Raw genomic sequence first — 230,686 nt, 5'->3', positions numbered from 1 at the left:
ACGAGCGCCCCCGGTTTTGGTTGGTGTACCAGTTCGCTACCAGAAACCCGCAACCGTGTGCCGCGGCGAACCGTGTGCACGCTACCGTCCGGCGTGGCCGCAAAAACGCGTGAGCGCCTCTCGTTTTCCTCCTGCACCAGTGCGCGGAGCATTTCCAGCTCTTCGCGCATTAGTTGCATTGCCTCTGCCGTCTCATCCAGACGCTGTTTTAGCTCCAGAATCTGGCGAATGCCCTCCAAATTAACGCCCTCGTCCTGCGACAGCCGTTGCACTTCACGCAACCGCTCAACGTCGCTTGCGCTGTAACGCCGGCCCCGTCCCTTAGTGCGCGCCGGAGTGACGATGCCCAGGCGGTCATACTGGCGAAGCGTCTGCGGATGCATGCCCGCAAGCTCAGCAGCAACCGAAATAACATAGGTTGTGCCCCGATTGTTCGCCATAAGACCCCCTTTACTTACGAGCGTTTGCTTCTAGACCTTGACGCGGATTGAAGTCAGCGGTGAGCTCAGCGAGCTTCGTCACTGCCTCCTTCGCCTCCTTCGACATGTGCTTGGGCACAGCAACCTCGATCTCAATAATGAGATCACCCTTCTTATGCCCCTTCCTCACGCCGCGTCCACGAACCCGCAAGAGCGCTCCAGAGGACGTGCCCTCCGGTACTTTCACGGTAACGGTTGAACCATCGAGTAGCGTCACGGAAACACTTGCGCCCAGCGCGGCCTCGGCAAACGAAACCGGCAACTTCATGCGCAAGTTCTGCCCGTCCAGGCTAAACACCGGATGCTTCTCAAGCGAAATCGCAACCACGAGGTCACCCGCCGGCCCGCCGTTCACGCCCGGCCTGCCCTTGCCGCGCAAACGCACCTTCTGTCCGTCCGTCACACCGGCTGGCACGCGCACCGTCATTGACCGCCCCTCGACGGTCATTTTCAGCGTCGCCCCCTCCACAGCCTGACGTAGCGTCAAAGTGGTAGCAGCGGACAGGTCAGCACCCTTTTGCGCGGTCTGACCAAACGCTCCCCTACCTGAGTAGTCCGAGAAATTCGGGGCTCCCCCCTGGCCGCCACCGGCAAACAGGTTAGAAAGAATATCCTCAAAACCCGCGCCGGATGAGCCGCCAGAAGTAGAGAACCGAACCCTTGAGCCGTTTCCTCCGCCACCAAACATTGAGAAAACGTCTTCAAACCCAGAGGCAGAGCCGCCCGGCCCCGCAGAGAAGCGTGCCCCGCCGCCAGCCATCGCACGAATCGCGTCGTACTGCTTACGCTGCTTCGGATCAGACAACACCTGGTAGGCCTCGCCAACCGCCTTAAATTTCTCCTCCGCGCTCTTGTCATCCGGATTCTGATCCGGGTGATGCTTGCGCGCAAGCTTGCGGTAAGCCTTCTTAATCTCCGCCTCCGACGCATCCTTAGACACACCCAGCGTCTTATAGAAGTCCTTTTCCATCCAATCTTGTCCAGCCACTACTTCTCACCTCCAAAGTTTTCTTGCAATTACTGCGGGTTAGCCACGATGACTTTCGCTGCCCGCAGCACCTTGTCACCGATCTTGTAGCCCGCCTGGATTACCTGCGCAACCGTTTCCACCTGCACGTCAGAAGATGGTTGCGCCATTACGGCCTCGTGAATCATTGGATCAAACTCATCACCAGCCGCGCCGAAGCGCTCGATCCCAAACTGGGAAGCCAGCGTCTGCTCCAACTTGTTCGCAATCGCTGCGAACGGACCGTCCGCTAGCGCGCCCGCTTCACGGGCCGCAGCGATGTCATCCAGCACTGGCATCAGCGCCTCCACGACCTCGCTTTGACCCATTTTACGAGCGTTAGACATGTCCGCCTTCGAGCGGCGCACATAGTTGTTGTGCGTTTGCGTGAGGTTGTAATGGTCAGCCCTCGCGCGCGCAAGCTCATCGCCCTGCTTCGCTAGTTCTTCGCGCAGCGCCGTCGGATCATCGACGTCCGCTTCCGCGTTGACATCTGCAAGCTGCTCCTCCAAATGCGAAATATCGTTCGGATCAGCTGGCTGGTCGGGGGATGGTTGCGAGCCAGAGCCGGTGCGGGGGTCTTCCCCCGCACCTTCCTCACGGTCCTCGAAGGGATCGCGATTTTGCTCTTCACTCACTTGTTGTCCTCTTCTTCATCGACAACTTCCGCGTCGATGACCTCGTCTTCATTACCGGCGTCGGCGGCCTCGCCTTCAGCCTGCTGGGCCTGCTCGGCCTGCGCAGCCTGGTAGACCTCCTGGCCGATCTTCATGCCGGACTCATTCAACGCGTCAAGAGCCTTCTTCACCGCTTCGGTGTCGTCACCCTCAAGCGCCTTCTTCAAGGCATCAACATCGGTCTGGACAGCGGTAGCGGTGTCGTCCGAGATCTTGTCCGCCTCGTCCTTCAAGATCTTTTCCATCTGGTAGACGGTCTGCTCAGCCAGGTTGCGAACCTCCGCGTCCTCACGACGCTTCTTGTCCTCTTCCGCGTGCGCTTCCGCTTCCTTAACCATACGGTCGATCTCATCCTTCGGTAGCGCGGAGCCGCCGGTGATCGTCATCGACTGTTCCTTGCCCGTGCCGCGATCCTTAGCGGATACGTGCACGATGCCGTTCGCGTCGATGTCGAAGGTGACCTCAATCTGCGGAATACCACGCGGAGCCGGCGCAATTCCGGTCAGCTCGAACGTTCCCAGCGGCTTGTTGTCGCGAGCGAACTCACGCTCACCCTGGAACACCTGGATCAAAACCGAAGGCTGGTTGTCTTCAGCAGTTGAGAAGATCTCCGTGGACTTCGTCGGGATCGCGGTGTTGCGGTCAATCAGCTTCGTCATGAAGCCACCCTTGGTCTCAATACCGAGCGAAAGCGGCGTGACGTCGATGAGGAGGACGTCCTTGCGGTCACCCTGCATGACGCCTGCCTGGAGGGCAGCGCCAAGCGCGACAACCTCGTCCGGGTTAACGGACTTCGAAGGCTCCTTACCACCCGTCATCTTCTTAACCGCCTCAGCAACAGCCGGCATACGGGTAGAACCACCAACCAAGATCACATGGTCAATGTCATCTACCGAAATACCCGCGTCACGGATCACAGCCTCAAACGGAGCGCGCGTGCGGTCAAGCAAGCCAGCCGTCATTTCCTCAAACTTTGCGCGGGTCAGCGACTCGTCGAGGTGGACGGGCACGCCGTCAACCATCGTCAGGTACTGCAGCGAAATGTTCGTGGAGGTTGCGGACGAGAGCTCCTTCTTTGCCTGCTCTGCCGCGTCACGCAGACGCTGCATTGCAACCGGATCCTTCGACAGGTCGTTACCGGTCTTGCTTTTGACCTGGCTAACCAGCCAGTCCACGATCACCTTGTCCCAGTCGTCACCGCCCAGACGGTTATCACCGGAGGTTGCGCGAACCTCGATCGTGGAGAACTCGGCACCATCCTCCGAGTCCTTACCGATTTCGAGGAGCGAAACGTCAAACGTGCCGCCACCGAGATCGAACACGAGGATAAGTTCGTCTTCCTTACCCTTTTCGAGGCCGTATGCGAGAGCGGCCGCGGTGGGCTCGTTCACGATACGGGTTACGTTCATGCCGGCAATGCGACCCGCGTCCTTCGTTGCCTGACGCTCAGCATCGTTGAAGTATGCGGGAACAGTAATCACCGCGTCGGTGATCGGCTCACCCAGGTACTCTTCTGCGTCGCGCTTAAGCTTGCCGAGAATACGAGCTGAGATTTCCTGAGCCGTGTAAGATTTATCGTCAATCTTCACCTCCCAGTCGGTGCCCATGTGGCGCTTAACCGACATGATTGTGCGATCAACGTTGGTTACTGCCTGGCGCTTAGCGATTTCGCCTACCAGGACCTCACCCGTTTTTGAGAATGCGACAACGGACGGGGTGGTACGCATGCCCTCCGCGTTCGCAATGATTGTGGGCTCGCCACCTTCGAGCGTAGCGATTGCCGAGTTCGTGGTGCCAAGGTCAATACCTACTGCACGTGCCATATCAATGGCCTCCTTTACTAAAGTTCAAGTTGAGTCTGCTGCACTCAAGTCTACCTTTCGCGGCTATCCTGTCAACCCGAATGCTCCAAACTTGAGTCTATTAAGCTCAACCTTGTGGGCTCTCCTTTTATTCCCGCCTTTTCTCAGTTTTAGGTGAACTGCGACACACCTCGTGTTCTAAGGTGCAAACGCGGACGTGCTAAAGCAGACGCTTGGCCGATAACATCGAGTACATGTCGAGCGAAAATCATGATGAGCGTAGCGAAGCCGCATTGGATGTATCCGAAGACGCATTCGCTGTCCTCGTGGAAGAAGTCCTTGCCGAGCTACCTGATTCCATGCTCGAGAACATCGAAAATGTAGCGATTTTTGTGGCCGAAGAACCCGAGGACGGCTCGGAGCTGTTAGGGCTTTACGAGGGTGTTGACCTGACTGAACGTGATGACTACGGGTTTGGTGACTTGCCCGACCAGATCACTCTGTTTCGCCTTCCCCTCCTACGCATGTGCGCTGATGTGGAGGAGCTTCGTCACGAGATCCACGTGACAATCGTGCACGAGATTGCCCATCATTTCGGTATTGACGACGACCAGCTCCACGAACTTGGGTGGGCATAGTGACCACGTCTGTCTGGCTGACACTGCTAACTACTTTCACGCTGGCCGTCATTTCGCCGGGACCGGACTTTTTAGCGACCCTGCGCATGACTCTTTCACGCGGGCGTAGCCGCGGAATCGCAACGGGCATCGGCATTGGCGCCGGCACATCCCTGTGGGCGATAGGAACAATGGCCGGGGTGGTGGCGCTCATTTCGCGTTCCGAAACCGCGTTTTTTATTGTGCGATTGCTGGGCGCAGTATTTCTTGCGGGCTACGGCATCCGGATTTTAATGTCGTTAATGCGATCAAAAGGCGCGGCTACAACCGAAGACGCGAACGCGGCGCAGGTGACGGCCTCAGGCGAGCCCTATCCGGTTTGGAAAGCGTTCCGCCTGGGCTTCTTAACCACAACCGTTGGCAACCCGAAGGCGGTCATTTTCTTCACCACCCTGTTCGCATCAATGTTGCCGCCCTCGATCACCGTTTTAGAGGGCGCCGCGCTAACCGTGGTGATGGTAACGATTTCCAGCACCTGGTTCACCGCAGTTGCCCTCGCCGCCTCCGTGCCGGCTTTTGTACGCGGCTACGAGCGCTTACATAAACCTATAGATGCCGTGCTCGGTAGCCTATTCGTAGTTTTGGGCGTGCTCCTGATCCCGTGGGGAACGCTCTTCACTTAGGCAACGCCACCCCGCTCACTGCTTGTATCGGCGCTTGTATCGGCGCAAACTGCGCACCGCGCTTAGCTGTCTACGACCTCACGAATCAGAGCCTTAACTGCTTCAGGGTCGTTGGGCAGATCTACCACGTGGCGACCAGCGTCCATGACGGAAGCGAACCGCTCGGGCACTTCCGGCATGATTCCCAGCGCCTCTTCGATGGTTTCAGAGAATTTCACCGCAAGTGCGGTTTCGAGGACGACGAGGGGTTGCTCCACCGCTCCCCCGCGCAGGGCGTCACGCGCAACCTTCCACGCATCCGCAGTGTGCGGGTCGATGAGGACGCGGTCGTGACGGTACACCGATTGAATGGAGTCGATCCGATCCGCGTGCGTTGAAGATCCGGAGAGGAAGCCGAACTTGCGACGCGCGTCCTTGAACTCGCGCGTATCAGCCAGGGAGAACTCGCCGCGAGTGCCCAGCTGGTCTACAAACAGTTCGCGCACGCGCGCCTGATCGCGCCCAACCAGGTCAAACACAAAGCGTTCAAAGTTGGATGCTTTAGAAATGTCCATTGATGGGCTTGACGTTTTGAAAGTCTGCTCAGAGGATCGCACACGGTAAATGCCGGTGCGGTAGAACTCGTCTAGCACGTTATTTTCGTTGGTCGCAACGATTAGTTGGTCAATGGGAACGCCCATACTGCGCGCCACGTGTCCGGCAAAAACGTCCCCGAAGTTGCCGGTTGGAACGGAAAACGAAACCTTATTGCCCGGCGTGCCACTGGCTTGGATCCATGCGGCTACGTAGTACACCACTTGGGCGAGCAGGCGGGCCCAGTTGATTGAGTTCACCGCCCCAATGCTGTAACGCTGTTTGAAGTCGGCGTCTGCCGAGATTGCCTTCACCACGTCTTGGCAGTCATCAAAAACACCGTCGAGGGCTATGTTGATAATCGCCGGGTCGTCAATGCCGTACATTTGCGCCTGCTGGAATGGCGTCATGCGCCCGGAGGGCGTGAGCATAAAGACGCGGATTCCGCCCTTGCCGAGCATCGCGTACTCGGCCGAAGAGCCGGTATCCCCCGAGGTTGCGCCTAAAATGTTAAGCTCTTTGGCCGTCTTGTCGAGCACATACTCGAAAAGTTGCCCCAGCATTTGCATCGCCATGTCTTTGAACGCGGCGGTTGGCCCGTTAGACAGGTGTAGTAGCCAAATGTGGTCGGATAGTTGCGTCATGGGCGAAACCTCGCGCGAACCGAAGTTTTCGACGCTGTATGCGCGCTGACACATTGCCCGCAGGTCGTCTTCGGGAATGTCGTCAATGTAGAGGCGCATCACTTCAAAGGCGAGGGCCGCGTAGCCTTCCTCCCGGAAAATCTTGGACCACGAAAGCAACGTATCCGCATCTACTTGCGGGTATTCAACAGGCATGTAAAGGCCACCATCGGGCGCGAGGCCGGCCAGGAGAATGTCAGTGAACGTGCGGGGCTGGTCGGTTGGCACTCCGCGGGTAGAAATGTAGCGCATGCGGTAAGCCTACCGATTTCGCTCCCCTGGTTCCGCGCGTTCCAAAGTGTGGGGATAAAGTTGCGCGCAACTTTGCCCCGGGAGTATCCGCCGGCCTCCTCCTCGTTTTAGAATGAAGAAAATTATCAACCTCAAGGGGAATACATCATGGCCATCAAGATTGTGAACGAGGCGTCGAAGGCCGTTGTTGACGGCATGAACAAGTTGCTGCCACAGCTTTCATCGTCCGCTACTGCAATGAACGAACAGGACGTGACGCGCTTTTTGGAACAGCCCGCAACAACGCTGTTTGTGTACACGCCAGATGATGATCCGGACAACATTTTGGGCATGCTGACGCTGGTGGTGTTTGATATTCCAACGGGCACACGCGCCTGGGTTGAAGACGTCGTGGTGGCCGAGGAAACGCGCGGTCAGGGCGCTGGCCGCCAGCTGGTGGAAGCAGCGGTTAAGTATGCGAACAAGATTGGGGCGAAAACTGTTGATTTGACGTCGCGCCCCACTCGCGAGGCCGCGAATCGCCTGTACCGCCGCGTTGGTTTTGAGCAACGTGAGACCAATGTTTACCGCTATTACTGCTAGTTTGGACACGTGAGTATTTTTAGTGATGCAGAAGTTAAGCATGTAGAGGATTTTGGGAAGTTCATTGCGGCTTCCCCCTCTTCTTTTCACGCAGCACAGGAGATTGCCGCCAGGCTGAAAGCCCGCGGGTATTCGCAGATGTTTGAATGCGACCCGGTGGATGTCACGCCTGGTGGCCATTTCTTTGTACGCGACGGTGCCGTGATGGCGTGGTTTATTCCCGAGGAGGTGACCCGGCCGGCCTTTCGGATTATTGGGTGCCATACGGATTCACCCGGCTTGAAGGTAAAGCCGTCCGGCTCCTCGAAGTCACCTGACGGTTGGGGTCAGATTGACGTGGAACTGTACGGCGGCCTGTTGTTGAACTCGTGGCTGGACCGCGAGATCGGGTTTGCCGGCCGAATTATTGACCGTCACGGCAACGAACACTTGGTGAAGACAGGCCCGATTGCGCGTGTTCCCCAGCTGGCGATTCACTTGGATCGCGATATTAACTCAGGTTTCAAGCTGGATAGGCAAAAGCACATGCAGCCGGTGTGGACGCTGGGTGACAAGTCGCTGTTTACACATTTGGCGCAGCTGGTGGGCCTGGAGTCAGAGCGAGACATTGTGGGCCACGACCTCGTATCTTTTACGGCGCAGGCCCCGGCTCGTTTTGGCTTGGATGAGGAGTTCTTCGCAGCTGGCCGGCAAGACAACCTATCTTCAGTACACGCCGGCCTCACCGCATTAGAGCGCATGGAAGCTTCCGATTTTGCTGATATTGCGGTGTTTGCTGCGTTTGATCACGAAGAAGTTGGGTCTTCCACCAGGTCGGGTGCGTCCGGCCCGATCCTTGAATCCACCCTACGCCGGATCGCGGCTGGCCTGGGCAAGGACGAGGACGGCTACCATCAGATGCTGGCGGGCACCACATGCGTGTCTGCTGATGCCGGGCATTTTGTGCACCCGAACTACGCGGAACGCCACGATCCGAATAGCCACCCGATGCCGGGTAAGGGCCCCATGCTGAAGTTGAACGCGAATCAGCGTTATGCTTCGGACGCGGTGGGAGCGGCGCTTTGGGCGCGCATGTGCGAGGCTGCGGGTGTGCCCGCGCAGGCGTTCGTGTCTAATAACGCGATGCCTTGCGGCTCTACCATTGGACCGCTAACGGCAACGCGTTTGGGTATCACCACCGTGGATGTGGGTATCGGCCTGCTGTCAATGCACTCGGCCAGAGAGATGAGCCACGTTAGCGACCACTTGGCGATGTCGCGTGTGCTCGAGGAATACTGGAAGGGCGCATAAGCGTCCGCCTCGCGTGATTTAATGCAACGGCCCTTCGGTTCCACCTAGGAAACGAAGGGCCGTTTGCTATGCCAAGAACGCGTAGATCGCTGGCACCAGCAGGATCTTGAACACGATCGAGGAAGCAAAGAGGGCCGCGTAAGCCGACTCGATGCGCTCGTCCGCAACCTTCGCGGCGGCGGCCTGCATGATGGCGGGCTGGCCCAGGAAGCCCGCAACGCCACCCGCAGTACGGGGGCCGGACAGTTTTAGCAGGCGACCGGCAATGGCAAGCATGGTTGCAGAAATCAAGGTGATAGAGGTGGCGAGGATCGCGGCCTTCCAACCGAGTGAGGTAACCACAACCTCCTTGAACGCGGGGCCGGCACCCAGGCCGAGCGCCGCGAGGAAGAACAGGAGGCCCAGCTGGCGCACGGTGAGGTTCACGGATTCTGGCATGGACCAGATCAGGTTGCCGGTGCGGCGCAACGCACCCAGCACCATGCCAACTACGAGCGGGCCGGCTGCGGCTCCGAGGGAGAACATAGCACCTCCGGGCATGGGAACAGAGACAAGACCCAGAAGCAGGCCGAGCACCATGCCCAGGCCAAAGGTGAGGGCGTCCACCTCGGCAATACGACGATCCGAATCGCCAAAGAAGCTGCGCACGGCCTGCAGCTGCGAGGACGGGACAGAAACCGAAACTTCGTCGCCGGGCTGTAGCGCCAGTTCGTCTTTAGCTAACAGCTCCAGGTCGCCGCGCGTGACGCGGGTAATGATGCCACCAAACTTCACGGGAATATTGAGCTCCGCGATTGTTCGTCCGGTCATGTCCGAGTTAGAAACGCGGATCTTTTCAAAGTCCACTGCTCGCCTGTCATCGGCAATGTGAACGCTGGATTCATATCCAAGGATGTCAATAGTTTCGTGGACGCGTTCTTCAATGCCAACTACAACAACGAGGTCGTCCGGCTGGAGTTCTTCGCCGGGTACAACTACACGGGTTTTGTCACCGCGACGCAGGTAGGAAAAGCGCACGTCCTGACACGCCCACGGTTCGATTTGGCGCAAGTTGATAGTTTTTTGCACGTGCGCGGTGCGGGCCACAAGGCCGGCGCCGGCAAGTGAAGGCGTATCTTTCTCACCCTTCCAGGGCCTTTCCACAACGATGGTGACGATAATGATGCCAACGATGACGCCAAACGGGTATCCCACGGCGTAGCCTGCACCCGGCGTGGCGGATCCGGTGACGCGCAGCGCGGAGTCCAGGGCCGGCGCGGAAGTGAGGGCGCCGGTAAATAGCCCGGTGGACAGCTCGGCGGGAATATCGAGGAGTTTGCCGCCCACAACGGTAACGACACCGGCGGCGATAGTCATGAGGGCGGCCGCGCCGATCAGCGGAGCTTGGCTCTTCAACTGCTGCATGAAGGTGCTGCCGGCAGCCACGCCCACCGTGTAGGTAAACATGGCGAGTCCGATGGACTGCAGTAGCGACATGTTTTGGCCAAGGTCCGGGTAGGCGGCAGACAGGGCCAGGCCCACGAAGAGGGCTCCGGCGGCACCGAACTTTAGGTGCCAGAATTTGATCTGGCCGAACGCGGCGCCCAGGGCCACTACCAGGAAGAATGTGAGGATAGCGCTTTGGGATAGTATTTCGTACACGCTCTTAGCCTATGCCACGCCTCCTATAGCATGGGAATGTGAGTGATGAATCCGTCAGAGTAGACACGTGGCTTTGGAGCGTTAGGCAGTTGAAGTCGCGTTCGCAGGCTACTGCCGCGTGTAAGGCGGGTCACGTGAAGGTGAATGGTTCTACTGCGAAGCCGTCCCAGAAGGTGAGTGTGGGCGATACAGTGACGTATCGTTTTCAAGGTTTTGATCGCGTGTTGGAGGTCGTCCAGGTTCTGCGAACGCGTGTGGGCGCCCCGATTGCGCAACAAGCGTATGTGGATCATTCAGAGCCGAGACCCGAGGCGTACGTGATGATGGCGATTCCGCGCCGCGAGCGCGGTTCGGGTAGGCCCACTAAGCGTGAGCGTCGCGAGTTGGATCGCCTGCGTGGGCGCGATACAAATACCGGCCGGATTTGAGGGCCCGGCTAAGCGTTTTCGCGGCGTTCCAACTGCTCTAGCGCTTGGTTCCAAGTTCCGTACACTTGGCGAATGTTTGAGCCGGATGGTTGCCCATTTTCTTTCGCCCACTTGGCGTAGCCAGCGTAGGAGGCTGCGGTTTGCGTACTCTCACATTCTGCGAGGTAGGCGCGGATCGCGCGAATCCGATCAGCTTCACTAAACCGAGCGTTGTTGCGCCCAACTTTGCCATCGGTTGTGGCCGCGAGCCCGCACTCTTTCATGGCGGCGGCCCAAGTTCTGCCAAAACGGTGCATGATTGTCTGGTAGGTGGGTGGCCACAGCCTCACGCCGCGCGTTGATTTGAGCCCCATTTCAGCCAGGATCTCGGCGCGCATTTGGTCATACTTTTGGGCAGAAAGCGAGGCTCCCTTGCCCGCGCCAACCCGTCGCATGGAAGCGGCCGCAAGCGCGAGGATTTGCCCGGCTTTCTCTTGCGAATCAGCCACGCCGAGACTGGCGAGGATAGCTACAAGCTCACCGGCGTCCGCGTCTGTTTCAATCGGAACGAGGCCCCGCATGCGCCCGTACGCGTAGTGGATCGCGACTTTTAGCACACTGTCTGAGAAAGACTTAAGTTGGCTCATGTTTTAAAGTTACTATGGTCTGCTGACCTGTTTGCGGGCCAACGAGGCTAGTTTCCAGTTCGGGTAATGCTTGTTGGGAGTTTTCGTGCTTTTCAAATTGGCTTGGAAGTTTTTAAATCGCCGTATTCCCACACTGCTAGGAATCTTTTTGCTGCAGGTTGGGGCAACCGGAGCCGCGCTTTTTCTGCCTGATTTGAATGCACGAATCATTAATGAGGGCGTGGTGGTTGGCGATACGGCCACGATTTGGCGCCTGGGCGGGCTAATGATCGTTTTCACGCTGGTGCAGATCGTGTGTTCAACGCTGGCGATTATTTTGTCTGCTGTGGTGTCGATGAGGCTGGGACGCTGGCTGCGCCGCAAGCAGTTTGTGAACGCGCAGACGTTCTCTACGGATCAGCTGACCCACTTTGGGCCTCCGTCTTTGATTACGCGCACAACCAATGACGTGCAACAGGTGCAGATGGTTACGTTCATGACGCTAACTATGGCTGTGATGGCGCCGCTGATGGGTGTGGGCGCGATTGTGATGGCGCTGCGTCAAAGCGTGCAGGTGTCACAAATGCTACTTGTGGTTGTTCCTTTGATTGCGGCTGTGATCGGCCTGGTGATGTGGAAGATGGTGCCGCTGTTTAAAACGCAGCAAAAGCGCATTGACCGCATGAACACTGTGCTTCGCGAACAGCTTTCGGGTATGCGGGTGATTCGCGCGTTTGTGCGGCAAGAAACGGAGCGCGCCAAGTACGAGCAGGTCAATGCTGAACTGCGCGACGTGGCCTTGAAGATTGGCGCGCTGTTCGCGTTCATGTTCCCCACCACACAACTGGTGATTTGGACTGCGCAGGTGCTGGTCATCTGGTTTGGTGGTCATTTGATTGCGGCGGGCAACATGGAGGTTGGCTCACTGATCGCATTCATTAACTACCTAATGCAGATCTTCATGGCCGTAATGATGGCTGGTTTCATTTTTGTGATGGTGCCGCGCGGCTCCGTGTCTGCTGAGCGCATTAACGAGGTGCTTGTGACCGAGTCCAACTTGCGCGTTCCCGACCATCCCCAGGTTCTAACCGGTCCTGCAGAGTTCAGCTTGAGCGACGTGACAATCAGCTATCCGGGAGCCGAAGCACCCGTCCTTAAGAATCTGTCAGTCAACTTCCCACGTGGATCCGTGACCGGCGTGATTGGCCCAACGGCCTCGGGGAAATCTTCCTTGGTTAACGTGATTCCGCGTCTGTTTGACGTGGTTGGTGGCGAAGTGCAGATGAATGGCGAAGACGTGCGTAGCTACCGCATATCCGATGTGCGCCGCCGCGTTTCGCTGGTGCCGCAAAAGGCGTACCTGTTTTCGGGCACGATCGCTTCGACGGTTTCGGGAAGCTCAGATGAAAAGCTGGTTGACCGCGACCGGGTTGAGTGGGCGCTAAGGGGAGCGCAGGCTTACGACTTTGTGTGCGCCCTCAATAACGGGATTGATTCCGAGGTGGACACGGGCGGCCAGAACTTCTCGGGCGGCCAGAGGCAGAGGCTCGCGATTGCGCGCGCACTCTACCGCGATGCTGATCTCTATATTTTTGACGACTCCCTGTCGGCTCTTGACGCCGCGACCGAAAAGAGGCTGCGCGACGGTCTGCCTGAGTATGTGGGCGAGGCCGCGGTGATCGTTGTTTCCCAAAAGACGTCCTCGATTGTGGATGCAGATCAGATTCTGGTGCTTGGCGAAGGCCAAGCGCAGGGCCTTGGCACGCACTCGCAGTTGCTACGCGATTGCCCGCTATATGGCGAGATCGCAAGCTCGCAGGTTGGGGAGGCAAAATGAGTTCTCGCAGCGACGCTTACAAAAACGACACCAAAGACTTCCGGGGCTCTGTAAAGCGCCTGTTTGCTGAGCTTCGCCCGCAGCATTTACGCATTTGGATAACCGTATTTTTGACGGCCCTCGCGGTGGCGCTCACGGTTGCCGGCCCAAAGTTACTGGGTGATGGCACGAACATCATCTTCAACGGCGTGGCCTCTAGCTTCATTCCCGAGGGCATGACGAAGTCCGAGTACGTGACCCAGTTGCGCGCCGAGGGCAATAATCAGCTGGCGCAAATGCTGGAGTCAATGACTCTCACGCCCGGCTCAAGCGTGGATTTCGAGGCGCTTGCCCGCGTCCTCCTGCTTGCTTTCGCGGTGTACGCATGTGCTTCTTTGGCCTACTTCACCGTCGGCATGATTGTGCGCAAGATCGTACAAAACACGGGCTTTGCACTGCGTAAGAAGGTGCAGGACAAGATCGATAAGCTGCCGCTTTCCTACATGGATTCACGCAGGCGCGGAGACCTCATGTCGCGGGTAACGAACGACGTGGATAACGTTACGCAGTCGCTCACGCAGATAATTCAGCAGGTGCTTGAAAGTCTCCTCACCATAATTGGCATTTTGTTCATGATGTTTTGGATTTCGTGGCGCCTGGCGATCCTCGCGATTATTGCGATCCCGTTGGGAGCTGGCGTAGCCGGCATGATTGCGAAGAAGGCGCAGCCTTACTTCCGCCAGCAGTGGCAAGCCACGGGACAGCTGGGCGGCATCGTGGAGGAGGCCTACACGGGCCACGAAGTTATGCAGGCGTTCTCAATGAGCGAGGAGTTCCGGGGCCAGTTCGATGAGGCCAATGAGAGCCTGTACAACTCTGCGGTGCGGGCGCAGGCAATTTCTTCACTCATGCAGCCGGCGATGATGCTCACCTCTAACGTCTCCTACATTCTGGTTGCGGTTGCGGGCGGCTTACAGGTGGCGGCCGGTGCGATTTCCCTGGGCGGCGTGCAGGCGTTCATCCAGTATTCACGCCAGATTGGACACCCTATCTCCGCCCTCGCGTCACTGGCTACCCTGGCTCAATCCATGGTTGCTTCCGCCGAACGCATTTTCGAGTTCCTGGATGCAAAGGAGATGGATGAGGACGCCGCGAAGGAAGGCCCGGTAGATCTGCGCGAGGCGTTGATTACGTTCGAGCATGTACGGTTTGGTTACGACCCGGAAAAACCGGTTATTCACGACCTCAGTTTGACGGTGGAGCCCGGCCACATGGTTGCTATCGTGGGGCCCACGGGCGCCGGCAAAACCACGCTTGTGAACCTGTTGATGCGTTTCTATGAGATTGATGCGGGCAGGATCGCGATTAATGGCCGTTCCATTGCCGATATTAATAAGGATGATTTGCGCGCGGGAATTGGCATGGTTTTGCAAGACACGTGGCTGTTTGAGGGTACTATTGCCGAAAACATCGCTTACGGTGCTGGCCGCGACGTGGAGATGGAAGAGGTAGTGGCTGCCGCGAAGAAGGCACAGGCACACTCGTTTATCAGGCACTTGCCGCAGGGCTACGACACGGTGGTGAAGGCCGAGGGTTCCAACCTTTCACAGGGTGAACGCCAGCTGCTTACCATCGCGAGGGCGTTCATCTCTCACCCCGACATTCTCATTTTGGATGAAGCCACGTCTTCCGTTGACACTCGCACGGAGGTTGTGATTCAAGAGGCCATGGAGCGACTACGCAAGGGGCGCACTTCGTTTGTGATTGCCCACCGCCTGTCCACGATCCGCTCGGCTGACGTGATTTTGGTTCTTGAAGACGGTGACGTGGTTGAGCAGGGTAGCCACAAGGAGCTACTTGCAGCTGGAGGCGCCTACGCGAAGTTGTACGCGTTACAGTTTGAGCAATAACCTGCGCGCAGTTTGAGACCCCGGGCCGGTTTTCTTCTGGTGCGCCGGCCCGGATCAAATGCCTGCGAAAACTGAAGATCTCTTAATGAGAATCAAGACATGAGACGGTCACGCATGAGCATATATTTTGCGTTACGGTGCCTACATGACAAGTTCACTTTCTTTGGATCACATCCTTGCGAACATGGAGTTGAAGCCGCAGGGAATCTACGTTTTTGTAGCGCTCGACGAGGTTCCAGAAGGCGTTGAGCCTTTCGCAACCGTACGCGAATACGAGGGCCAAACAATCGTCATTTCTGAAGATCGCGCAATCGAGGCTGGGCTCCCCACGGAAAAGCGCTTCACGCGGATTTCGCTCGACGTGCCCTCCTCCCTCGAAACTATCGGCATTACGGCAACGATCGCGCAGATTCTTGCGTCTCGGTCTATCACTTGTAACTCACTTGCCGGTTTCCACCGCGACCACCTGTTTGTTCAGGTAGACAAGGCTGACGAGGCCCTTGAGATTCTCCATGATCTCAAAGAGCAGGCTAAGGGCTGGTTGCCTAAATAATCCAACTGGCTCTGGCGGTATCGGTCGCGCAACGTAGCGCATCAAATGCCGCGTTTTACCCGACATTTTCAAGATTCACAGCTGTGCCCGCGCCTGGCGTGGGCACATTCTTTATTCCTCAATCGGCTCCCTCCAGCCACCGCGGCGCCCTCAATCTACTACGCTGGGAGTATGTCCAAAGAGCAATCTGATCTAAAAGCAATCGAGCGCCTAGCCGATGGAACTGTTAAACAAACCAATATGCTCACCGGGACGGAAGTGTGGACCGTTCCCGGACGCGGACATCGCCCCCTCACGGTCCCCACAAAAGAGGAAGCCCCGATCGATTTAGAACGCCACGGGCAATACTGCGCGTTTTGCGAGCATCGCTACCTTGAAACTCCGCCGGAGAAGGCCCGCGTGGTGCGGAACGAAGACGGCACTTGGAAAAAGCTTGAAAACCTGCGCGCTGAAGATTTGGGCGAAACCGTTGCGGAATTCCGCCGCGTCCCCAACCTGTTTGAGATTGTCTCTTACAAGTACTGGCACCTAAACTACGGCCACGTCCCCTCCGAAGCGCAGCACCGCCGGATGGCAGACTACCTGGCAAGCCCCACCGGCTACGACCACGTTATGCGAGTGGTTAAAGCCCGCCTCATGGCTTCGGGCCAAACAGCGGATGGGGTTGCGAGCCTTGACGATTCGCAACTGCTACCCGAAGCCTCCGGGTTCTTTAGCGGCGGCCACGACCTCATTGTCGCGAGACGGCACTACACGCCGGGCGCAACCATGGACACGCAACTGGCGTCTTCTGGCACGCTCAGCCCTGAAAAGCACTACCAGTACATGAAACTGACCACCGAAGCGATGGAGGACTTGTACCAGCTCAACGAACACGTGGCATACGTGGCGTGCTTCCAGAACTGGCTGAAGCCTGCGGGTGCCTCTTTCGACCACCTGCACAAGCAGCTCGTTGCGATCGATGAGCATTCGGTACAAACCGAAGCCGAGTTGGGACGGCTGCGCCGCGACCCTGACCTTTACAAGAAGATCCTGCACACTGCCATCACGCGCGGCCTGCTTTTGGCTCAAAATGAGCATGCGATTGCTCTCGCCGGCATCGGACACCGCTACCCGTCCATCGCAATCTGGCCGCTCGGCAAAGCGCACAATCCCTGGGAGGCAAGCCCCGAGAAACTGCGCGGCGTCTCCGGCCTCCTGCACGCAATGCACGCCGCCACCGGAGCGGAAGTTCCCTGCAACGAGGAGTGGTACCACCGCCCTATTGATGTGCCCTCCCCCATGCGTTGGCGCCTGCTATTGAAGTGGCGCATATCTACTCTGGCCGGCTTTGAGGGCGGCACGCGCATCTACCTCAACACCATCGACCCGTGGGGCGTGCGCGACCGCGTGCTACCTAAACTGTTCGAACTGCGCGAGGCCGGTAAGATCGCCCCCATGAAAATCGGTGACGAGTGCAAGGTGGACATCGCCGCGCTAGACGCGTAAACGCGGCGCTCTTGCTGTAGCCGAAGAACCGGTTTGGCGACTTCTGTAGCCTTTCGATCTGGGAAGCGGCTTGCGGCCGCTAGGTTAGTTGAAGCTCGTCCCGGGCAACCAGCGCGCACTTTTCCGCGTCTAGTTTAACGGGCATGCGAGGTTCGCTCACGAACGCATTGATCGGCAGATTCACCCGGGCGACCTTGCCTGAATCTAGCTGTACAGTTACCTGCTTGGCTCCTCGTACCGCGTGGCTTTCCACCACCTGCACTGCGGCGGCTTCACCTGCAGTATCGGCCATACTCCACGCCCCCGGGCCGCAAGCAAGCTCCAAACCCGCTGGCACATCCACGCCGAAAGCGGCGGCTTCCTCGGCCTGCAAAATCGGGCTGTAACCCAAGAAACTAGCCACCGACCTCGTACCCGGATCTGCCCACACTTGCGCCGGCGTCCCCATGCGGGCGATCACGCCGTCCTCCATGATCGCCACCTGATCCGCCACGGTGAACGCCTCGTCCTGATCGTGCGTCACATAAACTGCGGTTGTGCCCGTTTCCTTCACAATGCGGCGGATTTCCACCGAAAGCTGTTCGCGCAGAGCACGATCCAGCGCGGACAGAGGCTCGTCAAGAAGGAGCAGGCGAGGTCGCGGCGCCAACGCCCGTGCCAACGCCACTCGCTGCTGCTGACCACCCGAAAGCGTAGTCACCAGGCGGCTGGCCGTTCCCGGCAAACCAACCGTGGCCAGGAGCTCCTTTGCGCGCCCATCCCACTGCCCGCGCGGAATGCGGCCACGCAACCCAAACGCCACGTTTTGCCCCACGTTTTGGTGCGGGAACAGCTGCCCATCTTGGAACATGAGGCCAAACCCGCGCCTGTGTACGGGCAGGCGCGCGACGTCCTCACCGTCAAACAGGATTTGCCCCGAGGACGCCTCTAGCCCCGCAATGGCCCGCAAAAGCGAAGACTTACCTGAACCCGAGGCGCCCAGTAGCGCCAGAATCTGTCCCGCCTCCAACTGCAAGGACACGTCTTTCACCGCGTGTACATTCCCGTAGAACACGTCTATGTTTTCCAGGCTCAAACCCATTGTTTTCCCTTCCCTACACGCTTTTTACAAGCTTGACGCTGGGGCCGGTTCGAGACGAGCGATCCACTACGGCCTCCACAATCGCCATCACCGAGCCGGATAGCAGTGCCAGCAAGACCGATGCCGCGAGCGCCATGCCCTGCTCGGTTGCGCCCGGCTGCGAGATCAGCCGGAAGATTGCCACTGGAAGCGTCGGGTTAGCCGGGCGAGCTAGGAAGCTGGTGGCGCCAAACTCGCCAAGAGACATTGAGAACGCGAACGCCGCCGCGATTGCCAGGGATCGGATGGCGTACGGTCCTTCAACTGCAAACAGGGTGCGAAGCGGGCCGGCGCCCAGCACGCCCGCCACCTCTTTTTGGCGCGGATCAATAGAGGCAAGGACGGGGCTGACTACCCGCACAACTAGCGGAATGGCCACCATCGCCTGCGCCATTGGGATCAGCCAGAACGAACCCCGCAAGTCCAGTGGCGGGCGGTTCAACGTGATTAGGAAGCCAAATCCGACGGTCACGGCGGACACGCCCAGGGGAAGCATGAACAGGGAATCAAGGAACTTTAATGCTCCTTTTCCTGCGCGGGTTTTCGGCCGGCGAGTAATCACAATCGATACCAGGCCGCCAATCACCACGGCGGTCACCATTGCAATCAGCGCAATTTCGATAGAGCGCACGGTTGCAGTCACCACCGAGGTTTGCAAGAACTTGGTGGCATCCGCGTTGAATAGGTCTTGATAGTTAACGAACGTGAATTGGCCAGAGCGGTGCAAGGACCTCCACACCAGCAAGCCCATGGGCGCCACCAGTAGCACTAGCACGGGCACCAAAGTTGCGACTAGAGCGGGAATATCCGCTCGTCTAAGCGGCTGCGGGGCCAGGTCCGTACGCATTTTTTGCGTGGCCGCTCCCGCCCCGCGAGCAAGCGAACCCATCCACAGGGCAAGCGCGATCACGATCAGTTGCACAACTGACAGCACCGACGCGGATCGCAGATCAAGTAGTCCACTGGTGAGGAAGTAAATCTCTGTTTCCACAGTTTGCGTGCGTGTACCACCCAGAATGAGGACGAGGCCAAAGGAGGTTGCACAAAACAGGAAAATCACTGCGGCCGCTGAGGCGAATGCGGGCATGAGGCGAGGCAGTGTCACGGTGAAGAACACTCGCACGGGTCCCGCCCCGAGGGCCGCTGCCGCCTCCTCCATCTTCGGATCCAAACGCACCCACATGTTTCCGATTGTGCGCACCGCCAGCGAGTAGTTGAAAAACACCATGCCGATGATAATTGCCGTGTGGGTACCGTCCAAACCCCACGAGCCAAGCGGCCCCGACTCGATGAACAAAGACCGGAAAGCCACGCCCACAACCACTGACGGCAGTACAAACGGGACAGCCACAATCCCGCGAATCGCGCCGCGTAGCGGGAACGCCCGCCGGTACAATATCCACGCGGCGGGCACGCTCAGCGCCACAGATAAAACGGTGGCCACCACGGCCATCCACACGGTTTGCCACACCACTCGCCACGTGCGTGGCCGCCCCAACACCTGCACAAAACCGCTCAGATCCAGCGATCCTGTCGAATCTAAGAATCCTCGCCCCACCAGGTTTGCCGTGGGCGCCAGGAAAAATATCGCTAAAAAGATGACGGGCACTCCCACCGCCACCACTGTGAGTGCCAGTGGTAGGGCGCGGTCCGGGAGTGCCCGCCTCAAATCAGCCATGTTTAGCCGGAATCCGGGGTTACTGGCCCATCAGGTCAGACCACTCGCGCAGCCACTCCTGTTGGTTTTCTGCAATCGTCTTCGCATCCACCTGGTACGGCTTGTCCGCCATCTTGCCGAACTTCGCCAGCGCCTCCGGAGTCTTTGCTTCCGGGTTGATCGGGTGCATGTAGTTCGACTCAGAAATGACTTCCTGTTGCGGGACTTGGAGCATGAAATCGATAAACGCCTTCGCGCCCTGGACGTTCTTCGCCCCGTTCAGCACGCCCATGTACTCCACCTGGTGGAAACACGTGTTAAGTAGCGCGCCCGTGGTGGACTCGGTTAGGTCGTCGTTAGCCGTGTAGGCCGGCGACGACGAGTACGATGTCATCAAAGGACGCGGCCCCGCGCCCTCGCCTGCCGAATAATCCACGCCGAATGCGTCCGACCATCCCTTGGTTATCTTCACGCCGTTATCGCGCAGCTTCGTCCAATAATCTTTCCAGTCGTCTCCAAACGCGCCAATCGTTGCGGCAAATAGGGCCATGCCTGCCGAGGACGAGGCGGGGTTCATCGTCACAAACAGATCCTTGTACTTCGGGTCTGTAAGGTCCTCAAAAGTCGTAGGCTCTTCCAGGCCCTTTTCTTTGAACCACTCGTGGTCAATGTTCACGCACACATCGCCCTGGTCAAACGGCACCAAGCCCGGGGCTCCCTCGATCTGTTGCTGCGCGGCCCACGCGGGTACCTCGCCACCGTCGTCGGAGAACACGCCCGCTACGACCGCACGGTAAGCCGAAATGTTGTCAACGCCGAACGCTACGTCACCAAGCGGCTCGTCCTTGGTGAGCACTAGTTGGTTTGCCATTTCGCCGCCCGAACCAACCTGGGAGATCTCCAGGTCGTAACCCGTTTCTTCCTTAAACTTCGTGAACATGTCTTCCGGCAGATCCAGCGAGTCGTAGGACACGACCGTGACCTTGCCCGCGTCGGCCTGAGGGACCTGCGAAGATTCCTCCGCCGATCCGCCCGTAGATGACGAGCATCCGGCCAAAACCAATGCTGCGGCAACTGCCGCGCCAGCCCAAACACGCCTCATTAACTTCTCCTCACAAATCGTGTACGGTTCAGTCGCGTGCAGGAGAATCGCACCTATAGTGCGTTTAGAGAACTCGACTTCCTACGCCGGTGCTAACCGTCAGGTTCGAGGGTCTGCGCAACGCGCACTCTCAGCGGAATACCGCTCCCCTGTCGCAGTTACGAGCCTACCTTGTCTGCCGTATCCAATCTAATTCTTGCCCACCCAATGAGCTCAAAATCTGGCGGGGCAGGCAAAAACTAGGCATGATGGATACAAAAGCCATTACTTTCAAGATTGGGGTAACAATCCGTGGACGTTCCATACAAGCTCGCAAGCGCTGGCGCGCTAGCGCTATCCGGACTCGTAGCAAACAAGGTAGTTGACCAGGGCTGGAAGCTCGTCACCGGGCACCCCTCCCCGCAGGGCGAGGACGAAGACCAGGCAAGGTTCGCTGAGCTCATCGCGTTTGCCGTCATCTCCGGCGTACTCGTTGCCGTTACGCGCCGCTACGCGCTGAAAGGCACCAAGAAATTCTTCGGCCCGCGCATCAGCGAAGCGTAGGGTTCAACTCAGATACCAACCTGCCTTACCAAGGCACCAAAAAAGCCCGCGTCTGCGGGCTTTTTACCATTCCAGCATCCGACTACAGCGGCGTTATCGCCTGCGCAACAAGTTTCGAAACCTGCCTTACAGCATCTTCCTCCTCAGAAGAGATCACGACTTCGTCACCATATTGAGCCCCCAAAGTCATGATCATTAGTCCGGATGTAGCCTCGACTGTTTCATCACCGAGAGTTACAAAAACTGCGGCCTCAAACTCTTGAGCTTTGCGAGCGATCAGAGCCGCTGGACGGGCATGTAGCCCCACTTCGGAACCTACCCGTACTGTCTGCGTATACATTTCGCCTCCTTGCGAGCTCGCCCCCTCTACATTCTCACAAAACCAGCCGTTACTACCCGCTCAACTCAGTGCGATTGATAACAAAAGACTGCGTGCATGAAGGATCGTCGCCGGATGAGCGCCACTCGAGTATTGTTAAAATATTGCGGAGATTTAACAAAGGTGACCCTCGTGGAACAGTCAATTGTATATGGAACGCCCGTTGTGGACGGCATCGCGTATGCTCCTGTGGCGTGGACGCGCAGGCCGAGTATTCCTGCCCTCAACGCACCCGACCTTCCCGAACATGAACGCCCAGCGGCAATGACCCAGTTTGACGACGCCGCAGATGCGGTAGTCAATAGCCTGCGCACGCGCGCTTCGAAAGCTACCGGCCATGCCTGCGCCCTGCTTGAAGTGAGCGCGTCCATGGCAAGCGACCCGGCCTGGCGCAAGGGCGTCAAGAAGCGCATTGCGCGCGGTATTCCACCCGTTCAGGCCACCACGGAGGCAACCGAAGAATTCGTCACCATCTTCGAACGCCAGGGCGGCATCATGGCGCAACGCACCACGGATTTGCGCGACGTGCGTGACCGCGTGATCGCACACCTGGAAGGCCGGCCCGAACCAGGCGTTCCCAAGCCGGATCACCCCGTAGTCCTCTTCGCTGACGACCTCAGCCCCGCAGACACCGCCGGACTTGACCCGGACATGTTCCTCGCCCTTGTCACCGAACTGGGCGGACCCACCTCGCACACGTCAATCATTGCCCGCCAACTCGGCATTCCCTGCATCGTTGCAGCCCGTCATATTTCCAACATTGCCGAGGACGAATACGTGCTGATAGACGGGCGCGCCGGCACCATCCAGGTTGGCGTTACCGCCGAAGAAGCTAAAGGCCAGCTGGAGGAAGACCACAAGCGACGTGAGCTGATTGAACAGTGGGAAGGCCCGGGACGGCTTGCAGACGGCACCCGCATTGAGCTGCTCGCAAATGTGCGCGATGGGGAGAGCGCGCAGGAGGCCGCCAGCGTGGGAGCCCAAGGTATTGGCTTGCTTCGCACCGAACTATGCTTCCTGGACTCGCAGTCCGAACCTTCCATTGAGGCGCAACGCCAGGTTTACGAGCCCGCATTTGCTGCATTCCCAACCAGCAAGGTTGTTGTTCGCACGCTGGACGCGGGTTCGGATAAGCCCGTCCCCTACGCGACTTTGCATGAGGAGGCAAACCCTGCGCTCGGCGTGCGCGGCTTGCGCACATCCGGTCACTACCCCGACCTGCTTCCTCACCAGCTTGATGCCATCGCAGCAGCGGCAAAGATTCACGGGCATGACAAAACGTGGGTCATGGCACCCATGGTCTCCACTCTGCCCGAAGCGGAATGGTTTGCAAGCCTGGTGCGTGAGCGCGGCATGATTCCTGGCATTATGGTAGAAGTTCCCTCCACCGCGATCCTGGCGCAGCAGTTCATGGAGCTCGTCGATTTCGTCTCCATTGGCACAAACGACCTCACGCAGTACACGATGGCGGCCGACCGGCTATCGCCCGACCTCGCTGAGTATTCGGATCCGTGGCAGCCCGCCGCACTCGCCCTCATCAATCAGATTGCGCAGGCAGGCAAGCAGACGGGCACGCCCGTGAGTGTTTGCGGCGAGGCCGCTGCTGACCCACTGCTTGCGGTTGTACTGATCGGCATGGGCGTCACGTCGCTTTCCATATCTCCCTCGGCATTGCAGGCTGTTGGCGCGCAGCTTTCACAGTTCACCCTGGAGCAGTGTCAGGCGGCCGCTGTAGCCGTGCTGGGCGCGTGGGATCAGGGCGATGCGCGCTACCGCGTGCGCAAGGCGCTAGACATTAACGGTTAGCCGACTCCAACCTCCAACTAAGGTGCGCCCCGCTAAACGCGTGAGCAGGTTTGCGCGGGCCTATCCGTGGCTTACGCCGCGAGCGCATTCACCGCGTCTGCCGGCATTAGAAGCCGATAAGGGGGAAGTGTTCAGACAGGTCTGCGCGTTGTCCAGAAGCCGTGATATCCCCATTTTCGCAGGCGTCGCTCCACTGCACACTTCCCGTCACTAGCTCAAGCCAGGTGTGGGCATTCATTTCCACTACCGCCGGCGGGGTGCCGCGCCGATGCGTGGTTCCACCCAGGATTTGCACCGCCCCAAACGGGGGCACGCGCACCTCCACGGCGTGGCCGGGAAGCAGCTTCTCTAGTTTGCCCAGGCTCCAACGGGTTGCCAGTGCAACCACGGGACGCGCAGCTTCGCCCTCGCTCCACTGGTTCACTGCCTCCAGGCCTTTCGCGTCATCGATTTGGCGCATGCTTCCTCCAAAGTAAAAAGCGTGGCCAAGGCCACGCTTTTCAGCTTATCGAATTTGTTCGATTACTTAGATGACGCCGTGCTGAAGCATTGCGTCGGCTACGCGCTCGAAACCGGTGATGTTCGCGCCCAGCACGTAGTCTCCCGGCTGGCCGTACTCCTCTGCGGTGGCCAGGCAGTCATCGTGGATCTTCTCCATGATCTTGGTAAGTTCATGTTCTGCCCGATCAAACGACCACTGTGCACGCGAAGCGTTCTGCTGCATTTCAAGGGCCGAAGTTGCCACGCCACCGGCGTTAGCGGCCTTGCCTGGAGCAAACAGGATGCGCGACTCTTGGAAGAGCTCAATAGCCTCGGGAGTACACGGCATGTTCGCTCCCTCGGCAACAACCTTGCAACCGTTCTTAAGGAGCGTGCGCGCGTCCTTCTCGTTCAGCTCGTTCTGAGTTGCACAAGGTAGCGCAATGTCACAGGCAACGTCCCACACGTAGCCTTCCTTATAGAACTCCGCGCCCTTCTTACGGCTTGCGTAATCAGACACGCGGCCACGCTCAACTTCCTTCACCTGGCGCAATAGTTCAACGTCAATGCCTTCGGGGTCGTGAACCCAACCGGACGAGTCAGAAATGGTCACGGGGATCGCGCCCAGCTGCTCCACCTTCTGTACCGCGTAGGTAGCCACGTTACCCGAGCCAGACACAACCACGCGCTGGCCCGCCAGGCCCTCGCCCTTGGTCTGTAACATCGACTGCGCAAAGAGGACCACGCCGTAACCAGTTGCTTCGGTACGCACCAGCGAACCACCCCAGCCAAGCGCCTTTCCTGTGAGCACGCCCGCCTCAAAACGGTTGGTTAAGCGCTTGTACTGGCCAAACAGGTAACCGATTTCGCGTGCGCCCACGCCAATATCACCGGCTGGCACGTCGGTTTGCGCCCCAATGTGGCGGTACAGTTCCGTCATGAATGACTGGCAAAAGCGCATGACCTCGTTATCGGACTTGCCGTGCGGGTCGAAGTCAGAACCGCCCTTGCCGCCACCGATTCCCTGGCCGGTGAGAGCGTTCTTAAAGATCTGTTCGAAACCGAGGAACTTGATGATGTTTCGGTTTACTGAATGGTGGAAGCGCAGGCCACCCTTGTACGGGCCAAGCGCGGAGTTAAACTCAACACGATAGCCTCGGTTCACCTGAACTTTGCCCTCATCATCGATCCACGGAACCCGGAAAATGATCTGACGCTCAGGCTCAACAAGACGCTCCAGGAGGGCGTAGTCCTGGTAGCGGCTGTGCTTCTCAATTGCGGGAGCGAGGGTTTCCAACACTTCGTGTACGGCTTGGTGGAACTCGGGTTCTGCGGGATTTCGGTTTAGGACTTCCTCGTAGACCTCTTCAATTCTCTTCATTTTCGTCTCCCTCTTGACCTGCGTAGCCTTTCGCCACGCGCGGATGAATATCCGAATAGGAAAAACTCGGTCATAAAACAGTAAACACCATCTCGACCTTCACTTAGAAACTTCTGCGCTCCTCTTCTCATTTTCCGATAGTGGTATGCGTTACCCCTGCGCACAAATCTTCCTACTTCACGGGCACGCCGTGGGCAACCTACGACGACGGTGACAACATTATTGTGATTGGCCAGGTCACCGACTTCAGCGTCAATCCAAACACTAATCCGCCGTCCGCGCCTCCAGGTTAGCGTCTGCGCGTGCCAAAAAGAGTGCGGGTGATTTCCCTGGTTAGGGTGCGGCCGGCCGTGCGCATGAGGTCGTCAGCAAAACGCTCGCGCCGCGCCTGCTCTGCCCGTGCCGCTCGCTCCGCTTCACGCTGGGCCTTCTCATATTCTCGCTCTCGCGCTTTCGCTTCGCGCTCCAACTCTTTCTCTCGCTCTTTTGCCTGGCGAGCAAGCTCCTTTTCCAGCTCCTTCGCCTTGGCGTCGAGCGCCTTTTGCTCTTCCGCCCTTTGTTCCTCTTCCTCACGGGCTCGCGCTTCGGCCTCCAAACGTTCTTCAAGTAGCTCGAAAGCAGATTCGGGATCCACCGCATCCTGGTACTTAGCCAGATTTGGCGAAGACGCCACATTCTGCTGCACCAAAGCGGGGCTCGCCTCCCCCATATTCGCCGCCGGCGCGTACAAGCGCGTGGGAGCAACCGGAGTTGGCCGCCCCTTCCGATCCAACACCGTCACCACGGCCTCGCCAGTTCCTAACGAAGTGAGGATCTGCCCCAGATCAAATGGGGAAGTTGGGAACGTAGAAACCGTCTCTTTCAACTTCTTCGCATCCGTAGGCGTGAACGCGCGCAACGCGTGCTGCACGCGGGCCCCCAGTTGAGCCAGGACGTCCTCGGGAACGTCCTTGGGGGTTTGCGTAACGAAAAAGATACCCACGCCCTTTGAGCGCACCAACCGAACGGTTTTCACAACCTCGGCCAGGAAGGCTTTTGAAGCCCCGTTAAACAGCAGGTGAGCCTCGTCAAAGAAGAACACGAGCTTTGGTTTCTCTTGATCCCCCACCTCCGGCAAAGTCTGGAACAAGGAGGCGAGCAACCACATCACGAACGTGGAGAACAGCGCCGGCTGGTCGTGCACGTTAGGAAGCTCCAGCACAGAAATGACGCCTGCCCCTCCCCTGGTTTCAAGTAAGTCTGAGGTGTCGAAAGCCGGCTCGCCAAAGAACACATCACCGCCCTGAGCCTCCAGGGCAGCAACCTTACGCAGGATCACTCCGGCTGTTGCTGGAGAAATACCGCCAATCGTCTTGAGTTCTTCCTTGCCCTCCCCCGTTAGGTAGCCCACAACAGAGCGCAGATCTTTCATGTCAATGAGGGCCAGGCGTTGTGTGTCCGCCCAGTGGAAAATCAGTTGCAGGGCAGACTCTTGCGTCTCATTCAGATCCAGCACGCGGGCGAGTAACAGCGGCCCAAAATCTGACAACGACGTGCGGATCGGTATACCAACCCCGCCCTCACCAAGCTTGTAAAGCTCCACGGGGAATGATTTTGCCTTCCATTCTTGACCCAGCGCCTCCGTGCGTTCAAGGAGTTTTTCTGACGAGGCGCCCGGTTCCAGCAAACCCGTCAGATCCCCCTTAATGTCCATCACGAACGAGGGCACGCCCGCATCAGACAGCCCTTCCGCCATCAGCTGCAACGTTCGCGTCTTGCCCGTTCCTGTAGCTCCAGCAACGAGGCCGTGCCGGTTCATCATCTCCAACGGCAATCCCACTTTGGCGGCCGGCACCGCCTGCCCCTCGTCTAGCGCAACACCAAGCGGCAAGGTTTCGCCCTCAAACCGGTAACCACTGGCAATCTGGCCGATGACGGAATCATCCGCAACAGCGGCTATCATCGCGGCTTCAAGCTCCGCTTGGGCGGCAGCGGCCTGCTCAGCGGCGGCCTCGGCCGCCTTCTTCAATGCTTCAAGATCTGGCATGTCACTCATGCGTTCATAGTATCGCCGGGCACCCGCAGATAGTTTGCAAACCCGCGTTGATAATGCACCCGGGTGAAAGCACCCAAAAACTGCGAAAAATTTTGCACTCGGCGGCGCAGTCATAAATACTGGTTCTAGGTTCGGGCCGCCGCGAAGAAAAGTTGTCAGCTTAGTTCTGCGGAACCGGTCGACCTAAGGGGGCCTGCGGCAAAAGCCACAGACCCCCTCTCTTGTAGGTTCAACCGGTTAGGCGAATAGACCCGGGATCACCGCGCCCATCTGCTCGGCAAGCTCACGCACCCGGAACACGAGTGGACGGGACTGGCAGGCGCCCTCGGGAATACTCTCGCCCGAAACCTCAGCAAGCACCTGTGCATCAAAACCGCCCGCATCCCCCAGCTGGTCAAAGCCCGAGATGGTAAGCAACGTGCCTCCCGAAAGGCCGATGCGTGTGCAGCTGACTCCCTCGGCTTGCGCAGCGGCGGTGAGAGCTGGAACTGCGCCCTCGGGAAGTGCAACCACCATGCGGCCAGTGGATTCGGAGAACAGCGCCACGAAGTCGCTGATCTTCTGCGCCTTGACATACGCGGACAGGTCGATGTTGGCACCGATCCCGCGACGCGTTGCCATCTCCACAAGCGCCTGCGCAAGGCCTCCTTCTGCCACGTCGTGTGCGGCGTGAATCAGCGGCTGACCATCCGGGCCATCAGTGTTCACGAGGGCGTGGATGACGCGGCCAAGCGCCATTTCTGCGTCCAAGTCCACCTTGGGGGGAAGGCCGCCGAAATGGCCGTGCACGTCGCGTGCCCACGCCGAAGCGTCCAACTCTTCCGCAGTGTCGCCCAGCAAGTAGATTGCCATGCCCTGCTCAAACCAGCCGGACGGGCGAGCGCGCTTCACATCGTCGATTACGCCCAGCATGACAACCATCGGCGTGGGGTTGATTGACGAGTCGGGTTGGCTCATCTGCGTGCCAGAGGAGTTGTAGAGCGACACGTTACCGCCGGTCACCGGAATGCCCATCTGCTTACACCCATCGGCAAGGCCGGTCATGGCCTGCACGAGTTGCCACATCGCGTCCGGATCCTCCGGATTACCGAAGTTAAGGCCGTCCGAGATTGCGATTGGATTCGCTCCCACGGCCGCCACGTTGCGGTAGGCCGCCGCCAGCGCGAGCTTCGCTCCCTCGTACGGATCAAGCTTAGTAAACCAACCGTTGGAGTCGATCGCCATTGCGATACCGCGATCCGTACTTGCGTCTACACGCACAACGCCCGCGTCATCGGGCGCGGTCATCGCGGTGTTACCCAGCGTGTAGTGGTCAAACTGGTCGGTCATCCACTTCTTGGAAGCACCATTGGCAGAGGTGATGATCGTCTTGATTTGCTCGCCGATTTCCTCACCCGAGGCCGGGCGAGCCAGCTTTTCAGACGTGTCCGTCTGCAGCGCGTCCTGCCACTTGGGCCTGGCGTATGGACGGTCGTAAACCGGGCTGTCGTGGGCAACCGTCTTCGGATCCACATCGACAATGCGGTGTCCGAAGTGGTCGATGATGAGGCGGCCCGTGTCAGTGACCTCACCAATTACCGAGCCTTCCACACCCCACTTGGTTGCAATGCGCCAAAACTCATCCATATTTTCTGGAGCAACAGTTGCCATCATGCGCTCTTGCGATTCCGACATGAGGATTTCACCGGCCGTCAACGTGGGGTCACGCAGCAGCACGTTCTCCAGATGAATGTGCATACCCGTCCCCCCATTTGAAGACAGTTCCGAGGTGGCGCAGGAAACTCCCGCAGCACCAAGATCCTGGATAGCTTCAATCACGCCCTCGTCAAACAGTTCCATGAGGCACTCGATGATCTGCTTTTCCATGTACGGGTCGCCAACTTGCACGGTGGGCCGGGCAATCGACTCGTCGTCTTCAAACGATTCAGAGGCGAGGATCGAGGCACCGCCAATGCCGTCACCACCCGTGCGGGCGCCAAAGAGAACCACCATGTTGCCCGGCGTCTTCGCATCGGCCAAACGCACATGCTCGTGGCGCACCGCACCCGCACAAACGGCGTTTACCAGCGGATTGCCCTGGTAGGACGGGTCAAACGTGGTCTCACCACCGATGGCGGGCACACCCAAGACGTTGCCGTAGCCAGCCAGGCCATCAACCGCGCCGCGCACCACGCGAGCAGTGTCGGGATGGTTGGGATCACCAACGTTAAGGCCGTCCATCACCGCGATCGGGCGAGCACCCATCGAAATAATGTCTCGAACACAGCCACCGATGCCCGTTGCCGCGCCCTCGTAGGGCTCAACATAGGACGGGTGGTTGTGGGACTCAACCTTGAATGTGACAGCCCAACCGTCGCCAACATCGACAACGCCGGCGTTCTGTCCAATCCCAACCAGGAGGTTCTTACCCATCTCCTCGGTGGTCTTAGACCCAAACTGCTCTTTCAAATGTTTCTTCGAGGACTTGTAGGAGCAGTGTTCGGACCACATGACCGAATACATGGAAAGCTCCGCGATCGTGGGGCGGCGCCCAAGCAACTCGACGATCTTGTTGTACTCATCTTCTTTAAGACCAAGCGAGTGCCACGGCATTTCCTCATTCGGAGTCGCTTTCGCGTTCTCCACCGTGTCGGGCACCCCACTTGGGCGAGGGTTTTCAAAAATGACGTTAGAGATGGTCTGCGCGCCCATATTCTCTTCCTTGTTCACCATTGCCATTCCGTCTTGCCTATTACACGTGTGAACAAACCAAACACGCCTCGTGATATCCACCACTGTTTAACGTGTTTGCTGTTATTTCCTGGCGATTTTTCTGCGTGTTCAAATGCGTTCACGGCGTTGATCCACAGGTTATCCACCAAGTTGTCCACACCTGTGTATTGAGTTTTCAAGGTTTCCACGAGCTTGTGGATAACCTGGTTTTGGAGTTGTTAAGAAAGCGAGTTTTTCACAGCCCGCAGAAGCAAAATCTTCCCGACTTGAATCCCCCGCGTGTAACTCTTTGAGATTGGGCTACTTCGCGATAACCGAAGTGAAAATCCGCAACCCATCCGTGCCAGCGCCCGGCCCAGTAGCGGTTTCTGGACCAAAACCGGCCTCAACCGCATTCTCGGGGCTGGCAATCACACCAACCACGTTCCCCGCCTCGCTACGAATACCCGCAATGTCAGCGGCAGAACCAGTGGGGTTGTGGACAAAACGGAGCACAACCAAGTTCTTCTCTTCCAGCTGTTCCAAAACCTCGTCAGAAGCAACGTAGAGAGCTGTCGCCGTGCGAAGCGGAAGCGTGATTTCCTCGCCCTGCTCGTACTTAGACGTCCAAGCAGAATCTGCACTTACCTTGAATGACTCGTCACGACAGATGTAGCGGCCGTCCTCGTTGTTCACAAAACCGCCTGGCAAAATGCCGGCTTCGCAAAGAATTTGGAACCCATTTCCAATCCCGATGACGGGCAGCCCCTGCTTCGCGGCCGCCGCAATAGTGGCCATGATGGGCGATAGTGCGGCGAGACCACCGGGGCGAACATAGTTTCCATACGTTGCGCCACCCGGCAAAATCACGGCATCCGCACCGTGCAAGTCGCTGTCTTCATGCCACAGTTCTACCGGCTCCCCGCCCGCCAATTCCACGGCGCGAGTTGCAGCCGCCGAGTCGAGCGTGCCTGGGAAAGTTACAACACCAACCTTCACCGCTCGTCCTCCAACGCCTCAACACTCACGACGTCCTCTATATTCGGATTAGACAAAACAGAAGCTGCAACTTCTCGTGCAGCTTCCAGATCAGCCTCGGTTACAGGGCCTTCAGTTTCAAGGTAGAACGTCTTGCCCTGCCGGACAGATTTAAAGGCCGTGACGTTAGCGCGCGTAAGCGCGGCAATCACGGCCTTACCCTGACGATCTAGAATCTCGAATTTCGGCAAAATTTCGACTTTGATGCGTCCCATCACTTCTTCCTTCCCGACGTAAGTCGAAGCGGTTGACTTACAAAATAATGCTACAAGCGCCGCACTTGAAAAACAGGGGCCGAGCGGTATTTGGACGCCATTTTGAAGCGGCCGAGTTTTGCGGCAAAATCTTGTAATTAGAACAAAAGTGGCTCCGCCGCCAACAGGGCTAGCAGAGCCACTTCTTCGTCACATAGGAACGCTTACGCGTTGAACTTCGTGCCGGTCAGCATTTCAAACGCCTCAATGTAACGTTCGCGCGTACGTTCCACAACTTCACCTGGCAACGCGGGAGGCTCCGCGCCGCTCGCCCGATCCCAACCAGAAGCCTCGGAAGTCAGCCAATCGCGCACGTACTGTTTATCGAACGACGGTGTTACCCGGCCTTCCACCCACTGGTCAGCCGGCCAAAAACGGGAAGAATCCGGGGTGAGAACCTCATCGGCAAGCACCAGGGAACCGTCATTTCGAGCCCCGAACTCAAACTTCGTATCAGCCAAAATAATGCCGCGCTCCGCCGCGATCTTGGCTGCACGCGAGTAAATCATCAGCGTTGCGTCGCGAAGCGCCGCCGCTACGTCCTCGCCCACCATTTCCACCACCCGCGCAAACGGGACATTCTCATCGTGCTCGCCCAGCTCCGCTTTTGCAGCCGGGGTGAAGATAGGTGAAGGTAGTTTAGAAGCCTCGGTAAGCCCCTCGGGAAGCGCAATCCCTGTTACTTCACCGGTTTCGCGATATTCAGCGAGGCCCGAGCCAGTCAAGTACCCGCGCGCAACGCACTCCACCGGGAACATGGCGAGGCGCTCGCATAGCATCGCTCGGCCCGCAACCTCCGCAGGAACATCCATCGAAATCATGTGGTTGTCAAAGCCCAACTGCTCAAACCACCACGCGGAAAGCTGCGTTAAAATCTTGCCCTTGTCCGGTATCGGCGTGGAGAGCACGTAATCGTAGGCGCTAATGCGGTCAGAGGCAACCACGAGCAGCTGATTCTCGTTGACCTCACTCACGTACAGGTCACGCACCTTACCCGACGAAACGTGTTTAAACCCCGCAATGTTTTGCACTACTGCTCCTTGTTCCTAGAAACCATCCGAATGTAAGCGTCGTCTGCAACCAGCGACCAAAGCGGCGTTGAGGCAGGCGCGCCGTCAATGAGCCCCACTGGGATTCCACACTCGAGCACCTGCCCCGGTTTCGCCGCCTCCCAAACGTGAGTGAGGGCGATCATGCTCGCCTCCACCTCGCCCGGCAAGTCATTAACTGCCCGCGTAATGATGCCCATGTCGCAGCGAGCATCCACGACCACCCACACGGCGGCGAAATCAGTGGAAGAAATAATGCGGGCCGCGTTGCGCTGGTGCGATTCCACAGCCGAATTAACCACCGAGAGGATCACTACGGCATGCGGGTTTTCTTCCCGAATCTGCGCGAATTCCTCGGCGGAACGAGCGCGCGGCCCCGCTCCGGGGTTAACCGTGCGCGCACCGGCCAAAACAATCTCATAGGGAGCATTTATACGCACGCCGAGGCGACTTGCCACATCCAACGCGTCCTCGGGCCGGCCGTTTTGACCGATCACCACTATCGCCTGGCCTGGTTTCACACTGAAACGCGGCAGTTCACCCACCGGCAAACCCTTTGTGAATCCCAGTTCGGAAAGGCCGAGCTTGCCAAGGCTCGCTCCCATTAGCTGCGAACGCTCCCCTTCATTCACACTGGCTTCGCGCGAATACTGAGTACCAGCCCGGCCTTGTATCCGTCCCGAGGTTTCAAATTCCGAGGCCGCATCGGCAAACGGCAGGGGCGTTTCGGGGCTGGCAAGGCGAGCCACTGCCCGACGGTGGTCAAGCTCGGCTGAGCGCAAGCCGCCACGCAAACGCCGTTCCATGGCTTCAACCTCAGAGTTAGGAAGTGCTTGCACCTCCCCGAACACCTCGGCATCCGCGCTTGCTGCCGCCGCGTAAAGCCGGCGCCGCGTGTCCCGCAACAACTTATCCAAGTTACGCGACGCATTCTCTGCCTTCTCGCTCTGCTCGCCAGAGCCATTCCATGTCATCTGGGCGCTCCCTTTCCCCGAACTCATTTAGCATACCGCCTGCGCGCACGTGCTTAAGCTCAGCAGGGAATACGGATTTGGTCGGCGCGAGTTGCGATGTCGGTGCGGTGGTGTGATCCTCGGATCGAGATTTTCGCTACGCCCGCATACGCTCGTTGGCGAGCCTGCGCGAGCGTCTTTCCCGTGGCGCTGACCATGAGCACGCGGCCACCGCTAGTAACCGGACAGGCTTCCCCCTCGCTCACACCCGCTATGTAAACGCGCGTGTTCGGCTCCGTTTCAGCCTCTTCGATTCCTTCCACCCGGTCCCCTAGAACGGGCGTTGCCGGATAGTTTTCGGCGCTGACAACTACACCTACTCCCGCCGCCTCACTCCATTGCAGCGGCGCAAAGTCCGCCAAAGTACCGGTTGCGGCGGCAAAAAGTAAATCTGCTAGGTCTGTTTCCAAAAGAGATAGCACCACCTGCGTTTCAGGATCCCCAAAACGCGCGTTGAACTCGATGACGCGAATGCCGCGCCTAGTCACTACCAGGCCGCAATACAGCAAACCTACAAAAGGTGTGCCCCGCCGAGCCATCTCATCAACCACCGGTTGCGCTACCTTTGCCACTACCTCGTCGGCAAATCCTTCGGGTAGCCAAGGGAGTGGACAGTAAGCTCCCATTCCGCCCGTGTTTAACCCTTCATCATTGTCGAGGGCACGTTTGAAATCTTGCGCGGGCAAAAGTGGCACCACGGTCTTACCGTCGGTTACGCAGAACAGGGACACCTCGGGGCCGTCCATGAACTCTTCTATCAGGATCGCTCCCCCAGGAGCTTCCAGGCAGGCTCGGGCATGCGCTCGGGCGGCGTCGAGCTCACGGGTGACGATGACCCCCTTTCCTGCCGCCAGCCCGTCGTTCTTCACCACGTACGGGGGTTCGAAGCGAGCCAGTGCGGCCTCAACCTCGCTCATTGTCTTGCAGGCTACCGATGCGGCGGTGTCAACACCCGCGCTTTCCATAACGTCCTTGGCAAAAGCTTTTGACCCTTCCAGCATGGATGCGGCTTGCGACGGGCCAAAAACAGGAATACGTGCCGCCGCCACCGCGTCAGCTACTCCCGCTACCAGGGGCGCTTCCGGACCGATCACCACCAGGTCAATGTCGTTGTCGGTTGCCCATTTGGTGACTTCGACCGGGTCATTGGGATTTACGGCAATGTTTGTGCCAACGAGCTTGGTGCCGGGATTTCCCGGAGCAATAAACAAGGTATTGTTCCGCGCAAGTCCGAGTGCCAGTGCGTGTTCGCGTCCGCCGGATCCAAGCAGCAAGATGTTCATGTTTCGCCCTCAATGTTGCGGTGTAGGTCTCTTCCATTCTGCCAATTTTGCAGCCGAAATGGGTGGGCGCCCAAAAGACGGCCACCAGTGCGCGCAAGCATGAACGTGGGCCTGCGCTTTCGCGCAGGCCCACGTTTAACTAAGTGGTTTACTTAGCAGCTTCGATACGATCGTGGAACTTCTTGAGCTCCGCAACAACCGGTGCGGGAACCTTGTCGCCGAACTGCTCGAAGTACTTCTCCGTGTCGGCAAGCTCAGCTTCCCAAGCTACCGGATCGGTCTCGAACAGCTGTGCCCAAACGTCCTCGTCGATGTCGAGGCCCTTGAGGTTGAAGTCCTCAAACTTCGGGTAGAAGCCGGTGAGGCCCTCAACCGCGTCAACCTCGCCTGCACGACGACGGACGATCCAGTCGAGAACGCGAGCGTTATCACCGAAGCCCGGCCACATGAAGTTGCCGTCCTTGTCCTTACGGAACCAGTTTACCTGGTATACCTTCGGGAACTTGTCGCCAAGCTCCTTCTGCATCTTGAGCCAGTGGCCCCAGTAGTCAGCCATGTTGTAGCCGCAGAACGGGAGCATTGCGAACGGGTCGTGACGCAGCGAGCCAACAGCGCCCTCAGCTGCAGCGGTCTGCTCGGAAGCAACCGTTGCGCCGATGAACACGCCGTGCTCAGGCGAGAACTGCTCGGCAACCAGCGGAACGTTGGAAGCGCGACGGCCACCAAAGAGGACTGCGTCTACCGGAACACCCTCCGGAGCCTCCCAGTCGGGGCAAACGATCGGGCACTGCGAAGCGGGCGTGGTGAAACGCGAGTTCGGGTGTGCAGCCTTTTCGCCGCTCTCCGGCGTCCAGTCATTGCCGTGCCAGTCAATCAGGTGTGCGGGAACGTCACCGTCGATGCCCTCCCACCAAACGTCGCCGTCATCGGTGAGCGCAACGTTCGTGAAGATCGAGTTCGCACGCATGGTGTCCATAGCCATCGGGTTCGTCTTGTATGACGTGCCCGGTGCAACACCGAAGAAGCCTGCCTCCGGGTTGATGGCGCGAAGCGTGCCATCCGGGCCGGGGCGCATCCAAGCGATGTCGTCACCGACGGTCTCGACCTTGTAGCCGTCGATCGTCGGCTGGAGCATAGCGAGGTTGGTCTTACCACAAGCCGACGGGAATGCTGCGGTGATGTGGTACTGCTTGCCAGTCTCTTCACGGGTGAGGCGCAGGATGAGCATGTGCTCAGCCATCCAGCCGTCACGGCGTGCCATGGTCGAAGCAATACGAAGAGCGAAGCACTTCTTACCAAGCAGAGCGTTGCCGCCGTAGCCCGAGCCGAAGGACCAGATCTCATTGGTCTCCGGGAAGTGGGTGATGTACTTCTCGTCGTTGCACGGCCAGGAGTCATCTGCCTGGCCTTCCTCTAGCGGTACGCCAACGGAGTGAACAGCCGGAACCCAAGGCTTGCCTTCAGCAATGAGATCCATAGCTGCCTTGCCCATGCGGGTCATGATGCGCATGTTCACAACAACGTACGGGGAGTCCGTAACCTCAATACCCAGCTGGGAGATCGGGCCACCGATCGGACCCATCGAGAACGGGATTACGTAAAGGGTGCGGCCCTTCATAGCGCCAGTGAATACGCGCTTCAGGGTTTCCTTCATTTCCTTCGGATCAGCCCAGTTGTTGGTGGGGCCTGCATCCTCTTCCTTCTCGGAGCAAATGAAGGTACGGGACTCAACGCGAGCCACGTCGGACGGTTTGGAACGAGCAAGGAAGGAGTTCGGACGCTTCTCTTCGTTCAGCTTCGTGAACATTCCGGACTCAACCATCTCGGAAGTGAGGCGATCCCACTCTTCCTCGGATCCATCACAGAAATAAACTGACTTCGGGGTGGTGAGCTCAGCGATCTCAGCAACCCACTTAATAACATCTTCGGGAACATTAGCCGGGGCAACCGACTTAATATCCTCAATCGTTACGGTCATACCTAAGCCTCCTGGGCGTTGTACTTCCTGGGTGCCGTATGCACCCAAAGATATCGACTAGACCCCATTTTGGGATCTTGGCCACTGCCTCTAATTATGGCTTATTTAACAAGATTTTGCACGTTCTGGATGAGCCAAATATGTCCGAAATAGGTGCATACAGACGCATATTCGTGCAATATAGCGGTTTTTGCGGGTCCCCAATATTTGTTGAATATGATTTACGCCGGCCCGTTGAGGCCGGCGTAAAAGCAAAGGCATTTTTACCTTATTTGTTTCCCTGCGCCGCGAGGTCGTGGCGAACAATCGTCGCGTCACGACTCGGGCCCACCCCGATCACCGATACGCGCACCCGCGAAAGCTCCTCAAGCCGCTCAATGTAACGCTGTGCATTGACGGGCAGTTCCGCAAACTTTCGCACACCGGTAATGTCTTCACTCCAGCCGGGCATGCACTCATAGATCGGCTTCGCGTGGTGGAAGTCGGACTGGTTCATGGGCATCTCGTCCATGCGCTCGCCATCCACCTCGTACGCCACGCAGATCGGGATCTGCTCGTAACCGGTGAGGACATCCAGTTTGGTCACAACCAGGTCCGTCAGTCCGTTCACGCGGGTTGCATAGCGACCCACCACGGCATCAAACCAGCCGGTGCGACGCGGCCGCCCCGTGGTCACACCGAACTCGCCGCCGCGCTTGCGCAGCTCCTCGCCCTCGTCCCCAAAAAGCTCGGTTGGGAACGGGCCCTCGCCCACGCGAGTCGTGTATGCCTTCGTCACACCAACCACCGAAGTGATGCGTGTTGGCCCCACGCCAGCGCCCGTGCAGGCACCGCCCGCCGTCGCGTTCGAGGAAGTCACAAACGGGTAAGTGCCGTGGTCAATGTCCAGCATCGTTGCCTGGCCGGCCTCAAACAGTACCGTCTTGCCCTCATCGAGCGCGTCATTAACCAGCAGCGATGCGTCCACAACCATCGGACGAACGCGATCAGCGTAAGACAGTAGCTCCGCCACCACCTCGTCTACCTCAACGGGGCGCTTATTGAAAACCTTCACCAGCAGGTGATTCTTGTTTGCCAGGGCGCCCTCAACCTTTTGGCGCAGAATCGACTCATCAAACAGATCCTGCACGCGCAGGCCGATGCGATTCATCTTGTCCGCGTAAGTTGGGCCAATGCCACGGCCCGTCGTGCCGATCTGACGCTTGCCAAGGAACTTCTCGGTAGTGCGATCCATCAGGCGGTTATAGGAGGGAATGATGTGCGCGTTCGACGAAATGCGCAGGCGGGAGGTGTCCCGGCCGCGACTGGCCAGCTCATCAATCTCTTGGAACAAAACCTCGAGATCAACCACCACGCCGTTACCGATGATCGGCGTGACTCCCTCCGTGAGGATGCCCGCAGGGAGGAGGTGAAGCGCGTACTTCTCCCCATCGATTACCACCGTGTGGCCCGCATTGTTTCCGCCATTGAACTTAACAACCAGGTCAACGCCCGCGCCTAGCTGGTCGGTTGCTTTGCCTTTGCCTTCGTCGCCCCACTGCGTTCCGACGACTATTACCGCTGGCATTTTTACCCTCCATGCGAGGTCTTACCCCTCGCGCAACTCGTTTTTTCAAGGTTTTGCCTTGAGCAGAATGGAGCTTCTACCTCCCAGAGTCTACGCGAAGTGTGGCGGGGGCGATACTTTGCCCACAGTTCGTCCCACATTTGAGGACGGAGTCCCATCTGCACATAACCCGCCTGGCACTCCCATACGACCCAGCAAAAGATGGTGGGGCGCCCAACCGAATGAGCGCCCCACCACCAGGAGACTTCTAGCCCTTCACAGCGCCACCGGTCAGGCCGGCAACGATGTACTTTTGCAAGAACAGGAACAGAAGCAAGATTGGGATGGCCGCAATGACAGCGCCGGACGCAAACCAATCCCAGTTCTTCTCATTGCCACCAACCCAAATGTTCATGCCGATCGCCAGCGTCCAGTTCTCTTGCGAGGTCAAGATCGTGCGCGCGAGCACGAAGTCATTGAACGCCGAGATGAAGGACAGCAGACCAACCACCGCGAGGATGGGGATAACCAGAGGCAGAACAATGGTCCAGTAAACCTGGGCGTGCGAAGCTCCGTCGATCTTCGCCGCTTCGTCCAGATCCATCGGAATCGAGTTGAAGAAGCCGTACATGAGGAACGTGTTGGCGCCTAGAGCGCCACCCCAGTACACGCAGATCAACGCCATCTTCGAGTTGATGCCGAGAGCTGGAATCACCTCACCCAGCGTGGTTAGGAGCAGGAAGATAGCCACGAACGTCAGCAGCTGCGGGAACATCTGGATAATCAGGAGCGCCTGGAGCGAAACCTTGCGACCAGAGAAGCGGTAGCGCGAGAACGCGTAGGCCGCTGCGGCACCCATCAGCACCGTTCCAATCGAAGTGGCCACACCGATGATGATCGTGTTGCCAAACCAGGTCCAGAACATCGTGTCGGAAAGCTCCGCGAAGTTCTCGGTTGAAACCGCCGAGAACAACGAGTTAGCACCCGTTAGCGTTGTCTTAACGTTGGGGTTAAACGCCGCCGAAATCACGTACAGGATGGGGAACGCCGCGTAGATCGCTGCGAGGATACCCACGACGTGACGGAAACCAATGCCGCGGAACCACTTGCCAAACGGCATCCGATTCTTCGTTGCGGCAGGCTTTGCACTTGCAGTAACTGTTTGAGCACTCATCACGCCACTCCTTCCATGGCATTTGACTTCTTAAAGGAGTACATGGACACCGTGCCAACGATCAGGAAGATCACTAGCGACATGGCGGCTGCCAAGCCGTAGTTTGGAAGCGCCTCGCCGGTTAGGCCAGCAATCTTGTAGACCATCGAAATCAAAATGTCCGTATGCCCAACTGGGACGGACGCGTCCGACATTGCGGGGCCGCCGCCATTCAACATGTAAATCAAGTTGAAGTTGTTGAAGTTGAACGCAAACGATGAGATCAAAAGCGGAGTGAGGGCGATCATGAGCTGCGGGAGCGTCACATGACGCCACACTTCCATCGAGCTTGCGCCGTCGATCTCCGCTGCCTCGATGAGGTCGTGAGGAATCGACTGGAGCGCGCCCGTAACGATGAGGAACATGTAGGGGAAACCCATCCACAGGTTCACGAGGAGCACCGAAACTTTAGCCATCGTCGGGTCGGTAAGCCACGGGATAGATGCTCCGAGTAGCTGGTTGAAGAACCCGTACTTTTCGTTCATCATGCCCGCAAACAAGAATGCGGTCATGAACGAGGGGAATGCGTACGGCAGTAGCATGATGGTTCGGTAAACCTTGCGTCCGCGCATGCGATCATCGTTCATCACGATCGCGAGGAACATGCCCAGCAAGAACGTGGTCAGAACGGACATGAACGCGAAGATCACGTTCCACACCAGCACGTTGAAGAACGGTTGCGCGTAACGCGCGTCCGAGAACCCATCGACGAAGTTCTTAAATCCAACGCCAACACGCCAACCCACGCCCAGCGCGTTACCGTCCTCAGAAATGAACGAACCCACCGTGTCGTCAGCCTTATATACAGTGCCGTCCTCGGTGTTTACCATCGTGTCGGTCTGTTCGTCGTACCGGATGGTCGAAGTGAACTGGAAGCCCGTCATACCGTTTTGAGTGCCGAGCGCGCCCTGGTTCAAGTCTTCAGAGAGCGGCACGCGAAGCTGCGTCACTTCGCTTTGGCGTGCACCCAGTTCTGCGATGGAAAGAACCTTCCAACCGTCAACCTCGGTGATGCGCCCGTTGGAGACTTTGGCACCTACCTTCTTCAGGGGCTGCTCGGCGCTACCAACCTTTACTTCCGTCCCATCAAAAACAGCGAAACCGAGTTCGTTGCCCTGCTCCACAATGGCGAGGGGGTACTCGGGCGAGCCCTCCACTCGCTTCGTGTTGTTTTGCAGAAGGATCGACTCGATCGCCGCTTCCTTTGTGAGGATATGACCGTGACCGTAGTTAGTGAACGCAATGTAACCGGTGTAAACGATCGTGAACGCTTGGAAAATGATTAGGAAGACGAGGCCGGGGGCCAGGTACTTCGCGGGGATAAGGCTGTCTCGCTTGGAGAAGTAGATCCAATCCACGGCGGCAAGCAAGAGCACCATTCCGATGCCGAGCACCTTGGATCCGCCACTCAATGCGGTTGCGGCAATGTAAATGCCAAGCGCGTTAACAAGCGCCATGAGGATGAGCTTCACAATGGAGCCCGGGCCCCACGAGGTCGCCACAGAATCGCGCTTACGGCGCTCAGCGCGGCGCTCTATCCTCCGACGTGTCGCGTCGGTTTCTTTCAACATTTGTGACATATCAGCATCGGTTCCCGTTACTAAAAAGGTGCGGCCGGGATGATCAGCCGCACCTTTTTGGTGAACTACTTGCCCAGCTCGGCCTGGATGTCAGAAATCATCTTGTTCCAGGTCTCAGCCGGATCGGAACCGTTCAGGATCTGAGCTTCAGTCTTGCCCCAGAAGGTCCACACGGCGCCCATTTCCGGAATGTTCGGCATCGGGAAGCCGCCCTCAGAAGCAGCCTTGAATCCAGCCATTAGCGGATCTGAAGCAGCCTTGTCAGCCGAAGCGGTCAAAGCCGGGAGGCGGTTACCAATAGCGAACAGCTCATCTTGAACTTCCTGCGAGCCTACGTAGTTCACCAGGAAGTCGTTAGCAAGCAGAGCGTTTTCCGACTTAGCAGAAATGAAGCCACCCTGGACGCCCAGGAACGGCACGCCCTTGTTGGGACCAGCGGACGGAATCGGATCAACCGCAATGTTCATGCCCTCAAAATCAGCAAGCATCCACGGACCGCCCAGAATGTAAGGCGACTTGCCATTCTTGAACGCATCCACAGCAACGTCGTAGGAAATGGAGGGGCTGATAACACCCTCGTTGCCCTTTTCCTGCAACCACTTCGCGAAGGCTTCACCCTCCGCGCCGCCAATGGAGAGATTCGAGGTGTAAGAACCGTCAGTCTTCTGCTCAAACACCGGGCCGGTGAAGGAGGACTGGAACGGGTACATGGTGTACGGGTCACCCTCGTCACCAACCTGGATCACGAACGGGTACTCGGTGCCAGCAGCCTTACCCTTCTCGATCATTTCGTCGAAGGTAGCCGGCGTTGCATCAACGAGGTCGGCGTTGCGAATGATTGCAAGGTTTTCAACCGCGTACGGCACGCCGTAAACCTGGCCGTCAAACGTGAATGCGGCAACGGAGCCTTCCGAGAAGTCCCCGGCCTTGTCGCCAAGCTCAACGGGAGCTACGAGACCGTTGTTTACGAACTCGCCAATCCAGTCGTTAGCACCAAACGCAATGTCCGGGCCCTGACCGGTTGGAACTTGCGTAGAGAACTCGGTACGCATCTGGTCGTTGTCTTTAACAACGAGCTCAACATCGTTTCCAGTAGCATTCTTGTATGCTTCTGCGGCCTTCTTGAACGCGGCCTCGCGGTTGGCGTCAACCCATACGGTTAAGCCCTGACCAGTGGACTGCGCCGCCGACCCGTCGGTTTCTACCTCTGTAGTGCCAGAGCCGCCGCCACATGCGGAAAGCCCAAGAACAGACAGAGCGCCAATTGTTGCTAGTGCAATGCCCCTTCGCATTCTTTTCTCCTTGAGATTCAACCTAAACTGTGTTCGTCATTGTCACACAAGCGATCTAGACACTTCCGATTGTAACGACCTTTCAGGTTTTTGCAAGAGTTTTCACAGATTTCTGTAACGATCGTAACCAGATGTTTATAAAGAACGCTCGAAACTAGCTGTTTTTGGCGGAAATAGTCGATCTTTTCCCATTTGTGCCGCACCTCATGTAATCTTTCAGGTAGTTCTGTAAAGCTTTGCACAAAGTTTTCACATTCCCCTGTAAAAGCAGCCTACAAAGGAGTGGCGATGGCTGAGCGAGTGCGCCTATCCGACCTTGCGCAGCAAGCCGGTGTATCCACCGCAACGGTCTCAAGAGTGCTCAACGGAAAATCGGAAGTTGCCGAAGACACTCGCCAAGCGGTTCTCCGCGCCCTCGACCTGCTCGGATATGAACGCCCAGAAAAGCTTCGCGCCCGCTCCGGCGGCCTCATCGGACTTATCGTTCCCGAGCTCACCAACCCCATCTTCCCGCAGTTCGTGCAACACCTATCCACCGAGATGCTCCGGCAAGGCTACACCCCGCTATTTGGAACCCAGTTTGCAGCTGGCTCAACCGAAGACTCCCTCGTGGAAGGCATCATGAGCCAAGGCGTTGCCGGCCTCGTATTCGTTTCCGGTCTGCACGCCGACCTCACCGCCAACACGCAGCGCTACCAAGACCTGATTGACAACCGCGTCCCGTTTGTCACGATAAATGGCGCCAACGCCAAGATTGATGCGCCCGATTTTTCTACCGATGACGCGGACGCCATCACCCAAGCCATGCGTCATCTGGTGGGCCTGGGACACAAACGGATCGGATTCGTTTCTGGCCCGCTACGCTTCAGCCCGGCACAAACCAAGTTCGAACGCTACCTCGAATGTGTAAAGCAGATGCTCCCCGACTCTGCTCCCATCCATTCCGAAACCCTCTTCACCGTAGAGGGTGGACAGGTCTCGGCTAAGGCCGTCCTTGACCAGGGCGCAACCGCGATCATTTGCACCTCCGACATTATGGCGTTGGGAACCATGCGTTACATTGTGGATCAAGGAATGAGCGTTCCCGAGGACGTATCGATCATCGGCTTCGACGACTCCGCAATGATGCCGTTCCTCTCCCCCGCACTCACCACCGTTCGCCAACCCGTACGCGCCATTAGCGAGGCCGCAGTAACCACCCTCGTCTCCCGCATCAAACAAGCGCCCAACGAAATGACGCTCACAACCTTCAAACCCGAACTAGTGGTGCGTGAAACCACCGCTCCGGCCAAGCAGACCGCATCCTCGTAAACGAATAGAAGCCCGCAACTTCATGCAGATTCTTCACTCGGAAAATACTTCAAACGAATGGTGGCGCGACGCCGTCATATACCAGATCTACCCCCGTTCTTTTGCCTCCAGTAGCGGGCCTATCGGAGACCTGGCGGGAATCACGTCGCGGCTGGATCACATCGCCAACCTGGGAGCCGACGCCATCTGGATTTCCCCGTTCTATGCCTCCCCGCAAAAAGATGGCGGCTACGACGTATCTGATTACCAGGCCATCGACCCGCTGTTTGGCAATCTCGGCGATGTGCGCGCGCTCATTTCACGTGCCCACAACCTCGGGCTTCGCGTAATCGTAGACCTCGTACCGAACCACACCTCGGACCAACACGAGTGGTTTCAAAATGCCCTGGCGGGAGGGCCAGGCGCGCCAGAACGCGACCTCTATTGGTTCCGCGAGGCCGCTCAGGCGCCCAACGACTGGCTTTCCATTTTTGGCGGGAAGGCGTGGACGCGCGTGAAAGATCGCGCGGACGCTCCTGGCTCCGCTTGGGAGAACGACGAATCTTGGTACTTGCACCTATTCGATTCCTCCCAGCCGGATCTGAACTGGGACAACCCACAGGTGCGCGAAGAGTTTTGTAGTATCCTGCGGTTCTGGCTAGATCTGGGAGTAGACGGCTTTCGCGTAGACGTGGCGCACGGCCTCGTGAAAGATCCTGATCTGCCAAACTACCAGTACCACTGGGACATGGTTTCGGGTGGAAACATGCTACCCGAGGATGTTCCTGAACCACCGCAGTGGAATCAGCCTGGCGTACATGACATTTACCGCGAATGGCGGCGGGTGCTAGACGAGTACGAGGGTGACCGGGCACTGGTTGCCGAGGCCTGGCTGAACAGACTCGAGGACGCGAAGCTCTACGTACGTGCGGACGAGATGAACCAGGCATTCAACTTCGACTTTCTCACTTCACCCGTAGACGCCGAATCTTACCGCGAGGTCATCGCCCGCTCTTTACAGGAGATGGACAGCGTAGGCGCGCCAACCACTTGGGTGCTTTCAAACCACGACGTGGTGCGTGCCGCCTCCCGGTTTGGTCTATCCAGGACTGGCAAGGGGCCTAATGGCATCCGCCCATTTGAAGAGCAACCGGACCCCGTACTGGGCCGGCGCCGCGCCCTTGCCACCCACGCCCTACAAGCGGCATTGCCCGGCTCCATCTACATCTACCAGGGCGAAGAGCTGTCACTACCCGAACACATGGCTGTTCCTGACGAGCTGCGCGAGGACCCCGCCTTCTACCGCACGCAGGGACGCGAGGCCGGCCGTGACGGCTGTCGCGTGCCTCTGCCGTGGGAAGCGAACGCCCCGGGCTTTGGATTCTCTCCTAGCGGATCCACGTGGCTCCCCCAGCCTGAGGAGTGGAACACACTTGCCGTGGACGTACAGGAAGCCGAGGCGTCCTCGTCCCTGAATTTCTTCAAGAAAATGTACCGCCTGCGCAAAGATCTAGGGTTTGGCCGGGCCGAGCTTCTGGACGCGCAGGAGGCCCATTTGCACTACGTGTCAAGGCTTCCTGGCCGCGCCGACGTACACATCGTCACGGCGTTTGACGAGGCCGTGGCGCTACCCGAGGGCGCTCGCATCCTGCTATCTACTGACGAGGTTGCGCCCGCACAGGCTTGCAACAACGAGGCCGCGCCAAACTCGACGGTTTGGTACACGCTGTAGGCAATCGCTTCGAATCAAACCAACAGTTTGGGCGGCTACCCCAAAAGGTGGCCGCCCAAACTTCTAGCTAAACCGCTCGCCTACTAAACCAGCACCTGGGTTGAGAGCGGAGTCTTGTTACCGAACCTGTGGTTGGTGATAGAAACTGCCTGCTCGCGCACGAACGGCAGGATTTCAACGCGACCGCACGTGGTGACCGGACCATCCCAAATGGCAACATCAATCGATCCGTCTACCGCGCGGCGCAGATCGTCACCGTCTTCGCCAATCATACGGATACGAATGTCGAGGTTCTCGCCCACTTCCACCTCCGTCTGAATGCGTTCGGCAAACTGGCGCTTGTTCTCCACGAGGATGTCGACGCCAAGGTTGCCCAACATAATCGACGGATCGGTTGGCAAGAATGTTTCCGTTGACACCGTCAAATCCATGCCCGTGTAGGCGCCGGCGGGAAGTTCGCGGATGAACGAGGTCTCGTCATCTGGATCTACCTTCACAATCTCACCGAGGGCAATACCTGCGCTGACCGCGCGGAATACTTCGTAAAGTGAAGCGTCCTTACCGACGCGGATCTGCGCGCCCACGGGCAGATAACGCAAGATGTTGCGTTCCACGTCAACCTGCGAGGGGTCATGAAGACGGCCAAACTCGGTGTCGATCGCGTGCTGGTCAGACTCCACGGCAATCGCAAGGCGCGCGTAGTCCTCTTGTGACAGCAGGCGCTTTGCAGATTCGAGGAGCTCGCGCAGCTGCGGGGCCTTCACGTTAGCTTCGTGTTCAACAGCCGGCGGGTAGGCGGAATCACGCTCACCTTCGACAACCGGCGCAACGGGTTTGATATCGCCAAATCCGTACAGGTAGTTTGGGCCTCCCGCCTTGGTGGTTTCCCCCACTGCGGAGCGCTTCCAGCCACCAAACGGCTGACGTTGCACGATTGCGCCAGTAATACCACGGTTTACATACACGTTGCCGGCTTCGACGTTGTTGAGCCAGTAGTTGATCTCATCGGGGTCCAGCGAGTGCAGGCCAGCCGTGAGGCCAAAATCAACCATGTTCTGTGCTGCGATGGCCTCTTCCAGCGTGTCAACGCGCATGACGCCAAGGATCGGGCCGAAGTATTCAACCAGGTGGTACTCGGAGCCCGGTTCCACGCCCACGCGCACACCGGGGCTCCACAGTCTGTTTGTATCGTCTAGGCGACGCGGCTTAAGCACCCACTTTTGACCTTCATCAAGGGTGGTGAGGCCGGCGAAGAGTTTCTCGCCCGGCTCGGACGACAGCGGCCCCATTTCTGCCGAGAGGTCGTCTCCCCAACCAATGTGCAGAGACTTCGCGGCGTCGACCAGCTGATTGTGCACGCGCTTGGAGAAGCCGGTTGATCCCACGAGAATCACATACGAAGCTGCCGAACACTTCTGACCTGCGTGACTGAAAGCGGAGTCAATGACATCCTTCACAGCAAGGTCAAGGTCGGCTGACGGAGTGATCACAATAGCGTTCTTGCCCGAAGTTTCCGCCATGATTCGCAAGGTGGGATCCCAAGAGCGGAACATTTGCGCCGTCTCCACACCACCGGTCAAAACTACGCGGCCAACGCGCTTGTCAGTTACTAGCTCGCGGCCCAGCTGGCGTTCGCCAACGGAGGCGAGGATGCACGCGGTGTCGGGAACGCCGGCAGTCCAGATGCATTCGGCCAACACCGCACCGGTGCGACGCGCAATAGAGGCCGGCTTCAAGATAGCTGCAGATCCGGCCGCGAGCGCCGCAAGCGTGCCGCCCGCGGGGATAGCGATGGGGAAGTTCCACGGCGGGGTCACAAGGGTGACGTCTACCGGTTCGAACTTAGCACCCTGGAGGTTTTCGAGGTCGAGAGCGCGTTCTGCGTAGTAGTGGGCGAAGTCGATGGCTTCAGAGACTTCAACGTCGGCCTGCTGGAGCGATTTGCCCAGTTCGGATGCGACTACCTCGATGAGTTCACCCCGGCGCTTACCCAGTTCCACACCAACTTTGTGGAGGAGGTCGGAGCGTTCCCTGGCGCTGCGCCTCGCCCATTCGCGGCCTCCTTCGACAGCGCGTTCGAGCATGTCGTTTAGCGCGTCTTCGCTGTCGATTACTGCGGCTTCGATGGTTTCGTTACCGAGCTTGGAGTCCTTGATACGGGCTGCGATTTCGCGCGCCCACTGCAGGTTTTCGGGTAGCGACGGGTCGGAGTCCGGCGTGTTCTTGAACGTCCAGCCTCCAGCGGGAGTGGTCACAGGCTTCGCAATGTCTTCAACCGTTTCCGTGCTGCGATCCTGATGACGGTTTGCACCCACGCGGCGGTCACCTTCGCGCTCCATCTGCTCAACGGCAGCCAGGAAGCGCTTCTTCTCCTTGTCGAATGCGCCGGGGTCGGTACCGATGTCGAAGATCGAAGCCATGAAATTTTCATCCGCCGAGTTTTCCTCCAACCGGCGCACCAGGTAAGAGATTGCCACGTCGTACTCGTCTGGGCTGACAACCGGGACGTACAGCAGGAGGTTGCCTACGTCCTCGCGAACCGCGGAAGCCTGCTGGGTGGCCATGCCCGAGAGCATTTCGATTTCGATTTCGTCTTGTACGCCGCGCTCAAGAGCGAGCTCCCACGCCGCTGCGATGGTGAAGAGGTTGTGGCCGGCAACGCCGAGTTTCACGTTTTTTAGGCGCTGCGGAGTCATCGCCCAGTTGATGATGCGCAGGTAGTTCGCATCGGTGGCCTGTTTAGATTCCCAGGTGGTCAATTCCCATCCGCGCATCGCGGCATCGACGCGTTCCATTGCGAGGTTCGCGCCTTTCACCACGCGCACTTTGATGGGGGCTCCCCCGTTTGCAACGCGCTTAGCTGCCCATTCTTGCAGGTCTTTCATAGCGTTGAGCGTGTCGGGGAGGTACGCCTGGAGCACGATACCAGCCGAGTAGTTCTTCATTTCAGGTTGGTCGAGCAGGCGCTTGAACACGTCAATGGTGAGGTGCAGGTCGCGGTACTCTTCCATGTCCAGGTTGATGAACTTGCGGGCGGGGTGTGCCGCCGCGTACTTGTACAACGGCAGCAGTTCGGTGAACGCGTGATCTACCACGTCGTCGTAACCCCACGGGTTGTGCGGGCCAGTGACGGCTGAAACTTTTAGTGAAACGTAGTCGATGTCATCGCGCTCGAGCAACCGTTTGGTGTCGGCAAGGCGTTTCGCGGCTTCCTTGTCGCCCAATACGGCCTCGCCAAGCAGGTTTACGTTCAGCGAGGCGCCGCCTGCCTTGAGGCGTTGGATTGCGGGGCCGAGCTTGTCGTCAGTTACATCGACAACGAGGTCTCCCACCAACTGGCGGAATACGCGGCGCGCGGCCGGCACGGAAACCTCTGGAACAAACTTGCCAACGGTTCCGCCAATGAGGGCGGGGGTGCGCAGGTACCACGGGAGGAAATCCGGGTTCTTCTTGCCGGTTTCAGCTAGGTGGTTTGCCGCTACCTGCTGGTCTTCGGGCCTGACGACGCCGTCAACAAATGAGACGGTGTAGTCAAGGCCGCCCTCATCTTCGAGGACGTCGGCTAGGAGTTTTGCGGCCGGATCAATGGGGCACTTGGTTGATTCGTCTGCCCATTTGCGCGCCCGATTGAGGGCCCGTTCTGCGATTTGGGAAAAGTCCGTTGCTTCCGGCGCGGTCATTTGATCTCCTTTGATTGACCTTCCGCATGCGAGGCTATGCGAAGTGCTTTGCTCTAACTATATTGGGGATTTCTTCTGGTGCACAGGTAAAGCAATTTATATCTTCTGCGCAGATACTTTTATCCGTTTTCGCGGGCGATACCTGGCGTACACGCCAGCGCAGCCCTTGCACTTAGCAAGAGCTGCGTTACGCATGTGGGTTAGTCTGCCGAGACTCCCCAAAGGGCCTCGTCAAACTCCTTATCGATATCTTCGTTCGGCTTGTAGGTCATGTTAGAAACGACTACTGCGAACAACAGGTTTAGGAGGAATCCGGGCAGGATTTCGTACAGGTCGAAAACGCCACCGGACACGTTGCCCCAGATACCAACCGTAACCGCTCCGGCGATCATGCCGGCAATAGCTCCCTGGTAGGTGAACTTGCGCCAGTAGAGCGAGAGGATAACGGTGGGGCCAAAAGAGGCGCCAAAGCCGGCCCACGCGAATGCGACGAGGGCGAGGATTGTATCCGAGCGGGGCCACGCGAGGGCGGTAGCGAGTACCGCGACGGCCGCTACAACGACGCGACCCGCGAGCACACCGTCATTACCCGACAGGTCGCGCCTAGTGAACGCGCGGTAAATGTCCTCAACAACTGCAGAAGACGTGACCAGTAGCTGTGAGGAAATAGTAGACATGATGGCTGCGAGAATAGCGGCCAGCATGAAACCGGCAACGAGGGGGTGCATGAGGAGCTGGCCGAGTGAGATGAATACCGACTCTGGGTTGGCGAGCTGCGCCTCGTCGTGCTTGTAAACGGCTACGCCTACGAGGGCGGTCATGCCGGCTCCGATCACCGCGAGTAGCATCCAGCCGATGCCGATGCGGCGAGCGGCAACGGATTCCTTCGCGGATCGTAGCGCCATGAAGCGCACGATGATGTGGGGCTGGCCGAAATAGCCCAGGCCCCAGGCGAGCGCAGAAATAATGCCCATCGCGGCCACCCCCGCAGCGGCACCACCGGAAAGGGAGAAGATGGTGGGATCTACCTCGTTAATGGCGCTGACCATGTTTGAAAAACCGCCCACGTGCACAATGCCAACGAGAGGAACGAGAGCGAGGGCGGTAACCATCATGAGGCCCTGCACCACGTCCGTCCACGACACGGCAAGGAAGCCACCGATGAGCGTGTAGAGCACAACGATTGCGGAAACGATGACGAGGCCAAGGTGGTAGTTCATGCCGAACGACGCTTCGAAGAATGCGCCGCCAGCTACCATGCCGGACGAAACGTAGAACGTGAAGAAGATAAAGATAATGATGCCCGCAACGATGCGGATAAGGTGCGAACGGTCGCGCAGACGCTGGCCGAGGAAGGAGGGGACGGTGATGGAGTCAGCCGCTACATGCGAGTAGGAGCGCAATCTCGGCGCTACGAACTTCCAGTTGAGCCAGGCGCCAATGGTTAAACCAACTGCGATCCACCCTTCGATGAGGCCGTTTAGGTAGATTGCTCCAGGAAGGCCCATGAGGAGCCAGCCGGACATGTCGGACGCGCCGGCGGATAGAGCCGCGGCCGTTGGGCCAAGCTTGCGACCGCCGAGCATGTAATCGTCAAAGTCACTCGTTCGGTTGTAGGCAAGCAGGCCAATCATGACCATGACTACCAGGTAGATGATCATGGCGATTGCCTGGTATGTCGTAGTAGACATGCGGGTACCCTCCTTTTGGGCAGATTTCAGTGAACATAACGATCAGCGACAAAGATCCTCGATGTCAAGGCTCGTTATCTTTTCGTGATGCTTGACTCCCAGTTGGTCTCACGTTTCGGTCATTTTTAAGAAATTGGCTTTATAACAGGACATTTGCGTGCAAATGCGCTCCCGGGAGCGCGGCGAGGCGCTTCAACCCAATTATGAGACTTCGTGAACTTGCAGATCATATATGCACGTATGATGGACGCGTTCCCAGATCCCTACGCTCAGGAAACCCATGAAGCCCTTGATTATGCAGTCTGATTTCGGATATTCAGATGGCGCCGTGTCGGCAATGCACGGTGTGGCATACGGCGTGGACTCAGATCTTCCGATTGAAGACCTCACCCACAACATTCCGCCTTACGACGTTTGGGAGGGATCTTGTAGGCTCGCACAAACCCTCGCGTACTGGCCCGCAGGTTCGGTGTTTGTTTCGGTTGTGGACCCGGGAGTGGGCTCGGATCGGCTTTCCGTCGTGGCAAAAACTAAGTCCGGGCATTTCGTCGTGACGCCAGACAACGGAACACTGACCCACATTGCTGTCACCTACGGTTTGGACGAGCTACGCGAGATTGACGAATCCGTTAACCGTCTGCCCGGCTCGAACCACTCCTACACGTTTCACGGGCGTGATATTTACGCGTACACGGGTGCGCGCCTGGCGTCCGGCAAGATCACGTTCGCGCAGGTAGGCCCCGCCCTCGAAACTGAAAAGGCCATCATGTTGCCGGTCATGAAACCAAGGATTGAGGGCGGCAAAGCTTTTGGCACCATCGACACGCACGATGTTCGATACGGGTCGCTGTGGACGAATATCCCCCGCGAACTGTTCCTTGACCTGGGGGCCAAAATGGGCGAGTACGTTCGCGTACACATAGAAAACCAGCTAGGAGACGTCTATTCGGCTCCTCTGAAGTACGTGCGCTCGTTTGCGGACGTGTCGGTTGGCGAACCGCTCATTTACACGAACTCTTTGGACAACATGGCTATCGCGATTAACCGAGGCTCATTTGCGATGGCTTATTCCGTTGGGCAAGGAACACAGTGGAAGGTGGATTTTGAGTATCCACTAGATGACTCTCCCCTCGTTTAATCTGCTAATCCCTTTCAATACAAGTAGAAAGAAAACAATGATGAATAAGACTTCGCCAACCACTGCTGTGGTAGCTACGGGTATTGGCGCGGCCCTCTTTTTCGTGCTCGGCCGTTTTCTTGTAATTCCCACGCCGATTCCGAACACGACCATTAACATCCAGTACGCGCTACTAGCCGTGTTCGCTCTGCTTTACGGCCCGGTGGTTGCCGGCCTGATGGGGCTGATTGGTCACTTCCTGATTGACGCCACCTCGTACGGACCCTGGTGGTCTTGGATCGTAGCATCGGCTATTGCCGGCCTAATCATGGGCCTAATGATGCTGAAAGACAACGTGCAGGACGGCCCGATCAACCGAGGCGGCCTGGTGCGTTTCAACGTTGCCGTGGTGGTAGCGCACGCAGTGTCGTGGGCCATCTTGGCGCCGCTTCTCGATATTTTGTTCTACTCTGAGCCCGCTTCGAAGGTGTTCACTCAGGGCGCGGTCGCTGGTGTTTCTAACATCCTCACCACCGCTATCATCGGTTCCCTAATTGTGGTTGCCTACGCGAAGACCCGCACGTCCGCTGGCTCGCTTGCGGAAAAGGAATAAGCCGGCTGTGACTGAGTCTCATTCGAATGGGGCGAGCCCAACCGCACGCGACGTTGCAAGCGCTGCGAGCGGGCAGGCCCGCCCCGCGAATGATGCTCCCAACCCGGGCACTGTACCTCGCTCGGGTTCGGAAGCCGCCTTGCCACAGGACCAACCGAACTCGTCAGGTGCTGCACCTGAACCCATCATTGAGTTTTGCAATTTCACTTTTCAATATCGCGCGCAATCCTCTCCCACTCTTCGGGGTATCAATCTGACGATCAACCGTGGCGAGAAAGTTGCGATTGTAGGCCAGTCTGGTTCTGGTAAGTCCACACTGGCACACGTAATCAACGGGCTCATCCCCTACCGCTTCCCCGGAGAACATTCCGGCACGGTGAGGGTTGCCGGTATTGACCCAACCCAAACTCCCCTGCATGAGCTTTCTAAAATCGTGGGCACAGTAATGCAGGATCCAGATGGCCAGTTCATTGGGCTGACAGTTGCAGAAGATATTGCTTTCTCGCTCGAAAACGATCTGGTGGAGCAAAGCCAGATGCATTCGCGAGCGCAACAGGCCGCCTCCGTCGTTGGTATTGAGAACCTCCTAAAGGCCTCCCCACAAGACTTGTCGGGCGGTCAAAAACAGCGCGTGTCCATGGCTGGCGTGCTCGTAGACGACGTGCAGATTCTGCTTTTTGACGAGCCACTGGCTTCCCTTGACCCCGCTTCTGGACAGCAGGCTATTGAGACGATTGCCGCGTTGCACCAGCGCCCACCCCAGGGCACAACCGTCATCATCATCGAACACCGTTTAGAAGACGTCTTGCACCGACACGTGGATCGCATAATCGTTGTAGATCGCGGCCAGATCGTAGCGGACGGCACGCCGAACGAAATTATTGCTTCGCGAGTATTAACCGATCATGGGATTCGCGAACCGCTCTACATTACGGCTCTGCGCATGGCCGGCCACAACGTCACCGCTGCGGACGAACCCGCGTCGGTACACTCCGTCCACATTCCAGATAATGCGCGGGCCGAGCTGGCAAAGTGGGCGCGTGAACCGCGTCAGACTGCGCGCAAGCCTGACCCGATTTTGAAGCTAGAGGACGCGAATTTCGGGATTAACGAAGTCGAAATCATCAAGGGTGTTTCAACCGAGATTTATCGCGGCGAGGTAGTTGCTATCTGTGGCACCAACGGGGCGGGAAAGTCTACTTTAGCCAAACTCATTTGCGGTTTTGAAAAACCAGATTCTGGTCGCATCTACCTAGATGGCGAGGACATCACTGACGCTCCTATTGCGCGACGCGGCCGCCGAATCGGGTTTGTCATTCAAAACCCCAATCAGATGATTTCGAAGACCCTGATTATTGAAGAGGTTTCCCTGGCCCTGCAAGGCCTCGACATTTCTGCCGAAGAGAAGAACGGGCGCATTGAGCAAGCGCTTCGCACGTGCGGCCTGTGGGTGTATCGGGAATGGCCAATCTCTGCACTGTCTTACGGGCAGCGCAAGCGCGTCACTATCGCGTCAGTCATGGTTACCACGCCAGACATCATCATTTTGGATGAGCCCACGGCCGGGCAAGACTGGGCGCACTACACCGAAATCATGGAGTTCCTAAAGGGTTTGAACAACTCTGGTATCACGGTTGTGCTGATTACCCACGACATGCACCTGGCACTCGAATATACCGAACGCACACTCGTCATGTCTGATGGCAAGGTGATTGCCGCTCGCTCTTCCGCCTCCGTACTCGCAGACCCCGAGCTAGCCAAGGCGGCTTCGCTAAGAACCACCTCGCTGTATGACCTGGCTCTTCGAATCAACCCGCAGCCGGGCCCGCTCGACAACGCCAATGACCGCTCCCATGCGCAGGCAGAAAACTCGCTTGACCCAACCGCGTTCATTGAGCAGTTCATCGCACGTGAAAACGAGTGGCGCGAGGACGTCCTGGCTAAACACTTGGGAACGGGGCGATAACAGTGGCTGAAAGAACTGCCGTTTTAGGCTATATTCCCCGTGAATCGTTTATGCATTCGCTAACGGGGACTACAAAGCTCATCATGATGATCAACGCGTCCATCGCGGCAATGCTGGGCTTTGATACGCGCTTCTTGGTGCTCATAGTGTTCGTGTCCGTGTTCTTGTCGATCTCTTCAAAAATTGAGCTGTCAAAACTGAAGGTCGTGCTGTGGTTCATTTTTGTCCTCATGATTTTGAACAACATCATGATTTTCGTCTTCGCCCCGCAGTACGGCACCGAGATTTATGGAACCAGCACGCCGCTTTGGCATTTGACTAACCGCTACACGTTCACGGCAGAGCAGCTGTTCTACCAGTTGAACGTGACGCTGAAGTATTTTGCGGTACTGCCTGTAGCCCTCCTATTCATTGTCACCACGTCCCCATCCGAGTTCGCGTCTTCGCTCAACCGGATTGGGGTTCCCTACCGGGCTTCCTACTCGGTTGCATTAGCGCTGCGTTACATTCCGGACGTGCAGCGCGAATACCGTGAGATTTCTCAAGCGCAGCAAGCTCGCGGGATAGACACATCCAAAGATGTTTCGTTTGGCACGCGCGTCAAAAACAGCGCGTCCATCCTGTTCCCCCTATTGCTGTCCTCCCTGGAACGTATTGAAACGATTTCTACTGCAATGGAGCTACGCGGATTTGGTAAGCACAAGACGCGCACGTGGTACACCTCTCGACCGCTACTTGCCCGCGACTGGGTGGCCATTGCACTTTCGGTAGCTTTACTTGCTCTGGCTGCCTGGCTCATTAGCGTCAATGGAGGACGGTTCTACAATCCGTTCATTTAGCGGCCGCACTCGGATTGCAAACTGTGATTAGCTCTGTGCGGCGCGTTTTTGTGAAATCTCGTAGAGGGCGATGCCGGTAGCGACAGCGGCGTTGAGGGATTCAACTGCGGAGCTGATCGGGATGGACACGATTTGATCGCAGGTTTCGCGCACCAGGCGGGAGAGTCCTTTTCCTTCCGCACCGGTAACTACAACGAGTGGTTCATTGGCTAATTCAAGGTCACGCAGGCTGACGTCTGCCCCACCATCAAGGCCGATGACGAAGCATCCTGCCTCTTTTAGTGCGCGCAGCGACTGCACGAGGTTTGTTTCACGCGCAACGGGCACTCGAGAAACGGCGCCGGCAGACACTTTCCACACGGTTGCGTTAACAGAGGCGCTACGCCTTTCGGTGATCAGTACTCCGGTAGCGCCAAATGCGCCGCCCGAACGCAGCACGGCACCCAGGTTGTGCGGATCGGTTACCTGATCAAGAGCAATGATAAGCGGGGTTTTGAACTCGTCCTGAGCAATCTGAAGAAGATCAGCTACGGCCACATATTCGTATTCGGGAACTTCAATGCCAATGCCCTGATGCGCGGTTTCGCCGGACGCATTCTCGAGGTCGCGGCGCGTGCACTCCATGATGGTTGCGCCCTGTGTGGAGGCGGCGCGCAGAACGCTGGCGACGCGCTCATCGGTGGGGTCACCGGCAATGAATACGCGGATGATTTCAATACCGGATTCGACGGCCTCCCACACAGGGTTGCGGCCCACGATGAGTTCGTGGCCGCGCGCGATCTTTATGGAGGTGCGATTGCGGTGGGCTTCGCGCTGGCGTTGCTTAGCCAGCTCAACCTCGCGCTCCTGCTTGCGTTTGTAGGCTACGTGGTATTCGCGGTCTTCTGCCCTCGGGGTTGGGCCTTTGCCGCGCAGGCCGCGCCGACGCTGACCGCCACTTCCCTTGGTTGGACCTTTGCCTGCACGCTTGCGTCCGCGCGCGCCGCCATCAACCGCCATGATTACCTGCCTTTGCTTAATTTACTGGCGCCTATTGTAGCGAACATCCGAGCCGCGACTTAATAAGGATTGGGCGGGCGCCGCGCGGCGTTTTCAGACCTGGGTTCAACAACCTTCTCCGCTATAACCGCAACAACGATGCCACCCACAAATCCGCCCACGTGAGCCTGCCATGACACTCCCCCAGATGGGAGGAAGCCAACGATAATCGTGGCACTATAGGCACTAAGAAGCGCGATCGCCACCACAATCCTCACTAATTTGACCCTGGGCGTTCGCTCTACCAGTGCGGCAGCAAGAATATATCCAAAGTAGCCAAATACGATTCCAGACGCCCCAATAGTTAGGCCCGCCGGAGTGAACGCGCTGATAAACAGGCCCGCACCGATTGCAGAGCCCGCGAACACGGCCAGCCAGCGCCGCTTCCCCTCCAACCCGATTGTGACCCCCAGCAGGGCGAGAAATGTCGTGTTACCGCTTACGTGCGCCACGGATCCGTGCAGGAATATGGACGTGAAGTACGTCCAGGGCCGCGAAAAGTCATGGGCGGGAACGCCAAAGTTGAGTAGTAGCTCTCGCCCGCCCAGGGGTTGGAGGAGGAATACCACCCATACGAGCAGGACCACGCCCAGCGGGCCGGCAAGGCGCTCCATAATGGTGCCGCGCCCGCGCGGCATAACCTCTTGCACGCGTGGATCTATCCGATATGCCATCGGGCTCCGTCAGCTCCATCCTCAACAACAACACCAGCCGCAGCTAAACCGTCTCGGATCGAATCGGCCGTAGACCAGTCTTTCGCGGCGCGTGCCTGCTCGCGCTGTTCAATCAGGTGATTTACGAGGACGTCCAGGGCCTTGTCTTTCCCACTCACGTCCCCCTCTTCACTGACCCACTGCGGCGATGCCGGATCCAAGCCAAGGATGTCGAGCATTGCGCGCACATCCAGTAGCGCCTCGCGTACCTCCCCCTCAGAGCCATCCGCGAGGGCCTGGTTACCGGCCTTCATACGCTCATAAACCACGGCCAAGCCGCCCGCCACGTTCAGATCATTGTCGAGGGCGTCTGCGAAGGCTTGCGGTACAGCTCGCTCGGCGACCTCACTCTCGGTCACGCCCGCTACCTCACCGGCGCGCTGGACGAATCCGGAAATGCGCTCCCAGGCGGCAGCAGCAGCGTGAATCGTTTCTTCGGAATAATCCACGGTAGAGCGGTGGTGCACCGTGCCCAGAGCGAAACGCAACACCGGTGCGGGCACGCGTTGCAAAATGTCTGCAACCACCAGGGAGTTGCCGAGCGACTTCGACATCTTCTCCCCCTTCATCGTCACCCACGCGTTGTGCACCCACAGGCTTGCAAACGGCCAGCCAGCGCCATGAGACTGCGCCTGCTCGTTCTCGTGGTGGGGGAAACGCAGGTCGATGCCGCCTCCGTGAATATCGAACGCCTCCCCCAGGTAGCGGCGCGACATTGCGGAACACTCCAAGTGCCAGCCGGGACGGCCCGGCCCCCACGGGGACTGCCAGGAAGCAGTACTCGGCTCAGTCGGCTTAGCGGCCTTCCATAGGGCGAAGTCACGCGGGTCGCGCTTCCCCGCCTCGACGCTGGAATCGATCTGCGACTCGTCTTCCGTAGTGCGCATCTGCGCTAAATCCTGGTGGGTTAACGAACCGTAGTCATCTAGCGAATGTACGTCGAAATAAACGTTGCCGGCCCCATCCGGGTATGCGTGTCCGCGCTCAATCAGGCGCTCCACTAACTGCACCTGGTCCAGGATGTGTGCGGTTGCGCGCGGCTCAAACGTAGGCGGAAGAAGCCCAAGAGCATCGTAAGCCTGCGCGAACTCGCGCTCAAACTTGGATGCCCACGCCCACCACGGCTGGCCGGCCTCGGCGGATTTGTTCAAGATTTTGTCGTCAATATCCGTAATGTTTCGGATGTAGGTGACCTTCATGCCGTTCTTCTTTAGCCAGCGGATCAGCGTGTCAAACGCTACCGCGGACCGCAAGTGCCCGATGTGGGGGCTACCCTGCACGGTGGCTCCACACAGGTAGATGCCAACCTCGCCCTCGTGAACGGGCTTTAGTGGCTGGAGGGAACGGCTTTTGGTGTCGTAAAGATGAAGATTCACGCCCCTAGCCTACCCAGCTGGCGCGCATGGGGCATAACGTTTTCTACGCGCGGCGTTAAACTGGCCCCATGACTGCGCTTTTGCCTATTCGCACCGGTATTGGTTTTGACACGCACGCTTTTGCGCCCGCAGATTCGGGGCGGAAGATGATGATGGCGTGCCTTGAGTGGCCCGGCGAGGTGGGCTTGGAGGGGCATTCCGATGCTGATGTTGCGGCGCACGCGTGCTGCGATGCTCTACTTGCGGCGGCGAGCCTGGGGGATTTGGGAACAAACTTTGGCACGTCAAGGCCAGAATGGTCGGGCGCGAGTGGCGAGGCTCTCCTGCGCGAAACAGTACGCCTGGTGGAGCAGGCCGGTTACGCGATTGTGAACGTGTCCGTGCAAATCATCGGGGAGCGCCCGCGCATCGGGGAGCGCAGGGCTGAGGCGGAACAACGCATGAGCGAGGTTGTTGGAGCTCCGGTAAGTTTTGCTGCTTCAACCACCGATAAGCTTGGTTTTGCCGGACGGAGCGAGGGAGTTGCGGGCATTGCGTCCGCACTGGTGCAGCGGATAGGCTAGCTGGCCCCAAGTGGTTGACGCGCCTGTTCTACCCGGGCCGCTACGGCCCCGGACATTGAGATCAGTCCTCAAAAGCTCCCAGGTGCGCCTGTTCTGCCTTGACCGGCAAGATCAGCATGAGCCCCACAAAGAGGATGAGGACGATACCGAGGATTCCCCAGTACTGCGACGAGGCGCCCTCGGGAACGAAGTTCGATCCCAGCCGCACAGATAGGCCGAAGCACAGCGGCGCCAGGAAAGACACGGCGCGGCCGGTTGTGGCGTACAGGCCAAACACCTCGCCCTCACGCCCTTCGGGAATGAGACGGGCGAGGAAGGTGCGCGAAGCCGACTGGCAGGGGCCAACAAACACGGTGAGAATCAGGCCAAGCACCCAGAACGTGCCGGAGCCGGCGTCGTGGAGGATGAAGATCAAAATGCCGTCTATCACCATTGCTATCAGCGAGATCAAAATGACGGCCTTTGGCCCGACTTTGTCGTCCAACGCGCCAAATCCGATGGTCGCAATACCCGCAACAACGTTTGCCACGATACCGAAAATCAACACGTCACCCGCGCTGAATCCGAACGTGCCGGCCGCGATGATAGCGCCGAACGTGAACACGCCCGCGAGTCCGTCACGGAAGATTGCGGACGCAATCAGGAAGAAAATCGTGTGCGGCGACGTGTTCCACAGGTCTTTAATGGTCTTAAACAAAAGCTTGTAGGACTCGATAATCGATTCGCGTCCAGCCTCGTCTGCGCCCGCCACCTTGCGGCCAGGAACCGCGATGAGGACGGGGATTGTAGATAGTCCGAACCAGAGGGCAGAAATCAACATGGACACGCGAATGTTAAGACCGTTGTCGGCGGTTACGCCAAACCAACCGACCTCGGGAGCGATGAAGCCGAAGTAGAGAATCAGCAACAAAATGATGCCGCCCACGTAACCCAGACCCCAGCCGAGGCCCGACACGCGGCCCATCGTCTTAGGTGTGGACACGCGCGCGAGCATCGCGTTGTAGTTCACGGACGCGAACTCGAAGAAGATGTTGCCAAAGCCAAGTAACGCAATGCCAAGCCACATTGCGCCCAGCGGGCCAAGCGCAGACTCAGGATGGACAAAGAACATCATGCCGGTCAGCATCACCACCACGTAAGTGTTGAAGCCCAGCCAGAAAGTGCCCTTACCGCGCCTGTCCGCACGCTGGCCGGTAATCGGCGCGAGTAGCGCGATCACGAACCCCGCGATCGTGAGGCCAAGGCTCAACGACTCCGATGCCTTATCCGTATCGGCAAACATGCCGGAAGTCAGGTAAACGGAGAATACGAAAGTGGTGGCAACCGCGTTAAATGCGGCCGAGCCCCAGTCCCAAAGCGACCATGCAAGAACGGTCTTATTTAGGATGCTTTCTTTTTTAGCGGGAGCTTCGTTGCCAAAACTGTGATTGGTTGATGATGTACTCACGCCTCTGACTTTAACCCGAAAACAGAAAAATATGGATGCAAATCCCATTTAGTAACGTTTGCGACGCGCGCTATTCGTCCAGCAGGCTTTGATACTGGTCTGGCCGGGCGAGAATTGCGCCGGCAACGATTAGGTCTAGTTTGGTCGTAATCTTCATAGACAGCGCGCTTCCAGGCGTCACGTGCACGTCCTCACCAAGGGCTTCCACAAGTCCCGCGTCGTCGGTTAGTTCCACACCTTTTGCTAGGAGTTCGCGGCCTGCCTCATGTGCACGCATCGCGGTTTCCCAGTGGAAGCCTTGCGGGGTTTGCACTCCGCGCAACTGCGCGCGATCAACCTGCCCAATGACTTTTTCGATTTTCGAGGAAGCCGGAACCGGCTCCACAACCTTTTGCGTGTCGGTAACGGGAACCACTGGAATAACGGCCCTCAGCCCGCCCTCGAGCGCCTCAATGACGTCTCTAATGGCCCGCTCGGGGGTGAGGCAGCGGGCAGCGTCGTGAATGAGCACGGGCGTGCGATCATCTAGCTCCTTGCCAATCTGTTTGGCGAGACGCGGAATTTCGAGCAGTCCGTTGTACACCGAATCTTGACGAATGCTACCACCGGGAACCACAGCAACTTCTGGTTCCGCAACAAACATCTTTTCGAACTCGCTCAGGTGACTAGGCGGGGCGGTCACCACCACCCCATCCGCACCAGCATCGCGAATACCGTCCACGGCGCGGCGCACGAGGGGCACGCCAGCTAGCTGTACCAGTGCCTTCGGCATGTCATGGCCCAGCCGCGACCCTGAACCTGCGGCTGTAACAACTGCGAAAACCGACCTACTCATCACGCCTCCTCGCGCCGGCGCAACACTGCGCGCTCCCGAAAAACACCATGCCCAATTTTGATCCCCCGCCGCTGCTCACACCGGCCGCGCATAAATTTTGAGGCCGCAGGTGCGGCCTCAAAATAGGAGGATCTGTTTACTCTTCCACCTCTTCAATCCCCTCCGCGAGGATCTCATCAAGGCGATCGCTAGCTACATCCTCATCAACCTCTCGGGAGAGAGCCAACTCGGAAGTCAGAATCTGACGGGCCTTAGAGAGCATGCGCTTCTCCCCGGCAGACAGTCCCTTCAGGGCGTCACGGCGAGACAGGTCGCGAACCACCTCGGCAACGCGAACAATATCGCCCGTCGCAATCTTTTCCTGGTTTGCCTTGTAGCGGCGCGACCAGTTTGAAGGTTCTTCCGTGTTCTCCTCACGGAGCGTGTCCATGACCTCTTCGAAGCCCTCTTCGTCAACGACGTCACGAACCCCAACGAGTTCCACGTTCTCTGCGGGAACCTGAATCGTTAGATCGCCCGTAGTCACGCGAAGCGTAAGATAAGTTCTTTCCTTGCCAGCAAATTTGCGCGTAGAAATCTCTTCGATTGTGGCAGCGCCGTGATGTGGGTACACAACGGTTTCGCCCACTTTGAATGTCATTGCTGTAAAACTCCTGCTGTTAGCTCAACGTCCCTATTTTACCAGCAATTCCGCGCGCTTACTCGAGAGGGTCCACCATCTTGTAACCCAGCCCACGCACAGTCTGCAACAGTTGTGGATTAGAAGGATCTTCTTCAATGCGTGAACGCAAGCGCTTTACATGCACGTCCAACGTCTTCGTGTCCCCCACGTAATCCGGGCCCCACACGATGTTGATAATCTGCGTCCTCGTAAGCACGCGATTCACGTTGCGCATCAAAAGCTCAAGCAGTTCAAACTCGCGAAGCGGCAGGTGAACCGGTTCGCCATCAACCTCAACTTCATGCCGATCCACGCGCACCAGCACGTTACCGACAGTGAGGATATCTTCCTCATCCGCGCTTTCGATCTCCGGCACGCGCCGGCGCAACACCGCGCGAATACGTGCAAGCAGTTCGCGGTAGGAGTACGGCTTTGTCACGTAATCATCCGCCCCGAGCTCTAGGCCCACCACGCGATCCACCACGTCATCTTTTGCCGTAACCATAATGATTGGCACCTTCGACGTGCGGCGCACCTGACGGCACACCTCCGTGCCGGAGATTCCCGGAAGCATCAGGTCAAGCAAAACCAGGTCAGGAGTGGCCGCCTCCAGCATTGCGAGAGCAACCTCGCCGCTTTCCGCCTCTAGCACCTCGTACCCATCTCTGCGCAGACTGAAAGCAAGAGGCGTGCGTAGTGATTCCTCATCCTCAACAACTAAAATCGTTTTCATTTAACGCTCCTCGCTTTCTTCCAAATCCGCAAAATCCGCATCTCGTTCGCCCTCGGCTTGCGGAATCACTAGCGTAAACGTGGAACCGTGGCCCTTCTTTGACCACACGGAAACAGTTCCACCATGATCTGCCGCAACGTGTTTCACGATAGATAGGCCCAGGCCCGATCCACCAGTGTTTCGCGACCGACCCGGATCCACGCGGTAGAACCGTTCAAAAACGCGTTCTTTTTCTGCCTCATCCATGCCGATTCCGGTGTCTACAACCGCAACGCGCACCAGGTCATCCACAACCGAACTCTTTACGCTCACGCGCGTGTGCGGATCTGAGTAGCGAATTGCGTTATCCACCAGGTTGCGAACTGCGGTGACGAGCAGGTTGTGATCACCCCAAACGATGCCGCCGGAGGGCTCGCCCACCTCGATTTCGATATTCGAGGCAGCCGCCCGGTTGCTCTCCAACTGCACGGCTTCCCACACAACCTCGTCAATGTTAATCCGCTGGGCCCGCATCAAGGGGTCGCCGGTTTCGAGGCGCGAAAGCTCAATCAGATCCTGCACGAGGGTGGAAAGACGCGCCGCTTCTGAGGCCATCTTGGGAGTGAACATGCGAACCACTTCGGGGTCGTAGTCACTGTCTTGCAGAGTTTCCGCGATGAGTCCAATAGCGCCGATTGGGGTTTTCAGCTCGTGGGAAACATTCACCGTGAAATCGCGGCGAACCGCGTCAACACGTTTTTGCTTCGTCTCATCGTCGATCAAAATCAGGACGCGCCCACCAAGTAGCGCAGCTACGCGAACATCTAAGTAAATGGGAGAATCTGACGAGTATCGCGATCGAGGTAGCTGCATCTTCTTGCGCAGTGTCACCCCGTTTTTACGCACATCCTCAACCATTTCAAGCACCTGCTTGTGCACGATCACTTCATCGCGAACGAGGCCGAGCGTGTACGCCTGCGCGTCTGCCCTCACAATACGGTTTTCACTGTCCACAATGACCGAGCTTGAGGCCATAGCGGTGAGGGCGGATTTAAGCTCCGGGTTCACCGGCGGCTCGAATTCTTCTTCTTGGGGGGATTCATGGATCTGGGATTGGGATACGCGAAATGCCAACCCTGCTCCGGCCCCTACGAATAGACCAACGAGGGCCACCAAAATTAACAAACTCGTCTCCACACCACTCACAATATAGACAATAGGGCGAAAACCCGTTGATTGTCGCGATTAAACCAAACATCCGACATCCGTTAACCAATCGTTAACCTGTTGCATCCAGCCGTGACACCCGCGCATGGTGTTATTACTTTCGGCTATAAGTAGGCCCATCCTAAGGGCCTCAAGCACCACATTGGAGGAATGAGAATGCGGGAGATGTACACCCAGGAGCTCACTCAGCTCGGCAACCAACTTTCACGCATGGCAGCGCAAGTTTCAAGGGCGGTTAGTCGCGCCTCACGCTCACTCGATGAGAATGACAGCGCACTGGCGGAACAGACGATCGATGCGGATGAGCGCATTGACGACCTCGCCTACATTATCGATGAGATGTGCACGCAGCTTCTGGCGTTGCAAGCTCCTGTTGCCCGTGACCTGCGACTGATCGTTACCGGCCTGCGCATGACCAAGACGCTAGAGCGCATGGGCGATCTGGCGCGCAACATTGCGATCATTGCCCGTCAGCAGGCACACACCGACGCGCTCCCGCCTGAGATTGTGGGGATTGTTAAGAAGATGGGCGTACAGGCGCGTATCGCGGGCGAGAACACCGCGAAACTTATGGAGGATCCCAACACCGACCTCGCAAATCAGATGCAGACCGATGATGACGTGATGGATGACCTGCACGTGCAGCTCCACCGTATGCTTTTGGATCCAGACCTTGTGCTGACCCCCACTCAGATCATTAATCTGACGTTGGTTGGCCGTTATTACGAGCGTTTTGGTGACCACGCCACCAATGTTGGTCGCAACGTCATGTACTTGATTGAGGGCGAGCGGTTTCTCGCTGAATAAGCGGCGCACCGCAGATTTCGAGGCTACCTGCCTACTGTTTTAAGCGCGAAAAGGGGCGATGACCGTATTGGTCATCGCCCCTTCTTGTAGTTTGTTTACTTGCCCTGTGCGGCTACGGCGGCGATCTTCGCCTCGGCCTCAGGATCAAGGTAGGTGCCGCCCTTCTTGATGGGCTTGAGCGTTTCTTCGTCAAGCTCGTAAAGTAGCGGAACGCCGGTGGGGATGTTCACTGCCGAGATGTCCTCGTCGGAAACATCGTCAAGGTGCTTCACGATTGCGCGTAGCGAGTTGCCGTGCGCTGCAATCAGAACGGTCTTACCGCTCTTGATATCCGGAACGATCTGCTCATCCCAGTACGGAAGCAGACGCTCGAGGACGTCCTTTAGGCACTCGGTTGCCGGAATCGGCTCGCCCGCGTAACGCGGATCGCCATCCTGGGCAAACTCCGAACCAGCCTCGATTGCCGGTGGCGGCACGTCGTAGGAGCGGCGCCACTGCATGAACTGATCTTCGCCGTACTCGTCGCGGATTTCTTTCTTGTTCTTGCCCTGAAGCGCACCGTAGTGACGCTCGTTTAGACGCCACGAACGCTTAACCGGAATCCAATGGCGGTCAGCAGCGTCAAGCGCCAGGTTTGCCGTGTAGATTGCGCGGCGAAGTAGGGACGTGTAGAGGATGTCCGGCAGGACACCTTCCTGCTTAAGAAGCTCGCCGCCATGAACGGCCTCTTCCTTACCTAGTTCTGTCAACGGAACGTCAACCCATCCGGTGAACAGGTTCTTTTCGTTCCAATCGCTTTGCCCATGACGGAGCAGAATCAATTTAAAAGCCATGGCCTCATTATCCCATGTATGACTAGCAATGTCTTTAGGTTAGACCCGGTTTTGGTCAACAAACTTTCAACTCGCAGCGTATTTTCCCTTATTTTCCGCCGTTTATCGCAAGTTTTACTTTGGCGCGGATTTTCAGATGCGGAGATTTGTTCAAGCAGGCTTCGACATCGCGTACAGAAGCGGAATGATCGTTTCAACAATCGGCTTGGAAGGCGACTTCGCAATAGGTAGGTGTTTTGGCACCGTGCGCTCTACCCGTGGTGGCGAGGCCGAGCCAACCACTCGGTTTTGAGTGCGGCTACGGTGTTCCTTGTAGCTCTCCACCAGGGCGTCAACCGCAGCCGCCCTCATCACAATCCCGATCACCGCGTGAGCGATCACGCGCATCGATGTTTCCGGGGTGCGATTTGCGGCCGCAAGAATGGTCTCAAGAACTCCGCTCAACGCGGTTAGAAACTCCTCGTTGAGGTCCGCCAGGCGCGCTCCCCATTCCTGATCTCGCACCGACCTCGCCTGCATTTCGGTGTGGAGGGCGTAAAGAGTGCGATTAACCCCAATCGCATCCATCGCGTCAAACAACAGGGAGTCGATTTGTGCCGGCATTGCCGCGTCAGCGTTTCGCCATTTTTCAACTTGTGCGTTGAGGCGCTCAATCAGATCCGCGTACTCGTCCTCCGCGAGCGCGGCGAGTAGTGATTCCTTGGTGGAAAAGTTGGAGTAGAAGGCGCCTCGGGTAAAGCCCGCACGACGGCACACGTTGTCGAGCGTGAAGCCCTCTACGCCCTCGAGAATTATGATCTCGCGCGTTGCATCAATGAGTCGCTGCTGGGTTTCAAATCTGCTGCTCACCCCGCCTCCTCCCTGTCACGTGCGCCTTCCAGATTACATGCGGGTTTGAGTAGCCTACCCGGTTTGCGGCGCTGGGTTAGGAAGCTACCGCCCTCGCGGACATGTAAAGGTCTGGGGGCAGCGGGTGGTCAAGCTCCCACGTTATCTGCATCGGACGCGAACCTTTGGCTTCAACCAGATGCGCGGGACCGGCGAATGTGTACGCTGCGCCCTCCCCCAGCGCGTCTTTCTTGTGTTCTCTGGTGAAGAGGGCGATGTTGGAATCCTCCTTCAGGTAGCGCATGCCCGCTTTGGTATGCGGCCCCGCGTTAGACTGCGATTCCCAGTGAAATAGCGTGGGCGTGAGCGCGAAATCGCGGTACAGAGTGTTAGGTGAATAGTCAGCCTTCGACTTTACGAGTGTCACCAGCAGCGCTTCCGTGTTGGTGTACTCGCAGTACTTAACTCCCTCACGCACGCCGCCGGGCGCCTGGCCTTGAAACTCGTATCCAACGCCGATGCCAGCCAGCAGTTCTTCACGCGTGTACGCAGCTCCCACTTTAAGCGGCGTCCACAGCCCCATTTCGCCAGCGGGATGCTGGTATAACTTCTTCGTACGATCGCTAACAGCTACGAATATTTGCCTCAGTTCATCTACGAGGTTCGGCGTGGATCTCAAAACTTGCATGGCATAGTCGATGGAAGCGATCTTCTTCTAATCACGTTTACCTTGGGGCCAAAACGAGTACATGAGCATGTGTGCGTAGAACTTTTCACGCGCTGACGTTGCCTCGTAACGGTAGTGTGGCGTGGAAAGAATCTTGAGGTAGGTTTCGATCCGCTCCGGGTCAGACACGTGCGCGAAAGCGCGAAGCCTGCGGTGGATGTCCTCGTAAGCGTCCGCTGCAAGATCGTTGCCCGTGGCCGCCATGTGAAGTAAACGCTTCCACGAGATCGGCCTATTTTTGAACTCTTTTCGGCTATAAATGTCTGCAATGTCGCGGTGAGAGTCTTTCAAATAATCCGTGAGTTGGTAGTCCTGCACGTCAACCCGCGCGGCAAGGGCCGCGCTTCTGATTTCGGCCGGTAGTTTTTCCGCATATACGGTTAGATTGTTTTTGATGGATTTGAGGATTACCTTCTGTGATTTTTCTTCGAGGAAAATCTGCGATCCGGCAGGCAGATGGCTAAAGCCCTTCTCCACAGCTGTCATAAGGTTGCTGCGCGGCATACCCTTGAGTGCTTGTAACTTGAAGTCGAAACGCATTGTTAATTCGAGCTGACATGGGTGTGAATCAGGAGCTCGACGCGATTGAATGGAGAGATGTTATCTGAGTCGGTAGTTGTATTTCGCTAGCTTGCAAACAGATGCAAAGTCGGGCTTTAGCCGATCACTATGCTTATGGTTATTCTGGTTAGGTTGCAAATCCGTTCAGCCTCATACTCGCAGTGATTTGTCATCTGTTTACCTGGATTGCGCCGATTAGGTGTCCGGTATGACAAGATTGGTCTAAAGGTGAGAATAAGCAGCCAAGGGCTCAGGAAGGAGTAGACAATGGCAGTCAACGGCGTTGAATTGTTTGCTGGCGGCGGTGGTCTATTACTGGGGTCTGCCCTTGCGGGTGTGAACCATCTGGTGGCAGCTGAATGGAACAAATGGGCCTGCGCTACTATTAGGGAAAACAAGGAAAACGATTATCCGCTGGTCCGGGATGTAAGTGTCCTTGAAGGTGACGTGCGCTCAGTAGAGTGGGGGGAAACAATAGGTGCTGAAACCGTTGACCTGATAACTGCCGGGCCCCCATGCCAACCTTTCTCCTTGGCCGGAAAAGCAAGAAATGCCGATGACCCCCGCGACATGTTTCCAGCAGCTACGAGCGTAATTGCTCAACTTAGGCCGCGCGCATTCGTGATCGAGAACGTGAAGGGCCTCACTAGGCCGGCGTTTTCTGACTATTTTGAATACATCAAACTTAGACTCCAACACCCTGAATTACGCGCTCGCGAAGATGAGAGCTGGGTGGATCATTTCGGCAGGCTCCAAAAGGAGCACACGTCTGTTCTGGCAGATCTGCAATATAAATTGGTTACAACAGTTGTTGATGCGGCGGATTACGGGGTACCGCAGCGTCGGCACAGAGTTTTTATGATTGGATTTCGTAGCGACGTTGACGCTGGATGGAGTTTTCCAGCGAAGACCCATTCAGGGCCTGCCTTGCGACAGATTCAAGAGTCGGGGGAGTATTGGGAGAAATATGAAGTACCTGTTAAAGACCGGAGCGTTGTTCAGACCCGCCTCAAGCTAGAGTGTGACTTAAGACCGTGGCGTACCGTAAGAGATGCGATTTCCGATCTGCCGTTTCCTTCAGAGTGCGACGATAAGTGGTTAGATCATCGTTTCCAACCCGGCGCCAAGTCATATCCTGGACATACTGGATCTCCGCTGGATGCGCCTTCAAAAGCCTTAAAAGCTGGCGTACATGGCGTTCCGGGCGGGGAGAACATGATAAGTTTTTCAGACGGAACAGTGCGATATTACTCTGCCCGCGAAGCAGCCCGAATCCAAACTTTTCCAGATCGTTACCAGCTTCACGGAGCTTGGTCGGAGATCATGAGACAGCTTGGTAACGCAGTTCCAGTTCTCCTCGCTGAAACGGTTGTGTCTAGTGTCGTGGAACATCTCGAGCTCGACACAGCTCTACACAGGGTTTCGGCACTAAAACAACGCGAACAGCTCTCGTTAATTTCCAGGCAAGAGGTGCTAAGCCGTGGTTGATTATTTTGATCCTCTAAGTTACGAAAATCTGGGTGCTTCGATCGCCCGCGCGTTAGAAGAACGCCCAATCATGTCTTTGGCACATATCGAACCTTTCGACGGTGCCGGGATATACGCCCTCTATTACACTGGTTCACACGTAGCTTATGAACCTCTTTCACGTCAGAATTCATTGGTCGCCGGCACCTGGGCAATTTATATCGGAAAAGCCGAAGCTGAAAACGCGAGAAAAGGCGATCCTGATCAGGCTCATCTCGCGGTCGGCCCAAAGCTATTTAATAGAATAAGGGGTCACAAACGCTCTATTGAAGCGGCAACTAATTTAGACGTGAGAGATTTTCAAGTGCGCGCTCTTACGATTGCCCCTACCTGGATTCCACTGGCCGAAGTGGTAGCTATACGTCTTCACAATCCGGTCTGGAATGTGATCGTCGACGGGCTGGGTAATCACGATCCTGGTTCCGGTCGTTATGCAGGGATGCGCCCGCGTTGGGACACAATTCATCCAGGGAGAAAATGGGCCGATAAATTGCAAGCGCGAACCGAGTCGGCATCCGACATTGAACAAGAAGCGATCGAATATTTGAGGTCACGATCACTCAAGCCATGATGGGTTAAAGTACACGCTGCCCGTACCTTTGGAGGGCGGCTTCGAGCCCGGCGTCGATAATCGTTTCGTATAGACCGGGCGGCAGGTCGAAAGGCTCGTCCATCAAATACTTCCAGAAAACTACGCAGCTTTTTCTTTGCTTTTATATTACGAAGCGCGGCGCAAATTTTCTGTCGGTTATTCTTCTGGGTGTACTCACACCGGCAGATGCAAAATGCTGGTTTACAGAGCGGTTTCGTTTCGCATCACGGCGCGCAGTTTCGCGTCCAGGTTAGATAGTGATTCGGCCACACTCCAAACAACTATCCGCCATTTTCAAGCGCTTTTATCCGACACTTTCACGCATTCCTAGCCGACACTTTCATTTTCTATTTTGAAAAATCCGCCGTTACATGACGAAACCTCCGCTTTCGCGGAGGTTTCGTTTATAAGCGGACTCAAACTAGTCGCGCGCCCTCAGCCAATGACTTCAACTTTGCCCACGCGATCGAGGGATGGATACGTCCCCCGAAGCCGCAGTCCGTGGAAGCCACCACCCGATCTGGGCCAACGATGTCCACAAATCTGGAAATGCGTTGCGCTACCAGCTCTGGGTGTTCCACAACGTTTGTAGAGTGACTGACAATGCCAGGAATCAAAACCAGGTTCGAAGGCAAGTCGACTTCACGCCACACCGTCCACTCATGTTCGTGGCGCGCATTGGCCCCCTCGAACGAAATGTAGTTAGCGTTTACAGTCAAAACGTTGTCCACGATTTCCTTCAATGGGATATCCGTGGTGTGCGGCCCGTGCCAAGAACCCCAGCAAAGATGCAGGCGCACCAGATCAGGATCAATCCCTTCCAGCGCGGTATTAATCGCATCAACACGCACCTGGATGTAACGTCTGTAGTCGTCAAAACTAGGCGCAGGATTGATTTGATCCCACGACTCCGCCAGTGACGGATCATCGATCTGCACGGTGAGGCCCGCATCCGTAATGGCGCGGTATTCTTCGCGAAGGGCTTGCGCCCACGCCTGCACGACCTCTTCATCATTGTCGTAGTAGGCGTTAGACAGACGGGCTGCCGAGCCGGGAGAAACCGCAGCTATAAACCCGTCTTTGCGATCAATTCCGTTAGCCTCAAGAGCACTGACCAGCGCATCAATATCCTGCTTCACAGCGTCATGACCGATGTACTCGATCGGACCTGTAATAACGGGGAAATTTTGCTTTGTCTGTTCCTCTTCAGAGAGCTGTTTCACGCCTGGCATTACCGCAGCTTCCGGATCGGAATAAACGTCTTTGAACTTCACCCAATCTCGACGCTGCTCGAACTCCACCAAATGGATGTTTGATCCAGGTGCGGGCGGCGCAAGCGGATACTCTTTGTCAGTCATTTCGAGCCCCGCAAAACGCGAGAACGAGTAGTACCACCACGGACCGAAATCGAGTTTTTCAGTCATTACGTGGCCGTACTCACCGTCATTAACCCAGTCAATTCCGATCTCTTGTTGCCTTGCAACAACATCATTTACCGAAGACTGAAGAATCTGGGCGAACATGGCCTCTCCCATCTCCTTTCTCCTCAAATTTGCGTTGAGCAGTTCTTCGGTACGCGGCAGGGAGCCGACATGGGTGGTACGAATCGCCATCTTTCCTCCTTCAACAGTAAATCGACGATGGTGCTTTCTAAGATAACAATTTCAGGAGGAACGAGTTCGGGGCCGTCACAGTCCGGTCACCCCAGTGGATAGCGCACCGCGATGTGTTAAAGACGCTATAAATACGCCCGTCAGACTTAGTAGATTTTGCTTCTGTGACCGACACTTATGAGTATCAGAACCAACTGAGTGTCTTGTATATCTGCCAAAATCCGGTAGTCGCCCACACGATAGCGCCACTGCCCGCGCCTATCAGCGGTCAGAGCCTTACCGTGTGCCCGCGGATCTCTTGCATTAACCAGGTTCTTTTCAATCCACGATTTGAGTATGCGCTGGGTGTGCCGGTCTAGCTTCCTAAACGCCTTGTCAAACTTAGCGGTGGTACAGACCTGGTAAGTCATAATCCAAGTTCATCCCACAACTCGCTAATGGGACGGGCAGACAATTCGCCGTTAGTTTTTTCGGCCTCGTACTCTGCAAAGGCCTTCAGGTCATATTCATTCTCGATCCGTTCAAGCATGGTCGAGCGTAGCATGCCAGAAACCGTGGTGTTATTGAGCTTTGCATAAGCCCTAAAGATTTGTAGTTCCTCCTGCGGAACCCTCAAACTAATCGTCCCCATACCCACCTCCATGTGTAATGCAATTGTATTACGCGAATGAGCGGACGTGCAATGCCTAGATATGCGAAACCCCCACTTTCGGAGAGTGTCTGTTTGTTTGTGTGTGGGGGCTTGGTTTATAAGTACTGCGAGAATCGGTTGGGTATGCCACAGCTAGTTGGTTGATAGCTTGTTTCCAGCCGTTGGCTTTCGCTCCTTCAATATAGCCGTTGCACTCAATATCGCGCTTGGCTTTCTTCGCGCGTTGGGCCGCGCGTTTATCTTCGATGTTGCAAATCATTAGCCACAATGTTTTCAATGCTGCCGTATCGTTAGGGAACTGACCCCGGTTGCGGGTAGCTTTACGTAGCTCAGCGTTGAGCGACTCGATCGAGTTAGTGGTGTAGAGCACCCGTCTTGCTGCTGGCGGGAACTGTAAAAACGGTATGAACCGCTCCCACGCATCACGCCATACCTTGACTGACTGCGGGTACTTACAGCCCAGTTCACAGGCTTCGAACGCATCGAGTGCCGCGCGGGCGGTTTCCTCATTCGGCGCGGTGTAGACCTTACGCAAAGCGCTAGAGACAGGTTTGCGGTCTTGGTAGGACACCCACCTGTTAGCCGCTCGGATCAAGTGGACAATACAGGTTTGCACCATCGAGCTTGGCCAAGTCGCCTCTACCGCTTCAGGCAGGCCTTTAAGACCATCACAGCAGACGATGAACACATCCTCCACACCCCGGTTAGCCAAATCAGCGCAGACAGAGGCCCAAAACGCGGCTCCTTCACTACCTGCAATCCACAATCCCAGAATGTGTTTGATGCCGTCCATATCCACGCCAACAGCCATGTAGCAAGCCTTGTTAACCACACGGTTGCCCTCGCGTATCTTAACGCGCATCGCATCAAGGAAGATCACCGGATAGAACTGCTCTAGCTGGCGGTTTTGCCAGACCAGAACCTCTTCTAACACAGCATCAGTAATCGTGCTGATCGTGTCCGGGCTCATATCCACCCCCAGTGTGGTGGCCAAGTGGTGTTGGATATCACGCAGTGTCATCCCGCCGGCATACAACGAGATAATCATGTCATCAAGCTCGCTAAGCCTGCGAGCGCCTTTAGACACCATCTGCGGGCGAAACGTACCAGCACGATCCCTAGGCACGGTGATATCCACCATGCCATAAGCACAACCAACAGTTTTGGTATACGACCCATTACGGTAGCTCACCGCACCGGCAGAACCCATCTGGGCTTTACCCTTCCGATCAGAATGCTCATAGCCCAAATGAGCATTCATCTCTGCCTGCAAACCAGCGTTAATCGAGACCTGCAACAAGCCCTTGACCAAATCACTAGCATCGCTAGTAGAAGCAGACAGCTCGCCAATAAGCTTGGCGATTTCAGGGTTATCCATCAGCTTTGCACTGATCTCATTGACCTTGTCCTGGCCATAGTTATTCTGCAGTGACACCACAGGCATTAACAGCAAAACCCCACCACCACAACAACATCACCACAAACAAAACTTCGACACCCTCAAATACCAAACTAAACTCCACGTCTAAGTAACACCGCCAAACGCTTCAGCCAACACAAGGGAATAGAGACTCTCAATCAGAAAGGGGTGAGCAGGCGAACCAAGCTTTAGAGACCACACGCGGCACGCCCACGATATACAATTTTGGCCAGTAACTCAATAAACGAGGCTTAGTGCCCCTTGTGAATATCACTCAAAATTGTTTCGCAACGAATTAGGAAGCGATCCTTGACTTTCTCGAAATCTCATTGCTTAAACAATTTCACATTTCCGGACAAACGTATGCATATCATTTAGTAGCCGTGTGATCCCAGCATAGTGCCTGCCGTTCGTACTACTTCAAGCTGACGTTTGCAGTCTGCCACCTCACGACGAACCTCTCCGCCCCGCGAAACATTCAATATCCAGCTAAACAGTAATACGATTCCAGCTGCCACAACTGCTAGAGAAGATACTTGATAGGCATAATGGAAAAATTTTATATCCGTACCACCGAACACCATTGTAGCTGAACCTGTAACTATCGTTATCAATCCTCCAGCAAGCTTCCACAATCCTGCATGGAATGATTGCCACTCGACTGGGGGAGTCTTCCAGTAGAAAACCACAGGCATGGTCAGAATGATTGCCGCGATCAAACAGGCCACGAACAAGCCCGGTTGACTACCTATAAATTCACACGAAGAAATTAGGAGAGTAAATGGGAAGAAGAGAAAGACGAACAGGTCGACTTTGTTCGTTGCCCGTTTATTCGTATTCTCAATCTTTTGAAGTAGCGTTTCCTCCGCGATTCTCAGGATATACAGGCAACTCTTCTTGTACTTGTGCGCCAGCTCAGAGATCTTCATTGCGGACTCGCCAACACTCACCCATCGAATCGTCCCAAGTTCTTCCTCGAGCTGTGCTGCATCTTTATTATTCGGTTTTTCCGACATGACTTCTTCGCTCATAGATTGATCGCCCTTCTCATTTATAATGCAATCTGCGCGCTAATTAGAAACGAGCACCACTAAGGCTCGGTACCTGGCCAGGTAGTAATACAAATTGATCCACGCGGCTCACGAGACCTCACTAATTGCAACCGGCATCACTACAGTGGCACCCAGGCACAAAGTGAACTTGCTAAGTTTATTTAGCCCTAATCCGTCAGAGATGGTCTCGAGAGGTTTATCTTTATTGACTACGCCAGAAGTTCGAGTACTGAACTCCCCGATGGAAGTATCGTTGTCAAGCGCCACTACTATCGAACCTCCCACCGAACGCAAATGCTAACGTCGACATACATGTCTTCTAGGCACCACACGTTATAGACATCGCTACAACTATTTTCGTCGACCAACCACCAAATACTTGAGCGTTTCCCCATCACATTCAGCATATAAACGAACGCGAATATAAGACTACTGCTGTTGCCTTGTTTATCATTGATTGAAAGGAGAGCACATGATTTTAAGCAAAGTGGATACGCACGTAGAAGATCCTTCTTCTACAGAACCACTGCGTATTGTGGCAAGGCACGCGCATTCAGTGTTTGCTCCATTACGTTACCCTGGGGGGAAGGCAAAACTCACCGGATTTTTCGCCGACATCCTCGCTCACAACCGGCATATTAGCCGATATGTCGAGCCTTACGCCGGTGGTGCGGGAGCTGGCCTAGCTCTCTTGTTGACAGGACAGATTACCCATCTACATATAAACGATCTCGACCCGGCCGTATATTCGTTTTGGCGCTTGCTAGTAACGGACCCACAACGGATCGTTGACTTCATTGATTCTGTCCCTCTAACCGTGCAAGAGTGGCATTGTCAGCGAGCGATTTACAAGGCTGGCTCCTCGCCTTCTGCTGAATTGGGTTTAGCGTTTTTTTACTTAAATAGGACAAATCGGTCAGGAATATTAAACGCGGGCGTGATTGGAGGGAAGACCCAAACAGGCAATTACAAGATGGATGCCCGATTCAACCGGGATACTCTTGTGAGACGTGTGGAAGCGTTGATTCCCTATTTAGGAAGAATAACTGTCACAAATGAAGACGGCCGTAGCGTGATCAACGACTATGGAAATGACAAGCAGACCTTGTTGTATGTTGACCCCCCTTACGTTCAGGCTGGGAAACGCTTGTATTTGAATGCTTTTGAAGATTATGACCACAAAGGGTTAGCAGCCACAATTCATGATCACCCTGATGGGAACTGGATCTTGACTTACGACAACCACCCATTGGTGCGTGAATTGTACGAGGGGGATTATTGCATCCCCTTGTCCATCAATTATTCCGCGCACAAGAAAACAAAAGCGAAAGAGATCTTGGTCGCATCAGCGAACCTGGCGCCGGTAGTAAAGGAGATTGGCCGCAATACTGTAACTTAGCTGCCAGGTCTCACCAAACTACTACCCCTCTTGTATACAGCGTATTGTTGACACAAAAGCGCAAAGAGCACGGCATCATTAAATGCGCTCTTCAACGTATCTTCAGATAGATTGCGGTAAGAACCATGAGAAGCTGTGTTGCCGACTATTGTTGCGGACCTGACAAAGTTGCAGTTCGTGATGGTCGACTTGGCTGAATGGAACCCTCCTAGTTTTGGAAACTGCTCGGATAGGTACCTTATAAACTCGCTATCACAGAGCCTGTCTGTAACCTGCTGAACATCTTCTTTAAGTCCTGAGCCACCCTGTTGTTCCAGGTGCAATCCTTCAATATTGGACGCTCTCAGACCGGCCATAGTAAGTTCGAAGATTGGTCTAAGTGCTGGGGCTAGGACGTAGAGCTTTGTCTGTCTGCTAGAAGATCCCCGCTGTGGAAGGTCCCCGTGTTCAAGGATCCCGAGGACTAGGGCATTGGCGTCCATAAAATTATTGCTATCGTCGATTCGCAGTTCTAGATGTGCGAATTTATTTCCAACATGGTTGGCGTCGTCGCGTTTTGCACCCTTCAGGCTTTGTTTTAATTGCTGTTGCAAGTCTGCATCGGCATCTTCGGGAGTAACGTTGTGGAGCTCTTCATGGTCTGCGATGTCACTATTGTGGTCATCGGATTGTTGTACGCGCGTCTGCGGTTGCGGGACTTCAGTAAGCGATGACACGTTAGAAGTGGAAACAGGAGCGGGATGATGTGGAGCCGGTTCATTGATGACCGCGCTTGACTCACCTGTGTGAGCCTTGCCAGTTCCGATAGGCTTCTCGTCGCATTCGAGATATTGCAAAACGTCCTCTAGGGCGTTTCTATCTCCGTTTAACGCTGGGTGTCGCGTGTTTAGCTTCGGATCTGCATCTGTCATCAGCGTTGCTAATCGCAGGAGCGCTTTCAGATTATTATCAGTGAGTGTGTTAGCTATCTCTGCTGTTGTTCCCTCTGGGGATAGAAGCCCGCTTGGAGCGAACTCTATTCCGACTATGGTGCGTATTTCATCTACCTTTAAGGCGTATTCGAGTGGGGATGGCTTAATCGTTTTTAATCGTTTGATCGATTCTGCATCCATACGTCGCGTGAGCTCTTCAACTAGATGAGAAAACGATGCGGTTTGTAACAGGCGCTTGAGGCGCGAGCCTATGTTATATCGCTCTTTGAGTTGTGCAATCGTGGTGCCCGCCTCAATTTGTGCGTAATAAAACTGTGCTTGCTGTTCAGTGCTCCATTGTTTTTTCGATATTTTTGTATGAAGGCGGGCGATATGTGGCTGGAGTTCTTCCTCAGAATCAGCGACCATCACTCGGATTTGCGATGGAATACTTGCATACTTGTCCTGATATTTGTTTTTGAGGCGCTTATAGCGGCGGGCCTTCTCTGGCCCATATTTTTCAATCAAAGTCGGATCATTCAGTAGTTTAAGTGCTGTAACTCGCCGGTTGCCTTCAACAACTTTGAATCTAGATCCATCAGCTACCACAAGGGGGAACTCATTATCCAGGTAACCGTATTTAAGAATCTCTTCGACTAGTTCGAATATTTTCTCATTATCCAACATGTACAGCACGGCTTGATGCTCGTCGGTTACGCGTATCGGCAGACGATAATTACGTAGGTCCAGCTCTAGTTCCTCTAGAGCTACTAACTTCACAGGCAAGGGCCACCGATGCATTATTCTCCTAACGTTGGATTAAGTCTAAGCAAAACCTGTACTTATTACGCGCAATATCATCAGACTCTGCCGCGCTCGGCACGAACTTCACATGTTTTGAATATAGCTATAACGGCACCTACGGATATGCGACTTTGTTCAATCACACGATGAATACTTGTTTATGGTGTGAAGGTGATGCGGACTCACGACTGTAGTGCGAGGCTAAACTCACTTCAGAGACTTGGTAGCAAAGCTGGTTTACATCTACCCACTCTTAGATGAGGCTGCCTGTTACTTGTTCTACCGCGAGAAGATGCTTAACCCGAGACCTCGCGCGCAAGGCGGCTAGCCCACTGGAAGGGATTAGCCGCCTTGTGTTCAACCCAACTCGGGAGAGGACGCGCGGTGAGTTTGAGTATCGATCTTCTTTACGCGCGGTAGCTTCACTACGTCGAAGAAACCTGCGGCGTTTAGTTCGCGCTTGGTCCAGTCCCGCGCATCTGCCAAACGGGCAAGCTCCAACAACACCAACGACTGCGCCGGGGTTAAACCCTCTACCCCACGCGCCCACACCGGCCACGACACACTCACGCCGACTCACCACCAAGCAGCACTTCGTGGCGTGCCTGCGCCAGGCGCAACTGCTCCACGCGAGACGCCTCCGGGTTCTCAGACACAACCTGGCTCCAAGCCTGCTCCCACAACGGATCAACATCCACGCTCTCACCCTGGCCTGCAAGAGCCTCGCTGCGCTCTTGACGCAAGCGCAACGCCTCGCGCTCACGCTCTCGACGAACGCCCGCGTCCTCGTCCGCACTACGGGCAGGCGGTTCGCCCTTAAGCACGTTCTCTCGAAGCCTGTAAGACACCAAACGCGACAAGCGTCCGACATTGGGAGGCAAAGCCTGATTCATCACCTCGCGAATCTGGCCTGGCTGCCAACCCGCGTCCAAACAATCACGCAACGCCTGCGTGACCGCGACCGCGCCACCGGCATCCATCGCCCGCATGAACGCTGGTAGACACTGCGCGATCAACTCCACATCCGCCTCTAACGGTAAAGAATCAATCTCGGCATCCACACCAGACCGAACCAGACCAAAAGACTCATCCTCTTGCGCTACCGGCGCTTCCTCGCGCACGCGCGTTGGTTTGGTTTGGTGGTTCTTAATTACGGTTCTTATATTGCAAGGGGTCATGGGTGTCCCCTTGGTAGGGGTCATGGGTGTCCCCTTGGGTGCCTCATCTGACCCGTCATTCCGCAAAGGGTCATTTTGGCCCTTTGGCGGAATATCAACCATCTCCGCACCCGCAGTATTGCTAGGGGCCAATTTGGCCCTTTGGCGACTTAGCGGAGAGTGTTTGATGGTTTGTGTGTGGGAATCCATCCCGCATAAGGAGATAAGCCAGAATGACTACTGTGGCAAGACGAGACCCGGCTGATAAGGCCAAGATTGACGCGATTGAGGAGAAGCTTCTTGCTAACCCTGAAATCGCTAAGCTGATCGACGAATTGGGCACTTCCACCACGGATGCCAATGACCTGGTGCGCGGCATGTTGCAAGCCTCGATTACCCGAGGTTTGAATGCTGAGATGGATGCCCACCTCGGCTATCAATCCGGTGATCGGGACGCTAAAGCGGCAGCTGGGACTGATAATCACCGCAATGGCACCTACCCGAAGACGGTTGATTCCAATTACGGGCCGGTTACCGTAGACGTTCCCAGAGACAGGGCTGGGACGTTTCTTCCCACCATGGTTCCCAAAGGCTCCAGGCGCTTGACTGACGTCGATGACATGATCGTGAGCTTGTATGCCGGCGGCATGACCGTGCGCGATATTCAGCACCATATGGCCACCGCCATGCGGGTGGATATCTCCCATGAGACGATTTCCGCTGTCACTGACGCAGTCCTTGATGAGGTACTGGTGTGGCAAAACCGCCAGCTCGACGAGTTCTACCCCGTCATCTTCCTTGACGCATTGCGCATCAAAGTCCGTGACGGTGGACGCGTAGTCAACAAGAGCGCCTATATGGCCATCGGCGTGGACATCGACGGAATCAAACACATCCTAGGACTCTGGATCGCCAAGGAAGAAAGAGCATCCTTTTGGGCGCAGGTGTGCTCCAACCTGTCGAATCGCGGGGTCAAAGACGTCTTCATTGTCTGCTGTGACGGGCTCAAAGGCTTGCCTGAGGCAGTGGAGGCAACCTGGCCAGGTTCGATGGTGCAGACCTGTATCGTGCACCTGATTCGTGCTGCCAACCGGTGGGTGGCCTACGGCGACCGCAAGACCGTGTCGGCAGCATTGAAGAAGGTCTATACCGCCCCTGATGAATCCACTGCTGCAGCGGCACTGGCTGAGTTCGCATCCTCTGAGTTTGGCGAGAAATACCCCAGGTCTGTGAAGGTCTGGCAAGACGCATGGGAGCGGTTCGTGCCGTTCTTGCAGTTTCCGCCGGCAGCCCGCAAGGTCATCTACACGACGAATTCGATTGAGTCGTTTAACAATGAGCTGCGTAAAGCCACTCGTAACCGGGTGCAGTTCACCAATGATGAGTCCGCGTTGAAGACTCTGTGGTTGATGATATGCAATATTGAAGACAAACGCGCAGCTAAACGCGCTAAAGAAGGTAAACGAGCCGCCGCTTCAGCTAGCCGGCTCGTTGAAGGCGGAAAGGTTTCAGGGTGGAAACAAGCCATCAACCAAATGGCCGTGGCCTACCCCGACCGCTTCGACCAATACCTCTAAGAAATCAAGCCCCACACACAAACAACTTGACACGCTCACTTAGCGCAGAAAAGTCTGGTTCTACTCCTACATGAAGTCGGTACAAATTAGCCCTACGACCGCGAGTAGATGATTGTGTTTCCACATCGATCAAACCAACATCGCGCAACGTTGCGATATGGCGCTTCACCGACCGCACCGACATGCGCGACTTGCGAGCAAGAGTCTCCTGCGAGGGCCAACACGCAAAACCATCATCGTTAGCCGCGTCCGCCAACGCTAAAAGAACCATCGCCTGCGACGTGTCTAAAGCCTCCAACCCCCACGCCCAAGTCATAGCCAAAATACTCACAGCGCACCCCCTAACAACAAGCGAACCGACCAACAACCCGAATCAGACCAGCGCCGCGCATCAATAAGACCTGCACGCTCCAAAGAAGAAATAGACGCCTCCACCCGAGACAAACTCAAACCCGTCACACCCGACTCCTGCGCCGGATCAACACGAACAGCACCCTCACTATTCGCCTTCCACGCCAAACGCAACAAAACCACCTTGTCACTCAACCGGCGACACTCAACCCGCCAAGCCCACTGAACAGCCTCAGCACTCACCAGACTCACCACCAGACACAGAAAAACCAGGCAGTACACGATCTTCCGGCAAGAGAGGATCATCATCGCGCGCGGGAACGAACGTATAGGTGTTTAGAGCCTCAATATCCTCGACGCGAAACATTTTGCGACCTGCCAGGTTCTCGACATAGGGAACTTTGCGCTCCCGCGCCCAGCGCATCAACTTTGCATAAGAGACATCTTGCAGTCGTGCAGCCGCTTCACGCCCCGTGAGCAAATCGCCCTGCTTCAGTACATGTGTGCGTTTTTCGTTCATGCATACAATCTATAAACCGTGTACATGATTGTCAATGTTTTACTTGTGCACATTTCGTTCACTTGATACAATAGAAGCATGGCAGATGAGGTAATTAATTTCGACAGAGCAATTGGCATGACCGTTGCTCAGTACATGTTCCTGCACAACCAAACGCGGAGCGACTTGGGAAACCTTCTAGGCGTGACCGGTCAAAATGTCTCACGTAGGCTACATGGGTACGCAAAGTGGTCTGCTGAAGAATTGCTGACGATCGCCATGAACTACGGGCTAACACCTAACGACCTGATGCCAGTAAAGGGAGCCGACGGTAGCTGGATTCCCGCACCGTTCGTCCCTGGATATGCGAAAGCCCCCGCTTTCGCGGGGGCTGGCTCAGAGCCGCCTGTGGGAATCGAACCCACGACCTATTCATTACGAGTGAATCGCTCTGCCGACTGAGCTAAGGCGGCAACGCCACAAGGCACGAGCCTTACTCTAGCGAATGAACCCCCGCACCGGCAAACCGCGCACTGTGATCTACACCCGACCCAGCAATCTCGATATTACTGGATCGACAAGGAGCAAGCTGTGGACGCTCAGTCCCTTAGACGGAACGCTAGTCCAGCAATACGGAAGCAATAGTCACTGCTTGGGCAACTTGCAAGAAGCCCCCTCGGAAGGAAGCTTGCCCGACAACATGAAATCATCAACTGCATCTGTCACGCAGTTGCCCGCCTTGCGCGAATAAGCGGTGTGTTTAAAACCCTCCACCTTCAGCAGATGGCCAGACTCCAACTGTTTTGCCAGGCTCTCTGCCCAGTAGTACGGAGTTGCCGGATCATACGTAGTGCCAATCACCAAAATCGGATCCGCTCCACTCGCCTTCACCTCTCGGCGAGTGTCACGAGACTCAACCGGCCAACCCGCAATCGACGCAGAAGAGTAGATAAACCCTTCACCGAGCAGCGGAGAATTACGCAAAATTCGATCCGCATACATCTGCATCTGCTCATCATCCAACGCCTTGTAATCCAAGGAATTAATCACCGTGAACGCGTCAAGCGAGTTGGTCTTGTAAGAACCGTCATCCTGCCTATCCGCATACAGGTCAGCAACCTGCAGCAAGATAGACCCGTCCTTTGAATTCATCGCCTGCGAAAGCCCCGCCCACGCCACGTTCCAAGTTGAATCGTCATACATGAGGGCGAGGATGGCAGACGTTGCCAATGCCTTGGTGAGCGGGCGGTTCGGATCAGAGGTAGTCAGCGGCTCCTCCTCCAAAGAATCAAGCCACTCGCCCAGTTGCTCTTTCATCTGATCCGTTGAGCCCTTAAGAGCAATCTGTCCCCTCTTAGAACCCTCATCCAGCCAGAACGCAAGAACATTTTCAAACCCTGTGGCCTGGCCCTCTGCCACCTCGTCCACCGGAATTGACGGGTCGAGCACCCCATCGAGCACAAAACGTCCTACTTGTTGTGGGAACGTGTCCGCGTACAAGGCTCCAAGGAAAGTGCCGTAAGAAAGACCCATGTAGTCAAGCTTTTCCTGCCCTAGCGCAGCGCGAACTACATCCATATCTCGCATTGCAGATTCAGAGTCAGAATGTCTTGTCATTTCTGGAGACTTCTCCAGGCACGTCTCACCCATCTTGCGAGCCGCTTCGCGGATCTCCTCCACCGTTGCGGGAGTATCCTCGGCCCTAAACTCGTCAGTTTCCTCCGCAGTTAGGCAACGCACGGGGGCAGAAAGGCCAACGCCCCTCGGATCAACTGCAACAATGTCGTAGCCTTTCATTAGCTTTTCAGTGAACGTGTAATCCACCATGTTTGGCAACGCCGAAACCGCGCTGCCTCCAGGCCCGCCCGGGTTGAATACAAGCGGTTTAGCGCCTGCAGACTTCGAGTACTTCACCAGTTGCAACTCAATGGTCCCATTGCCTGGATTCTCATACTCCAAAGGAACAGTTACTTTCGCGCACGTGAACTCTTTCTGCGCTGCACGCCCCTCCGTGAAGTCCACTACGGAAGCGTCCCCGCCGCAATCTTGCCACTCAACGCGCTGGTCGTAAAAGCTTTGAAGTGTCGGTTCGGGAGCGTTTATCTGAACGGTTTCCTCCGACACCTGCGCCTGCGGCGAAGCAGAACATGCTGACAACAACAGGGTAAACGCGCCAACTGTTGCCGCGAGTTTCACATTCTTCACGCTTTCCTCTACTTCCCTGGCACAAGCGCCGCTAGTAGGGCCTCCATAATCAGGAGCGGTTTCGTATTAGTTTGCAACAGCTGCCGGGCGCGTTCCACGTGGCTAATGCATTCTAACGTCGCATGCACATTCAGTTTCCGCGCCCGGTCGCGAAGCGCGTCATCCAAACCCACGCTAATTTGCCCCACTTCAGCACCCAGTTGCCCCGCCAGAAGATCTCTAAAGAATGCCAGCAAGTCAAGTAAAACACGGTCGAGCGCGTCTCTTTGCATGCGCGTTGCCTGGCGCTTTTGCTCGTCCTTCAAGTTCTTAAAGTGATAGCGCATGTGAGCCGGGATCGATTCGCCCTCACCAATACCAAGCGCGCGGCGCAGCTCGGCCTCCTCCGCTTCAAAAGCAGTCTCTTGCCGTTTCGTTTCAATATCCGTAGCCCGCGCCATCAAGGTTTCCGCGTTCAACACGGCCTCACCAATCGACGTGGCCCCCAGCGCTAAGTGCATTAGCTCCTGGTATTCACGGATCTTCGCATCGTCACTGGCCAAGCCTTTCGCCCGCCCAATGTGGGACTGCGCAAGACGCGCGGCAGCAGCGGCCCGCTCGGGAGCTACCCCGTACTTATCCGTCAAAAGCTGCGCCACATCACCAGCCGGCGGGATGCGAAGCGCCAAATGCCTACAGCGCGAGCGGATCGTGGTGATCATGTCTTCCGGGCTCGGCGTACAAAGCAACCAAACCGTGCGCTCAGGAGGCTCTTCAATTGCTTTAAGCAGCGTGTTTGCACCGCGCTCCATCATGCGGTCCGCGTCCTCAATGAGGATTACACGCCAGCGTCCGCGCGACGGTGCCGACTGCGATTGATACACGAGGTCACGAATCTGCTCGATCGGGATGATCACCGAGCTGGTCTCAACATCCGTCACGTCACCATTTGAGCGGGCAAGCGTGGAGGTACATCCTGGGCAGGCACCGCACCCTACCTCTTCTCCGGTGCACTGCAACGCTGCGGCAAACGCTCTAGCCACGCTCGAACGTCCCGACCCTGGAGGGCCTGTGATGAGCCACGAGTGCGTCATCGCCCGAGCATTCTCAGAATTTTCGGGATTTTCCACAATGTCGCGGGCACGCCTTGCCGCAGCCTGCAGCGTCTCAACCGCGCGGGCCTGGCCTACAAGATCATCCCAAACACTCACGCGTGGCCAACCTTGCCTGCGTGCAAATGCTTTTCAATGAACGGCTCCAAAGCCTGGCGAATCTGGCGCTGAACGCTCTGAACATCACCCGAAGCATCAATCACACGGTAGCGATCCGGGTAGGTCTTAGACAGCTCGTAGTACTGCTCGCGAACGCGATGCTGGAACGAGTTTGGCTCTCGCTCCAACCGGTCTGGCTCGCCCGTGCGTCGCGCAAACGCCACTTCTGGATCCAGGTCCAAGAAGATCGTCACGTCCGGTAACAACCCCTTGACGGCCCACAGATTCAACTGCAATATCTCGTCTACGCCCAGCTCCCGCGCAGCACCTTGGTATGCCACAGAAGAATCCAAGTAGCGGTCCTGCAACACCACCTCGCCACGAAGTAGTGCCGGCCGCACCTTCGTTTCCATATGGTAGGCGCGTTGCGCGGAATACAGCAGGGCCTCCGTGTGCGAATCCATGTCATCTGGGCCGTGAATGATGAGTTCGCGCAACTTCTCCCCCAGCTCAGTGCCACCCGGCTCGCGGGTAAGTAGTGGGGCAATCCCGCTTTCCTCTAGCCACTGCTTGGTTGACGCGATCTGTGTAGATTTACCGCAAGAATCGCCGCCCTCGAATGTGATGAACAAGCCGGGGTAGGTAACAGTTGAACTCATGTAAATATCCTCGCATGAGGGTAGGACAAGATTCTTAAATCCGCCCACCCGGCCTCACTAACTACTACTCAGACGCCTTCTTCGCGGCAGGCTTCTTAGCAGTTGTCTTTTTGGTGGTTTTCTTCTTCGTGGCAGTCTTTCGCGCGGGCCGCTTAACTGGCCCCTTCGCGCGCTTTTCCGCCAAAAGCTCAAAAGCGCGCTCTTCGGAAAGCCCCTCAACGCTTTCACTACTCGGCACGGAAATGTTGGTAGTACCGTCCGTGATATACGGGCCCCAACGACCATCCTTAACCGTGACCTTCTTTTGCGAAACCGGGTCCAAACCAAACTCTCGCAACGGCGGCTTCGCGGCCCTGCGGCCTCGCGTCTTCGGCTGGGCAAGCAACGCCAGAGCGTCCTCAAGGTTTAGCGAGAAAATCTGCTCCTCGCTCTCCAAAGAACGCGAATCCGTGCCGCGCTTAATGTAGGGCCCATACCGGCCATTCTGCGCGGTAATCGGCGTGCCCTCCTCATCCTTGCCAATCTCGCGCGGCAAAGACAAAAGCTGCAAAGCCTCCTCCAGCGACACCGTTGCCAAATCCATTGACTTGAACAGGGAGGCCGTAGCGGGCTTGATCTTCTTCTTCGAGCCCGCCTGCTCCTCCTCGGTAATGACCTCAGAAACGTAGGGGCCAAAACGGCCATTCATTGCCACAATGTCGCGGCCATTCTCCGGATTCATGCCCAGCACGCGGCCGTCATTCTCAGCTTCCTTGAACAGCTCCGCGACCTTCTGCGGCGTTAATTCATCGGGGGCAACATCGCTTGGAATATTCGCACGCGTCTCATCCTCGCGTTCCAAATACGGCCCGTAACGACCCACACGAACCGTCACGCCTCCACCCAAATCAAGCGAGTTCACCGCACGCGCATCAATATCGCCAAGCGACTCAACCTGGTGGCGAAGCCCCTTGCCGTCCGCCGAAACCTTTGGCGCCTCATCGCCCTCACCCAGGTAGAACGACTTGAGCCAAGCCACCGCGTTTTGATCCCCAGCCGCAATATGGTCTAGACCCTGCTCCATCGAAGCCGTGAAATCGTAGTCCACAAGATTGCCAAAATGCTGCTCCAGTAGCCTCGTTACCGAGAACGCCAGCCAAGACGGAACCAGCGCCTGCCCGCGCTTAGTCACGTAACCGCGATCCGTAATCACCGAGATCGTTGCCGCGTACGTCGAGGGGCGGCCAATGCCGCGCTCTTCCATCGCCCGCACAAGCGAAGCCTCCGTGTAACGCGGCGGTGGCGTAGTCTCATGCCCCTCAGCAGATGCGCTCACCACGTCAACCAGTGCGCCCTCGCCCAACTTCGGCAAACGCTGATCTCCGGATTGCTTATCCGCGTAGCGCTCCGCGTCCCGGCCCTCCTCATACGCCGCCAAAAAACCGCGATGCGTGATTACCGTACCCGAAACTGAGGCCGTCACATCGTGCTCCCCGGAGGCGAGCGGGCCCACCTCGCTCATCGAAGGCGTGCGCATCCCAATCCGGAGCGTGTCCGTAGTGCCCGTAGCGTCCGTCATCTGCGAGGCCAGCGTGCGCTTCCAAATCAAATCGTAAAGGGCAAGCTGAGCTGAACTTAGCTTCGACGCAAGCTCAGCCGGAGTGCGGAAATGATTCCCCGCCGGACGGATAGCCTCATGAGCCTCCTGCGCACCCTTCGCCTTCTTCGCATAAACCCGCGCTGACGACGGCACCGAATCTGCCCCAAACATTTCGCGAGCCTGCGTCCGCGCCGCCGAAATGGCCTCCTTCGACAACGCCGTAGAATCCGTACGCATATACGTGATGTAACCGTTTTCGTACAGCGACTGGGCCGTGCGCATCGTGTCGCGCGAATTCCAACGCAGCTTGCGGCCGGCCTCCTGTTGCAACGTCGAGGTTGTAAACGGAGCAGCCGGGCGCCTCTTATACGGCTTTTGTTCAACCGACAAAATCTTCGCGCCACCCGTGCCCAGGCCGGAAAGCACATCCGCGAGCGCCTTAGCGGCGTCCTCGTTCAAGTGCAAAACCTCAAGCGGCTTCTTCAGTTGGCCGTCATCGCCAAAATCGCGGCCCTGCGCCACGCGCAATCCATCCACCTGACTAACCCGGGCGGTGAACTTACTATCGGCCTCGAACTCGGCCTCAATATCCCAATAATTAGCGGCAACGTGAGCCATGCGCTCGCGCTCACGATCAACCACCAGGCGCGTAGCCACAGACTGCACGCGGCCCGCCGATAGCCCGCGATTCACCTTGCGCCAAAGCACTGGGGAAACCTCGTAGCCAACCAAACGATCGAGGATGCGGCGCGTCTCTTGCGCATCAACCAGACGGGTATCAATATCGCGCGTATTCTCAAGCGCCGCCGTCACCGCGTCTTTCGTGATCTCATTGAACACCATCCGCTTAACCGGCACCTTCGGCTTCAAAACCTCCAAAAGGTGCCACGCGATGGCCTCACCCTCGCGGTCCTCATCCGTTGCGAGATAAAGTTCGTCGGCCTCTTTAAGCGCGCGGCGCAGCTGCGTAACCGTCTTCTTCTTGTCCGGATTCACCATGTAGTAGGGCGCAAAATCGTTTTCGACATCCACGGCGAACTTACCGAGCGGTCCCTTCTTCATGTCAGCAGGAAGTTCCGAAGGCTGTGGCAAATCACGAATGTGCCCAACCGAGGCTAAGACAGTAAAGTCAGGGCCAAGATAGTTAGCAATCGTCTTCGCCTTGGCTGGAGACTCCACAATAACGAGTTTGTTACCCGCCACTTTTTCCTCTTCCTTCCGCTGCGAGCGGATACGGATCATTCTCTATAAGCCGAACCCGAAACGCCGGTTACATACACTTTTGCACAAGTCTTATCACAGACGCCAACCAGAAAAACATATAAAACGCGTATCAGGCCCTCACCCGCTTCAACATACCAGCCCGCACAAGCAGCCCAAGCTGGCTGTACACATGTTCTGAGATCGCATCTCGATCCTCGTCCGTCAGCACGTGCAAAGCCGAAATGATCTGGCCAATCGCCAACTCCCCATCGCACGCGCCCAGCACCGCTGACATCCACGAGTTCAACTGGATTCGCCTGCCAAACCCGCCTCCTTGCGTCGCGATAATCACCTGCGGATCCGTGGCGCCCGGCTCGTAATGACGCTCTTCGCGCACATCGCTTTCCCGCACAAATACAGCATCTTCGGAAGTTTCTGGCGTTATCTCGAACCGGAAGATTTCGTTCATCGCGCTACTAACGTAGTCGCCCGAAGCGCTTTGAGAGGTCACCACCTGTTCACAGATAATCGAAGGCGCCTCTGGGCCGCGCTGCAGGGCCACCATGCCCAGCCCCACGGCTTCCACGCCCCGGCGCTCAAAATCCTGAATCCACAGGGCGAAGGCTTCCTCGTACTCGGCAGGGCTCTTCGCCAGTCGCGCGCCGTTATCGCGCATCCACATTTCCACATACTGAGCCGAATCCAACTGTTCGCGCTGCACCACCCAGCCGTTCAAACCCGCTGTTTCCAGCCAGGTTCGCGGATGCCGATCCCATTGCTCCGAGATCTCCCAGTTTCCTAGCAGCAGCGCGCGTCCGCCCACCTTCAAGTGATTCGCTGCGCCCGTCACAACCTCTTTCATCAAATCATCACCCGTGCGACCGCCGTCGCGATATTCCACGAGGCCGGCACTGCGCAGTGAATCCGGGGTGATCACAAACGGAGGGTTCGACATGATCAGATCGAACTGCTCACCCTCCACCGGGTCATACAAAGAACCCTCGCGGGCTTCGATGTCCAGCTCATTCAACGCGAAGTTAAAGCGGGCAAAATCAAGCGCGCGGCCCGACAAATCCGTTGCCACCACGCGATTAGCATGCATTGTGGCGTACATTGCCAGCACGCCACAGCCCGTTCCTAAATCCAGTACGCTATCCACCCGATCGCGCGGCGTCAGCTGTAAAAGTGTGCGCGTGGCGCCGCCGATTCCAAGCACGTGGTCGCGACGCGGTGCCATGCCGGTGAGGCCCTCACCCAAATCCGACGCAATCCACCAGTTGAACTCGGCCTTACCACTCACCGCCTCGTGCGGTTGCAACTGAACAAGGCCGCGCACCTTGCCCTCGCGTTCTTCCACAAGGCCCAAACGCACCAGACCGTCCACACCCACCGTCGGCAGTGCCCTACCCACCTCAGCGGTGGGAACCTCATCCCACAGCACGAACAGCCGCGCCAATACGCTCAGATCACCCTCGCCGCGACGAGCCGCCAGCAACGCTGGCACCCGCTCATTTCGAAGCAGAGCGTTAGCCGCTACCTCGCCAAACAAAGCGTTCACGTCGTCTACATAAAACCGGGCGGCAACGAGATCTTTTCGTAAACGGCGGATCAAATCTGGTTCAAGTAACAGAGCGGGCATTTTTATTTACTCAACCTTAATGTCATGTAATGAGCCACAATCATTGTTCCACAAAAGCGCAACATATCAACGAAACGAAAGCTAATTTGCAAATCAATCCATCTCCGCTTGTAAAATAGCGCGCCGGAGATATAGGTCTCACCGGCATGCGAGCGGATACAGCCTTCGGTAGAGTCGAAGTGTCGCAACGGAAAATCCGATGCAGTTATTGAAGTTGACACCGACCTTAACCAAGGAGTTGAACATGGCTGTCTACACCCTGCCAGAACTTGATTACGATTACGCGGCCCTCGAACCGCACATCTCGGCGCAGATCATGGAGTTACACCACTCCAAGCACCACGCAAACTACGTAGGGGGTGCAAACACCGCCCTCGAAAAGCTTGAAGAAGCACGCGAAAACGGTGACTTTGCCGCAATCAACCTGTGGGAAAAGAACCTGGCTTTCAACCTTGGTGGCCACGCGAACCACTCGGTTTTCTGGAAGAACATGACGCCAAACGGTCAGGGACGCCCCGCAGGTGAGCTCGCAGCGGCTATTGACGAGTACTTCGGTTCTTTCGAGAAGTTCCAAGCCCAGTTCGCCGCTGCGGCGCTTGGCCTGCAAGGTTCGGGCTGGGGCGTGCTCGCATACGACACGATCTCGGACCGCCTGGTCACTTACCAGCTGACCGATCAGCAGGGCAACATTCCGGTAGGCGTTGTGCCCCTCCTCATGCTCGACATGTGGGAGCACGCTTTCTACTTGGATTACAAGAACGTGAAGGCTGACTACGTGAAGGCATGGTGGAACGTCGTCAATTGGGAGGACGTTGCGAAGCGCTTCGACAACGCCCGCGCCAAGTTTGGTGACCTCCTGGTAGTTAACGCCTAAGCTAACCGCCGAGTAAAATTCATTTCGGCCCCGCTCCGCGATTTGGAGTGGGGCCGAAACTTTACCTCATTAACGAACCTCTATCCGATGTCGGCGAGGGCTTCTACCGGGGAGGCCTTCGCCGCCAGGCGAGCTGGCAGGATCGACGCCATTAGAGCGGCTATGAATGAGATCAAAGCGGCAACTGCAACCTGATCCCACGGGATAACTAGGTGGCGACTGGCTTCGCCAATAGGAAGCGCGTGCAGGCCAAGCGCTCCGTACCCGATTCCCATGGCTACGCCCACGAGGGTGGCCACGCCTGCGATGAGCACGGTCTCCCACGTGATCATGCGGCGCAGATCGCCCTTGGTCATACCGAGTGCTCGCACCATGGCATTCTCCCGCCGGCGTTCAACCACGGACAGGGCAAGCGTGTTGGTAACGCCCACAAGAGCCACTAGCACTGACACGGCCAGCATGACGACGGTTGCAATCAGCATCGACTTGATTGCCAGCACCATGGCCGCGCGCTCCAACGCGCTTCCGCCTACCTGGGGAGACTGGACTTTATCCGTGAGGTTGTTCCTCGTCTCCAGCACCTGTGAGATGGAGAGCCCGTCTTTTATCCTCACAAATGCCACGGACGTGTTCACTGCCTCATCGGCGTACATCGAGCGCACAGCCTCAAAGTCCTTCGAAGACAGCGTGTAGTCCGGTGTGCGCGCAGCCTGCACCGCGAACGTCATCGACTTATCTCCCGATGTGAGCTGTTTGGTTCCCTCGTCCGGGTCATACAACCATCCGGTTACCCCGATGGTTCCTTCAGGCGGCGGCGTAACATTCGTATGCGCAACCTTCGAGAGGTCTGCGGCCTCGTTTATCTGCATATAACCGTTGCCCATCGGATCATTCTCATCCCCGGCTGGCAGACGAAGCGCCTTGGTAACCACAAGCGCGGTAACATTTTCGGTTTTATTGATGGCTGTGATTTCCGCATCCGTCAAGGGACGGCTCTCTTCGGTGCTGACAATCAGGTCAATCGGACGCTTTTCGTCAATCTCCGTCAAGATGGAAGTTTCCACCGATTTTGCACCGACAATCATCATGGTCACCAGCGTGATTCCAAGAACGAGAGCGGTTCCGGTAGCTCCGGTACGAGCGGGGTTGCGCCAAGTGTTTTCTCCAGCCATTTGGAAGGTGACGCTGTTCTTTCCAACAAGTTTCCCAATGCCGCGCGTAATGTATGGCATCAGCCAGGTTAGGAGCATGAGGGCGCCAATGAAGCTGACCACGCCGCCGAGGAATGCGATGCCGAATTGGGCTGGTTCTTCGCCGAAGTCGGGGCTCATTGTAGCGATGGTTATGCATGCGAGGCCGACACCGGTGATTACGATGCCGAAGATCAGGCGGGTGAGCCGCTTGCTTCTTTGCACTGCCGCACTGTCAACCGGTTCCAGTGCAACCATTGGCGAAAGGCTTCCGGCTTGGAAGGCAGGGCGAATACCCGCGATAAGGGTTATGAGCACGCCAATAGCGAAGGCTGCAACGTAGCCCCACAGCGGTATGGCTAAAAACGCGTCCGCCCACTCGGGAACGATCTTGGTGAACTTGTTTAGAAGCGTTGCGCTAACTGCGCCGAGTAGCAAGCCGACGATCGAGGAGAGCACGCCAACGATCAGGTTTTCTTTAATCATGAGGCCGCGAATCTGCCGAGCATCCGCGCCAATAGCTCGCAGAAGAGCAAGTTCTCGCTTCCGCTGCGCCAACATCACCTGGAAAGTAGTTGAAATAACGATGATGGCGGTAACGGCTGCAATACCAGGGAAAACCAGGACTACCGCAAGCACGGCAGGCATGCCCTCCGCGATGAACTCCATCTGCTTTTCAACGTATTTTCCGGATGACAAAACGATCTTGTCGGTATCTAGATCCGGCAGAAGCTTGTGGGCTTCTGCGCGCACGTACTCAACGGCAGCATCGCCCTTCTTTCCATCGACGTTAAAGACAACCTCCAACACGTCGGCATCTTCGTAAAGCTTCGGTATTTGGCCGGCGGCATACAGGATGCTTGGCGCCGAGTTAATCCCGTTCTCCACTTCAGTGAAGCCGGAGATCTTGAACTCGCGGTCTATCCCAGTCATTTTGACCTTGCTGCCCACTTTCACGGACAGGTTGGCTTTCACAAACTCGGGAAGCGCCACTTCATCTGACGCGGCTGGTAGCTTACCTTCGGCTAGTTTCGGGTTTCCAAACGGTTCGGGTCGCACCTGCGCGATTCTGAGAAAACCGCTATCGGCCCCGCCGGGAACGGTCACTTCTTCAATGCCAACATATATTGGTTCGCCGTGAACTTTTGGATCGTTTTTGAGGTGTTCCCAGATTTTGTCGGTCGGATTTTGCACGGAGTCGTCAAGGTTCTCATACACGACGTCGCTTATGATGCCATCCGCACCGATCACATTCGATGCGACCGAGGCTTTAGCAGAGTATTGAAGCGCTCCAGCTAGTCCGAATGCGGTGAGTATGAACGCCACTGCGAGCGCCACGGCGATTACTGTCGCCCGGTAACGTGAGCCGTGCGACTTCATGTTTGCGGATAGTAGGCCTTTCACCGGGTCACATCTCCAATCTTTTCGGGCGTGGGCTGCGCGATGTCAGCAACGATTCGCCCGTCTCGTACAACCAGTGTGCGATCCGCGATTGAGGCGGCGTTCACGTCGTGGGTGACCATGATTACGGTTTGTCCAAGGTGGTCTACGGCGCTACGAAGCATGTTGAGAACTTCGGCGGAAGCCGCAGAGTCCAAGTTACCGGTTGGCTCATCGGCTACGAGAACGGCTGGGCGGGACAGGAGTGCGCGAGCAACGGCTAGGCGTTGCTGTTGGCCGCCGGAAAGCTCGTGGGGTTTGTGCGCGAGGCGATCCTCGAGCTGCAGGTTCCGCACGATTTGGTTCATCCACTGTTTATCAACGCGTTTGCCTGCCAACCGCATGGGAAGGGTAAGGTTTGCTTCCGCATCGATAGTGGGGACGAGGTTGAAAGCTTGGAAAACGAATCCGATGTTGTCGCGCCTGAAGTGGGTTAGTACACGGTCATTCATACTGGTGATTTCGCGCCCGGCAATGGTGACAGTACCTCGCGTTACGGAATCGAGGCCGGCCAGCGAATGCAGGAGCGTTGATTTTCCTGATCCGGATGGGCCCATGATGGAGGTGAACTCGCCCTCAAAAATGTCGAGATCCACGTTATCGAGGGCAACCACCCGCACATCGTCTTTGCCATAGATTTTTGTAATGGAACGTAGCTGCACGATCGGCGTGCGTTGACTACTTGCGTGCCTTGCAACTGGCATTGTGCTGACGGACATTATTTCCTCTTTCGATAGGTTCAAATCGTTGTTTCCAAACTATCGACAGCTACCTTTGCGTGTTATCCGGTAACACCCTGGTTTATCCCTGAGTGTTTAAGCCTCATAAATCCGCCAGATTTTGGTAAAAAATCAGGGTGATCCCCGATGGTTTTACACCCCCTGTTGCTCTCATAATGGAAGTACGAAAAACCTAGTGGTTGGAGGAAATCATGGCACCACGTCTTTACCGTTCGCGCACGGACCGCTACATCGGTGGCGTGTGCGGTGGCCTGGCCAGGACTTACAACTGGGATCCCACTCTTGTGCGTATTGTTGCGCTACTGCTAATTCTGGGCATGGGTTCGGGCCTGCTTGTATATCTGATTTTGTGGGCGATTGTCCCGCTTGAACCGATGTACTGATACCTCTTTATCTGCTCTTCTCGTTCCGTTTGCAAGGGTGTGGCGCTCCGTAGGGGCCCACACCCTTGTTCTGTCATTGGCGGGTGCACGCTCTAAAGCACAACTAGCTATCCAGATTGATTTCGTTGTTTAATTAGGGAGTAACCCACTTTTCATTGAGGTAAATATCCATGCCGAGTGACCGCGTCCAAAGGGCGACAAATACGATTCTTGACGCAATAGTTTCAAAGAAATTCAAAGTCGGAGAAGCCCTACCACCTGAAATTGAGCTTGCGGAATGGTTGCAAGTAGCGCGCCCAACGATGCGCGAAGCCGTTCGCACGCTTACTGAACGCGGCGTGTTGAACGTGGTACACGGGCGCGGAACGTTTGTGGTTGACCCAGCGGAATGGACGGATCTCAGCTCGATTATTTGGTGGATTTCGCAAACGTCATCTCCCAAAGAACTAGGCATGTACCTTTCTGAAGTTCGCCGAATGCTGGAGGTCGGCGCGTGCGGCTTAGCCGCCGAACGCCGAGGTGATGCCGATATAGAACGTCTGCGACAAAAACTCGTCGATTACGATGCCGCCAGCGATGCGGGAGATATCGAGGCAGCTACCCGCGCCGATCTCGAGTTTCATCAAGCGATTTTGAGCGCCTCTAAAAACCCGTTCCTGGCTTCGATCATGACTCCGCTTTCCACCGCGCTACACGATTCTAGGCTTCTCACAACCTCTGTTCCGCAGATTCGTGCGCGAGCTAGGCATCACCATTTTGAGATTTTGGAGGCCATCGAACAATCCGATGCGCAAAAGGCAAAAGATGCTATGCGAGCGCACATGACTCAAACGAGTTCGGACATTGAAACGCACCTATCGGATTAGTCCGGTAGAGGCCAGTTAGATCACGCTGCACGCAACCCGCTCCCTGCTTTCGCACGCGAGGCGGGCTAATCGCGCTCCTCATCTGACTGTGGCGGCAAGCCTAATCCGTTGAAACCTTGACACCACACTCATGTAAACATATTCTTAAACGAACTTAGACCTCTGACCTCTAAGGGCTATAGGTTTTCAACAAAGGAGTTGTTGCATGACAAAGACGTTATCTGAGCTAACTGCAGCACACGCATCCGCTGTAAAGGTTGCCGCGCAACGAGTGCGTGAAGAAAATGCTCGGACGTCTCCGCCCGTGCTCGTGGTGCTCGACGACGACCCAACAGGCACGCAATCCGTATCGGACTTGCCCGTACTCACCTCGTGGCAGCCCGAAGATCTCGAATGGGGTTTCAGCACGGGCAAACCCGCGATTTACGTGATGACAAACTCCCGCTCCCTATCTCCTGAAGATGCGGAGCAGATAAATCGCGAAGTGGTGGAGTCGGCTTACGAGGCGATCAAGAAACACGATGGCTTGGAGATCACTTTCGTATCGCGCTCCGATTCAACGCTACGCGGCCACTTCCCTCTTGAGCCAAACACTCTTGCCGACGCTATGAAAGAACAGACGGGACGCGACGTTGACGGCATTGTTGTTCTTCCTGCGTTCGCAGATGCCGGCCGGATTACGGTGGACGGGATCCACTATGCGGGCTCTGAAGCTAAGGGTTTCACACCCGTAGGTGAAACCGAGTTTGCTAAAGATGCGACGTTCGGTTTTAACTCCTCGGCCTTGGCCGAATGGATCGAAGAAAAGACAGGTGGATCTACGAGGGCCAGCGACGTCATTGCAATCGACTTAACGACACTTCGAACCGATCTGGGCGCTGTGGTCGAAAAGTTGCGTAGCGCAAGAAACAGGCAGCCGATCATTTGTGATTCAGTCACCGAAGACGATCTCCGCCTCCTTTCGCTTGCACTAAATCAGGCAGAAGCGGCCGGCTCAACTTTCCTATACCGAGTTGGCCCCCCATTTGTTAGGGCACGTATCGGCCAAGATCCTAAGGCTCCCCTATCAACAGAAGAGGTGGAAGAGTCCCGACAGGGGCGAAGCACTGTGCGAGGCGGGCTAATTGTGATCGGCAGCCACGTAGATCTAACTACTCGCCAGTTGAACTATCTGCGCGACAACGTTGAACTCGAAGAATATGAAATCGACGTTCAAAAGATTCTCGATGCTAACGCTAGAGATTCTCATATCGAAGCCATCGTAAATAGCGCAGTCTCCGGCTTGGAAAACGGTCACGTTGTTGTACGAACATCGCGCAAACTGGTGCGCGGTCACGATGGTGCTTCATCACTCGAAATCTCCCGACGGGTGTCCGCAGCAGTTGTTGATGTGGTGCGCGGAATTGTTGGACGCACTACCCCGCGATTTGTGATTGCTAAGGGTGGGATCACTTCATCTGACGTGGCTTCGAAGGGGCTGGGCATCAAACGCGCAACAGTTATTGGCCCTATGCTTCCGGGAATTGTGTCACTTTGGAGCGGAGAGAACGATCCTGCTAGGGGCATCCCTTACATCGTATTCGCGGGAAATGTTGGCGACGAAACGTCGCTCGCCGCGGTAGTAGAAAAACTCTCTAACTAATGTTTTATCGATCAAAGGAGATCAATATGTCTAATAAAATTGCTGTTCTTGGACTTGGAGCTATGGGCCTACCGATGGCTACCAACCTGAGCAAGAAGTTCGTAGTTACCGGTTTTGATCCCGTTGCCGAGCGCAGCGCACTGGCTACAGATGCAGGCATTACCGCGTTTTCATCAGCGCGCGAGGCAGCGCAGGGCGCTGATTTTGTCGTATTAGCTGTACGTAACCAGGCACAACTTGATAACGCTCTGTACGGCGAGGACGGTGTGGTGGCAGTTTTGAACGAAGGCGCCACTATCATCTTGACCTCAACTGTCGGTGTCGAGGTGGCCGCTAACGCACAGGCACCGCTCATGGAAAAAGGCATTGGCCTAGTTGACGCGCCAGTGTCGGGAGGCCCGGTGCGAGCAGGTGAAGGCGACCTTCTCGTAGTTGTTGGGGCCCTGCCCGAAGTGTATGAGAGGGCTCTACCGGTACTTGAAGAGATGGCCGGCACTCTTGTTAAAGTCGGAGACGAGGCCGGTAAGGGACAGGCCATGAAAACTGTGAACCAGCTACTTTGCGGCGTTCACATCGCAGCTGCGGGCGAGGCACTTGCACTCGCAAGAAAGCTTGAGCTTGACGTTCCGCAGGCACTCCATGCCCTCATGTCGGGCGCGGCAGCGTCGTTTATGCTCGGAGACCGCGGAGAGCGGATGCTACGAGCTTACGAAGACGAGGACGTTGAGGTTAAGTCGCGCCTGGATATCTTCGTGAAGGACATGGGTATTGTTACTGATGCCGCCAAATCTGTAGGTTTAGCAGTTCCGGTAGCGGCTGCCGCGCAACAGGAATACCTCATCGGGGTGGCGCAGGGCATGGCCGCGAAAGATGATTCATCCGTAATACGCGTTGTAGCGCCGGAGGCGTAAATGTCGGCCGGAATGCTCTTATTCATTGCCGCTGTAGCGGTCGCAGTACTTCTTTTCCTTGTTATCAAAGTGAAGATGTCTGCATTTGTGGGCCTGCTACTGGTTTCCCTTGGAACAGCACTGGTAACAGGGATTCCGATCAGTGAAGTCGTCCCAACCATGGTCGAAGGCATGGGCAAAACTTTGGGAAACGTCATGATCATCGTCGGTCTTGGCGCCATGCTCGGAAGACTTATTGAAGTGGCTGGTGGAGCCGAGTCGCTCGCTACCTACTTCACAAATAAGTTGGGGCATACTCGCATTGTTGGAGCAGTTACGATAGCCGCATTCATTCTCGGAATTCCGGTGTTCTTCGATGTGGGATTCATTATCCTGGCCCCAATCGTTTTTGGTTTTGCAAAAGTAGCTAAAATCAATCCTTTGAAGATCGGCCTGCCCGTGGGTGCAGTAATGCTTACAGTACACGTAGCATTGCCGCCACATCCAGGCCCGGTTGCAGCAGCTGAAATCCTGGGTGTAGACCCTGGACGCATGATCATGTTGGCGCTTCCAATTACAGCCGTCACGGCAGTTATCGGATTCTTTGCAGCCAAGCTGATAGACACTGACAAGTCGCGATAGGCCCCAGCCCCGCTTCTGCGTTCCTGACACAGAACGAACCCGCTGGTGGGGATATTACGGACACTAAACAGAAGGTAAAAGCGCCCAGTGCCCTAACTATTACCGCGTTGATTCTGCTTCCGATTTTGCAGATCATGGTAGGAACCGTTGGCACTATGCAAACGGAAACAGGTACTCGGGCAAACGATATCTTCTCCTTCGTGGGCGCGTCTGCGTTCGCTCTTCTTATCGCAGTGCTCGTTGCTTACCTAGTACTTGGAAACCAGCAGAAATGGAGTCTTGAGGAGCGCGGTTCAATCCTTGACTCAGCACTGCCGTCGGTAGCTGTTATTGTGTTCGTGACCGGAGCAGGAGGCGTTTTCGCAAATGTTCTCGTTCATTCAGGAATTGGAGATGCTCTTTCAAGCGCGTTGATAGCGACGCACATTCCGATTATCGTAATGGGATATGTAATCGCCTTAGCCCTTCGCGCCTCACAGGGTTCAGCGACCGTAGCGATCCTGACTTCGGCTGGTTTGCTGGCCGCACCTATGGCAGCCGCAGGTTACACACCTGTGCAAGCAACTTTGATTACCACCGCGATGTGTTTTGGCGGCCTCGGACTATCTCATATCAATGATTCCGGATTCTGGATCGTAACAAAGTATTTAGGGTTGACAGTCAAAGATGGAATCAAGAGCTGGACTTTGCTCACCACCATTTTCAGTCTCGTTGGTTTCCTGCTCACAACCGGTATCTTTGCCATCGTTTCCTAAAACAAACCAACTCAATAATTAGAAAAGTTTAGGCTCTCAACCGTTGGGTTGAGAGCCTAAGCCTATTGTCGCGTGACTAGATCTTGGTTGGTTCGATCCTCCACACTTCGTTCGCATAGTCGCGAATGGTGCGGTCAGAAGAGAATCGGCCAGACTCGGTAATGTTCTTCCAAGTCATTGCTGCCCACTTCTTGCGGTCCGCGTAGTCCTTAGCCATTTGGTCGCGCACCTTGCGGTAGTCCTCAAAGTCGCCGAGCAGGTAGTACATGTCGGCCGGTTCGTAGCCGTTGGTGTTGAGGAGTGACCAGCGTAGGTCATGGAACATGCCGGTGCCACCGTCGTCCAAGGTGCCGTCCGTGAATGCATCGAGGACGCGACGCAAGCCCGGAACGGTTTCATACTGGTGGCGCGGGTCGTAAGTGCGGCGAAGCTCAGGAAGTTCCTCTTCACGAGCACCGAAAATGTAGGCGTTGTCGTAGCCAACAGAATCCACGATCTCCACGTTGGCACCGTCAAGCGTGCCGAGGGTGAGGGCGCCGTTCATCATGAACTTCATGTTCGACGTTCCGGACGCTTCCTTACCCGCAGTAGAGATCTGCTCTGAAACATCCGCCGCCGGGATGATCTTCTCGGCAGGCGAAACGTTGTAGTTCTCAACAAATACGACCTTCAGAACCTTCGAAACTTCAGGGTCGTTGTTGACCAGGCGGCCAACTTCGTTAATCAGCTTAATGATCGCCTTAGCACGCACGTAGCCTGGCGCTGCCTTCGCTCCGAAAATGAACACGCGCGGCGGAATATCTGCCTGCGGGTCATCCTTTAGGCGGAAGTACAGGTCAAGCACGTACATGATGTTCAGCAACTGACGCTTGTACTCGTGGAGGCGCTTGATCTGGACGTCGAAGATAGCCTCCGGATCAATGTCAATGCCCTGGCGGTTCTTGATCCACTTCGCGAAATCAACCTTATTCGCGTGCTTAATTTCGTTCAGACGATCATAGATTTCTTCGTTGCCAGCATCCACGTAGTTCTTCAGTACGTCGAGATCACGCACCCATTCGTCTCCGCCAGTCACTTCGGTGAGGAGGGCAGCTAGGCGCGGGTTGCACTGGTTTAGCCAGCGACGCGGCGTTACACCGTTAGTCTTGTTGTTGAACTTTTCTGGCCAAATGTCATGCCATTCGCCAAGCGTTTCGCGCTTGATGATTTCCGTGTGGAGGGCGGCAACACCGTTGATGGAGTAGGACGCGTAACACGCGATCCACGCCATGTGCACAACACCGTTAGATACGGGAGCCATGTAGTTGATTCGGCCGTCGTCGAGGCCAAGTTCCTTCATCTCCATGCGGAAGCGGCGATCGATTTCCCAAACGATCTCCATAATGCGCGGGAACAGGCGATCAAAGATCGAAATCTCCCAAGTCTCCAACGCTTCAGCGAGGACCGTGTGGTTGGTGTAGGCGAACGTCTTGGAGACGATCTTCCAGGCTTCAGCCCAACCAAGGCCGTGCTCGTCCATTAGTAGACGCATGAGCTCTGGAATGGCGAGCACCGGGTGCGTGTCATTCAGCTGCACGCAGTTGTACTCCGCGAAGTTCTCAAACGTGCCGTGCACTTCCAGGTGGTTCTCAACGATTTCCTGCAGCGAAGCAGAGACGAAGAAGTACTGCTGGCGTACGCGCAAAACCTTGCCTTCGTATGTGGTGTCGTTCGGGTAGAGAACGCGGGAGATGTCATGGGTGCGCTCGCGATCCACAATGGCGTCCGTGAAGCGTTGCGAGTTGAACGCGTCGTAGTCGAACTCTTCCATCGGCTCGGCCTTCCACAGGCGGAGCGTGCCAACGTTCTTCGTACCGTAGCCGGTAATAGGCATGTCGTACGGAACAGCCCTTACCTTAAGGTCAGCGTAGTCAACAATGCGCATTTCTTCTTCGTGGCGGATGACTAGCGGGTATCCCTCTTCCATCCAGGAGTCGGGGTGCTCGGTCTGGAAACCATTGCGGAACTCTTGCTTGAAAAGGCCGTAGCGGTACAGGATTCCGTAGCCAACTGCTGGCAGATCCTGCGTTGCGCAAGAATCCAGGAAGCAAGCTGCAAGGCGTCCGAGGCCACCATTTCCGAGGGCCGCGTCGGGCTCCTCTTCAAGAATCTGCGCAAGATCGTGACCAAATGCCTCTGCAGCCTCTTTTGCCTCATCTACAAGACCAAGGTTAAGGAGGTTGTTGAGGAGGGCACGGCCCATGAGGAACTCAGCGGAGAAGTAGTGCTGGCGCCGACCCTTGCGGTAGAGCTCCTTGGTTGCGTACCAGTTGTCGGCGATCTGGTCTACCACTGATGCGGATAGTCCTTGCCAGAACTCCATCGGAGTTGAAACTGCCGGGGGCCGTCCAGAGACGGCGCGAACCGCTCCAGCGGATGCCGTCGTAAAGTCGGTCATTCGTTATCCTTCCAAAGTGAACAGACTCGCCAAACCATTTCAGCCAAGCGAGCTTGAACATCGTCGCTAGTTTATCGAGATGCCGTCCGTTGCTCGAATTCGCCAATGCAAGAACGCCCCGTTTTGTGCGCAAAGACACCTGTTTGTCGCTTTCCGGTCAGCATTCAGCTACCAGCGCACAGTTTGGCGTTTCCTCAACCAGGTTGCGGCCGTAATCTGTCCCCTCGCAAATCGAATTTTCGATTCACAAGGACGCATTTACGGCGGAAAGCAGGGGGCATAGAACATATTGAATTATGATGGCCGAAAATATCGCATCTTAAAACTCATAGACGACGCGAGACAACAAAGTCGCAAACACGAAAACCCCCGACACATGCGGACACATGTCGGGGGGGCATCACACGGCGGTAGCGGTGGGATTTGAACCCACGGTGGCTATTAACCACACAGCATTTCGAGTGCTGCACCTTCGGCCGCTCGGACACGCTACCTTCGGACTTTCGTCCGGCCCTCATACTACATGGTGCGGCGCGTTGAGAAAAACCCGCGGAGTTGAATTTCGCATTCCGTGCGCAAAATCTCGGGAATTACCTCTACTTGATGATTGAGGCGCGAATCGCGAACCACGTCCCGGATTGATCCCGCAGCTCCTGTTTTTGGATCCCACGCGCCCATCACGAGGCGTTTTATGCGCGCATTCACGATCGCTCCAGCGCACATAGTGCACGGCTCGAGAGTGACAACCAGAGTAAGGTCGTCCAGACGCCACGTGCCACGCTGTTTCGCAGCGTCGCGGAGCGCACTGATTTCGGCATGGCCAACCGGGTCAGCTTCCGCTTCGCGGGTGTTCCACCCCTCCCCCAGGATCGTGCCCCATTCGTCGATAACAACAGCCCCAACAGGTACGTCTCCCCCGGCTCGCGCGCGATCGGCCAAGTAGAGGGCGCGTCCCATCGCATGTTCGTAGATGGATTTCATTTCCGAGGGTACTGGCGGGTTTTTGTACCCTGCGGGTGGTGTAACGGCCTCAGTACGCACCTCTTGCAGATCCATCTGTGCTTTCATGGCAGCCCGCTGGGCAACTTGTGCAAGGTGTGCTTTGAGATTTTTAGTGCCGTGTATCTCTACCCGCTTCGGAAACGAATGATCAGCCATAATGCTAGATTTTAGCCGACTATTTTCTAGGATTGCTACAAAGATTAACTTCCGCGTACCTGGTCAGGGTACGGTATAAGCATGCGTTTACATGTTGCTGAACACCCCCTCATTGCTCACAAATTGACTGTTCTGCGTGACGAGAGGACGCCATCTGCGACGTTCCGTCTGCTTGCTGACGAACTCGTTACGCTTCTGGCCTATGAAGGCACTCGCGACGTTCTAGTTGAGGATGTCGAAATTACAACTCCAGTTACTAAGACTGTTGGTAAGCAGATTGCAGGCCCGCGTCCGCTAGTTGTGCCTATCCTGCGTGCCGGTTTGGGCATGCTTGAGGGTATGACGCGGATGCTTCCAACCGCTGAGGTTGGTTTCCTTGGAATGAAGCGTGACCATGAGACGCTTGAGGTTGAAACTTACGCAAATCGTCTGCCCGATGACCTATCGGGGCGTCAGTGTTTCATTTTGGATCCGATGTTGGCGACCGGCCACACTATGGTTGCGGCTATCAACTACTTGCTTGACCATGGTGCGCGGGACGTGACTTGTTTGTGTCTGCTGGCAGCTCCGGAAGGTTTGGAGACCGTGCAGGAGGCCATTGGTGGTCGCGCTAATGTGCAGATCGTAACCGCAGCTGTGGATGAGTGCTTGAACGAGAACGCTTACATTGTTCCCGGCTTGGGTGATGCGGGCGACCGCCTGTACGGAGTTTTGGACTAATCGTTTCTTCTTGAAATAGGGGTTGGGCCCGGATCGTTCGATCCGGGCCCAACCCCTACCTATTCAGCTAGTTTCTCTCGCGTTGTTAGAACGCGGGGATAACGGAGCCATCGGTCCAAGTGTCCTTGATGAACTGTGCAACTTCTGGTGAGTGCAGGAGCTTGTCGAGGGTCTGGATGGCCTCATTGTTGTCATCTTCGGAGCGCCATACGAGGACGTTGACGGCCGGGGAACCTTCCGGATTCTCTACGAGGAGTGCGTCCTTTGCGGAGGACAGGCCACCCTCTTCGGCGTAGTTACCATTGATGACCGCGATATCTACGTCCTGGAGGGAACGCACGAGCTGCGGGCCCTCAACCTCAACGAACTCCACGTTCTTTAGCTTCTCGACGTTGAAGATCGTTGCATCTTCACCTTCGGGAACCTTAACGATGCCAGCGACTGCAAGCAGATCAAGGGCGCGGCCCTGATTGGCAGTGTCGTTGATGATGCCGACCTTTGCGCCGTCCTTGAGGTCGTCTAGCTTCTCAATCTTGTTGGAGTAAACCGCGAGGGGCTCCAAGTGGATGCCTTCGCCGTGCGAGAAGTCAACGCCTAGTTCCTTCTTCTGTCCCTCAAGGTAGGGCACGGTCTGGTAGAAGTTAGCGTCGATATCGCCGGACTTGAGGGCTTGGTTAGGGATGATGTAGTCGGTGTATTCAACGATGTTTATATCGATCCCTGCGTCAGCGGCTAGCTCATCCTTAACGAACTTTAGGATGCGCGCGTGAGGCGCGGGGGAAGCTCCAACCGTAAGGGTGGTGACGCCCTGCTCGGAAGCCGCCTGGCTTTCGGAGTTGGTTTCGCCACCGGAGGAGGAGCATCCTGCGAGGGTTAGAGCTAGAGCAGCTGCTGCTGCGGCAAATACACGAGTCTTACGCATTGTGATCAAGTCTTTCTGTGTTCAAGTTTGAAATGTGTTGGAGTGCTGGCAAAAGTATTGCCCCGGTGTCCAGGATTGTTATCCCGGCTGGTGGAGAGCTCAGCGGTGATCCACCAGCCGGCTCAGCATGTCTCCAACAACTTGGACTATTTGAACGATGATTACGATTCCCACCACAGAAACCAACATGACGTCTCCTTGGAATCGGTTATAACCGTAGTTCATTGCGAGTTGGCCAAGGCCTCCGCCACCTAGTACACCCGCGATCGCCGAGTATCCGATGAGGGTAACTGCGAGAACTGTTACGGAGTCAATGAGGGCAGGTAGGGCTTCGCGTACCTGCACGCCGAACATGATTTCCCACCTGCTGGCGCCCATCATGTGGGCAGCTTCGATTTTGCCGGCGCTCACGCCGCGCACGTTCGTTTCTACGAGGCGGGCGAAGAACGGGATGGCGCCTACGCTGAGCGGTACCACTGCGGCCTTCCAGCCGAGGGTGGTGCCTACAACGAAGCGAGTGAAGGGGAGGATCGCGATTAGCAGGATGATGAAGGGGATTGACCTGCCAACGTTAACGATGAATCCGAGTATTTGGTTCGCTACCCGGTTTGGCGTGAGGCCACCACGGGCTGTGGATACGAGGAATAGGCCGAGCGGGGTTCCAATCACCACGGTGATTACGGTTGCCCACGCGGTCATCGCAAGTGTTTGCCATACGGATGGCCAGAACGCCTCTTTAATGGCGGGGTTATCCAACCATTGGCCGTCAGCGGCGAGGGCGACTAGCGCTGTTGCTACGCTCATGATCGCACCTCCGCTGCTACATCGTTTTGTTCCAAAGTCTCCATGATTTGCTTTAAGTGCATGGTGGGCACGGTTAAAGCAAGGCGTCCTACTTGGACGTTAGACAGGGTTTCAAATGTTCCTGCCGCTACGTCGCCACCCATTCGCGATGCCATTGCCAGGACGGTGGCTCCGGTTGGGACGCCGGGAGTTGACGTGAACATGACGTCAAGGATCGTTGAGTTGGCGTCTGTGATGGTTTCGTCCACGGACGGCATGGGGACGAGTTCGCGCGCAAGTTTCGATTTGGGGTTTGCCACGATTTGGCGGACAGTACCAGATTCGAGGATCTGCCCGTGTTCAAGCATGGTTGCGGAATCACAAATGTCACGCACCACGCCCATTTCGTGGGTGATGATAACGATAGTTACGCCAACTTCGTCCCTGATTTGTTGCAGGAGCGCCAGGATTTGGCGCGTGGTTTCAGAGTCGAGAGCGGAGGTTGGTTCGTCGCACAGTAGTACAGCTGGTTTGGTGGCGAGGGCACGCGCAATGCCTACGCGCTGCTGCTGTCCGCCCGAAAGTTGGGAGGGGTAGGAGCCGGCACGGTTTTCAAGGCCGACAACCTTTAGTAGTTCGATTGCTCGCTCAAGGCGCTCTTTTTTAGGTACCCCCGCGATTTTTAGGGGGTACTCGATATTTTCGAGGGCGGTGCGCGAGTCCATTAGGTTCGCGGCTTGGAAGACCATGCCGATCTTGCGGCGTGCTTTGCGAAGTGCCGAGTGGCCGAGGCCGGATAGGTCTGTTCCGTCGAGGTAGACGGAGCCGTCGGTGGGCTGTTCAAGCCCGGTGAGGCAACGGATCAGGGTTGATTTGCCCGCGCCAGATTGACCGACGATGCCATGGATTTCACCGGTGTTGACGGTCAGGTTTACGTCGCTGAGGGCGCGCACTTCATTTCCGCCGCGCAGAACATACGTTTTGGAGAGGTTTTCGAGCTTGATCATTGGCTGGCTCATGTCCCCTCCTTCATTCGCGATGATCTTGAACGTGTTACCGATTCTAGGACGACTCGCCCCCACCCCCGTCTTTGTGTCCACCTTTTGGCGCGAGGTCTACCTCACATCCCACTGATTGTAAGGCCCAAGAGGGCACTGGCAACGCTGGCGAGGAGGCCAAATGCGGCTGTGAGCACGCCCGATGTGATGCTCGCTTTGCGGGCATCAGGCCGGGTGAGAACGTTGAGCGCGTCGACCATCGCGGTGGAAAAGGTGGTCCACCCTCCCAGTAGGCCGGTGCCGATGATGAGCCAGGTTTCGGCGCTGAGGTGTGCAACGAGTAGGCCGGCGAGGAAAGACCCGATGATGTTGATGGTGATGATGGGCCAGGCGGGGGCACTGCGATGGATCACGCCGGCGTCGGGTTTGACGGGAATGAGGCCGCGCCGTTTCATTAGGTTTTGCAGGGCGATGTCAGTGCGGTAGCGCGCGTAGGCGCCGAGGCCGCCAGCGAGGGCAAGGTAGAGCCAGGTCATGCATGCACCCCTTTGGCGGTGCGGTCTTTCGCAACGAGGGTTCCGAGCCACGCGCCTGTGATGCCAGCAAGGATGATGAGGGCGCCCGCGCCTAATGCAAGGGCAAGGTTAGTGCCGCGCGCAATAGCGAGGGCGAAGGCGGAGTAGGTGGTGAAAGCTCCGAGAAATCCAGTGCCGGCAAAGATTTTGATGCGATCCCATAGCGGGTGCATGCCGCGTCGCAGGCTCCAGGTGGTGATAAGGCCGCCCATGAGGAACGCGCCAAGTACATTCACAAAGACAGTAGAGACGTTGATCCCTGCGAAAGTGTTTGCGATGAGGCTGTCGGTAAGGGCGCGCGCAAGGGTTCCCAGTGCTGCTCCAAGGAACACGAGGAGGCCGGGTTTTATCTCGTACATGTTGTCTCCGCTTGCTGTGGTTGGGGCCGCCGCCAGTCTACTCTTAGTGGTGGGCAAGTTTTTGGGGAGGTTCGCGGTCATGTCTTGTTGTGAGTTGCCCGGCGAGGCGCGTTCTCGGCTGTGGTCGAATCCGAAAACGGTGTGGGCGGCGCTGGCGTTTTTCGGTTTCTTTTTGGCGCTGTTTTCAACCGGGTCTTTCACTGCTGACGCGATGGCGAAGCCGGGTTATTTGATGTTTGCATCGGTGGTGGCGATGGCGTTATTCGCGGCTCCCGTAGCACATCGGGAGTGGGCGTTTGGACGTGATTCGACAGCGTTGCTAGTGGCGTTGGGTTGGCTGGTGGCAACGGTTGTGTTTGTGCGCGCGTTTGCTCCGGTTGCGCGTTTGGATGTGGTGACGGTTGGCTTGCCTCGCCCTCTTTTGGCGTTGCTGGGAGTGGCCGCAGTGGTGATGGCGTTTCGGGCGTCTAATGCGCGTTGGCCGAGGGCTCCACGCGGCGATGAGGCATGGCGGGCGCAACTTTCCGCGTTGTTGTCTCGGTATTATTCGTGGCCGGATGAGGCAGTGAGGCAGGCGGTAGAGGCTACGACCGCGAGCGCAGGTGAAGCTGGGTTGCCGTTGCAAGAGGCGCTTGGCGACCCTTGGCAGGTGGCGACTGAGTTTGTGTTGAAGAGCCCGGATAATGCGCGCCCGAATGTGCGGATCCTGGTGGTGGCTGGCGTGGGATTTGTGGCGCTGTCGGTGGCTTCGTTCGCGATGGGCGGAGTGTCGCTTTATGCGGTGGTGGTTGGCGTTTTGGGTTTGGGCATGGTTTCGCTGGCGTGGTTTTTGCGGCGGTAGGGTTGGTTGTACGCGTGGAAGGTATGGAGGGGAGGCCGCGTGGCTGCTGGTAGATTTGCGCCGAGTCCGTCGGGTGATATGCACATTGGGAATCTGCGCACGGCGTTGTTGGCGTGGGCGTGGGCGCGGCAGTCGGGCCGCGATTTTGTGCTTCGCGTGGAGGATATTGACCGGGTGAAACCGGGCGCGGCGCAACGCCAGATCGAGGATTTAGCGACGCTGGGCATTGATTGGGATGGCGATGTGCTGTTCCAGAGCACTCGCCAGCCGGCGCATGAGGTGGCGATTGCGCAGCTACGCGAAGCGGGCTTGTTGTTTGAGTGTTACTGCTCGCGTCGGGATATTAAGGAGGCGGCGAGCGCTCCACATGTGCGGCCGGGCTCGTATCCGGGAACTTGTCGCTCTTTGTCACCGGCAGAGCGGGAGCGGCGCAGGGCGGAGCTGGCGAGTGTGGGCCGGCGTCCTGCTTTGCGGTTGAATCCGATGGTTGATGAGTGGTCGGTTGAGGATGACTTGTTTGGCACGGTGTCGGAGCCGATTGATTGCGTGGTGTTGCAGCGCGGTGATGGCACGTTGGCGTACAACCTGGTGGTGGTTGTGGATGATGCGTTTCAGGGTGTGGATCAGGTGGTGCGGGCCGATGATTTGCTCTCGTCGGCGCCCGCGCAGGCTTATATTGCCCACGCCTTGGGCCTTGCGCAGCCGCGTTATGCGCACGTGCCTCTGGTGATTAATGAGGCGGGTGACCGGCTGGCTAAGCGAGATGGTGCGGTTACGTTGCGCGAGTTCTTGGATTTGGGTTGGACTGTTGCGGACGTGGTGGACAAGATCGCAGGGTCCCTCGGGTTTGAGGCGAGGACGGCGGAGCAGTTCCTAGACGTGTTTGATCGGCGCAAGATGGTGCACACTCCCTGGGTGTTTTCACCCGCTGATGGTCCGGCTAATAGTTGAGGGAGCGGGCGCCGGTCCGCGCTAACCAGTGGGGAGGCACCAGTTTGAGGGGTTGGCGACCTCCTCGTGAATGGTTGTTATGCCTTGCGGGCGCGGCGTAGGTCTAGGTAGCCAACTAGTAGGGCGAAGAGTTGCGCGGTGATGATCGCGATGAAGGCGATGAGAACGGCATTGTGGAAGCCGTACATGGGGGCCGTGGCGAAGTAGATGGCGGTCATGATCGCGTTGCCAATCGCGGTGGCGATGCGTTCCACGGTTTGTTTGACGCCGCCGGCGGTGCCGCCATGTTGGATGGGGACGTCTTGGAGGGCGAGGGTTTGGTTGACGGCTCCGAATGCGCCTTGACCGAAGCCGAAGAGGGCGAGGGGCGCGGCCATCCACCACAGGTTGACGCCTTGGCTGGCGATGAGAGCAACGGAAACAGCGGTAAATAGTGATCCTATGATCATGAGGATGAGGGAGATTTGGACGACTTTCCGCCCGGTTTTGAGCGCGCGTTTTGATGCCCAGCGCGCGGCTATTGCGGAGAAGAGGGAACTGGGTAACGCGATGGTGCCTGCAACCATAGCGGAGGCGCCGAGTCCCATTTGTAGATACATCGCGATGATGGTGTAGGTGGTGGTGGAGCCGAGGAAGTAGGCGCCGGCAACTATGGTGCCCATGGAGAATGATGGGATTTTGAGTAGGTCTAGGTTGACGAGGGGGTAGTTACCTCGTTTGGTGTAGTGGGCTTCCCATTTCCACCAGGCGTACAGGAGCGCGATGGCGAGCGCGAAGATGAGGGCGAGTTGCCAGCGGAGGGGCCGCACGGTGAATGGGTACATGATGCCAAGCACGGCGGTTACGAGCAGGATGATGCCGATGGGGTCGAGGTCGATTTTTTGCCGCTGCCTGGCGGGCAGCGTTTGACCGTTTTTCTTGGTTTGGCGGCGTGCTCGGCGTGCGGCGGCGCGGCGGCGTTCGTTGGCGAAAGGGAGCCAGTAGAGGGCGAGGATAAATCCGATTACGCCAAAGGGGACGTTGATGAAGAAGGTGTAACGCCAGCCGTGTTCCTCGCCGAATAGGGTGATGAGGGCTCCGGCGAGGACGGGGCCGATTGAGACGGCGACGGCCACGGTCATGCCGAACAGGCCAAAGGCTTTGGCGCGGGCTTGGCCTTTGAAGGTTTGTTGGATGATACCCATGACTTGCGGGGAGAAGAGGCCGCCGCCGATACCTTGGATGATGCGGGCGATGTTGAGGAAGGTGGGGTCTGGTGCGAGTCCGGAGAGGATGGAGCCGACTACGAAGGTGATGAGGCCGATTTGGAAGAGGGTGCCGCGTCCGATGAGGTCGCCGAGTCGCCCGGCTGGTACTAGCACGATGCCGATGGCGAGGGCGTAGCCGGAGAGCACCCATTGGAGGTCGGAGTCGCTGGCATTCAGGCCTACGCCGATAGTGGCGAGGGCTATGTTGACGGACGACACTGCGATTAGTGACATGGCTAGGGGGATGAGGAGGACTGCGAGGATTTTGCGTGGTTTGAAAACGCGTTCTACGCCGGGCACGCGGATTTCTCCGTCAAATGAGTCGCCCGGGGTGAAACTGTCAGCCACCGCTTTCCTCCTGCCTTTCTAAATCCGTCAGCATTGTTAAATATAAGCATCCGCCCGTGTGGATGCATCAGGCAGCCGTGTAGGTGCGTTCACGGGTGCAGGCTGAAGCTGGACCCGCGTTTCGGACGGTTGCTAAAGCCTGGCGCGGCAGTTTGTAGATTATCCCCGCAGGCGCAGGGAGAAGCAGCAGGTGCTTGAACCCGAAATTGAAAAAATGGGGTCATCCCCGCAAACGCAGGGAACACACATAGCATTGTAGTCTTTGTTGGTCGCGTGTGAGATCACCCTGCATCTGCTGAAAACAAGGAGAAAACTCAGAAGAAATCATCTTGGAATAAACGAGCGGATTCAATCCCCGCCATTTCGACTCACGTCTAGCCCAATATTTTCAGGGCGGCGGGGGAACCCGCTCCCCTCTATTGTAACGCGCTCACCACCGGGTTTAGTGCGGTCATCCCCGCATGCGCAGGGAGCACGTCGGAGAGGTCATCGCCCGCGCGTCGAAGGCGGGGTCATCCCCGCATGCGCGGGGAGCACCGCCAAAAGTTCGTCACCAAACCATCCGCGTCGGGGTCATCCCCGCATGCGCGGGGAGCACTAGACTGCGTAATCCTTCGTGAGCTTTTGGATGGGGTCATCCCCGCATGCGCGGGGAGCACGTTGTGTCAATGTTGCGGAGCGTTTTGAGATTGGGGTCATCCCCGCATGCGCGGGGAGCACGTAGCGGGGTTTGGCTTGTGGAAAGCCGTCACGGGGTCATCCCCGCATGCGCGGGGAGCACATTCGCTCGATGAGTTGGGAGCCTACGGGGTGGGGGTCATCCCCGCATGCGCGGGGAGCACCATCTCCACAACTAACCCCGGTAATTCGTTGAGGGGTCATCCCCGCATGCGCGGGGAGCACACCTCTCCCAGTACTTGCCCGAAGACCTCACTAGGGTCATCCCCGCATGCGCGGGGAGCACATTGACGAGGACATCCACAAGGGGATCACCGCGGGGTCATCCCCGCATGCGCGGGGAGCACTGTCCACGCTCGCTAGCGGTATTTGGGAGCTAGGGGTCATCCCCGCATGCGCGGGGAGCACCCCACCATCACTCGATCAACTCACAATCAATGGGGGTCATCCCCGCATGCGCGGGGAGCACTACCACCACCTGTGGTGTTGTGCGGTGCCCGAGGGGTCATCCCCGCATGCGCGGGGAGCACGGATCTTGACCAGTCACCGGCTCTGGCAACTCGGGGTCATCCCCGCATGCGCGGGGAGCACTATATGCGCTACGCGCATAATCTGCCACATAAGGGGTCATCCCCGCATGCGCGGGGAGCACTCGGCCTGTTTGCCTTGGAGGCCTCGTTGTGGGGGGTCATCCCCGCATGCGCGGGGAGCACAGCCTTTTGGGCTTTACTTACCGCTGTGATCAGGGGTCATCCCCGCATGCGCGGGGAGCACTTTGCGTAGATTCCTTTGACGGCTTTGGCGGGGGGGTCATCCCCGCATGCGCGGGGAGCACTGGGGCTTCCCATTCGCCGTTTTGGATTTGGCGGGGTCATCCCCGCATGCGCGGGGAGCACTATCGCCCAGGACGATTGATGAACGATTACGAGGGGTCATCCCCGCATGCGCGGGGAGCACGCTTCGTGAACTTCGAGAAGGACGGTTGGGTCGGGGTCATCCCCGCATGCGCGGGGAGCACGATCAGGACTTCCAAAGGAGCAGAGCGGGGCCGGGGTCATCCCCGCATGCGCGGGGAGCACTGTCGTGAAAGACATACCCGCTCAAACTGTGCGGGGTCATCCCCGCATGCGCGGGTAGCACTTGGTGCAAATGTCGTACGAGTACATTACGAAGGGGTCATCCCCGCATGCGCGGGGAGCACCATTCCAAGCCGCCAATGATCCGACTGATTTCGGGTCATCCCCGCATGCGCGGGGAGCACAGCGAGAATCCGTATAAGTCCTTAAATAAGTCGGGGTCATCCCCGCATGCGCGGGGAGCACTACACTTCCCCCGCGCCGTTTAGCCTCCGACAGGGGTCATCCCCGCATGCGCGGGGAGCACCCCATCCGCAAAATGTCAGCAGGACTCGACCGGGGGTCATCCCCGCATGCGCGGGGAGCACTGGCGCGGTGGTGGCGTCGATTTCGGTTTTTAGGGGTCATCCCCGCATGCGCGGGGAGCACCCCATCTGCTCGAACTCGAACACCAACCGGTAGGGGTCATCCCCGCATGCGCGGGGAGCACGTTTTCTCCCGTTGCTTCTTTCCATGCGACCCAGGGTCATCCCCGCATGCGCGGGGAGCACTTTTCCTTTTTACTAGGTGGCAGCGTATCCGCGGGGTCATCCCCGCATGCGCGGGGAGCACAGCTGGAGGCAGTAAAGAGCGTCAAGGCCGATCGGGTCATCCCCGCATGCGCGGGGAGCACGATAGCGATAAGTCGCTTGTATGCGGATCGAAGGGGTCATCCCCGCATGCGCGGGGAGCACCGCTTATAGGCGTGGCGGCTGAGCGCGGCACAGGGGTCATCCCCGCATGCGCGGGGAGCACGTCCTAGGTATTGCGCAACAATCCAAGTGCGAGGGGTCATCCCCGCATGCGCGGGGAGCACTGTCCACACCTGCTTCCACGGTGTCTACATCTGGGGTCATCCCCGCATGCGCGGGGAGCACCAGTAATGTAGTCAAAATGAATAATCTGCTCAGGGGTCATCCCCGCATGCGCGGGGAGCACCGCCCCTAAACCACTGCCATCAGTCTGACTGTGGGGTCATCCCCGCATGCGCGGGGAGCACAAGCGCGGTATATTCGCCGTGTGTGAAGTAATGGGGTCATCCCCGCATGCGCGGGGAGCACTAAATCGTGAGCCCGCTAGAAGTCCACCTGGCGGGGTCATCCCCGCATGCGCGGGGAGCACTTGGACTGGGAGCCCTGCCACGAACCGCTCGTGGGGTCATCCCCGCATGCGCGGGGAGCACGGGCAATATTCGGCGTCATTCCCGACTGACGTGGGGTCATCCCCGCATGCGCGGGGAGCACCGCAGTATTTGACGCTACGGGACGCGGTGAAAGGGGTCATCCCCGCATGCGCGGGGAGCACTTACCGCGCCCGCGTGCGTGGTGGATGGGGCGGGGGTCATCCCCGCATGCGCGGGGAGCACGGCCTTTTACCTCAATCACGGGATCGCCTGGCGGGGTCATCCCCGCATGCGCGGGGAGCACTAAGGAGTAGCAATGGATTTTCCCGACGATTGGGGGTCATCCCCGCATGCGCGGGGAGCACAACTTCAACTTCACTGAAGTCGCATCAGAAGAGGGGTCATCCCCGCATGCGCGGGGAGCACACTTAGGAAACACTGATTTCCTAAGGGAATAATTAAATCATACCCGTATTTCTGACCGACTTTATTTCCGCTGCCGCCGCTCGATCGAGTTTCTATAGTAACGCCTGCGCCCAGCAATCGACCATCCCGCAGCGTCGCGCAACTTCGCACGATCCGTCACTTCGCCCATAACTTCCTTGCCAGACAGGTCAGGCCTACGAATGAGAGTCATGCCATCAAAGTCGGTAGCTTCCCAAGCATCACCAATCGTCTTAATCCCTAAACGCTGCTCGTTCCTTTGAGGAAAGATCAAGGTTGCCCTACCGCTACCAATATTCTCGCAAGTAAATTCCCATATCTGCTCTCGCACTCGCGAAGATACCGTTCCTACAAAAACTCCCGGCGACACTTCAAGCAACCATCTCGTCAACTCGCCGCGCAAACCCGTTGACACGGCGGTCGTTACCAGCACCATCATGACAAGCCCTAGAAATCAGCGTAGTTGGTGCCAGCAGCCACAGAACTTTGCTTCAAGTCCCACAACGAAACTACGTTCGATTCCAACTGCTCAGCCGTCACAGCTTCGCCCTCTAAAAGAATCTTCACATCACGGACAGCGCGTTCAATGATCTTCTTCTCGAATATGCTGTCCCGCATCTTCTTCCTCGCCATTACAACGCAATCATCCGGATAGTCACGAGCAACATCGAACGCAATAGGTATCGAAGTCTCGGCCTTATATAAATCCGCTATGTCATACACGAAAGACCTGTCATGCCCCACATGTACAAAGCCAAGACCAGCAGAACAACCCAATGACACTATGACGGCATGTATCACACCATAAAGCGAATAATTTGCAACCGAAAGAGCCTGATTAATAGGATCGCCATCACTAAACCGATTCGGATCGTAAGTTCTCCGAGTCCAAGCCACTCCCGTCCGTAGCGAATTCTCCTTATAAATCTCCCGCATGCGCGCACCCTCACGCCCACGCAATGCGCGCATAGGTAACGCAGAAACATCCTCTCCGGCAAAACGCATACTGTACATTGAACGCGCAACCTCAAGACGAAGCCTCTCGTTTGAAACTTTTCTCGCCTGCTCCTGCAACAGAGCCGTAGACTGTGCCAATGACCTGCCGTGTGCGTAGTAGCGCACAGAGTTCTCCCCCACCCAAACGCATGTAACACCGCACTCCGCCACCAGCGAAACCGCCTGATGACTGATGCTAGTTCCAGGCCCCAACAACAAGGTTGTAATGCTTGCTGCCGGCACGCGAACCGTGCCTTCCTCGTCTCGTATAGTTAAAGAGTTTTGATCGCGGTGGATAACACACCTCTCCACATACAAAAACGAAAGGCGATCAGTTACACGTGGCAATGCGACACGTTCGAGTGGGGGACGCGAACTCATTGTGATTCCTACCTAACAGGACTCAAAGTCGTCAACCCGCATCCATACGCTTTCGCCCGTCCAATCCCTTCAACAAGCGCTTTACGTAACAGATCCGGATCAACCACTTCTAGAACACCCTCATACGTGACAACGCGTAGCGAAACCCTGCGGCCTCGATCCGCACCCTTAGAGAAAGAGAGCTGCTGACTTCTGGTTACATCAACTGCCGGAACATTTGACCCGTCAGGCAGAGCTCGCGACACAACTTTGAAGCCATGCTGAGCCGTTCTCTCCAGTAGCCAACGAATTTGGTGTTCAGGAGTCTTGTGTCCAACCCGTTTTCCTCTTCCACCCTTAACAAACTCCTGTTTCACAGGGTTAGCGGTCAAGCGGAAGTGGAACTGCTGCCCCTCAGCCAGATTCTCAACAAGCGGTGAATAATCTCTACTGACTGTCGTAGGAGTCTCGGGCCAGCCCGCCTGTTCTTGAATGACCGCCAAGTCCGGTTTCATTTCAGAAACTACATAGAGGTAGGTAGCCCGATCATCGTAATCTACCCGCCACAGTACGCGGCCGTTAGCATCAGCCATCGAACGAGGGAAACAACTAAGCACAGCAGCGTGCATGCGTTGCGGACTGCCAAGCAGTTCCCGCGCGCCACGCTTGTTGGGGTTCAACTCACATCTACTTAGATACACAGCTATCCCTCCAATGCACTGATCGGATCATGAACCGGCTTGGTTGCTTCAAGCATTACCACCGAGGTTCGCGCAACTCTTCGCCAAGCATACTTTCGATACGTGCGGTCAAAACTAACCGGAACGTCCCGCACGGTCTCAACAATGTAGGCTGGATCGGCATCATTCTCAGCATCCGCGTCAAATACCAGATCCGCCCTATACCCAACGCGAAGTTGCCTCTTCTTAAACCAGTCACTCGCCTGCCATGGCAGGTTAGGTGGCTCCAGCGCCTCCTTCACCCCCAAGTCAGACATGCCAATAACCAGGGGAGTTGTTGGAGGGCAAGAACGCCTACCCAAATACAGAGGGAATACTGGTGCGTTTAACGCATCCTTTATGGTTTCTAAAAACTCGCGGTCCCCTTCGAGGGCAACAGTAAACGCTGCATCGGCAAGATACAGTCGGCGCGTCAAAGGCATCTTCGTCCCACTATCATTTTCAGCGGTTTGAAAATCCTCCAACAACGTGCCTGGCTGATCGGTTCGCACAGCCATTTTCAGGCACGCTAGATCATCTACAGACGCATCGCGAGGCCGGCCCAGAGCGGCAGCCAAAAGCCCTACAATTCCAGACTTAGTTGGCTCCCGCCTTGTGCCACGGACCGTAAATCTCGAGGAATCACCCCACGATTGGAGGGGTCCCGCTATTCGAATTAGAAGCGTGGTCACTCGCCATCACCTGTCGGGATTGCAGTAGCCGCCACTTGCGTAGCAAGCGAATCTAGCGAGAACTTGTTATCTGTAAGCCTTGTCAGGGAGCCAGCGGCCTTGTCCGCAACCATTACAAACTGATCCTTCGGGTCCCCGTAAGCCTCATACATGGTTTGCGCATAGTCAATCAGAGAATCGACGGACTTTTTCACATACCCGTCACCACGGTCAGAACAAATTGCGGATTCGAAAGCTCCTACCAAAGACATCGGTCCTTCGCGCAAAGTTACATAAACAGCCGCAGGCAACGTGTTGTTAGCAAACGTGTTCACCTTGCCTGAGGGCATCGAACTAACAAACGCTTTGAGAAAAGCTTCTATAGCGTTGCGCGCGTCATCTGAACTTTCGAGATTTGAAATTAGCTGACGCACATTGATCGTTGCATAACGGTACAGACAGGAAGATACGAACTCTACGGTTGTTATCATCGCAGCACCCGCGTCAGTCTTATCAGTCATCGCTTTGTAGTCATCAACCGCTGTTAAGTAGTCAAACTCGGTCTCAACAGCATGCGTAGAAATAGCGTGGGCCACCTGACATGCAGCATCAATATTCAAAGCAGGCGTATTAGCCACCATACGCCCAAACAGGGCCATGTCGAAGGCATTATCAGACTGCAAAGCTTTCATAGCTTCAGCCTTCTTCGGCTTGCCCTGGCTCTCTAACGCCAGATTAGCCAGGGCCCGAACCTGGGCTTTCGAGAGGAAGAACAGCGTCTTCAGCTTCTTAGCCTTTTCCTCAACATCACCGTCAGTCTTAGTTACGGCTTCCATGCCAATATCAAGCGGTTTGAATACGCCTTCAGCTAGAACGACTGCCCTCTCAGCTGCGTCTGGGTCCAGTTGAACAATTTCTTTTGCAACCAGCTCAAGAGCGCGCTTAGTGCGGGTACCCAAATACTCTTCCGAAACGAAATCTGCAAATGTCTCGCGGGTAGCTCTCTTCCAAGATTGCGAAGAGACTCGGTGGCGCCTAACACCACCGTACAGCGCCGTCTTTGGGCTTCCCGTCTCATCACGGTTCACATTGGAAGAAGGCAACGGTTGAATAACGTGGATGTCAATAAACATGAGAGTCCTCACTTGTCAGTTAGTTCTTTATCAAGATTGTTAGATACGTAGTCTCGTGACCAGGCGCGCCGAACCCGTTCCCGGCCAAACGCGGAATCATAGTCAAATAGGTCTTGCACTAGCTTGTAATAGTCGAGCTTGATATTCGCCCCGCGCATCATTGATATGAGAGCTGCAATATGGCGAACTAACTCGTCAAACGAGACTGCTGTAGCTGCTGCGTTCATACGCCTTCGCACCCCTTCAGACTCGCTTCCCTCTACAAAAGCCAGCTGCCTCGCCGCACCAGCAAAGCTGACACCTTCCTTGTGCATCAGATCCGACTTGCTTTGCTGGTGACGCGCAAACAGGCACATCGCGGCATGAACTACCCGCTCTTCATGAGTTAACCGTTCGCCTCTAATAGGAGGCATCAACCCATCAGGCACATGCGTCAAATCCCAAACCTGCGGGTCTGCCGCATATGGAGCAAAAACAGACCTCCGCAAGGTGGCAAGTTGACCTTTCGAAGTGGAATCACCAGCTTCTGCTTTCGCATACAACGAGCGAATTCTGGCTACCACCAGTTTTGCGAGTTGGTTTCTTTTCTCGGTGTAACTCAACAACTGAGCTTCACTGCTCATCAGTTTCATCCCCCTCGTATTTTCTCAGAGTTTTACTAACAGCCATCCTCAGGAAGATTTGCGCCTTCCCTAAACTCATGGACTCGTTCCCCAAGTAGGCGGCTTCGTTGACCGATCTTGACAGCTCTTCTTCACGCTGTCGCACAACATTTCTAAGCTGATCTGCCCATCTTTTACGGGCTTCTTTCTCATTTGAACCAACTGAAACAAGCCAGCGTCTGAATAATTCATCCAGGATGAAGAAAACAATTTGTTTTTCTTTCGCTCGGGCCAGAGGTGCCTGATCAGAGGATGCACTTATCGACGCTGCCTTCAACAAGTTGGAAGCAAAATAAGAAATCTGCGTGACCACATCTTGGGTACATGAAAGCGTCTCTACAATAAGTCGCCGCATCGAAGTGCTCGATAACAAAGAGGCAGGAAGAAGAACACGATCGTCGAATAACTCAGCATAAGACGATGACTGCGACCCGTACTCATAACCCACGCCCCGCAGTGGAATGATCTCTACTCCGTTCACAAAACGTCGCCACACCAGGTGTGCATTCCATTTGACGATTGCGGAGGGCAAGTAGCGAGGAACTTCCGTCTTATTACGACCGAGATATTTAGGACTGGTTCCGACCAGTACCGATTCCAAACCTCTCCACATAGCAACGGACGGGTCATACATTCGCGGCATATACACATCAGTCTTAAATTTTCTTGACTGCGGATCCGAATACCGCCAGGTACTCATCGTCTCAAAAGTCTGCTTGTGTTGCGGAAGAATTTTGTCTCCCTGCGCGAGCAAAACTGAGCGAACGCGCCCCCCTTCTCTAAAGAGCCGAACGCGACGTGACTGCCATGTCAAAAGCTCGATGATACCGTTAAGCGGCGCTTGTTCAGCACCCGCAGGGCCTCGCTGTTGCGAAGTGTCTGGCGCTCTCTCCCAGGGCGCTAGATCACCTGCCGGATTCGGGTATTCGAGCTGAAGATCCCCGAAAAAATCTACCGGAACCAGGTTACGAAGAATTGTTTGATGCAGGTTTTCGGCCTCAACCCAGATTAGTCCCAGTTGGCCTACCCAACCTGTACCTATGGGGTAGCCTTTCCCGCCTTTTACTCGCGGATCACCTAAAGCTCCCGACTTGATCCCAGATGTATCGTAAGCCTGACAGTGGACGAGCCACCTTGCAGCTTCAGCGACACTTACCGACTCTGCCCCTTCTCCGCTTCGCATGACCATGTAAGGCTCGCGATCCGGAATCTCCGCAATGATCTTAGCTATCGAATCCGTCTTACCTGACTTGGTTTCGAGATCCGCAACCTGCATGAAAGGCGAATCCGCATCAAAAAGCCAAAAACGATCTATTACTTGGTCAAAGTATTCTTCAACTTTTGCAGACAGGAGCGCAGGATTCTCCCACGCGTCTTCCCAATTTTCAAAGTCAAAAATCTCAACAACATCATCGTCGTCAAACTCGCGATAAGCGCAGAACGCGATTGCTAACAGCAGCCGCAAAATCGCGCCATCCATCGTTCCTAACTCCGATGAAATAGATCGAATATTCTCGGCATCCCGAAACACTTCTCTCAACGAAAGCTCACGAACACTCCCATCAAGAAAGGTCACCGGAAGCCACCCCTCTTCTACAAGATTGAAGTATCTATCAGTCATCCTTGACCTCCTCAAGACCTCTTTCTCGTGTATACCTCAATTTTCTTCCAGCCAACACGGCCTGCCCATCTCGAAGCGGCAAAACAAGTTGGCCTGCAACCAGCCTGTTTTTCTGCCAGTCATCAACATGATAACTAAGTTGATCTAATATTTTATCAATATACCGAACATCTGCGGCAAACGCAGGCAAACGCACCATTGATTCGCTCAAAAGTCTCGCTTCTTCATCAGATATAGGCCCGTTCATTGGCAGGAACCTAGCATCGCGGTCACTTCCCGGATCAAAAATCTTCCACACCGGGTTGTCCGCAGTTCCTTCATCTTCAACGAGTAGAACTTCTATTGTGTCTTCTCCATCGCGGACTTTAGCTCTGGCGAACGCATCATCATCTGTGGTTGATGCATAGAGCCAATCAGTTAATCCTTCCTTGCCTTCACTGGGGCTACGCAAGCGGAATGCGTTTGCGCCTCCTTTGCGAAACCGCACGACATCGGCGGCTTGTTGTTCTAACCCGGATTCAGCCGTTTCCCACCTGGGGTTACTTGCACCCGCGCAATCAAACACCTGATATGTCAGTTCCGGTATTTCATCTGGAATCACCAACAGCCGCGGTTGCTTCATACGTAACAACTCGGCAGTGCGAAGCAGAAGCAACGGTTCGTAGACGTTCCACTTGATAGATTTCATCTCTTGCGGAGTGTCATTACCTAGATCTGGAACACCAACTAAGAAACACTTGGGCGCACGAAGTCGTTCGGGCCGCTCACGTTCATGGCGATGAACCCTACCAATCCGCTGAAAAATTAAATCGATAGGCGCTAAATCAGAAATTATCGCGTCGAAATCTAAATCCAGACTTTGCTCAACTACTTGAGTTGCTACCACGATTTGCCTTTTCGGCCTCTGTACATCCGGGCCGGGTTTCCCGAATCTCTTAAGTAGCCACGTGTCGTTTTCTGAACGATGCTTAGACGTGAATCGAGCGTGCACGAGCCGCACGTCCTCCCCGAAAATCTCTTGAAGCTCGCCGTACACCTTCTGCGCATCCTTGACAGTATTCCGAACGATTAACAGGCAACCACCCTCGCCGAGTAGACGACTTGCAAGGCCGGGGATTTCTTTCTCTTCAATGAACTCGTAATCTACGCGCATTGAGGGCAAAGCCTGTGGCAATTCGAGACACGTTGCTCGTTTTCGCTTCGTGTAAGTGAGTACTGGATAAGGCAAATCTGGTTTGCCATCTACAGAATCACTAATCTTTCTAGCTCGGGCCGTTTTCTTCTCCCCCACTTCGTCTCGCAACAGTGCTCCACGCCCATACGCATCGGTGATCTCTTGCCGAATACTAGGACTCAAGGTTGCCGACAGTGCTACGACCGGTACGCCATAAGCACCCAACCATTCCAAAGCCGTATAAAGGTATTCACGCATGTAAACGTCAGCAGCGTGCACCTCGTCAATGACCACAACTTTTCGACTAATCCCCATGTGCCGAAGCGCCAAATACCTAGCACGTAACGCAACCATCAACAGTTGATCAATTGTTGCAACAACGATCTCAGACAAAAGGCTTTTCTTGCCTGACATCCATGGCGAGCGAACCGTCTTTCCAGTAACACTCAATTCACTCTCAGACGCGTCTGGCATGGAAGGGGTGTAGCCCTCCGAATCGAATCCGAAATCCCACGCGCTAAAAGAATTAGCGAATTCCATGTTCTGATATAACTCATTCATCTGAGCTTTGCCGTGCATCAGCGCCATAGTCGCTTCACTTGGATTACCGGCAAGATCAGTACCCGATTCAACCCAACTTTTCACGCGCGCGAACATACTGTCAGTAGTGCTTTGTGTCGGCAACACCATCAGAATTCCGGAAGCCCCGCTCCTTTGAGCGAGAATTTCTGCCGCGAGCAGTCCTGCCTCCGTTTTCCCCGCGCCCATGACATCTTCAATCAAAAGAATTCCCGGAGCATCCATCTCTCTCGCAACGTTCAATACTTCTGATTGAAGTGGACGTGCTACCGCAGACGGCCCTAACCCGAACCTGCGCCTAACCACTTCATCAGCGTCACCCTCCAAGCTTGCCGCTTTCCAAGTTGGGGAAATATGAACCAGATTCCAACCGCGTTCCACGCGCTGACGGAAAAGTTCTTCATTTTCTAAATATTTTTGCGGCTCCTGCGACCCCACGGGGAAGATCGGAAAATAGCGGTCATTTGAAGCAATCCAGTCCGAGATAATAGTCAGCCCTTCAAGAACCACTAACGCTGCTTGCGTCCAGTGCGTATCCCTAACTTCATCCTCAAAAGCCTTCATCCCGGAACGCTCGAAAAGCCAATCCAAAAGCTCGGCTCTGGACTCAACCCAACCTTTAGAACCCAACTCGTTTTGTGAGTCCCGAACATCATTAAGTTCAAAAATCGAAGCAGGCACCCCATGGTGACCGCCAACAACCGATCCCAATGCAACCGCTGCACTCCACTCCCATGAGCGTCCGAACAAGTAGTCGGTCACAAACTCCGCACCAACCAATCCATGCTTCAAATCTGAACGAGTTTTCGGAGGCACATAAGGATTATCGAATCCCAAATCAACCACGTTCATGTGTAGCGAAGGCACTTTCCCAGAAAATGGAGGACTTGCCTTGCCGATATCGTGGGCGCCCACAAGGAATCGCGCGAGTGCCTTAACTGCTTCTTTCGAAAGCCTTCTAGGGGATTGATTCATCAGCGTCTCGAACTGCATGGGCGCGATCCACTCATCTAGGCATTTATCGGCGATCCCCATCGCGTCCATCGCATGCAAGTACAGAGGTAGCCAGGCCGTAGGTTGTCCGCCCTCATAGTTGGAGCTCTTCGCCCACAGTTTCTGCGTCGCTGCGTTAAGCATTTTGCCCTCCCAAAGTGTCATCTTTTTAATTGTTTTTATCTAAGCAGAGGGTACGGACATTATTTTTGAAACCCGCCTGCCCCGCTTTTGAACCACATGATGAACTGCGGATGCGCGGGGCGGGGTAAACGCGGAACACTATAGGCAACGAAAGGAGAGGTCATGTCAGAATCACGCAAGATCCGAGTTGCCATTAACGGGTACGGAAACCTGGGGCGGGCAGTTGAGCTGGCCGTGCATGAAAGCCCCGACATGGAGCTCGTCACCATTTTCACCCGCCGCGACCCTGCGAGCCTGGGAACCAAGTTTGCCCCGGCAGCGTCCATTGAGGACGCCCCCAAATACGTTGGCCAAGTGGATGTTTGTGTGAACTGTGGGGGTTCGGCCACCGACCTCGTAAATCAAGGAACGCAGTTTGCGGCCCTGTTCAACACGGTTGATTCTTACGACAACCACTCCAATATTCCCGTCTATTTTGATTCGATCGACGAGGCCGCCAAAGCCGCCGATCACGTCAGTGTGATCAGTTCCGGTTGGGATCCCGGCCTGTTCTCCCTGACCCGCCTCATGGCGGAGGCTGTACTACCAAACGGCTTTACTACAACGTTTTGGGGGCCGGGAGTGTCCCAGGGGCATTCGCAGGCGGTTCGCCGCATCGAGGGCGTGGCTGACGCCGTCCAGTACACGCTTCCCGTAGAAGCTGCGAAAGAAAGCGTTCGCGCCGGCCAAAACCCTGAGCTTTCTACGCGGGACAAGCACACGCGCCTGGTCTACGTGGTTGCGAAAGAAGGCGCTGACGAGGACGCGATTCGCGAGGCTATCGTCACCATGCCTGCCTATTTCGCAGACTATGACACCACCGTCGAGTTCATTAGCGCCGAACAAATGGCCAGCGACCATTCGGGTATGCCACACGGTGGCGAAGTGATTCGCGCTGGCGAAACATCCCCGGGCACGCACCAGGCGATCTCATACAGCCTCACTCTCGAATCTAATCCCGAGTTCACAGGTTCCATGATTGCCGCAACCGCGCGGGCAGCCGTCCGCCTATATAAGTCCGGAAAGCGCGGGGCCGCAACCGTTTTCGACATTCCTCCGGCCTACTACTCGCCAAAGACGCCTGAACAGCTACGTAAAGAGCTCCTCTAAACCGCAGGGCGAGGCAGCCAGTAAAACACCGGCCCCTACGCATGCAGGGGCCGGTCTTCGTATCTACTCACCTACTGTGCTTACCATCCACAAGCAGATACGACAGCCTCGCCTACGAATACCAAATCAGCGCAAAGGCGGGAATTCTTTTAGAGAAAATAGGGACTCAACTGGAACATCAAAAAACGCGGCCAGTTGGAGCGCGAGGGCAAGCGAGGGAGCGTACTCGCCGCGCTCTAAGTAGCCAACCGTCTGGTAGTGCACACCAAGGGCTTCAGCAAGTTCGCGCCGCGAAACTCCCCTGTCTGCCCGCATAACAGCGATGCGGTTATAAACTCGGTCCTCAGCCATTACGCACCCAATTGACTACGAAGATTATTTTGCATTTTCTGCATTGCCCCTATCGACTCGTGGCGGAAGAAGCGTTTAATCAAGAATGATGCAACGAAAAACCCGGCTACGAGCCACAGGGTAAGAATACCCGAGGCTAGCAAGGGCTGGAACGAGCCCACTACCTCTGCGGCGCCAGCCTGGGCGGGCATCACCACGGAGCGCACAAGATGGCCAGACCAGAACGTTGGCAAAACCAGCTGCAGAACCTGTACCGGCCGGGGCAAAATATCTAAAGGAAACGCGATCCCAGAAGTTGCGAACAAAGCGAGCACGCCCAGAATAATCACGACATTTCCATACATTTCGTGGATCAGGCTTCCGAGAATCAACCCAATGGGAGCGTGCGTAGCAACAGAAAGCAGCATAACCAGCACTACCAGCAGTGTGGTTCCCGTACCTAACTGCCCCATATCAAAGAAAACGAATCCGCCGATCAGAATTAGAATCTGCATAAGCAACACAATGATGCCGGTCGAAATTGATTTACCGATCGCCCACGCCATCGGCCCATTCGGTAGCGACCTGGCGCGCAACAGCACCCCGGAACTGCGTTCCATCATCATTTCGGAGGTCAGCTGAATGATGATTAACATCGAGAGTCCCGCAGTCATCGAAATGATCATGTACCTGCCGATCGAGGTTCCGATCTGCTCCATGACTTCGCCGTCGACCCATTTACCCACTCCTAAAACCACCAGGGGTGTGAAGAATAGATTAAAAATAGCTACGCCCAGTAGGTTTATGCGCATCTCGGCCTTCACATGCATGCCGATCATTTTCAAGAATCCGAACACTTTCACAGCGCGCCTCCCGTCGCCTCGGCTGGTTCTCCTTGCACCGCATCGTTGTTTTTCTTGTCATCGACGAGGGCAAGGTAGGCGTCCTCTAACGTGGGACGCGAGATTGAAAGGCCGGTTATGTCATCCAGATCCAGCGTTTTCACAAACGATTCCACCTGGTTGGTAGCGTGAACGAAGCGCCTACCGCCTTGTTTCCACGTAATCTGTGCGGGTTTTGCAAGCCGGTCGCTAAGCTCAGGCACGCTGGCATCCGCGATGAGCTTGCCGCCTTTGATAATGAGGATGCGCGACGCCAGTTTTTCAGCCTCGTGCAGGTCATGAGTCGTTAGCACAACGGTTGCCCCAAGGTCTGCGGAGGCACTCACTATGTCATGGATCATTGCCTTCGCCTCCGGGTCAAGGCCGGTGGTTGGCTCGTCTAGCAAAAGTAGGTTGGGCTTGGAAATCATTGCGGCGATGAAGTCTACGCGCCGGCGTTGGCCGCCAGATAGTGAGCTCATTTTCGCTTTGCGCTTATCCCCCAGCCCCTGGCTTTCCAGCAGTTCGAACGGGTCGCATGTGTCTGCGCCAATACTTTCATGAGCGTATTGGATCCACTTCAGATGCTCTTCTACGAGCCACTTTTCGTGATCTTTCCAGTGTTGTTGCACGAGGCCGATCCGCGTCCACTCACGGGCAGAAAATTCAATCGGATGCTTTCCAAATACCTTTATGTCACCCTGGTCTGGCCGAATGGAGCCCATGAGGGTTTCAACGAAGGTTGTTTTGCCTGCGCCATTTGGGCCGAGGATAGCCACTACCTCTCCCTGGCTGATCGATAGGTCAATGCCGCGCAGGGCCTGTACTTTCCCGTAAGCAAAATGAACATCGCGCGCTTCGATCAAGACAGACATGCATCCTCCCAATAATCTATATAACTTACATTTCTAAATGTAGCATATCTACTATATTAGACAAGAGCTCGGCTACATTTTAGTAATTGCAACTTCTACGCCTACAAACCTGCACAACCGCACAGATCACACCTGAGGCCACTCGCGCACTCGCCACCCATTTGCCATAGTGGAAGCATGAGTGTTTGCCGCAAGAACGATGTGTTCATCAAGACCGATTTAACAAATCCTGCCTCGCCCCAAGTGGAAGCATTGGGCTTGCGCTGGCTCAGTGAGGCCATGGAGTTTGGTGGAGCGCACGTGGCGCCCGTCGTGAGCGTTAAAGACGGAGAAATTTCGACGAGGGCGATACAAAACGGCTCTGTCACACAAGAAGCGGCGTTTCAGTTTGGCCGAGCTTTGGCGCTAACACACGCCCAGGGAGCGGATTACTACGGCCAAGCTCCCCTGGGTTGGGAGGGGCGCGGCTGGATGGGAAAGTCTAACCTGTCATTCACGAGGCCGGGCGAATACTCCGCATGGGGCGATTTCTTCGCACAAGAACGCATCTTGCCCTACCTTCCTGGGGCTACTGACAACGGGTCTATTCCGCGCGGCTACGTAAGGGTTGTTGACCAGGTGTGCGAGCGACTTCGCGACGGCGACTTTGACGCGCGCGAGCCCGCCCTCGTCAAAACACCCGCGTCTCGAATTCACGGTGATCTTTGGAGCGGCAACGTCTTGTGGTCACCCGCTGATTTGCTGGACTGGGCGCCAGCAAAAGCTGGGCTTGGCACCACGCGCCAAGAGCTACCCGACACGGTCGGGGTGTTGATCGACCCCGCAGCATGTGGCGGTCACGCGGAGAAGGATTTGGCTGACTTTAGTATGTTTGGCCAAAAGCATTCAGGTGACGTTTATGCCGGCTACCAAGCGGAGTCTAAACTTGAATCAGGTTGGCAAGAACGCATTAGCCTGCACCAGCTTCACATGTTGATGATCCACGCGGAGCTGTTCGGCGGCTCTTACGGGGATCAGGTGATTTCCGTCTGCAAGCGTTACGCATAGTTGCAGCCCCTCTGCACGCGAGGTTCAGAGCAACCGCAAGCAAGCATCACGGCCACTCCTACAACACTCGCAAATTCCAGCCTCGAACATCTGAGGGCAAGAGACGCGGCCGGGGCGCAAATGAGCCTCCAACCAGTTCACGCGATCTTGAAAGGACTCGAAGCCCTAGACGGCCCGTTCTCCACTGGGGCGTGGGCGGTATTTTCGCCGACGTCGCACACCCGATGTTAAAGAAATAATCCCATCACATTTCAACTACTACGAATCCGCAAATAGTCTTTCGCTTATTTACTCTCACGGATCCTAATGACTTTACTCTCACGGATCCTAATGACCTTTATTCCTTGAGAGATTTCAGCATAGTTGCTGATACGCAGTAAAAGCTTGCGAATATCGCCATAAATGTAGAAATCAAAAGCGGAACAGTGACCCCGTATACCCAAGTGGTAAAGATTGATTCCACTACCGTGGCATTCTTTACCCCTATGACTACTCCCCAACCGGAACCACATAGAAGCAAAGAAGACATCAGCAACACGCTACTCAACCTGGCTTTACCCCACCTTTTATCTACCCATAAGCCAACGGGAAGCAGATAAGCCACAAATGTTGAGACTGCACAAATGATAGGGATCGCAGAGAGCGGCGTATTACTAACACTCTCACTACCCGTCCCATAGACAGAGGCTACAATAACGCACCCAAATAACGGCCACCACCAGTACTTTTCAGAAAAATACCGTGGGATACGCTGTTCCGTTTCCTTCTCTACAACCAAACTTTTGCCACTCATGGCAACAACATCCCCTATTCAGAGCAACGTTTACTAACATTGACTCCACATTGCAAGAGCAGATACCTTTACCAAACGTTTAACTACACGAAAAGAATGACATGCGACACACTTTGTGTCAAGAGTCAAACGAAAAAGCGCTTCTGATTTTGGGTTTAGGGGGTATCCGGTTTACGGCCACCTTTGGCCATAAACCGGATACTATTGTCGGACGATTAGCATAGCTAACCAATTCCGACACTAATATGCTTGCAGAAGAATTGGATAAGCACCCAGCCGATGGGTCTCACCGAGTGGGTGCTTTCGCGCGCTCGAAGGGATTCGAACCCCCAACCTTCTGATCCGTAGTCAGATGCTCTATCCGTTGAGCTACGAGCGCATTGGTTGTTACCTGAACAAGTTTAGTGTCTATTCTGGCAAACAACCAAATCAGCGGGTTGTCATACTCGCCACAGTCGAAGTGACGGGCAAACACTTACTTAACGATGTCGATATCCAGCGTCGCGGAGGCTTGCTCTACCCCACCAACGTTAGTCACATTCGTAAAGCCCTTCTGCTCCATGATCGCCACCGCCTTGCCGGACCTATTACCGGAACGACAGTAAACGGAGTAAGTGCCATTAGGATCCAGAGAAGCGATGGCATCCTCGAATCCCGGATCGGTAACGTCAATGTTCACGGCACCATCCAAGTGACCTTCCGCGTATTCTGCTGGCGTGCGCACATCCAAGACCGTACCAGCTTCAGCAACACTCTCCATAGTTATTCCCTCATTTCCATTAGTTTGGCTCTGATTATCCGCAGTACACCCAGCCAAGGCGAAAGCCGCGAGCGTCACGGCGAGCGCCTGTGCAACCAACTTCTTCACGCAGTCCTCCAATACACCGATGTGCAAAACGTTTATTTAACAAAAGCTTGCCGGTATTAACATCAGTTGTCTAGTGGAAGGCAATGCAGGAAAACACTGAAAAGTTAAGCAATTAAACGCGACTAGCCCTCCCTTTGGTCTAGTAACATTAAACGGCAAGTAATTTTGGGGAAAGCCTCAGAATACCGGCCAAAGCAAAACGCCTTGTACAACGGGTGGACTAGCAGTACAGAAGAAACGCAGTGCCTCTGGTACAACGACGTACACATTTGCCTAAGCACTATACGGATAAGAAATTTCGAGGAGACTAGGAATCTTATGGTGAAGTTCAAACGCTCTGCGGGTGGGATTGCGGTAGCCGCTGCGGGCGCGCTAATTCTGACCCCGCTCGCTCCCGTGCCGTCCCTGGCAACCCCAGCGGACGATAACGAAGTAATCAACGAAGTTTACACGCACGGAGATAATGTCGAGGGTGTTACTCCTGCTTCGGAACCTACCGAGCAGCAAACCCCAGAACCTACCGAGCAGCAAAACCCAGAACCCGTCAATAACATAGTTTCAATTGAGGAAATTCAGGGCACCGGGCCGGCCTCCACGATGGTTGGCCAGACGGTAACCACGCGAGGTGAGGTCACCGCAGTCTACCCCACCGGCGGTTTCAATGGCGCTTACATTCAGTTCAACGGCACCAACCCGAATGCTTCGGACGCGATCTTCATCTACTCTAAAGATTTCGCTAAGCAGTTCCAGATTGGGGACTTCGTTGAGGTAACCGGCAAGGTCAGCGAGTTCCTGGGCAAGGGAGCTACAACCTCGTCCACGCAGATCTCACCCACCTCGTTCAAGAAGATTGATCGCCCCGAGGGCGTGGAAGCAATCACGCCGCTCGAACTCGAATCCGCGCCAGATACAGAGGAAGGCCGCGAGGCTCTCGAAGGCATGCTCCTGAAGATCACCAAGCCGCACACGGTCACCGATAACTACGGAACTAACCGTTACGGCACGGTAATGCTCACCACGCAAGACAAGCCGTTACGCCAGCCTTCCGACGTTTACCACCCGTGGAATAACCCCAACGAGATTGCGGCGCTCGAGGCCGCTAACAAGGCCTCCATCATTGCTCTCGATGACGGGCAGTCTACGGATTACACCAATTTCAAGCATCCGAACCACCTCATTCCGGTTCCGTACCTGAACGTAAACGACCCGCTCCGTGTAGGCTCGACAGTCACTATCAAGAAGCCGGTGATCCTGGACTTCCGCTTCCAGTGGAACTACCAGCCAACCGAGCCGGTTAACGTGAAGGGTGGCTCGGACAACACCGATCAGTGGATCGAGATTACGAACAATGAGCGTCCGGCTGCCCCTGGCGATTTCAGCAAGGCGGGAGCTAACCTGACCCTCACGTCTTTCAACGTCCTCAACTACTTCACCGACCTGGGTGAGAACGAGCAGGGCTGCAAGGCCTACCGGGATCGTGAAGGCAAGCCTGTGACTGCCAACTACTGCAACGTGCGCGGCGCTTACTCCAAGGCTGCTTTCGAACGCCAGCAGGCAAAGATTGTTGCCGCCATTAACGAGTTGGATTCTTCCATCGTTGGACTGGAAGAGATTGAGACCTCCTCCAAGTTCGGTCACGATCGTGACGAGTCACTAAAGGCGCTCGTGCAGGAGCTGAACAAGGCCGCAGGATCCGAGAAATGGGCTTTTGTTCCTTCCCCTAAGAGTGTTCCCGCAGACGAAGACGTTATCCGCTTGGCCTACATTTACCAGCCAGCCGAGGTTACCCCTGTTGGAGATTCCTCGATCCTGACTGGTAGCGAATGGTTCACGGGTTACGCTCGCGAACCACTTGCCCAAGAGTGGCAGGCAGTTGACGAAGCCCAGCCGGTTGGCACCAAGTTCGTAACGGTTGTTAACCACTTCAAGTCAAAGGGTTCCCTTGCGACGAAGTTCGAGAACGACGTGGACGAGTGGCAGGGCAACAACAACCTGCTACGTATTGCGCAAGCTCAGGAAGTTACCAACTGGATAGCTAAGGAGTATGCCGGCAAACCCGTCATCCTCCTTGGCGATCTGAACTCTTACTCGAAGGAAGACCCTATTCTTACCATCGAAGAGGCTGGATACACTTCCGTTGCTGACATGTTCAACATCCAGAACGCTTCCTACCTGTTCGGCGCGCGCGTTGGCTCGCTAGATCACGGCCTCGCAAATGATCTTGCGAAAGACCTAGTTGTTGGTGCTGACGTTTGGGACGTGAACGCTATGGAGCCGCTGGCTTTCGAGTATTCGCGCTACAACTATAACGTGAAGGCAGATCATTTGTTTGACCTCACTCCGTACCGTTCCTCTGACCACAACCCGCTAAAGATGGGGCTAAAGACGTTCGAGAAGACACCGGAGCCTACAGAGCCTGAGCCGTCGGAGCCGACTGTTCCCAGTGAGACTCCAGATGAAGGTACGGTTGTAACCCCGACTGCGCCCGAGTTCATTAACCCTTCAGCATCGGATCCATCCTCGTGCACGGCAAAACCGTACGCGATGGTGAAGGAAATGCAGGGCATGAAGTACACGGCCACGGTTGACGGTAAGGAACTCAAGGCTAACGCTGAGGGCAAGTTCGTCTACCCCTACGGCAAGACGATCACGGTCAAGGCCGAGCCGGTAAATGGCTTCAAGTTCGCACCAGATGCTAAGACCGAGTGGTCTTGGACCGCAACGATGAACGAAAAGTGCAACAAGAACACAAGCAAGCCACTGGCCAAGACCGGCGTGGAAGTCGGGCTGCTCGCCCTCATTGCCCTCACGCTTGCAGGTGCTGGCGTGGGCGCAGTTCGCACCTCGCGTATGAAGTGAGATCGCCCCACTAATCAGCGTTCAGTAACTGAATAAAGCAGTCCCCCGATGGTTTCATCGGGGGACTCGCTCATGTGAGCGGTTAGGCGTCTCAAAACCAAGTCAGATGGTTCGGGGAATTCCGCTTCCCCTTTTAGGGAGGCGGCCACAGCTTTACGGATGAAATCAGAGCGGTTCGTGGTGCCATTAGCTAGCTTGTATTCGCTCATCATCATTATCTGCGCGTTGGTTTTTACAAGACGAGGCCGAACACGGGAACTGCGAGGGCGTACGTGGTGAGCGTAATGAGGACGACGCCGATCAGATTCAGCCACAGGCCACCCTTCACCATCTCGCCGATCTTTACGTAACCGGAGCCAAATGCAATGGCGTTTGGAGGCGTTGCCACGGGGAGCATGAACGCACAAGTCGCAGCAAGAGCCACCGGAATAGTTAGCAGCATGACGTTTTGCGGAGCGCCATCCGTGAGGCCAATCCCCACGGCCACACCGCCAATAATCGGCAGGAACGCAGCTGCGGTTGCCGTGTTGGATGTGAGTTCGGTGAGGAAGATGATCAGCGCGGTAATCGCGACAACGATGAATAGGGTGGGGAGTACCGACAAGCCTTGCGCCACTTGGCCAATCCAGATGGAGAGCCCAGATTCGGTAAACATCTTCGAAAGGGCGAGCCCACCACCGAACAGTAGGAGGACGTCCCACGGGATACGCTCGGCCGTCTTCCAGTCGATAACGCGAATACCGCGCTTCGCATCAACGGGGATGAGGAACATGAGCAGAGCCGCAGTCATACCGATGCCAGCGTCAGCAATGTTGAGGCTGGAGCCGGTGATCTTCAAAATGATCGGAATGAACACCCAAGATAGTGCTGCTAGCAAGAAGATCACGCCGGTCATCTTTTCGCCACGCGTCATGGGGCCCATTTTCTTCAGCTCATCGTCAATGAGCTCACGGCCACCCGGAATCATGTCCATTTCCGGTTTGAAAACGGTGGTGAGCAACAGCCATCCGAGCGTCATGAACACCACGGATAATGGCACACCAACCAGCATCCACTGGCCAAACCCGATGTGAATGTCGTGATTTTCAGACAGGTATGCAACCAGGAGGGCGTTGGGCGGGGTGCCAATCACGGTGCCGAGCGATCCGATGGACGCGGAGTACGCGATTGCGAGCATGAGGGCGGTAGAAAAATTCTTCTGGTTCTTGAATCCGCCAACGCGATCAGCGGTGAGGGTGAGAACGGACAGGCCAATTGGGAGCATCACAACAGCGGTAGCCGTATTGGACACCCACATGGACAAGAATCCGGTGGCAATCATGAAGCCGGCGATGAGGCGCTTAGGGCTGGTTCCAACCGCGCGGACAACCAGTAGTGCGAGGCGGCGGTGAAGGTTCCAACGCTGCATTCCTAGCGCCAGGATGAAGCCGGACATGAACAAGAAGATTGTCGAGGACGCGTACGGCGCCGCGATGGCTTTGAAGTCAATGACCTGGAAGACTGGAAACAAGACCAAGGGGACGAGCGCGGTGGCTGCCAGTGGGATCGCTTCGGTCATCCACCAAACTCCCATGAGTACAGCACCTGCAGCGGTGAGCCTAAGCGCGGTGAGGCTATAGACGGTTTCTCCATCGGTAACAGTAGCGTTCACCAGATCCGCTCCGCTGGATGGGAAGATCAGATAGACAATGCCGGCTAGAACAACACTTAGCAGGAGTCCAATCCAACGGCGCTTCCATTCAAGAGGCGACGGCGCTGAATCGAGAATCTCCTGAGGAATCCAAGAAGGGTTCTTCGTCTGGGAGCTCATGAGTATCTCCTTCGAGTGCGTCTTTGCACTCGCGCGTGTGGGACAGGGGACTTTCTCGTAACTTAGAGCCTCAGGCCGCCTCATCTCACGATGAGGGGCACCACATCTCGCTTTTAGGGGCTCTTGAGAACGAGTTGCCAACAACAATACCCCGCAGGGTATTAGAGCTTCAACGACTCGGACAAACGTTCACACCCACTGAAACGATTCCCTAACCACAGCCCCGGCTCGACAGCCACGCGGAGTCGCAAAAAAGAATCCCGTAACACTTTGGAACTATGTAACGGGACATCACACTATTTCTGGACCTAGTCTTCAAGCAATCTACAAGGCCGCTTGCCAGCGCCAGCGTGCTGCCCTGCACACGTTGTGCTTAACCTTCAGCTTGACTTGCTAAAGCGCGGCAACCATCGGTCATGAGACGCTTCTGGCCCCGCGAAATCAATCGCGGGGCCAGAAACTTTTAAGTTAGCGCCTACTCCCCATCCGTTACTAGCGAACCGTTTTCAATAACAGCTTGATTGATAACCTCAACAAGCGCATTAGCAGTGTTGGTCTCCCTCAACAACGCGTCGTGCCTGCATGGGGTGGTAACGATTGAAGCGGGACGCTCCGAGCCAGGGTGGCCAATGGCCTCAACGCGCTGGATCTTTTCTTTAGCGGACCACTTGGAAACCACTCCGTACTTACACACATTGTTCACTTGCTTATCAGCAGCGAAGGTAGCGGACTTTTGATCAACCACCATGAGGTCACCCACCGACACAATAGGATCGCTGGTCTTGCCAAACAGGCTGAAACCGCCTAGTTGAACGTTGCCGGACACTGCCGTGTAATTCACGTTTTCAGGCATAGGAGCCAGATCCCGCAACTCCTGCGAACCGGTACGCAAAGCTTGTCCGCCTTCACCTCGGAAGACGTTAAGCGCCGGAATCGGAGTGCACTTCACATTCGCTTGATACAGGCTGTTGCATATTCCAAGCGCATCCCAAACGAACTTTGCGGGCAAACGCAGCGCGCCAATCTTTGAAGTGGAAGCATTCTCAATCGCCGTGCCGCTAATGTCGGCATAGACTGAGCCGGTATTTGGAGTTGCGACGGTAAACACCTGGCTTACCAACTCAGAAACCGGAGTACCTGCGGACGTTTCATGCGACATGGCCTCACGGATCGCTAGACCACCCATTGAGTGACCCACCAAAACCACTTTGTTGCCATAGGCTTCAGCGAGGCACTCAATTCCTTTAGCCAGCTTAGGGCCGATGTACGGGTCAGTAACCCAATGTGAATCCACCTGGGAGTAATCAAACGCATACACTTGAGCGCCCGGAACCTGCTGGGCGACCCCAATCAATGAAGACTTAACGTCTGAATCCGCAAGCAAGATGCCTGCGTGACCATTTGCGGTGCGATCTACGTATTTAGAAAAGAAGCCGTCGTGCTCGTCATCGTGCTTGATGTACGAGACCCATCCATGCACAAAAACAACCGGAGTTGCATTTTTTGTACTCTGCGGCTGGATCGGCGACCCATCAGGTTGCGTGTCCGAAGCAATGAGCTGCGGATGCAGCACGTACTTGGAGCAGACATTCACATCCGGCTCTCGATTAACGTCCTGCTCTACAACAGCAGACTCGTCAGTAGCAGGTGCCACAGATGGCGCCTCTTCCGCATATGCAGGCGCCAAAGCCCCAAACGACAGGGCAACTACCGACAATGCGGCAGCACCATAAGAAAGCGATTTGAGTTTCACAAGTATCTTTCCCCTTAGTCACATGCACAACCATGTACACGTGCCAGTTCTAATAATTCGCCCTCGACAACTTCGTCTCAGCGCGTCGCCTTTGACATCTTCGTCTCGGCGCATTTTCAGGCTAACAAAGAGATTCTTCAAGATGGTCAATGCACCCATAATCGCACGTACGTGTACCTTAAGTCCTATACGATGGCACAAACGCTCATCCAAATTACAACCATGAAAGAGTTATCAGCCAGGCGGGTGTCGATAGATTCGGGTTTTACCGTAGCCGCGCAAGCCTGCGTTCTAGACTGCAAAGCGTTTACATACGAGGTAGCAATGTAAGAAAACCCGCGCAACAGCGCGGGTTTCATGGCGGAGCTGGCGGGATTTGAACCCGCGAGGGGCGAACGCCCCAACCTCCTTAGCAGGGAGGCGCACTAGGCCACTATGCGACAGCTCCAGACCACCCCATCTTAAGGGGTAGGACAACGCGTTTCCAAACGAGCACCTACTTTTGACTGCAAAACTAGATTTTCGTTCGCAAATAGTTTCTATTCGGGAATGTCACCCTCGTAGTCCACGGTAGCCACAAGCTTCCACTCGCCATCCACCAGCTCAAGCAGGGCCGAGTAGTATTCGGGATCCTGATTAGGCTTCACCATCTTCACGACCACCATCGCAGTGGTTTCGTCAATATCAGTCCAGGTCTGCGGGTAAGGAACCAAAGTAGTGCCATCTGCAAACATATCCGTCAAATCAACGTCAAAATTTTGCGCCACCTCCGGCTCAATCATCGTCTCTGGCGCTTTAGGCAAATCTCGTAGATTATTGAGGGCTTTATCCGTGTCGGGCAACTTAGAATCCGCAACTGGGGCGTAGCTATCAGGCGCTTCAGAATCGAGGGCCTCGCCCGCTGTGGTACCAGTTGTGCTCGATTCACTGGCAGACGGATCTGTTTCCAACGTTGACGAGGTTAACGTCGTAGCATTTTCAACCTGTGCAGACGGATTACTTGACCGCACGGAGGCGATAACTAAGCCAACTATTACTATAAGCACTACCACAGCGCTTACAATCAACACCTTTTTCCGATTCACGCTAATCTCAACTCTTTCTAGACCTAGTTTTCGAACAATCTACAAGGCCGTTTGCCATCGTCACCCTATTGCGCCGCATCCGTTGCATCTCCCCTTCGAGGTTGCAAACCCCTAGCCTGATCAAACGCAACAACGATCGGACGCGAAAATGTTTCTGGCCCCAGCGGTGGATTTCGCGGGGCCAGAAACATTTTAAGTTAGCGTCTACTCCCCATCCGCTACGAGTGAACCGTTTTCAATCACAGCGTGATTGATAACGTCAACGAGCGTGTTGGCAGTGTTGGTCTCTTTCAACAACGCTTCATGCCAGCATGGGGTGGAAGCCAGGGAAGCGGGGCGTTCCGAACCAGGCTTACCGATAGCCTGGATACGCTGGATCTTTTCTTTAGCGGACCACTTGGAAACCACGCCGTACTTGCACACATTGTTCACTTGCTTATCGGCAGCGAAGGTAGCGGACTTTTGATCCACCAGGAGGTCACCCAGCGAAACGATGGGATCACTGGTCTTGCCAAACAGGCTGAAACCGCCTAGCTGAATATCACCGGACACCGCCGTGTAGTTCACGTTTTCGGGCATGGGAGCCAGATCCCGCAACTCCTGCGAACCGGTACGCAGAGCCTGTCCTCCCTCGCCACGGAAAGCGTTAAGCGCGGGGATCGGGGTGCACTTCACGTTTGCCTCATACAGGCTGTTGCACACTCCAAGCGCATCCCAAACGAGTTTCGAAGGCACGCGTAGCGCACTGATCTTTGAAGTGGAAGCTTTCTCAAATACCGTACCGCCAAGTTCGGCGTAGATTGAGCCGGTATTTGGAGTTCCGATGGTAAGCACCTGGCTTACCAGATCAGAAACCGGAGCGCCTGCCGAGGTGTCATGCGACAGAGCTTCACGAATCGTCAAACCACCCATTGAGTGGCCTACCAAAACCACCTTGTTGCCATAGGCTTCAGCAAGACATTCGATACCTTTAGCTAGGTTAGGGCCGATGTACGGGTCAGTAACCCAGTGAGCGGCAACCTCGGAGTAATCAAAGGTGTACACCTGGGCGCCCGGAACTTGCTGAGCAATTCCGATCATTGAAGATTTAACGTCGGAATCCGCAAGCAAGATGCCTGCGTGACCATTTGCGGTGCGATCTACATACTTAGAGAAGTAACCGTCATGGTCATCATCGTGCTTGAAGTACGAAACCCAGCCATGAACGAGGACAACCGGGGTGGCATTTTTTGTACTCTGCGCCTTGATTGGCGAGCCATCAGGTTGCGTGTCTGAGTCAAGGAGCTGCGGATGGCCCACGTACCTGGAGCAAACATTCACATCCGGCTCTCGATTAACGTCCTGCTCTACAACAGCAGACTCGTCAGCGGCAGGTGCCGCAGATGGCGCTTCTTCCGCATAGGCGGGAACCGCAGCCCCAAATGCCAGGGCAAATACTGACAACGCAGCAGCGCTATAAGAAAGTGGTTTGAGTTTCACTATTATCTTTCCCCTTAGTCACATGCACAACCCTGTACACGTGCCAGCTCTAATATTTCGCCTTCGACAGCTTCGTCTCAGTGCGTTTTTAGGCTAACAAAGAGAATCTTCGATATGTCCAATCAACCCACAATCGCACATATGTGTACCTTAAGTCCTATACGATGGCACAAACGCTCAGGCAACAACAACCCGAAAAACGGGCTATAAGCCGCCGCGCCAGTCTCCCGATAGGCGTTAAAGTCGCCGCGCTGGGGCATGCACTCTCGATCGCAGACCGCTTACAGGCAGACGCCGGGGCATAAAGGAAACCCGCGCAATGGCGCGGGTTTCATGGCGGAGGGTAAGGGATTTGAACCCTTGGTGCCCGTGAGGACACAACGGTTTTCAAGACCGTCACCTTCGGCCGCTCGGTCAACCCTCCTGACGATTCCCTAGTGTAACCCGGTTTTACTTAAACCCTGAAACTTGCCATTTGCAAAGTGCACCACAGGCGCGGTTCCAAATTTTTGTCCACATTGCGGGCATCATGGAACCATGAGAGCAATCATCAGCGCCGCAGACCAAACCCACTTTGCAGACGCCACCGGCGTGACGCAACTCAGCGATCGCCTTTCGCTGATCCACACCACTCCTCCAAACCCTGCACCCAACCAGGTTCGCATCAAAGTGCTCACAACCGCAGTGAACCCCGCTGACGTGTTGCAATCAAAGGGCGCGTATCCTGCTCCGCGAGGAGCTAGCCGCGTCCTCGGCCTCGAATGCGCTGGAATCATCGATCAAGTTGGCGCCGAAGCCACCTCTCTACCCGGCTGTTCGTGGATTCATGAGGGCGTAGCTGCGTGCGCACTGCTGGAAGGTGGCGGGTACGCCGGCTACGCCGTTGTTGACGCCAGGCAAGTGCTCCCCATCCCCACGCTGCCCGAAGCCACGACCGTTGCCTTGCGAGCCGAGGCGAACCGAGCAAACAACATCATCCCCGCTACAGAGGAAACCTCGAACCTTGCGCCCGCGAGCGCCCCGAACATTTGGGCACTCGTAGCGACCATGGGCCTGGTAGAGTCGGCGGCGGCCTCGTGGATGATTCTTGAAAGCATCGGCAAGCTTGCCTCAAACCCAGGGAGGGCCGTTCTTATTCACGGGGCATCAGGCGGAGTTGGTTCTATCGCGGTGCAGCTTGCCAGCTGGTTGGGCAACACCGTGTACGCCACTGCGGGCACCTCCGAGCGGTGCGCCCGCGTGGAAGGTCTTGGCGCCAGCAAGTGTTTTGACTACCACGAGGCGTGGCTTGAGCAACTGCGCAAGCTACAACCAGGCGGCGTGGACGTCATTATGGACGTACTTGGCGCGGGTGGCCTGGACACCAACCTGCAAGCTCTGGCCCGCTACGGGCACCTTGCCGTACTTGGTCTGCTCCAGGGAGCGAAAGCAGAGCTGAACCTGGGCTACCTCCTGGCAAAGAATGCTTCTATTACCGCCCAAACCCTGCGGTCTCAAACCCACAGTCGCAAGATCGGAATCCTGCAACAACTGCGCGAACACGTGTGGCCAGCAATCGAAGCGGGCCGGATCAAGCCGGTTATCGGAGCGATCTATCCGCTCGAACAAGTCGCTACCGCCCACCAGGCCATTGCGGGCCGGGCCGACTCCACTTTCGGCAAGATTGCAATAACCCTTTAGAGTGCCAAACGGTGTTTTCCAGGCAATCCTCCAGCCAGAAACTGCGGAACTGCACTACAAGAAGAACGAAGTGGTGGTCACCTGGTTTCCCTGATGACCACCACTTACTTGCCTACCTAGTTAGTCTTCGCCGTCACGACGCTTAAAAAGGCTGAAACCCTTGCGATCCTTTGGCGGCTCTTGCGGATGATCCAGCAGGCCACGCGAAAGCGCGGACGCAAACGGCGGCCACAACGGCAACCTTGGAATCATCAAAGCCTGCACGGCGTGATAGTTATCCGGCAAGCCCGGCAAGCTAGACTCCACAACCGCGTTACTCTCATCAAGCTCGCGCCTAAACTGGCCCGGCTCTTCAATAACGAACTCTTCAATGAAGTCCAGCCATGAACGGTAACAGTGGTCATAATGCTCCACCTCACCCAAGCTGGCGCCATCATCAAGGTGGGCGCGGCGCAAAGCCACCGTTGCGGCAATACCTTCCGCAGCCACCCAGTACATGTGGTTCGTGGACACCGGCTTGCCTTCAAAATCAACCGTGTACACAAACCCAGGCTGACCGTTGCGGCGCCACCCATCCACGCGAGTGCGCTCGAACATCTCGCGCGCAAATTCCAGTAGCCAGTCCGGGCTCTGCCTACCCAGAGTGCGGTTTGCGGCACGCACATGCAACGCCAACCGAGACCACTCAAACTGGTGGCCAATCACCACGCCGTAAGGCACCGACTTATCCAGGCGCGAATGGCCGTGATACTCGCGCATCGGACGCCAGTTCTCGTCGTAATGCTCGCCGATACGCCAATCATTCTGGCTGGCCTCGTCATACACGAACTTCAGAATCGACGTAGCACGGTCAATCCAAATGGGATCATTCATAACTTCTGCCACCGCGAGGTACGCCTCAGTGGTGTGCAAGTTTGAATCCATACCGTAGTACTTCGCAACCTCGGAATAGTCACGCGAACACCTGTGGCGAACACGGTCTACGCTCTCATCCCACCAGTGCGCCTCCTGGTCACGAATAACCTCCAGCAGCAGATCATGGGCTCCCGGACGGTTTGCCGCCACGCCCGAGGCCGCCGCTAATAGCATGAACGAGTTCGCGTACTGTGACTTCGTTTCCAGCGCCTCGTCACACGGAATACCGTTTCCGTCCGCATCAAGCTCATGCTTAATAGCCGGATACCAGCCGCCATGCTCCGGATCAACAAAATACTTGTGCAAACACTTAATGCCGTGATCCGCGTATTTACGAGAACCGGGCAAACCCATGAGGGTTGCAAGGCAGAACACGTGCGTCAACCGGCCCGTCAATGCAAGGTCAACCGGCTGAGACGTATCGATCTCTCCCTCGGACGTAACAAAACCGAAGCCGGTCTCAACCATCGCTCTACGGCCCGCACAAATCAAGGCCTGCATCTGATGGCTCAGCCAGCGGTTATGCTCAACAGACTCTATCCAACCCAAGTGAATCCCCCTGGTTTCATAGAAGCAACATTGCTAACTCTTTGAGGGTACCTTGTCTGCGCCAAAGTTAATTAACAAAGAGAATTTAAGTTCAAAAATAAATCTGCAACCCCCAAGCCCCCGTTTGTGTGAGGTAGCTCATGTTTACTTCTCAAATTTTCGGGAAACTCCAAGGTTCGTTTCAACTTACGCACAGAATCGGCACCTAGTGTAAGAGACAACTTCAACGGATCGGCTAACCGACCGGTTGAAGGGTTCGAGATTTCGTGGACTTTCCAGAGGCTAAGAAACTCGCACTGTGTTGATGGGATAGTTTAGAGCCCCGAGCAATAGCTCGGGGCTCTAAGCATGTTTGCACCGCTAGCGTGCGTCCCGGCGCTATCCCTTCACGGAACCAGCCATGAGGCCGCGCACGAAGTAACGCTGCAGGGTCAGGAACACTACCAGCGGAATGATCATCGAAACGAACGCGCCTGCGGTTAGCAGGTGCCAGTCTTGACCGCGCGAGCCAGCCATTGAAGCCAAGCGCGCAGTTAGAGGCTGGGTGAGCTCCATACCACCCGAGAACGTCAAACCAACCAGCAGGTCATTCCACACCCACAGGAACTGGAAGATCGCGAAGGACGCGATTGCCGGAACCATGAGCGGCAGCATTACCGCCACAAACGTTTTCACATGCCCCGCTCCATCAACCTGCGCAGCCTCCACGAGTTCCTTGGGAACTTCCGCCATGAAGTTGTGCAACAGGAAGATAGCTAGAGGGAGTGCAAAAATGGTGTGCGCCACCCAGATCGATAGGAACGGGAAAGCGTTCGAAACCGCAGTTCCAGAGAACACGCGCAGAAGCGGAATCAGCGCCATTTGTAGCGGCACGATCTGCAGAGCAAACACGATCACAAAAACCGTGTCACGCCCCTTCCACTTCAACACCGAGAATGCGTACGCCGCCATCGTTGCAAGCAACAGTGGCGCGATCGTTGCCGGAACCGTGATTACCAAGGAGTTAATGAAATACGAGGCGAGGTCGCCTTGCGATTTCGCTCCATACAACACCGTTTTGTAGTTCTCCAGCGTGAAGTTCGGGTTAGCGAAGAACGTCCACCACCCCGAACTCTTAATCTGGGCTTCTGGCCGGAACGAGGTTACGAACAGGCCAAACGTTGGGATAGTCCAAAAGACCGCGATCAGTACCGCAATGAACGATCCGAACCTACCCGAAAGGGCGCGCTTTGCCTCCGCAGAAGCAGTCTTACGCTCGCCTCGCACCGCCCTCTTCTTCACCCCTGACGCGGCAGGGCCTTGCGCAACAGCTACAGAACTAGGCACCACGCACCTCCTTGTTGATCAGCATTTGCCGCACGTTGTAAAGAACAATCGGAATAACCAGAACGAAGATGGCAACCGCCATCGCCGAACCGTAACCGTTGTTGCCGTACGTAAACGACTGGTCATACATCATGTTCGCCAGCACCTGCGTGCCAAACTTCGCACCCGTCATCGTCTGCGTAATATCGAAGATCTTCAACGTTGCGATAGTGATAGTTGTCAGCACCACCACGAGGGTTGGGCGAATCGATGGAATCGTGATGTTCCTAAACATCTGCCACCGGCTCACGCCGTCAAGCATTGCCGCCTCCACGATGTCATGCGGGATCGCCTTGATAGCCGCAGACAGCAACACCATTGCGAAACCAGCCTGAATCCAAATCATTACGATCAGCAAGAAGATCGTGTTCATTGGGGAATCCTGCAAGAAACGCACCGGCTCGCCGCCCAGCCCCACAATGATCGCGTTTAGGAGGCCGCGCTGAGTTTGGGAAGCACCACGGTACTCGTAAACGAACTTCCAAATAATGCCCGCACCCACAAACGAGATAGCCATGGGCATGAACAGCAAGGACTTCGCGAGCTTCTCAAACCGCTTACCGTCAATAAGGATCGCGTACAGCAAACCAACAACGGTAGAGACGATTGGAACTAGAAGCACCCACAAGAACGTATTGACGAATGCTTGTTTCGAGTCAGTGGCCGTGAACAACCACACGTAGTTATCAAAGCCCACAAACTGCGATGAACGCCTATCCATGAACGACATAATGATCGTTCGAATAGCGGGATAAATGAGGCCTAGCGCCAGCAGCAACAAGCCCGGACCTAAGAACACGGCAACACTTGCAACCGTGCGCCCCCGGCCCTTCATCCGGTCTGCCAGTGACGCCAAACCCAGCAACACCAGCACAACAACTGCCAGCAAGATGACCGCAAAGAACATCTGGCCAATTTTTGTATTTAGAAAATAGTCCATTGATCCTCCAAAAGCGGGACGTAGCTAGTACGCCCCGCTCTTGAAAATCAGATGCTTAGCACCTGTTACTTAGTTGGCCAAGAAGCTTCGATTTCTCCAAGGACAGTCGGGATGTCCTTCTCACCATTCAGCCACTGAGTCATTGCAGTCCAGAAGGAGCCTGCACCCACCTCAGAAGGCATTAGGTCAGAGCCATCGAAACGAGCCACCGCATCCTTATCCTGCAACAGTTCCATTGCTAGACGCAGAATGTCAGACGTTGCGAGCGAGGGGTCAACACCCTTGTTTGCGGAGGTCACGCCACCAATCTCAACACGAGTGTTTGCCCACAAGCTCGAGGACATGTAAGCCTGCACCGCCTTCGTTGCATCGCGGTCATTGAACGCACCCACAAACTCGCCACCGGTCAAAAGCGGCTTCTCGTCCGTAGTCATGCCCGGCAGGTAGAAAGCGAACACGTCGCCGTTTTCAGAAACGTCGGTGCCTTCCGGCCACTGCGCCTCGTAGAACGAAGCCATGCGGTACATGTAGCACTGGCCCTCAAGGATCGGCAGACCACCATCATTGAACGAGGTGGTAGCGATCGAGCGAGCGTCACCAATACCACCGTTTACGTAGCGGTCATCGCGCAGAATCTTGCCAACCTCTTCGGTTGCCTTCTCGATAGCCGGATCGTTGAACGCAATATAGTGAGAAACCCACTTATCGTAAACATCAGCACCAGCCGAACGCAGAACTAGATCCTCAACCCAGTCGGTTGCCGGCCAGCCGGTAGCACCACCGGACTCGATGCCCGCACACCAGGGCTTCACATCCTCACCCTCGTGATCCTTAGCAATCTTCTCAGTCAAGTCGAGAAGCTCCTGCCAGGTCTGAGGAACCTCGTAGCCGCCTTCCTTGAACATGGACGGCGAGTACCACACGAAGGACTTCACGGAAGCCATGAGCGGCGCGGCGTAGAACTTACCATCAACCGTGCCGTAAGCCTTCCAATCTTCAGACCAGCCCTTGTCAACGTTCTTCTCCACCTCTGCAGGAGCCGGAATAACGTGACCGTCCTTAATCATGCGCTCCAGCAGGCCCGGTTGGGGGAAGATCGCTAGGTCAGGAGCATTACCGCCCTCAACCTGGACAACAACCTGGGATTCAAACTCGCCCACACCGTTATGCTGGACCTCAATGCCCGTGCACTCGGTGAACTTATCGAACGTCTGCTGAAGCTGATCGGCCTCAACCTCACGGATGGATGAGAATAGCGAAACAGACTCGCCATCGAAGTGGCCGTACTCCTCAAATGCGGAACAGTCGGTATCGCCGCCAGCTTCGCTGGAAGAACCGCCGCTGATGTCACCACCGCCACCACATGCGGACAGCAACATTGCTGTAGCCGCAGCGCCGGCTGCAAGAACGCTCCATCGAGTTTTCTTTGTCGAAATCATGCGCGATGAACGCATCTAAACCTCCAGTGTTAATCAATTGGGACCGACAAACCGCGACCTCGCACGCGATACGAAATCGCATACGCTTGCCCTTGACCTGCTTTCCAGATCGTCCATAACTACAACCAAACGCGATAAGCGTGATCCATGCAACCGGTTCGGCTCACAAACATGCATATGTGACCGTTTTGTAACCAACAGGCGCACGTTTTTGCATGCCCGATTGCGCGCTCGTCTACATTAGCGAACCGTTTTTGTTGCCGGCGGCTCTTCTAAGCAACGCCTCCATCACCGCGGCCGCCCCGTCGTATTCAACCGGGCCGGTAACCGCGTTAGCGCACTCGCGCACCTGCTCGATAGCCCCAGCCATCGCCACCGAGTGATGCGCCCACCGCAGCATCGCCATGTCGTTCGTGCCATCACCAACCGCAACACTGCCGGTGAACGGAACATCCAACTCGCCTCGCAACCACTCAAGACTACTCGCCTTGGTTGTGTCAGGCGCATTCACATCCATCCACGCGGTCCAACCAATCGCATAGGAGAGGTTCAACATGTCCAGCTCGTTTACACGAGCCTCAAAATCCGCAACACTCATGCCCGGCATGCGTACAACCAGCTTCGTAACCGGCTTGGACTTCAATCCTTCCAGATCATCAATCCGGAACTCCTCGATCAACTCTCGGGGTGGAAACTCACGTGAAACCCGGTAGTACATGGAGTCATCCTCAACCGCTAAAATCGCCTCGGGCAAATGCTGGGTAACCTGGTCGATCAGCGGGCTCGGATCGAAGTAGCGTTTAAACACCACCTCGTACTGCCCATCCTCGATACGCATAACGATCGCGCCATTGGACACCACCGCCCAGCCATCATGGATCCCCACCTCGCTAAGCACCGGCAAAGTGGCGCCAACACCGCGTCCCGTCGCAATCACCACATTCACGCCCACGCATTGCAAACGCTCGATGGTGTCCAAAACAGCCGGCGAAGCCCCGTCGGCCGTGAGCAACGTGCCATCAATATCAAGGGCAACCAGCATGCCCGGCCCGGTTTGCTCCAAAGAATCCGGGAGGGCCGCACTGGCCTGCTGCACTAAATCCTCAAACGGGATCGGCGCCAACGTTGTTGGCGGAGGCGTGAGGAGAGATTTAGCCAACTACAGGCTCCAACTTCTGCCTCCCACTCATGTACGGGCGCAAAGCTGCCGGAACCGTAACCGAACCATCCTCATTCTGGTGGTTTTCTAAAATCGCCACAATCCAGCGAGTTGTAGCTAGCGTGCCGTTAATCGTTGCAACAGTTTGCGTGCCCGCCTCAGTGCGCTCGCGAATATTCAGGCGACGCGCTTGGAACGTGGTGCAGTTAGACGTCGAAGTGACTTCCATCCAGCGGTTTTGTGTGGGCAACCAGGCCTCGCAGTCAAACTTGCGGGCCGCCGAAGTGCCGAGATCCCCAGCCGCCGTATCGATCACGCGGTAAGGAAGCTCAACCTTGGCAAGCATCTGCTCTTCCCACGCGAGAAAACGCGCGTGCTCTGCTTCGGCCTCATCCGCAGTGACAAACGCGAACATCTCCGCCTTATTGAACTGGTGCACGCGAATAATGCCGCGCGTATCCTTGCCGGCTGAACCGGCCTCACGGCGGTAACACGTGGACCAACCCAGGTAGCGCTTGGGGGAATCCACGTCAATAATCTCATCCTTGTGGTAGCCCGCGAGCGCCACCTCGGACGTGCCCGTCAGGTACAGGTCATCGGCTGGCAGGTAGTAGATCTCGTCGGAATGCTCGTTCAAAAAGCCCGTGCCACCCATGATTTCCGGAGTGACCAGCGTGGGCGTCATCATCGGGATGAAACCGGCCTCCACTGCCTGATCCATCGCCATGCGCAAAAGCGCCAGCTCCAACTGCGCGCCAACGCCCGTCATGTAGTAAAAACGAGCGCCAGAAACTTTCGCGCCGCGCTTCATGTCGATAGCGCGCAGGCCCTCAGCGATCTCCAAATGATCCTTCGGCTCAAAACCCTCAGCCGCGAAATCGCGCGGCTGTCCGCCCTCGAAACGCAAAACCTCAAATGAGTCTTCGCCGCCCGCCGGCACTCCCTCAATCACGATGTTCGGCATTGACCAAACCAGGCGCTCCGCCCTCTCGCGCGCCTCATTGGCCTGCGCCTCCAACGACTTCACCGAAGCCGCAAGCTCCTTCGCGTGTGCCAAAACCTTCTCTCGGTCCTCCACCGCAGCCTTGCCAATCGAGCGGGACACAGCCTTTTGCTCCGCGCGCGCGGCCTCGAAATCATGAAGTGCTGCGCGACGAGCCTCATCAGCCTGCAAAATTTCATCAACAAGACTGGGATCGCCACCGCGCGCAATCTGCGAATCGCGAGCCGGCTGCGGATCTTCCCTCAGAGCTTTAAGATCAATCATGCTCCAAGCCTACCGCGACGATTGAACCCGGTCACATAGCCGCCCGTTTTCCACGAAATCCACATCCAGAAAAACAAAAACCATCCGATTTGTGGATCCGGTAATGTTTATCTTGAATCTTTTAGATCGGAGGTGGGAGTCTTGGCCGCTAAAACTCAAACTCCGTATGTCATCTACAACCCCGCAAAAGTTGCGAAAGTGCACGCCCTGCGAAAAATGGTGACCATCGCGGCCGCGCAAGCAGGGTTAAACGAACCCGTGTGGCTTGAAACCACCCCGAAGCAACCAGGAACCCTGCAAGCCACGCAGGCCGTAGCAGCCGGAGCCAGTCTCGTGCTCGCCGCCGGAGGAGACGGCACAGTCCGCGCCGTGGCAGCCGGCCTGGCCGGCACCGGCACGCCCATGGCAATCCTGCCGTACGGCACCGGCAACCTCCTCTCACGCAACCTGCAGGTACCCGCCGACAACATTCAAGAAGCCATCGATATTGCGTTCTTTGGCCTCGAAGATGAAATCGACATCGCATGGATGAAAGTGAGCGGTTTCGAAGGCGAACCCGAGGCGCTCCCCGAAGGCACGCACATCACCAAGCAGCACAAAAAGTTCCTCGAACAACGCGGATTTAACCCGCCAAGCGAAGACGAATACGCGTTCATTGTCATTGCTGGCCAAGGCTGGGACGGGCAAATGATGTCCGAAACTAACTCCACCCTCAAAAGCCGCGTGGGGTGGGGCGCCTACGTAGTTGCCGGGGCGAAGGCCCTCACCGCCCCGAAAATGAGGACATTTTTAGAACTGGACACGGGCCGCAAATACGTTATCAACAGCCGCTCCATCCTATTTGCGAACTGCTCGTCACTAATGCTTGGCGTGGTGCTCGCGCCCGATGCGGAACTCAACGACGGCATGCTTGACGTGGCAACCCTAGAAACCAGCGACGGCCTCGTGGGCTGGGCCGACCTTTTCACCAAAATCGCCGCACAAGGACTGGGCATCAAGAACCACGTTCTTCCCGGCACGTCCGGACGGCTCGACTTCATCCAAGCCGCCACTGCTCACAGCCTCGTCAAAGACGCCCATCCCATCCAAGTGGACGGAGATCCGCTTGGCAACGCGCGTGAAATGCGAGTGCGCGTTGACCGCAAAGCCCTTAGAATCCGAAAAGGATAGCAAATTTTCGATCTACTGAGCCCCTAAACACCTGCGAGGATTCATGGCCAACGAAAACCCGAACCGCCCGTGGCAGTCACCGAGCTTCCCCGGCAACAACCAGTCCGAGCCAAAGGTCACCAAGCAACCCGAAACCGAGGCGCCAAGAAACGAGGGGCCAGAATATGAAGCGCCCAGGACTGAGGCGCCGGGGTACGAGGCTCCAGGAACCGGGACTCCCGGGTATGGCGCGTCTGGGTACGGTGCGCCGAAATACGCGGCATCGGGGTATGGCGCGCCCGGGTACGGCCAGCCAAACCAGGGTTACGGGCCCGGTTACGCGCCGTCCCCCTACCGCCAGCCCGTAATCAAGCCCGGCACCATGATTTTGCGCCCCCAAACGGCCTCCGAAATCGTCTCCGCCTCATTTGCCACATTCCGCTTCAACCCGCGCGCATCCTTCGCGATCAGTTCCATCATGGCGCTGTTCGTATTCCTCATCGAATACCTCGTGCAATCCGCATTCACCGATCTGGACATGCTGGCTACGCGCAACCCCTGGGACATCTTTACCGACTACACCGCTTTCTCCGGCCAAGGCCTTGCGAACATCGTAGTATTACTCGCAACAGCGCCCCTCATCTTCGTAGCGATGGAGGGCGTCCTCGGCCGCAAAATCAGCGCGCAACAAACTGTTGAACTCACTCGCGGAAACCGGGGAAGCTACGCCCTCCTAGCCGTAATAGCTTTCCTCATCCCACCGCTGATCACAGCCGCATCAATCGGCGTGCCCCTACTCTTCATCGAACCCGGACTTGTATCCCTCGTCTGGTTCTTTGCAATCTCAGTAGTTCTGCAAATCGCGTTCTACTTGATTGCCATTCGCTTCATGTTCGCATTCCCCATCATCCTCGTCGAAGGCCAAAAAGTGCGGCCCGCACTATCACGCTCGTGGAAACTAACGCGCGAACGCTTCTGGCCACTACTTGGCACGTCACTACTAATGGGCCTAGCCATGCTCGCGATCGCTATCGCATTTAGCGCCATCTTTGGTGTTATCAGCGGGCTGGTCATATTTTTCGAGTCAACCACACTACTGGCCCTAATCACCGCTATTTCCACCGCGCTAATCGTCTTGCTGATCACGCCCCTTTCCGTTTACGCCCTCACCCTCATGTACGTAGACACGCGCATCCGCAAAGAAGGCTACGACATCGACCTAGCGCGCAGCAGGCAAACGGAAGCACTCTAACTTGAACACGCTCGTTGCACACGTAGCGCTCGCCCTCGAACCCACACCGGACGAGGCGCGCGAGCTACTGCGCCGCGAACTCAGCAAAAATGAGTACCTCGAAGGCCAAAGCGTGCAGGGCGTCCTCAACTGGCTCCTCCAAAGAATCGGAACAACCGTATTCCGCACCGCAGAAGGCACCTTCAACTGGATGCTTCTTGTAATCATCGCCGTTGTCATTATCGCCCTCATCGTGGGCATATACGCCCGGGTTGGGCGCGAACAGAAGACGGTTAGCGCAACCCAAGCGCTCACCTCTCTAAGCGCTAATGAACATCGCCGCCGCGCCCTCGACCTCAAGAACACAGACCCCACCGAAGCACTCAAAGCGGGGTTTAGAGCCATCATTGTGCGACTCGACGCCACTGCGGCTCCCGGACGCACCACCGGAGAAATCACCCGCCTCATCACCCGTGAATATCCCGCCCTCAAATACGACGTTGCCCGGTGCGCATCCAAATTCGACGTCGCCACCTACCGGCTGGAAACCATTGGCACCGTCACCACGCAAGACGTGGAAGCCATGCTCGCCCTCGACGACGAAATCCAAAAACGACTAAGTGCGCAGGTGAGCTCATGAACGCAACTGCGCGCGGAATGACGTTCAAAACTTTCAGCAAAACGTGGCTACCGCTAATCCTGATCTTTGTCCTGCTCGTCCTCGTGGTCACCGCCAAAGGGGCGAACACCCAGGGCGATTACAAGGACTACGAACCCGAATCACCCAAACGTAGCGGCAACAAGGCCGTCATTCAAGTGCTCAAAAAGCAGGGGATACAGACCACCATCGCCTACAAGGACAGCGAAATTGGGCCCGTTGACCGCGACACCACGCTCGTATTTCTGGATGATGGCCTGGACTGGATGGACATCTCCGACGCACTCAAAACCAAAGCGCAACAGGCCGGGCGAGTGATCCTAGTTGGCATGCAAGACTACCAACTCAAAGAATTCGGCCTCGACATCGACAGCTACACCAACGGCGTGGTAGCGCCAGGTGTCACCGAAACTAGTAGCGAGTGTCTGCCCTACATCGGCAAGGCGAAAAACGCCTCCGTCACCATCGTGCGAGAGCACCAAACACCTGGCGTAATTCAATGCTTCCGTAGTGACTCCGGTAGTTTGCTCAGCATCTGGCCCGCCACAGACGACCCGGAATACATCCTCATCTCCGACCGGTCAGCGTTTACCAACGCCAACGTGCAAAGCCTAAACAACGCTGCCCTTGCCCTCACCCTGTACGGAGCCCACCCCAAAGCCGTGTTCTACTACGAGCGGCCAAGCATCCAACAGCAGTCACCCGCAAATGCGAAACTCTGGCAACTCCTCCCCCCGTGGGTGTTTTGGGCGGGCGTGACCCTACTGTTTGCCGCCTTCGCCCTCATGATCGCGAAAGGCAGGAGGCTCGGCCCGCTCGCTCGAGAACCTCTGCCCGTCATTATCAGCGCCAGCGAAATTGAACAGGCGCGCGCCAGCCTTGCCCGCGAAGGCAAACACGCCAGCTGGGCAATGGCCCTCATCCAATCGCGCGCCCGTCGCAAACTACGGCGCGCCCTCTACCTGCCCGCGCGGGCCAGCGAAGAAGAACTCACCAACACTCTAGCCGCCAAACTCAACAAGCCAACTAGCGAACTACACGCCCTGCTGTACGACGCAGAGGTTTCAACCGAAAAAGAACTCACCCAACGATCACACAAAATCGACCAGCTCATTCAGGAGGTCTCATGACCGAGCAAGATGCCAGGGAAGCCCTACTGCGCGTACGCGCAGAAGTTGCCAAAGCCGTTGTTGGATCTGACGGCGCTGTAGCCGGCCTCGTCATCGGCCTCCTCACGCGCGGACACGTGCTACTTGAAGGGGTGCCGGGCACCGCCAAAACCCTGCTCGTGCGAGCCCTGGCGAAATCACTGTCCATTGACACCAAGCGCGTGCAGTTCACCCCTGACCTCATGCCTGGTGACCTCACCGGATCGCTGCTATATGACCGCGAGACCTCGCAGTTCAAGTTCCGCGAAGGCCCCGTGTTCACCAACCTGCTACTCGCAGACGAAATCAACCGCACGCCGCCAAAAACCCAGGCGGCACTACTTGAAGCCATGGCGGAACGCCAAGTATCAGTTGATGGTGAATCTAAACCGCTACCCACCCCGTTCATGGTTGCAGCCACGCAAAACCCCATCGAGTACGAAGGCACCTACCCTCTGCCCGAAGCTCAGCTGGACCGGTTCATGCTGAAAGTCCAGGTGAGTCTTCCCAGTTACGAGGAAGAAACCGAGATCCTGAACCGTCACGTGAAGGGCTTTGACGCGTCTAACCTGGACGCTGCTGGCATCACTCCCGTCGCCTCCGCTTCAGACATTGAGGCCGCTATCCGCGCCGTCGCCGCAGTCGAAGTCCACCCCCAAGTGGAGAAATACATCGTGGATATCGCGCGGGCAACGCGAGTTGCTCCCTCCCTGTCTCTGGGCCTGTCCCCCCGTGGCGCTATTGCGCTACTAGCCACCTCCAGGGCCTGGGCGTGGCTGTCTGGGCGCGACTTCGTCACCCCCGATGATGTGAAGCAAATGGCTCCCGCAACCATTACGCACCGGCTCATGCTTCGACCCGAAGCTGAACTGGAGGGCGTGGAGGCCGCCTCCGTCCTCCAAACCGTCATGGACTCAATCGCGGTACCGCGATGACGATTTCCAGTAAGGTTGCGGCACTTATCGCGATCGGGATAATCCCGATCGTGCTTTCACCCACCCCGGGAACCCTCGCAACCTGGCTGCTATTCGTCTTCATCCTCACGCTCGTTGACGCGATTTTAGCCCCCTCACCCCGACAGCTTCAGATCACCAGGCAGATGCCGAAAACAGTTCGTGTCAACGAACGCTCCGTTTCAGTGATTCATGTGACCGGGGCAAACCGAACCATGCGCGCAGTGTTGCGTGACGCGTGGCAACCTAGCGCCGGGGCCACTAAGAACCGGCACAAGTTCAAACTTTCCCCCGGCCAATCCACAGATTTTGCTACCGAGCTACTACCCACCCGGCGAGGCATCCTGAAAGCCGATGCGGTTACCGTGCGTTCGTGGGGCCCGCTCGGCCTGGCCGCCATTCAAACCACGTTTGACCTTCCCGGCACTATACGCGTGCTCCCCGAGTTCCCCTCTAAGGAGCTTCTGCCCGGCGCCCTCGCAAAACTGCAACAGATGACCGGGCAGATTCTTGCCCGCGCGCGCGGGCAGGGCACCGAGTTCGATTCCCTGCGCGAATGGGTGGACGGCGACGATCAGCGCTCTATTGATTGGCGCGCAACCGCACGCTCCAAAGATGTTATTGTCCGCACGTGGAGGCCAGAACGCGACCGTCACATCGTGATGGTTATAGACACTTCGCGTATGAGCGCACAACGGCTAGGAGATCAAACGCGCTTGGACGTGAACCTGGACGCCGCCCTCCTACTTAGTGCTGTGACCGCTAAGGCCGGCGATTCGGTCAGCATGATCGCCGCTGATGCGGACGTGAGGGCGCAAGTGATCCGCCCGTCTCGCTCCACCGTGTTGGGCGAACTTTCTTCCGCGATGGCACCTCTTTACCCCGCTTTGGTTGAGGCGAATTGGATGGAAGTCGCCGGCAAGCTGACAAGTTTTGGCAACAAGATGTCGCTGGTAGTTCTGTTCATTGCGCTTGACGTGACTGTGCTGGAAGAATCTTTGCTGCCCGCTTTGTTGAACCTTGCAAAGCACACGCGCGTAGTGATTGCGCACGCCTCGGATCCGCAACTTCACGAAGTAGACGAGGCTACTGAAACGAAAGACCCGTACTTTGTGGCCGCCACAGAGTTTTCCCGCGCCGAACGAGAAAAGGCCGCCCAGGCCCTCGCAGCCGCAGGCATCACGGTGGTTGAAGCCCCGCCCGCAAAACTGTCAATGGCGGTTGTGGACCACTACTTGAATTTGAAGGCGCGCGGCCTGCTGTAAGTAGACGTTCCGGCTCACTCCACCGCCACTTGTTCGGGCAGTTTCAGACGAGCTTCAGCCAAGGCTTGCTTCTTTTTTCCCAGAACGAGGGCGTAGATGAGGAACGCAACCCAGATGAGTACACCGAATCCGACCTGCACCTGCCAAGGCGCTTTGGAGGCGGTAACAAAACCTTCAGTGAAGCCAGCAATGAAGAGTGTGAGGATGAGGCCAAACAGCACGTGCACGGCCTGATGTCCGGTGCGAACGAAAGATTCTAGGCGCGTGCGCGAGCCGGGCTGGATTATGGCCCAGAACAGGCCTAGACCGGTGCCAGCGGATACGAAGATAGAGGTCAGTTCTAGCAAGCCGTGCGGCAGGATCAGCGTCCAGAAAGTTACGCCGTACCCGTGAAACGTCATGAGCGCTCCGGCAATCGCGAGGCTCGCCATGTTGCTTATCAGAATTTGCACAGCACCAATCACGGTGATTCCGTATGCGAGCGTCAGTGCAGCCACGTACCAGTTGTTTGACCACACGAGCATTGTGAAGTCCGCGCTGGGATCTTTCGTATAGTACTTTTCGAAATCTTCTTGCACGTATTGCAGGATTGACGAGGACGATCCGAGCTGTTCATGAAGTTCGGGGTGCGCGTAGATCCACCAGCCGACGGCGAAGCAGAAGATGATGGAGAGAACACCGGCGCTGATCCACCAGGCGCGAAACCGGTAGAGGGCAGCAGGGTAGGTGGTAGTGAAGAATTCGGTTATAGAAGTGAGGATTCTCCGGTTCTTCCCCACCATTTTTCCACGTGCCCGAATGAGGAGGGCAGAAAGCTCTTTGACGAGTTGCGGGTCTGGCGCTCCTGTTCGAATCATGGACAGGTGGGTGGACGTACTGCGATAGAGGTCGATGAGTTCGCGAGCTTCGTCTGGGGCCAGTACGGGCTTGTTTACAAGCACTCTAAGCCTGGCCCACGTGTTTTTGTTTGCGCTGACGAATGCGTCCAAATCCATGCGCCAAGATTACTAGAAGGTATCGTTTGTGTCATGAATAGTCAGGCGATGACGGTTACAACTGGTGAGGGCGTGGCACTGGATGTGGTGCCTGCAGGTATTGGTTTGCGCATGCTGTCGGCCCTCATAGACGTGGGGTTATCGGTTATCGTTTTGATTTGGGTGGCTGTTGCCCAGTTTGAGATGATGTTTTCGGATACTAGCGCAGCTCAAGAGGCACTGTTCGTCTTGTTGATTGTTTTCGCTGTTTTCTTGGGTCCGATGTTGATTGAGACGGCGACGAACGGGAAGTCTGTGGGCCGTTTTGTGGTTGGCACGCGGGTTGTACGTTCGGATTTGCGTCGCGTTGGGATGCAGCACGCGGCGATTCGAGCGATGATCGGTCTGGTTGAGATTTGGGTGACGCTGGGCGGTCTTGCCGCAGCTACCGCGTTGATTGATCCGAAGAATCGGCGTTTGGGTGATTTAGCTGCGGGCACAGTGGTGATTAAGGAGCGGGTTGGTGCGCGCGCGGTAGAGGCGGCGAGTAAGCGCGCTGACGCGATTGTTCGCGCCCATGAGTTGCCCGCCACCCCCTCGTGGATTCAAAGTGCTGATCTGCGTAGGTTACCGCCCGAACTGGCGCGCAATGCTCGCTCGTTGTTAATGCGCGGGGAGCAGTTTGAGCAACAGTCTCACGCCCGACTGTTGACGGGAATCGCGGGTGAGTTGCGCGAGTACGTGTTTCCGGGCCCGCCACCGGGGGTTGGCGACGAGGAGTTTATTGCGGCCGTACTGGCAGAACGTACGCGCCGTGAGACCGCCCGCTTGGAACGCAATCGCAAGCTGGCAAGCTCGTTTTTGCGCGTCTAGTTGGTGGTGCCGTTCATGAGGCCGGCAATCCAGGCTCTTGCGTTGACGAAGTCTTCGTCATGGGTGCCGGCTCGAATGGTTGGACGCTGTCCGTCAACACGCGGGTAGGAGCCGATGAAGCGCACTTGCGGGCAGGTGCGGTGCAGGCCGATGAGGGCGGCAGCTACGCGTTCTTCGCTGATGTGGCCTTCAATGTCGATGGAGAATTCGTAGGAGCCAAGGGGGCCTCCGGCCGGTCGCGATTCGATGCGGGAAAGGTTGACGCCGCGCGCGGCAAATTGTTCGAGCATTGAGAGCAGAGCGCCAGCCTCGTTGTCGGGGAGGCGCACTTGCACGGTGGTTTTGTCTGCGCCGGTGGCTGGTGGCACGTTGCCGAGGGGCGCAACTAGTACGAAGCGCGTGACTGCACCCCGGTTGTCTGCCACGTTGGAGTACAGGGAGCGCAGGCCGTAGCGGGCAACGGAAGTTTTGGCACACAGGGCGGCGTCAAAGCCGGGGTTGTCTTCTTCGGCGATGAGGCGCGCGGCGGCGGCCGTGGAGGTGGCCGGCACGTGTACGGCGTTGGGGTAGTTGGCGGCTACCCATTTGCGGCATTGCGCCCACGCGTGGGGGTGAGTGCCGATGCGTTGAATATTGGGCTCGGCCCCGTCGGCGGTGGGTTTAATGGCGAGTTCAAAGGATACCTCGACTACCATTTCAGCTTCGATAACGAGGGGGGATCCGTGTGAGAGCGAGTCGATGGTCGCGTTGACACCTCCTTCGATGGAGTTTTCGATGGGTACGACGGCGCGGTCTGCCTGCCCGTTGCGAACGAGGTCGAGCGCCTGCGGCACGGATGTGCACGGCACTGCTTCGGTGTTTTTGGGCGCGATTTGCCACAGGGCTTGTTCGGTGAATGTGCCGAATGGGCCGAGGAACGCGATTTTGAATGGCTTCGTTTGCGGACTTGGCGTGTTGGTGTGGGTGTGCACGGCGCCTCCTTTTCTCGGCTTTCACCTTATACAGTTAGTTTTGTTCTTGTTTATTTTCAGGTGGTTTTGGTGCGTTTTTTGAGGTTTGTTACGGCTTTCACGCTCGCGTTTTTGATGACGTCTCCGTTTGCGGTGGCGGATGAGCCGGTGCGAACGCTGTTTGTGGGCGTTGCGGGGCTTGAGGCGGCTAACGTGTCTCCAGGCGTGTTGAGCGCGCTGGAGGACCACGGCGCCGTAGTGATGAATCTGCATACGCGTACGGCAAGTCCGGATACGTGTCCCGTGGACGGGTGGATGTCGATTCGCACGCCTGGAAATGCGATTGATTATGAGGGCAGACAAAGCCACGGTGGCGCTTGCAGGCCGTCTTTGGATGTGATTTTTGAGGGCGAGCCAGGCACGCCCGGCAGGGCGAAGGTGCAGGGTTTTGAGCAGATAACTCGGGGCGTGAAGTGGCCGGCACAGCCGGCTGCGGGCGTTGGGGTTGGTCCTGGTGCCGCTCTGGTTCTAGCGAGCCAGAGCGGCGAGGTGGCCAGTTGGTTGCCGGCGCCGGGCAGCGCAGACGAGTTGGGCGCTGTTGCGTTGCGTACTCTTCGCGAATCGCCGGGGAATGTGTTTGTTGATGCCGGGTGGGTTGACGCGGGCATGAATGCTACTGACGCGAATAACGGCATGGCTAACATTGCTGACTCAAACAACGCTGATGCGACCGCCCCAGCCGGCCCTACGGGGTTGTCAGCGGATCAGGTGAACGCGCGAATTGAGGCGGTTTTGGCGGCTTACGCGCAGTTTGAGCAGCAGCATCCCGGCCAGGTGCGGGTGGTGCTTGCCTCCGTTGGCCGCACTGCGCCCGGCCCGGCGCTCCAGTTCGGCGCCGTGACTGACGCAACCGTCACCGGCACGACATCAAACGCAAACTCCACCGGCGCCGAAGCCGTAACAACCAGCCCCGCGTCTGTCCCAGAAACAGCTACCACCGGCCTGTTCTACTCGTCCGCGACTCGTTCGGCTGGTTTGGCAACGTTGGGTGATGTGCGTGATTTGGTTGCGGGCGAGCCCCTCCAGGTGCAGCCCATGTCGGTGTCGGCCGCGCACGCCCAGTTGGCGGATGAGGCTACCCACGCGTTGGCGGCGCGAAGTTCGTTGACGCCATTTTTTGTTGCGTGGGGCGCGTTTCTTGCGATTGGCGTGTTAGCTGGCGTGTTGCATTTTGTGCGCAGGCCGGCCAAGAGCCAGGCGCCGGCGTGGATTTGGCGCAATATCGCGGTGTGGAACGCGTTGGCTTTCGCGGTGATTCCAGCGGCGATGATTGCAAATCTGCTTCCGTGGTGGCGGCTTTCCACTCATCCGGTGCTACCGATTCTGCTGGTCTTTGCCATTGCGGCGGTGCTTGTGGCGTTGGTGCGTTCGTCTAATCAGCCGGTAGCGGTTCTCGCCGCGCTGACTGTGCTGTTGGTGGCGGTGGATATCGTGTCGGGAACGCATTTGCAGCGCGATGGTTTCTTCGGGTCGATGACGCTTGTATCCCGGCGTTTTTACGGCGTTTCGAACCGCTCCTACGTGATCTTGTTGTCGGCGGCGTTGATAGCCACACTGCCGTGGATTGCGGATCGTTTTCCGCATAAGAGGCAGGAGGCGGCGCGCGGAGTTGCCGCCATGGGCGTGAGCGTGCTGGCGATTGATGCGTTGCCGTTTTGGGGCGCTGATTTTGGAGGGCCTGCGGGCATTATCGCCGGGTTCGGGATTGCGTATTTGTTGGTGCGCGGTATCCGCCCGCAGTGGAAGCACGTTGCCTGGTGGGTTTTGTTGAGCGCTGCGGCAATGGTGTTTGCGGGAGCCTTGGATGCACGGTCGGCTTCGCCCTCGCACATCGGACTGTTCTGGAAGAATTTTGGTTCGCCGGAAACGCTCACTTTGGTAGCGGACAAGGCGCGAGATATGGCGGCCACGTTCGCAGGCCATCCGCTGATTGTGGCGGCAGTGATCGTGGCGGTGATTCTCGCAGTGGTTGCGGCGCGCTTTGCTCGCAAGCTGTTCAAACCCCGCGAGGACACCGAAAAGCTAACATTCACCCCCAACCCGCACCTCGAAGCCCTACGTGAAGCGACTCCCCCGGGCTTAGCCGCAGTGGCGGCGGGTATCGCGGTGGGCGCGCTGGTGGCGGTGCCGATTAATGATTCGGGCCTACTGATAGTGGTAGACACCGTGGCGATTGCGGCGCCTGCGCTGGTGTCTATTCTTGCTCGTCGTCTGCAAATGTCACGTACGCATTGTACGGAGAGCCCGCAGTTTGATGCATAGCGGCTTGCACCCGCTCGCGAACGGGGATGCGGTGGCGGTGGATGCGGCGCAGCGCGGTGGCTTTCCAAACGTCTTTGAACTGGTCGGCCCGGTGCATGTACCCCATGAGGTCGTTGGCGGTGGCGCGGTGTGTGAAGTCGCAGGGGATTTCTTGCACGGTGTAGCCCTTGACCAGAAGGTCAATGGTCATGGCCACTTCCACGCCCCAGCCGGGGGCGAAGGGCATGATGTCGTTGACGGCTTTGCGAGTGATGCAACGCTGCCCTGACAGTGGCGCGTTGGCGTGCCAGCCGGTGGCGCGCCGAATTGATTTGCGGGCGCGCCCAACTACAAATCCGTGCCCGCCCGCTCCTTTTTGTTTGGGTAGCGTGGCGATAGCGCAGTCACATATTCCGCGTTGCACAGCGTCGATGAGGGAGGTAGCTTCTAGCGCGCTTTCCCCCAGATCGGCGTCAAGGAAGAGCAGGTGCCGGGGTAGGCCTTTGGCAAGGTCGCGCATGGCGGCAACTTTAACTCCGGTTTCGAGGGCAGAGGCTTTCCCCCGGGTCACGGAGTGTCTCACTACGACGGCGCCGGCTTGGCGTGCGTGATCACCGGTGTTGTCTTCAGATCCGTCGTCTACGACGATGAGGAGGTCAACACCTGGTAGCGCCCGGCATGCGCGCACAGTGTGGGAAATGCGGCGCGCTTCATCGCGGGCGGGAATGATGACGGCAACTTTGTGCTTTTCGGGTTGTTGTTTGAGTGATTCGCTGACGCGGCTGGCTGTGGGGACGGGATCGGAGTTGCTCATACGTCTAGTTTAGTCCGTTCCCGTCCCCTGGTTTAGCCGCTTCTTATAGGGAAACTTGGCGGGAGACGAGGCCGGCGCGGGCGCGCTTTTCGTCCTCGGTTAGCGGCTTGGTAGCCGCGAGCGCGGCTTCGAGTTTGCGTTCAAGTTCCGCAACGGGTTCGGTGAGCGCGTCTGGGTCTACTTCGTTTTCAAATTCGAATACGGGGATGGACAGGCCGAGGGCGCGGAATGCGCCAATGAAGTGCGCGCCGGCAAGGGTGAGTTCACCAGCGGCTTGCAGGCGGGCCAGGGCGGTGAAGAGTTTGTCTTCATCTTCGAGGCGGATCCAGCGCACAAAGTGTTTACCCATGTCGTGCCAGTAGGTGTTGGTCACGCCGGGGATGGCGCGCGTGGCAATGAGTTCGGCGGAGGTTTGCGCGATGGCAGCTTCAACTTCTTCGTCGCGCTGGCCGTCAGCGATCCAGTATCCGAGGTCGTTTTGTAGCTGCATGGGTTGGGTGCTCGCGATCATGTCGGGGATGCGCGGGCCGGCGTTGCGCACGTCTACCGGCACGGGGCCGTATTCGGCTTCGCCCTGCTGGATTTTGGTTTTGCGCTCCAAGGCGGCTTTGAGGGCAACGCCGAGGTCGTGGCCAATGTCGCGGCTGGAGGAGCGGGTTTGCAGGCCGATGAGGATCTGCCCGTCTTCGCGAACGAGGGCGGGAACGGCGTTGGGAAGGATGGAGGCAAACAGGAAGGGTTCGGATCCGTATTCTTCCGTGGTCTTTGCTGCGAGGGTGGCGGCGGGGATGATTTCACGCATGGCAACGAGGTCGGCTTCGGCGTCCATGCCTTCAAAGGGACGCGCTACATGCGCGATGATGGGACGGATCGGTTTTCCGGGCGCTACTTTCTTACGGCGGGATTTCTTTCCCATTTTGGCCTCCTAGTGTGGGGAACGGTTTTGATCTAGCCCAAAATTACCGGCGTAAAGCCAATAAACAAAGCGGGTGGCAAAGGTGTTGTTTATCTGCTGGGACAAGGATGAAAATTTCAGTGACACATGCCACACTTATAGGTATGCATGAGAGAGCTGGCCAACTGGCTAAACCAGAAGATTTGATTAATGTTGATGAGGTTCTATCCGCCTATTACGAGATTGAGCCCGATGTAAATAACCCTGCGCAGAAGGTCGTGTTTGGCACGTCCGGGCACCGTGGTTCATCGCTAGATGGCGCGTTTAATGAGGCGCATATCGTTGCAACGACGCAGGCGATTGTGGAGTACCGCGCAAGTCAGGGTTTTGACGGTCCTTTGTTTATTGGTCGCGATACGCACGCGCTGTCGGAGCCGGCTTGGAGGTCGGCGCTTGAGGTGCTGGTAGCAAATGGCGTGGATGTACAGGTTGATTCGCGCGGTTCGTATACGCCCACCCCGGCGGTTTCGCACGCGATTCTCGTAGCTAACGGCGCGGGCTCTCCTGCGGGATTGCGCACGTCCGGCCCGGGGTTGGCTGACGGCATTGTGGTTACGCCGTCGCACAATCCGCCTCGTGATGGTGGTTTTAAGTACAATCCTCCAAGCGGTGGCCCGGCAGATTCGGATGCAACCGGCTGGATTGCGAATCGTGCTAACGAGATTTTGGCCGACGGCTGGTCTAAGGTAAAGCGCGCTCGTTCGCAGGGCCTGCTGGAAAACCCGCACGTGCATCACTACAACTACTTGAAGAAGTACGTTGACGATCTGGAAAACGTGATCGACATTGACGCGATTCGTGAGGCCGGGGTTCGCATCGGCGCGGATCCGCTGGGCGGCGCGTCTGTGGATTATTGGGCGGCGATTTCGGAGCGTTACGGGCTGGATCTGACGGTGATTAACCCAAAGGTGGATCCGACGTGGCGGTTTATGACGTTGGATTGGGATGGGAAGATCCGTATGGACTGCTCGTCTCCGTACGCGATGGCGTCGGTTCGTGAGCGGATGAAGCCGGACGCTTCGGGGAAAACTCCGTTTGATGTTGCTACGGGTAATGATGCGGATTCGGATAGGCATGGCATTGTGACGCCAGATGGCCTGATGAACCCGAACCATTATTTGGCGGTTGCGATCGAGTACTTGTTCACGCACCGTCCGGGTTGGGGCAAGGACACGGCGGTGGGTAAGACGCTGGTGTCGTCCGCTCTGATTGACCGTGTAGTTGAAAGCATGGGCCGCAAGCTGATTGAGGTTCCGGTTGGGTTTAAGTATTTCGTGTCGGGCCTCATGAACGGCACCATCGGTTTTGGTGGCGAGGAGTCTGCGGGCGCTTCGTTCCTGCGCAAGGACGGCACGGTTTGGACCACGGATAAGGACGGCATTTTGCTGTGCCTGTTGGCTGCGGAGATTATCGCGGTAACGGGTAAGACTCCGTCGCAGTTGCATCAGGAGCAGGTGGAGCGTTTCGGCGCGTCCGCATACTCGCGCATTGACAATGCGGCTACGCGTGAAGAAAAGGCGAAGCTGGCTAAGTTGGCGCCTGAGGACGTGGCGGCGCAGGAGCTTGCGGGCGAAGAAATCACGGCTCGTTTGGTGAACGCTCCTGGCGATGGCAACGCTATTGGCGGTTTGAAGGTGACTACGAAGAACGCGTGGTTCGCGGCCCGCCCTTCTGGCACGGAGGACGTGTACAAGATTTACGCGGAGTCTTTCAAGGGTGAGGATCACTTGCAAGAGGTTTTAGAAGAGGCAAAAGAGGTCGTGAAGGAGGCTCTAGCTTAAACCTCGTGGAGTGAGTGCCGGGCAGCTCGGCGTGTTTGCGAGCGCGTTCGGTTGGGTGTAGTTCCGGGTATGTGTCTTTGGCGCGTGCCCGGAACGTGTTTTTCGTCGTCTTTTGAATCCTGCGGGGTCGTTGCCGGGCTGCTTTGCCGTAGACTGCATTTGTGTTGAGTTCTTACCGCGAAATTTTGTCGATTCCGGGGGCGTTAAAGTTTTCGCTGGCGGGTTTGATTGCTCGTTTCCCCATGTCGATTGTGGGAATTTCGCAGATTTTGATGATTTCAACACTGTATGGTTCGTACACGTTGGCGGGCCAGGTGGCGGCAACCAACATTATTGCGTTCGCGGTTTGCGCCCCGTTTGTGGCGCGTTTGGTTGACCGCTTTGGGCAGGCGCGCGTGATGATGCCACTGGTTTCGGTATCTTCTACGAGCTTGTTGGGTTTGATCGTGGCGGCGGCATTGCACGCACCGGTGGCGTATTTGTACGTGTTTACTGCAATATCTGGCGCCACTTCGGGTTCGCTGGGTTCAATGGTGCGCTCGCGTTGGACGGTGGCGGTGAAAAGTCCGGCGCAATTGCACACGGCGTTTTCGATGGAGGCAACGCTGGACGAGGTCGTGTTTATGATCGGCCCGATCCTAGCAACGGTACTTTCAGCTAACGTTAATCCGGTTGCAGGCATGATTTTGGCTCTGGTTCTCGCGCTTTCCGGAGGGTTCTGGCTGATGTCGCAACGGGCAACAGAGCCGCCAATTTCTACCTCGAGCACCCAAATGCCAAAGGGTTCCGTCATGGCCCAGCCGGTGATGATTGCGTTGGCTCTGGTGTATGTAGGTGCGGGCGCGATGTTCGGCTCGATCGACATTTCGGTGGTTGCGTTTACCGAGTCGGTGGGCCAAAAAGCAATGGCCGGCGTTCTGCTAGGCGTGTTCGCGTTCGGCTCGATGTTGGCCGGAATTCTTTACGGCGCGAGGTCAACGTCGATTCCTTTGTGGAAGTTGTTTGTCGGTGGCGTTTTCCTGCTGGCGGTGGGCGTGAGCCTCACGTATTTTGCGCGGTCAATAATCGGACTCGGCATCATTTTGTTCCTCACGGGTTTCTCCATCTCGCCCACGATGATTAACGTAACTGCGATGGTGCAGAGAGCGGTTCCGCCACGGCGTTTGACGGAGGGCCTCACGTGGATGTCCACGGCGATGAATGTGGGTGTTTCGTTGGGTTCTGCCCTGGCTGGTCGGGTGGTTGACCACAGCGGGCATGTGGGTGGTTTCCACACGGCGATTGGTTTCGCGTGGGTCATGGTCACGGTCTCTGTGATTGCGATTCCGGCGTTGCGGGCCACGTCGCATAAGAAGCGGGCGCGGATTCCGGTGCAGGTGCGTTCGCGCCGCATGGGTCTTGGGGGTTTGTGGAAGCGCGGGCCGCGAAAGTCGATAGACTGAGGGCGTGCTTTTAACTGCTGTCACTCGGCTGGAAGACTCATTTAACACCCAGGTAGCGCGGACGCTGTCAGATTTGGGGTGGCGTCCAGAAATGATCGCGTATGGCGGGTTCGGTAATACGCAGCGTGTGCGGATCATTGGAAGAGCGTTGATGGCGCCCACGTATTTTGAAGAGAAGTACGAGGTTTGGGCTAACCGCCACGGGTTGCCTAGCTGGTATCAGCTCCATTCGCGGGCAGCAAGTAGTCTGCCTGTAGCGTTTGGCGAGGTTGTTAAAGACGCTATTGGCGTCGATGAGGGCGATGATACGAACACGACGGCTCATATGCGCGGTGAGCGCGGGTGGCGCCAGTTTGTGGACGCGCAGGTGCCCTTTGCGCCGGTGCTGGTGACGGTTGGTAGCCGTAAGCTGTTGGTTTATACGGATCGGGGCGGCTATGTGGATCTTGTGGTGGAAGATCACGGGTTGGAGCCGGGCTGGCATGCGGCTACGTTGCAGGCGCTGAAGCCAGATGAGGTGGCGCGCGGCGAGAAGCGGGTGCGCGCGTCGAGGCCCATTGCGGTACCGGTGCGCGTGGTTTCAAAGCGGGAGCAAGTTGGCCTCGTCTCGGATGTGGATGACACGGTGATGGTGTCGTGGTTGCCGCGTCCGCTAGTGGCGGCGAAGAACGCGTTTTTCACGTACGTGTCCTCGCGCCAAGCCGTGCCGGGAATGGCGGAGTTGTTGCAGGCGATTTCGCACATGCAAACGTCGCAGGGCCGCGTGGGTACACTGCCGGTACCCACGGTTTACCTGTCTACGGGAGCGTGGAATGTGGCGCCTAGTTTGCGGCGCTTCTTGTTCCGGTCAAACTTCCCCACCGGCACGCCGCTGATGACGGATTGGGGGCCGTCGCAAACGGGTTGGTTCCGTTCGGGGCGCGAGCATAAGCGTTCGCAGTTGCGTGAGCTGGCCGAAATGTTCCCGTGGGTGAAGTGGGTGCTGGTTGGTGATGATGGCCAGCATGACCCGTCGATTTATACGGAGTTCGCCCGCGAGCATCCGCAGAACGTGCAGGCGATTTTTATTCGCAGTTTGACCACAACCGAGCAGGTTTTGAATCACGGCGCGCCAGATCCGCGCGAGAGGCTTGACGCACTGATTGAACCACTCGATCCCACGATTCCAGTGGTGGTTGGTGAGGACGGCTTCGAGCTTGTGCACCGGGCGCGGGCCCTTGGCATTCTTCGCTAATTTTCGCCACTCGTAATATCATCCTTTGGAACGTGTCGTCTTGTTCATTGCGTGGTGCGTAATGTTGAAGGCGGCATTGTTGCCGCTCGCTGGGAAATGCCTTGCGAGGACAGCTTTATCTTGAGTAAAGGGGATGAAATTGGTAGAAAAACATGCGCTTACTGACGCGCTCGAGTTTGCAGTTCCGTCGAAAGTCCCCACGCATTGGTACAACCTCACTGCTGATTTTCCGGAGCCGATGGCTCCGCATTTGAATCCGCAAACTCGTGAGGAACTTAAGCCGGAGGAAATGCATCCTCTGTTTTCCAAAGCGTTGGTGGAACAAGAGTTTTCCACCGAACGATGGATCGAGATTCCACAGGCTGTTCGCGAGGTGTATGCGAGCTGGCGTCCGTCGCCTTTGGTTCGTGCGCGTAGGTTAGAGCAGGCGCTCGATACGAAGGTGAAGATTTATTACAAGTACGAGGGCGTGTCTCCCGCTGGTTCGCATAAGCCGAACTCGGCGGTTGCGCAGGCGTATTTCAACGCGCTTGAGGGCACGAAGAAGCTCACCACCGAGACTGGTGCCGGCCAGTGGGGTGCTTCTTTGGCGATGGCTTGCGCGATGTTTGGGCTTGAGTGCGAGGTGTTCCAAGTTCGCTCCTCGTTTGACGCGAAACCGTATCGTCGCATGCAGATGGAGGCGTATGGCGGCACGTGTCATCCGTCGCCGTCTACGCTCACGGAGGCGGGTCGCAAGATTTTGGAGCAGGATCCGGACACTACGGGTTCGCTTGGCATGGCGATTTCCGAGGCCGTGGAGGTTGCTCTGAAGTCGGATAGAGCTCACTATGCGCTCGGTTCAGCTTTGAACCATGTGATGCTGCATCAGACGGTGATTGGTCTGGAGGCGATCGAGCAGTTGCGTGAGGCCGGCGAAGAGCAGGCTGACGTGGTGTTTGGTTGCGCCGGTGGCGGTTCAAACTTGGCTGGCCTGTCGTTCCCGTTCCTGGGTGAGAACTTGCGCGATGGGAAGACCACGAGGGTGGTTGCTTGTGAGCCGCAGGCTTGCCCGTCGATGACTCAGGGCGAGTTCCGCTACGACTTTGGTGACGTGGCTGGCATGACACCGCTCATGAAGATGTACACGCTAGGGCATGATTTTGTGCCGCCGTCGATTCATGCTGGTGGTTTGCGCTACCACGGTATGAGCCCGATGGTGTCTCACGCTAAGGCGCTGGGCTTGCTTGATTCGATTGCGGTTGGTGAGCATGAGACGTTCGCTGCGGGCCTGGAGTTTGCTCGCGCGGAGGGTATCATTCCGGCTCCGGAGTCTACGCACGCTGTTGCGGGCGCGTTGAACTACATCAAGTCTGGCCAGGCGCGCGATGGCGAGGTTGTTGTGATTGGCCTGTCCGGTAATGGTCTGCTGGATCTTCCCGCTTATGAAAATGAGCTGGAGAAGGAACGCCAGCTGAAGAAGTAAACGAGTTCCGTGAAGCTTAATCGAGTGGTGGGACAGTTCATTTGAACTGTCCCACCACTTTGTTGGCTCCCCTGCTCCAGCTACAACGGTAAGCGCCACATCGTATCTCAACTCCTGATCGAGGCGTTGAAAGTAGACTTGTTCCGATTTTCCTTTGGAACCTTCAACCACTACCAACACTCGTGGGCGCATTTTGCGTTGCTTCCGAACTTTGCGCCCCCTTACGCCCCTAGGCATTAAGACATCGCTTCCGCTTTGTTTGCATTCCTAGCATCGTCTTTGTGGATCAGTTGCCACAGGAGTGCTGGAGCTACCCTGGGCACGCCACCGAATCGGCCTTCCAAATACTGTTTCGCAAAATTGGACTTCTGGCTGACATCTGAAAAATCCGCCAGAGAGTACAAATCTGATACCCCGTTAGAGTCTTTTTCTACGTACCAAACTTGTCTCTTGCTGAGATTTGTTTCAGATTGCTGTCCAAGTAGCGTCGTATCGTGTGAGGTAAACACTAATTGCGCTCCATGAGGATTGTATTCAGGTGATTGGAATACCGAAACTACTAGAGCAGCAAGATACGGATGCAAGCTAGTGTCCAACTCGTCAACGCACAATACGCCCCCTTCTCGTAGTCGTGTTACGACATCAACAGCCAGGGCAAGCCAGGCTAGAGTGCCGGATGACTCATCTTCGAGCTCAAATTTGTGTGCAGAGTTTCCGCTTGACCGGTGTTTGAATCGCAGTGACCTAATGATCAAATTCTCGTCAATATCTTCGGGCTTGATAACTTCTTGCTGATTCTCTGCAGGGGATTGTTGCTCCAGTGTTCGGTTAACCGCTCGAATGAATTTCAAGAAATCCTCGGGGGCTTCCGTCTCTTCGACAAAGATTTTCTCGATTCCGACGTCAGCAACGCGAGCCAGACTAACAAGATCGTCAAGCTGCAGATCACCGCTTTTAAGTTCGGTAGCGATTGAATCCAGCCTTTGCTGCATGGCTTGATCGCCTACTCGATAGATCGTCAAGTACCCCAGGATTTTATTCGCGATTTCAGACAGTAGCCCCTTGTCCAGTTGTAGGGCGCGCGAAAGAACAAGTTCCTTAGGAGCTACTTCAATGTTTCCCATTCCGTGACCAAGTTTTAGTGGAGTGTTTCCACCCTCACGATGGCGATCAAAAAGGAGCGTGGGTCTGCGGCTTTTATAGATGTCCAGGTGTTCGCCGACAACTCCCTTTTCGTCAACTGCGAATTCGTACCAGAAACGATATGGTCCTTTTGGAATTCCTGGAAATTCGTCTTCCAGATCAAGCACAAAGTCTAGACCGTATGTGCTTGGCTCGCGCTCAGATTCCGCATCTAAAACGAAGGGCGCCCGCAGCATATTTGGAAAACCCTGCCAAGCAGTTCCAGAATTTGCGATGGCCGAACCTACATAGTTAAAAGCATCGATTACTGCCGTTTTCCCGGCAGCATTTGCTCCGAAAATTCCAGCAACAGGCAGCGTATAGTCGGTCCATTCCTCTCCCGGACGCAGAGTGTTCGTCTTGAGAGTCCCATTCGTTAGATCCAAAAAGAATCCATCGCGAAAACTACGATGGTTACTTACGCTAAAAGACAGTATCTTCATACTGAAATCTTATTGCGTAAACGCTGTTTTCGGAGAAAAATTCTGAATTTGAGACTTTAATTTCAGTTTTATAAGTCAAAACTAGGTTTATCGATATAAATCCTGAGTTGTTCAGCTCGTCCGTTATACCACTTTTTCGATCAAACTGGGGTCGTTATTTCGCACGTTGCCTACGGCTTTTCCTACTTTTCTAGGGACGAGGACGGGGCTGGCTATCGCGTCCAGCAAGTGCCTGACCTCAGTATCGGTTTCTGTTTTGGGGTCCAGCCAATCGCTCCACATGGAGGGCGGCACCACCACCGGGGAGCGGTCGTGGATGTGACCGACGGCGTCGGGCGCACTGCGCGTGACGATAGCGAAGGTGAGTAACCACTGGTCGCGAGGGCCTTGCCACGCCTCGTAAATGCCGGCAAAGCCCATCACCGGGTCCCCCTCCCCCTCGGACAGAAACCAGGGTTGCTTGCCGCCAGCGCCGGCCTGCCACTCGTAGTAGCCGTTGGCGGGCACGAGACACCGGCGCCGGCGCGCTGCGGCTTTGAACGAGGGCTTGTCCACCAAGCTTTCCGCGCGCGCGTTAATCATGGGCCGGCTGGCGTCGCGCGCCCAGGAAGGCACCAGCCCCCACTGATGGGTTTGCATGCGGCGGAGCACGCGCCCAGGTTCCTCCTCGTATCTTTCAAACACGATCGGTAGCTGTTGTGAGGGCGCGGCGTTGTAAGTGGGAGCGACGTCGCCCAGGCTAAAGTCAGTGCCGAATATGCCGGCCAGTTCTTCTTCCGGTGTCCAAAGGGCGTAGCGTCCGCACATTGCTCCTCCTCGAGTCGGGTTAAATCCCGTTGGCGCCAAACAGGAGTCCCAGCGTGTAGGTGACGGCCGCAGCCCCATAGCCGATGAACAGCTGACGGAACGCGCGCCTTACCGGCGGCTTACCGGAAAGCAAGCCCACTACACCGCCCGTGAACATGAGTACCACGCCCACCACGATCGCGGACAGCAAGATCCCCAGGTTTCCGCTGGCGCCAAACAGGAACGGGAGCAGCGGCACCAGTGCGCCAATCGCGAAGAACAGGAACGAGGAAGCCGCCGCGCCCCACGGGTGCCCGATTTCCGCATGCGATTCGGACGGGTCACGGTGGCGTTCCTTGGACGACAGCAAGGAGCGCGGCGTAATGATTGAGCTGGTAGTCATTTCCGAGGCCGGCCGGTTTAACGCTTCAAAAATGATGCGCGCGTGCTCTCGGGACTCCTCAGCGGTGTCGCCGCGAGCGCGGAACACGAGCTCCAATTCGTTTTGTTGCACGTTGAGTTTGGAGACTTGCACGGGCGCGTCGGTGGACGGGTCGGAGGCCTCTAGCAGTTCACGCTGGGAGGTCACCGAGATATATTCGCCAGCCGCCATTGAGAGAGCGCCAGCTAACAGACCGGCAACACCGGTTGTAATGACCATGCTGTTCGGTACACCGGTAGCGGCTATGCCGAGGATGAGGGCGAGGTTTGATACGAGGCCGTCATTGGCTCCAAACACTGCGGCGCGGAACGTGCCGGCTATGCGGGCGCGTGAGCGGGCGGCGAGGCCGCGCACAACCTCACCGTGGATGTGCTCGTCGGCAGCCATCGCGGCGGTGGCGTCTTGGTCAACGTCGTAGGATTGGCGTTGTTCTGCGCGTTGGGCGAGGGCGAGGATGAAAATGGAGCCAAAGGTAGCGGCAAAGCGGGCGAGGATCCGCGAGTAGAGCGTGGGTTTTGGCGCGGGGTGCGCGTGCTCGCCAAGGAGGGACGTCCAGTGCTCGATGTGACGCGTTTCGGCGTCAGCAAGCGCCTGCAGGATAGCGGCTTCTTCCCCGGTGCGCCGCTGCGCTAGGTTCAAGTAGGTTTGGCGTTCCATCTGCTCGTCAGCAAGGTATTTGCGCCAGCGTTTGATTTGTTCCTCGGTTGGCTGATTGCCAGATGTCATGTAATTGTTCCTCGCACCGAACTTTGCGCCCCAGTGCCACGAAGGGCAGTGTGGGACTGTTCTAAAGACTGTTGCAATTGTTACGAGGGCGGTATTGCCGCCCTCGCCTCGTTATTCTTCTGTGTCGATGTCATCAACTTCTATGACGGTGACGTCTACGTACTGGTCTTGAGGTTCACCGAAGACGCGCTCTTTGACTACCCCAACGAGCTTGTCGGTGGCTGCGGCACCGCCCTTCTTGAGGGCTTCGGAAACTTTTTCAGAGGCTTGATCCATGCGCTCAGCTACCAGCGGACTTTGCCTGATTTTGGATGCTCGCATCTTGATTTTCTCGTAGCGTTCACGTCCTGCGCGCGTGCCTAGCACGTATCCGAGGCCGGCTCCTACGACGAATCCGAATTTTGCGCCCAAGGCTCCTCCTTATTGCATGTTTCCCAGCTAGTTTACCGGGCTTGACGCCCACTGTGCACTTGCTGGAAGCGTTTCGAGGACACGTTGTTCGCGGTTTTGAACAGGCCGGGGTTTAGGGGCGCTTTATCCCTGGTTTTCGCTTAGGCTTGAGTTGTGACAGAGGTACAGATTACGACGCCCCGCGGAGTTCGGCTTGCGGGCACGTTTGTGGACCCTGTTGATTCAACGGATGCCGCAGTTTTGTTTGCGCACTCGTTCTTGGCTGATAGGCATTCGGGAGAGCATTTCGATCGTTTATCAGCGGCGTACCGGGGTGCAGGTTATGCGACGCTGGAGTTCGATTTTTCGGGTTGTGGCGATTCTGATGACGATGTGATTACGCTGGCCAGCCAGGTTGAGGATCTACATTCGGCTTCGGCGTGGCTTCGCGCGCAGGGTTTTGGCCGACAGATTTTGCACGCCCATTCGTTTGGCACAATAGCGGCGTTGAAGGCCCGCCCGGAGGCCGCCAGGGCGATGCTTCTGACAGGCATGATCACAGGCCCGCTGTCGTTCGAGTGGGATCAGATTTTTTCGTCCACACAGCTGGATGATTTGGAGCGCTCAGGCCGCGCACAGATCCCGGACGACACGTATTCGAAGCGCGAGTTCTTTGTGATTTCAAAGCAAACGTTGATTGATTTGTCGATGAATGAGGCGGGCGACTTGCTAGATGACTTGTCCGCCCCGGTTCTGGCGATTTATGACGCGGATGATGAGCAGCTGGGCTTGGTTGAGATGGCTCAGGATGAGTTTGCGCGCCTGCCGCACGGTTCTCGCGTTGAAGTTGTTCGGGACGCCCGTTTTGGTGCGAACGAGGGTGTGGATACGCTTCGCGACATGTCGGTGAAGTGGGCTAACCACCACGTTCCGGTTCGCGTAGGCTAACTCCCCCGGTGTCTCCCCACTCCGCGCCCACTCTCTCGCGTGGTTTATGAGAGTATGCGCGCAGTTTCTGCGTCTAGGTTATCGAGGTCTCCTAGCCATGCCCTCGTTCCAAAGCTAGTGGTGCTGAGCGATGCGATGCGGTTGGAAAAGTCGATGAGCGCAGACGGGTCGGCTGTTTCCCGGTTTACGAGGCCGTGGGCGCAGCCCCACGCGAAAGCTCCGTGGAACGTGTCGCCAGCTGCAAGGGTGTCGATGGCGCCAACTGTCGGGGGCGTAACGCTCCCGGTTTCACCCAGCCAAGCCCATTGCACGGGGTCTGGCCCGGCAGTGCGCACCACTCGTTCGATGCCAAAGCCTTTGAGGAACGCCACTGTGTCATTGAAGTCTATGCATCCGGGTGGTAGGAAGTCTGCGGAGATGATGGCCACGTCAATGTAGCCCAGCAGTGTGGGTAGCCACGGTTTCCAAGATCCTCCGTCAAGGATGCGCAGGTACTCGGGTTTGTATTCTTGCGCCGCGAACGGTTCTGCGTCTGCGGGGGCGCCGTTGGTGAGGACAGCCATCGCCAGATCGGGGTTGTGTCCGTCAACAAGCACAACCTGCGGCTGCCCCATGGCTTCTAGGGTTTCCAGGGCGATGTCGGGTTTTAGCGGTAGGCGCGTGTTGGTGGAGGCAACGGTGCGCGCGTTGGTTTGCGCATTGACAAGGATCGCGGACACACTGGGGGTCAGGTCTAGCTCGCCCGTAGTTTCGGGCGCCTCAGCCTCGTAATCGGTGCAGTCAACCAGCGCCACCTCCTGAGCTTCCAGGTCTTCAAGAATGAGGTGTGCTGCAGGGCCTTCCCCGATAGCGGTAACCAAGACGCAGGCCATCGCCCCTCCCGGATTCGCACCGCGGTTGAGGTCGCTCGCGCTCGCAGCTCGGGTGGCTGCGCGCGTGAGGTGTGAGAACGCAACGGCCGCGTTGGTTGCAGGCCCGCCGGCAGCGAGGATCTGGTCAAGTGACGTTACTTTCTGATTTTCACGTACTGTGCCTGCGGTTAGTTGGGCAACGTCGAGTGTGGTTATCCCAGCGAAAAGTCCGTACATGGTTTAAGTATCTCATTGGAATAGGAGGACGCGATTATTACGCTCCTTGCTAGTGGACGTAGGGGCGCGGACAAAATTCCTCCGGTCCTTCACTCCAGCTGAACAGGAAACATGCTTCCGAAACCAGCGTTTAGAGTGTAGATTCATATACATGAACGCTCTAAACGGAAATATGCCTCCGAATAATTTAGCCTCTGACCGCGCCAATGATTCTACATCTGGGCAATTCCCCCTACCTACAGCTCAGATTGGCGGAGTGATTAAAACTGCTCGCAAAGAATACGGATTGACGCAACAACAGTTGGCTGAACTTGCTGGAGTTTCAGATCGTACGGTGCGCACTTTGGAGCAGGGCGGACTCGGCCCAACATTGAGGTCGTTACTGGCGGTCACAGGAACCTTGGGCTTGAAGGTAGAGGTAGCCAACAGGTGAGTATTGCAACCATAAGCCTTGATCAGCTCCGATTTGTAAAACGCGCAAATGTCTACAAAGGCAACCACTTGGCTGGAACGTTGTCACGCGACTCGGAGGGAGTGGTCGAGTTCAAATACCGGGATGACTATGTGGGGGATCCCGTAGCATTTTCGTTGCCGTTGGGTGAAACCTCCACACAACAAGGTGGCGCGCTCCCCGCATTCTTCGCGGGACTATTACCAGAGGGACACCGTCTCAATGTATTAAACAGAGCAACCAAAACATCTATGAATGATGAGTTTACGATGCTTCTGGCGGTGGGCGCTGACACTCCCGGCGACGTAAGGATTTTTGCATCCGAAACTACGCCTAACGAGGTTCCACCACTATACGAGGACCCATCTAGATGGAGTTTTCAAGATCTAACCGAAATGGTTGACCCATACGCAGTTCCCGGCGTTCAGCCTAAAGCATCAGCATCGATGATTAATATGCCGATTCGAACGAGACGTACGCATGCGATCCTCAAGATCGATCCGGTTGATTATCCCCACCTCGTGCGCAATGAAGCTTTACATCTACGTCATGCTCGCGGCCTTAAAATCCCTGTAGCTAAGTCTCAGTTGGTTGTAGATAAAGAAGGCGTAGAAGGCTTACTCGTTGAGCGTTTTGACCGCCGTGTTGATGCGAGCGGACAGATTGTGCGTCTCGCTCAAGAGGACGCTTCGCAAGTTCTGCAGATTCCACCATCTGAAAAATACAACGTCGAATCCGAGGCTGTGGTTTCCGCGCTCGCGCAACACACCAGTGCCCCTATGGTTGCTATCCGAGCTCTATATGTACAATTCCTGTTCGCTTGGCTTACCGGAAACGGTGATGTTCACGCAAAGAACCTGTCAATTTTGCGAAATCCGGAGGGCGTGTGGGAGGTCGCTCCGATGTACGACCTACCCTGCACGGCTCTTTATCGCGATTTCACGATGGCGCTCCCGATTGATGGGCAAACGAAGAATCTCCGGGGCCGTCATTGGGATGCTTTTGCAGATAATATCGGTCTGCCAATTAGAGCGGCCCGCAGCGCTCAACATTTGGTACTAAGAGTGGCGAAGGGTATCGATTTGAGCGAATTACCATTTGATGGATCCCCGTTGCATGGGGCTCAAAGAGAGCTTTCAAGCCGGCGTCACCATTTAGAGTCCCTACTTGACACTTAAGTCATCTACTAAGGGGGAATCAATCCCTTAACGAGTTTCCATTAGGTCACTTAGTCTTGGCTTTAACCAACGCAGCAGGCTAGTTGCGGGCACTCACTGCTTGAAGACGAATTAGGATCGCCGCTGGCAGCTTGAGCTACCAGCGGCGATCTTGGTCGATATTTCGCGCGTTAGTCGTCGACGATTCCCAGTTCGATACTCTTGCCGGGAATCGAGTCGATCAGGTTGCGCGTGTAGTCGGTGCGCGGGCTGTCGAAGATCGCGTCCGTTGCACCGGTTTCAACTACCTTACCGTGTTGCATTACCACCACGTCGTCAGCGATCTGACGGACAACTGCGAGGTCATGGGTGATGAACAGGTAGGACAGTTCCATTTCAGCTTGAATGTCGTTTAGCAGGTGCAGGATTTGGTCTTGCACAAGCACGTCAAGCGCAGACACGGCCTCGTCAAGCACGAGGACGTGCGGGCGGAGCGCAAGCGCGCGGGCGATGGCCACACGTTGGCGTTGGCCGCCAGACAGCTCGTTAGGGTAGCGCCTCATCGCGGACCGAGGGAGGGCAACCATGTCAAGCAGTTGCGCAACGCGCTCCTCACGCTCCTTCTTAGTCCCCCAGTTGTGTACGCGCATGGGTTCTTCAACCGCGCGGTAAATGGAGTACATGGGATCCAAAGAGCCGTACGGGTTTTGGAACACCACTTGCAGGTTGCGGCGCATGGCGAAGCGTTCCTTCTTGGAAAGTTCAGAAACGTTTACGCCCTCAAAAATGACGTCGCCAGAGTCTTGCTCCAACAGGCCAAGAATGATGTTCGCCGCAGTTGATTTACCAGAACCGGACTCGCCTACAACACCCAGCGTCGTACCTTTACGGAGCGTGAAGGAAACGTCGTCAAGCGCCTTGAAGGTCTGTCCGCGTTTGCCGCGAATCGGGAAGGTCTTCACCAGGTTCTTAACTTCAACCGCAGCTTCGGTTGAGGTTGCGCCCTTACCTGCGCCCAGAAGTTCCTCTTCGGTCACCTGAATGCCAGCCTGATGCGCGGTCATGATTCGCGCGGTGGTTAGCGAGGGAGCAGCGGCAACCAGCCTCTTGGTGTAGGGGTGTTGCGGACGTTGCAGGATCTGCATGGCAGGCCCGGATTCCACAACGCGGCCACGGTGCATGACCACCAGGTGTTCAGCGCGTTCAACAGCAAGGCCGAGGTCGTGCGTGATGAACAGCATTGCGGTGCCAAGCTCGTGGGTGAGATTCTCCATGTGGTCCAAGATGCGCCGCTGCACGGTCACGTCAAGGGCGGAGGTAGGCTCATCCGCAATGAGCAGTTCGGGGCGCGCCGCTAGGCCAATGGCAATGAGAGCGCGTTGGCGCATGCCGCCGGAGAACTCGTGCGGGTACTGTTTCGCAACCCGTTCGGTGTCAGGCAACCCGGCTTCGGCAAGGAGCTCGTTAACCCGCTGGTGCATTTGCGAGCCTTTAACCACATTGTTGGCTTTAAGGGCTTCGCGAACTTGGAAACCGATTTTCCAAACGGGGTTGAGGTTAGACATGGGGTCTTGCGGGACGAGGCCAATGTGGCGTCCGCGGATGCGTTCCATCTCTTTGCGGCTCTTAGTGGTGAGTTCTTCACCACGGAATTTGATGGAGCCGCCAACGATCTTACCGGTGCCGGGCAGGAGGTTAATGATGGCGTGCGCGGTAGTGGATTTACCGGAGCCTGATTCTCCTACGATAGCAACGGACTGGCCGGGGTAGATGGTGAGGTTGGCTTTCCGCACTGCGGGAACCATGCCCGTGGAAGATTGGAAGGCGACCTCGAGGTCTTTTATTTCGAGCAGGGGCTCGACGTCAGTGTTCATCTCGTTTTCCACTTCGTTTACCTCTCTCGTGACTTCGGGTCGAGAGCGTCGCGTACCACGTCACCCATCATGATGAAGCTGAGCACGGTCAGGGCTAGAGCACCTGCGGGGTAGAACAGCACGGATGGCTGGGTACGGAGCGCAACCTGCGCCTTGTTGATGTCGCCGCCCCACGAGACGATGTCTGGCGGTAGGCCCACGCCCAGGAATGAGAGAGTTGCTTCGGCAACGATGAACGTGCCAAGCGCTACGGTTGCATAAACGATGATGGGTGCCGCAGAGTTTGGCAGGATGTGGCGCATGAGGATGGTCCATTTGGATTCGCCTAGAGCCTTTGCCGCTGACACGTATTCTTCGTTCTTAACGCTCAGAACAGCGCCGCGCGTGATGCGCGCAATTTGGGGCCAGCCAAAGATTGCGAGGACAAGCACCACGGTCCAGGTGGCCCGGTGGGAGCGGAACATCTGCATAACCACGATTGCGGCAAGCAGGAACGGAATGGCGAACACAACGTCGGTGATGCGCGAGAGCAGGGAGTCGAGCCAGCCGCCGAAGTAGCCGGCCAGGGAACCGAATGCGGCGCCCATAATGGTCACTGCGATCGTGGTGAACACGCCTACGGTTACGGATGCGCGAGCGCCGTAGATGGTGCGCGCGTAGATGTCACAGCCCTGCCTGTCGAAGCCGAACGGGTGGCCACCAGAAGGGGCTTCCATGGAGCGCGACAGTTCGCAGAAGTTCGGATCCATTGAGGTGAACAGGCTGGGGAATGCGGCCAACAGTAGGGCCATCGCAATGATTGCGGCTGACACCCAGAACAGGGGGCGTTTGCGCAGGTTCTTCCAGGCTTCGCCCCACATTGACGAGGGCGCGGAGTCGTCCGCTACGGCGTCAACGGCCCCCAAGCCGGTTTCGTCTACGTCAGATACGAAGTGTTCTTGGCCTTTTCGGTAGGTAGTTTGGTTACTCATAGCGAATCCTCGGATCCAGAGCTGCGTATAGCAGATCCACTAGCAGGTTGGCGATGATGTAGACGATCACAAGGACGGTCGTGAATGACACGACGGTTGCGGGTTCGCCCTTGATGATGGCCTGGTACATGTTGCCACCTACGCCGTTGATAGAGAAGATGCCTTCGGTGACGATTGCGCCGCCCATGAGGGCTCCGAGGTCGGCGCCAAGGAATGTTGCCACTGGAATGAGCGAGTTTCGTAGCACGTGGTTTTGAATCACTTTACCGCGAGAAAGGCCCTTGGCGTATGCGGTGCGCACGTGGTCCGATGACATGGTTTCGGATACGGACTGCCGGGTTAGGCGAAGCACGTAGGCGAAGGACACGGCGCCGAGCACGATTGCGGGCATGAGGAGGGCTTCGAAAGTGGTGTTGCTACCAACTGTTGTTGGTGCCCACCCGAGTTTCACACCTATGAAGAACTGGAGGACGAAGCCGATAACGAACGTGGGCACTGCGATGACGAATAGGGAGACCACGAGGACGGTGCCATCGAAGATGCCGCCGCGACGCATTCCAGCGATGAGGCCAAAGCCGATGCCAAAAATTGCTTCAAACGCGAGTGCCATTAGGGCAAGTTTGATAGTTACAGGGAATGCGCCTGCCATCACGTCGGTGACTTCACGGCCAGAGAATGTGGTGCCGAAGTCGAGGGTAAAAATACCTTTTAGATACAGCAGGTATTGGACGATGAATGGCTTATCAAGGTTGTAGCGCGCCCTCATTTGTTCCGCGACGGCCGGTGGCAGGCCGCGGTCGCCGCCGAGAGCCTGGATTGGGTCACCGGGCATGAGGAACACTAACGCGTAGATGAGCAGCGTTGCGCCTATAAAGACGGGGATCAGCTGCAGGAGTCTACGTCCGATATATCGGATCATTGTGGTCTCCTTGGGTAACTGCTTACGCAGTTTTTATTTATTGGTTGTGAGTTATCATCTCACGGTTGTGAGTTATGTTCTCACAGGAGCGAGGCTCGGAGGGAATCCCTCCGAGCCTACGCTACCTTATTTTCGAGTAATCACTTGGTGATCTGGTAGTAAAGCGGAACAGAATTCCATCCGAACTGAACGTTGTTTACAGCTTCAGTTGAACCACCGGTCACGTTGGAGTACCACAGCGGGATTGCAGGTAGATCCTTGAAGAGAACCGTCTGCGCCTTCAGGTAGAGCTCGTTGGACTCTTCAACTGACTTGGCACCTGCAGCCTGCTTGAGGAGGCCGTCGAACTCTGCTGAGGAGTAGTCGCCGTCGTTCGAACCAGCACCCGTGGCGTACAGCGGGGCGAGGAAGTTACCCAGACCCGGGTAGTCGGCCTGCCAGCCGGTACGGAACGCGGTTTCGATCTTGCGGTTGGTTACCTCGTCACGTAGCGACTTGAAGTCGGGGTACGGGGCGCCCTTCGCGTCAATGCCAAGCACGTTCTTAATGGAGTTCGTGGTTGCGTCTACCCATGCCTGGTGGCCACCGTCAGCGTTGTAAGCGATTTCGAAGGAGCCTTCCCACGGGGAGATTTCGTCAGCCTTGGCCCACAGTTCCTTGGCCTTCTCCGGGTCGTAGTTCAGAACCTCGTTGCCTTCAACGTTCTCGTTGTAGCCGTCGATTACCGGCGAGGTGTAGTCGTGTGCCGGGCTACGAGTGCCCTGGAAGATGGTGTCGGTGATCTCCTCGCGGTTGATCGACATGGAGATTGCCTGACGACGCAGGTTGCCTTCTTCACCGTCGAAGTGCGCGAGGCGCTCCGGGATGGTGAAGGACTGGAAGGTAGCGGACGGCTGGTTTACAGCGCGGTCGCCAAGTTCGGTTTCGAAGCTGGAGAATGCCGAGTCGGGCACCGCGTCAAGAACGTCCAGGTTTCCACCCAGGAGGTCGTTGTATGCCGCGTCCTGCTGGGCGTAGAACTTGATCTCAACGCCACCGTTCTTAGCCTTGCGCGGGCCGTCGTACTTCGGGTTCGGCTTCAGCATGATCGACTCGTTGTGCTTCCAGTCATCACCGGACTCTAGCAGGTAGGGGCCGTTACCAACCGGGGCGGCGCCAAATGCTGCAACCGCGTCGGCGTCGCCAATACCTGCTTCAGGTAGCGGGTAGAACGCGGAGTAGCCCAGGCGGAGCGGGAAGTCAGCTTCAGGTTGCGACAGCTCAACGGTGAACGTCTGGTCATCAACAACCTTTAGACCCTCGAGGCCGGCGAAGTCAGCGGGAGCCTCGCCATCCTCTGGGAAGCCCTTGATGGGCTCGAAGAAGTGGGAGGAAAGGTGCGACTGCGCTACACCCTGGTTCCATGCGTCAACGAAGGACTTGGCAGTAACGGGTGAACCGTCAGAGAAGGTCTCGCCTTCCTTAATCTTGATCGTGAAGTTCTGGGAATCTTCAGTTTCAATCGATTCAGCAAGGTCGTTCTGCGCGGCACCGTCTGCATCGTAGTAGACGAGGCCAGCGTAGATAAGGTCAACAATCTTGCCGCCACCGGTTTCGTTGGTGTTGGTCGGAATGAGCGGGTTCTGCGGCTCGGAGCCGTTGGCTACAACAACGCCACCAGACTCACCCTCGGGCGCATTTGCGCCACCATTACCAGAACCGCCAGAGCATGCGGTCAGCGCGAGTGCCGCCACCGCAAAGGGGGCAGCTAGGCGCAGGTATGAACGTTTCATTTTTCCTCCGTAAAGTCGGATAAGGATGAAGAGCGAAATGTCGCGCTTCATTTGGGTTGAACTCTAGCAGGATGAGATTTTTTGGAATCTGCACGTTCTAAGTCTGAGACGCTGCATTGTTAGCATTTCGAAACATAACGGACACTTTTGCGCCATATATCGAGGATCGCATTTTTACCTCGCCACCGTTTTTTGTGATCTACCCTTACCATTTCGAAATCTGTATCCCACATAGCGAGACGCCCGAAATGTTTGTGTTCTCGCTATTTTCTCTAGGATAGGAGCATGGCGGGAAGAAAATCTGGGTTCTCCAACGAAGAACTGGCAGGCCGGGTAGCGGCGTTGCCGGTAATCACGTTCCCAGAGGAACTTCCGGTGTCGGCCCGGCGCAAAGACATCGCTCACGCCATTGAAAATCACCAGGTAGTGATTGTGTCGGGTGAAACCGGGTCGGGTAAAACCACGCAGCTTCCAAAAATTTGTTTGCAGCTGGGCCGTGGCATTAGGGGAATGATTGGCCACACCCAGCCGCGCAGGCTGGCGGCTCGCACAGTGGCGGACCGGATCGCCCATGAGTTGGGAACGAAAGTGGGCAAGCGGCCCGGCGACGTGGTTGGTTACCAGGTGCGTTTCACGGATGAAGTTGGCCCCACCACCCTCGTGAAACTAATGACGGACGGTATTTTGCTTGCCGAGGTGCAAAACGACCCAAACCTGGATAAGTACGACACCATAATCATTGACGAGGCACACGAGCGATCTCTAAACATTGACTTCCTGATTGGGTATCTGACGCAGCTGTTACCGAAGCGCCCGGATTTGAAGGTAATCATCACGTCGGCAACGATCGACTCGGACAGGTTTGCAGACCATTTTGCCAAAGCGCTAGGTAAGCCTGTTCCAGTTGTGGAAGTTTCGGGCCGTACCTACCCTGTGGAAATCCGGTATCGCCCGTTAGAGCAGTCCGACCCTCCCGCGAATAACGCAGATGAGGCAGACAGTCCTATGTCGGTTAAGGGGTTGGTGTTAGAGGATGCGGATGCGCCGCTGGCCCTGCTTGGATACGGCATGGGTGAGGACATCGATTACCTGACGGGCATATGTGAAGCCGTTGAGGAGCTTATCGACGAGGGGCCGGGCGACATCCTGGTGTTCTTGCCCGGCGAGCGCGATATTCGCGACGCCACGCACACGCTTTCAGATTCGCTGGGTCCGCGCTACATTCACGCCGGTGACGCAACGGACAAGAGCCCGGCTAACGGGGTGGAAGTGCTCCCGCTGTATTCGCGCCTTTCCGCCCCGGAGCAACAGCGCATTTTCATGCCGCACCCGCGCCGGCGCGTGGTGCTGGCCACCAACGTTGCGGAAACGTCGCTGACCGTACCGGGAATCCGCTACGTGGTAGATCCGGGTTTGGCTCGTATTTCACGCTACTCGAACCGCACTAAGGTGCAGCGCCTGCCCATCGAACCGGTGTCACAGGCTTCTGCAAACCAACGTTCGGGCCGCTGCGGGCGCGTGAGTGATGGCGTGGCGATTCGCCTCTACTCGCAGGCAGATTTTGCGGCGCGCCCGCGCTACACGGAACCGGAGATTCTGCGCACATCGCTGGCTTCCGTTATTTTGCAGATGATTTCACTGGGACTCGGCGCGGTGGAGGACTTCCCGTTCCTGGACGCGCCTGCCTCTAAGGCGGTGCGTGATGGCGTTGGCTTGCTGGAAGAAATTGGAGCGGTAACGCGGCGTTCCCCGCGCGATTCTTTGCGCCTTACTCGCATTGGCCGCCAGTTAGGGCGCCTGCCAATCGACCCGCGCCTGGGACGCATGTTGATCGAAGCAGACCGAGAGGGCGTAGCCTCGGAAGTTTTGATTATTGTTGCCGCACTATCCATGCAGGACGTGCGCGAGCGTCCAGAGCAGTTCAAAGAGGATGCGGACAGGGCGCATGAGCGCTTCTTGGATCCGGAGTCTGATTTCATCACGTACCTATCACTGTGGCGGTATTTGCGATTGCAGTCGCGCGAACTTTCAGGAACGCAGTTTAGAAAGATGTGCAAGCGCGAGTTCCTGCACTTCTTGCGTTGGCGTGAGTGGCAGGACGTCGCTGGCCAGTTGCGCGATCTGGCGCGTCCACTGGGTTTGCAGATGGATCCGTTGCAGATTCCGTCGCGCAGGGAGGTGCGCGATCAGGAGCGTGAGGGCGGCGCAGTAGATGCTGCGGCGCGCGCAACCACGGCATTGACCGCGCGCACATCCGGTCGCAACAGCGAGCAGATCCACCGGGCGCTACTGGTTGGTTTGCTATCTAACTTGGGTTCGTGGGATCAGACCACGCAGGATTATCAGGGTGCGCGCGGAACGCGGTTTGTGGTTTGGCCGGGCTCTGGTTTGGCGCGCAAGCATTACGACTGGGTGATGGCGGCGGAGCTGGTGGAGACCTCGCGCCTGTTCGCTCGCACGGTGGCAAAGATCCAGCCCGAGTGGGTGGAAAAGTCAGCCAAGCGTTTGTTGAAACATTCGTATTCGCAGCCCTATTGGTCTTCCAAAATGGGGGCGGCGATGGTGCGCGAAAAGGTGATGCTGTATGGCCTCACCCTCGTGGCGGATCGGCCCCTGCTGCTCGCAAACGTGCCGCAGGGAGCCAAAGTGGAGGCACCTGCTAACGCCACCTCGATTGCGGCCCGGGCAGGAGTTACCGGCGGTGAGTTGGGTGGGTCGCCCCAGCAGGTGGCTCGCGAGATGTTTATCCAGCACGCCCTCGTGGATGGTGAGTGGAATGCTCACCACAAGTTTGTTCGCAAGAACAGTGAACTACTGGCAAAGATTCATGAGGCGGAAAAGAAGTTGCGTCAGGGCGGCACGGTGTCCGATGATGCGATTTTTGCGTTTTATGACGAGCGAGTGCCGCGTGAGATCGTGTCGGCTGCGCATTTTGATGCGTGGTGGCGCCGTCAGCGCGATAAGCGTTTGCTGGAGATGGAGCGCGCGGATGTGCTTCCGGGTGCACGGGAGGTGGATCAGCGCGGTTATCCGGCTAAGTGGCATCAAGGGGACATCACTTTGCCGCTCCATTACGAGTTCGATCCGGGTTCGCCCCGCGATGGGCTGACGGTTCGCGTGCCTGTGGCCGTGTTGCCGCGCCTGCATGATGCGGGGTTTGAGTGGCTGGTTCCGGGCATGTTAGAAGAACTCCTCACCGCCACTATCCGCGCTTTGCCTAAACAGTTGCGCGCTCAACTTGTGCCCGCGCCCGATGTTGCCCGCGAACTTGCCGCCTGGATCAAGCAACACGTTTGGATGTCCGAGGGCGCTCTCCGCCCGGAGTCGACGCAACCAAGCCAGGATGCGCGGGTTTGCGCGGACAGTAGTGCGTTCGGTGCGCCCTCGTCCACTGCCAGTTCTGGGGAGTCAGGGAGCGAGGAAGACGAGTTGGATCCTCGTTCCCTTGAAGCCTCGCTGGGACGGCTTGCCGCCTGGGCTTCAAAGTCGGGTACGGCAAATCAGAAGTCGATTGCGAAGATGAAGCAGGCGTCCGCTCGGCACGCCTCGCAATCACAAACGGTTCCAGTATCTAAACCCGAACCGGTAACTTCCACGGATCATGACACATTCAGCCAGCAGTCGGATTCGCCAAAACAGCCGAAGGGCGGCCTCGAAAATCAAGAAAAGCGGGTGAAGCGGATTCCCGGTACTCGCGCGGGCGAGTTCCTGCCCCACTATTTTGATGCTTTTGCGCACGCGGCACAGGCGGTTAAGGGCGTCGATGTTTCACGTGAAACACTGGACGATTTGACGCTTCCCGCGCATGTCACGCCCATGTTCGTGGTGGTCAATGCGCAGGGCCGCGAGTTGCGCTCCGGGGAAGACCTGACGTGGCTACAAAAGCAGCTAAGTGGGCAGTCGCAAAAGGCGGTTCGTTCGGCAATGCGCGAGGCTTTGAATCAGGCGATGAAGGAGTCGGGCGCAAAATCAGAGCCGTCTAAGCGAACAAAGAAAGCGTTAGAAGGAGTGCAGGCAAAGCCCCAGTCTGACGCGCGAATGAAGGCACGTACATCTTCAGTTGAGCCTGGTTCAAACTCGGTTTTGGCAAGTTCCGCAACGGCACCGGAAATGTTCACGTCGGTTCCAGAACTGGATGATTTATCCGATTGGCCTGATGTGGGCGAGGCGTTGCCGCTGAGTGTGGATGCGCGCACGCCCACAGGGCTTTCCGTGCGGGCGTTCCCCGCGTTAGTGCCGCAGGGCACGCCCAGCCAACCTCGTGCGGGAGTACGAGTGATCGCGGAACGCACGCAGGCTGATGCGAGCCACCGGGCGGGGCTTGCCCGCCTGGTTCTAGCGCGCACACAACTTCCAGTAGCGCGCGTATCTACGCGTTGGACGGGCCGCGAAGCGCTGATTTTAGCGAGTGGCCCGTATCCGGATACGCAGAGTTTGGTCGCGGATGCGCAGTTAGCGGCTGCGGCGTCTCTGGTTGACGAGTTTGAAACCTCCCCTGTGCGGGTGCGTTCTCAGGGGCAATTTGCGCAGCTGGTTGACTGGGTGAGAGATCGCATTGAGGATCGAATCTATCTGATTTTGAGCTGGGCTGTGGAGGCGTTTGCCGAGTTTGGCGAGCTTGACCGCGTGGTTCGTTCGGTTTCTTCACCGGCGATGGTCCAGGTGCTGACGGATGTGCGCGAGCATTCAAATGGTTTGGTGTTTGCAGGGTTTTTGACGCGCGTTCCGTTTGGGTGGTTGCAGCACGTGGCGCGGTTTGTGAAGGCTGACCGCTTACGGGTGGAGAAAACTTCACAGTCCGCGAGCGTGCTTGCGCGCGATGAGGGGCTGTGGCGCTCCGTTAAGGACGTAGAGGCCGCATTGGCGTCTGCCCGGGCGGCACTTCCAGCTCATGAGGTGGCCCGCACCGCACAGTTGGATGAGGCCTTGTGGCTCGCAGAGGAGCTGCGCGTGTCCCTGTTCGCCCAGGAGCTTGGCACCTCAAGAAAGGTGTCCCTAAAGCGCCTGTACGCCATCTTGAACGGCTAGCCTGTTGGGCTTAGTTATCCGCGATGTGTTTACGTCCGCCCCTAAATAGATCACATTTGATTGTCCGGCACCTCACTGTTTCTCGCGATACGTAGCAACAAAACCCGGGCAGCTACCCGCTAGAGCCGAAACCAGGTCATCAACCGAAACCGGTGGCTTTTGTCTTGTCTTTCTCATTTGTTCAAATGCAATTTCGAAAGCTACCGGATATAGGTCGTACAAATCCAGAAAGAATTCATCACAAGACTTAGCATGTAAACCATGTAGCGACAATGCTTCGTCAGGGAAGTCCTTCAAGTTGTTAGTAACTATTGCAGATGCGTTACCTTCAATAGCCGCAGCCACAACATGTTTATCATTTGCATCTGGAATGCCCCGGATTCCTTTTACCAGTTCTTCCCAATTGTGTACTTGAGCATCTGGAAATGACTCGTTCATGCGTGATGTTCTACGAAGCGCACGTTCTTCCGTGGTCCTTCCGGTTTCTACTAATGCTTTCACAACTTCATCCAGAATTTGCGAGCTCCATAATGGAACATATGTTCTCTGATGGGCAAGATGCATTAGAAGGTCTACCTGCACGATTGGGAATAGCACATTCGCATCAAGCACCACACGAAATCCAGCCATGAGCTTCAGTCTCGCATTTCCTGAAAGTCCAGGTCGTAGAGGCCGTCCTCCTCGGCGTCGCTAACCATCTGTCGAAATATCTCTTCACGCATCTTGCGTTGAGCGTTTTCATACTTGAGCAGGTCAGTTAGAAGAATCCGACGATGGCGACTTCCTGGGAGTTTTTCGTAGGGTATCTCTCCGGACTCAAGTTGCTTGATCAAAGTTGGCCTACTGATACCAAGAAAGTCAGCGGCGGCTTGAGTCGTAAGTTTCTTATCTATGGGAACTATGGCAATCGCCTGCCGGTTTTTCATGGCATTAACAACATCAATAAGGGCTTTGTATACCTGTTCCGGCAGTTCCAGTTGTTCTCCGTCAGGTCCCAACAACAGGGCTGGAGCAGGAGATTGCTCCAAGAAACGGGAAGCGTTCAAGAGCTCTTCTAATTTCTCAGGAGGAAGGGTTACTGACCGCGTTTTTATTGAAGCGTTCATAACACCCAGTGTCGCAATTATTCGAAATATTCGCAATATCTGAAATGTAACGTTTTTGTAAGTGTATTTTAGGTCTTACAAAAGCACTTTTCCCTGCGATGCACACCGAAATGTTTTGTTCGGAGAGTCCGTTCACCTAGGTCTCCTGTCACCAGGTCGTAGAGGCCGCCCTCCTCGGCGTCGCTAGCCTCCTGTTGAAAGCTCTCCACCCAGCTCGCGTCACGTTTCCAGGGCTTCGGTTGCGTACTCCACAATGTGTTCGGCTACGGATTCGATGACGTCGAGGGTGTCCTCGAAGTCTTGTTGAGTGCCGTACCAGGGGTCGGGAACGTCGAGTTCTCGCCTGGGCGCATCCGCGAGCGCCGGGTCCATTGCGCGGAACATACGCAAATCAGTTGAACGCTGATCCCCCACTTGCGGGTTTTCGATCACGTCGATGTGGGTATGTGCGGCCAGCCGTTCAACTGCCGCATAGTGGTTTGACGTCATGGCGAGAACGAGGTCGCACTCTTTCAGGTCTTGCGCAGTAATTTGCCGGGCAAAATGGTTAGGAATGCTGTAGCCAGCGGCCTTGAGAGTGCGCTGAGCGCGGTAGTCGATGGGATTGCCGTGTTCCTCGTCCGAAATCCCAACGGAAGTGGCCACGGCATCAAGGCCAGCGGCGTCGAAGCGGTGATTCAGCACGACTTCGGCCATGGCGGATCGGCAAATGTTACCTGTGCAAACAAAAAGTACTCGAAACGTCATAGGGCTTAGCCTATCAACGCGCGTTTAACCCGTCGCGGTCAGACGCAGAGCCACCGACATGCCAGCCATGTTGTAGCACCGGCTCGTGCGAGCGCAGTGTTTCGACAGAGAGAAGGCGGGCAGATAGCGGTTTCCCCCTGTGGTTAGAGTCTGGTTAGTCGACTCGTTCCCCGGTAATGATAAGACGGTGTGAGTTAATACCTGTTGGGGTGCAGGTTATGAGTGACATTAAGTCGCGCCCCGGCTCTGGCGCAAGTGGTTGAAGGTTGGTTGGAGTCACCACTTCCCGTTTAATCACCCGGTAGGTGAGGTTGTGATTCAGCACTGTAACCGTCCACGTGTCGCCTTCTTTTAGTTGGTCTAGGTCGGTGAATAGGCGTTTGCCTGCCATTCCAGCATGGGCGCTAACGGCCGAGTGCGTGCCCGGGCCGCCTACGGGCAGAGCGGTGTGGAATAGGTGACCGGCGCCTTGGTCTAGTGAGCTGGCTCCGGTTCCGTGGAATATGGGGATTTCCACGTCGATTGCGGGTATGTTAAGCCCGCCCATAACAGAAGAGCCGTTGATGGAAAGAAGCTGTTCGTATTCTTCGTATTCCGCGTCAACCTCAGGAGTGCTACCTGCCGGGTCTCCGACGTTTCGATACGCGGTGGGTGAAAGGCGCTCGTTGTAGGCGAGGGCGGCAGCAAACATGGTTTCGTACTCTTGATCCAATTCCTGCGCGTATTGTGCGAGTTGTCGGGCGCTTTGCGACCACAGGTGTTGGCTGACTGTGGGGAAGGAGAACGCTAGCAGTGCAAGCACGGCGAGTACGGCTGTGTATGCTTGGAGTTTCCGATTGCGTGTACCGACATTTTGCCGCGCCGCTGCCCTACTGCGGATAACACTAAGAGCAATGATTGTGGTCAGTGTTATTCCGAATATGTAGAACAGCGACGCGGGTAGTGCAAGGAGGCTATTAAGCATCCCGTCGAGTCTTGTTTGAGCCCCGTAGTACGGGAGCCCCAAGCAGGAAGGCGAATAGTAGCGTTCCTAGCGTGGCCCAAATGTCTTGCTCCACACCGGTGAACGGAAGTTCGCCCTCGAGTGGGCCAAGATCTCCGTCATTTGAGAAAGTACAAATAGTGGTGGCACCGGGAACCTTTGAAACATTCAATTCAGAGGTTTGCGTGTTTTCCGCCTTCTTAGGAGCAGTGACACTAAGGTTCTCACCGGTTGGGTTGCCCTGCGCGTCAACAGCAGTACAAGAAACGCTCACTGTATAGTCGTCAAAAGTAGCCTTATCAGAACCTACAAGCTTTTCGTAAACAAGGTGCTTACTACCTGCTTTGACATACTCAATGTGCTCTTCTTTTTGCACGCCGGGCTTATTACCGGTGGTTTCGACTGCAGCCGTGAGGCGGCTTCCATCGGTGCGGGTAGACCAGAGTTGTACTTGATCTGTTTCCCGTGCGCGGCCGGTGGGTCGATCCTTGCTTTCAACGAAGTTCTTCCGCACAATCAGGTAGCCTTCATTAGGCGCCGGTCCGCCTTCAGCCTGCGAGGTAGCGCCCCAAGTTACGCCTCCCAGAGGCGCCATTTCGACGATGGTTGAGTTAAGGAACGGAATGTCCTTCAACTTGACGCTGGGATCTTGCGGCTTCGCATTCGTGAGATCAAACTGCAGGGTGGCGTTGCCCTTCGCGCTACCATGTGTTGCGCTCGTTAATGCCATGAAGAGCTTGTTGTCGATACGGGCCAAACCGAATCCAGGTTTTTCTGTCTTACCGACAACTACACCCTTCTCCGCGAAATCGTTGGTCTCTTTGTCGAACTCCCAGCGCACCAAATATGATGGTCCGTTGGCGTCAAACTCATCATTGGTCGCAAGACCGTAGAGGGCGCCGTCTGGCCCTATCACGAAGTCACCAGCGGAACTGAGCTGCCGGCCTCCCTGAACTGGCCACTTAGCGGCTATTTCTTTAACTGGGACGAAGTCCTTACCTTCAGCGAGATCGGGGTAGGCGGCAAAGATCTGACCGTGCTTGGCCTTCGCGCTGGAGAAAAGTAATCTACCTTGATTGTCGTAGCTCAGGGCGTTTGCCTGTGGCCGTGCAATATCGAAAATATCAAAGGCAGAACGGGGCAGTTGCTTGCCTTTTTTACTGCCGTCGTCAATGCGTAGCGGCTTCCACCACTCCTGTTCCCCGGTTATTGCGTCATGCTTGGACAAGCTCGGAAAGTTGTTGCTCCAAATGCCAATGTATTGCAGGCCCCACATGGTCTTGCCGTCCTGGCTGACCGCAATATCACCGTAGCCAGACTTAAAGGCCGCCGAGAAGTCGCGTACGCGCTCTATTTTGTTGAGGTCGTCAGAGACCTTGAACTGTACCAGTTTGTTCCTATCGGGATACTTGAGGTCAGTTCCTACGTTCACCCAATAGTAGTGCGAATCGTCGCCGTCGCCAGTGTGTTCACCGTCGCCGCCACTTGGCTCATCGGGTACATACGGCTCGTCTCCGTCGCTGTCACCGTCGTTGCCGCCTGCGAAAGGAACGTCCTCTTCCGGAGCGGCTTCTGGACTATCTTGTTTCGCGCCAGCGCGCTCTTGCGTAATGTCAGTGCCGGTAGCCGCCTCATTGTTGGCAGTAGCGCTACTCTCCTCGGATTCGGGCGTCGACGCTACGGTGCCGTTTGCGGCCTCCGTGTTGGAGACGGTTTCGCTTACGCCTGTTTCTGTTGCTGGTGGGGTGTCTGCACCTCGTTCGGCGTGCGCACTTGTTACAGGCAACCCACCTATTGTTAACGCGGTCGCTGCTGCACATGCGGCCAGCACATGCGTTAGGACCTTAATTTTTCGAGTATGCGTTTGCATGTTAACTTCCCCGAGACCAACGTTGGGTCTACTAAGTGTGTCTTATTCGGCGCGTTCTGCGCGGTTGCGGGCCACCATCAGCATGGTGCCAAGGCCAAGAGTAACTAGCGCTACTCCGCCGATACCAGCAAGCGCCACACCAGTCTTTGGTAGTGGTGGCTTCTTCGGCTCAGTTGGGACCGTTACCGGCGGCGTGGGATGAGTTGCCGGTGGGGTTGGTTGCGTTTCGGGCGTGGTTGGATGGGTGGGGGGCAGTTCAACGCCAGGAACGGCCTTCGCCCAGAGTGTGGCGTCACAGTGCCAGCCGTCTTCAAGCGCCAGCGGGGCCGTGACCACGAAGTCAGCTACACGCGGATTCAGCTGGTCTTTAACCGCTGGAGGCTGCACGGTTGCGAGATATACGCCAACAGGTAGATCAGTGAACCGTGCCTGCTTGTCTTTCGTTGTGGTGACGGAGACGGGGCTAGCCAGCTTGTGTTGGCGGGCAGCTTGTGGAGTTAGTTTACGGATGTTGTCCCACTGTTTGGCGTCAGTCAGGTCTATATCTTCGATGCGGGAGAGCGAAATGACGTATCCGGAGCCGTCGCCGTACGGGTAGATGCCGGGATCGGCCGGATCGGGGTTGGCGTCGGGCAGGACTATTGTGAGGCTCGCCTTGTCACAGGTGATATCGGCGGGGCTTACTTTGTCGGGGTCGCCAACCGGGCTTGCGTTGCAGGCCAACGGTACGCCTAGTAGCACGCTAACCCCAAGGAAGCCTGTTAGCACTGTTTTCAAAAGTTTACGTACCATTTATTGTTTCACTTCGTTTGCGTCTGGTCCGCTGCGCGGTAGCGAACAGTTTTTCGAGGACTTAGTTGACACTATTAGGAGGATCAGGGCTAGCAGCGCTAGCAGGCCGAATCCCCACATCCACAACTGGCCAGGCAGATGCCATCCAGGTGCTTCTTCATCAGCCGGGTCGTAAGGGGCCCGTTCAGCGTGAACGAGTAAGCGGTGTGAGTTCACGCCGTATGGAGTACACGTGATGAGCGTCATCAAATCGCGATCTTTTTCCACTCGCAGGCTGTCTACCTGATCAGGCAGGACGACCTGCACCTTATAGACCTTATATCGGAGGGTTTGGCCATACACGTCTATGTAGAACGATTGGCCTACCTTCAGATCTTTCAGGTTGTCGAAAAGTGTCGCTTTCGGGATGCCGGTGTGTCCGGTGAGCACCGAATGCGTGCCTTCTCCGCCGACCGGTAGATCGGTTCCGTACAGGTGCCCAACACCTTGGCTCAGAGCGTAATCACTCGTGCCGTGGAGTACCGGTAGGTCCACGCCGATAGCGGGGATTCGCAAGCGCGCCATAACGTTGTATAGCGATAGTTGCGAGAGGTACTCTTCGTAGCCGGCATCGTCCGTTACCAGTGGATTGTTCCACGGATCGTTGATTGTAACGGCGGCCTTTTGCTTGTTGTACGCAACAGCCCGGCTGATTTCGTTATCTAGTTTTGTTTGATCGGTTTCGGTGACTTGCTGACTATATTTTTCAGCAACTCTCTGCGCTGCCCAGTTGTTCCACAGCGTGGAAACCACCGGGTACAGAAGTAGTGCGACTCCAAGTAGCACAGCGACTGTGCTAAATAGAGTGCGTTTAGAGCGGCGGGGGGAAGTACTGCTCGCACCGACCGTTTGCTGATCTGTGCTTGCGGCTGAATGTTTCCCCACGTTTTCTCCGTTCCTAAACGGGAAAGGATGTTGGTAGAGGAATCGCGCGCGAAGAATCGCGCGCGATTCCTCTACCTAACTATCTGTCGGTTTCGACGCTAACTTGTGAAGTTATGCCTTCTTGCGCGACGCGTACACGCCGCCGGCAATCACAAGCGCACCGAGGATACCGAACAGGGCTACACCCGTGCCACCGGTTAGCGGCAACTTCGGAAGAGCTTCGAAGTTGATTACCGTTGCGTCAGCAGTCAGCACCGTTTCGGTGGCCTCGTTGTTAACTGCGGGGGAGGAAATTTCCTCGGCCGACTTGGCAATCTCCTTGCCCTCTGCGTCCAGCTTCACCTTGATCTTCTCGACCTTGCCGATCTTCAGATCGAAGTCGATCGGCGAAGGGATAAGCTCGTAGCCAGCAGGGGCCTTGGTCTCAACGAGAACGTAGCCTGGAACCGTGTCACCCGGCTTTGCATCGTCAACGTAATCGGTGACGTGGATACCGTCAATCTCGACAATTCCCTTGTCATTGGTGACGAACTTGTCCTTGCCGTTCACCTTGATCGGCTTGTCAAGGGCACCCTTCCTGAAGATCTGGAATTCAGCACCTTCAAGTGGCTTATCGTTATCATCCGTCTTAACAACCTTGAGCTTACCGTAGGCGGTGACCGTTACGTTGGTCTTCTCAGAACCGTCGGGGTTGCCCGGCGTGTCGCCTGGAGGGTTGGTCTTGCCCCCACCCTCGCCTGCGTTCTTGTAGACGTATGCCTCGTTAGCAATAATGCCCGATTCCTTGACGGTCGGCTCAAACGTTAGGGTAACAACCGTTTCAGCATTGGCAAGTTTAGCTGCTGCGATCTTCTCGCGTCCCTCAGCAGTCACGTACACTTCGAGGGTCTGACCCTTGCCGTCCTTTGCGGGGAATACCTTGTGCTTGTAGTCCGTCCCAGCCACAAGCGTGGTGTCGCCAACCTTGACTTCAACGTCGCCTTCTGCGAGCTCTAGCTTAGGATCAAGCTGATCCTGGAACCAGAAGTCGGTGAGGTTGTGGTGCTCTTTCCCTTCCTTGTCCTTAACCTTCTGGACGGCCGGAATGCTTGCGGTAACCGTGTAGGTAATCTTGTCGCCTACAGAAGTGTCCGCGTCCACAACCTTCTTCTCGTTGTTTTCAAGCGAGTTCTTGGGGTAAACCCAAAGGCCGTAGTTCTTGCCGTCCATGATCCACTTGGAAGGATCGGTCGGATCGGTGGTCGGGATGAACAGGATCGAAGGCGCAGCAGCCTTGTACACCTTGCCATCCGCAGCCTTGGAGTTAGTCTCCTCTAGCAAGTAGACGCCAACCGGTACTCCGGTCCAGTCAATTTTGCCGTTAGCGTCGGTCGTACCTTCGAAGTCGGCTTTTTCACCAACACCGTACTCAGCCTTATTCGCGGCAACCGTCGAGCCGTTAAGCTTCGCAGCAGCCTTGCGACCCTTCGCGGAGTTCAGGTCAATGGCCTCGCCGCCCGCCTTGTTGATCTTAGTTAGTTTGAAATCAATTCCGGCAAGGGTTTTGGCTTTAACTTTAGTTTCGATGCCTTGAGGGGCTGACAGCCCCGCACTATCGTCGTACTTCACCAGGTGAATGTTACCCGTGAGGTCCTTGTCGACGATCGATGCTGGCTGAGCCTGAGCGGCTACCGCTCCGCCTCCAACCAGTAGCGCGGCACCTACGGTTGCCGCCGCAATCTTCTTTAGTCGTGCAAACAATTGAGACTCCTCAACTCTATTTCACACACGAACCGGCATGCTGGAACGCACGCGCGGTGGCATTACATCAATACCTGGGACTAAGGCTACACGATACTTTCAGCAACATCAATACCGTCAATAGACAAATGTGAAATTCCTATGTGATCGTTAGCGCAACGTTTTGCTGACCAATATGAAGGTAGCACTTAAGTTGTAGTTCCGTTGTGGGCGGCAACCAAGCCTTGGCCGGGTGTCGCTTAGTTACGGACGACGCGAAAGTTTGAGTGGGGAAACAGGCGAGAATTTTGCGTGCAAATGAGGATGTAACAGCGAGTGTGAGGTGCGCGTGTGGTACACATAAATGACAGGTACGCGTGCAGATTCGAGTGGATGAGCGAACTAGGATACGAGGCGGAAAACCGCGTGGAAACTAAGGTTACTACCGAGAGCAGAAACTAAGGTACATATAAGAGCGGGAGTCGGTGGCGCAACTCACGCAAAAATTGGGGGGTGGGGAGCAGTTCCTTATGAACTGCTCCCCACCCTTCTGTTTGAGGATTTAACCTCTGTTATTGTGGTTAAACTCTCGCGGTAGCTTTCTTCCTACCGGTGAGTCCAAGCCCGATCAGCACGGCCGCGAACAGACCGAGGGGAACAACACCATTACCACCGGTGTGGGGTAGTTCCGTATTGGTCTTGTAGTTCGCTACCCGCACGTGGAATACGCCATCCTTATCAGCAACGGCGGCTCCCGTGGGCTGCTTGGTCTCCGGGTCGAGAAGCTGCGCTAGGCTCTTACCGCTGTCTTCAACAGGTTTGAGCTTGTTGTCTGCGCCTTTCTCAACCAGGCGGGTCTTCAACTTCCCACCGTCGTCGTAGACCTCGAAGAAGAACGGTGCTCCCAAAAGCTCATACCCGGTCGGTGCCTTCGTTTCTACCATCCCGTAATATCCGGGCTGGATTTCGAACTTGCCGTCCTTCGGTTCAATCTGCTTGGAGTAGTCGAGTTCGCCTGTGTCGCTACTGGGGTAGAGTGCGAACTCTGCCCCCGGCAGAACCTTGTCAGGCTTCTCACCGTCCACCTTTTGGACTTGGATGTAGGAAGGAGTTGTATCTGCCTTCCTGTTCAAGACCTTGCAGTGGATGCGCGAAGTTTGTGACAGTCCTGCGACCTTGAAGCCGTACTTATCGACATCTTCAACCGTGACCGCCGGTTCGTTGGGCTTGGACTTATCAACACACACGGCGTTGCGAAGCGGCTCTCCCCGTTTCGCAATGTCCCAGCCGTCGTCCGCGTATTCACCCTTTGCTAGGTCTTCCGTGATAGTGATAGTGCCATTTTCCAATGATGGCTTATCGAGTTTCAAACGGAACTGCGCCTGAGATTCCTTGTTCGTCTTAGCGCCAAGGGTTGAAGCACCCGGTTTATCCGTAAAGGTGAAGCCTTCGGAAAGTCCTGAGGCGTCGAAGTGCCAGCCTGCACCACCGGGCTGTACTTCCTGGTTGCCTTCCTGGGTTTCCTTCTCCACGACAATAGAGGCCTCACAGCCTGCCTTCGCGATGCCCGTCAAGATGCTAGCGAGATTTTCGTCATTAGTTCCATCGAAGGTAACCCAGTCTTTCTTCTCAAGTTCTTTGATAGGGACAGGATACGGTGCGCCGTTGGGACCAAACACAGCGTTCATATTGCGATGCGACAAAGTCGAATCCTGAGGTTGGTCAATAACGCCACCATGGGTGAACTCGCCAACGCCCACACCGATAAGGCGCGTGCCATTCCCAGTTGTCTTTACCCAGTTTGCCCGCAGCACAGTATTTTCAAGCAATGCGAAGTCTCCGGCGTTACCAGGCCCGCCCTGTCTCGATACTGTAGATCTAGTAGGGTTGCCATCCGTAACCACAAGAATGACGTCGTAAGCATTATCCGGATGTGCGATATTGTATTCACCGAATACTTTCAGCCCGTCATCCCAGTTTGTGTCGCCCCCAAATCTAACCGATGAGACCTTACTCTTGATGTTGTCAACGCCGGCGTCATTCATTTCCAGGGGTTCAACATGCTGCAATTTCCCGTTACCAATACCAGAAGCAGCCTCGGTCGCAAAAGTGGCGAAACCTAACTTAATAGGAGTGCCACGAAGCTCCTCAACGAACTTACTAACCTGCTCCTTCGTTGTTTTTCCTGCGCTTCCATAGTCCATCGAACCGGAGGTATCTAACAGGAGACCAACGTTGATACCACACTTATCCGGCAACGGTGGATTATCGCGACGCATCACTATCTGCCCCGAGCTAGAACGCGGGTAAAGCACACCTTCTCCGATGCTTAGGGTGGTGTATTGGTTTTCTCTAACAAACTCCATGAAACCACCCGAACCGGAGGTGATAACGTCACCGTCATAAATTTGTGGTGTTCTATATGCATAATCCATCACATAAGAACTTCCCCAGGGTCCACCCCAAGATCCTGCGCCGTTTCCGCCAGAGAATCCGACTCTGACCTCATCAAATACGCCATAACCTTCGGGAGCTTCGACAGGGGCAACCCAGTACGTGGCGCCGGGTGTTTTCTTGTCCTTTTTCTCCGGAGCGGGCACCACGAATACACAGTACCCATCTGGTTGCACTGTACACTTTGCCCACTTCTCATCGATCGGAGTTCCCGGAGTTCCCCAATCCTTGTCGTGAGCAGGCCGGGTACCCACATATGGATCCCTTGTCACCTTAGGATTATCAGTCTTAAACAGCTGCAACTTCGTTCCCGGTAGCGGGTTGATCCCACTGGGGCTGTGCATATCAGAGACCTTCACCTTAACAATGGCGCTCCCGCCGGTGATAAGACCCGGATCCCAAGGCTCCACACCATCTGGAATCCCCGAGTAGCTTGGGAAAAACACCTGCGCGCCATTCATAATTGCTTCAGCGCGTGCATTCTTATTCTTGCACAGTGACAATCCCACGCCGCCAATATTGTTATCAGCCGTTACCTCAAACTTCTTAATCTCATTGAACTGGTCAGCAGTTAGGGGGTTAACAAAATTAAATTTAACCTTTTGGAAACCGTCTTCTTCTTTAAGCTCTACTAGAAAAGGTAGGTTCCGGCCATCCGCTTTCATAACACCATTCGACAGGTCAGGCATACGATGATCATTAGTAAGCGGAAGACGGATCTCAATGCCTGATATGAATTTTGCATCATCAGGTAGCGCACCAGCCTTCGTCACCGTGAATGTCCAGCCGCCGTTTGAGGCGCAATTGTATAGGTAACGCATGTTAGCCGGCACCAATTGTGTGCGTCCGCCCTCATCACTACCGCGAACGGCCTCGGGGGTCACGGATTCGCCGATCTCCAGCTCATCTTCACCATCCACAGAGTCAACATCTGCGGTTGACTCAGGTTGCTCAGACGCATCTGTTACAACACTTGCATCCGTTTCGGTAGCAGCTTCTTCTGAAGATGAGGATTCAGTGACCGTAGGTAAGCTCGCCGACTCGTCAGGTTCAGAATCTGCTAACGCAATTCCGGTGAAACCAAGCGTGCATGCCATCGTGGTCGCTACCAGCGTTGCTAAGGCACGCTTGCCTCTCAACACGCCACTATGCCTATCATTTTGCGCCATCGAGGCTCCTTCTAGTGCTATCTAGCATTCAGCATTCCTTCAGACCCTGACAGTTCATGCGAAATACGCACGGCAAAATCCGGGTACGATTCCCATTAAGAATATATTGCTCAGAACAAGAACTCAAGGGGCTACCACCATTATTTTGGGACGGAGTGCCCATGCTAGAAGTCCCAGTCATCATCCTCAGTATCTTCAATGTCGCCAATCACGTAAGAAGAGCCTGAACCCGAGAAGAAATCGTGGTTCTCATCCGCGTTCGGGGACAGTGCCGCAAGAATCGCCGGGTTCACATCCGTGCTCTCCGGCGGGAACAGCGACTCGTAGCCCAAATTCATTAGCGCCTTATTGGCGTTGTAACGCAAGAACTTCTTCACGTCCTCCGTCAGACCCAGCGGATCGTACAGGTCTTCCGTGAACTTCTCCTCATTCTCGTACAGTTCATCCAGCAGCTCAAACGTGTAATCCTTCAGTTCAGCTTGGCGCTGCGGCGAAGCCTCGGCAACCGCCAGCTGGTACTTGTAACCAATGTAGTAACCATGCACCGCCTCGTCACGAATAATCAGACGAATCAGATCCGCCGTATTCGTCAGCTTCGCGTGCGCAGACCAATACATCGGCGCGTAAAAACCCGAGTAGAACAGGAACGACTCAAGCATCGTTGAGGCAACCTTCTTCTTCTCCGGATCATCACCCACATAGAAGTTATTAATGATGCGCGCCTTGTTCTGCAGCTCCGCGTTCTCCTCAGACCAGCGGAACACGTCATTAATCTCACTGGTGGAAAGCAGAGTGGAAAAGATCGACGAGTAAGACCGGGCGTGCACGGACTCCATGAACGCAATGTTCGTGAGCACAGCCTCCTCATGTTGCGTGCGCGCGTCAGGAATAAGCGAAATCGCGCCCACCGTGCCCTGCAAAGTGTCCAGGAGCGTAAGGTTGGTGAAAACCTTATTAGTCATGTCCTTCTCAGCGGCGTTAAGCGTGCGCCAAGATGGGATGTCGTTGGACAACGGAATCTTCTCTGGCAACCAGAAGTTACCCGTAAGCCTGTCCCAAACCTCCAGGTCTTTCTCGTCCTCAAGCTTGTTCCAGTTAATCGCTTCGAAAACCTGTGCTTCAGCCAACTTCAACAGCGCCTTTCACTTCCAACCGATCATGCACGCGGCTCGCGTGACTTACCTATTCTTACTAATTTTTGCGGGCAAAGTAGGTAACCCCGCCGGCCACCGCACCAAGAACCAACCCCTGGCGGATGTGCGGCAGCTTCTTACCCGCACGCTTGCGACGCTCGCCGCGATGAATGATGTAACGCTCCACCAACGAGTTCACTTTCAGTGCAACCACTGCCGCCCCGGCACCAATGCCAACCTGCGCCGCCACCGGCAAATCACCAAAGTTCTTCTTCCAAAAGTCCTTTACCTGCGCACCCGCTTCTTTCACGTCAGCAGCAGTAACGCCCACATGCTTGTAATAGGAGCCAACCCCGCCCAGAAGCGCACTTTTTGCCACAAAGCGGGTGCCCGATCCGCGCAGAATGTCAGGCATCGCATACCACGTGAACGCGGTTAGCCCAATCACCATAGATTCGGCGGCAACGGGATTCTCAACGCTCCAGTCTTGTAGCTCGGTCAGCGTTTTCACAACCTCGTTCTTAAAATCATATTCGAGTGCGGTTTGCGTGCTCATGGCTGCTCCTAGCATTTTTAACAACAGTTACGCTCTAGTGTAGTTCGGCTGGCAAGCGAGAGCGAGACAAGACGCGGCTACTCCTGCGCCGCCTTAAACAGCTTGCCGTCCGCGCCCTTTTCACCAAATGCGACAAAACGTTTTGAGGAAGCCGTGGTCAGCTTATTTGCCGCGAGCACAGTAGCCACCGCTTCAGTCTCGCTAGTGTTTGCAGGTAGCGGAATGAGAGGGCCGGTTGCAGACTCGGCAGCCAAAATAAGGCTGGCGCGATCATCTTGCGCCGCCACAACCGTCACGGAGTTCTTTGCAACCTTGCGTGTGGTGGCGGCGTTGAGAGCCACGGACTTAACGGATCCGCTAACGGAGCTTTTGCGGTTCGATCCGGCAACTTCATCCAGCAGCTTTGGATCCAGCTTGCCGATTCCAACAACGTACTCCGGCTTCAACATCGCGGCAGTTTCCTTAGCCTTCTGCGCTTGATCCTTACTGACAAGCAGTACTGGCCCATCGCCCATCGTGCCGGCAATAGCCGCGAGCGCATCCATATTCTCATCGTCCGCGCTCACAAGATAAACGCGCTCGGCGCCATTGGGATAGGTGGCCTCCGCAACCAGGTTTGAAGTTTCCTCCCCCGCCTGGCCTTGCCAGGTGAGAAGTTCCACCTGTCCGCTCAAAGAAGCATTGTTCTCTCGAGCAGTCTGCGCGAAGTCACGCGCCGCCGTGCCCGCCGGGGTAGATATTCCCCCGCCAACAACAACTACGGTTTCGGGACAAAGACGCGCAATCTCAAGTAGCGTGCGTTCGCTAAGTTCCCCATTTTTCTCGGTGAAAAGAACCGGGCCGGGTCGCTGGGATTTGGGCGCCCCGGCGATGGTAGCGGCGCCGCCATCCACAAATGGGTTCACTAGATAAACGGTTTTTGCCAACGAGTTGAACTGGCGCATAGACGTGGCGATAGCGGCTTCGCTCGGGGCTTCCTCATACCGCACCATCTGAATATCGCCGGCGAACGTGGTGGAAATGAGGGTTGTGCGCGCGTCCATCGGCAAGTCGGGCGCCGCAAAAGCTGGCGTAGCGAGGGAAAGAGGCAGAACGATTGCCGCCCCCATCACTAGGAGGCGGCTATTAAGAAGCCTTTTTCGCCTCATAAAACCCCACAATCGGATCTGAATGCACCAATTGTAGCGTTTTCAACTAGCCACGCCAATAGGTGACCAAATCGCAACTATTCATTTCCGTGCGAAACGGCCTGTTTGTTGCGACCACGCCTCCCAACCGTCTCCGCTAGCTTCTGGGCGGGGTTTGGGAGGCTAGTCTGCGAGTAGGCTCTGCAAGTGTTGGAACACGGCGGCGCCGTTGGCTCGCAGCCCGTCATGCTGATACTCGTTACTCACCCAAGTGCGGATGCCAGCAAGCTGCGCGGTTTGTAGCGACAGGTCGGTAGGAACAAACATGTCTTCAAAGTAGACGGCTGCCGCCCCGGGCACCTCATTGTTGGCGAGCTGATCGGGATTGTAAACCGGCTCCCAATCCGTGAACGCCGCGAGCGCATGCGCCAGCTCCCGCAGAGGAACAAGCGCCGGGTCTTCGTCATAAATGAGGGGGTACATGTGCTCGCCAGTCAGGTAGACCGAGCCTGCCGCCCGGTAATCGGGCTTGGGCGCAAACCCCTCGGGAATGCCGGCGCCAACCTCGTCTAAGAGACGCTCAGCCGCCCAACTGGTGGCCTGGCCGCGAAGGGCTGGCGTGGCGCCAGCGTAAATCGTCTCGTGCAACGCCGCATACATTGGTGAGTCCCCCTGCGAAAGTTGGCGCCCCACCATGTCCAAGAACTGCGTGTTCAAGCGCTTCTCACCGCGCACGCTCACAAACGGGCCCTCGAAAAAGTAGTGCAACTGGTCAAACCCGGTAGTGGTTCCAAGCATGAGGCCAAGCATGCGCAGACGCCTTGGTGTTAGGCGCTCGCCCGTTGGCAAAATCTCTTCATGCGTGTCGAGGTGGGTGAGCACGTCTTTTAGGGTTTGCTGGTCGGCTTCGTATCGCTGGAAATAAACCTCATTGCGGGCCGCTGTGGCGCGGTAGGTGCGGCGGTAAATTTCGTCAACACTGATCAGGCCAGGTAGGCCGCCCGTGAAGTAAACCGCAGACAGGCCCTCCGGAGCCACAGACAGGTATGAAGTGTTGATAAAACCGCCGTAGGACTGCCCCAAGCTGGCCCACTTCTTACCGTCGTTAATTTCGGCGCGCAAGCGTTCCGCGTCACGCACCATATTGTCCGCGCGGAAATGCTTAACGTAGTTGACCTGGTCTTTGACCGTAGTGAACTCAGACAACGTGAGGGCATCGAGGCGGGTGGAAAGGCCCGTACCGCGCTCATCCATCAAGATCACTCGGTGAGTTTTCAACGCTTCACCGATCCACCCGCTCTTAAAATCACCGGGGCGCGGCGCGCGTCCGCCCGGGCCTCCCTGCATGAAAATGATTGCCGGCTGATCCGTGCTTGGCCCGTTCTTATCCAGCGTCACCTCGCGGGCAAACAGTTCAATCTGACGCCCATTCGGGTTGGAGTAGTCCAACGGAACCTGCAAGCGATGTTCGGTTACATGCGCGCCACGGTGAATGTAAGTGCTACGGCTCGCGAGCTCGTCGAAAGAGAACAGCATGTCCATCTCATCCACAGACTCTTCTGGTTTTGCTTCCTGGCCACTGGTTGCGCGTGCTTGGTTGTCACTTTTCGCGGACAGGCCGGATTCTTCACCGGCCGGCCCCACCTCGTCGGATCCACCCGAATCAGCTCCACCCTGGCCGATGCGAGAAAACCCTGGCCCCTCGTTCACCGTTTTCCCACTTTGAATTGCAGTTGCCGCGCCGCGCGCAAGAGAGTCGGCGCGTTCGTTCATAGTGTGATCGTTGTGTCCGCGCACCCACTCGAACTCAACTTTGCGCCCCATTTTGCGGGCGCGTTCAAGTTCTGCATCGAGTGCTTCCATGATTTCTCGGTTAGCTACCGGCTTGCCGTCGCCCTTCTTCCAGCCCTTCCGCTTCCACGCGAACCGCCATTTAGTGAGGGCGTTAATGACGTACTGCGAGTCCGCAAAAATATGCAGATCCTCTTGCGCGCCCCTGGTTTTCCGCAGGAGGTCGAGCACGGCGAGCAGCTCGCCTACGTTATTCGTGCTCTCTTTTAACGCCCCTGCGCTCCAGTTTTGCTCGTCCATATACCACGCCCAGCCAGCGGGGCCAGGGTTTCCCAAGGAAGATCCGTCAGTGGCAGCAATCAAAGTCATAGGTTCATTCTAACGACGAAGCCAGACATCCTCGTAAAGCAATGATTGCCATGCAATAACTATTGTCTTCCGCATCTATTTCGTATTACGATATTCATATGCGGGAAACGATTGCAGGGAAAGAAGTCACCGAAGAACAGATTGAGAAGTGGGCTCAAGAAGCCGAAGTGGGATACAGCGCCACGCAACTGAAGAAACGTGGCCGGCCAGGCCGTGGAGCCGAACCAAGCCAAGTTGTTGCCATACGTTTCACTGCCGACGAATTAAAACGCATTGACCAGCGCGCGGCGCAAGAAAACATCACCCGATCCGCACTGATTCGCGAAGCGGTTTTGGCGTGAAGATTTCACTGCACCACTCCGCACGAAAACACCAAGAACGCGACCATATTAGTGATGACGACATTCTCAAGGCAGCAGCATTCCCTCTGTGGGTCGCTACTTTAGATGATGAAAATCCGCAAAGAGAACTGAGGCTGGGTTTCGACAATGCGGGAAGACTGTTGGAACTCGTAGTGTTGATCTTTGACAGCGGAAATGAACTCGTCATTCATGCGATGAAGGCTCGGACACAATATCTTGATTTGCTAAATTAGAGCGGATTTACAGGTTTTAGGAAGTAGCATGGCAAACTTTTATGATCGCGGCAATCAGTATCGGGGTGGCCGTGGTGGCGGTTTTCGTGACAACCGAGGCGCGGGCGGGTTTCGCGGCGAGCGAGGCGGATCTTCCGGCCGGCGCGAGTTTGAACGCAAGTCCGGTTCGGATCAGGATTTAATCGACCGGTTCCACGATATTGACGGGCGCAATTATGGCCAGTACAAGTCCGTGGTGGGCGATTACGATTACGGCGATTTCACCTTGCACATTGACCGCGTGCAGTCAGATCCGTACGCGCCACCATCACAGTTGCGTGCCACGGCTTCGCCAGTGAAGATGGGCATCCCGGACGATCTGCTTGACACGCGAGAAAAGCGCGTGGCTGTAGCTGATTTTTTGGCGCGCGAGTTTGCGAAGAACAGTGCAAAAACGCCGGAGATCCGCATTGCGCGTTGTGGTCAAGAGATTTTGGAACGCTCGTACGCTTCCGTTGACAAGAGCACGGTTGAGGTGCGATTCCAATGCCAGTTCCCCGCTCGCGGGCGCACAATCATGGGCCGTTCCATGGCGCGCCTAGCGGACGTTGATATTCCGTACACGGTGATGGACACGTTCGATTTTGTTTCCGAGGATGCCGCGCAACACCTAGCTAACCTGCGCCGCCACGTGGAGGCGTACGTGGACTACCAGGCGCTACAAGCCGCGCTGGTTGATAACGGTTGGATTGGTTTTGTGGCAAATGAGTCGGTGCTGGCTCGCCGCTCTGGCATTTCGGATTATCCAATGGACGAGGCCGTGCGATTCACCGCGCCAGAATCACTGGAGCAAACGGTGACCCTACCCCACGCGGGCGAAGTTAAAGGCATGGCGTTGCAGCCCGGAATCACGGTGATTGTGGGCGGCGGGTATCACGGCAAATCAACGTTGCTGAACGCTTTACAGCGCGGCGTTTACGCTCACGTGCCGGGCGATGGCCGCGAACTTGTTGCGGTTGTGCCCAGTGCTGTGAAGGTGCGTGCCGAGGACGGCCGGGCAGTCACTTCGGTTGACGTGTCCACATTCATTAATGACCTGCCAGGCGGGGCGGACACATCGGCTTTCTCTACAGAAAATGCGTCGGGTTCCACCTCGCAAGCCGCTTCGATTGTGGAAGCCGTAGAGGTGGGCTGCCCCGTGCTACTGGTGGACGAGGACACCTCGGCCACTAACCTCATGATCCGCGATGAGCGCATGCGCGCTTTGGTAGCGGATGAGAAGGAACCGATCACTCCATTCGTGGATCGCATTAGCGGGCTGGCGCGGGCCGGCGTTTCAACAGTTTTAGTTATGGGCGGATCTGGCGACTACCTGGATGTGGCCGACCTGGTGCTCATGATGGATAGCTACGTGGCGCACGACGTGACACAGAAGGCACGCGAAGTTGTGGCCGCTCAGCCGCGAGAACGCATGGACGTGGAGGATTTCCCCGCTGTGAAACAGCGCGTAATGCTCCCACTGAAAGCGCACGGCGGTAAGGCGAAAACGAAGTCCAAGGGGCTCGATAGCATTTCGCTGGATCGGCAAGATATTGACGTGTCTAATGTGGAACAGATCGTGGACGAGGGCCAGACCGAGGCGATCGCGTGGGCGATTCGGGCGCTTACCGATGGAGAGCGCGCAACGGCATTTAATGGCGAAACCACGCTAGCGGACGCTTTGGGAGCACTCGATGAGATTATCGAACAGCACGGCTTGGATGGTCTTGGCGGGCCAGAGAAGTCCGCGTTCATGGTGCGCCCCCGCATGGTTGATCTGGTGGCGGCGCTTAACCGCTACCGCTCAATCAGAGTCGCTTAAAAGAATCTCGGCGGGTTCCAGCGCTACGGCGCAGCACGGCGCGGACGAAAATAGCCAACTTCGGACCAGCGTTGGAGCGGGACACCACCTCCCTGCGCATTGGTAATGCGGGTAAGCGGTTGCGAGTAATCGGAACCTGCGGACTCTCTCAGCGCGCCGCGCTGTACACGAGCACACCTGTCCACCTTGTGGATCGTTTTGCGCGAGCTTCGCCCCCTCGCATGGCATTTGGATAGCATGGCCAAAACCCCGTGGCGGAAACCGCGAACGCCACCCATTTTTACCTGTTTTCAGACTTAGGAATTAGGCATATTCTCTGGCTTGGTTTACTTGGTGTGTGACGTATCGTACTATTTACTGTGTGATGGGTGTGGTTGTTGAGCCCCATGCTTTCAAGCACGGGTTGAGTGAGTCCGAGATTGAGTACGCTTGGAGCGCTCCTGTGGCCTCACGCATGCGTGGCGATGGTTCTGATCCTCCCAGGTGGATTGTTGCGGGCTGGCTTCCAGATGGTCGGCTAGCGCAAATGGTTGGGGTTGAAGATAGTCAGGGTAGGTGGCACGTGTTCCACGCGATGACACCTGTCACGAAAGCGTTTTTGAAAGAACTAGGTATGGGAAGGGAGTAATCATGAGCGAGTTTGTAGCACTAAATGGTCAGACTGTAACCGATGCACAGCTAGATGCTTGGGAAAGTTCCTACGCGCAAGGAAAGTTCCCTGCTGGTGAAAAGAACCTCAGCGCGATAATTCATGGTGCGCCCCGCGCCTTAAGCAGCGAGGGTAGCGAGACCCTCTCAGTGAAGATTCCTGCCGCTATGAAACGAGCGCTAACAGCCACGGCAGAAAAGGAGAACATGACCACTAGCGAGCTAGTGCGCGCAATGCTCACCAAATCACTCATAGACGCATAACCACTTAGCAGGGATCCGCAACGCTCATTGAAGCGTCCTGGGTTTGTTCGCTGTCTTAAACGCAAAAGGCGCGGAGCTACTGGACACTTCCAGCCGCTCCGCGCCCCTGAAGTCAGCCTTTACAGCATGCAGGAAACACAGCCTTCAACTTCGGTTCCCTGAAGCGCCATCTGACGAATACGCATGTAGTACATCGTCTTAATGCCCTTACGCCACGCGTAAATGTAAGACTTGTTCAAGTCCCGCGTTGAAACCGTGTCCGGGTAGAACAGCGTGAGCGACAAACCCTGATCCACGTGCTGAGTTGCCACAGCGTACGTGTCGATAATCTTCTCCGGACCAATCTCGTAAGCGTCCTGGTAGTACTCCAAGTTCTCGTTAGTCATGTACGGAGCCGGGTAGTACACGCGCCCAATCTTGCCTTCCTTACGGATCTCAATCTTCGAGGCAATCGGGTGGATCGATGACGTCGAGTTGTTAATGTAGCTGATCGAACCCGTAGGCGGAACCGCCTGCAAGTTCTGGTGGTACATACCGTACTCGCGCACATTCGCCGCCAGCTCACGCCAATCATCAGGAGTTGGCAAGTACACGTTCGAGTTTGCAAACAGGCCCTTCACCTTCTCGGTCTGCGGCACCCACTCGCCCTCAATGTACTTCTTGAAGTACTCACCCGAGTAGTACTTCGAATCCTCAAACCCAACAAACGTTTCCCCGCGCTCACGCGCAATCTTGTTGGACGCCTTGATCGCCTGGTAAACCACGGCGTAAAAGTACATGTTCGTGAAGTCCAAAGCCTCTTGCGAACCGTAGAAAATCTCTTCCCGAGCCAAGTATCCATGCAGGTTCATTTGACCCAGACCAATGGCGTGCGACATTTGGTTACCGCGTTCAATAGACGGGGCAGCCGCAATGTTAGCCAAACCAGAAACCGCCGTGAGGCCGCGAATAGCCGTCTCCACCGTAAGCCCAAAGTCCGGCGAATCCATCGACTTCGCAATGTTCATCGAACCGAGGTTGCAAGCAATATCCTTACCAACCTTCGCGAACGTCAAATCCTCGTTGTACTCCGAAGGCTCCGACACCTGGAGGATCTCCGAACACAGGTTGGACATAGAGATGCGGCCCTTAATCGGGTTCGCACGGTTCACCGTATCCTCAAACACGATGTAGGGGTATCCCGACTCGAACTGGATCTCCGCAATCGTTTGGAAGAAACGACGAGCGTTAATCTTCTTCTTGTGGATCTTCGGATTCTCCACCATCTCGTGGTACTTCTCCGAAACCGAAATCTCCGTGAACGGAACACCGTACACGCGCTCCACGTCATACGGGCTGAACAGGTACATGTCCTGGTTACGCTTAGCCAACTCAAACGTGATGTCTGGGATCACCACACCCAGCGAAAGCGACTTAATACGGATCTTCTCATCTGCGTTCTCCCGCTTCGTATCCAAGAACGACATGATGTCAGGGTGGTGCGCGTGCAAGTACACCGCGCCAGCGCCCTGGCGCGCACCAAGCTGATTTGCGTACGAGAACGAATCCTCAAGTAGCTTCATTACCGGAACCACACCGGAAGACTGGTTCTCAATCTTCTTGATCGGCGCACCGGCCTCGCGCAAATTCGTCAGCGACAGCGCCACGCCGCCACCACGCTTCGAAAGCTGCAGTGCCGAGTTAATGCCGCGCGCAATCGACTCCATGTTATCTTCCACGCGAAGCAAGAAACACGAAACAAGCTCGCCGCGCGCCTTCTTACCAGCGTTCAAGAACGTGGGGGTTGCCGGCTGGAAACGACCCGAAAGGATCTCATCTATCATCTTGACCGCAAGTTCCTCATCGCCCTGCGCCAAGTACATGGCAACCATGACAACACGATCCTCAAAACGCTCCAAATAGCGCTTCCCGTCAAACGTCTTCAACGTGTAAGACGTGTAGTACTTGTATGCACCGAGGAACGTTTCAAAACGGAACTTCTTGTCATACGCGTGGTCATACAGCGACTTTATGAACTCGAAGCTGTACTGGTCCAGAACTTCCTTCTCGTAATAGCCCTCTTCTGCCAAGTAGTCGAGCTTTTCCTTCAGCGTGTGGAAGAACACCGTGTTCTGGTTGACGTGCTGCAAGAAGTACTGCCTAGCGGCCTTCTTATCCGCATCAAACTGAATCTTGCCGTCCCGGTCATACAAATTCAGCTGAGCATTCAGCGCATGGTAATCCAGCTCGGGCGGAAGCGCGCTTTCCAACCCCGTGTCAGTCAGATTTTCTGCCAAAATTCTCTCAATCCTTCTTGCACTTTAGAAACATCCTGGCTGGTGCCAAGAAGCTCAAACCGATACATGTGTGGCACACCCAGCTTGCGGGCAATCACATCACCCGCAAGACCGTACGCCTGACCGAAATTCGTGTTACCCCCCGAAATGACTCCGCGGCACAAATCCCGATTCTCTTTCACGTTCAAAAACTTAATCACCTGTTTTGGAACCGCACCCTTCAAGTTCCCACCCCCGTAAGTAGGAACAATCAGCACGTACGGCTCATGCACGTACAAGAACTCATCGCGCGGCAACAGGTGAATACGCGAGTTCCTAAACCCCAACTTTTCCACAAAACGCTTAGTGTTGCCCGTCGCAGATGAAAAGTACACAACAAGTACGTCCTCGTCCACACTCTTCTTTTCCGACATGGCTTACCTTCTGCTCAGGTTTGTTTTCCGGGCACTTCTGATTCAGTGGCCCAAGAGGGGGTTTATACATAGTTAACCCGGCCACCAAATATGACGGCCGGGTTTGGCTTTAGCCGTTGACTACGAGGGCGGCTTCCTTAGCGATCTTCTTAATCAGATCCGGACGGTAGCCCGCCCAATGCTGATCCCCAACCATAACAACAGGAGCCTGCACGTAGCCGAGCGACTTCACGAACTCAAGCGCATTTGGATCCACAGTCAGATCGACCTCTTCATACACCAAATCCTGCTTGTTCAGCGCGCGCTTCGTGGCGTCACACTGGACGCACATCGGCTTGCTGTAAACGGTGATGCTCATGGCATTCTCCTCAACGATTCTTAACTAAAGCCCGGATAAATCCGCGCCTTGTAACTACACCATTGTGATTGTACTAGATGTTTGGCCTGTATGTAACTTCTAGACACTATACCTAGTGGTTGAGTTACATCACGACCACAATATAGAGCATTTCTGCTCGTTCTAAAACACGAGGCTGTGGACGACCTCGCGGCAGTCTGTGGACGTGAAACGGCCCTGTATCCGCGGCCTCACCCCCTGTTCATCACTGTTTAAAACCGGCTATAAACAATGGTCTAACAGGGGGCGGACAAAAATTTTGAGAGCCCTGCACCGGGCATCGCTGAACCCGGTTCCGGGCTTGTTGAAACTGTGGACAACAGATATTCACACGGTGTGGAAACTGTGGAGTGGACGGATGTTAAATTGCGTCGAGAATTAGTGCGCCCGGGCGTGTCGCACACCCGCTAACACTCAACGACGTTTACCGCCAAGCCGCCAGCCGACGTCTCCTTATACTTCGACATCATGTCCAGGCCCGTCTGCCTCATCGTCTCAATCGCCGCATCCAACGGAACCGTGTGGCGCCCATCGCCCCACATGGCCATACGCGCCGCATTAATCGCCTTCACAGCCGCAATCGCGTTGCGCTCAATACATGGAATTTGCACCAGGCCCGCAACCGGGTCACACGTGAGGCCCAGCGAATGCTCCATCGCGATCTCCGCTGCATTCTCCACTTGGGGAGCCGTGCCCCCAAACGCCTGCGCCAAACCAGCCGCCGCCATTGCCGAAGCTGAACCAACCTCGCCCTGGCAACCCACCTCGGCGCCCGCAATTGACGCGTTCGTTTTAATCAGCGATCCAATCGCAGTAGCGGCCAGCAAGAACTTGCGGGTAGCGTCCAACCGGTTCGCCCCGCCCTCCGGCGTGAAATGCCACAAGTATCCCAGCGCCGCCGGGATCACGCCCGCCGCCCCATTAGTTGGAGCCGTCACCACGCGGTGACCCGCCGCGTTCTCCTCATTCACCGCGAGCGCATACAGGTTCACCCAGTCCATCGCCCGCATCGGATCATCCTCACTACACGCCCACTTATCGTCCTGCGCGGGGCCGGAACTGCGCCCACCCAGGCTCTTAAACAGGTTCGACGCGCGCCGCTTCACCCGCAAACTACCGGGCAGAACGCCGTCCGTATTGCACCCCGCCTCCACACATTCCTCCATGGTTTTTGCCACCAAATCGAGGTAAGCGTCCACGTCTTCGCGCGAGCGAGCGGCCTCCTCATTGGCACGAACCACATCGGAAATTGACAAACCCTCACGCGCACAGATTTCCAACAAAGCTGAGGCCGAGGTGAACGGAAATGGTGCGGCGGTGGCGTGTAGCTTGGCGGCCTGCGGCGTTGCGAGCGCCCGCACGCTTGGCTGCTGTGGGTCAGCGGACAGGTCTTCCATCACAAAGCCGCCGCCAACCGAATAGTAGGTGCGCGAAAACTCCTTGCCATCACGCTGCGCGGTGAGCGTCAGCGCGTTCACGTGATAGGGCAAAACGGTGAACGGAGTCATCACAATCGGCTCCATGCGTGCCTCGCACCAGCCACCCAACAAGCTGACCACGCCCGTACTTTCCACGCGCTGCGAGATTGACGTGACAGCCTCGGCCGGAACCGTGTCCGGCATGTAGCCCTCCAAGCCCAGCAACACCGCGCGGTCAGTGGAGTGGCCTCGGCCCGTGGCCCCCAGCGAACCGAAAAGCTCCGCGCGCACCACCTGCGGCATCATGCCCAGCTCGTAAAGCTCCTGCGCGAACGCCTGCGCCGCCCGCATCGGCCCCACCGTGTGTGAAGACGAGGGGCCCACGCCAATGCGAAACATGTCGAACACCGATAGGGGCCGCACCGAATCCTCAACGTCAATCAAACCGGAGATCATGCCAGCGGGACTTGACCCATCCACGTGAGCAGGCACTACAGAAGGTTCAAAAACCATCGGGTTCCTTGAGATAAATTAGGTTTTACGAAATACCAGCGAAAGCGGGCACATGCACATCCTACGAGATTTACACGCAAGCACAGATCTTAAAACGGTTGCTATCGCGGCCGCCATGGACATGGAAACCGAGCCGCTCCTTAACCTCACCAGCTTTGGCCCGAGCGTTGATATTGCCGGCCAAACTTGGCGTGTAGGCGTTTTTGAAGGCGAGGCCGGGCCGCTTCAACTTTGCGTTATCACCGCCGGTATTGGCCTAGCTAACGCCGCGAGCGCAGCCGCGCGCGCACACCTGGTTTTTGGAAATAACTTGAGCGCATACATGTGCGGCGGCACCACGGGTGGCCTGGGCGCGCAAACAAGTGTGCGCGACATTGTGGTGGGTACGGCGTTCACCTACTCGCGGGCCGACGCCACCGCTTTCGGCTACGCTCCCGGGCAGGTACCCGGCATGCCCGAGCAGTACCTTGCGGATCCGGGCCTGGTAAACAAAGCCCGCCTCACCCTTGCAGACGCAGGCAAGGTTTGGTTTGGCCAGGTGACCTCCTCCGACGCCTTCATCACCACTGCAAACGTGGAACAAATGCGCGAGGTTTTCCCCGCCGCGCTCGGCGCCGACATGGAAACCACGGCGGCCGCCCAAGTTTGCGCCCGCGCCGGCGTGCCGTTCATTTCTGTGCGGGCAGTTTCTGACCTGTGCGGGCCCGCCGCCAACCAAGACTTCCACATTGACGGCGAAATTGCGGCGAGCATCAGCGCCCAAGCCGTGCGCGCGCTGATAGCCGAGCTTTAACCCGCCAGACCTGCGTACACCGCTACAGTCGCCAAATCGCGCAAACCATCCTGACCCAACCCCGGCCACCCCCACACCTGGCGGGCCAGATCCGCCGGCACCGCGCCAACCCCGGCTGCCGCGCCCAGTAACGCGCCCGCCAAAGCCGCCACCGTATCCGTATCTCCACCCGCGCGCACCGCGGAGCTCAACCCCACCCAAACCGGGTTCAACTGCGCGTTACGGCGCTGCTCCCACTCGGCCACGCGCACAGCCGCCAACACGCGGTCCATCACCGACACCGCATCCAAACCCGCGCCCAGCCCAAGCACCGCGCCCGCATCATCGCCCGGGCGGATCGACAGTAAGAACGCTTCTTCCTCGCCCGCCACGCCGGTAGTGCCAAAAGTGGGACATTCTGCTCCCAAAGAGCGGATTCCATCCAAAACCTCTTGCACCGCCGCGCGCCAATCCAAACATTCTTGCCACGACCTTGCCGGCGTAAACCCCGCGAGCGCCCCGCGCAACAACTGCGCGTACGAGGCAGCCAACAAAGCCGCACGCCGATCCGGCGTTACCATGCGCACAACCTCTAAACTCACGCGCGTACACTCGCGCGCATCCAACGCCGTGGATAGCGCCACAGGCACCATCAGCGCAAACACCTCATTGCCAGCCACGCGAGAGCGCGGACGCAAACTATCCCAGCGGGCACTCGCCGAAGCCACCAACCTGGCAGCGGTCAAAGGATCGCCCTGTTCCCGCTCAATTTGGCCCCGCAAATGCGCCGGAGCCAGCGAAGGTTGGCGTGCCCACTGCAACACCAACTGCAACCCCGGCGCCACCTGCGCCGGATGCGAGCGATACCAAGCCATCACTCGCACAGCTAACTGATCCAACGCCGCACGCGAACCCAACGGGCCCTGCGCCGCCACCTCCAGCCCCAAAACGGCAAGCTGAACGTCTGCGCCCCACTCGCCCGGATCAAACTGGCCGCCACGCCCTCGCAAATCTAAACACTGCTCGTCCGCAGGTGGAGCGGCAAGCTCCCACGGCACGCCAAGAGCAGACCCAACGGCCATCGCCGAAACCGCGCCAACCGCCGCCAGCGCCACATCCGAATGTTCGCGCCGCACGCGCACAAGCTCGCCGCGCGCCGGGGTGGGCATCCCTACCTCACTCACGCTCCAGCCACGCGTCAGCAAGAAGCTGGTATGAACGACGCCGCAACTGCGGATCCCACGCATATGAGGTAATAATCAACTCGTCAACGCGGAACTGCTCCACGAAGCCATCTAGGTACTCCACCACATCTTCAGCAGAACCCACCACGGCCGTCGTGTTCAAGCCGCGCTGCGCAACGTCATACTGCAAGTCAGCGTTGGGCTTCGCCAGCGGCGCGTTCTTGCCCCTGCTGAGCCCATCCTTCCAATTCGTGTAAGAAGTGAACAGGTAGTTCGCCTCCTGCCGAGTTGGTGCAACCAGCACGTTCACGCCCGCCATGAACACCGGGCGATCCACCTGCGCCGTGGGCGCCTGCGCGTTAAAGTTTGCGCGGTACGTAGCCGCCGCGTTACGCAAATTCTGGGGCGCGAAATGAGAGGCAAAACTGAAAGGCAAACCCAGTGCAGCTGCCACCTGGGCCCCGCCAAGCGAAGACCCGAGCATCCACAGCGGCACCCTGGTTCCCTCACCGGGAATCGCCAAAATCCGATTGCGAATCGAAGCTGGGTTTGGAGATAATCCCAGAGCCGCCGCCTCCGCTCCGGCAAGACCAAAATCGTCAACCGAGCTCGGCTGAAAATATTGCACCAGCTGGGCCACGTCAACACTGAATTCATTCAACTGGCCACTTCCGCGCCGCAGAGCTGAGGCCGTCACGGGGTCTGTTCCCGGCGCGCGACCCAGCCCCAAATCAAACCGGTCACCGTAAATCGTTGCGAGCGTACCGTAATACTCCGCAACCATCAGCGGCGAGTGGTTAGGTAACATCACGCCGCCAGCGCCCAAACGGATCGCAGACGTGTGCTCTGCCGCGCGGGCCAAAAGCAACGAAGTGGCCGACGACATGAACAAACGCGAACCGTGGTGTTCCGCCATCCAATATCGCTTATACCCCGCACTTTCCGCCAAACGCGCCAACTCGAGCGAATCATCCAACGCCCGGCGCCTACCCAAACCAGCGGAGACCGGTGACAAATCCAAAACCGAAAGCGGAATACGCATAACTAATCCTCCAAACATTGAAAGCTTACCGGCGCCAAAGCTTGGCCATCCCAATAACTAGCGAGGAGTTCTAAACGCGGAACAAAATTGTCTATCCCTTGACCGCCCCATCCGTTATACCGGCCATGAAATGATGTTGGAGGGCAAAGTAGAGAATCACCATTGGCAAAGCCACCAATACAGCGCCGGCGGCCAGCAGGCTAGATCCTTGCGTGTACTGGCCCTGGAAGAACGCCAACCCCAACGGTGCGGTGCGCATCTTGCCAGAAGGCGACATGACCAAGGGGATCAGGAAATCATTCCACGTCCACATGAACGTCAGCACCACCTGCGTCACCACCGTAGGCACGGCAATAGGCACCAGCACCGAGCGCAAAATCCGCAAATTTCCCGCCCCATCTAACTGCGCGGCCTCAATCAAAGACCTATCCACACTCCTAAAGAACGCGCGCATCCAAAACGTACCAAACGCCAATGACTGCGCAATCTGGGGTAATGCGATTGCCCAAATCGTGTCCGTGAGCCCCAGCGACCTCAAATCGAAAAACAGTGGCAACACGATCGCCTCAGACGGCACCATGATTCCCAACAAGAAAGTGAAGAAAAGAATCTTCTCGCCACGCGGGCGCAACACGCCCAGAACGTAACCGGACGCTATCGACAACACCAGCGCCACCGACACCACCAGCAGCGCCACCACTATCGAGTTGCGCATATAAACCGAAAACCTACCCTGCTCCCACGCCGCCGCGTAGTTCTCAAAATGGAGTGCACCCTCACCACCAAAAGACTGCGGCTGCAACGACAGCACCAAAATTCGCACTATCGGGAGCAACGCTCCGGCTGCAAACAGCGTGAGCACCACGTAATTAATCAGTTGTTCCGTGCGCGAAGGCCGCATCATTCACGCTCCCCCACCAGATTGAGCGCCAGATTGATCAAGAAAATCACCAGCGTTAGCACTACCGCCAACGACGAAGCCGTCCCCACCTCGCCAATCCGAAACGCCTGATAGTAAACCTCGTAAGACGGCACTGTGGTAGCACTTCCCGGCCCTCCCGAGGTGGTCACATACACCAGGTCAAACGTCTTTAAAGCAGCCACAATCGTCAAAGTCAAAGACACGATTATCTCCGCACGAACCGACGGCACCGTAATAGCAAAAAACTGGCGCACCCTACCCGCACCATCAAGCATCGCCGCCTCGTACAAGTCACGCGGAATCGTTGCCATGCCCGACATTAAAAGCACCGTTACCAGACCCAGGCTCACCCACGAACCGATCAAGCCCACCGCCGGCAAAGCAAACGTGAAATCACCCAGCCACGCCCGCGCCCACGAACCCAAACCAATCGCGCGCAACAATCCGTTTATTGGCCCATCCGGAGCGTAAATACCTCGCCACGCGATCGCCAACACCACCATCGCGATAACCTGCGGCAAGAACACCACCGTGCGGAAAAATCCCAGGGCGCGCACACGCGACCTCGTCAACAAAGACGCCAAAACCAGCCCCACGCACAGGGGGATCACCGCATAAAAGACAATCAACACCAGCGCGTGCCAAAACGCTGCTAATAAACGCGGATCCGAAAACGTTTTCGCATAGTTAGAAAAGCCCACAAACGTTGAATAACCCAGCCCATCCCACTCATATAAAGACAGTTGGCACACGCGGATCAACGGGTAGAGCATAAACGCCGCATACACGGCGAAAGGCACAGCCAGCAAAGCCAGAGCAGCAAGCGTATTACTGCCCCGCTTCGTCTGGGTAAACTTCACAGCCCGCCCGCGCGCAGACCCCGTCTTAGAGCCTGCGCGCGTAGCGGGAAAAACCGTAGACACGTGCCTACTTCGCGAAACCGGAATAGTCGGCCTCCAGCGCATCCAAGAACGCCTCCGGAGTGATCGTCCCGGCCATCAACTGCTGCAACGCGTCGCCAAGCGTCTGGTCAAACGTCGGAGTTGCGTAATCGAGGTACGGCAGAATCTCGCCCTGCTCGGAAACGGTTGTGAACACGTTCAAAACATCTGCCACAACACCCTTTGTTCCACCCGCATACTTCGCGGCGTTATTAACCGGCACATTGCCAGTGTCCGCAAGCACCTGCATGGCCTCATCCGACGTGATGAAGTCAATGTATGCCGCAGCCACGTTCGCGTCCTTTGCCGAGGAGGTGATTACAAACGGCAAGCCCGTGCCGCCAGTTGTTGCCGGTTTATCGCCTGCCATGGGCGGGGCCATGAACGCAACGTCGTCACCCATCGCCTCCATCAGATCCGGGGCGAGCCAAGAACCAGCGATCAGGTAAACGCCCTCACCCTTGGCAAAGCTCTGCCAGACCGAGTCGTAATCCACGCCGTTGAAACCCTCATTGAAATAGCCAGCCTGCGCCCAATCCTGCAACTGCTTCGCTGCGGCAACGTTCTCGTCTGACTTCCACGAGGCGCCCGCGTTACCAAAACCAAGCTCGCGCACCTGGTCTGCCGGAACGTGAGCGGCCTGAACCGCGCCGAACAGGTGGAACGCCGGCCACTTATCCACATTGCCGAGCATGAGCGGGGTCTTGCCCGCGTCCTTAATGGTCTTCAACTGCGCGTTGAAATCATCCCACGTTTTCGGGGCTTGCAAACCCAGCTCTTCTAACCGCGACGGCGAGTAGAAAACACCCACAACTTCGCCCACCTGCGGCAAGCCGTACAGTGCGCCCTCCCCAAACTTCGTGGCGTCAGCCGAATAGGAGGAGTAAGAAAGGATGCTGTCAGAGTAGCGATCGCGCCACTTGTAAGCGTCTGCCCACGGATCCAACGGGATGATCTGGCCAGCTGAAACGAACTGGCCCATCATTGAACGCGCATTCTTTGAATCCGACGAGGCAGCCGCTTGGCACGCGATTGCAAGCCACCCACTGGTTGACTCGGTTGCCGTGGCACGCAACGTTTTAGACGGGTACTTACAAAACCCTCGGCTACAAGCCGTGCTACGCGGACACGACTAGCCGCAGGCGTGGAGGCGGCTCACGTCACCCCTGACCTTGCGTTAATCCCTGACCCAATCCGGGTTTGGAGCCAATCTCACCACCTCGCCGAACTGGGGGATAACCACATTCCAGCCCAGCTCCTGCTTGATCCGCTCACCCAGCGCTTGGGCTGCCCGTGGCTCACCGTGCGTCAAGAACACCGCGTGCGGGGCCTTCCCCGCCTCGCCATCATCGCCCTGACCGACCTGTGCCACCCAACGCAAAAGTTCGTCTCGGTCGGCGTGCGCAGAGAACTCACGATCTTGGGTAACCTCAGCGCGAACCGGCACGTACCAGCCGTGCATCTTGATCGATTCCGCGCCGTCAAGGATTTTGCGACCGCGCGTGCCCACAGCCTGGTATCCCGTGATAATCAGGCAGTTCTTCGGGTCTGGTAGCAATCTTTGCAAGTGGTGCAGAACGCGGCCACCCACCAACATCCCTGAGGAGGTCACTATGATGCACGAGCCTTTGAACTCGTTGATCCTCTTAGATTCCTCCACGCTCAACATCTGTTTTAACCTCGGAATGCCCAGGAAGTCTTCCTTATCAATACCGCTGCGCATCTCTTCGTCCGCGAACTCCTCGTACACGCTTAGGGCGCGAAGGCCCATCGGTGAGTCCACAAACACCGGCAGATCCGGGATTCGCCCCTCGCGCATCATCGACACCAGTTGGGCGAGCACAGACTCCGTGCGGTGAATCGCAAACGCAGGAATCACGATTTTTCCGCCCCGCGCAGCGGTGTCACGGATTGCGCGCGACATCTCTTCGTGCGGCACCTCGGCAACCTCGTGGAGCCGGTCACCGTACGTGGATTCCATAATCACCCAATCCGCTGCCGGAGTTTTCCCGCGCGGCTTCAGCAAGTACGGGTTCTCGCGCCCCAGATCGCCGGAAAAGAGGATCCGCGTGCCCTCCGTCTCAATCAGAATCGAAGCTGACCCGAGGATGTGGCTGGCCGGCACCCAGCGGGCGGAGAACTCCCCAAAATCAACTTCCACATCAAACTCAACGGGGCGGAAATACTGCAGCGTCTTTTCCACGTCCTCTGGAGTGAAGAGGGCCAACGGATTCTCGTGCTTGGAATAACCGCCCTTTTTCGCTGCCTTCGCGTCATTCACCTGCAGGTTGCCGGCATCGCGCAGGACTATCTCAGCGAGCTTGATAGTTGCCCTCGTAGCCCAAATCGAGCCTCTAAAACCTTGCTTCACAAGCACCGGCAGGTAAGCCACGTGGTCAGCGTGAGCGTGCGTAACCAAAATGTCCGTGATGGTTTGTGGGCTGGGCGAAAACGGCTCCCAGTTCTTTACACGCCATTTCTTCTCACCCTGATACATGCCCGCGTCAACCAGGACCTTACGGCCATCAATATCCAGCAGATACTTCGATCCCGTCACGGTTCCAGCCGCACCAAGAAACCTGCAAGTAACAAGCGGATCGCTCATGTCCCTCACCTATCCGTATGCAATCGAGGCACTTCCAGTATGACGCAGAACACACCGGTTTGCAGGAGGGAGGCTTCGCGTGAATCGTAGCAGCGGCAGGCCGAGCCTCGGATACGAAAAAGGCTCAACCGGAGTTGAGCCATCGTGCCCGAGGGGGGAGTCGAACCCCCATGCCCGCAAGGGCACACGGACCTGAACCGTGCGCGTCTACCAATTCCGCCACCCGGGCTAAAGCTAGATCAGCATATAAAATCAAAACCACTGAGGCAAATTCAGCCCGCCTCACGCAATCGCTATAATATGGCCAAAGTACAAGCGTAGATTCCGCAGCTCGTAGCAGAACCATAGAGCTACCTATTGGGGGTGGACAATGCGGTTTCTTGACCGATTCGAATCAGCAATCGAAAAAGGCGTGCAAGGCACCTTCTCCCGGATCTTCCGCTCCGAACTAAAGCCTGTAGACGTCAGCTCCGCAGTGCGGGGTGCCATGGACGACCACGTACAGGAATACTCGCGAGATCGCGCCGTCGCCCCCAACCAATACACCGTCCGCGTCGCACCCTCTGACATGAAACGATTCGAAGAAATAGGCATAGACGTGCTCGCCGCCGAAGTGGAAAACACGGCGCGCGAACACGCCGAAGAGAACAACTTCGCTCTCGTTGGCCCCATCGACGTGCGCATCGAGGAAGGCACGGAAGAACTCACCGGCGAACTCGAAATCGAGGTCGGCACCAAACGCGGAGCCGTTGCCCCCGCCACCAGCCAAGTTGCCACCGAATCCAACCCCATCATCGACGTTGAGGGGGAACGTTGGATCCTCACTGAGCCTGTCACCATCCTCGGACGCGGCACCGAAGCCGACATCACCATTTCAGACTCCGGAGTCTCCCGCCGTCACCTCGAACTACGCAAGACCCCCGACGGCGTGATTGCCTCCGACCTGGGATCCACAAACGGCCTCTACGTCGAAGGACACAAGGTAGACGCCGCCACGCTAGTAGACGGAAATCAGCTAGTGATTGGACGCACGCGCATTCTGTTTTGGACATCTCCCGCAAAGGAGCAATATACGTAGATGGCATCTGACCTAGCATTCACGCTACTCCGACTCCTCTATCTCCTGCTGCTTTGGGCGGTAGCGCTCGGAGCTGTCTCCCTGCTACGCCAAGACATCTTCGGAACCGTAGTCACACCGCGCGGCGCGGGCCGCAAAGAGGCTGACAAACACCTCGCGGAATCTAAACGCCGCCGCAAGCGCAGCGCGGCCCCAGCCACGCCAACCAAACTCCTCATCACGGGGGGCCCTCTGGTGGGCACCACGATGAAGCTAGGGAACGCGGACATCACCATCGGCCGCTCACCCGCCTCCACGCTGGTGATTGACGACGAATACGCGTCTTCGCGCCACGCCCGCCTCCACCTGGACGATGAAGGCTGGTGGATTGAAGACCTCGGCTCCACAAACGGCACGTTCGTTGACGACGAGCGCATCGACCGGCCCCACCGCCTCACGTTCGGCGCTAACGTGCGCATTGGTAGAACCACGTTTGAGTTGGTGAGCTAATGGCAGTTGACTTCCGCTTTGCCGCCCGGTCTGACGTGGGCCTCGTGCGCAAAAACAACCAGGACTCCGGATACGCCGGGCCGCACCTGTTGCTACTTGCCGACGGCATGGGCGGGCCTGCGGGCGGAGACATCGCATCATCCGTGGCCGTCGCCCACTTTGCGCCCCTCGACGCCGACGACCACCCGGCTGAACAAATGCTCCCCCTGCTACGTGAAGCTCTAAATGCCGCGCACGCCGAACTGGTGGAACGGTCTCAAAACGACCCGAAACTGAAAGGCCTTGGCACCACTTGCATTGCCCTCATGCGATCCGGGTCAAAACTCGCGATGGTACACATTGGTGACTCGCGCGCCTACGTGCTTCGAGACGGTAACCTGACGCAGGTCACCACCGACCACTCGTTTGTGCAATACCTCATCCAAACCGGGCAAATCACGCCCGAAGAGGCCGAAAATCACCCGCAGCGCTCCATCGTGCTGCGTATTCTTGGCGACTCTGGCTCTGACGTTGTCCCCGACGAATCTGTCCGTGAAGCCATGGTGGGAGACCGGTGGCTGCTGTGCTCGGACGGGCTATCCGGCGTCGTATCCGCCGACACCATCATCGAAACGCTTTCCAGCATTGAAGATCCTGGCGAATGTGCCGAAGAGCTAATCAATCTTGCCCTCCGAGGGGGCGGCCCGGACAACATCACATGCGTGATTGCCGACATCGTTCCCGCTGGCTCCACCGACGGTCAAACCCCCCAAGTGGTAGGCGCCGCCGCCGTTGATCGCAACCTCCCCAGCCGAGGAGGAGAGGGCGCCGCCGCGCGCGCCGCCAACCTCGCGCCGCGCGAAACCGTGCCCGACGAGGAAGAAACTGAAGACCCAAAACCCAAGTCTTGGGTCAAACCCTTCTTCGCCCTCATCGCTGCAGCCCTCGTCATCCTGGGCGCGTGGGGCGGCTACGTCTGGTCACAAACCCAGTATTACGCGCAGCTAGTAGATGACAGAGTTGTCATTTTCCAAGGTATACCACAGGCTGTTGGACCGTTTGAGTTGTCTCATCCGGTTGAACTCACTGAGCTTAAGGCCGCTGACCTCCTCCCCGTAGAACGCACGCGCCTGAAAGAGCCCGTACGGCGATCTTCGATGGAGGAAATCAACCAATACGTCGAATCCTTGCAACGCACAGCTGAGAGAACCAAGACAACCTCGACAACTGAGACCACCGGCGAAACAGGCCCAAACGTACCGTCTGAGTCTGCAACCAGCGCGCCCACCACGGCTGCCGCTAAGGAGCGCTAATGGCAACCGTAACGATCTCCCCACCAAGATCGCGGCCCTTCCTAGAGCTGCTCCTGCTTGTCCTGTCCACGGCCGCTGGACTGGGCGGCTACGCCCTTACCTCTCTAAATCGAACTGACGAGCTTCCTGCCAACATCCTGTGGCACGTGGTGATCCTCGTTGTCTTCTCAACCGTCGCATACCTTGGAGTGCGCAAGCTCGCCCCGCACGCCGACCCCGTGATCCTGCCTATCGCTGTTGGGCTGACCGGCATCGGACTGGCCATGATTTACCGGCTCGATATGTCCTACAAGGCGCTAAACGAAAACCTGCCGCCCGAATCGCAATACCCGATCGTCGGCATGAAACAGCTGATTTTCGTGGCCGTGGGATTGGCGGCCGCCGCCGCCGTCCTGATCCTTGTGCGCAACCACCGCAACCTGCGCCGCTACACGTACATCGCAATGTTTTTGTCCATCGTGCTACTAATCCTGCCCCTCATTCCCGGGCTCGGACAGGAACATTTCGGCGCGCGCATCTGGATTTATATCGGACCGTTCTCCGTTCAACCAGCCGAGTTCGTAAAGATTACGCTCGCCATCTTCTTTGCCGGCTACCTCGTCACCAACCGTGACATGCTCACGGTTGGCGGCAAAAAGTTTCTCGGCATCCGCCTGCCCCGCGCCCGCGACCTCGGCCCCATCCTGCTCACCTGGCTCGTAGCCGTCCTCGTACTGGTATTGCAACGCGACCTGGGCACCTCGCTACTATTCTTCGGCCTGTTCATCGCCATGATCTACGTGGCCACCGCCCGCGTCTCCTGGCTAATCATCGGCGCCGTACTATTCACGCCAGCCGCCTACCTCGCGGTAAAAGCATTCCCCCACGTGGGCCGGCGCATCACCATCTGGCTACACGCGTACGACAACGACATTTACAACGCCATCGGCGGCTCACACCAGGTGGTGCAAGGCCAGTTCGGCATGGCATCAGGCGGCCTGTTCGGCACGGGATGGGGACGTGGATACCCGCAACTTGTGCCCTTCGCGCAGTCTGACTTCATCCTCTCCTCCCTTGCCGAAGAGCTTGGCCTCACCGGCCTCATGGCCATCCTGCTCATGTACCTGATCCTGATTGAGCGCGGACTGCGCGCCGCCATCGGGGTGCGTGACGGATTCGGCAAGCTCCTCGCCACCGGCATCAGCTTCTCGCTCGGCCTGCAACTGTTCGTGGTGCTTGGCGGCATCACCCGCCTCATTCCACTGACGGGCCTCACCGCGCCCTTCCTCGCCCAAGGCGGCTCATCCATGGTTGCCTCCTGGATATCCGTGGCCCTCCTGCTACGCATCTCTGACGCGTCCCGCCGGCCGCCAACCCCCGTTGCCATGCCTAGCGAGCTTGCGGGAGGCGTGAAGTGAACAACCAAATCCGCAAACTGTACATCATCCTGTTCGCGATGGTGTGTTCGCTGGCGCTGGCAGCCACATACATTCAGTTCTACAAGGCGCCCGAGCTCAACGCGGATGCGCGCAATTCGCGTACTATCCTGCACGCCGCTGAGCGCGACCGCGGGCCCATCATCGTAAATGGTGCCGCAATTGCTGAATCGGTGAAAATACCGGACTCGCGCAGGTACACCCGCAACTATCCGGCGGGCGACCTCTACGCGCACCTCACCGGCTGGTTCTCCACTAACCTTGGCTCATCCAGCGGCCTCGAATCCGCTGCGGACGACATTCTTGAAGGCGACGCCCCTTCTCTTCTCACTCAGCGCCTCCAAAACCTCCTTACCGGCCAGGAGCGGCGCGGTGGCGGTGTCAATCTAACCATCGACGCACCACTCCAAGAAGCTGCCAAATCTGCCCTCGGAGGCCGCGAAGGTGCAGTTGTTGCCATCGAGGCGAAGACTGGCGCGATCCGCGCCCTCTACTCCTCCCCCTCCTACGACCCCAACATTCTGGCCGACGCAGACGGGGAAACCGCGCTGGACTACTACAAGGAGCTTGACGCAGATAGTGGGATGCCGCTGAAGAACCGCGCCATTGCCGCTGACCGCTACGCACCCGGTTCGGTGTTCAAACTGATCACTGCTGCGGCAATGCTTGAATCGGGTCTGACACCCGATTCGAAGGTGAAAGGCCCAGCCTCATACCGCCTGCCCGGCACCGAAACAGACCTGCCCAACATTAGTGGACTCGCATGCGGTGACGGTAACCCCACTCTGACCGAAGCCTTCGCCCGCTCGTGCAACACCACGTTTGCCGAAGGCGGCGTAACCGTTGGTGCGGACAAGCTGCGCCAAAAGGCCCTCGACTTCGGTTTCGAACAAAACCTCACGATCCCTCTGCCGGTCACGCCCTCCGCGTACCCTGAGGGCCTAGACCAGGCCCAAACCGCCCTCGCCGCCATTGGACAAAGCGACGTGCAGGTCACGCCTCTGCAAATCGCAATGATTGGTGCCGCAGTGGCAAACGACGGCCAACAGATGAAGCCCTACCTCATCGATTCGGTAGTAAACGCCGATCTTGAAGTGCAAACCACCATCAAGCCAGAAGTCCTTGCCACCCCCATCACCCCCGAGGTTGCCGCACAGTTGCGGACGATGATGGTTGCGGTAGTTGACACTCGCTACGGCACTGGCGGCACCATGTACCTGCCGGGCCGCACCGTAGCTGCAAAAACTGGTACGGCCGAAGTGGGAGACCACAACATCGCCTGGTCCGTTGGCTTCATTGCCAAAGACAACCCGATAGTTATTGCCGTTGCCATCCAAGGTGATGAAATCAACCCGTACGTGGGCGGCGGCACCGACGCTGGGCCCGTTGTGCGCCAGCTCTTGGAAGTCGAGGACGCCAATGAGTAACTACAGCGGGAAAATGCTGGGTGGACGCTACAAGCTTGTTCGCCAAGTTGCCACAGGCGGTATGGGCGAAGTTTGGACCGCGCGCGACAAGGTAACCGGACGTCACATTGCGGTAAAGATCCTCAAGCCGGAACTCGCCGGCCAAGCCACCTTCCTCCAACGCCTCCGCATGGAAGCAACAAACGCCATGCGCATCCAACACCCCAATATTGCTGCCGTCCTCGACCACGGTGAAGAAGATGGTACCGGCTGGATCGTCATGGAATACGTTGAGGGCCGGCCCTTCAACGAGTACCTGCGCGGCGGCAACCGCATTGCCCCCGATCAGCTTTTGCCCATCCTCATCCAGACCGCTTACGTACTTCAATCGGCTAAGGATCGCGAAATCGTTCACCGCGACATCAAGCCTTCCAACATCATCATCACGCCCGAGGGTTTGGTTAAGCTCACCGACTTCGGTATTTCCACCACGCCCGGCCAGGCAACCATTACGGAGGCCGGCATGGTGATGGGAACTGCGCAATACCTGCCGCCCGAACAAGCTATGGGTGAGCCCGCCACCCATAGCGGAGACCTGTATGCACTCGGCGTTATCGCCTACGAAGCACTCGCTGGAAAGCGCCCATTCATGGGCAAAACCCAAGTGGACGTTGCCTTTGCACATGTGAACAACGAAGTCCCGCCACTTCCTGACGACGTTCCCAAAGCGCTGGAACAAATCGTCATGAGTCTGCTCCAAAAGAAGCCATCAGACCGACCAAAAGATGGTGCCACGCTCGCGAAGCAGCTCTCTAGCGCCGCCCTCGCCCTGGGGCTCCCCACCAGCCCGCAGCCGGTGTCTCTACCCAACGCGTCAGCAGATGCACTCGAACATGATCGCAGCGGCTTCACCACCGCGATTCCCAAGAAGAATCCTGCGACCGACGTCGCGGCGCAAACGCGTGCTGAAGGAGCCGCGCCTCGCAAATTCAATGCCAAGAAGTGGCTATCCGCAGCGTCCACCGCACAACGCTCGGATCAACGTACCGGAGCAGTGGAACCAGCCGCACAAAAGAGCTTGCCTGCGCAGCCGCCACGCGCTCACAAACCACGGCCTTACTCGGCTCGAAACAATACCTATAGGCACGCCGCAGCAACCCCTTACCACCTAATAATACAAGAGTTACTAGTTGTCATAATTGTCATTTTCATTGTCACTCTGCTAGTCACTTTGGCTTTCAAAGGAAACACGAATTCCGCAAGTCCTACGGCGAGCCACGGGGAACTTATAAGTATTCTGGCAGATAACAAATCAACGGAGGTTCAAGCATGGCTGACAACCATACCCACCGCTTAGCCGGACGCTACGAAGTACGGTCGATGATCGGCCGTGGAGGCATGGCACAGGTACATCTTGGCTTCGACACCCGCCTGTCTCGAGTTGTTGCAATCAAGATGCTTCGCACCGACCTTGCCCGCGACTCCATTTTCCAAACCCGCTTCCGCCGCGAAGCACAAGCAGCCGCGTCCTTGAACCATCCAAACATAGTTGCGGTATATGACACCGGCGAAGAAGACGTCACAACACCCGACGGCTCAACCGTATCCGTGCCCTACATCGTCATGGAATACGTGGAAGGGCACACTGTGCGCGACCTCCTGGCTGGAGGAGCCCCGGTGCCCATCGACGAGGCCGTAGAAATCATCTCTGGCGTTCTGTCCGCTCTCGAATACTCACATGTGCACGGCCTGGTTCACCGCGACATAAAGCCGGGCAACATCATGCTGACGAACACCGGCAAGATCAAAGTCATGGACTTCGGCATCGCGCGGGCGCTCACCGACTCGCAAGCCACGATGACGCAAACCAATGCCGTAGTGGGAACCGCTCAATACCTCTCCCCCGAGCAGGCGCACGGCGATCCAGTTGACGCCCGTTCCGATATTTATTCCACGGGCTGCGTCCTGTTCGAACTTCTCACCGGACAGCCTCCTTTCAAGGGAGACTCGGCCGTTGCGGTAGCCTACCAGCACGTTTCGGAGATTCCCCCTACCCCCTCCTCCATTACTAGTGACGTACCTGACTCAATTGACCGAGTTGTCATGAAGGCCATGGCGAAGAACCGTGACGACAGGTACAGTTCGGCCGAAGAGATGCGCGCTGATCTGATGCGCGCGGCGCGCGGCGCCCTCGTAATGGCTCCGGAAACAGACTCATGGCAGGCGCCCGCCACGCAGGTTATGTCCCCAGCCACCACGACGATGCCAACGGCAACCATGCCTCCTCCCGCGCCCGGCTATGACACGCAAACGATGGCGCGGATCGACACTTTGGAGGAGGAACCCAAGAAGAAACGCTGGCCGATTGCCGTACTTATCGTTGTTGCACTTGCCATGATCGGCGCTCTGGTGTGGTGGTTTGCCACTAACTCCGCAGAGCCCGAAGTGGAACAGGTTCCGGTCCCAAGCGTTGTGGGCCAAACTCAAGAGCAGGCAATCGCAACGCTTAAAGAAGCCGGGTTAGAGTTTGCCATTGCGAACACTGAAGCTAATTCTGAAATTCCTGAAAACTCGGTTATATCCTCCGACCCGGAAGCCGGCACAATTGTAGATAAGGGCACCACCGTGAAGGTGGTTCTGTCTTCAGGCCCCGCAGACACTACGGTTCCCGACGTCAGCGGCCTAACCCAACAGCAGGCGCGAGATCAACTAAAACAAAAGGGACTGCAAGTATCTGACGTTGTCACTGTTGACGATCCTTCACAAGAGAAAGGGCGGGTTATTAAAACCGATCCCGAAGCCGGAGCAACAATCAGTGAAGGCGAGTCAGTAACGCTATTAGTTGCATCTGGCAACGTTTCCGTGCCCGCCGACCTGGTTGGACGCCCCCGCGACGAAGTGCTACAAACCCTGCAGGAACTGGGCCTCAACACCAACGTTGAAACCGAAGAGAGCGCAGACTATGCGGAGGGAACGGTGATGAGTCTTTCCGCAACTGGAACTGTATCTAAGGGGACGACGATCACCGTCACGGTTGCTAAAGCACCCGCGCCCACGCAGCCTCCCACGCAGGAACAGACACAGCCAACAGTCGCGCAACAGCCCTCCGAAAAGACGAGCTAAGACTCATGCAGAATAGATAGAAAAGTGCGGCCCGGACATTCATTCCCGGGCCGCCCTCTTCTATGTATGGGAAGGGTTTACGTACTGGTTGTGCTCACCCCCGGCACGTCCACCGTATTGTCAACCACGTTAAACGTGTCTTGTACCCACGGGAAGGCAAACTCAAGCAGCAGCCAAGCCACTAGAACTATTAGCAGGATCGACCAGATAACCTTCAACCACTTCGGGCCCGGTAGTAGGCGGAAGATAGCAGCATACATTTATGCGCCCTCCTTCTCAGATTTCAGCTCGGGCGGCAGGCCCCCATCACGCTCATACCAGTGTTGGAATTCCAGGTGCACGATGTAGCGGTGACTGTTACCGAACTGGCCGCCCGTCTCCGTGCTACACGTGGTCATAGTTAGCATTCGCTTAGTGGGCGTGACGCCGAGCGGCTGATCGGGAACCGGGTTAATAACCTCGGTCTGCTCCGGAATCACGATCTCTTTTTGCACCACCTTGTAAACCAAGAATGAGTTAGAAGTTTCCATAACCACGGGCGTGCTCTCTGCGAGAGTATCCACGTGGCGGAAGTTATTGCCGTACGATCGCCGGTGGGCAGCGACCGCGAAGTTACCAACCTCGCCCGGCCACTGCGTGAACTCATAGTGTCCGCCCAGCGCCTGATCCAGCAAGTACTGCGCGGTTCCGTGCACAACCGGAACTTTCATGTTGTCCCACACGGGAATGTGCAAAATCCCCATCGTTTCGCCATAGCCCACCGGAGTGAACTCGGGCGGAGCATCCGTGCGCGCTTGCGCAACCTTTTCAACCGGGACTTTAGGAAGTTGCGCTTCAAAGTCGCTGATCGCCTGCTCCCTATCTGCCTCGACCTCCCAAGAAGTCCAGTACAACTGCCAGAAAATGAACAGCCCAATCACAAGCGAGACCGTGATCATGAGCTCGCCAAGCACTCCGATAAACCGGATGAACAAGCTTGGTTTTTTGCGCTTCGAAGAACGCCTGCTGGGGTATGGACTAGTTGTCATTGTTAGCCGTCACTTTCACAAAGTTGAACACCGGCTGTTGGTTTACGGCATTAATTTTGATCTTTGCTTCGTCCCGAACACTGTAACCCAAGTTAAACCGAGCTACGTATTCACCAAGGATGGCAATCTGTGGATCCTGCGCGAGTGCGTCGCGCATTTTTACTGCATCTCCTATCGCCCCGATCTCGTAGGGCGGCGAGTAGAGCTTACCGTCAATGTTGATGACATTTCCCACGCACGACACCTTCGAATCAGCGCGCACGTACCGACCCTGCACGCTAAGCGCCTCCGCGCCACCGCTTAAGAGAGCGTTAAAAACCGCCTCTATGTCCTGCTGGTGAATCACGAGGTCGTCAGCAACCACGCCTTCGGGGAGGGGCTCAGGTATCGGAGCGTCATTTAGCGTAACAGTGAGGCCGGGCCCCGTTAAATCCACACGCGTGCGCTCTGACACGGGTAGTTGCGGCTGGTCGGGCACGGCCGCAATCATCTGATCGATCTGCTTGTACATTTCCTCGTTTTCCGAAGATAGCTCTTTCACGGTAGCTTCTTTTCGGGCTACCAGAGACAGCAGGTCCGAGTCATACCTTGAGCCGACGGGAGGCCGGAACGTCATGGAACCAGCAAAAAGCAATCCGGCTAGGAATAACACAAATCCACGGCCAAAAACACGCTTCATCCGCGCTGAAAGAGGAGTTTTGCGGCTATGGTTAGCTACGCGACTGTGCGTGGCGCGGGTAGCGCCATGCGTTTGAGCGTTTTCCACTAGCCCTCCTCTTCGCGATATCTGCTAGTTTTGGTACGCTATTACAGGATTTTAATCATTCGCCCGATCCAATGTATCTAGTGTACGGGTAGGGCTCTGTCGGAAGGTATTAGGCGTGCCTGAATCAAAAAAACGCAAAAAGACGTCCAGCTCGTCTCACTCAGATGACTTGCAAATCAAGTCGTGGACTGACGGCATCCCGCTCTCCCCGTCCTGGTGGGCTCCCACGTTCGTAACTCTGCTTATCATCGGCCTGCTGTGGCTCCTCGTCATGTACATGACGAGCGCTCGCTTCCCGATTCCTGGGATCGGCAACTGGAATCTTGCGATCGGCCTTGGTTTCATGATGACTGGCTTCCTCATGACACTGCGCTGGCGCTAAAAGTTTCAAAAAATGGTGGGCTTCGTGCCCACCATTTTTCGTCCTGTTTCGAGCTACGTTTAACTCACCTGTTACCGTTTCAAAGCTAGAGTCACACAAAGCTTTGGAAAATGAAGTGAGGTCGAGGCACTTGGCCTCGACCTCACCTAAAGAAGAAACTAAGCTTGGCTTACTCTTCGGTCTCCTCAGCAGATTCTGCCGGGGTTTCAACGATGTCAACATCTGTATCCAGGTCAGCCCAGTACTCTTCTGCCCAAGGATCCTCGATCGGCTGTGAACGACGCCAAAGCAAGTAGCCTACGCCAGCTGCGGCAGTGCCAAGCAGTGCCCATCCGAACGTCTTTGCAACAGTACGACCCACGGACTTCTTAGGCTTCGTCAGCTCCTTGCGGCTGGCCTCGCCTGCACGCTGCATGCGCTCGGCGATCGTGCCGTCCTTCTTTGCTGCCGCAGACGCTGCGCGAGCAGCCTTCTCGCCACGCTTAGCGTAATCGCTGGCAACAGCCTGAGCATCATCCAGGTATGGGCGAACGCGATCGGCAGCCTCCTCAAGCACAGGAGCAGTTGCCTTAACCGTCTCATCCCACAGGTGCTGAGCACGAGGGCCAACCCATTCTGCACCCTCCTGTGCCAAGTTCTGTGCCTTTGCTACAAATTCTTCACCATGACGCATCGCGGCCTCAGCTGCGGCATCAGCCTCACGATGGAGCTTCTTTGTATCTAGCTTGCCCATCATTTCCTCCATTACGTTGAGAATCAGCTTCGCCTTAGCGAAACACTATCCCTTCTATTTTGCACTGAAACTGCGTGCATTGCAGGATGAACCGGCTGGGAATCTTGGGGGATCGGGAAAGACATATCCGAATAAATCTGCGACAATTGCAATATGAAAGCAACGATTCACACAAATATGGGCGACATCGCCATCGAACTTTTCCCCAACCATGCACCGATCACGGTGAAGAATTTTGCCGAACTTGCGCAGGGTAAGCGCGAATGGACGCATCCGGCAACCGGTGAGAAAACCACTGCGCCGCTTTACGATGGTGTTGTTTTCCACCGCGTTATTCCCGGCTTCATGATTCAGGGCGGCGACCCGCTCGGCATTGGTGTTGGCGGCCCCGGATACAACTTTGACGACGAAATCCACCCGGAACTGAACTTCACCGAACCGTACGTGCTTGCGATGGCTAACGCCGGTAAGCGCATGGGCCGGGGCACAAACGGATCCCAGTTCTTCATCACCGTTGCATCAACCACTTGGCTGCAGGGAAACCACACGATTTTCGGCAAGGTGATTGACGAAGAGTCCAAGGCGGTTGTTGACGCGATTGCCGCCGTCCCAACGGGAATGAATGACAGACCGGTTGAGGACGTCGTAATCGAAACGATTGATATCGAAGAGTGACCGATCAGCCGCGCTACGGCGAACGCAGGTCACAGCCCGCTGTGAGTTGCCCTCGCCACCCTAACCTCCCCGCCGTTTCCACTTGTAAACGGTGCGGGAGGGGCACATGCTCTGATTGCACCATCTACACCGAGGTTGGTTCCATCTGCCCCGAGTGCGCCAACAGTAGCACTCGTGCTCGCTCACTCAAACCTTCATACCGGTTGCAAGGCAAGAACGTTACCACGTGGATTCTTGGCGTAACCATTGCGGTCTCACTTCTGGCCACGGTTTATAAGCCACTCCAGGCTTGGCTAATGTACGTGCCGGCCTGGTCAACGCACGAACCCTGGCGCCTGCTCACAGTTGCCCTCGTTCACGGCGGGCTTTTGCACCTGGGCTTGAACATGTTGACGCTCTACATCGTTGGTAACCCCGTGGAGCAGATTTTAGGAGCCGGGCGCTACCTGGTTTTGTACGCGGCATCCGCAATGGGCGGCTCGCTGTTTGTGCTGGCGTGGGGATTTGTTGATCCCAGTTCACTAATGGGAGCTACCGTGGGTGCCTCCGGCGCCTTATTTGGCTTGTTTGCTGCTATTTTTGTGCTTCAAAAGGCCTCCGGTGCAGACACCACCTCGATCGTGATTTTGCTGGCCGTTAACCTGGCTTACGGGTTCGTAGTGTCGGGTATTTCGTGGCAGGGCCACCTGGGTGGTCTGATCACGGGCGCGCTCGTTACATGGATTTTGGTTCGTTTGGCAAAGCCGCAGCCTGGAAAGACTCAAAAGAGCCAAACCACCGCTACCGTGTGGGCCTCTGTTGGCATATTCGTAGCGCTATTAGCACTGAACTACGGGATCTACTGGGGGCTTAGTCAGTTCTACGGCTGAAGTTATACACAGCTATCCACAATCACTTAGAACCCGATCTGCCGGTTTTCCACAGCTCGGGTTCTTTTGTTAGATGAACAAGATATTTTCGGTGGAATTTCCCGGAAACGATTGTAGAACTACATAAGTGTAAGTTTCCCCAGGTGTGGATATTCCTGTGTATAAGTCTCATTTCGATGTAATTCGGGCGCAGTAGCGAAGTCTTATATTGGCCAAATGAAGGCTCGCGATTATTCGTTACACAGCTGAACACGACGATGAACGT

The 230,686-nt window shown here is 56.5% G+C and carries 200 protein-coding genes, 6 tRNA genes, 1 pseudogene, 1 CRISPR repeat array and 1 riboswitch (1 of these 209 cut by a window edge); of the genes and pseudogenes, 70 read left to right on the top strand and 137 right to left on the bottom strand.

Annotated elements, in window-relative coordinates:
• The 4 genes in view from HMPREF9238_RS06525 to dnaK are tightly spaced (at most 29 nt apart) and all read right to left on the bottom strand, a layout consistent with a single transcriptional unit that may run on beyond the window.
• Positions 1-440, bottom strand: the 5' portion of a protein-coding gene (locus tag HMPREF9238_RS06525) for a heat shock protein transcriptional repressor HspR (protein ID WP_016444666.1). Its footprint begins 16 nt before the window's first position; only the first 440 of its 456 coding nucleotides appear in the window; its start codon is at positions 438-440; its stop codon lies off the left edge, out of view.
• Between the two features lie 10 nt (positions 441-450).
• Positions 451-1,467 carry a DnaJ C-terminal domain-containing protein gene (locus HMPREF9238_RS06520; protein ID WP_016444665.1) on the bottom strand — a complete coding sequence of 339 codons (1,017 nt, stop codon included), beginning with the start codon at positions 1,465-1,467 and terminating at the stop codon, positions 451-453.
• A gap of 29 nt (positions 1,468-1,496) precedes the next feature.
• Complete coding sequence (locus HMPREF9238_RS06515; protein WP_016444664.1) at positions 1,497-2,123, bottom strand: nucleotide exchange factor GrpE; 627 nt, start codon at positions 2,121-2,123, stop codon at positions 1,497-1,499.
• A complete protein-coding gene (gene dnaK, locus HMPREF9238_RS06510) occupies positions 2,120-3,985 on the bottom strand; it encodes a molecular chaperone DnaK (protein ID WP_016444663.1) in 1,866 nt (621 codons plus the stop codon). Before dnaK ends, HMPREF9238_RS06515 begins: the two co-directional genes overlap by 4 nt.
• Before the next feature lie 212 nt (positions 3,986-4,197).
• Between dnaK and HMPREF9238_RS06505 the strand changes: the two genes are divergently transcribed.
• Together HMPREF9238_RS06505 and HMPREF9238_RS06500 are read left to right on the top strand one after the other, a co-directional pair.
• On the top strand, positions 4,198-4,602 hold the full coding sequence (locus tag HMPREF9238_RS06505) for a metallopeptidase family protein (protein ID WP_016444662.1): 405 nt from the start codon (positions 4,198-4,200) through the stop codon (positions 4,600-4,602).
• Entirely contained in the window at positions 4,602-5,264 is a 663-nt protein-coding gene (locus HMPREF9238_RS06500) for a LysE family translocator (protein WP_016444661.1), read from the top strand. The genes HMPREF9238_RS06505 and HMPREF9238_RS06500 overlap by 1 nt, the downstream gene beginning before the upstream one ends.
• 62 nt (positions 5,265-5,326) lie before the next feature.
• Here the strand turns inward: HMPREF9238_RS06500 and thrC are convergent, their stop codons facing one another.
• Positions 5,327-6,772 carry a threonine synthase gene (gene thrC / locus HMPREF9238_RS06495; protein ID WP_016444660.1) on the bottom strand — a complete coding sequence of 482 codons (1,446 nt, stop codon included), beginning with the start codon at positions 6,770-6,772 and terminating at the stop codon, positions 5,327-5,329.
• A gap of 147 nt (positions 6,773-6,919) precedes the next feature.
• On the opposite strand from thrC, the gene HMPREF9238_RS06490 reads away from it, so the two are divergent.
• A complete protein-coding gene (locus tag HMPREF9238_RS06490; RefSeq protein ID WP_016444659.1) occupies positions 6,920-7,354 on the top strand; it encodes a GNAT family N-acetyltransferase in 435 nt (144 codons plus the stop codon).
• 9 nt (positions 7,355-7,363) lie between these two features.
• A complete protein-coding gene (locus HMPREF9238_RS06485) occupies positions 7,364-8,644 on the top strand; it encodes a M18 family aminopeptidase (protein ID WP_016444658.1) in 1,281 nt (426 codons plus the stop codon).
• Positions 8,645-8,710: 66 nt separating this feature from the next.
• On the opposite strand, the gene HMPREF9238_RS06480 is transcribed toward HMPREF9238_RS06485, so the two are convergent.
• On the bottom strand, positions 8,711-10,285 hold the full coding sequence (locus HMPREF9238_RS06480; protein WP_016444657.1) for an aspartate-alanine antiporter-like transporter: 1,575 nt from the start codon (positions 10,283-10,285) through the stop codon (positions 8,711-8,713).
• Positions 10,286-10,323: 38 nt separating this feature from the next.
• Between HMPREF9238_RS06480 and HMPREF9238_RS06475 the strand changes: the two genes are divergently transcribed.
• On the top strand, positions 10,324-10,713 hold the full coding sequence (locus HMPREF9238_RS06475) for an RNA-binding S4 domain-containing protein (protein ID WP_040316517.1): 390 nt from the start codon (positions 10,324-10,326) through the stop codon (positions 10,711-10,713).
• Between the two features lie 8 nt (positions 10,714-10,721).
• On the opposite strand, the gene HMPREF9238_RS06470 is transcribed toward HMPREF9238_RS06475, so the two are convergent.
• Entirely contained in the window at positions 10,722-11,339 is a 618-nt protein-coding gene (locus HMPREF9238_RS06470) for a hypothetical protein (protein ID WP_016444655.1), read from the bottom strand.
• A gap of 85 nt (positions 11,340-11,424) precedes the next feature.
• Between HMPREF9238_RS06470 and HMPREF9238_RS06465 the strand changes: the two genes are divergently transcribed.
• From HMPREF9238_RS06465 to HMPREF9238_RS06450, 4 genes are all read left to right on the top strand, one after another.
• Positions 11,425-13,155 (top strand): ABC transporter ATP-binding protein, encoded by a 1,731-nt coding sequence (locus HMPREF9238_RS06465; RefSeq protein WP_016444654.1) that lies wholly within the window; start codon positions 11,425-11,427, stop codon positions 13,153-13,155.
• Positions 13,152-15,044: an ABC transporter ATP-binding protein gene (locus tag HMPREF9238_RS06460; protein WP_016444653.1), complete on the top strand. Its 1,893-nt coding sequence runs from the start codon at positions 13,152-13,154 to the stop codon at positions 15,042-15,044. Before HMPREF9238_RS06465 ends, HMPREF9238_RS06460 begins: the two co-directional genes overlap by 4 nt.
• Positions 15,045-15,189: 145 nt before the next feature.
• On the top strand, positions 15,190-15,597 hold the full coding sequence (locus HMPREF9238_RS06455; protein ID WP_040316516.1) for an ACT domain-containing protein: 408 nt from the start codon (positions 15,190-15,192) through the stop codon (positions 15,595-15,597).
• Positions 15,598-15,768: 171 nt separating this feature from the next.
• Positions 15,769-17,085, top strand: coding sequence for a DUF4921 family protein (locus HMPREF9238_RS06450; RefSeq protein ID WP_040316515.1), 1,317 nt, complete (start codon positions 15,769-15,771; stop codon positions 17,083-17,085).
• A gap of 79 nt (positions 17,086-17,164) precedes the next feature.
• Here the strand turns inward: HMPREF9238_RS06450 and HMPREF9238_RS06445 are convergent, their stop codons facing one another.
• Genes HMPREF9238_RS06445 through HMPREF9238_RS06435 form a run of 3 tightly spaced genes read right to left on the bottom strand, consistent with a single transcriptional unit; the run spans position 17,165 to position 20,964 of the window.
• Entirely contained in the window at positions 17,165-18,166 is a 1,002-nt protein-coding gene (locus tag HMPREF9238_RS06445; protein ID WP_016444650.1) for an ABC transporter ATP-binding protein, read from the bottom strand.
• 13 nt (positions 18,167-18,179) lie between these two features.
• Complete coding sequence (locus tag HMPREF9238_RS06440) at positions 18,180-19,883, bottom strand: ABC transporter permease (protein WP_016444649.1); 1,704 nt, start codon at positions 19,881-19,883, stop codon at positions 18,180-18,182.
• A gap of 19 nt (positions 19,884-19,902) precedes the next feature.
• Positions 19,903-20,964: a thiamine ABC transporter substrate-binding protein gene (locus tag HMPREF9238_RS06435; RefSeq protein WP_016444648.1), complete on the bottom strand. Its 1,062-nt coding sequence runs from the start codon at positions 20,962-20,964 to the stop codon at positions 19,903-19,905.
• A gap of 61 nt (positions 20,965-21,025) precedes the next feature.
• Positions 21,026-21,125, bottom strand: a riboswitch (TPP riboswitch).
• Between the two features lie 130 nt (positions 21,126-21,255).
• Between HMPREF9238_RS06435 and HMPREF9238_RS06430 the strand changes: the two genes are divergently transcribed.
• Positions 21,256-21,507 carry a DUF4235 domain-containing protein gene (locus HMPREF9238_RS06430; protein WP_016444647.1) on the top strand — a complete coding sequence of 84 codons (252 nt, stop codon included), beginning with the start codon at positions 21,256-21,258 and terminating at the stop codon, positions 21,505-21,507.
• Between the two features lie 82 nt (positions 21,508-21,589).
• Here HMPREF9238_RS06430 and HMPREF9238_RS06425 read toward each other — a convergent pair whose 3' ends face one another.
• Positions 21,590-21,847 carry an HPr family phosphocarrier protein gene (locus tag HMPREF9238_RS06425; protein ID WP_016444646.1) on the bottom strand — a complete coding sequence of 86 codons (258 nt, stop codon included), beginning with the start codon at positions 21,845-21,847 and terminating at the stop codon, positions 21,590-21,592.
• A gap of 171 nt (positions 21,848-22,018) precedes the next feature.
• On the opposite strand from HMPREF9238_RS06425, the gene HMPREF9238_RS06420 reads away from it, so the two are divergent.
• Positions 22,019-23,692, top strand: coding sequence for a phosphoenolpyruvate--protein phosphotransferase (locus tag HMPREF9238_RS06420; RefSeq protein WP_040316810.1), 1,674 nt, complete (start codon positions 22,019-22,021; stop codon positions 23,690-23,692).
• A 106-nt stretch (positions 23,693-23,798) separates the two neighbouring features.
• Here HMPREF9238_RS06420 and HMPREF9238_RS06415 read toward each other — a convergent pair whose 3' ends face one another.
• Positions 23,799-24,152: a sterol carrier family protein gene (locus tag HMPREF9238_RS06415; protein ID WP_016444644.1), complete on the bottom strand. Its 354-nt coding sequence runs from the start codon at positions 24,150-24,152 to the stop codon at positions 23,799-23,801.
• Positions 24,153-24,218: 66 nt separating this feature from the next.
• The gene (gene gdhA / locus HMPREF9238_RS06410) at positions 24,219-25,553 is read right to left on the bottom strand and encodes an NADP-specific glutamate dehydrogenase (protein ID WP_016444643.1); all 1,335 of its coding nucleotides are present in this window, start codon (positions 25,551-25,553) and stop codon (positions 24,219-24,221) included.
• A gap of 140 nt (positions 25,554-25,693) precedes the next feature.
• Here gdhA and HMPREF9238_RS08895 point away from each other — a divergent pair, with 140 nt between their 5' ends.
• The gene (locus HMPREF9238_RS08895; protein ID WP_156824408.1) at positions 25,694-25,846 is read left to right on the top strand and encodes a hypothetical protein; all 153 of its coding nucleotides are present in this window, start codon (positions 25,694-25,696) and stop codon (positions 25,844-25,846) included.
• On the opposite strand, the gene HMPREF9238_RS06405 is transcribed toward HMPREF9238_RS08895, so the two are convergent.
• The 13 genes from HMPREF9238_RS06405 to HMPREF9238_RS06350 form a co-directional block, all read right to left on the bottom strand.
• On the bottom strand, positions 25,843-27,588 hold the full coding sequence (locus tag HMPREF9238_RS06405; RefSeq protein WP_016444642.1) for a helicase HerA-like domain-containing protein: 1,746 nt from the start codon (positions 27,586-27,588) through the stop codon (positions 25,843-25,845). The two genes, HMPREF9238_RS08895 and HMPREF9238_RS06405, sit on opposite strands and share 4 nt — an antisense overlap.
• Before the next feature lie 237 nt (positions 27,589-27,825).
• Positions 27,826-30,279, bottom strand: coding sequence for a phosphoribosylformylglycinamidine synthase subunit PurL (gene purL / locus HMPREF9238_RS06400; protein WP_040316809.1), 2,454 nt, complete (start codon positions 30,277-30,279; stop codon positions 27,826-27,828).
• A 14-nt stretch (positions 30,280-30,293) separates the two neighbouring features.
• Positions 30,294-30,488, bottom strand: coding sequence for a hypothetical protein (locus tag HMPREF9238_RS09075; protein WP_156824407.1), 195 nt, complete (start codon positions 30,486-30,488; stop codon positions 30,294-30,296).
• Between the two features lie 112 nt (positions 30,489-30,600).
• Complete coding sequence (gene purQ / locus HMPREF9238_RS06395) at positions 30,601-31,278, bottom strand: phosphoribosylformylglycinamidine synthase subunit PurQ (RefSeq protein ID WP_016444640.1); 678 nt, start codon at positions 31,276-31,278, stop codon at positions 30,601-30,603.
• A complete protein-coding gene (locus HMPREF9238_RS06390; protein ID WP_016444639.1) occupies positions 31,275-31,532 on the bottom strand; it encodes a phosphoribosylformylglycinamidine synthase subunit PurS in 258 nt (85 codons plus the stop codon). The genes purQ and HMPREF9238_RS06390 overlap by 4 nt, the downstream gene beginning before the upstream one ends.
• A gap of 203 nt (positions 31,533-31,735) precedes the next feature.
• Positions 31,736-32,602 (bottom strand): phosphoribosylaminoimidazolesuccinocarboxamide synthase, encoded by an 867-nt coding sequence (locus HMPREF9238_RS06385; RefSeq protein ID WP_016444638.1) that lies wholly within the window; start codon positions 32,600-32,602, stop codon positions 31,736-31,738.
• Positions 32,602-33,621, bottom strand: coding sequence for a hypothetical protein (locus HMPREF9238_RS06380; protein ID WP_016444637.1), 1,020 nt, complete (start codon positions 33,619-33,621; stop codon positions 32,602-32,604). The genes HMPREF9238_RS06385 and HMPREF9238_RS06380 overlap by 1 nt, the downstream gene beginning before the upstream one ends.
• Before the next feature lie 32 nt (positions 33,622-33,653).
• On the bottom strand, positions 33,654-34,916 hold the full coding sequence (gene purD / locus HMPREF9238_RS06375; protein ID WP_016444636.1) for a phosphoribosylamine--glycine ligase: 1,263 nt from the start codon (positions 34,914-34,916) through the stop codon (positions 33,654-33,656).
• A gap of 148 nt (positions 34,917-35,064) precedes the next feature.
• A complete protein-coding gene (locus HMPREF9238_RS06370; protein WP_016444635.1) occupies positions 35,065-36,894 on the bottom strand; it encodes a phosphoenolpyruvate carboxykinase (GTP) in 1,830 nt (609 codons plus the stop codon).
• Positions 36,895-37,162: 268 nt separating this feature from the next.
• On the bottom strand, positions 37,163-38,461 hold the full coding sequence (locus HMPREF9238_RS06365; RefSeq protein ID WP_016444634.1) for an adenylosuccinate synthase: 1,299 nt from the start codon (positions 38,459-38,461) through the stop codon (positions 37,163-37,165).
• Positions 38,462-38,708: 247 nt separating this feature from the next.
• Entirely contained in the window at positions 38,709-39,614 is a 906-nt protein-coding gene (locus HMPREF9238_RS06360) for a sugar ABC transporter permease (RefSeq protein ID WP_016444633.1), read from the bottom strand.
• Entirely contained in the window at positions 39,614-41,233 is a 1,620-nt protein-coding gene (locus tag HMPREF9238_RS06355; RefSeq protein ID WP_016444632.1) for an ABC transporter permease subunit, read from the bottom strand. The genes HMPREF9238_RS06360 and HMPREF9238_RS06355 overlap by 1 nt, the downstream gene beginning before the upstream one ends.
• A gap of 65 nt (positions 41,234-41,298) precedes the next feature.
• Positions 41,299-42,525, bottom strand: a complete 1,227-nt coding sequence (locus HMPREF9238_RS06350; protein ID WP_016444631.1) for a sugar ABC transporter substrate-binding protein — start codon at positions 42,523-42,525, stop codon at positions 41,299-41,301.
• A 288-nt stretch (positions 42,526-42,813) separates the two neighbouring features.
• Here HMPREF9238_RS06350 and HMPREF9238_RS06345 point away from each other — a divergent pair, with 288 nt between their 5' ends.
• Together HMPREF9238_RS06345 and HMPREF9238_RS06340 are read left to right on the top strand one after the other, a co-directional pair.
• On the top strand, positions 42,814-43,836 hold the full coding sequence (locus tag HMPREF9238_RS06345; protein ID WP_016444630.1) for a LacI family DNA-binding transcriptional regulator: 1,023 nt from the start codon (positions 42,814-42,816) through the stop codon (positions 43,834-43,836).
• A gap of 22 nt (positions 43,837-43,858) precedes the next feature.
• Positions 43,859-45,547 carry a glycoside hydrolase family 13 protein gene (locus HMPREF9238_RS06340; RefSeq protein WP_016444629.1) on the top strand — a complete coding sequence of 563 codons (1,689 nt, stop codon included), beginning with the start codon at positions 43,859-43,861 and terminating at the stop codon, positions 45,545-45,547.
• Positions 45,548-45,630: 83 nt separating this feature from the next.
• Here HMPREF9238_RS06340 and HMPREF9238_RS06335 read toward each other — a convergent pair whose 3' ends face one another.
• Together HMPREF9238_RS06335 and putP are read right to left on the bottom strand one after the other, a co-directional pair.
• The gene (locus HMPREF9238_RS06335) at positions 45,631-49,227 is read right to left on the bottom strand and encodes a proline dehydrogenase family protein (protein WP_016444628.1); all 3,597 of its coding nucleotides are present in this window, start codon (positions 49,225-49,227) and stop codon (positions 45,631-45,633) included.
• 200 nt (positions 49,228-49,427) lie between these two features.
• Positions 49,428-50,918, bottom strand: coding sequence for a sodium/proline symporter PutP (gene putP, locus HMPREF9238_RS06330; protein ID WP_016444627.1), 1,491 nt, complete (start codon positions 50,916-50,918; stop codon positions 49,428-49,430).
• A gap of 280 nt (positions 50,919-51,198) precedes the next feature.
• On the opposite strand from putP, the gene HMPREF9238_RS06325 reads away from it, so the two are divergent.
• From HMPREF9238_RS06325 to HMPREF9238_RS06310, 4 genes are read left to right on the top strand one after another with little or no spacing between them, the layout of a single operon-like run.
• Positions 51,199-52,056 (top strand): SAM hydrolase/SAM-dependent halogenase family protein, encoded by an 858-nt coding sequence (locus tag HMPREF9238_RS06325; protein ID WP_016444626.1) that lies wholly within the window; start codon positions 51,199-51,201, stop codon positions 52,054-52,056.
• Between the two features lie 37 nt (positions 52,057-52,093).
• Positions 52,094-52,648, top strand: coding sequence for an ECF-type riboflavin transporter substrate-binding protein (locus tag HMPREF9238_RS06320; RefSeq protein ID WP_232217610.1), 555 nt, complete (start codon positions 52,094-52,096; stop codon positions 52,646-52,648).
• A gap of 7 nt (positions 52,649-52,655) precedes the next feature.
• Positions 52,656-54,614 carry an ABC transporter ATP-binding protein gene (locus HMPREF9238_RS06315; protein ID WP_016444624.1) on the top strand — a complete coding sequence of 653 codons (1,959 nt, stop codon included), beginning with the start codon at positions 52,656-52,658 and terminating at the stop codon, positions 54,612-54,614.
• A gap of 2 nt (positions 54,615-54,616) precedes the next feature.
• Entirely contained in the window at positions 54,617-55,453 is an 837-nt protein-coding gene (locus tag HMPREF9238_RS06310; RefSeq protein ID WP_040316513.1) for an energy-coupling factor transporter transmembrane component T family protein, read from the top strand.
• Positions 55,454-55,480: 27 nt separating this feature from the next.
• On the opposite strand, the gene rlmB is transcribed toward HMPREF9238_RS06310, so the two are convergent.
• The 3 genes from rlmB to cysS are packed head-to-tail and all read right to left on the bottom strand — an operon-like array spanning position 55,481 to position 58,580.
• On the bottom strand, positions 55,481-56,452 hold the full coding sequence (rlmB, locus tag HMPREF9238_RS06305) for a 23S rRNA (guanosine(2251)-2'-O)-methyltransferase RlmB (protein WP_016444622.1): 972 nt from the start codon (positions 56,450-56,452) through the stop codon (positions 55,481-55,483).
• 59 nt (positions 56,453-56,511) lie between these two features.
• Entirely contained in the window at positions 56,512-57,165 is a 654-nt protein-coding gene (locus tag HMPREF9238_RS06300) for a rhomboid family intramembrane serine protease (protein WP_016444621.1), read from the bottom strand.
• Positions 57,150-58,580 (bottom strand): cysteine--tRNA ligase, encoded by a 1,431-nt coding sequence (gene cysS / locus HMPREF9238_RS06295; protein WP_016444620.1) that lies wholly within the window; start codon positions 58,578-58,580, stop codon positions 57,150-57,152. The genes HMPREF9238_RS06300 and cysS overlap by 16 nt, the downstream gene beginning before the upstream one ends.
• 68 nt (positions 58,581-58,648) lie before the next feature.
• Here cysS and ispF point away from each other — a divergent pair, with 68 nt between their 5' ends.
• Complete coding sequence (ispF, locus tag HMPREF9238_RS06290) at positions 58,649-59,143, top strand: 2-C-methyl-D-erythritol 2,4-cyclodiphosphate synthase (RefSeq protein ID WP_016444619.1); 495 nt, start codon at positions 58,649-58,651, stop codon at positions 59,141-59,143.
• A gap of 61 nt (positions 59,144-59,204) precedes the next feature.
• Here ispF and HMPREF9238_RS06285 read toward each other — a convergent pair whose 3' ends face one another.
• The 5 genes from HMPREF9238_RS06285 to HMPREF9238_RS06265 form a co-directional block, all read right to left on the bottom strand.
• Positions 59,205-60,638 (bottom strand): MFS transporter, encoded by a 1,434-nt coding sequence (locus tag HMPREF9238_RS06285; protein ID WP_016444618.1) that lies wholly within the window; start codon positions 60,636-60,638, stop codon positions 59,205-59,207.
• Between the two features lie 22 nt (positions 60,639-60,660).
• Positions 60,661-61,425 (bottom strand): 2-C-methyl-D-erythritol 4-phosphate cytidylyltransferase, encoded by a 765-nt coding sequence (ispD, locus tag HMPREF9238_RS06280; protein WP_016444617.1) that lies wholly within the window; start codon positions 61,423-61,425, stop codon positions 60,661-60,663.
• A gap of 136 nt (positions 61,426-61,561) precedes the next feature.
• Entirely contained in the window at positions 61,562-62,065 is a 504-nt protein-coding gene (locus HMPREF9238_RS06275) for a CarD family transcriptional regulator (RefSeq protein ID WP_016444616.1), read from the bottom strand.
• Positions 62,066-62,123: 58 nt separating this feature from the next.
• A complete protein-coding gene (locus tag HMPREF9238_RS06270) occupies positions 62,124-62,819 on the bottom strand; it encodes a response regulator transcription factor (protein WP_016444615.1) in 696 nt (231 codons plus the stop codon).
• A complete protein-coding gene (locus tag HMPREF9238_RS06265; protein WP_016444614.1) occupies positions 62,820-63,983 on the bottom strand; it encodes a sensor histidine kinase in 1,164 nt (387 codons plus the stop codon). It lies immediately after the preceding gene.
• Positions 63,984-64,181: 198 nt separating this feature from the next.
• Here HMPREF9238_RS06265 and phoU point away from each other — a divergent pair, with 198 nt between their 5' ends.
• A complete protein-coding gene (phoU, locus tag HMPREF9238_RS06260) occupies positions 64,182-64,832 on the top strand; it encodes a phosphate signaling complex protein PhoU (protein WP_016444613.1) in 651 nt (216 codons plus the stop codon).
• A gap of 95 nt (positions 64,833-64,927) precedes the next feature.
• Here the strand turns inward: phoU and HMPREF9238_RS06255 are convergent, their stop codons facing one another.
• The 4 genes from HMPREF9238_RS06255 to HMPREF9238_RS06240 form a co-directional block, all read right to left on the bottom strand.
• A complete protein-coding gene (locus HMPREF9238_RS06255; protein WP_016444612.1) occupies positions 64,928-65,665 on the bottom strand; it encodes a phosphoglyceromutase in 738 nt (245 codons plus the stop codon).
• A 150-nt stretch (positions 65,666-65,815) separates the two neighbouring features.
• Positions 65,816-66,514, bottom strand: coding sequence for a TetR/AcrR family transcriptional regulator (locus tag HMPREF9238_RS06250; RefSeq protein WP_016444611.1), 699 nt, complete (start codon positions 66,512-66,514; stop codon positions 65,816-65,818).
• Between the two features lie 76 nt (positions 66,515-66,590).
• Entirely contained in the window at positions 66,591-67,181 is a 591-nt protein-coding gene (locus HMPREF9238_RS06245) for a DUF3427 domain-containing protein (protein WP_016444610.1), read from the bottom strand.
• A gap of 27 nt (positions 67,182-67,208) precedes the next feature.
• Positions 67,209-67,760, bottom strand: a complete 552-nt coding sequence (locus HMPREF9238_RS06240) for a hypothetical protein (RefSeq protein ID WP_016444609.1) — start codon at positions 67,758-67,760, stop codon at positions 67,209-67,211.
• Between the two features lie 288 nt (positions 67,761-68,048).
• Between HMPREF9238_RS06240 and HMPREF9238_RS06235 the strand changes: the two genes are divergently transcribed.
• Together HMPREF9238_RS06235 and HMPREF9238_RS06230 are read left to right on the top strand one after the other, a co-directional pair.
• Entirely contained in the window at positions 68,049-69,269 is a 1,221-nt protein-coding gene (locus tag HMPREF9238_RS06235) for a DNA cytosine methyltransferase (protein WP_016444608.1), read from the top strand.
• Positions 69,262-69,879 carry an Eco29kI family restriction endonuclease gene (locus HMPREF9238_RS06230; protein WP_016444607.1) on the top strand — a complete coding sequence of 206 codons (618 nt, stop codon included), beginning with the start codon at positions 69,262-69,264 and terminating at the stop codon, positions 69,877-69,879. Before HMPREF9238_RS06235 ends, HMPREF9238_RS06230 begins: the two co-directional genes overlap by 8 nt.
• Before the next feature lie 437 nt (positions 69,880-70,316).
• Here HMPREF9238_RS06230 and HMPREF9238_RS06225 read toward each other — a convergent pair whose 3' ends face one another.
• The 5 genes and pseudogenes from HMPREF9238_RS06225 to HMPREF9238_RS06205 form a co-directional block, all read right to left on the bottom strand.
• Entirely contained in the window at positions 70,317-71,513 is a 1,197-nt protein-coding gene (locus tag HMPREF9238_RS06225; protein ID WP_016444605.1) for a cobalamin-independent methionine synthase II family protein, read from the bottom strand.
• Between the two features lie 146 nt (positions 71,514-71,659).
• Entirely contained in the window at positions 71,660-71,923 is a 264-nt protein-coding gene (locus tag HMPREF9238_RS06220) for a type II toxin-antitoxin system RelE family toxin (RefSeq protein WP_016444604.1), read from the bottom strand.
• The gene (gene relB, locus HMPREF9238_RS06215; RefSeq protein ID WP_016444603.1) at positions 71,920-72,144 is read right to left on the bottom strand and encodes a type II toxin-antitoxin system RelB family antitoxin; all 225 of its coding nucleotides are present in this window, start codon (positions 72,142-72,144) and stop codon (positions 71,920-71,922) included. The genes HMPREF9238_RS06220 and relB overlap by 4 nt, the downstream gene beginning before the upstream one ends.
• A 116-nt stretch (positions 72,145-72,260) precedes the next feature.
• A pseudogene (locus HMPREF9238_RS06210) lies at positions 72,261-73,609 on the bottom strand (IS256 family transposase).
• Between the two features lie 350 nt (positions 73,610-73,959).
• The gene (locus HMPREF9238_RS06205) at positions 73,960-74,616 is read right to left on the bottom strand and encodes an MnhB domain-containing protein (protein WP_040316512.1); all 657 of its coding nucleotides are present in this window, start codon (positions 74,614-74,616) and stop codon (positions 73,960-73,962) included.
• 493 nt (positions 74,617-75,109) lie between these two features.
• Between HMPREF9238_RS06205 and HMPREF9238_RS06200 the strand changes: the two genes are divergently transcribed.
• Positions 75,110-76,036, top strand: coding sequence for a DNA adenine methylase (locus HMPREF9238_RS06200; RefSeq protein WP_016444599.1), 927 nt, complete (start codon positions 75,110-75,112; stop codon positions 76,034-76,036).
• Here the strand turns inward: HMPREF9238_RS06200 and HMPREF9238_RS06195 are convergent.
• The 3 genes from HMPREF9238_RS06195 to HMPREF9238_RS06185 form a co-directional block, all read right to left on the bottom strand.
• Positions 76,033-77,727 carry a hypothetical protein gene (locus tag HMPREF9238_RS06195; RefSeq protein WP_156824403.1) on the bottom strand — a complete coding sequence of 565 codons (1,695 nt, stop codon included), beginning with the start codon at positions 77,725-77,727 and terminating at the stop codon, positions 76,033-76,035. The two genes, HMPREF9238_RS06200 and HMPREF9238_RS06195, sit on opposite strands and share 4 nt — an antisense overlap.
• Before the next feature lie 381 nt (positions 77,728-78,108).
• Entirely contained in the window at positions 78,109-78,321 is a 213-nt protein-coding gene (locus HMPREF9238_RS06190) for a hypothetical protein (protein ID WP_016444597.1), read from the bottom strand.
• Positions 78,318-78,929 carry a hypothetical protein gene (locus tag HMPREF9238_RS06185; protein WP_040316510.1) on the bottom strand — a complete coding sequence of 204 codons (612 nt, stop codon included), beginning with the start codon at positions 78,927-78,929 and terminating at the stop codon, positions 78,318-78,320. The genes HMPREF9238_RS06190 and HMPREF9238_RS06185 overlap by 4 nt, the downstream gene beginning before the upstream one ends.
• Before the next feature lie 212 nt (positions 78,930-79,141).
• Here HMPREF9238_RS06185 and HMPREF9238_RS06180 point away from each other — a divergent pair, with 212 nt between their 5' ends.
• The gene (locus tag HMPREF9238_RS06180; RefSeq protein ID WP_016443799.1) at positions 79,142-80,485 is read left to right on the top strand and encodes an IS256 family transposase; all 1,344 of its coding nucleotides are present in this window, start codon (positions 79,142-79,144) and stop codon (positions 80,483-80,485) included.
• A gap of 4 nt (positions 80,486-80,489) precedes the next feature.
• Here the strand turns inward: HMPREF9238_RS06180 and HMPREF9238_RS06175 are convergent, their stop codons facing one another.
• From HMPREF9238_RS06175 to HMPREF9238_RS06135, 9 genes are all read right to left on the bottom strand, one after another.
• The gene (locus HMPREF9238_RS06175; protein ID WP_016444595.1) at positions 80,490-80,816 is read right to left on the bottom strand and encodes a helix-turn-helix domain-containing protein; all 327 of its coding nucleotides are present in this window, start codon (positions 80,814-80,816) and stop codon (positions 80,490-80,492) included.
• Positions 80,813-81,079 (bottom strand): hypothetical protein, encoded by a 267-nt coding sequence (locus HMPREF9238_RS06170; protein ID WP_156824402.1) that lies wholly within the window; start codon positions 81,077-81,079, stop codon positions 80,813-80,815. Before HMPREF9238_RS06170 ends, HMPREF9238_RS06175 begins: the two co-directional genes overlap by 4 nt.
• Positions 81,069-81,356, bottom strand: coding sequence for a MerR family transcriptional regulator (locus tag HMPREF9238_RS06165; protein ID WP_016444593.1), 288 nt, complete (start codon positions 81,354-81,356; stop codon positions 81,069-81,071). Before HMPREF9238_RS06165 ends, HMPREF9238_RS06170 begins: the two co-directional genes overlap by 11 nt.
• A 379-nt stretch (positions 81,357-81,735) precedes the next feature.
• Positions 81,736-81,808: transfer RNA gene (locus HMPREF9238_RS06160), tRNA-Thr, on the bottom strand.
• A 172-nt stretch (positions 81,809-81,980) separates the two neighbouring features.
• Positions 81,981-83,540: an alpha/beta hydrolase gene (locus HMPREF9238_RS06155; protein ID WP_016444592.1), complete on the bottom strand. Its 1,560-nt coding sequence runs from the start codon at positions 83,538-83,540 to the stop codon at positions 81,981-81,983.
• Between the two features lie 8 nt (positions 83,541-83,548).
• The gene (locus HMPREF9238_RS06150; RefSeq protein WP_016444591.1) at positions 83,549-84,730 is read right to left on the bottom strand and encodes a DNA polymerase III subunit delta'; all 1,182 of its coding nucleotides are present in this window, start codon (positions 84,728-84,730) and stop codon (positions 83,549-83,551) included.
• Positions 84,727-85,389 carry a dTMP kinase gene (tmk, locus tag HMPREF9238_RS06145; RefSeq protein WP_016444590.1) on the bottom strand — a complete coding sequence of 221 codons (663 nt, stop codon included), beginning with the start codon at positions 85,387-85,389 and terminating at the stop codon, positions 84,727-84,729. Before tmk ends, HMPREF9238_RS06150 begins: the two co-directional genes overlap by 4 nt.
• Positions 85,390-85,453: 64 nt before the next feature.
• The gene (topA, locus tag HMPREF9238_RS06140) at positions 85,454-88,171 is read right to left on the bottom strand and encodes a type I DNA topoisomerase (protein WP_040316801.1); all 2,718 of its coding nucleotides are present in this window, start codon (positions 88,169-88,171) and stop codon (positions 85,454-85,456) included.
• 130 nt (positions 88,172-88,301) lie between these two features.
• Positions 88,302-89,810, bottom strand: a complete 1,509-nt coding sequence (locus HMPREF9238_RS06135) for a DUF7059 domain-containing protein (RefSeq protein ID WP_016444588.1) — start codon at positions 89,808-89,810, stop codon at positions 88,302-88,304.
• 244 nt (positions 89,811-90,054) lie between these two features.
• Here HMPREF9238_RS06135 and HMPREF9238_RS06130 point away from each other — a divergent pair, with 244 nt between their 5' ends.
• The gene (locus HMPREF9238_RS06130) at positions 90,055-90,684 is read left to right on the top strand and encodes a superoxide dismutase (RefSeq protein WP_016444587.1); all 630 of its coding nucleotides are present in this window, start codon (positions 90,055-90,057) and stop codon (positions 90,682-90,684) included.
• 80 nt (positions 90,685-90,764) lie between these two features.
• Here the strand turns inward: HMPREF9238_RS06130 and HMPREF9238_RS06125 are convergent, their stop codons facing one another.
• Together HMPREF9238_RS06125 and HMPREF9238_RS06120 are read right to left on the bottom strand one after the other, a co-directional pair.
• On the bottom strand, positions 90,765-93,278 hold the full coding sequence (locus HMPREF9238_RS06125; protein WP_016444586.1) for an ABC transporter permease: 2,514 nt from the start codon (positions 93,276-93,278) through the stop codon (positions 90,765-90,767).
• Positions 93,275-94,033, bottom strand: a complete 759-nt coding sequence (locus HMPREF9238_RS06120) for an ABC transporter ATP-binding protein (RefSeq protein WP_016444585.1) — start codon at positions 94,031-94,033, stop codon at positions 93,275-93,277. The genes HMPREF9238_RS06125 and HMPREF9238_RS06120 overlap by 4 nt, the downstream gene beginning before the upstream one ends.
• Positions 94,034-94,245: 212 nt before the next feature.
• Here HMPREF9238_RS06120 and HMPREF9238_RS06115 point away from each other — a divergent pair, with 212 nt between their 5' ends.
• The 6 genes from HMPREF9238_RS06115 to HMPREF9238_RS09135 all read left to right on the top strand — a co-directional run bounded on the left by HMPREF9238_RS06115 (position 94,246) and on the right by HMPREF9238_RS09135 (position 99,232).
• Positions 94,246-94,437, top strand: coding sequence for a PspC domain-containing protein (locus tag HMPREF9238_RS06115; RefSeq protein ID WP_016444584.1), 192 nt, complete (start codon positions 94,246-94,248; stop codon positions 94,435-94,437).
• A 170-nt stretch (positions 94,438-94,607) separates the two neighbouring features.
• Positions 94,608-95,303 carry a FadR/GntR family transcriptional regulator gene (locus HMPREF9238_RS06110; protein ID WP_016444583.1) on the top strand — a complete coding sequence of 232 codons (696 nt, stop codon included), beginning with the start codon at positions 94,608-94,610 and terminating at the stop codon, positions 95,301-95,303.
• 205 nt (positions 95,304-95,508) lie between these two features.
• Positions 95,509-96,945: a four-carbon acid sugar kinase family protein gene (locus tag HMPREF9238_RS06105; RefSeq protein WP_016444582.1), complete on the top strand. Its 1,437-nt coding sequence runs from the start codon at positions 95,509-95,511 to the stop codon at positions 96,943-96,945.
• 26 nt (positions 96,946-96,971) lie between these two features.
• A complete protein-coding gene (locus HMPREF9238_RS06100) occupies positions 96,972-97,856 on the top strand; it encodes an NAD(P)-dependent oxidoreductase (RefSeq protein ID WP_016444581.1) in 885 nt (294 codons plus the stop codon).
• Positions 97,857-98,477: a GntT/GntP/DsdX family permease gene (locus HMPREF9238_RS09140; protein ID WP_016444580.1), complete on the top strand. Its 621-nt coding sequence runs from the start codon at positions 97,857-97,859 to the stop codon at positions 98,475-98,477.
• Positions 98,474-99,232: a GntT/GntP/DsdX family permease gene (locus tag HMPREF9238_RS09135; protein ID WP_350303869.1), complete on the top strand. Its 759-nt coding sequence runs from the start codon at positions 98,474-98,476 to the stop codon at positions 99,230-99,232. Before HMPREF9238_RS09140 ends, HMPREF9238_RS09135 begins: the two co-directional genes overlap by 4 nt.
• Before the next feature lie 76 nt (positions 99,233-99,308).
• Here the strand turns inward: HMPREF9238_RS09135 and HMPREF9238_RS06085 are convergent, their stop codons facing one another.
• The 3 genes from HMPREF9238_RS06085 to tadA form a co-directional block, all read right to left on the bottom strand.
• Positions 99,309-101,669: a glycogen/starch/alpha-glucan phosphorylase gene (locus HMPREF9238_RS06085; RefSeq protein WP_016444578.1), complete on the bottom strand. Its 2,361-nt coding sequence runs from the start codon at positions 101,667-101,669 to the stop codon at positions 99,309-99,311.
• A 408-nt stretch (positions 101,670-102,077) separates the two neighbouring features.
• Positions 102,078-102,163, bottom strand: a tRNA-Ser gene (locus HMPREF9238_RS06080).
• A gap of 25 nt (positions 102,164-102,188) precedes the next feature.
• The gene (gene tadA / locus HMPREF9238_RS06075) at positions 102,189-102,827 is read right to left on the bottom strand and encodes a tRNA adenosine(34) deaminase TadA (protein WP_016444577.1); all 639 of its coding nucleotides are present in this window, start codon (positions 102,825-102,827) and stop codon (positions 102,189-102,191) included.
• Between the two features lie 81 nt (positions 102,828-102,908).
• On the opposite strand from tadA, the gene upp reads away from it, so the two are divergent.
• Positions 102,909-103,547, top strand: a complete 639-nt coding sequence (gene upp / locus HMPREF9238_RS06070; protein WP_016444576.1) for a uracil phosphoribosyltransferase — start codon at positions 102,909-102,911, stop codon at positions 103,545-103,547.
• A gap of 85 nt (positions 103,548-103,632) precedes the next feature.
• Here upp and HMPREF9238_RS06065 read toward each other — a convergent pair whose 3' ends face one another.
• From HMPREF9238_RS06065 to HMPREF9238_RS06045, 5 genes are all read right to left on the bottom strand, one after another.
• Positions 103,633-104,469, bottom strand: a complete 837-nt coding sequence (locus tag HMPREF9238_RS06065) for a MetQ/NlpA family ABC transporter substrate-binding protein (protein WP_016444575.1) — start codon at positions 104,467-104,469, stop codon at positions 103,633-103,635.
• A gap of 99 nt (positions 104,470-104,568) precedes the next feature.
• Positions 104,569-105,273: a methionine ABC transporter permease gene (locus HMPREF9238_RS06060; RefSeq protein WP_016444574.1), complete on the bottom strand. Its 705-nt coding sequence runs from the start codon at positions 105,271-105,273 to the stop codon at positions 104,569-104,571.
• Entirely contained in the window at positions 105,270-106,259 is a 990-nt protein-coding gene (locus HMPREF9238_RS06055) for a methionine ABC transporter ATP-binding protein (RefSeq protein ID WP_040316798.1), read from the bottom strand. Before HMPREF9238_RS06055 ends, HMPREF9238_RS06060 begins: the two co-directional genes overlap by 4 nt.
• 113 nt (positions 106,260-106,372) lie before the next feature.
• Positions 106,373-106,786, bottom strand: a complete 414-nt coding sequence (locus tag HMPREF9238_RS06050; RefSeq protein ID WP_016444572.1) for a fluoride efflux transporter FluC — start codon at positions 106,784-106,786, stop codon at positions 106,373-106,375.
• Positions 106,783-107,184 (bottom strand): fluoride efflux transporter FluC, encoded by a 402-nt coding sequence (locus tag HMPREF9238_RS06045; protein ID WP_016444571.1) that lies wholly within the window; start codon positions 107,182-107,184, stop codon positions 106,783-106,785. Before HMPREF9238_RS06045 ends, HMPREF9238_RS06050 begins: the two co-directional genes overlap by 4 nt.
• Positions 107,185-107,263: 79 nt before the next feature.
• On the opposite strand from HMPREF9238_RS06045, the gene HMPREF9238_RS06040 reads away from it, so the two are divergent.
• Together HMPREF9238_RS06040 and gluQRS are read left to right on the top strand one after the other, a co-directional pair.
• Complete coding sequence (locus tag HMPREF9238_RS06040; protein WP_016444570.1) at positions 107,264-108,025, top strand: hypothetical protein; 762 nt, start codon at positions 107,264-107,266, stop codon at positions 108,023-108,025.
• Between the two features lie 39 nt (positions 108,026-108,064).
• On the top strand, positions 108,065-108,976 hold the full coding sequence (gene gluQRS, locus HMPREF9238_RS06035) for a tRNA glutamyl-Q(34) synthetase GluQRS (protein WP_016444569.1): 912 nt from the start codon (positions 108,065-108,067) through the stop codon (positions 108,974-108,976).
• A 77-nt stretch (positions 108,977-109,053) separates the two neighbouring features.
• Here gluQRS and HMPREF9238_RS06030 read toward each other — a convergent pair whose 3' ends face one another.
• The 9 genes from HMPREF9238_RS06030 to HMPREF9238_RS05990 form a co-directional block, all read right to left on the bottom strand.
• Complete coding sequence (locus HMPREF9238_RS06030) at positions 109,054-110,571, bottom strand: MFS transporter (RefSeq protein ID WP_016444568.1); 1,518 nt, start codon at positions 110,569-110,571, stop codon at positions 109,054-109,056.
• Positions 110,572-111,018: 447 nt separating this feature from the next.
• A CRISPR array of direct repeats spans positions 111,019-113,913; the repeat unit is 29 nt; unit sequence GGGGTCATCCCCGCATGCGCGGGGAGCAC.
• Between the two features lie 61 nt (positions 113,914-113,974).
• The gene (gene cas2e / locus HMPREF9238_RS06025) at positions 113,975-114,370 is read right to left on the bottom strand and encodes a type I-E CRISPR-associated endoribonuclease Cas2e (RefSeq protein ID WP_016444564.1); all 396 of its coding nucleotides are present in this window, start codon (positions 114,368-114,370) and stop codon (positions 113,975-113,977) included.
• Positions 114,371-114,378: 8 nt separating this feature from the next.
• On the bottom strand, positions 114,379-115,308 hold the full coding sequence (gene cas1e / locus HMPREF9238_RS06020; protein ID WP_016444563.1) for a type I-E CRISPR-associated endonuclease Cas1e: 930 nt from the start codon (positions 115,306-115,308) through the stop codon (positions 114,379-114,381).
• Positions 115,309-115,316: 8 nt separating this feature from the next.
• Complete coding sequence (cas6e, locus tag HMPREF9238_RS06015) at positions 115,317-115,988, bottom strand: type I-E CRISPR-associated protein Cas6/Cse3/CasE (protein WP_016444562.1); 672 nt, start codon at positions 115,986-115,988, stop codon at positions 115,317-115,319.
• Between the two features lie 2 nt (positions 115,989-115,990).
• Entirely contained in the window at positions 115,991-116,698 is a 708-nt protein-coding gene (gene cas5e, locus HMPREF9238_RS06010) for a type I-E CRISPR-associated protein Cas5/CasD (RefSeq protein ID WP_016444561.1), read from the bottom strand.
• Complete coding sequence (cas7e, locus tag HMPREF9238_RS06005) at positions 116,695-117,810, bottom strand: type I-E CRISPR-associated protein Cas7/Cse4/CasC (RefSeq protein ID WP_016444560.1); 1,116 nt, start codon at positions 117,808-117,810, stop codon at positions 116,695-116,697. The genes cas5e and cas7e overlap by 4 nt, the downstream gene beginning before the upstream one ends.
• 8 nt (positions 117,811-117,818) lie before the next feature.
• Positions 117,819-118,433 carry a type I-E CRISPR-associated protein Cse2/CasB gene (gene casB / locus HMPREF9238_RS08650; RefSeq protein ID WP_016444559.1) on the bottom strand — a complete coding sequence of 205 codons (615 nt, stop codon included), beginning with the start codon at positions 118,431-118,433 and terminating at the stop codon, positions 117,819-117,821.
• On the bottom strand, positions 118,423-120,093 hold the full coding sequence (casA, locus tag HMPREF9238_RS05995; protein WP_016444558.1) for a type I-E CRISPR-associated protein Cse1/CasA: 1,671 nt from the start codon (positions 120,091-120,093) through the stop codon (positions 118,423-118,425). Before casA ends, casB begins: the two co-directional genes overlap by 11 nt.
• Entirely contained in the window at positions 120,086-122,983 is a 2,898-nt protein-coding gene (locus tag HMPREF9238_RS05990; RefSeq protein ID WP_016444557.1) for a CRISPR-associated helicase/endonuclease Cas3, read from the bottom strand. Before HMPREF9238_RS05990 ends, casA begins: the two co-directional genes overlap by 8 nt.
• 162 nt (positions 122,984-123,145) lie before the next feature.
• Between HMPREF9238_RS05990 and HMPREF9238_RS05985 the strand changes: the two genes are divergently transcribed.
• Positions 123,146-124,132, top strand: a complete 987-nt coding sequence (locus HMPREF9238_RS05985; protein ID WP_016444556.1) for a diaminopimelate dehydrogenase — start codon at positions 123,146-123,148, stop codon at positions 124,130-124,132.
• 126 nt (positions 124,133-124,258) lie between these two features.
• Here the strand turns inward: HMPREF9238_RS05985 and HMPREF9238_RS05980 are convergent, their stop codons facing one another.
• The 3 genes from HMPREF9238_RS05980 to HMPREF9238_RS05970 are packed head-to-tail and all read right to left on the bottom strand — an operon-like array spanning position 124,259 to position 126,218.
• Positions 124,259-124,483, bottom strand: coding sequence for a helix-turn-helix transcriptional regulator (locus HMPREF9238_RS05980; RefSeq protein ID WP_016444555.1), 225 nt, complete (start codon positions 124,481-124,483; stop codon positions 124,259-124,261).
• On the bottom strand, positions 124,483-125,325 hold the full coding sequence (locus tag HMPREF9238_RS05975) for an ABC transporter permease (RefSeq protein ID WP_016444554.1): 843 nt from the start codon (positions 125,323-125,325) through the stop codon (positions 124,483-124,485). Before HMPREF9238_RS05975 ends, HMPREF9238_RS05980 begins: the two co-directional genes overlap by 1 nt.
• A complete protein-coding gene (locus tag HMPREF9238_RS05970) occupies positions 125,322-126,218 on the bottom strand; it encodes an ABC transporter ATP-binding protein (protein ID WP_016444553.1) in 897 nt (298 codons plus the stop codon). The genes HMPREF9238_RS05975 and HMPREF9238_RS05970 overlap by 4 nt, the downstream gene beginning before the upstream one ends.
• A 177-nt stretch (positions 126,219-126,395) precedes the next feature.
• Between HMPREF9238_RS05970 and HMPREF9238_RS05965 the strand changes: the two genes are divergently transcribed.
• A complete protein-coding gene (locus tag HMPREF9238_RS05965; protein WP_016444552.1) occupies positions 126,396-127,265 on the top strand; it encodes a fructosamine kinase family protein in 870 nt (289 codons plus the stop codon).
• Positions 127,266-127,602: 337 nt separating this feature from the next.
• Here the strand turns inward: HMPREF9238_RS05965 and HMPREF9238_RS09070 are convergent, their stop codons facing one another.
• The 3 genes from HMPREF9238_RS09070 to HMPREF9238_RS05955 all read right to left on the bottom strand — a co-directional run bounded on the left by HMPREF9238_RS09070 (position 127,603) and on the right by HMPREF9238_RS05955 (position 128,926).
• Complete coding sequence (locus HMPREF9238_RS09070) at positions 127,603-128,058, bottom strand: hypothetical protein (RefSeq protein WP_016444551.1); 456 nt, start codon at positions 128,056-128,058, stop codon at positions 127,603-127,605.
• 306 nt (positions 128,059-128,364) lie between these two features.
• A tRNA-Arg gene (locus tag HMPREF9238_RS05960) sits at positions 128,365-128,437 on the bottom strand.
• Positions 128,438-128,533: 96 nt separating this feature from the next.
• Entirely contained in the window at positions 128,534-128,926 is a 393-nt protein-coding gene (locus HMPREF9238_RS05955) for a rhodanese-like domain-containing protein (protein WP_016444550.1), read from the bottom strand.
• Between the two features lie 318 nt (positions 128,927-129,244).
• Here HMPREF9238_RS05955 and HMPREF9238_RS05950 point away from each other — a divergent pair, with 318 nt between their 5' ends.
• On the top strand, positions 129,245-131,785 hold the full coding sequence (locus HMPREF9238_RS05950; protein ID WP_156824401.1) for an ExeM/NucH family extracellular endonuclease: 2,541 nt from the start codon (positions 129,245-129,247) through the stop codon (positions 131,783-131,785).
• A 14-nt stretch (positions 131,786-131,799) separates the two neighbouring features.
• Here the strand turns inward: HMPREF9238_RS05950 and HMPREF9238_RS05945 are convergent, their stop codons facing one another.
• From HMPREF9238_RS05945 to HMPREF9238_RS05915, 8 genes are all read right to left on the bottom strand, one after another.
• Positions 131,800-132,000, bottom strand: a complete 201-nt coding sequence (locus HMPREF9238_RS05945) for a hypothetical protein (RefSeq protein WP_016444548.1) — start codon at positions 131,998-132,000, stop codon at positions 131,800-131,802.
• A 17-nt stretch (positions 132,001-132,017) separates the two neighbouring features.
• The gene (locus HMPREF9238_RS05940) at positions 132,018-133,595 is read right to left on the bottom strand and encodes an SLC13 family permease (protein WP_016444547.1); all 1,578 of its coding nucleotides are present in this window, start codon (positions 133,593-133,595) and stop codon (positions 132,018-132,020) included.
• A gap of 475 nt (positions 133,596-134,070) precedes the next feature.
• Complete coding sequence (locus HMPREF9238_RS05935; RefSeq protein WP_016444546.1) at positions 134,071-135,348, bottom strand: esterase/lipase family protein; 1,278 nt, start codon at positions 135,346-135,348, stop codon at positions 134,071-134,073.
• A gap of 185 nt (positions 135,349-135,533) precedes the next feature.
• Complete coding sequence (locus HMPREF9238_RS09065; protein ID WP_156824400.1) at positions 135,534-135,707, bottom strand: hypothetical protein; 174 nt, start codon at positions 135,705-135,707, stop codon at positions 135,534-135,536.
• Positions 135,707-135,796: transfer RNA gene (locus HMPREF9238_RS05930), tRNA-Ser, on the bottom strand. The genes HMPREF9238_RS09065 and HMPREF9238_RS05930 overlap by 1 nt, the downstream gene beginning before the upstream one ends.
• A 91-nt stretch (positions 135,797-135,887) precedes the next feature.
• Positions 135,888-136,358: a hypothetical protein gene (locus HMPREF9238_RS05925; RefSeq protein WP_156824399.1), complete on the bottom strand. Its 471-nt coding sequence runs from the start codon at positions 136,356-136,358 to the stop codon at positions 135,888-135,890.
• A 279-nt stretch (positions 136,359-136,637) separates the two neighbouring features.
• Positions 136,638-137,912: an esterase/lipase family protein gene (locus HMPREF9238_RS05920; protein WP_016444544.1), complete on the bottom strand. Its 1,275-nt coding sequence runs from the start codon at positions 137,910-137,912 to the stop codon at positions 136,638-136,640.
• A gap of 334 nt (positions 137,913-138,246) precedes the next feature.
• Positions 138,247-138,336 (bottom strand) — tRNA-Ser (locus HMPREF9238_RS05915).
• Between the two features lie 113 nt (positions 138,337-138,449).
• On the opposite strand from HMPREF9238_RS05915, the gene HMPREF9238_RS05910 reads away from it, so the two are divergent.
• The gene (locus tag HMPREF9238_RS05910) at positions 138,450-139,592 is read left to right on the top strand and encodes a zinc-binding dehydrogenase (RefSeq protein ID WP_016444543.1); all 1,143 of its coding nucleotides are present in this window, start codon (positions 138,450-138,452) and stop codon (positions 139,590-139,592) included.
• Between the two features lie 120 nt (positions 139,593-139,712).
• Here the strand turns inward: HMPREF9238_RS05910 and HMPREF9238_RS05905 are convergent, their stop codons facing one another.
• The 6 genes from HMPREF9238_RS05905 to serS all read right to left on the bottom strand — a co-directional run bounded on the left by HMPREF9238_RS05905 (position 139,713) and on the right by serS (position 147,226).
• Positions 139,713-141,056, bottom strand: a complete 1,344-nt coding sequence (locus tag HMPREF9238_RS05905) for an AGE family epimerase/isomerase (protein WP_016444542.1) — start codon at positions 141,054-141,056, stop codon at positions 139,713-139,715.
• Between the two features lie 378 nt (positions 141,057-141,434).
• Positions 141,435-142,382, bottom strand: coding sequence for a carbohydrate ABC transporter permease (locus HMPREF9238_RS05900; protein WP_016444541.1), 948 nt, complete (start codon positions 142,380-142,382; stop codon positions 141,435-141,437).
• Positions 142,375-143,361 (bottom strand): carbohydrate ABC transporter permease, encoded by a 987-nt coding sequence (locus HMPREF9238_RS05895; RefSeq protein WP_016444540.1) that lies wholly within the window; start codon positions 143,359-143,361, stop codon positions 142,375-142,377. The genes HMPREF9238_RS05900 and HMPREF9238_RS05895 overlap by 8 nt, the downstream gene beginning before the upstream one ends.
• Before the next feature lie 65 nt (positions 143,362-143,426).
• Positions 143,427-144,815 carry an ABC transporter substrate-binding protein gene (locus tag HMPREF9238_RS05890; RefSeq protein WP_016444539.1) on the bottom strand — a complete coding sequence of 463 codons (1,389 nt, stop codon included), beginning with the start codon at positions 144,813-144,815 and terminating at the stop codon, positions 143,427-143,429.
• A gap of 220 nt (positions 144,816-145,035) precedes the next feature.
• Complete coding sequence (locus HMPREF9238_RS05885) at positions 145,036-145,959, bottom strand: HAD-IIB family hydrolase (protein WP_016444538.1); 924 nt, start codon at positions 145,957-145,959, stop codon at positions 145,036-145,038.
• Entirely contained in the window at positions 145,952-147,226 is a 1,275-nt protein-coding gene (gene serS / locus HMPREF9238_RS05880) for a serine--tRNA ligase (RefSeq protein ID WP_016444537.1), read from the bottom strand. Before serS ends, HMPREF9238_RS05885 begins: the two co-directional genes overlap by 8 nt.
• Before the next feature lie 141 nt (positions 147,227-147,367).
• Here serS and HMPREF9238_RS05875 point away from each other — a divergent pair, with 141 nt between their 5' ends.
• Genes HMPREF9238_RS05875 through HMPREF9238_RS05850 form a run of 6 tightly spaced genes read left to right on the top strand, consistent with a single transcriptional unit; the run spans position 147,368 to position 153,630 of the window.
• Positions 147,368-148,396: a diacylglycerol/lipid kinase family protein gene (locus HMPREF9238_RS05875; RefSeq protein ID WP_016444536.1), complete on the top strand. Its 1,029-nt coding sequence runs from the start codon at positions 147,368-147,370 to the stop codon at positions 148,394-148,396.
• 43 nt (positions 148,397-148,439) lie between these two features.
• Positions 148,440-149,627: a glycerophosphoryl diester phosphodiesterase membrane domain-containing protein gene (locus HMPREF9238_RS05870; RefSeq protein WP_016444535.1), complete on the top strand. Its 1,188-nt coding sequence runs from the start codon at positions 148,440-148,442 to the stop codon at positions 149,625-149,627.
• A 1-nt stretch (position 149,628) separates the two neighbouring features.
• On the top strand, positions 149,629-150,246 hold the full coding sequence (locus HMPREF9238_RS05865) for a hypothetical protein (RefSeq protein WP_016444534.1): 618 nt from the start codon (positions 149,629-149,631) through the stop codon (positions 150,244-150,246).
• Positions 150,243-151,394 (top strand): DUF4350 domain-containing protein, encoded by a 1,152-nt coding sequence (locus HMPREF9238_RS05860; protein WP_016444533.1) that lies wholly within the window; start codon positions 150,243-150,245, stop codon positions 151,392-151,394. The genes HMPREF9238_RS05865 and HMPREF9238_RS05860 overlap by 4 nt, the downstream gene beginning before the upstream one ends.
• Entirely contained in the window at positions 151,391-152,347 is a 957-nt protein-coding gene (locus HMPREF9238_RS05855) for an AAA family ATPase (protein ID WP_016444532.1), read from the top strand. The genes HMPREF9238_RS05860 and HMPREF9238_RS05855 overlap by 4 nt, the downstream gene beginning before the upstream one ends.
• Positions 152,344-153,630 (top strand): DUF58 domain-containing protein, encoded by a 1,287-nt coding sequence (locus tag HMPREF9238_RS05850; RefSeq protein ID WP_016444531.1) that lies wholly within the window; start codon positions 152,344-152,346, stop codon positions 153,628-153,630. Before HMPREF9238_RS05855 ends, HMPREF9238_RS05850 begins: the two co-directional genes overlap by 4 nt.
• A gap of 14 nt (positions 153,631-153,644) precedes the next feature.
• On the opposite strand, the gene HMPREF9238_RS05845 is transcribed toward HMPREF9238_RS05850, so the two are convergent.
• On the bottom strand, positions 153,645-154,625 hold the full coding sequence (locus HMPREF9238_RS05845) for a stage II sporulation protein M (RefSeq protein WP_016444530.1): 981 nt from the start codon (positions 154,623-154,625) through the stop codon (positions 153,645-153,647).
• A 33-nt stretch (positions 154,626-154,658) separates the two neighbouring features.
• Here HMPREF9238_RS05845 and HMPREF9238_RS05840 point away from each other — a divergent pair, with 33 nt between their 5' ends.
• Complete coding sequence (locus HMPREF9238_RS05840) at positions 154,659-155,477, top strand: RDD family protein (protein ID WP_016444529.1); 819 nt, start codon at positions 154,659-154,661, stop codon at positions 155,475-155,477.
• On the opposite strand, the gene pheA is transcribed toward HMPREF9238_RS05840, so the two are convergent.
• The gene (gene pheA, locus HMPREF9238_RS05835) at positions 155,474-156,448 is read right to left on the bottom strand and encodes a prephenate dehydratase (protein ID WP_016444528.1); all 975 of its coding nucleotides are present in this window, start codon (positions 156,446-156,448) and stop codon (positions 155,474-155,476) included. The two genes, HMPREF9238_RS05840 and pheA, sit on opposite strands and share 4 nt — an antisense overlap.
• A gap of 69 nt (positions 156,449-156,517) precedes the next feature.
• On the opposite strand from pheA, the gene HMPREF9238_RS05830 reads away from it, so the two are divergent.
• Positions 156,518-158,749 (top strand): hypothetical protein, encoded by a 2,232-nt coding sequence (locus HMPREF9238_RS05830; protein ID WP_016444527.1) that lies wholly within the window; start codon positions 156,518-156,520, stop codon positions 158,747-158,749.
• Here HMPREF9238_RS05830 and HMPREF9238_RS05825 read toward each other — a convergent pair.
• Together HMPREF9238_RS05825 and HMPREF9238_RS05820 are read right to left on the bottom strand one after the other, a co-directional pair.
• Positions 158,682-159,542, bottom strand: a complete 861-nt coding sequence (locus HMPREF9238_RS05825; RefSeq protein WP_016444526.1) for a glycosyltransferase family 2 protein — start codon at positions 159,540-159,542, stop codon at positions 158,682-158,684. The genes HMPREF9238_RS05830 and HMPREF9238_RS05825 overlap by 68 nt on opposite strands.
• Positions 159,543-159,585: 43 nt before the next feature.
• Positions 159,586-160,458, bottom strand: coding sequence for a DUF5926 family protein (locus tag HMPREF9238_RS05820; protein WP_016444525.1), 873 nt, complete (start codon positions 160,456-160,458; stop codon positions 159,586-159,588).
• A gap of 143 nt (positions 160,459-160,601) precedes the next feature.
• Here HMPREF9238_RS05820 and pgm point away from each other — a divergent pair, with 143 nt between their 5' ends.
• From pgm to HMPREF9238_RS05800, 4 genes are all read left to right on the top strand, one after another.
• The gene (pgm, locus tag HMPREF9238_RS05815; protein ID WP_040316505.1) at positions 160,602-162,278 is read left to right on the top strand and encodes a phosphoglucomutase (alpha-D-glucose-1,6-bisphosphate-dependent); all 1,677 of its coding nucleotides are present in this window, start codon (positions 160,602-160,604) and stop codon (positions 162,276-162,278) included.
• Between the two features lie 161 nt (positions 162,279-162,439).
• Positions 162,440-163,720 (top strand): MFS transporter, encoded by a 1,281-nt coding sequence (locus HMPREF9238_RS05810; protein WP_016444523.1) that lies wholly within the window; start codon positions 162,440-162,442, stop codon positions 163,718-163,720.
• 4 nt (positions 163,721-163,724) lie between these two features.
• Entirely contained in the window at positions 163,725-164,954 is a 1,230-nt protein-coding gene (locus tag HMPREF9238_RS05805) for an App1 family protein phosphatidate phosphatase (RefSeq protein ID WP_040316504.1), read from the top strand.
• 133 nt (positions 164,955-165,087) lie between these two features.
• Entirely contained in the window at positions 165,088-166,419 is a 1,332-nt protein-coding gene (locus HMPREF9238_RS05800; RefSeq protein ID WP_016444521.1) for a TrpB-like pyridoxal phosphate-dependent enzyme, read from the top strand.
• Positions 166,420-166,655: 236 nt separating this feature from the next.
• Here HMPREF9238_RS05800 and HMPREF9238_RS05795 read toward each other — a convergent pair whose 3' ends face one another.
• From HMPREF9238_RS05795 to HMPREF9238_RS05780, 4 genes are all read right to left on the bottom strand, one after another.
• Entirely contained in the window at positions 166,656-168,044 is a 1,389-nt protein-coding gene (locus HMPREF9238_RS05795; RefSeq protein ID WP_040316503.1) for an AAA family ATPase, read from the bottom strand.
• 123 nt (positions 168,045-168,167) lie between these two features.
• Positions 168,168-168,851: an SOS response-associated peptidase gene (locus tag HMPREF9238_RS05790; protein WP_016444519.1), complete on the bottom strand. Its 684-nt coding sequence runs from the start codon at positions 168,849-168,851 to the stop codon at positions 168,168-168,170.
• 19 nt (positions 168,852-168,870) lie between these two features.
• Positions 168,871-169,998, bottom strand: coding sequence for a VIT1/CCC1 transporter family protein (locus HMPREF9238_RS05785; protein WP_016444518.1), 1,128 nt, complete (start codon positions 169,996-169,998; stop codon positions 168,871-168,873).
• 111 nt (positions 169,999-170,109) lie between these two features.
• Positions 170,110-170,409, bottom strand: a complete 300-nt coding sequence (locus HMPREF9238_RS05780) for a hypothetical protein (RefSeq protein WP_016444517.1) — start codon at positions 170,407-170,409, stop codon at positions 170,110-170,112.
• A 153-nt stretch (positions 170,410-170,562) separates the two neighbouring features.
• Between HMPREF9238_RS05780 and HMPREF9238_RS05775 the strand changes: the two genes are divergently transcribed.
• Complete coding sequence (locus HMPREF9238_RS05775) at positions 170,563-171,336, top strand: alpha/beta hydrolase (RefSeq protein WP_016444516.1); 774 nt, start codon at positions 170,563-170,565, stop codon at positions 171,334-171,336.
• A gap of 44 nt (positions 171,337-171,380) precedes the next feature.
• Here HMPREF9238_RS05775 and HMPREF9238_RS05770 read toward each other — a convergent pair whose 3' ends face one another.
• On the bottom strand, positions 171,381-172,424 hold the full coding sequence (locus HMPREF9238_RS05770; protein ID WP_016444515.1) for a PfkB family carbohydrate kinase: 1,044 nt from the start codon (positions 172,422-172,424) through the stop codon (positions 171,381-171,383).
• Positions 172,425-172,575: 151 nt separating this feature from the next.
• Here HMPREF9238_RS05770 and HMPREF9238_RS09185 point away from each other — a divergent pair, with 151 nt between their 5' ends.
• Positions 172,576-172,857, top strand: coding sequence for a helix-turn-helix domain-containing protein (locus tag HMPREF9238_RS09185; RefSeq protein ID WP_016444514.1), 282 nt, complete (start codon positions 172,576-172,578; stop codon positions 172,855-172,857).
• Positions 172,854-174,053 (top strand): type II toxin-antitoxin system HipA family toxin, encoded by a 1,200-nt coding sequence (locus tag HMPREF9238_RS05760; RefSeq protein ID WP_016444513.1) that lies wholly within the window; start codon positions 172,854-172,856, stop codon positions 174,051-174,053. Before HMPREF9238_RS09185 ends, HMPREF9238_RS05760 begins: the two co-directional genes overlap by 4 nt.
• 170 nt (positions 174,054-174,223) lie before the next feature.
• Here the strand turns inward: HMPREF9238_RS05760 and HMPREF9238_RS05755 are convergent, their stop codons facing one another.
• The 4 genes from HMPREF9238_RS05755 to HMPREF9238_RS05740 all read right to left on the bottom strand — a co-directional run bounded on the left by HMPREF9238_RS05755 (position 174,224) and on the right by HMPREF9238_RS05740 (position 179,568).
• Positions 174,224-175,906, bottom strand: a complete 1,683-nt coding sequence (locus HMPREF9238_RS05755) for a dipeptide ABC transporter ATP-binding protein (RefSeq protein WP_016444512.1) — start codon at positions 175,904-175,906, stop codon at positions 174,224-174,226.
• 17 nt (positions 175,907-175,923) lie between these two features.
• Positions 175,924-176,877, bottom strand: a complete 954-nt coding sequence (locus HMPREF9238_RS05750; RefSeq protein WP_016444511.1) for an ABC transporter permease — start codon at positions 176,875-176,877, stop codon at positions 175,924-175,926.
• Positions 176,870-177,796: an ABC transporter permease gene (locus tag HMPREF9238_RS05745; protein WP_016444510.1), complete on the bottom strand. Its 927-nt coding sequence runs from the start codon at positions 177,794-177,796 to the stop codon at positions 176,870-176,872. The genes HMPREF9238_RS05750 and HMPREF9238_RS05745 overlap by 8 nt, the downstream gene beginning before the upstream one ends.
• A 140-nt stretch (positions 177,797-177,936) precedes the next feature.
• The gene (locus HMPREF9238_RS05740) at positions 177,937-179,568 is read right to left on the bottom strand and encodes a peptide ABC transporter substrate-binding protein (protein WP_016444509.1); all 1,632 of its coding nucleotides are present in this window, start codon (positions 179,566-179,568) and stop codon (positions 177,937-177,939) included.
• 285 nt (positions 179,569-179,853) lie between these two features.
• On the opposite strand from HMPREF9238_RS05740, the gene hrpA reads away from it, so the two are divergent.
• Positions 179,854-184,596, top strand: a complete 4,743-nt coding sequence (gene hrpA / locus HMPREF9238_RS05735) for an ATP-dependent RNA helicase HrpA (protein ID WP_016444508.1) — start codon at positions 179,854-179,856, stop codon at positions 184,594-184,596.
• A gap of 72 nt (positions 184,597-184,668) precedes the next feature.
• Here the strand turns inward: hrpA and HMPREF9238_RS05730 are convergent, their stop codons facing one another.
• From HMPREF9238_RS05730 to HMPREF9238_RS05670, 13 genes are all read right to left on the bottom strand, one after another.
• Positions 184,669-185,208: a PIN domain-containing protein gene (locus HMPREF9238_RS05730; protein ID WP_232217609.1), complete on the bottom strand. Its 540-nt coding sequence runs from the start codon at positions 185,206-185,208 to the stop codon at positions 184,669-184,671.
• A gap of 23 nt (positions 185,209-185,231) precedes the next feature.
• Entirely contained in the window at positions 185,232-185,642 is a 411-nt protein-coding gene (locus HMPREF9238_RS05725) for a helix-turn-helix domain-containing protein (RefSeq protein ID WP_198009478.1), read from the bottom strand.
• Positions 185,643-185,921: 279 nt separating this feature from the next.
• Complete coding sequence (locus HMPREF9238_RS05720; protein WP_016444505.1) at positions 185,922-186,449, bottom strand: low molecular weight protein-tyrosine-phosphatase; 528 nt, start codon at positions 186,447-186,449, stop codon at positions 185,922-185,924.
• A 154-nt stretch (positions 186,450-186,603) separates the two neighbouring features.
• Positions 186,604-187,413, bottom strand: a complete 810-nt coding sequence (locus HMPREF9238_RS05715) for a class C sortase (RefSeq protein ID WP_016444504.1) — start codon at positions 187,411-187,413, stop codon at positions 186,604-186,606.
• Positions 187,406-189,217 (bottom strand): prolipoprotein diacylglyceryl transferase, encoded by a 1,812-nt coding sequence (locus HMPREF9238_RS05710; protein ID WP_156824398.1) that lies wholly within the window; start codon positions 189,215-189,217, stop codon positions 187,406-187,408. Before HMPREF9238_RS05710 ends, HMPREF9238_RS05715 begins: the two co-directional genes overlap by 8 nt.
• 126 nt (positions 189,218-189,343) lie before the next feature.
• Positions 189,344-190,024: a hypothetical protein gene (locus HMPREF9238_RS05705; protein WP_156824397.1), complete on the bottom strand. Its 681-nt coding sequence runs from the start codon at positions 190,022-190,024 to the stop codon at positions 189,344-189,346.
• Between the two features lie 69 nt (positions 190,025-190,093).
• Entirely contained in the window at positions 190,094-190,918 is an 825-nt protein-coding gene (locus HMPREF9238_RS05700; RefSeq protein WP_051109788.1) for a class C sortase, read from the bottom strand.
• A gap of 210 nt (positions 190,919-191,128) precedes the next feature.
• Complete coding sequence (locus HMPREF9238_RS05695; RefSeq protein WP_016444500.1) at positions 191,129-192,757, bottom strand: SpaH/EbpB family LPXTG-anchored major pilin; 1,629 nt, start codon at positions 192,755-192,757, stop codon at positions 191,129-191,131.
• A gap of 560 nt (positions 192,758-193,317) precedes the next feature.
• Complete coding sequence (locus HMPREF9238_RS05690; RefSeq protein WP_016444499.1) at positions 193,318-196,359, bottom strand: SpaA isopeptide-forming pilin-related protein; 3,042 nt, start codon at positions 196,357-196,359, stop codon at positions 193,318-193,320.
• Positions 196,360-196,523: 164 nt separating this feature from the next.
• Positions 196,524-197,486, bottom strand: coding sequence for a class 1b ribonucleoside-diphosphate reductase subunit beta (gene nrdF / locus HMPREF9238_RS05685; RefSeq protein ID WP_040316779.1), 963 nt, complete (start codon positions 197,484-197,486; stop codon positions 196,524-196,526).
• A gap of 64 nt (positions 197,487-197,550) precedes the next feature.
• Positions 197,551-198,048, bottom strand: a complete 498-nt coding sequence (locus HMPREF9238_RS05680; protein WP_016444497.1) for a hypothetical protein — start codon at positions 198,046-198,048, stop codon at positions 197,551-197,553.
• 77 nt (positions 198,049-198,125) lie between these two features.
• Complete coding sequence (locus tag HMPREF9238_RS05675; protein ID WP_156824395.1) at positions 198,126-199,196, bottom strand: hypothetical protein; 1,071 nt, start codon at positions 199,194-199,196, stop codon at positions 198,126-198,128.
• Between the two features lie 162 nt (positions 199,197-199,358).
• Positions 199,359-201,335: an alpha/beta fold hydrolase gene (locus HMPREF9238_RS05670; RefSeq protein ID WP_016444495.1), complete on the bottom strand. Its 1,977-nt coding sequence runs from the start codon at positions 201,333-201,335 to the stop codon at positions 199,359-199,361.
• Positions 201,336-201,433: 98 nt separating this feature from the next.
• On the opposite strand from HMPREF9238_RS05670, the gene HMPREF9238_RS05660 reads away from it, so the two are divergent.
• The 5 genes from HMPREF9238_RS05660 to HMPREF9238_RS05640 all read left to right on the top strand — a co-directional run bounded on the left by HMPREF9238_RS05660 (position 201,434) and on the right by HMPREF9238_RS05640 (position 204,682).
• Positions 201,434-201,676, top strand: coding sequence for a ribbon-helix-helix domain-containing protein (locus tag HMPREF9238_RS05660; protein WP_016444494.1), 243 nt, complete (start codon positions 201,434-201,436; stop codon positions 201,674-201,676).
• Complete coding sequence (locus HMPREF9238_RS05655; RefSeq protein WP_016444493.1) at positions 201,673-201,930, top strand: hypothetical protein; 258 nt, start codon at positions 201,673-201,675, stop codon at positions 201,928-201,930. The genes HMPREF9238_RS05660 and HMPREF9238_RS05655 overlap by 4 nt, the downstream gene beginning before the upstream one ends.
• Before the next feature lie 28 nt (positions 201,931-201,958).
• Positions 201,959-203,770, top strand: a complete 1,812-nt coding sequence (locus HMPREF9238_RS05650; RefSeq protein ID WP_016444492.1) for an ABC-ATPase domain-containing protein — start codon at positions 201,959-201,961, stop codon at positions 203,768-203,770.
• A gap of 337 nt (positions 203,771-204,107) precedes the next feature.
• Positions 204,108-204,398, top strand: coding sequence for a hypothetical protein (locus HMPREF9238_RS05645; protein WP_232217607.1), 291 nt, complete (start codon positions 204,108-204,110; stop codon positions 204,396-204,398).
• Between the two features lie 2 nt (positions 204,399-204,400).
• Entirely contained in the window at positions 204,401-204,682 is a 282-nt protein-coding gene (locus tag HMPREF9238_RS05640; protein WP_016444489.1) for a ribbon-helix-helix protein, CopG family, read from the top strand.
• A gap of 119 nt (positions 204,683-204,801) precedes the next feature.
• Here the strand turns inward: HMPREF9238_RS05640 and nrdE are convergent, their stop codons facing one another.
• The 4 genes from nrdE to HMPREF9238_RS05620 form a co-directional block, all read right to left on the bottom strand.
• Complete coding sequence (gene nrdE, locus HMPREF9238_RS05635) at positions 204,802-206,958, bottom strand: class 1b ribonucleoside-diphosphate reductase subunit alpha (RefSeq protein ID WP_016444488.1); 2,157 nt, start codon at positions 206,956-206,958, stop codon at positions 204,802-204,804.
• Entirely contained in the window at positions 206,943-207,371 is a 429-nt protein-coding gene (gene nrdI, locus HMPREF9238_RS05630) for a class Ib ribonucleoside-diphosphate reductase assembly flavoprotein NrdI (RefSeq protein ID WP_016444487.1), read from the bottom strand. Before nrdI ends, nrdE begins: the two co-directional genes overlap by 16 nt.
• Positions 207,372-207,480: 109 nt before the next feature.
• Positions 207,481-207,729: a glutaredoxin-like protein NrdH gene (gene nrdH / locus HMPREF9238_RS05625; protein ID WP_016444486.1), complete on the bottom strand. Its 249-nt coding sequence runs from the start codon at positions 207,727-207,729 to the stop codon at positions 207,481-207,483.
• Between the two features lie 446 nt (positions 207,730-208,175).
• Positions 208,176-209,699, bottom strand: a complete 1,524-nt coding sequence (locus tag HMPREF9238_RS05620) for an L-serine ammonia-lyase (RefSeq protein ID WP_016444485.1) — start codon at positions 209,697-209,699, stop codon at positions 208,176-208,178.
• Positions 209,700-209,751: 52 nt separating this feature from the next.
• Here HMPREF9238_RS05620 and mtnN point away from each other — a divergent pair, with 52 nt between their 5' ends.
• Positions 209,752-210,492, top strand: coding sequence for a 5'-methylthioadenosine/S-adenosylhomocysteine nucleosidase (gene mtnN, locus HMPREF9238_RS05615; protein ID WP_016444484.1), 741 nt, complete (start codon positions 209,752-209,754; stop codon positions 210,490-210,492).
• On the opposite strand, the gene HMPREF9238_RS05610 is transcribed toward mtnN, so the two are convergent.
• From HMPREF9238_RS05610 to HMPREF9238_RS05580, 7 genes are all read right to left on the bottom strand, one after another.
• Positions 210,489-211,655, bottom strand: a complete 1,167-nt coding sequence (locus HMPREF9238_RS05610) for an ADP-ribosylglycohydrolase family protein (RefSeq protein ID WP_198009477.1) — start codon at positions 211,653-211,655, stop codon at positions 210,489-210,491. The genes mtnN and HMPREF9238_RS05610 overlap by 4 nt on opposite strands.
• On the bottom strand, positions 211,648-212,697 hold the full coding sequence (locus HMPREF9238_RS05605; RefSeq protein WP_016444482.1) for an LLM class flavin-dependent oxidoreductase: 1,050 nt from the start codon (positions 212,695-212,697) through the stop codon (positions 211,648-211,650). The genes HMPREF9238_RS05610 and HMPREF9238_RS05605 overlap by 8 nt, the downstream gene beginning before the upstream one ends.
• Before the next feature lie 91 nt (positions 212,698-212,788).
• A complete protein-coding gene (locus tag HMPREF9238_RS05600) occupies positions 212,789-213,601 on the bottom strand; it encodes a carbohydrate ABC transporter permease (protein ID WP_016444481.1) in 813 nt (270 codons plus the stop codon).
• A complete protein-coding gene (locus HMPREF9238_RS05595) occupies positions 213,598-214,542 on the bottom strand; it encodes a carbohydrate ABC transporter permease (RefSeq protein WP_198009476.1) in 945 nt (314 codons plus the stop codon). Before HMPREF9238_RS05595 ends, HMPREF9238_RS05600 begins: the two co-directional genes overlap by 4 nt.
• 4 nt (positions 214,543-214,546) lie before the next feature.
• Positions 214,547-215,635, bottom strand: coding sequence for an extracellular solute-binding protein (locus HMPREF9238_RS05590; protein WP_232217606.1), 1,089 nt, complete (start codon positions 215,633-215,635; stop codon positions 214,547-214,549).
• Positions 215,636-215,737: 102 nt separating this feature from the next.
• A complete protein-coding gene (locus HMPREF9238_RS05585; protein WP_016444478.1) occupies positions 215,738-217,165 on the bottom strand; it encodes an MBL fold metallo-hydrolase RNA specificity domain-containing protein in 1,428 nt (475 codons plus the stop codon).
• A gap of 145 nt (positions 217,166-217,310) precedes the next feature.
• Positions 217,311-217,394, bottom strand: a tRNA-Leu gene (locus HMPREF9238_RS05580).
• A gap of 141 nt (positions 217,395-217,535) precedes the next feature.
• On the opposite strand from HMPREF9238_RS05580, the gene HMPREF9238_RS05575 reads away from it, so the two are divergent.
• From HMPREF9238_RS05575 to pknB, 7 genes are read left to right on the top strand one after another with little or no spacing between them, the layout of a single operon-like run.
• Positions 217,536-218,243, top strand: a complete 708-nt coding sequence (locus HMPREF9238_RS05575) for an FHA domain-containing protein (RefSeq protein WP_016444477.1) — start codon at positions 217,536-217,538, stop codon at positions 218,241-218,243.
• Entirely contained in the window at positions 218,244-218,732 is a 489-nt protein-coding gene (locus HMPREF9238_RS05570) for an FHA domain-containing protein FhaB/FipA (RefSeq protein WP_016444476.1), read from the top strand.
• Entirely contained in the window at positions 218,732-220,024 is a 1,293-nt protein-coding gene (locus HMPREF9238_RS05565) for a PP2C family protein-serine/threonine phosphatase (RefSeq protein ID WP_016444475.1), read from the top strand. The genes HMPREF9238_RS05570 and HMPREF9238_RS05565 overlap by 1 nt, the downstream gene beginning before the upstream one ends.
• Entirely contained in the window at positions 220,024-221,421 is a 1,398-nt protein-coding gene (locus HMPREF9238_RS05560) for an FtsW/RodA/SpoVE family cell cycle protein (protein ID WP_016444474.1), read from the top strand. The genes HMPREF9238_RS05565 and HMPREF9238_RS05560 overlap by 1 nt, the downstream gene beginning before the upstream one ends.
• The gene (locus HMPREF9238_RS05555) at positions 221,418-222,866 is read left to right on the top strand and encodes a peptidoglycan D,D-transpeptidase FtsI family protein (protein ID WP_016444473.1); all 1,449 of its coding nucleotides are present in this window, start codon (positions 221,418-221,420) and stop codon (positions 222,864-222,866) included. The genes HMPREF9238_RS05560 and HMPREF9238_RS05555 overlap by 4 nt, the downstream gene beginning before the upstream one ends.
• On the top strand, positions 222,859-224,202 hold the full coding sequence (locus HMPREF9238_RS08645; protein WP_016444472.1) for a serine/threonine-protein kinase: 1,344 nt from the start codon (positions 222,859-222,861) through the stop codon (positions 224,200-224,202). Before HMPREF9238_RS05555 ends, HMPREF9238_RS08645 begins: the two co-directional genes overlap by 8 nt.
• Positions 224,175-225,968, top strand: coding sequence for a Stk1 family PASTA domain-containing Ser/Thr kinase (gene pknB / locus HMPREF9238_RS05545; protein ID WP_016444471.1), 1,794 nt, complete (start codon positions 224,175-224,177; stop codon positions 225,966-225,968). Before HMPREF9238_RS08645 ends, pknB begins: the two co-directional genes overlap by 28 nt.
• Positions 225,969-226,045: 77 nt before the next feature.
• Here pknB and HMPREF9238_RS05540 read toward each other — a convergent pair whose 3' ends face one another.
• The 3 genes from HMPREF9238_RS05540 to HMPREF9238_RS05530 are packed head-to-tail and all read right to left on the bottom strand — an operon-like array spanning position 226,046 to position 227,762.
• The gene (locus tag HMPREF9238_RS05540; protein WP_016444470.1) at positions 226,046-226,228 is read right to left on the bottom strand and encodes a hypothetical protein; all 183 of its coding nucleotides are present in this window, start codon (positions 226,226-226,228) and stop codon (positions 226,046-226,048) included.
• Positions 226,229-226,996 (bottom strand): class E sortase, encoded by a 768-nt coding sequence (locus HMPREF9238_RS05535; RefSeq protein WP_016444469.1) that lies wholly within the window; start codon positions 226,994-226,996, stop codon positions 226,229-226,231.
• Positions 226,986-227,762, bottom strand: a complete 777-nt coding sequence (locus HMPREF9238_RS05530) for a DUF881 domain-containing protein (RefSeq protein ID WP_016444468.1) — start codon at positions 227,760-227,762, stop codon at positions 226,986-226,988. The genes HMPREF9238_RS05535 and HMPREF9238_RS05530 overlap by 11 nt, the downstream gene beginning before the upstream one ends.
• A gap of 115 nt (positions 227,763-227,877) precedes the next feature.
• On the opposite strand from HMPREF9238_RS05530, the gene HMPREF9238_RS05525 reads away from it, so the two are divergent.
• Positions 227,878-228,144: a cell division protein CrgA gene (locus tag HMPREF9238_RS05525; protein ID WP_016444467.1), complete on the top strand. Its 267-nt coding sequence runs from the start codon at positions 227,878-227,880 to the stop codon at positions 228,142-228,144.
• 169 nt (positions 228,145-228,313) lie between these two features.
• On the opposite strand, the gene HMPREF9238_RS05520 is transcribed toward HMPREF9238_RS05525, so the two are convergent.
• Positions 228,314-228,889, bottom strand: a complete 576-nt coding sequence (locus HMPREF9238_RS05520; RefSeq protein ID WP_232217605.1) for a hypothetical protein — start codon at positions 228,887-228,889, stop codon at positions 228,314-228,316.
• 141 nt (positions 228,890-229,030) lie between these two features.
• Here HMPREF9238_RS05520 and HMPREF9238_RS05515 point away from each other — a divergent pair, with 141 nt between their 5' ends.
• Positions 229,031-229,552 (top strand): peptidylprolyl isomerase, encoded by a 522-nt coding sequence (locus HMPREF9238_RS05515; protein ID WP_016444465.1) that lies wholly within the window; start codon positions 229,031-229,033, stop codon positions 229,550-229,552.
• A gap of 203 nt (positions 229,553-229,755) precedes the next feature.
• Positions 229,756-230,421, top strand: a complete 666-nt coding sequence (locus tag HMPREF9238_RS05510; RefSeq protein ID WP_232217604.1) for a rhomboid family intramembrane serine protease — start codon at positions 229,756-229,758, stop codon at positions 230,419-230,421.
• Positions 230,422-230,686 lie beyond the last annotated feature (265 nt).

The sequence above is a fragment of the Gleimia europaea ACS-120-V-Col10b genome, from assembly GCF_000411155.1.
GTDB classification, from domain to species: domain Bacteria; phylum Actinomycetota; class Actinomycetes; order Actinomycetales; family Actinomycetaceae; genus Gleimia; species Gleimia europaea_B.
The sequence above is the reverse complement of the archived record's forward strand: the minus strand, read 5'-3'. Positions and strand labels throughout refer to the sequence as shown.

Excerpts from the sequence above, each read along its gene's own strand:
- HMPREF9238_RS06435 (WP_016444648.1), bottom strand. The coding sequence starts at position 20,964 with ATGAGGCGTGTTTGGGCTGGCGCGGCAGTTGCCGCAGCATTGGTTTTG.
- HMPREF9238_RS05820 (WP_016444525.1), bottom strand. The coding sequence starts at position 160,458 with ATGGGAAAGAAATCCCGCCGTAAGAAAGTAGCGCCCGGAAAACCGATC.
- HMPREF9238_RS05950 (WP_156824401.1), top strand. The coding sequence starts at position 129,245 with ATGGTGAAGTTCAAACGCTCTGCGGGTGGGATTGCGGTAGCCGCTGCG.
- HMPREF9238_RS05670 (WP_016444495.1), bottom strand. The coding sequence starts at position 201,335 with ATGACTTTGATTGCTGCCACTGACGGATCTTCCTTGGGAAACCCTGGC.
- casB (WP_016444559.1), bottom strand. The coding sequence starts at position 118,433 with ATGAGCAGTGAAGCTCAGTTGTTGAGTTACACCGAGAAAAGAAACCAA.
- HMPREF9238_RS05965 (WP_016444552.1), top strand. The coding sequence starts at position 126,396 with ATGAGTGTTTGCCGCAAGAACGATGTGTTCATCAAGACCGATTTAACA.
- HMPREF9238_RS05745 (WP_016444510.1), bottom strand. The coding sequence starts at position 177,796 with ATGATCCGATATATCGGACGTAGACTCCTGCAGCTGATCCCCGTCTTT.
- ispF (WP_016444619.1), top strand. The coding sequence starts at position 58,649 with ATGACTGCGCTTTTGCCTATTCGCACCGGTATTGGTTTTGACACGCAC.
- HMPREF9238_RS05990 (WP_016444557.1), bottom strand. The coding sequence starts at position 122,983 with ATGCTTAACGCAGCGACGCAGAAACTGTGGGCGAAGAGCTCCAACTAT.
- HMPREF9238_RS06055 (WP_040316798.1), bottom strand. The coding sequence starts at position 106,259 with ATGATCAAGCTCGAAAACCTCTCCAAAACGTATGTTCTGCGCGGCGGA.
- HMPREF9238_RS06415 (WP_016444644.1), bottom strand. The coding sequence starts at position 24,152 with ATGCGCCAAATCGATGACGCGAAAGGCCTGGAGGCAGTGAACCAGTGG.
- HMPREF9238_RS05785 (WP_016444518.1), bottom strand. The coding sequence starts at position 169,998 with ATGACATCTGGCAATCAGCCAACCGAGGAACAAATCAAACGCTGGCGC.
- HMPREF9238_RS05680 (WP_016444497.1), bottom strand. The coding sequence starts at position 198,048 with ATGAGCACGCAAACCGCACTCGAATATGATTTTAAGAACGAGGTTGTG.
- HMPREF9238_RS05940 (WP_016444547.1), bottom strand. The coding sequence starts at position 133,595 with ATGAGCTCCCAGACGAAGAACCCTTCTTGGATTCCTCAGGAGATTCTC.
- HMPREF9238_RS05675 (WP_156824395.1), bottom strand. The coding sequence starts at position 199,196 with ATGAGGCGAAAAAGGCTTCTTAATAGCCGCCTCCTAGTGATGGGGGCG.
- nrdI (WP_016444487.1), bottom strand. The coding sequence starts at position 207,371 with ATGTCGGAAAAGAAGAGTGTGGACGAGGACGTACTTGTTGTGTACTTT.
- thrC (WP_016444660.1), bottom strand. The coding sequence starts at position 6,772 with ATGCGCTACATTTCTACCCGCGGAGTGCCAACCGACCAGCCCCGCACG.
- HMPREF9238_RS05715 (WP_016444504.1), bottom strand. The coding sequence starts at position 187,413 with ATGCTTAATAGCCTCCTTGCACTACCCGCGTCGCTGTTCTACATATTC.
- HMPREF9238_RS06405 (WP_016444642.1), bottom strand. The coding sequence starts at position 27,588 with ATGAGTGACATGCCAGATCTTGAAGCATTGAAGAAGGCGGCCGAGGCC.
- HMPREF9238_RS05515 (WP_016444465.1), top strand. The coding sequence starts at position 229,031 with ATGAAAGCAACGATTCACACAAATATGGGCGACATCGCCATCGAACTT.
- HMPREF9238_RS06355 (WP_016444632.1), bottom strand. The coding sequence starts at position 41,233 with ATGTCACAAATGTTGAAAGAAACCGACGCGACACGTCGGAGGATAGAG.
- HMPREF9238_RS05980 (WP_016444555.1), bottom strand. The coding sequence starts at position 124,483 with ATGGCTGAGGACCGAGTTTATAACCGCATCGCTGTTATGCGGGCAGAC.
- mtnN (WP_016444484.1), top strand. The coding sequence starts at position 209,752 with ATGCACATCCTACGAGATTTACACGCAAGCACAGATCTTAAAACGGTT.
- HMPREF9238_RS06275 (WP_016444616.1), bottom strand. The coding sequence starts at position 62,065 with ATGACATTCAAAGTGGGCGAAACCGTTGTGTACCCACATCACGGCGCT.
- HMPREF9238_RS06460 (WP_016444653.1), top strand. The coding sequence starts at position 13,152 with ATGAGTTCTCGCAGCGACGCTTACAAAAACGACACCAAAGACTTCCGG.
- HMPREF9238_RS06335 (WP_016444628.1), bottom strand. The coding sequence starts at position 49,227 with ATGACCGCGCCGGAAGCAACGGACTTTTCCCAAATCGCAGAACGGGCC.
- tadA (WP_016444577.1), bottom strand. The coding sequence starts at position 102,827 with ATGGCTGATCATTCGTTTCCGAAGCGGGTAGAGATACACGGCACTAAA.
- HMPREF9238_RS05750 (WP_016444511.1), bottom strand. The coding sequence starts at position 176,877 with ATGAGTAACCAAACTACCTACCGAAAAGGCCAAGAACACTTCGTATCT.
- relB (WP_016444603.1), bottom strand. The coding sequence starts at position 72,144 with ATGGGGACGATTAGTTTGAGGGTTCCGCAGGAGGAACTACAAATCTTT.
- HMPREF9238_RS06225 (WP_016444605.1), bottom strand. The coding sequence starts at position 71,513 with ATGGCGATTCGTACCACCCATGTCGGCTCCCTGCCGCGTACCGAAGAA.
- HMPREF9238_RS05840 (WP_016444529.1), top strand. The coding sequence starts at position 154,659 with ATGAATAGTCAGGCGATGACGGTTACAACTGGTGAGGGCGTGGCACTG.
- purL (WP_040316809.1), bottom strand. The coding sequence starts at position 30,279 with ATGGGCGCGCAGACCATCTCTAACGTCATTTTTGAAAACCCTCGCCCA.
- HMPREF9238_RS05600 (WP_016444481.1), bottom strand. The coding sequence starts at position 213,601 with ATGATGCGGCCTTCGCGCACGGAACAACTGATTAATTACGTGGTGCTC.
- HMPREF9238_RS05855 (WP_016444532.1), top strand. The coding sequence starts at position 151,391 with ATGACCGAGCAAGATGCCAGGGAAGCCCTACTGCGCGTACGCGCAGAA.
- HMPREF9238_RS05895 (WP_016444540.1), bottom strand. The coding sequence starts at position 143,361 with ATGGACTATTTTCTAAATACAAAAATTGGCCAGATGTTCTTTGCGGTC.
- HMPREF9238_RS08645 (WP_016444472.1), top strand. The coding sequence starts at position 222,859 with ATGAGTAACTACAGCGGGAAAATGCTGGGTGGACGCTACAAGCTTGTT.
- HMPREF9238_RS06390 (WP_016444639.1), bottom strand. The coding sequence starts at position 31,532 with ATGGGACGCATCAAAGTCGAAATTTTGCCGAAATTCGAGATTCTAGAT.
- gdhA (WP_016444643.1), bottom strand. The coding sequence starts at position 25,553 with ATGAAGAGAATTGAAGAGGTCTACGAGGAAGTCCTAAACCGAAATCCC.
- HMPREF9238_RS06240 (WP_016444609.1), bottom strand. The coding sequence starts at position 67,760 with ATGCGTTTCGACTTCAAGTTACAAGCACTCAAGGGTATGCCGCGCAGC.
- HMPREF9238_RS06345 (WP_016444630.1), top strand. The coding sequence starts at position 42,814 with ATGGCTGAGCGAGTGCGCCTATCCGACCTTGCGCAGCAAGCCGGTGTA.
- HMPREF9238_RS06180 (WP_016443799.1), top strand. The coding sequence starts at position 79,142 with ATGACTACTGTGGCAAGACGAGACCCGGCTGATAAGGCCAAGATTGAC.
- HMPREF9238_RS06100 (WP_016444581.1), top strand. The coding sequence starts at position 96,972 with ATGTCTAATAAAATTGCTGTTCTTGGACTTGGAGCTATGGGCCTACCG.
- HMPREF9238_RS06060 (WP_016444574.1), bottom strand. The coding sequence starts at position 105,273 with ATGAGCGTAGCAACAGCGCTAGTCGCCCTCGCCGCTGACGGCCAATGG.
- HMPREF9238_RS05660 (WP_016444494.1), top strand. The coding sequence starts at position 201,434 with ATGCGGGAAACGATTGCAGGGAAAGAAGTCACCGAAGAACAGATTGAG.
- HMPREF9238_RS05795 (WP_040316503.1), bottom strand. The coding sequence starts at position 168,044 with ATGAAGATACTGTCTTTTAGCGTAAGTAACCATCGTAGTTTTCGCGAT.
- HMPREF9238_RS05560 (WP_016444474.1), top strand. The coding sequence starts at position 220,024 with ATGGCAACCGTAACGATCTCCCCACCAAGATCGCGGCCCTTCCTAGAG.
- HMPREF9238_RS05890 (WP_016444539.1), bottom strand. The coding sequence starts at position 144,815 with ATGCGTTCATCGCGCATGATTTCGACAAAGAAAACTCGATGGAGCGTT.
- HMPREF9238_RS06440 (WP_016444649.1), bottom strand. The coding sequence starts at position 19,883 with ATGGCTGATTTGAGGCGGGCACTCCCGGACCGCGCCCTACCACTGGCA.
- HMPREF9238_RS06065 (WP_016444575.1), bottom strand. The coding sequence starts at position 104,469 with ATGCGTAAGACTCGTGTATTTGCCGCAGCAGCAGCTGCTCTAGCTCTA.
- HMPREF9238_RS05565 (WP_016444475.1), top strand. The coding sequence starts at position 218,732 with ATGGCAGTTGACTTCCGCTTTGCCGCCCGGTCTGACGTGGGCCTCGTG.
- HMPREF9238_RS09185 (WP_016444514.1), top strand. The coding sequence starts at position 172,576 with ATGAACGCTCTAAACGGAAATATGCCTCCGAATAATTTAGCCTCTGAC.
- HMPREF9238_RS06085 (WP_016444578.1), bottom strand. The coding sequence starts at position 101,669 with ATGACCGACTTTACGACGGCATCCGCTGGAGCGGTTCGCGCCGTCTCT.
- HMPREF9238_RS09140 (WP_016444580.1), top strand. The coding sequence starts at position 97,857 with ATGTCGGCCGGAATGCTCTTATTCATTGCCGCTGTAGCGGTCGCAGTA.
- HMPREF9238_RS05690 (WP_016444499.1), bottom strand. The coding sequence starts at position 196,359 with ATGGCGCAAAATGATAGGCATAGTGGCGTGTTGAGAGGCAAGCGTGCC.
- cas1e (WP_016444563.1), bottom strand. The coding sequence starts at position 115,308 with ATGAGTTCGCGTCCCCCACTCGAACGTGTCGCATTGCCACGTGTAACT.
- HMPREF9238_RS05945 (WP_016444548.1), bottom strand. The coding sequence starts at position 132,000 with ATGATGATGAGCGAATACAAGCTAGCTAATGGCACCACGAACCGCTCT.
- HMPREF9238_RS06110 (WP_016444583.1), top strand. The coding sequence starts at position 94,608 with ATGCCGAGTGACCGCGTCCAAAGGGCGACAAATACGATTCTTGACGCA.
- casA (WP_016444558.1), bottom strand. The coding sequence starts at position 120,093 with ATGACTGATAGATACTTCAATCTTGTAGAAGAGGGGTGGCTTCCGGTG.
- HMPREF9238_RS06365 (WP_016444634.1), bottom strand. The coding sequence starts at position 38,461 with ATGCCAGCGGTAATAGTCGTCGGAACGCAGTGGGGCGACGAAGGCAAA.
- HMPREF9238_RS05535 (WP_016444469.1), bottom strand. The coding sequence starts at position 226,996 with ATGACAACTAGTCCATACCCCAGCAGGCGTTCTTCGAAGCGCAAAAAA.
- HMPREF9238_RS06245 (WP_016444610.1), bottom strand. The coding sequence starts at position 67,181 with ATGCAAGTTTTGAGATCCACGCCGAACCTCGTAGATGAACTGAGGCAA.
- HMPREF9238_RS06450 (WP_040316515.1), top strand. The coding sequence starts at position 15,769 with ATGTCCAAAGAGCAATCTGATCTAAAAGCAATCGAGCGCCTAGCCGAT.
- HMPREF9238_RS05770 (WP_016444515.1), bottom strand. The coding sequence starts at position 172,424 with ATGTACGGACTTTTCGCTGGGATAACCACACTCGACGTTGCCCAACTA.
- HMPREF9238_RS06320 (WP_232217610.1), top strand. The coding sequence starts at position 52,094 with ATGATGAATAAGACTTCGCCAACCACTGCTGTGGTAGCTACGGGTATT.
- HMPREF9238_RS05650 (WP_016444492.1), top strand. The coding sequence starts at position 201,959 with ATGGCAAACTTTTATGATCGCGGCAATCAGTATCGGGGTGGCCGTGGT.
- HMPREF9238_RS05850 (WP_016444531.1), top strand. The coding sequence starts at position 152,344 with ATGACGATTTCCAGTAAGGTTGCGGCACTTATCGCGATCGGGATAATC.
- HMPREF9238_RS06490 (WP_016444659.1), top strand. The coding sequence starts at position 6,920 with ATGGCCATCAAGATTGTGAACGAGGCGTCGAAGGCCGTTGTTGACGGC.
- dnaK (WP_016444663.1), bottom strand. The coding sequence starts at position 3,985 with ATGGCACGTGCAGTAGGTATTGACCTTGGCACCACGAACTCGGCAATC.
- cas2e (WP_016444564.1), bottom strand. The coding sequence starts at position 114,370 with ATGATGGTGCTGGTAACGACCGCCGTGTCAACGGGTTTGCGCGGCGAG.
- HMPREF9238_RS06445 (WP_016444650.1), bottom strand. The coding sequence starts at position 18,166 with ATGGGTTTGAGCCTGGAAAACATAGACGTGTTCTACGGGAATGTACAC.
- HMPREF9238_RS06120 (WP_016444585.1), bottom strand. The coding sequence starts at position 94,033 with ATGTCCGTCAGCACAATGCCAGTTGCAAGGCACGCAAGTAGTCAACGC.
- ispD (WP_016444617.1), bottom strand. The coding sequence starts at position 61,425 with ATGAGTAGGTCGGTTTTCGCAGTTGTTACAGCCGCAGGTTCAGGGTCG.
- HMPREF9238_RS05575 (WP_016444477.1), top strand. The coding sequence starts at position 217,536 with ATGCGGTTTCTTGACCGATTCGAATCAGCAATCGAAAAAGGCGTGCAA.
- nrdH (WP_016444486.1), bottom strand. The coding sequence starts at position 207,729 with ATGAGCATCACCGTTTACAGCAAGCCGATGTGCGTCCAGTGTGACGCC.
- HMPREF9238_RS06270 (WP_016444615.1), bottom strand. The coding sequence starts at position 62,819 with ATGAAAACGATTTTAGTTGTTGAGGATGAGGAATCACTACGCACGCCT.
- putP (WP_016444627.1), bottom strand. The coding sequence starts at position 50,918 with ATGTCTACTACGACATACCAGGCAATCGCCATGATCATCTACCTGGTA.
- HMPREF9238_RS05970 (WP_016444553.1), bottom strand. The coding sequence starts at position 126,218 with ATGTCTGTCTTGATCGAAGCGCGCGATGTTCATTTTGCTTACGGGAAA.
- HMPREF9238_RS06050 (WP_016444572.1), bottom strand. The coding sequence starts at position 106,786 with ATGACCTGGCTCTACCTTGCCCTCGCTGGCGGCCTCGGCGCCTACGCG.
- HMPREF9238_RS06040 (WP_016444570.1), top strand. The coding sequence starts at position 107,264 with ATGTCTTGTTGTGAGTTGCCCGGCGAGGCGCGTTCTCGGCTGTGGTCG.
- HMPREF9238_RS06115 (WP_016444584.1), top strand. The coding sequence starts at position 94,246 with ATGGCACCACGTCTTTACCGTTCGCGCACGGACCGCTACATCGGTGGC.
- HMPREF9238_RS06235 (WP_016444608.1), top strand. The coding sequence starts at position 68,049 with ATGGCAGTCAACGGCGTTGAATTGTTTGCTGGCGGCGGTGGTCTATTA.
- HMPREF9238_RS05755 (WP_016444512.1), bottom strand. The coding sequence starts at position 175,906 with ATGAACACTGACGTCGAGCCCCTGCTCGAAATAAAAGACCTCGAGGTC.
- HMPREF9238_RS05585 (WP_016444478.1), bottom strand. The coding sequence starts at position 217,165 with ATGAGCGATCCGCTTGTTACTTGCAGGTTTCTTGGTGCGGCTGGAACC.
- HMPREF9238_RS05740 (WP_016444509.1), bottom strand. The coding sequence starts at position 179,568 with ATGAAACGTTCATACCTGCGCCTAGCTGCCCCCTTTGCGGTGGCGGCA.
- HMPREF9238_RS06205 (WP_040316512.1), bottom strand. The coding sequence starts at position 74,616 with ATGAGCGAAGAAGTCATGTCGGAAAAACCGAATAATAAAGATGCAGCA.
- HMPREF9238_RS06045 (WP_016444571.1), bottom strand. The coding sequence starts at position 107,184 with ATGTACGAGATAAAACCCGGCCTCCTCGTGTTCCTTGGAGCAGCACTG.
- HMPREF9238_RS05720 (WP_016444505.1), bottom strand. The coding sequence starts at position 186,449 with ATGACGTTTCGAGTACTTTTTGTTTGCACAGGTAACATTTGCCGATCC.
- HMPREF9238_RS06220 (WP_016444604.1), bottom strand. The coding sequence starts at position 71,923 with ATGACTTACCAGGTCTGTACCACCGCTAAGTTTGACAAGGCGTTTAGG.
- HMPREF9238_RS05870 (WP_016444535.1), top strand. The coding sequence starts at position 148,440 with ATGGCCAACGAAAACCCGAACCGCCCGTGGCAGTCACCGAGCTTCCCC.
- pknB (WP_016444471.1), top strand. The coding sequence starts at position 224,175 with ATGGCTGACAACCATACCCACCGCTTAGCCGGACGCTACGAAGTACGG.
- HMPREF9238_RS05790 (WP_016444519.1), bottom strand. The coding sequence starts at position 168,851 with ATGTGCGGACGCTACGCCCTTTGGACACCGGAAGAAGAACTGGCCGGC.
- HMPREF9238_RS05825 (WP_016444526.1), bottom strand. The coding sequence starts at position 159,542 with ATGAGCAACTCCGATCCCGTCCCCACAGCCAGCCGCGTCAGCGAATCA.
- HMPREF9238_RS05910 (WP_016444543.1), top strand. The coding sequence starts at position 138,450 with ATGAGAGCAATCATCAGCGCCGCAGACCAAACCCACTTTGCAGACGCC.
- pgm (WP_040316505.1), top strand. The coding sequence starts at position 160,602 with ATGCATGAGAGAGCTGGCCAACTGGCTAAACCAGAAGATTTGATTAAT.
- HMPREF9238_RS06105 (WP_016444582.1), top strand. The coding sequence starts at position 95,509 with ATGACAAAGACGTTATCTGAGCTAACTGCAGCACACGCATCCGCTGTA.
- HMPREF9238_RS05640 (WP_016444489.1), top strand. The coding sequence starts at position 204,401 with ATGAGCGAGTTTGTAGCACTAAATGGTCAGACTGTAACCGATGCACAG.
- HMPREF9238_RS06255 (WP_016444612.1), bottom strand. The coding sequence starts at position 65,665 with ATGGCTTTTAAATTGATTCTGCTCCGTCATGGGCAAAGCGATTGGAAC.
- cas7e (WP_016444560.1), bottom strand. The coding sequence starts at position 117,810 with ATGTTTATTGACATCCACGTTATTCAACCGTTGCCTTCTTCCAATGTG.
- HMPREF9238_RS05860 (WP_016444533.1), top strand. The coding sequence starts at position 150,243 with ATGAACGCAACTGCGCGCGGAATGACGTTCAAAACTTTCAGCAAAACG.
- HMPREF9238_RS06200 (WP_016444599.1), top strand. The coding sequence starts at position 75,110 with ATGATTTTAAGCAAAGTGGATACGCACGTAGAAGATCCTTCTTCTACA.
- HMPREF9238_RS05605 (WP_016444482.1), bottom strand. The coding sequence starts at position 212,697 with ATGCGTATTCCGCTTTCGGTTTTGGATTTGTCACCGGTCTCCGCTGGT.
- HMPREF9238_RS05620 (WP_016444485.1), bottom strand. The coding sequence starts at position 209,699 with ATGGTTTTTGAACCTTCTGTAGTGCCTGCTCACGTGGATGGGTCAAGT.
- serS (WP_016444537.1), bottom strand. The coding sequence starts at position 147,226 with ATGATTGATCTTAAAGCTCTGAGGGAAGATCCGCAGCCGGCTCGCGAT.
- HMPREF9238_RS06285 (WP_016444618.1), bottom strand. The coding sequence starts at position 60,638 with ATGGGATTTGCATCCATATTTTTCTGTTTTCGGGTTAAAGTCAGAGGC.
- HMPREF9238_RS06130 (WP_016444587.1), top strand. The coding sequence starts at position 90,055 with ATGGCTGTCTACACCCTGCCAGAACTTGATTACGATTACGCGGCCCTC.
- HMPREF9238_RS06325 (WP_016444626.1), top strand. The coding sequence starts at position 51,199 with ATGAAGCCCTTGATTATGCAGTCTGATTTCGGATATTCAGATGGCGCC.
- HMPREF9238_RS06135 (WP_016444588.1), bottom strand. The coding sequence starts at position 89,810 with ATGCCCGCTCTGTTACTTGAACCAGATTTGATCCGCCGTTTACGAAAA.
- HMPREF9238_RS05800 (WP_016444521.1), top strand. The coding sequence starts at position 165,088 with ATGAAATTGGTAGAAAAACATGCGCTTACTGACGCGCTCGAGTTTGCA.
- HMPREF9238_RS05540 (WP_016444470.1), bottom strand. The coding sequence starts at position 226,228 with ATGTATGCTGCTATCTTCCGCCTACTACCGGGCCCGAAGTGGTTGAAG.
- HMPREF9238_RS09070 (WP_016444551.1), bottom strand. The coding sequence starts at position 128,058 with ATGAGTGGCAAAAGTTTGGTTGTAGAGAAGGAAACGGAACAGCGTATC.
- tmk (WP_016444590.1), bottom strand. The coding sequence starts at position 85,389 with ATGAGTTCAACTGTTACCTACCCCGGCTTGTTCATCACATTCGAGGGC.
- HMPREF9238_RS06165 (WP_016444593.1), bottom strand. The coding sequence starts at position 81,356 with ATGAACGAAAAACGCACACATGTACTGAAGCAGGGCGATTTGCTCACG.
- HMPREF9238_RS06340 (WP_016444629.1), top strand. The coding sequence starts at position 43,859 with ATGCAGATTCTTCACTCGGAAAATACTTCAAACGAATGGTGGCGCGAC.
- HMPREF9238_RS06425 (WP_016444646.1), bottom strand. The coding sequence starts at position 21,847 with ATGTATACGCAGACAGTACGGGTAGGTTCCGAAGTGGGGCTACATGCC.
- rlmB (WP_016444622.1), bottom strand. The coding sequence starts at position 56,452 with ATGGCGGTTGATGGCGGCGCGCGCGGACGCAAGCGTGCAGGCAAAGGT.
- purD (WP_016444636.1), bottom strand. The coding sequence starts at position 34,916 with ATGAACATCTTGCTGCTTGGATCCGGCGGACGCGAACACGCACTGGCA.
- HMPREF9238_RS05520 (WP_232217605.1), bottom strand. The coding sequence starts at position 228,889 with ATGGAGGAAATGATGGGCAAGCTAGATACAAAGAAGCTCCATCGTGAG.
- HMPREF9238_RS09065 (WP_156824400.1), bottom strand. The coding sequence starts at position 135,707 with ATGAAACCCGCGCTGTTGCGCGGGTTTTCTTACATTGCTACCTCGTAT.
- HMPREF9238_RS05570 (WP_016444476.1), top strand. The coding sequence starts at position 218,244 with ATGGCATCTGACCTAGCATTCACGCTACTCCGACTCCTCTATCTCCTG.
- HMPREF9238_RS05845 (WP_016444530.1), bottom strand. The coding sequence starts at position 154,625 with ATGGATTTGGACGCATTCGTCAGCGCAAACAAAAACACGTGGGCCAGG.
- upp (WP_016444576.1), top strand. The coding sequence starts at position 102,909 with ATGCGTTTACATGTTGCTGAACACCCCCTCATTGCTCACAAATTGACT.
- HMPREF9238_RS06185 (WP_040316510.1), bottom strand. The coding sequence starts at position 78,929 with ATGACCCCTTGCAATATAAGAACCGTAATTAAGAACCACCAAACCAAA.
- HMPREF9238_RS06470 (WP_016444655.1), bottom strand. The coding sequence starts at position 11,339 with ATGAGCCAACTTAAGTCTTTCTCAGACAGTGTGCTAAAAGTCGCGATC.
- hrpA (WP_016444508.1), top strand. The coding sequence starts at position 179,854 with ATGGCGGGAAGAAAATCTGGGTTCTCCAACGAAGAACTGGCAGGCCGG.
- HMPREF9238_RS06370 (WP_016444635.1), bottom strand. The coding sequence starts at position 36,894 with ATGACCGTAACGATTGAGGATATTAAGTCGGTTGCCCCGGCTAATGTT.
- HMPREF9238_RS06300 (WP_016444621.1), bottom strand. The coding sequence starts at position 57,165 with ATGGCATATCGGATAGATCCACGCGTGCAAGAGGTTATGCCGCGCGGG.
- phoU (WP_016444613.1), top strand. The coding sequence starts at position 64,182 with ATGCGGGAGATGTACACCCAGGAGCTCACTCAGCTCGGCAACCAACTT.
- HMPREF9238_RS06455 (WP_040316516.1), top strand. The coding sequence starts at position 15,190 with ATGACAAGTTCACTTTCTTTGGATCACATCCTTGCGAACATGGAGTTG.
- HMPREF9238_RS06350 (WP_016444631.1), bottom strand. The coding sequence starts at position 42,525 with ATGCGAAGGGGCATTGCACTAGCAACAATTGGCGCTCTGTCTGTTCTT.
- HMPREF9238_RS06360 (WP_016444633.1), bottom strand. The coding sequence starts at position 39,614 with ATGAGTGCTCAAACAGTTACTGCAAGTGCAAAGCCTGCCGCAACGAAG.
- HMPREF9238_RS05985 (WP_016444556.1), top strand. The coding sequence starts at position 123,146 with ATGTCAGAATCACGCAAGATCCGAGTTGCCATTAACGGGTACGGAAAC.
- HMPREF9238_RS06380 (WP_016444637.1), bottom strand. The coding sequence starts at position 33,621 with ATGAGTTCGGGGAAAGGGAGCGCCCAGATGACATGGAATGGCTCTGGC.